Annotated in this window: 212 protein-coding genes, 2 tRNA genes and 3 pseudogenes; 98 read left to right on the forward strand and 119 right to left on the reverse strand. The window is 66.0% G+C overall.

The genetic code is table 11. The features are described from left to right. Positions 1-79: 79 nt before the first annotated feature. Positions 80-672, reverse strand: a pseudogene (locus tag HNS34_RS13620) (IS5 family transposase); the annotation flags it as partial. Positions 673-813: 141 nt separating this feature from the next. Between HNS34_RS13620 and HNS34_RS13625 the strand changes: the two are divergent. Then, positions 814-1,326 (forward strand): hypothetical protein, encoded by a 513-nt coding sequence (locus HNS34_RS13625; RefSeq protein ID WP_172320634.1) that lies wholly within the window; start codon positions 814-816, stop codon positions 1,324-1,326. 79 nt (positions 1,327-1,405) lie between these two features. On the opposite strand, the pseudogene HNS34_RS13630 reads toward HNS34_RS13625, so the two are convergent. Beyond that, positions 1,406-1,876, reverse strand: a pseudogene (locus tag HNS34_RS13630) (site-specific integrase); the annotation flags it as partial. Between the two features lie 116 nt (positions 1,877-1,992). On the opposite strand from HNS34_RS13630, the gene HNS34_RS13635 reads away from it, so the two are divergent. After that, a protein-coding gene (locus HNS34_RS13635) for an IS3 family transposase (RefSeq protein ID WP_235952743.1) occupies positions 1,993-3,503 on the forward strand; the annotation gives its coding sequence in 2 pieces (ribosomal slippage) (positions 1,993-2,419 and positions 2,419-3,503; 1,512 coding nt in all). A gap of 360 nt (positions 3,504-3,863) precedes the next feature. Here HNS34_RS13635 and HNS34_RS13640 read toward each other — a convergent pair. Further along, positions 3,864-3,953 (reverse strand) — tRNA-Ser (locus HNS34_RS13640). Positions 3,954-4,201: 248 nt separating this feature from the next. On the opposite strand from HNS34_RS13640, the gene HNS34_RS13645 reads away from it, so the two are divergent. From HNS34_RS13645 to HNS34_RS20760, 11 genes are all read left to right on the forward strand, one after another. Continuing rightward, positions 4,202-5,047, forward strand: a complete 846-nt coding sequence (locus tag HNS34_RS13645) for an SPOR domain-containing protein (protein WP_172320635.1) — start codon at positions 4,202-4,204, stop codon at positions 5,045-5,047. A gap of 21 nt (positions 5,048-5,068) precedes the next feature. Beyond that, the gene (locus HNS34_RS13650; protein WP_172320636.1) at positions 5,069-6,238 is read left to right on the forward strand and encodes a D-alanyl-D-alanine carboxypeptidase family protein; all 1,170 of its coding nucleotides are present in this window, start codon (positions 5,069-5,071) and stop codon (positions 6,236-6,238) included. Between the two features lie 9 nt (positions 6,239-6,247). Continuing rightward, entirely contained in the window at positions 6,248-6,859 is a 612-nt protein-coding gene (tmk, locus tag HNS34_RS13655) for a dTMP kinase (protein WP_172320637.1), read from the forward strand. Next, a complete protein-coding gene (locus HNS34_RS13660) occupies positions 6,856-7,989 on the forward strand; it encodes a DNA polymerase III subunit delta' (RefSeq protein ID WP_172320638.1) in 1,134 nt (377 codons plus the stop codon). The genes tmk and HNS34_RS13660 overlap by 4 nt, the downstream gene beginning before the upstream one ends. A gap of 31 nt (positions 7,990-8,020) precedes the next feature. Then, a complete protein-coding gene (locus HNS34_RS13665; protein WP_172320639.1) occupies positions 8,021-8,812 on the forward strand; it encodes a TatD family hydrolase in 792 nt (263 codons plus the stop codon). Then, the gene (locus tag HNS34_RS13670; protein WP_172320640.1) at positions 8,812-9,609 is read left to right on the forward strand and encodes an MBL fold metallo-hydrolase; all 798 of its coding nucleotides are present in this window, start codon (positions 8,812-8,814) and stop codon (positions 9,607-9,609) included. Before HNS34_RS13665 ends, HNS34_RS13670 begins: the two co-directional genes overlap by 1 nt. 1 nt (position 9,610) lies before the next feature. Then, positions 9,611-10,543: an AEC family transporter gene (locus HNS34_RS13675; RefSeq protein ID WP_172320641.1), complete on the forward strand. Its 933-nt coding sequence runs from the start codon at positions 9,611-9,613 to the stop codon at positions 10,541-10,543. Positions 10,544-10,594: 51 nt separating this feature from the next. After that, complete coding sequence (locus tag HNS34_RS13680) at positions 10,595-11,329, forward strand: protein tyrosine phosphatase family protein (RefSeq protein WP_172320642.1); 735 nt, start codon at positions 10,595-10,597, stop codon at positions 11,327-11,329. Beyond that, positions 11,322-13,067: an ABC transporter ATP-binding protein gene (locus tag HNS34_RS13685; RefSeq protein ID WP_328700541.1), complete on the forward strand. Its 1,746-nt coding sequence runs from the start codon at positions 11,322-11,324 to the stop codon at positions 13,065-13,067. The genes HNS34_RS13680 and HNS34_RS13685 overlap by 8 nt, the downstream gene beginning before the upstream one ends. 208 nt (positions 13,068-13,275) lie before the next feature. Beyond that, entirely contained in the window at positions 13,276-14,220 is a 945-nt protein-coding gene (locus tag HNS34_RS13690; protein ID WP_172320644.1) for a DUF2927 domain-containing protein, read from the forward strand. A gap of 485 nt (positions 14,221-14,705) precedes the next feature. Next, positions 14,706-17,090 carry a glycosyltransferase family 2 protein gene (locus HNS34_RS20760; RefSeq protein ID WP_235952735.1) on the forward strand — a complete coding sequence of 795 codons (2,385 nt, stop codon included), beginning with the start codon at positions 14,706-14,708 and terminating at the stop codon, positions 17,088-17,090. Positions 17,091-17,095: 5 nt separating this feature from the next. Here HNS34_RS20760 and HNS34_RS13705 read toward each other — a convergent pair whose 3' ends face one another. From HNS34_RS13705 to HNS34_RS13715, 3 genes are read right to left on the reverse strand one after another with little or no spacing between them, the layout of a single operon-like run. Beyond that, on the reverse strand, positions 17,096-17,755 hold the full coding sequence (locus HNS34_RS13705) for an SDR family oxidoreductase (RefSeq protein WP_172320645.1): 660 nt from the start codon (positions 17,753-17,755) through the stop codon (positions 17,096-17,098). A gap of 1 nt (position 17,756) precedes the next feature. Next, on the reverse strand, positions 17,757-18,203 hold the full coding sequence (locus HNS34_RS13710) for a DUF1178 family protein (protein ID WP_172320646.1): 447 nt from the start codon (positions 18,201-18,203) through the stop codon (positions 17,757-17,759). 55 nt (positions 18,204-18,258) lie between these two features. Further along, a complete protein-coding gene (locus HNS34_RS13715; protein ID WP_172320647.1) occupies positions 18,259-18,738 on the reverse strand; it encodes an NUDIX hydrolase in 480 nt (159 codons plus the stop codon). Positions 18,739-18,851: 113 nt separating this feature from the next. Between HNS34_RS13715 and HNS34_RS13720 the strand changes: the two genes are divergently transcribed. Continuing rightward, positions 18,852-19,982: an arginase family protein gene (locus HNS34_RS13720; protein WP_172320648.1), complete on the forward strand. Its 1,131-nt coding sequence runs from the start codon at positions 18,852-18,854 to the stop codon at positions 19,980-19,982. A 31-nt stretch (positions 19,983-20,013) separates the two neighbouring features. Here the strand turns inward: HNS34_RS13720 and HNS34_RS13725 are convergent, their stop codons facing one another. The 4 genes from HNS34_RS13725 to HNS34_RS13740 all read right to left on the reverse strand — a co-directional run bounded on the left by HNS34_RS13725 (position 20,014) and on the right by HNS34_RS13740 (position 23,944). Further along, positions 20,014-20,364 carry an immunoglobulin domain-containing protein gene (locus HNS34_RS13725; RefSeq protein ID WP_172320649.1) on the reverse strand — a complete coding sequence of 117 codons (351 nt, stop codon included), beginning with the start codon at positions 20,362-20,364 and terminating at the stop codon, positions 20,014-20,016. Positions 20,365-20,441: 77 nt separating this feature from the next. Next, on the reverse strand, positions 20,442-20,783 hold the full coding sequence (locus HNS34_RS13730) for a hypothetical protein (RefSeq protein ID WP_172320650.1): 342 nt from the start codon (positions 20,781-20,783) through the stop codon (positions 20,442-20,444). A gap of 124 nt (positions 20,784-20,907) precedes the next feature. Next, entirely contained in the window at positions 20,908-22,353 is a 1,446-nt protein-coding gene (locus tag HNS34_RS13735; RefSeq protein WP_172320651.1) for an NAD(P)(+) transhydrogenase (Re/Si-specific) subunit beta, read from the reverse strand. 16 nt (positions 22,354-22,369) lie between these two features. Further along, positions 22,370-23,944 carry a Re/Si-specific NAD(P)(+) transhydrogenase subunit alpha gene (locus tag HNS34_RS13740; protein ID WP_172320652.1) on the reverse strand — a complete coding sequence of 525 codons (1,575 nt, stop codon included), beginning with the start codon at positions 23,942-23,944 and terminating at the stop codon, positions 22,370-22,372. A gap of 297 nt (positions 23,945-24,241) precedes the next feature. On the opposite strand from HNS34_RS13740, the gene HNS34_RS13745 reads away from it, so the two are divergent. Then, positions 24,242-25,525, forward strand: coding sequence for a DUF3422 family protein (locus HNS34_RS13745; protein ID WP_172320653.1), 1,284 nt, complete (start codon positions 24,242-24,244; stop codon positions 25,523-25,525). A gap of 112 nt (positions 25,526-25,637) precedes the next feature. On the opposite strand, the gene scpA is transcribed toward HNS34_RS13745, so the two are convergent. After that, complete coding sequence (gene scpA / locus HNS34_RS13750) at positions 25,638-27,770, reverse strand: methylmalonyl-CoA mutase (RefSeq protein ID WP_172320654.1); 2,133 nt, start codon at positions 27,768-27,770, stop codon at positions 25,638-25,640. Between the two features lie 134 nt (positions 27,771-27,904). Between scpA and HNS34_RS13755 the strand changes: the two genes are divergently transcribed. After that, positions 27,905-28,420, forward strand: a complete 516-nt coding sequence (locus HNS34_RS13755) for a DUF4174 domain-containing protein (protein ID WP_172320655.1) — start codon at positions 27,905-27,907, stop codon at positions 28,418-28,420. Positions 28,421-28,519: 99 nt separating this feature from the next. Here the strand turns inward: HNS34_RS13755 and HNS34_RS13760 are convergent, their stop codons facing one another. The 7 genes from HNS34_RS13760 to HNS34_RS13790 form a co-directional block, all read right to left on the reverse strand. Beyond that, entirely contained in the window at positions 28,520-30,565 is a 2,046-nt protein-coding gene (locus HNS34_RS13760) for an acetyl-CoA carboxylase biotin carboxylase subunit (RefSeq protein ID WP_172320656.1), read from the reverse strand. Positions 30,566-30,694: 129 nt separating this feature from the next. Beyond that, complete coding sequence (locus HNS34_RS13765) at positions 30,695-30,898, reverse strand: hypothetical protein (RefSeq protein WP_172320657.1); 204 nt, start codon at positions 30,896-30,898, stop codon at positions 30,695-30,697. A gap of 93 nt (positions 30,899-30,991) precedes the next feature. Beyond that, on the reverse strand, positions 30,992-31,198 hold the full coding sequence (locus HNS34_RS13770; protein ID WP_172320658.1) for a hypothetical protein: 207 nt from the start codon (positions 31,196-31,198) through the stop codon (positions 30,992-30,994). 253 nt (positions 31,199-31,451) lie between these two features. Continuing rightward, positions 31,452-31,823 carry a hypothetical protein gene (locus HNS34_RS13775; protein ID WP_172320659.1) on the reverse strand — a complete coding sequence of 124 codons (372 nt, stop codon included), beginning with the start codon at positions 31,821-31,823 and terminating at the stop codon, positions 31,452-31,454. A 72-nt stretch (positions 31,824-31,895) separates the two neighbouring features. Beyond that, entirely contained in the window at positions 31,896-32,039 is a 144-nt protein-coding gene (locus tag HNS34_RS13780) for a hypothetical protein (RefSeq protein ID WP_172320660.1), read from the reverse strand. A 202-nt stretch (positions 32,040-32,241) separates the two neighbouring features. After that, positions 32,242-32,625, reverse strand: a complete 384-nt coding sequence (locus tag HNS34_RS13785; RefSeq protein WP_172320662.1) for a DUF6497 family protein — start codon at positions 32,623-32,625, stop codon at positions 32,242-32,244. 74 nt (positions 32,626-32,699) lie between these two features. Continuing rightward, positions 32,700-34,232 carry an acyl-CoA carboxylase subunit beta gene (locus HNS34_RS13790; RefSeq protein ID WP_172320663.1) on the reverse strand — a complete coding sequence of 511 codons (1,533 nt, stop codon included), beginning with the start codon at positions 34,230-34,232 and terminating at the stop codon, positions 32,700-32,702. A gap of 222 nt (positions 34,233-34,454) precedes the next feature. On the opposite strand from HNS34_RS13790, the gene HNS34_RS13795 reads away from it, so the two are divergent. Both HNS34_RS13795 and HNS34_RS13800 read left to right on the forward strand, forming a co-directional pair. Beyond that, entirely contained in the window at positions 34,455-35,672 is a 1,218-nt protein-coding gene (locus HNS34_RS13795; protein WP_172320664.1) for a multidrug effflux MFS transporter, read from the forward strand. A 58-nt stretch (positions 35,673-35,730) separates the two neighbouring features. After that, positions 35,731-37,128, forward strand: coding sequence for a helix-turn-helix domain-containing protein (locus HNS34_RS13800; RefSeq protein ID WP_172320665.1), 1,398 nt, complete (start codon positions 35,731-35,733; stop codon positions 37,126-37,128). A gap of 42 nt (positions 37,129-37,170) precedes the next feature. Here HNS34_RS13800 and HNS34_RS13805 read toward each other — a convergent pair whose 3' ends face one another. From HNS34_RS13805 to HNS34_RS13815, 3 genes are all read right to left on the reverse strand, one after another. Further along, entirely contained in the window at positions 37,171-37,410 is a 240-nt protein-coding gene (locus tag HNS34_RS13805; RefSeq protein ID WP_172320666.1) for an HP1242/YdcH family protein, read from the reverse strand. Between the two features lie 90 nt (positions 37,411-37,500). Beyond that, on the reverse strand, positions 37,501-38,418 hold the full coding sequence (locus HNS34_RS13810; protein WP_172320668.1) for a DMT family transporter: 918 nt from the start codon (positions 38,416-38,418) through the stop codon (positions 37,501-37,503). 48 nt (positions 38,419-38,466) lie between these two features. After that, positions 38,467-39,069, reverse strand: a complete 603-nt coding sequence (locus HNS34_RS13815; RefSeq protein WP_172320670.1) for a LysE/ArgO family amino acid transporter — start codon at positions 39,067-39,069, stop codon at positions 38,467-38,469. A gap of 88 nt (positions 39,070-39,157) precedes the next feature. Here HNS34_RS13815 and HNS34_RS13820 point away from each other — a divergent pair, with 88 nt between their 5' ends. The 3 genes from HNS34_RS13820 to HNS34_RS13830 all read left to right on the forward strand — a co-directional run bounded on the left by HNS34_RS13820 (position 39,158) and on the right by HNS34_RS13830 (position 42,211). Further along, positions 39,158-40,051, forward strand: a complete 894-nt coding sequence (locus HNS34_RS13820) for a LysR family transcriptional regulator ArgP (protein WP_172320671.1) — start codon at positions 39,158-39,160, stop codon at positions 40,049-40,051. Between the two features lie 94 nt (positions 40,052-40,145). After that, positions 40,146-41,144 carry a sterol desaturase family protein gene (locus HNS34_RS13825; protein WP_172320672.1) on the forward strand — a complete coding sequence of 333 codons (999 nt, stop codon included), beginning with the start codon at positions 40,146-40,148 and terminating at the stop codon, positions 41,142-41,144. Then, positions 41,141-42,211 carry an acyltransferase family protein gene (locus tag HNS34_RS13830; protein WP_172320673.1) on the forward strand — a complete coding sequence of 357 codons (1,071 nt, stop codon included), beginning with the start codon at positions 41,141-41,143 and terminating at the stop codon, positions 42,209-42,211. Before HNS34_RS13825 ends, HNS34_RS13830 begins: the two co-directional genes overlap by 4 nt. A 143-nt stretch (positions 42,212-42,354) precedes the next feature. Here HNS34_RS13830 and HNS34_RS13835 read toward each other — a convergent pair whose 3' ends face one another. Beyond that, positions 42,355-43,104, reverse strand: a complete 750-nt coding sequence (locus tag HNS34_RS13835; protein WP_172320845.1) for a YebC/PmpR family DNA-binding transcriptional regulator — start codon at positions 43,102-43,104, stop codon at positions 42,355-42,357. 177 nt (positions 43,105-43,281) lie between these two features. On the opposite strand from HNS34_RS13835, the gene HNS34_RS13840 reads away from it, so the two are divergent. Next, positions 43,282-44,025, forward strand: a complete 744-nt coding sequence (locus tag HNS34_RS13840; RefSeq protein WP_172320674.1) for a 1-(5-phosphoribosyl)-5-[(5-phosphoribosylamino)methylideneamino] imidazole-4-carboxamide isomerase — start codon at positions 43,282-43,284, stop codon at positions 44,023-44,025. 41 nt (positions 44,026-44,066) lie between these two features. Further along, entirely contained in the window at positions 44,067-45,842 is a 1,776-nt protein-coding gene (locus tag HNS34_RS13845) for an SLC13 family permease (RefSeq protein WP_172320676.1), read from the forward strand. Positions 45,843-45,915: 73 nt separating this feature from the next. On the opposite strand, the gene HNS34_RS13850 is transcribed toward HNS34_RS13845, so the two are convergent. The 4 genes from HNS34_RS13850 to HNS34_RS13865 form a co-directional block, all read right to left on the reverse strand. After that, positions 45,916-46,284 carry a hypothetical protein gene (locus HNS34_RS13850; protein WP_172320677.1) on the reverse strand — a complete coding sequence of 123 codons (369 nt, stop codon included), beginning with the start codon at positions 46,282-46,284 and terminating at the stop codon, positions 45,916-45,918. Between the two features lie 20 nt (positions 46,285-46,304). Beyond that, complete coding sequence (locus tag HNS34_RS13855) at positions 46,305-48,083, reverse strand: SLC13 family permease (RefSeq protein WP_172320678.1); 1,779 nt, start codon at positions 48,081-48,083, stop codon at positions 46,305-46,307. Positions 48,084-48,233: 150 nt separating this feature from the next. Continuing rightward, on the reverse strand, positions 48,234-49,058 hold the full coding sequence (locus tag HNS34_RS13860) for a TIGR00282 family metallophosphoesterase (RefSeq protein WP_172320679.1): 825 nt from the start codon (positions 49,056-49,058) through the stop codon (positions 48,234-48,236). Then, a complete protein-coding gene (locus HNS34_RS13865) occupies positions 49,055-49,642 on the reverse strand; it encodes a 5-formyltetrahydrofolate cyclo-ligase (protein WP_172320680.1) in 588 nt (195 codons plus the stop codon). The genes HNS34_RS13860 and HNS34_RS13865 overlap by 4 nt, the downstream gene beginning before the upstream one ends. An 87-nt stretch (positions 49,643-49,729) precedes the next feature. Here HNS34_RS13865 and HNS34_RS13870 point away from each other — a divergent pair, with 87 nt between their 5' ends. Genes HNS34_RS13870 through HNS34_RS13890 form a run of 5 tightly spaced genes read left to right on the forward strand, consistent with a single transcriptional unit; the run spans position 49,730 to position 52,946 of the window. Further along, positions 49,730-50,347 carry a VOC family protein gene (locus tag HNS34_RS13870; protein WP_172320681.1) on the forward strand — a complete coding sequence of 206 codons (618 nt, stop codon included), beginning with the start codon at positions 49,730-49,732 and terminating at the stop codon, positions 50,345-50,347. Further along, entirely contained in the window at positions 50,341-50,811 is a 471-nt protein-coding gene (locus tag HNS34_RS13875; RefSeq protein ID WP_172320683.1) for a GNAT family N-acetyltransferase, read from the forward strand. The genes HNS34_RS13870 and HNS34_RS13875 overlap by 7 nt, the downstream gene beginning before the upstream one ends. A gap of 32 nt (positions 50,812-50,843) precedes the next feature. After that, positions 50,844-51,527 carry a molecular chaperone DjiA gene (locus tag HNS34_RS13880; protein ID WP_172320684.1) on the forward strand — a complete coding sequence of 228 codons (684 nt, stop codon included), beginning with the start codon at positions 50,844-50,846 and terminating at the stop codon, positions 51,525-51,527. Positions 51,528-51,534: 7 nt separating this feature from the next. Continuing rightward, a complete protein-coding gene (locus HNS34_RS13885; protein ID WP_172320685.1) occupies positions 51,535-52,569 on the forward strand; it encodes an endonuclease/exonuclease/phosphatase family protein in 1,035 nt (344 codons plus the stop codon). A gap of 32 nt (positions 52,570-52,601) precedes the next feature. Continuing rightward, a complete protein-coding gene (locus tag HNS34_RS13890) occupies positions 52,602-52,946 on the forward strand; it encodes an AAA+ family ATPase (RefSeq protein WP_172320686.1) in 345 nt (114 codons plus the stop codon). Between the two features lie 5 nt (positions 52,947-52,951). Here the strand turns inward: HNS34_RS13890 and HNS34_RS13895 are convergent, their stop codons facing one another. Continuing rightward, complete coding sequence (locus HNS34_RS13895; protein ID WP_172320688.1) at positions 52,952-53,320, reverse strand: hypothetical protein; 369 nt, start codon at positions 53,318-53,320, stop codon at positions 52,952-52,954. Positions 53,321-53,372: 52 nt separating this feature from the next. Beyond that, a complete protein-coding gene (locus tag HNS34_RS13900; protein ID WP_172320689.1) occupies positions 53,373-53,687 on the reverse strand; it encodes a hypothetical protein in 315 nt (104 codons plus the stop codon). A 168-nt stretch (positions 53,688-53,855) separates the two neighbouring features. Here HNS34_RS13900 and HNS34_RS13905 point away from each other — a divergent pair, with 168 nt between their 5' ends. The 3 genes from HNS34_RS13905 to HNS34_RS13915 all read left to right on the forward strand — a co-directional run bounded on the left by HNS34_RS13905 (position 53,856) and on the right by HNS34_RS13915 (position 56,475). Beyond that, positions 53,856-55,691 (forward strand): M3 family oligoendopeptidase, encoded by a 1,836-nt coding sequence (locus HNS34_RS13905; protein ID WP_235952736.1) that lies wholly within the window; start codon positions 53,856-53,858, stop codon positions 55,689-55,691. A gap of 99 nt (positions 55,692-55,790) precedes the next feature. Continuing rightward, entirely contained in the window at positions 55,791-56,135 is a 345-nt protein-coding gene (locus HNS34_RS13910) for a hypothetical protein (protein ID WP_172320690.1), read from the forward strand. An 88-nt stretch (positions 56,136-56,223) separates the two neighbouring features. Continuing rightward, the gene (locus HNS34_RS13915) at positions 56,224-56,475 is read left to right on the forward strand and encodes a hypothetical protein (RefSeq protein ID WP_172320692.1); all 252 of its coding nucleotides are present in this window, start codon (positions 56,224-56,226) and stop codon (positions 56,473-56,475) included. A 21-nt stretch (positions 56,476-56,496) separates the two neighbouring features. Here HNS34_RS13915 and bfr read toward each other — a convergent pair whose 3' ends face one another. From bfr to HNS34_RS13930, 3 genes are all read right to left on the reverse strand, one after another. Further along, positions 56,497-56,985 (reverse strand): bacterioferritin, encoded by a 489-nt coding sequence (gene bfr, locus HNS34_RS13920; protein ID WP_172320693.1) that lies wholly within the window; start codon positions 56,983-56,985, stop codon positions 56,497-56,499. Continuing rightward, complete coding sequence (locus HNS34_RS13925; protein ID WP_172320695.1) at positions 56,982-57,227, reverse strand: (2Fe-2S)-binding protein; 246 nt, start codon at positions 57,225-57,227, stop codon at positions 56,982-56,984. The genes bfr and HNS34_RS13925 overlap by 4 nt, the downstream gene beginning before the upstream one ends. A 127-nt stretch (positions 57,228-57,354) precedes the next feature. After that, positions 57,355-57,621 (reverse strand): DksA/TraR family C4-type zinc finger protein, encoded by a 267-nt coding sequence (locus HNS34_RS13930; RefSeq protein ID WP_172320696.1) that lies wholly within the window; start codon positions 57,619-57,621, stop codon positions 57,355-57,357. A gap of 116 nt (positions 57,622-57,737) precedes the next feature. Here HNS34_RS13930 and HNS34_RS13935 point away from each other — a divergent pair, with 116 nt between their 5' ends. Beyond that, positions 57,738-58,913, forward strand: a complete 1,176-nt coding sequence (locus HNS34_RS13935; protein ID WP_172320697.1) for a dipeptidase — start codon at positions 57,738-57,740, stop codon at positions 58,911-58,913. On the opposite strand, the gene HNS34_RS13940 is transcribed toward HNS34_RS13935, so the two are convergent. The 4 genes from HNS34_RS13940 to HNS34_RS13955 form a co-directional block, all read right to left on the reverse strand. Next, complete coding sequence (locus HNS34_RS13940; RefSeq protein ID WP_172320698.1) at positions 58,910-60,580, reverse strand: tryptophan halogenase family protein; 1,671 nt, start codon at positions 60,578-60,580, stop codon at positions 58,910-58,912. The genes HNS34_RS13935 and HNS34_RS13940 overlap by 4 nt on opposite strands. A gap of 97 nt (positions 60,581-60,677) precedes the next feature. Next, positions 60,678-61,646 carry a Gfo/Idh/MocA family protein gene (locus HNS34_RS13945; RefSeq protein WP_172320699.1) on the reverse strand — a complete coding sequence of 323 codons (969 nt, stop codon included), beginning with the start codon at positions 61,644-61,646 and terminating at the stop codon, positions 60,678-60,680. Between the two features lie 95 nt (positions 61,647-61,741). Beyond that, a complete protein-coding gene (rpoH, locus tag HNS34_RS13950; RefSeq protein WP_172320701.1) occupies positions 61,742-62,638 on the reverse strand; it encodes an RNA polymerase sigma factor RpoH in 897 nt (298 codons plus the stop codon). 176 nt (positions 62,639-62,814) lie between these two features. Further along, positions 62,815-63,849 carry an RluA family pseudouridine synthase gene (locus HNS34_RS13955; RefSeq protein WP_172320702.1) on the reverse strand — a complete coding sequence of 345 codons (1,035 nt, stop codon included), beginning with the start codon at positions 63,847-63,849 and terminating at the stop codon, positions 62,815-62,817. Here HNS34_RS13955 and HNS34_RS13960 point away from each other — a divergent pair. Then, a complete protein-coding gene (locus HNS34_RS13960) occupies positions 63,848-64,150 on the forward strand; it encodes a DUF6476 family protein (protein WP_172320704.1) in 303 nt (100 codons plus the stop codon). The genes HNS34_RS13955 and HNS34_RS13960 overlap by 2 nt on opposite strands. Here the strand turns inward: HNS34_RS13960 and HNS34_RS13965 are convergent. Further along, on the reverse strand, positions 64,147-65,151 hold the full coding sequence (locus tag HNS34_RS13965; RefSeq protein WP_172320705.1) for a tetratricopeptide repeat protein: 1,005 nt from the start codon (positions 65,149-65,151) through the stop codon (positions 64,147-64,149). The two genes, HNS34_RS13960 and HNS34_RS13965, sit on opposite strands and share 4 nt — an antisense overlap. 273 nt (positions 65,152-65,424) lie before the next feature. Here HNS34_RS13965 and HNS34_RS13970 point away from each other — a divergent pair, with 273 nt between their 5' ends. The 5 genes from HNS34_RS13970 to HNS34_RS13990 all read left to right on the forward strand — a co-directional run bounded on the left by HNS34_RS13970 (position 65,425) and on the right by HNS34_RS13990 (position 70,931). Further along, on the forward strand, positions 65,425-66,861 hold the full coding sequence (locus HNS34_RS13970) for a UbiA family prenyltransferase (protein WP_214647491.1): 1,437 nt from the start codon (positions 65,425-65,427) through the stop codon (positions 66,859-66,861). Further along, positions 66,858-67,283, forward strand: a complete 426-nt coding sequence (locus HNS34_RS13975; protein ID WP_172320707.1) for a GtrA family protein — start codon at positions 66,858-66,860, stop codon at positions 67,281-67,283. The genes HNS34_RS13970 and HNS34_RS13975 overlap by 4 nt, the downstream gene beginning before the upstream one ends. Continuing rightward, on the forward strand, positions 67,280-68,602 hold the full coding sequence (locus HNS34_RS13980) for an FAD-binding oxidoreductase (protein ID WP_172320708.1): 1,323 nt from the start codon (positions 67,280-67,282) through the stop codon (positions 68,600-68,602). The genes HNS34_RS13975 and HNS34_RS13980 overlap by 4 nt, the downstream gene beginning before the upstream one ends. Beyond that, positions 68,599-69,333 carry an SDR family oxidoreductase gene (locus HNS34_RS13985; RefSeq protein ID WP_172320709.1) on the forward strand — a complete coding sequence of 245 codons (735 nt, stop codon included), beginning with the start codon at positions 68,599-68,601 and terminating at the stop codon, positions 69,331-69,333. Before HNS34_RS13980 ends, HNS34_RS13985 begins: the two co-directional genes overlap by 4 nt. Positions 69,334-69,458: 125 nt before the next feature. Continuing rightward, on the forward strand, positions 69,459-70,931 hold the full coding sequence (locus HNS34_RS13990) for a hypothetical protein (protein ID WP_172320710.1): 1,473 nt from the start codon (positions 69,459-69,461) through the stop codon (positions 70,929-70,931). A 157-nt stretch (positions 70,932-71,088) separates the two neighbouring features. Here the strand turns inward: HNS34_RS13990 and HNS34_RS13995 are convergent, their stop codons facing one another. The 4 genes from HNS34_RS13995 to HNS34_RS14010 form a co-directional block, all read right to left on the reverse strand. After that, positions 71,089-72,081 carry an SUMF1/EgtB/PvdO family nonheme iron enzyme gene (locus HNS34_RS13995; protein WP_172320713.1) on the reverse strand — a complete coding sequence of 331 codons (993 nt, stop codon included), beginning with the start codon at positions 72,079-72,081 and terminating at the stop codon, positions 71,089-71,091. Between the two features lie 23 nt (positions 72,082-72,104). Beyond that, positions 72,105-73,832 (reverse strand): hypothetical protein, encoded by a 1,728-nt coding sequence (locus tag HNS34_RS14000; protein ID WP_235952737.1) that lies wholly within the window; start codon positions 73,830-73,832, stop codon positions 72,105-72,107. 186 nt (positions 73,833-74,018) lie between these two features. Next, a complete protein-coding gene (locus HNS34_RS14005; protein WP_172320715.1) occupies positions 74,019-75,050 on the reverse strand; it encodes an ACP S-malonyltransferase in 1,032 nt (343 codons plus the stop codon). Further along, positions 75,047-77,236, reverse strand: a complete 2,190-nt coding sequence (locus HNS34_RS14010) for a dehydrogenase E1 component subunit alpha/beta (RefSeq protein WP_172320716.1) — start codon at positions 77,234-77,236, stop codon at positions 75,047-75,049. Before HNS34_RS14010 ends, HNS34_RS14005 begins: the two co-directional genes overlap by 4 nt. 143 nt (positions 77,237-77,379) lie before the next feature. Here HNS34_RS14010 and HNS34_RS14015 point away from each other — a divergent pair, with 143 nt between their 5' ends. Beyond that, entirely contained in the window at positions 77,380-77,874 is a 495-nt protein-coding gene (locus HNS34_RS14015) for an Lrp/AsnC family transcriptional regulator (protein ID WP_172320717.1), read from the forward strand. 109 nt (positions 77,875-77,983) lie between these two features. Beyond that, the gene (locus HNS34_RS14020; protein ID WP_172320718.1) at positions 77,984-79,093 is read left to right on the forward strand and encodes a saccharopine dehydrogenase family protein; all 1,110 of its coding nucleotides are present in this window, start codon (positions 77,984-77,986) and stop codon (positions 79,091-79,093) included. A 16-nt stretch (positions 79,094-79,109) separates the two neighbouring features. Here HNS34_RS14020 and HNS34_RS14025 read toward each other — a convergent pair. After that, a tRNA-His gene (locus HNS34_RS14025) sits at positions 79,110-79,186 on the reverse strand. A gap of 149 nt (positions 79,187-79,335) precedes the next feature. Here HNS34_RS14025 and HNS34_RS14030 point away from each other — a divergent pair. Beyond that, positions 79,336-79,524: a DUF6324 family protein gene (locus tag HNS34_RS14030; RefSeq protein WP_172320719.1), complete on the forward strand. Its 189-nt coding sequence runs from the start codon at positions 79,336-79,338 to the stop codon at positions 79,522-79,524. A gap of 80 nt (positions 79,525-79,604) precedes the next feature. Here the strand turns inward: HNS34_RS14030 and HNS34_RS14035 are convergent, their stop codons facing one another. Beyond that, on the reverse strand, positions 79,605-80,066 hold the full coding sequence (locus HNS34_RS14035) for an MmcB family DNA repair protein (protein ID WP_235952738.1): 462 nt from the start codon (positions 80,064-80,066) through the stop codon (positions 79,605-79,607). Between the two features lie 283 nt (positions 80,067-80,349). Further along, positions 80,350-80,652 (reverse strand): hypothetical protein, encoded by a 303-nt coding sequence (locus HNS34_RS14040; RefSeq protein ID WP_172320720.1) that lies wholly within the window; start codon positions 80,650-80,652, stop codon positions 80,350-80,352. Positions 80,653-80,763: 111 nt separating this feature from the next. On the opposite strand from HNS34_RS14040, the gene HNS34_RS14045 reads away from it, so the two are divergent. After that, positions 80,764-82,329 carry a zinc-binding metallopeptidase family protein gene (locus HNS34_RS14045; protein ID WP_172320721.1) on the forward strand — a complete coding sequence of 522 codons (1,566 nt, stop codon included), beginning with the start codon at positions 80,764-80,766 and terminating at the stop codon, positions 82,327-82,329. Between the two features lie 24 nt (positions 82,330-82,353). Here the strand turns inward: HNS34_RS14045 and HNS34_RS14050 are convergent, their stop codons facing one another. The 4 genes from HNS34_RS14050 to ribB form a co-directional block, all read right to left on the reverse strand. After that, positions 82,354-82,608: a DUF6455 family protein gene (locus HNS34_RS14050; RefSeq protein WP_172320722.1), complete on the reverse strand. Its 255-nt coding sequence runs from the start codon at positions 82,606-82,608 to the stop codon at positions 82,354-82,356. A 116-nt stretch (positions 82,609-82,724) separates the two neighbouring features. Further along, positions 82,725-83,210 (reverse strand): transcription antitermination factor NusB, encoded by a 486-nt coding sequence (gene nusB / locus HNS34_RS14055; protein ID WP_172320723.1) that lies wholly within the window; start codon positions 83,208-83,210, stop codon positions 82,725-82,727. Then, positions 83,207-83,749, reverse strand: a complete 543-nt coding sequence (locus HNS34_RS14060) for a 6,7-dimethyl-8-ribityllumazine synthase (protein WP_172320724.1) — start codon at positions 83,747-83,749, stop codon at positions 83,207-83,209. The genes nusB and HNS34_RS14060 overlap by 4 nt, the downstream gene beginning before the upstream one ends. Beyond that, positions 83,749-84,873, reverse strand: a complete 1,125-nt coding sequence (ribB, locus tag HNS34_RS14065) for a 3,4-dihydroxy-2-butanone-4-phosphate synthase (RefSeq protein ID WP_172320725.1) — start codon at positions 84,871-84,873, stop codon at positions 83,749-83,751. Before ribB ends, HNS34_RS14060 begins: the two co-directional genes overlap by 1 nt. 131 nt (positions 84,874-85,004) lie before the next feature. On the opposite strand from ribB, the gene HNS34_RS14070 reads away from it, so the two are divergent. After that, positions 85,005-86,033, forward strand: a complete 1,029-nt coding sequence (locus HNS34_RS14070) for a proline racemase family protein (protein WP_172320726.1) — start codon at positions 85,005-85,007, stop codon at positions 86,031-86,033. A gap of 174 nt (positions 86,034-86,207) precedes the next feature. On the opposite strand, the gene HNS34_RS14075 is transcribed toward HNS34_RS14070, so the two are convergent. Genes HNS34_RS14075 through HNS34_RS14085 form a run of 3 tightly spaced genes read right to left on the reverse strand, consistent with a single transcriptional unit; the run spans position 86,208 to position 87,593 of the window. Further along, positions 86,208-86,777: a hypothetical protein gene (locus tag HNS34_RS14075; RefSeq protein WP_172320727.1), complete on the reverse strand. Its 570-nt coding sequence runs from the start codon at positions 86,775-86,777 to the stop codon at positions 86,208-86,210. After that, a complete protein-coding gene (locus HNS34_RS14080; RefSeq protein ID WP_172320728.1) occupies positions 86,758-87,006 on the reverse strand; it encodes a hypothetical protein in 249 nt (82 codons plus the stop codon). The genes HNS34_RS14075 and HNS34_RS14080 overlap by 20 nt, the downstream gene beginning before the upstream one ends. After that, a complete protein-coding gene (locus HNS34_RS14085; protein WP_172320729.1) occupies positions 87,003-87,593 on the reverse strand; it encodes a riboflavin synthase in 591 nt (196 codons plus the stop codon). Before HNS34_RS14085 ends, HNS34_RS14080 begins: the two co-directional genes overlap by 4 nt. 151 nt (positions 87,594-87,744) lie before the next feature. Here HNS34_RS14085 and HNS34_RS14090 point away from each other — a divergent pair, with 151 nt between their 5' ends. From HNS34_RS14090 to HNS34_RS14100, 3 genes are all read left to right on the forward strand, one after another. Beyond that, positions 87,745-89,028 carry a capsule polysaccharide biogenesis protein gene (locus HNS34_RS14090; protein ID WP_172320730.1) on the forward strand — a complete coding sequence of 428 codons (1,284 nt, stop codon included), beginning with the start codon at positions 87,745-87,747 and terminating at the stop codon, positions 89,026-89,028. A gap of 85 nt (positions 89,029-89,113) precedes the next feature. Further along, positions 89,114-90,247 carry a polysaccharide biosynthesis/export family protein gene (locus HNS34_RS14095; RefSeq protein ID WP_456236977.1) on the forward strand — a complete coding sequence of 378 codons (1,134 nt, stop codon included), beginning with the start codon at positions 89,114-89,116 and terminating at the stop codon, positions 90,245-90,247. Between the two features lie 4 nt (positions 90,248-90,251). Next, a complete protein-coding gene (locus tag HNS34_RS14100) occupies positions 90,252-92,303 on the forward strand; it encodes a capsule polysaccharide biogenesis protein (protein WP_235952739.1) in 2,052 nt (683 codons plus the stop codon). Between the two features lie 126 nt (positions 92,304-92,429). Here the strand turns inward: HNS34_RS14100 and ribD are convergent, their stop codons facing one another. From ribD to HNS34_RS14120, 4 genes are all read right to left on the reverse strand, one after another. Continuing rightward, complete coding sequence (ribD, locus tag HNS34_RS14105; protein WP_172320731.1) at positions 92,430-93,515, reverse strand: bifunctional diaminohydroxyphosphoribosylaminopyrimidine deaminase/5-amino-6-(5-phosphoribosylamino)uracil reductase RibD; 1,086 nt, start codon at positions 93,513-93,515, stop codon at positions 92,430-92,432. A gap of 3 nt (positions 93,516-93,518) precedes the next feature. Beyond that, complete coding sequence (gene nrdR, locus HNS34_RS14110; RefSeq protein ID WP_172320732.1) at positions 93,519-93,986, reverse strand: transcriptional regulator NrdR; 468 nt, start codon at positions 93,984-93,986, stop codon at positions 93,519-93,521. 145 nt (positions 93,987-94,131) lie between these two features. Then, positions 94,132-94,554 (reverse strand): secondary thiamine-phosphate synthase enzyme YjbQ, encoded by a 423-nt coding sequence (locus HNS34_RS14115; protein WP_172320733.1) that lies wholly within the window; start codon positions 94,552-94,554, stop codon positions 94,132-94,134. A gap of 46 nt (positions 94,555-94,600) precedes the next feature. Further along, the gene (locus tag HNS34_RS14120) at positions 94,601-94,789 is read right to left on the reverse strand and encodes a hypothetical protein (RefSeq protein ID WP_172320734.1); all 189 of its coding nucleotides are present in this window, start codon (positions 94,787-94,789) and stop codon (positions 94,601-94,603) included. A gap of 145 nt (positions 94,790-94,934) precedes the next feature. Between HNS34_RS14120 and dnaG the strand changes: the two genes are divergently transcribed. The 4 genes from dnaG to HNS34_RS14140 all read left to right on the forward strand — a co-directional run bounded on the left by dnaG (position 94,935) and on the right by HNS34_RS14140 (position 99,940). Next, the gene (gene dnaG, locus HNS34_RS14125) at positions 94,935-96,857 is read left to right on the forward strand and encodes a DNA primase (RefSeq protein WP_172320735.1); all 1,923 of its coding nucleotides are present in this window, start codon (positions 94,935-94,937) and stop codon (positions 96,855-96,857) included. 84 nt (positions 96,858-96,941) lie between these two features. After that, a complete protein-coding gene (gene rpoD, locus HNS34_RS14130; protein WP_172320736.1) occupies positions 96,942-98,930 on the forward strand; it encodes an RNA polymerase sigma factor RpoD in 1,989 nt (662 codons plus the stop codon). A 41-nt stretch (positions 98,931-98,971) separates the two neighbouring features. Beyond that, on the forward strand, positions 98,972-99,571 hold the full coding sequence (locus tag HNS34_RS14135; RefSeq protein WP_172320737.1) for a hypothetical protein: 600 nt from the start codon (positions 98,972-98,974) through the stop codon (positions 99,569-99,571). 102 nt (positions 99,572-99,673) lie between these two features. Continuing rightward, a complete protein-coding gene (locus HNS34_RS14140; protein WP_172320738.1) occupies positions 99,674-99,940 on the forward strand; it encodes an HlyU family transcriptional regulator in 267 nt (88 codons plus the stop codon). An 84-nt stretch (positions 99,941-100,024) separates the two neighbouring features. On the opposite strand, the gene HNS34_RS14145 is transcribed toward HNS34_RS14140, so the two are convergent. The 7 genes from HNS34_RS14145 to HNS34_RS14175 all read right to left on the reverse strand — a co-directional run bounded on the left by HNS34_RS14145 (position 100,025) and on the right by HNS34_RS14175 (position 107,944). Next, complete coding sequence (locus HNS34_RS14145) at positions 100,025-100,540, reverse strand: sarcosine oxidase subunit gamma (RefSeq protein WP_235952740.1); 516 nt, start codon at positions 100,538-100,540, stop codon at positions 100,025-100,027. A gap of 31 nt (positions 100,541-100,571) precedes the next feature. Continuing rightward, positions 100,572-103,502, reverse strand: a complete 2,931-nt coding sequence (locus tag HNS34_RS14150) for a sarcosine oxidase subunit alpha family protein (RefSeq protein WP_172320740.1) — start codon at positions 103,500-103,502, stop codon at positions 100,572-100,574. Further along, positions 103,502-103,774, reverse strand: coding sequence for a sarcosine oxidase subunit delta (locus tag HNS34_RS14155; RefSeq protein ID WP_172320741.1), 273 nt, complete (start codon positions 103,772-103,774; stop codon positions 103,502-103,504). The genes HNS34_RS14150 and HNS34_RS14155 overlap by 1 nt, the downstream gene beginning before the upstream one ends. 13 nt (positions 103,775-103,787) lie before the next feature. After that, on the reverse strand, positions 103,788-105,038 hold the full coding sequence (locus HNS34_RS14160) for a sarcosine oxidase subunit beta family protein (RefSeq protein WP_172320742.1): 1,251 nt from the start codon (positions 105,036-105,038) through the stop codon (positions 103,788-103,790). Positions 105,039-105,145: 107 nt separating this feature from the next. Further along, a complete protein-coding gene (locus tag HNS34_RS14165; RefSeq protein WP_172320743.1) occupies positions 105,146-105,784 on the reverse strand; it encodes a TadE/TadG family type IV pilus assembly protein in 639 nt (212 codons plus the stop codon). Positions 105,785-105,792: 8 nt separating this feature from the next. Further along, a complete protein-coding gene (locus HNS34_RS14170; protein ID WP_172320744.1) occupies positions 105,793-106,323 on the reverse strand; it encodes a TadE/TadG family type IV pilus assembly protein in 531 nt (176 codons plus the stop codon). Positions 106,324-106,333: 10 nt separating this feature from the next. Further along, positions 106,334-107,944: a TadE/TadG family type IV pilus assembly protein gene (locus HNS34_RS14175; protein ID WP_172320745.1), complete on the reverse strand. Its 1,611-nt coding sequence runs from the start codon at positions 107,942-107,944 to the stop codon at positions 106,334-106,336. Positions 107,945-108,228: 284 nt separating this feature from the next. Between HNS34_RS14175 and HNS34_RS14180 the strand changes: the two genes are divergently transcribed. Then, positions 108,229-109,659 carry a Glu/Leu/Phe/Val family dehydrogenase gene (locus tag HNS34_RS14180; protein ID WP_172320746.1) on the forward strand — a complete coding sequence of 477 codons (1,431 nt, stop codon included), beginning with the start codon at positions 108,229-108,231 and terminating at the stop codon, positions 109,657-109,659. 22 nt (positions 109,660-109,681) lie between these two features. Here the strand turns inward: HNS34_RS14180 and HNS34_RS14185 are convergent, their stop codons facing one another. Both HNS34_RS14185 and HNS34_RS14190 read right to left on the reverse strand, forming a co-directional pair. Continuing rightward, positions 109,682-110,170, reverse strand: a complete 489-nt coding sequence (locus HNS34_RS14185) for a hypothetical protein (RefSeq protein WP_214647493.1) — start codon at positions 110,168-110,170, stop codon at positions 109,682-109,684. A gap of 60 nt (positions 110,171-110,230) precedes the next feature. Next, entirely contained in the window at positions 110,231-111,181 is a 951-nt protein-coding gene (locus HNS34_RS14190) for an NAD(P)-dependent oxidoreductase (protein WP_172320747.1), read from the reverse strand. A 166-nt stretch (positions 111,182-111,347) separates the two neighbouring features. Between HNS34_RS14190 and HNS34_RS14195 the strand changes: the two genes are divergently transcribed. Further along, entirely contained in the window at positions 111,348-112,259 is a 912-nt protein-coding gene (locus tag HNS34_RS14195; protein WP_172320748.1) for a pirin family protein, read from the forward strand. A 72-nt stretch (positions 112,260-112,331) separates the two neighbouring features. Here the strand turns inward: HNS34_RS14195 and HNS34_RS14200 are convergent, their stop codons facing one another. Continuing rightward, positions 112,332-112,709 (reverse strand): hypothetical protein, encoded by a 378-nt coding sequence (locus tag HNS34_RS14200; RefSeq protein WP_172320749.1) that lies wholly within the window; start codon positions 112,707-112,709, stop codon positions 112,332-112,334. A 95-nt stretch (positions 112,710-112,804) separates the two neighbouring features. Between HNS34_RS14200 and HNS34_RS14205 the strand changes: the two genes are divergently transcribed. Next, positions 112,805-113,566, forward strand: a complete 762-nt coding sequence (locus HNS34_RS14205) for an alpha/beta fold hydrolase (RefSeq protein WP_172320750.1) — start codon at positions 112,805-112,807, stop codon at positions 113,564-113,566. 5 nt (positions 113,567-113,571) lie between these two features. Here the strand turns inward: HNS34_RS14205 and HNS34_RS14210 are convergent, their stop codons facing one another. The 4 genes from HNS34_RS14210 to lepA form a co-directional block, all read right to left on the reverse strand. Then, entirely contained in the window at positions 113,572-113,754 is a 183-nt protein-coding gene (locus tag HNS34_RS14210; RefSeq protein WP_172320751.1) for a hypothetical protein, read from the reverse strand. 715 nt (positions 113,755-114,469) lie between these two features. Continuing rightward, entirely contained in the window at positions 114,470-114,709 is a 240-nt protein-coding gene (locus tag HNS34_RS14215; RefSeq protein WP_172320752.1) for a hypothetical protein, read from the reverse strand. A 250-nt stretch (positions 114,710-114,959) separates the two neighbouring features. Beyond that, positions 114,960-115,973, reverse strand: coding sequence for a hypothetical protein (locus tag HNS34_RS14220; protein ID WP_172320753.1), 1,014 nt, complete (start codon positions 115,971-115,973; stop codon positions 114,960-114,962). A 10-nt stretch (positions 115,974-115,983) separates the two neighbouring features. Continuing rightward, a complete protein-coding gene (gene lepA / locus HNS34_RS14225; protein WP_172320754.1) occupies positions 115,984-117,786 on the reverse strand; it encodes a translation elongation factor 4 in 1,803 nt (600 codons plus the stop codon). A gap of 139 nt (positions 117,787-117,925) precedes the next feature. Here lepA and HNS34_RS14230 point away from each other — a divergent pair, with 139 nt between their 5' ends. The 4 genes from HNS34_RS14230 to HNS34_RS14245 all read left to right on the forward strand — a co-directional run bounded on the left by HNS34_RS14230 (position 117,926) and on the right by HNS34_RS14245 (position 119,684). Beyond that, entirely contained in the window at positions 117,926-118,174 is a 249-nt protein-coding gene (locus tag HNS34_RS14230; RefSeq protein ID WP_172320755.1) for a ParB N-terminal domain-containing protein, read from the forward strand. Positions 118,175-118,249: 75 nt separating this feature from the next. After that, on the forward strand, positions 118,250-118,501 hold the full coding sequence (locus HNS34_RS14235; RefSeq protein ID WP_172320756.1) for a hypothetical protein: 252 nt from the start codon (positions 118,250-118,252) through the stop codon (positions 118,499-118,501). Next, positions 118,498-118,878 carry a type II toxin-antitoxin system death-on-curing family toxin gene (locus HNS34_RS14240; protein WP_172320757.1) on the forward strand — a complete coding sequence of 127 codons (381 nt, stop codon included), beginning with the start codon at positions 118,498-118,500 and terminating at the stop codon, positions 118,876-118,878. Before HNS34_RS14235 ends, HNS34_RS14240 begins: the two co-directional genes overlap by 4 nt. A 107-nt stretch (positions 118,879-118,985) precedes the next feature. After that, complete coding sequence (locus HNS34_RS14245; protein WP_172320758.1) at positions 118,986-119,684, forward strand: hypothetical protein; 699 nt, start codon at positions 118,986-118,988, stop codon at positions 119,682-119,684. A 9-nt stretch (positions 119,685-119,693) separates the two neighbouring features. Here the strand turns inward: HNS34_RS14245 and HNS34_RS14250 are convergent, their stop codons facing one another. After that, positions 119,694-120,143, reverse strand: coding sequence for an Lrp/AsnC family transcriptional regulator (locus tag HNS34_RS14250; RefSeq protein ID WP_172320759.1), 450 nt, complete (start codon positions 120,141-120,143; stop codon positions 119,694-119,696). Positions 120,144-120,274: 131 nt separating this feature from the next. On the opposite strand from HNS34_RS14250, the gene HNS34_RS14255 reads away from it, so the two are divergent. Continuing rightward, entirely contained in the window at positions 120,275-121,321 is a 1,047-nt protein-coding gene (locus tag HNS34_RS14255; RefSeq protein WP_172320760.1) for a Glu/Leu/Phe/Val family dehydrogenase, read from the forward strand. 126 nt (positions 121,322-121,447) lie between these two features. Then, on the forward strand, positions 121,448-121,750 hold the full coding sequence (locus tag HNS34_RS14260) for a hypothetical protein (RefSeq protein WP_172320761.1): 303 nt from the start codon (positions 121,448-121,450) through the stop codon (positions 121,748-121,750). On the opposite strand, the gene HNS34_RS14265 is transcribed toward HNS34_RS14260, so the two are convergent. Beyond that, positions 121,708-122,196 (reverse strand): low molecular weight protein-tyrosine-phosphatase, encoded by a 489-nt coding sequence (locus tag HNS34_RS14265; RefSeq protein ID WP_172320762.1) that lies wholly within the window; start codon positions 122,194-122,196, stop codon positions 121,708-121,710. The two genes, HNS34_RS14260 and HNS34_RS14265, sit on opposite strands and share 43 nt — an antisense overlap. Positions 122,197-122,251: 55 nt before the next feature. On the opposite strand from HNS34_RS14265, the gene HNS34_RS14270 reads away from it, so the two are divergent. Then, positions 122,252-122,941 carry an NAD-dependent deacylase gene (locus tag HNS34_RS14270; protein ID WP_172320763.1) on the forward strand — a complete coding sequence of 230 codons (690 nt, stop codon included), beginning with the start codon at positions 122,252-122,254 and terminating at the stop codon, positions 122,939-122,941. Between the two features lie 78 nt (positions 122,942-123,019). Then, a complete protein-coding gene (locus HNS34_RS14275; RefSeq protein ID WP_172320764.1) occupies positions 123,020-123,487 on the forward strand; it encodes an invasion associated locus B family protein in 468 nt (155 codons plus the stop codon). Positions 123,488-123,512: 25 nt separating this feature from the next. Here the strand turns inward: HNS34_RS14275 and HNS34_RS14280 are convergent, their stop codons facing one another. The 3 genes from HNS34_RS14280 to rpmB form a co-directional block, all read right to left on the reverse strand. Next, a complete protein-coding gene (locus tag HNS34_RS14280; RefSeq protein ID WP_172320765.1) occupies positions 123,513-123,971 on the reverse strand; it encodes a copper chaperone PCu(A)C in 459 nt (152 codons plus the stop codon). Between the two features lie 38 nt (positions 123,972-124,009). Further along, positions 124,010-124,357: a hypothetical protein gene (locus tag HNS34_RS14285; RefSeq protein ID WP_172320766.1), complete on the reverse strand. Its 348-nt coding sequence runs from the start codon at positions 124,355-124,357 to the stop codon at positions 124,010-124,012. Positions 124,358-124,465: 108 nt separating this feature from the next. Beyond that, on the reverse strand, positions 124,466-124,753 hold the full coding sequence (rpmB, locus tag HNS34_RS14290) for a 50S ribosomal protein L28 (RefSeq protein ID WP_172320767.1): 288 nt from the start codon (positions 124,751-124,753) through the stop codon (positions 124,466-124,468). 157 nt (positions 124,754-124,910) lie between these two features. On the opposite strand from rpmB, the gene HNS34_RS14295 reads away from it, so the two are divergent. Continuing rightward, positions 124,911-125,603, forward strand: coding sequence for a DUF2161 domain-containing phosphodiesterase (locus HNS34_RS14295; protein WP_172320768.1), 693 nt, complete (start codon positions 124,911-124,913; stop codon positions 125,601-125,603). Here the strand turns inward: HNS34_RS14295 and HNS34_RS14300 are convergent. Next, a pseudogene (locus HNS34_RS14300) lies at positions 125,567-126,766 on the reverse strand (DUF2254 domain-containing protein); the annotation flags it as partial. The gene HNS34_RS14295 and the pseudogene HNS34_RS14300 sit on opposite strands and share 37 nt — an antisense overlap. Before the next feature lie 258 nt (positions 126,767-127,024). Next, positions 127,025-128,395, reverse strand: coding sequence for an aspartate aminotransferase family protein (locus HNS34_RS14305; protein ID WP_172320769.1), 1,371 nt, complete (start codon positions 128,393-128,395; stop codon positions 127,025-127,027). 107 nt (positions 128,396-128,502) lie between these two features. On the opposite strand from HNS34_RS14305, the gene HNS34_RS14310 reads away from it, so the two are divergent. From HNS34_RS14310 to HNS34_RS21030, 3 genes are all read left to right on the forward strand, one after another. Then, entirely contained in the window at positions 128,503-128,970 is a 468-nt protein-coding gene (locus HNS34_RS14310) for an Lrp/AsnC family transcriptional regulator (protein ID WP_172320770.1), read from the forward strand. Positions 128,971-129,046: 76 nt separating this feature from the next. Further along, positions 129,047-129,673 (forward strand): hypothetical protein, encoded by a 627-nt coding sequence (locus HNS34_RS21025; protein WP_328700543.1) that lies wholly within the window; start codon positions 129,047-129,049, stop codon positions 129,671-129,673. Further along, positions 129,658-130,680: a tetratricopeptide repeat protein gene (locus HNS34_RS21030; RefSeq protein WP_328700544.1), complete on the forward strand. Its 1,023-nt coding sequence runs from the start codon at positions 129,658-129,660 to the stop codon at positions 130,678-130,680. The genes HNS34_RS21025 and HNS34_RS21030 overlap by 16 nt, the downstream gene beginning before the upstream one ends. 20 nt (positions 130,681-130,700) lie before the next feature. Here the strand turns inward: HNS34_RS21030 and HNS34_RS14320 are convergent, their stop codons facing one another. The 3 genes from HNS34_RS14320 to meaB all read right to left on the reverse strand — a co-directional run bounded on the left by HNS34_RS14320 (position 130,701) and on the right by meaB (position 133,303). Further along, positions 130,701-131,576 carry a lysophospholipid acyltransferase family protein gene (locus HNS34_RS14320; protein WP_172320771.1) on the reverse strand — a complete coding sequence of 292 codons (876 nt, stop codon included), beginning with the start codon at positions 131,574-131,576 and terminating at the stop codon, positions 130,701-130,703. A 271-nt stretch (positions 131,577-131,847) separates the two neighbouring features. After that, positions 131,848-132,054 (reverse strand): cold-shock protein, encoded by a 207-nt coding sequence (locus HNS34_RS14325; RefSeq protein WP_172320772.1) that lies wholly within the window; start codon positions 132,052-132,054, stop codon positions 131,848-131,850. A 253-nt stretch (positions 132,055-132,307) separates the two neighbouring features. Further along, positions 132,308-133,303 carry a methylmalonyl Co-A mutase-associated GTPase MeaB gene (gene meaB, locus HNS34_RS14330; protein ID WP_172320773.1) on the reverse strand — a complete coding sequence of 332 codons (996 nt, stop codon included), beginning with the start codon at positions 133,301-133,303 and terminating at the stop codon, positions 132,308-132,310. A 157-nt stretch (positions 133,304-133,460) separates the two neighbouring features. Here meaB and HNS34_RS14335 point away from each other — a divergent pair, with 157 nt between their 5' ends. Both HNS34_RS14335 and hrpB read left to right on the forward strand, forming a co-directional pair. Further along, on the forward strand, positions 133,461-134,078 hold the full coding sequence (locus HNS34_RS14335; protein WP_172320774.1) for a hypothetical protein: 618 nt from the start codon (positions 133,461-133,463) through the stop codon (positions 134,076-134,078). Between the two features lie 24 nt (positions 134,079-134,102). Beyond that, entirely contained in the window at positions 134,103-136,556 is a 2,454-nt protein-coding gene (gene hrpB, locus HNS34_RS14340) for an ATP-dependent helicase HrpB (RefSeq protein ID WP_407925866.1), read from the forward strand. A 136-nt stretch (positions 136,557-136,692) separates the two neighbouring features. On the opposite strand, the gene HNS34_RS14345 is transcribed toward hrpB, so the two are convergent. Further along, positions 136,693-137,766, reverse strand: a complete 1,074-nt coding sequence (locus tag HNS34_RS14345; protein ID WP_172320775.1) for a T6SS phospholipase effector Tle1-like catalytic domain-containing protein — start codon at positions 137,764-137,766, stop codon at positions 136,693-136,695. 184 nt (positions 137,767-137,950) lie between these two features. On the opposite strand from HNS34_RS14345, the gene HNS34_RS14350 reads away from it, so the two are divergent. Both HNS34_RS14350 and HNS34_RS14355 read left to right on the forward strand, forming a co-directional pair. After that, positions 137,951-141,073, forward strand: a complete 3,123-nt coding sequence (locus tag HNS34_RS14350) for a valine--tRNA ligase (protein ID WP_172320776.1) — start codon at positions 137,951-137,953, stop codon at positions 141,071-141,073. Continuing rightward, complete coding sequence (locus HNS34_RS14355; protein ID WP_172320777.1) at positions 141,073-141,543, forward strand: macro domain-containing protein; 471 nt, start codon at positions 141,073-141,075, stop codon at positions 141,541-141,543. Before HNS34_RS14350 ends, HNS34_RS14355 begins: the two co-directional genes overlap by 1 nt. A gap of 83 nt (positions 141,544-141,626) precedes the next feature. Here HNS34_RS14355 and HNS34_RS14360 read toward each other — a convergent pair whose 3' ends face one another. Beyond that, positions 141,627-142,448, reverse strand: a complete 822-nt coding sequence (locus HNS34_RS14360; RefSeq protein WP_172320778.1) for a CPBP family intramembrane glutamic endopeptidase — start codon at positions 142,446-142,448, stop codon at positions 141,627-141,629. 204 nt (positions 142,449-142,652) lie between these two features. On the opposite strand from HNS34_RS14360, the gene HNS34_RS14365 reads away from it, so the two are divergent. Continuing rightward, positions 142,653-143,759 (forward strand): pyridoxal phosphate-dependent aminotransferase, encoded by a 1,107-nt coding sequence (locus HNS34_RS14365; protein ID WP_172320779.1) that lies wholly within the window; start codon positions 142,653-142,655, stop codon positions 143,757-143,759. 9 nt (positions 143,760-143,768) lie between these two features. Here HNS34_RS14365 and HNS34_RS14370 read toward each other — a convergent pair whose 3' ends face one another. Continuing rightward, positions 143,769-144,959, reverse strand: a complete 1,191-nt coding sequence (locus HNS34_RS14370; protein ID WP_172320780.1) for a pyridoxal-phosphate-dependent aminotransferase family protein — start codon at positions 144,957-144,959, stop codon at positions 143,769-143,771. A gap of 127 nt (positions 144,960-145,086) precedes the next feature. Between HNS34_RS14370 and ygfZ the strand changes: the two genes are divergently transcribed. Next, positions 145,087-145,845, forward strand: coding sequence for a CAF17-like 4Fe-4S cluster assembly/insertion protein YgfZ (gene ygfZ, locus HNS34_RS14375; protein WP_172320781.1), 759 nt, complete (start codon positions 145,087-145,089; stop codon positions 145,843-145,845). A gap of 45 nt (positions 145,846-145,890) precedes the next feature. Here the strand turns inward: ygfZ and HNS34_RS14380 are convergent, their stop codons facing one another. The 5 genes from HNS34_RS14380 to HNS34_RS14400 all read right to left on the reverse strand — a co-directional run bounded on the left by HNS34_RS14380 (position 145,891) and on the right by HNS34_RS14400 (position 152,173). Next, positions 145,891-146,346, reverse strand: a complete 456-nt coding sequence (locus HNS34_RS14380; RefSeq protein ID WP_172320782.1) for a methylated-DNA--[protein]-cysteine S-methyltransferase — start codon at positions 146,344-146,346, stop codon at positions 145,891-145,893. Continuing rightward, positions 146,343-147,209 carry a glutathione-dependent disulfide-bond oxidoreductase gene (gene yghU / locus HNS34_RS14385; RefSeq protein ID WP_172320783.1) on the reverse strand — a complete coding sequence of 289 codons (867 nt, stop codon included), beginning with the start codon at positions 147,207-147,209 and terminating at the stop codon, positions 146,343-146,345. The genes HNS34_RS14380 and yghU overlap by 4 nt, the downstream gene beginning before the upstream one ends. Before the next feature lie 95 nt (positions 147,210-147,304). Next, the gene (locus tag HNS34_RS14390) at positions 147,305-147,700 is read right to left on the reverse strand and encodes a nuclear transport factor 2 family protein (RefSeq protein WP_172320784.1); all 396 of its coding nucleotides are present in this window, start codon (positions 147,698-147,700) and stop codon (positions 147,305-147,307) included. 512 nt (positions 147,701-148,212) lie between these two features. Next, positions 148,213-151,212 (reverse strand): isoleucine--tRNA ligase, encoded by a 3,000-nt coding sequence (gene ileS, locus HNS34_RS14395; RefSeq protein WP_172320785.1) that lies wholly within the window; start codon positions 151,210-151,212, stop codon positions 148,213-148,215. A gap of 247 nt (positions 151,213-151,459) precedes the next feature. Beyond that, positions 151,460-152,173, reverse strand: a complete 714-nt coding sequence (locus HNS34_RS14400; RefSeq protein WP_172320786.1) for a VIT1/CCC1 transporter family protein — start codon at positions 152,171-152,173, stop codon at positions 151,460-151,462. 197 nt (positions 152,174-152,370) lie between these two features. Here HNS34_RS14400 and HNS34_RS14405 point away from each other — a divergent pair, with 197 nt between their 5' ends. Continuing rightward, positions 152,371-153,573 carry an FAD-dependent oxidoreductase gene (locus HNS34_RS14405; protein ID WP_172320787.1) on the forward strand — a complete coding sequence of 401 codons (1,203 nt, stop codon included), beginning with the start codon at positions 152,371-152,373 and terminating at the stop codon, positions 153,571-153,573. On the opposite strand, the gene HNS34_RS14410 is transcribed toward HNS34_RS14405, so the two are convergent. The 3 genes from HNS34_RS14410 to HNS34_RS14420 are packed head-to-tail and all read right to left on the reverse strand — an operon-like array spanning position 153,533 to position 156,833. After that, on the reverse strand, positions 153,533-154,426 hold the full coding sequence (locus tag HNS34_RS14410; RefSeq protein ID WP_172320788.1) for a DMT family transporter: 894 nt from the start codon (positions 154,424-154,426) through the stop codon (positions 153,533-153,535). The two genes, HNS34_RS14405 and HNS34_RS14410, sit on opposite strands and share 41 nt — an antisense overlap. Further along, complete coding sequence (locus HNS34_RS14415; RefSeq protein WP_172320789.1) at positions 154,423-155,424, reverse strand: YcjF family protein; 1,002 nt, start codon at positions 155,422-155,424, stop codon at positions 154,423-154,425. The genes HNS34_RS14410 and HNS34_RS14415 overlap by 4 nt, the downstream gene beginning before the upstream one ends. Continuing rightward, complete coding sequence (locus HNS34_RS14420) at positions 155,421-156,833, reverse strand: YcjX family GTP-binding protein (protein WP_172320790.1); 1,413 nt, start codon at positions 156,831-156,833, stop codon at positions 155,421-155,423. Before HNS34_RS14420 ends, HNS34_RS14415 begins: the two co-directional genes overlap by 4 nt. Before the next feature lie 102 nt (positions 156,834-156,935). Here HNS34_RS14420 and truA point away from each other — a divergent pair, with 102 nt between their 5' ends. Together truA and selD are read left to right on the forward strand one after the other, a co-directional pair. Next, on the forward strand, positions 156,936-157,712 hold the full coding sequence (gene truA / locus HNS34_RS14425; protein ID WP_172320791.1) for a tRNA pseudouridine(38-40) synthase TruA: 777 nt from the start codon (positions 156,936-156,938) through the stop codon (positions 157,710-157,712). Further along, positions 157,709-159,880 carry a selenide, water dikinase SelD gene (gene selD / locus HNS34_RS14430; RefSeq protein ID WP_172320792.1) on the forward strand — a complete coding sequence of 724 codons (2,172 nt, stop codon included), beginning with the start codon at positions 157,709-157,711 and terminating at the stop codon, positions 159,878-159,880. The genes truA and selD overlap by 4 nt, the downstream gene beginning before the upstream one ends. Here selD and mnmH read toward each other — a convergent pair. The 3 genes from mnmH to putA all read right to left on the reverse strand — a co-directional run bounded on the left by mnmH (position 159,863) and on the right by putA (position 165,443). Continuing rightward, a complete protein-coding gene (gene mnmH, locus HNS34_RS14435; RefSeq protein ID WP_172320793.1) occupies positions 159,863-160,912 on the reverse strand; it encodes a tRNA 2-selenouridine(34) synthase MnmH in 1,050 nt (349 codons plus the stop codon). The two genes, selD and mnmH, sit on opposite strands and share 18 nt — an antisense overlap. Before the next feature lie 105 nt (positions 160,913-161,017). Continuing rightward, positions 161,018-161,902 carry an NAD(P)-dependent oxidoreductase gene (locus tag HNS34_RS14440; protein ID WP_172320794.1) on the reverse strand — a complete coding sequence of 295 codons (885 nt, stop codon included), beginning with the start codon at positions 161,900-161,902 and terminating at the stop codon, positions 161,018-161,020. A gap of 76 nt (positions 161,903-161,978) precedes the next feature. Beyond that, the gene (putA, locus tag HNS34_RS14445; RefSeq protein ID WP_172320795.1) at positions 161,979-165,443 is read right to left on the reverse strand and encodes a bifunctional proline dehydrogenase/L-glutamate gamma-semialdehyde dehydrogenase PutA; all 3,465 of its coding nucleotides are present in this window, start codon (positions 165,441-165,443) and stop codon (positions 161,979-161,981) included. Between the two features lie 145 nt (positions 165,444-165,588). Here putA and HNS34_RS14450 point away from each other — a divergent pair, with 145 nt between their 5' ends. Beyond that, positions 165,589-166,044 (forward strand): Lrp/AsnC family transcriptional regulator, encoded by a 456-nt coding sequence (locus tag HNS34_RS14450; RefSeq protein WP_172320796.1) that lies wholly within the window; start codon positions 165,589-165,591, stop codon positions 166,042-166,044. A gap of 95 nt (positions 166,045-166,139) precedes the next feature. On the opposite strand, the gene HNS34_RS14455 is transcribed toward HNS34_RS14450, so the two are convergent. The 3 genes from HNS34_RS14455 to HNS34_RS14465 form a co-directional block, all read right to left on the reverse strand. Beyond that, complete coding sequence (locus tag HNS34_RS14455) at positions 166,140-167,021, reverse strand: dimethyl sulfoxide reductase anchor subunit family protein (RefSeq protein ID WP_172320797.1); 882 nt, start codon at positions 167,019-167,021, stop codon at positions 166,140-166,142. Next, complete coding sequence (locus HNS34_RS14460) at positions 167,021-167,827, reverse strand: 4Fe-4S dicluster domain-containing protein (RefSeq protein WP_172320798.1); 807 nt, start codon at positions 167,825-167,827, stop codon at positions 167,021-167,023. Before HNS34_RS14460 ends, HNS34_RS14455 begins: the two co-directional genes overlap by 1 nt. Positions 167,828-167,906: 79 nt before the next feature. Further along, entirely contained in the window at positions 167,907-170,732 is a 2,826-nt protein-coding gene (locus HNS34_RS14465) for a molybdopterin oxidoreductase family protein (RefSeq protein ID WP_172320799.1), read from the reverse strand. A 233-nt stretch (positions 170,733-170,965) separates the two neighbouring features. On the opposite strand from HNS34_RS14465, the gene HNS34_RS14470 reads away from it, so the two are divergent. The 8 genes from HNS34_RS14470 to HNS34_RS14505 all read left to right on the forward strand — a co-directional run bounded on the left by HNS34_RS14470 (position 170,966) and on the right by HNS34_RS14505 (position 178,862). After that, positions 170,966-172,108: a CapA family protein gene (locus HNS34_RS14470; protein ID WP_172320800.1), complete on the forward strand. Its 1,143-nt coding sequence runs from the start codon at positions 170,966-170,968 to the stop codon at positions 172,106-172,108. 51 nt (positions 172,109-172,159) lie between these two features. Beyond that, a complete protein-coding gene (locus HNS34_RS14475) occupies positions 172,160-172,495 on the forward strand; it encodes a hypothetical protein (protein WP_172320801.1) in 336 nt (111 codons plus the stop codon). A gap of 106 nt (positions 172,496-172,601) precedes the next feature. Then, the gene (deoC, locus tag HNS34_RS14480; RefSeq protein WP_172320853.1) at positions 172,602-173,579 is read left to right on the forward strand and encodes a deoxyribose-phosphate aldolase; all 978 of its coding nucleotides are present in this window, start codon (positions 172,602-172,604) and stop codon (positions 173,577-173,579) included. 5 nt (positions 173,580-173,584) lie between these two features. Further along, positions 173,585-173,812 (forward strand): hypothetical protein, encoded by a 228-nt coding sequence (locus HNS34_RS14485; protein WP_172320802.1) that lies wholly within the window; start codon positions 173,585-173,587, stop codon positions 173,810-173,812. A gap of 5 nt (positions 173,813-173,817) precedes the next feature. Beyond that, positions 173,818-176,169, forward strand: coding sequence for an aldehyde dehydrogenase family protein (locus HNS34_RS14490; protein ID WP_172320803.1), 2,352 nt, complete (start codon positions 173,818-173,820; stop codon positions 176,167-176,169). 271 nt (positions 176,170-176,440) lie between these two features. Next, positions 176,441-177,370: a bifunctional riboflavin kinase/FAD synthetase gene (locus HNS34_RS14495; RefSeq protein WP_172320804.1), complete on the forward strand. Its 930-nt coding sequence runs from the start codon at positions 176,441-176,443 to the stop codon at positions 177,368-177,370. After that, positions 177,367-177,813, forward strand: coding sequence for a YcgN family cysteine cluster protein (locus HNS34_RS14500; protein ID WP_172320805.1), 447 nt, complete (start codon positions 177,367-177,369; stop codon positions 177,811-177,813). The genes HNS34_RS14495 and HNS34_RS14500 overlap by 4 nt, the downstream gene beginning before the upstream one ends. Next, positions 177,810-178,862: a threonine aldolase family protein gene (locus tag HNS34_RS14505; protein WP_172320806.1), complete on the forward strand. Its 1,053-nt coding sequence runs from the start codon at positions 177,810-177,812 to the stop codon at positions 178,860-178,862. Before HNS34_RS14500 ends, HNS34_RS14505 begins: the two co-directional genes overlap by 4 nt. A gap of 25 nt (positions 178,863-178,887) precedes the next feature. Here HNS34_RS14505 and HNS34_RS14510 read toward each other — a convergent pair whose 3' ends face one another. Continuing rightward, on the reverse strand, positions 178,888-179,661 hold the full coding sequence (locus HNS34_RS14510) for an alpha/beta fold hydrolase (protein WP_172320807.1): 774 nt from the start codon (positions 179,659-179,661) through the stop codon (positions 178,888-178,890). Next, positions 179,658-180,257 (reverse strand): 2-hydroxychromene-2-carboxylate isomerase, encoded by a 600-nt coding sequence (locus HNS34_RS14515; RefSeq protein ID WP_172320808.1) that lies wholly within the window; start codon positions 180,255-180,257, stop codon positions 179,658-179,660. Before HNS34_RS14515 ends, HNS34_RS14510 begins: the two co-directional genes overlap by 4 nt. 89 nt (positions 180,258-180,346) lie before the next feature. Between HNS34_RS14515 and HNS34_RS14520 the strand changes: the two genes are divergently transcribed. Continuing rightward, on the forward strand, positions 180,347-181,360 hold the full coding sequence (locus HNS34_RS14520) for a ribose-phosphate pyrophosphokinase (protein WP_172320809.1): 1,014 nt from the start codon (positions 180,347-180,349) through the stop codon (positions 181,358-181,360). 11 nt (positions 181,361-181,371) lie between these two features. On the opposite strand, the gene HNS34_RS14525 is transcribed toward HNS34_RS14520, so the two are convergent. The 8 genes from HNS34_RS14525 to HNS34_RS14560 all read right to left on the reverse strand — a co-directional run bounded on the left by HNS34_RS14525 (position 181,372) and on the right by HNS34_RS14560 (position 189,099). After that, on the reverse strand, positions 181,372-182,616 hold the full coding sequence (locus HNS34_RS14525; protein WP_172320810.1) for a cation:proton antiporter: 1,245 nt from the start codon (positions 182,614-182,616) through the stop codon (positions 181,372-181,374). Between the two features lie 142 nt (positions 182,617-182,758). Beyond that, entirely contained in the window at positions 182,759-183,109 is a 351-nt protein-coding gene (locus tag HNS34_RS14530; RefSeq protein WP_172320811.1) for an H-type lectin domain-containing protein, read from the reverse strand. 148 nt (positions 183,110-183,257) lie between these two features. Further along, on the reverse strand, positions 183,258-183,653 hold the full coding sequence (locus HNS34_RS14535; RefSeq protein WP_172320812.1) for a F0F1 ATP synthase subunit epsilon: 396 nt from the start codon (positions 183,651-183,653) through the stop codon (positions 183,258-183,260). A 10-nt stretch (positions 183,654-183,663) separates the two neighbouring features. Beyond that, on the reverse strand, positions 183,664-185,088 hold the full coding sequence (gene atpD, locus HNS34_RS14540; RefSeq protein ID WP_172320813.1) for a F0F1 ATP synthase subunit beta: 1,425 nt from the start codon (positions 185,086-185,088) through the stop codon (positions 183,664-183,666). Between the two features lie 19 nt (positions 185,089-185,107). Beyond that, a complete protein-coding gene (locus HNS34_RS14545) occupies positions 185,108-185,980 on the reverse strand; it encodes a F0F1 ATP synthase subunit gamma (protein WP_172320814.1) in 873 nt (290 codons plus the stop codon). 12 nt (positions 185,981-185,992) lie between these two features. Next, entirely contained in the window at positions 185,993-187,531 is a 1,539-nt protein-coding gene (atpA, locus tag HNS34_RS14550; protein WP_172320815.1) for a F0F1 ATP synthase subunit alpha, read from the reverse strand. Further along, positions 187,532-188,098, reverse strand: coding sequence for a F0F1 ATP synthase subunit delta (locus HNS34_RS14555; RefSeq protein ID WP_172320816.1), 567 nt, complete (start codon positions 188,096-188,098; stop codon positions 187,532-187,534). Between the two features lie 251 nt (positions 188,099-188,349). Next, the gene (locus HNS34_RS14560; protein ID WP_172320817.1) at positions 188,350-189,099 is read right to left on the reverse strand and encodes a class I SAM-dependent methyltransferase; all 750 of its coding nucleotides are present in this window, start codon (positions 189,097-189,099) and stop codon (positions 188,350-188,352) included. A 64-nt stretch (positions 189,100-189,163) separates the two neighbouring features. Between HNS34_RS14560 and gloB the strand changes: the two genes are divergently transcribed. The 3 genes from gloB (at position 189,164) to HNS34_RS14575 (ending at position 193,422) form a co-directional block, all read left to right on the forward strand. Continuing rightward, positions 189,164-189,931, forward strand: a complete 768-nt coding sequence (gene gloB / locus HNS34_RS14565) for a hydroxyacylglutathione hydrolase (protein WP_172320818.1) — start codon at positions 189,164-189,166, stop codon at positions 189,929-189,931. 198 nt (positions 189,932-190,129) lie between these two features. After that, complete coding sequence (gene clpA, locus HNS34_RS14570; RefSeq protein ID WP_172320819.1) at positions 190,130-192,460, forward strand: ATP-dependent Clp protease ATP-binding subunit ClpA; 2,331 nt, start codon at positions 190,130-190,132, stop codon at positions 192,458-192,460. Next, the gene (locus HNS34_RS14575; protein WP_172320820.1) at positions 192,457-193,422 is read left to right on the forward strand and encodes a M23 family metallopeptidase; all 966 of its coding nucleotides are present in this window, start codon (positions 192,457-192,459) and stop codon (positions 193,420-193,422) included. The genes clpA and HNS34_RS14575 overlap by 4 nt, the downstream gene beginning before the upstream one ends. Here HNS34_RS14575 and HNS34_RS14580 read toward each other — a convergent pair. The 3 genes from HNS34_RS14580 to HNS34_RS14590 all read right to left on the reverse strand — a co-directional run bounded on the left by HNS34_RS14580 (position 193,419) and on the right by HNS34_RS14590 (position 197,976). Beyond that, on the reverse strand, positions 193,419-196,160 hold the full coding sequence (locus tag HNS34_RS14580) for a peptidoglycan -binding protein (RefSeq protein WP_172320821.1): 2,742 nt from the start codon (positions 196,158-196,160) through the stop codon (positions 193,419-193,421). The two genes, HNS34_RS14575 and HNS34_RS14580, sit on opposite strands and share 4 nt — an antisense overlap. A 3-nt stretch (positions 196,161-196,163) precedes the next feature. After that, the gene (locus tag HNS34_RS14585; protein WP_235952741.1) at positions 196,164-197,312 is read right to left on the reverse strand and encodes a biopolymer transporter ExbB; all 1,149 of its coding nucleotides are present in this window, start codon (positions 197,310-197,312) and stop codon (positions 196,164-196,166) included. 130 nt (positions 197,313-197,442) lie between these two features. Further along, complete coding sequence (locus tag HNS34_RS14590; RefSeq protein ID WP_172320823.1) at positions 197,443-197,976, reverse strand: gamma-glutamylcyclotransferase; 534 nt, start codon at positions 197,974-197,976, stop codon at positions 197,443-197,445. Positions 197,977-198,059: 83 nt separating this feature from the next. Here HNS34_RS14590 and HNS34_RS14595 point away from each other — a divergent pair, with 83 nt between their 5' ends. After that, on the forward strand, positions 198,060-199,055 hold the full coding sequence (locus HNS34_RS14595; RefSeq protein WP_172320824.1) for a DUF2125 domain-containing protein: 996 nt from the start codon (positions 198,060-198,062) through the stop codon (positions 199,053-199,055). Between the two features lie 10 nt (positions 199,056-199,065). On the opposite strand, the gene HNS34_RS14600 is transcribed toward HNS34_RS14595, so the two are convergent. From HNS34_RS14600 to HNS34_RS14615, 4 genes are all read right to left on the reverse strand, one after another. After that, entirely contained in the window at positions 199,066-199,950 is an 885-nt protein-coding gene (locus tag HNS34_RS14600) for an extensin-like domain-containing protein (protein ID WP_172320825.1), read from the reverse strand. Beyond that, entirely contained in the window at positions 199,947-200,882 is a 936-nt protein-coding gene (locus HNS34_RS14605) for a prephenate/arogenate dehydrogenase family protein (RefSeq protein ID WP_172320826.1), read from the reverse strand. The genes HNS34_RS14600 and HNS34_RS14605 overlap by 4 nt, the downstream gene beginning before the upstream one ends. Then, positions 200,879-201,961, reverse strand: coding sequence for a histidinol-phosphate transaminase (gene hisC, locus HNS34_RS14610; protein WP_172320827.1), 1,083 nt, complete (start codon positions 201,959-201,961; stop codon positions 200,879-200,881). Before hisC ends, HNS34_RS14605 begins: the two co-directional genes overlap by 4 nt. A gap of 163 nt (positions 201,962-202,124) precedes the next feature. After that, the gene (locus HNS34_RS14615) at positions 202,125-204,314 is read right to left on the reverse strand and encodes a primosomal protein N' (protein WP_407925868.1); all 2,190 of its coding nucleotides are present in this window, start codon (positions 204,312-204,314) and stop codon (positions 202,125-202,127) included. Positions 204,315-204,412: 98 nt separating this feature from the next. Here HNS34_RS14615 and fsa point away from each other — a divergent pair, with 98 nt between their 5' ends. Genes fsa through HNS34_RS14635 form a run of 4 tightly spaced genes read left to right on the forward strand, consistent with a single transcriptional unit; the run spans position 204,413 to position 207,501 of the window. Further along, entirely contained in the window at positions 204,413-205,066 is a 654-nt protein-coding gene (fsa, locus tag HNS34_RS14620; RefSeq protein ID WP_172320829.1) for a fructose-6-phosphate aldolase, read from the forward strand. A gap of 36 nt (positions 205,067-205,102) precedes the next feature. Next, positions 205,103-205,831 (forward strand): DUF484 family protein, encoded by a 729-nt coding sequence (locus HNS34_RS14625; RefSeq protein WP_235952742.1) that lies wholly within the window; start codon positions 205,103-205,105, stop codon positions 205,829-205,831. Between the two features lie 41 nt (positions 205,832-205,872). Further along, positions 205,873-206,760, forward strand: coding sequence for a tyrosine recombinase XerC (locus HNS34_RS14630; RefSeq protein ID WP_214647498.1), 888 nt, complete (start codon positions 205,873-205,875; stop codon positions 206,758-206,760). A gap of 39 nt (positions 206,761-206,799) precedes the next feature. Then, positions 206,800-207,501 carry a CDP-alcohol phosphatidyltransferase family protein gene (locus tag HNS34_RS14635; RefSeq protein WP_172320831.1) on the forward strand — a complete coding sequence of 234 codons (702 nt, stop codon included), beginning with the start codon at positions 206,800-206,802 and terminating at the stop codon, positions 207,499-207,501. Between the two features lie 423 nt (positions 207,502-207,924). Here HNS34_RS14635 and HNS34_RS14640 read toward each other — a convergent pair whose 3' ends face one another. The 4 genes from HNS34_RS14640 to HNS34_RS14655 all read right to left on the reverse strand — a co-directional run bounded on the left by HNS34_RS14640 (position 207,925) and on the right by HNS34_RS14655 (position 210,266). Further along, entirely contained in the window at positions 207,925-208,149 is a 225-nt protein-coding gene (locus tag HNS34_RS14640; RefSeq protein ID WP_172320832.1) for a Flp family type IVb pilin, read from the reverse strand. Next, a complete protein-coding gene (locus tag HNS34_RS14645) occupies positions 208,146-208,307 on the reverse strand; it encodes a hypothetical protein (protein WP_172320833.1) in 162 nt (53 codons plus the stop codon). The genes HNS34_RS14640 and HNS34_RS14645 overlap by 4 nt, the downstream gene beginning before the upstream one ends. A 137-nt stretch (positions 208,308-208,444) precedes the next feature. After that, positions 208,445-209,245 (reverse strand): inositol monophosphatase family protein, encoded by an 801-nt coding sequence (locus HNS34_RS14650; RefSeq protein WP_172320834.1) that lies wholly within the window; start codon positions 209,243-209,245, stop codon positions 208,445-208,447. Between the two features lie 115 nt (positions 209,246-209,360). Then, on the reverse strand, positions 209,361-210,266 hold the full coding sequence (locus tag HNS34_RS14655; RefSeq protein WP_172320835.1) for a LysR family transcriptional regulator: 906 nt from the start codon (positions 210,264-210,266) through the stop codon (positions 209,361-209,363). A gap of 94 nt (positions 210,267-210,360) precedes the next feature. On the opposite strand from HNS34_RS14655, the gene metF reads away from it, so the two are divergent. From metF to HNS34_RS14680, 5 genes are all read left to right on the forward strand, one after another. Continuing rightward, positions 210,361-211,236, forward strand: a complete 876-nt coding sequence (gene metF, locus HNS34_RS14660) for a methylenetetrahydrofolate reductase [NAD(P)H] (RefSeq protein WP_172320836.1) — start codon at positions 210,361-210,363, stop codon at positions 211,234-211,236. Positions 211,237-211,327: 91 nt separating this feature from the next. Beyond that, positions 211,328-211,816 carry a PaaI family thioesterase gene (locus tag HNS34_RS14665; RefSeq protein WP_172320837.1) on the forward strand — a complete coding sequence of 163 codons (489 nt, stop codon included), beginning with the start codon at positions 211,328-211,330 and terminating at the stop codon, positions 211,814-211,816. 77 nt (positions 211,817-211,893) lie between these two features. Beyond that, positions 211,894-213,087 carry an aspartate aminotransferase family protein gene (locus tag HNS34_RS14670; protein ID WP_172320838.1) on the forward strand — a complete coding sequence of 398 codons (1,194 nt, stop codon included), beginning with the start codon at positions 211,894-211,896 and terminating at the stop codon, positions 213,085-213,087. Positions 213,088-213,183: 96 nt separating this feature from the next. Continuing rightward, positions 213,184-214,089 carry an ornithine carbamoyltransferase gene (gene argF, locus HNS34_RS14675; protein ID WP_172320839.1) on the forward strand — a complete coding sequence of 302 codons (906 nt, stop codon included), beginning with the start codon at positions 213,184-213,186 and terminating at the stop codon, positions 214,087-214,089. Positions 214,090-214,356: 267 nt separating this feature from the next. Beyond that, positions 214,357-214,947: a GcrA family cell cycle regulator gene (locus HNS34_RS14680; RefSeq protein WP_172320840.1), complete on the forward strand. Its 591-nt coding sequence runs from the start codon at positions 214,357-214,359 to the stop codon at positions 214,945-214,947. Between the two features lie 76 nt (positions 214,948-215,023). Here HNS34_RS14680 and HNS34_RS14685 read toward each other — a convergent pair whose 3' ends face one another. Together HNS34_RS14685 and HNS34_RS14690 are read right to left on the reverse strand one after the other, a co-directional pair. Next, positions 215,024-215,509 carry a transglycosylase SLT domain-containing protein gene (locus HNS34_RS14685; RefSeq protein WP_214647496.1) on the reverse strand — a complete coding sequence of 162 codons (486 nt, stop codon included), beginning with the start codon at positions 215,507-215,509 and terminating at the stop codon, positions 215,024-215,026. Beyond that, entirely contained in the window at positions 215,506-217,476 is a 1,971-nt protein-coding gene (locus HNS34_RS14690) for an AsmA family protein (protein WP_172320841.1), read from the reverse strand. Before HNS34_RS14690 ends, HNS34_RS14685 begins: the two co-directional genes overlap by 4 nt. Positions 217,477-217,647: 171 nt before the next feature. Here HNS34_RS14690 and HNS34_RS14695 point away from each other — a divergent pair, with 171 nt between their 5' ends. Then, on the forward strand, positions 217,648-218,433 hold the full coding sequence (locus tag HNS34_RS14695) for an SDR family NAD(P)-dependent oxidoreductase (protein ID WP_172320842.1): 786 nt from the start codon (positions 217,648-217,650) through the stop codon (positions 218,431-218,433). Here the strand turns inward: HNS34_RS14695 and HNS34_RS14700 are convergent. Next, positions 218,333-218,740, reverse strand: a complete 408-nt coding sequence (locus tag HNS34_RS14700) for a transposase (RefSeq protein ID WP_235952749.1) — start codon at positions 218,738-218,740, stop codon at positions 218,333-218,335. The genes HNS34_RS14695 and HNS34_RS14700 overlap by 101 nt on opposite strands. Positions 218,741-218,882: the final 142 nt, after the last annotated feature.

The following is a 218,882-nucleotide window of genomic DNA, read 5'->3' on the forward strand; positions in this document are numbered from 1 at the left end:
GCGACAATCGCCGCCCTGTAACTGCGGCCGAGCCAAGGCCGAAGAGCAAAGTTACACCATTTCCCGGGACACTATCCGTCTTGCGTTTCTTCCGGCCTGGGATACAGGCGCGTATCCCCTTGTCTTGCAACGCTTCTCTGAACCAATCAGCGTCATAGCCACGATCTCCGAGTAGCCATTTGACGTTTGGCAGGCCACTGAGCAGCGCACGTGCGCCGATATAATCGCTGACTTGTCCGGCGGTGACAAACAGGTCGATTGGTCGCCCCTGACTGTCACAGATTGCGTGCAGCTTGGTGTTCATGCCGCCTTTGGTACGACCGATCAGGCGACCACGCCCCCCTTTTTGGCGGCCATGCTGGTCGCCGTTCGGTGGGCCTTCAGGTATGTCGCGTCGATCATAACGGTGGTCTTCTCGCCGTGTTCCGCCGCCAGCCCAGCCATCATCCGCGCGAAAATGCCCTTCTCGCTCCAGCGCTTCCAGCGGCTGTAAAGTGTTTTGTGGGGGCCGTATTCCATAGGTGCGTCGCGCCAACGCAACCCATTGCGATTGATAAATATAATCCCACTCAGAACACGCCGGTCATCGACGCGGGGTTTACCGTGGGACTTTGGGAAGAAGGGTTCAAGACGCGCCATCTGCGCATCGCTCAGCCAGAAAAGATCGCTCATGCCACCGCTCCGTTTTAAGAACCGTGAATCACGCAGCGCAGCGGAAATCAATGCATCCTGACCCTAGTCTATGCGTTCGAAGCGTTAGGCAGTCCTTTGACAAGGGAAGAATTAGAAGACTATTGTCTCGACGAATTGGGTATGAACGCGAATAGCTTCTATGTATATTTGAGCTATTCTCCATTGGTTGTAAAACTAGCAACTGGTGTTTTTTCTCTAGTTGGTCAGGATGTTGATCCCGGCACCATTGAGCAACTCAAGGAAAAAATTCGTGAAAGCAGGTTCGATGCAACTTCTGGTTGGTCAAAGGCTGGAACACTGTGGTGGCATTTTCAGGCAGACCGCCCAACGATCAACGCTGGTTCACATGCAGTCCCTACGTTCGTATTAAATCTGACTTCTGGAGAATGGCGCCTTCAAACTGTCGATGGCTTGCAGTTGGGGGGCGTGAGGATTGATAATGGCTTCGCCTCTGGTTTTGCAAAGGCTTTTTCAGCGCTGGGCGTTACCAACAAAGACTTTCTACAGTTTGATTTCGATATTTCTAAACGACGGGTCTTCATTCGGATTGTTGGTATTGAGCCGGAAGAGTTTTCTTCGTTCGTTGAGAGCGACGAATTTGATGAGGAAGCCACTATGGACGAGGACAACTGATTTTTTTGGCAATTCAATGGCAACAATCGTAGCCTTTTATTGCGAACTTTAAGATTCGGCCAAATTTTCGCGACGACCTCTATTCACGGCCAGCTCCAACCACCCTCAACCGGGGCTTCAACATCTCCCCCACCGCATTTACCCCGGCCCGCAGCGGCGAGTCGATCAGGTGGGCGTAGCGCTGGGTGGTGCCAATTTGGGTGTGGCCGAGCAGCCGCCCGATCATTTCCAGTGAGGCGCCGCCGGATACCAGCAGCGAAGCGAAGGTGTGGCGCAGGTCGTGGATGCGGACATCTGGGATCTCGGCCTGCACCCGCATCCGCTCCCAGAACCGTTTGAGATCAACGACCGGCTGGCCCGGGACATCGCCGGGGAATAGGAACGGGCAGCCCTTCGGCACCGCATCGCCACGCAACCGGATCAACGCGACGGCTTCATGCGAGATCGGCACGCGGTGCTGTTTGAAATAGGCGTCCTGTTTGGTCCAGATCGCCAGATCGAGATTGAATTAGTCGAAGGTGGTGGTGCGGGCCTCGCCGCAACGGGCACCCCCCCTCTGTCAGGGATGTTGTCCGCTGCTCTACTTTTCCTCTATTTCTCAGGTGGGCGGGATAGGACGATGACGTGGGATATTCACCGGAACGAAAGACAGCTGTGCTGAAGCGTATGCTGCCACCGAACAACATGGCCATTCGGCAGCTGTCGCAGGAGGAAGGAATCTCTGAGGCGACGTTGCACAACTGGCGGGCTGAGGCGCGGCGCAAGGGACAGCTTCTGCCCGATGCTGACGCGGGTCCCGAGGGCTGGTCTTCGCGCGACAAGTTCGCGGCGGTGTTGGAAACGGCGGCACTGAACGAAACTGATTTGGCCGAATTCTGCCGCAAGCGCGGACTCTATCCGGCGCAGATCGCGGCGTGGCGATCGGCTTGCGAGCAGGCAAATGACTGGGACCGTGCGAGCACTGCCCGTCTGGGTCAGGCGACCAAGGAAGAAAAAAAGCGGATCAAGGGTCTGGAGCGCGAGCTTGCCCGCAAAGACCGCGCATTGGCCGAAACCGCAGCGCTTCTGGTTCTCAGAAAAAAGGCGTCAGCGATCTGGGGGGACGGAGAGGACGCATGATCAGCACCCCACATCGCCAAACAGCAACGATGCTGATCGAAGATGCCGTTACCGCCGGCGTGCAGCGCGCCAAGGCCTGTGCCGAGCTGGAAATCAGCGATCGCACTCTGCGGCGCTGGACGAAAGACGGCCAGCTTCACGCCGATCAACGGCCCCTCGTGCCGCGCCCGGAACCCGCGAACAAGCTGAGCGCTGCCGAACGTGCGGCGGTGCTGTCGCTATGTAATTCAAAGGAATTTAGCAGTCTGCCCCCAAGCCAGATCGTGCCAAAACTGGCCGATCAGGGGCGGTATCTGGCATCCGAGTCCAGCTTCTACCGCATCCTGCGCGCGGATGGTCAGCAGCATCACCGTGGCCGAGCCAAGCCCCCAGTCCGGCGCAAACCACCCACCAGCTATCTGGCCAGTGCGCCATGTGAGGTCTGGACCTGGGACATCACGTGGATGCCCGGGCCGGTGGCAGGCATGTTCTTCTATCTCTATCTGATCGTGGATATCTTCAGCCGCAAGATCGTCGGCTGGGAAGTTCATGAGCGCGAAAGTGCAGACCTGGCGGCCGTCCTGATCCGGCAGGCAGTGCTGGCCGAGGGATGCTTTATGCAACCGCTCGTTCTGCACGCCGACAATGGTAGCCCCATGAAGGGTGCCACAATGAAAACGACCATGGAGAAACTTGGCATCACCGCGTCGTACAGCCGCCCGCGCGTCAGCAATGATAATCCCTTCTCGGAGGCTCTGTTCCGAACCTGCAAATACCGCCCGGACTGGCCGAGCAAGGGCTTTGCCACAAAAATAGATGCTCAGGCTTGGGTAAAATCCTTCGCCAGTTGGTATAACGGCGAGCATCTGCACAGCGCCATTCGCTTCGTCACCCCGGGCGCACGCCACGCTGGCCATGACCGCGCAACGCTGGCAAACCGCGCCATGCTCTATGCAAATGCGCGTGCGCAAAACCCAGAACGCTGGTCAGGCAAAACCCGCAACTGGCAACCCGCCGGACCCGTCTGGCTGAACCCCGAAAACGAAATCAGCGCCCCCGAAATCAGAGACGCCGCATGAAATCGGCGGACAACACCTTTGACAAACACCGCACCGGTCAGTAAGCGCAGGCGGATGATCCTGGCGGCGCTGGATTCAATGCAGGCACCAAATCGAGAATTCGATCTTTGTTCCCTCCGCAAAGCGAGTAGAATTTCGAAACGGTCAAAATCTCCGTTCGTGATAGTCGTGGTGAAACAATGGCTTAAGGCTGAACACCAAAACTCCGCAGTCATCAGCTTCAGAGAACATTGGCGCGGAGAGAGCCATTTTGAGCCCGACCCCAGTAGGCGCAGTGCACAGCCTGCCGCGCATAACCCTTGAATATAACGGAAATTTTCCGCCCTGCGGCGGGCCGGAGAACAGTTGTGCTTGGGCAAGTGGCGGAGGAGGTGGGATTCGAACCCACGGTACGCTCTCACGCACGCCGGTTTTCAAGACCGGTGCAATCGACCACTCTGCCACTCCTCCGGCCTCTGCCCCTTACCCGCCCCGGTTCGATTCTGAAAGTGGCCCCGTCGCCCGCCCCCGGCCGCCCCTGAAACCGCAGGTTGTTGCCGATCTGCGCATGAGGGGTTTGCAGTGGCGCGCCATAGCACGTATCCTTTCGCGCAAAGGGTCCGGGGGCACGGGCCCTCCAAACGCTATGGCAGGGGCATGGGGCGCGCGGCATCGGGAACAGATGCACGGCCCGTGTCCCGAGCAGGGGAAATCGAGCAATGAACATTCACGCACTCACATGCCGGACGGGCCGCGTTGCCTGTGTCCTGACCCTGGCCCTGACCCTTGCGGCTTGCGAGGGCGGGCTGCAACTGCCCTTCGGCGCGGGCGCGGGCGCGGGCAACTCCGACACGCCGACGCGGGCCAGTTCCACCCGGCTGGTCGAACGCGATGTCGAGGCGCCCGAGGTGTTCCAGGTCACCGATGAGGGGCTCTGGGACGGCCGCCCGTCGCTCGGCGGGGTCTGGGTCGCGAGCCCCGAGGCCAGCGACCCCGAACGCGTCATCATCCGCAACGAGGAAAACGGCCGTTTCGTCATCGGCGCGCTTTTCCGGCGCGAACGGGAGACCCCCGGCCCGACGTTGCAGGTCTCCTCGGATGCCGCTGACGCGCTCAACATGGTGGCGGGTTCGCCGGTCTCGCTCAACGTCACCGCGCTCAGGCGCGAGGAGGTGGCGGAAACGGACCCCGAGGACGCCCCGTCCGAGGACACCGCCGCCACCGGCGAGATCGCCACCACCTCGCTGGACGATCCCATCGCCGCCGCAGCCGCCGCGATCGACGCCGCCGAGGCCGATGCCCCCGCCGGCCCCGCGCCGCAGGCCAGTTCCCTCGACCGTCCCTATATCCAGATCGGCATTTTCAGTGTCGAGGCCAATGCCGACAACACCGCCGACATGATGCGGCAGGCCGGCATGGTGCCCACGGTGCATGAGCAGACCTCTTCGGGCCGGGATTTCTGGCGCGTCGTGGTCGGCCCCGCCGCCACCGCGTCGGAACGCGCGCAACTGCTGGACTCCGTGCGCGGCCTCGGCTTTACAGACGCCTATTTCGTCACCAACTGATCCGCGAAAGACACGCGCCCCATGTTCACACGCCTCAGCCTCGCCCTTACCCTCTTCCTCGGCCTTCTGGCCGCCCCCCTTCATGCCTTCGAGACCCAGGCCAGCGCCGCCTATGTGATCGACCACAATACCGGCCAGGTGCTGCTGGATGTCGATGCCGATGTGCCGCTGCCGCCCGCCTCCATGTCCAAGCTGATGACCATCAACATGGTGTTCGAGGCTCTGGAGGATGGCCGCCTGACGCTGGAAACGATGCTTCCCGTAAGCCAGGAGGCGATGGATTACGGCGGCTCGACCATGTTCCTTACCACCCGCGACCGGGTCAGCGTCGAGGATCTCCTGCGCGGGGTCATCGTGCTTTCGGGCAATGACGCCAGCGCGGTGCTGGCCGAGGCGCTCAGCCCCGATGGCACCGAAGCAGGCTTCGCCGACCTGATGACGCAGCGCGCGCGTCAGTTGGGGATGATGAATTCCACATTCCGCAATTCCAATGGCTGGCCCGAGCTCGGCCATGTCATGTCGGTGCGCGACCTGGGCATCCTGGCCCAACGGCTGATCACCGAGTTCCCGCAATATTACCCCTATTTCGCCGAGACCGAATTTGCCTTTGACGGTCGCGCGCCCGATAACCGCTTCAACCGCAACCCCCTGCTGGCGCTGGGGATCGGGGCCGACGGGCTCAAGACCGGGCATACCGAGGCCGCGGGCTACGGCCTGGTCGGGTCCGCGCAGCAGGGCGACCGCCGGGTGACTTTCGTGATTGCCGGTCTGCCCAGCGCCGAGGCGCGCGCGCGCGAGGCCGAGCGCATCGTCAACTGGTCGTTCCGCCAGTTCGCCGAGCGTGAGGTCGTGGCCCCCGGCACCCTTGTCACCGAGGCGGAAGTGTTCCTGGGCAATGCCGCCACCGTGGGCCTCGAAACCGCCGCGGGTGTAACCATGCTGCTGCCCGCCCTGATCGACGACGGGGTCGAGGCCGAGGCAGTCTTTACCGGCCCGATCCCCGCGCCCATCGCCGAGGGTCAGGAACTGGGCTACCTGGTGATCCGGGTCGAAGGGTTCGAGGATCGCACCGTGCCGCTCCTGGCCGCGGAAAGCGTCGGCATGGCCGGGTTCATGGACCGCCTGCGCACCGCCGCGGACCAGGTCATGCAGATGATCCGCAACGGCACCGACACTCTGGCCGCGGGCTGAGGGCCCCCCATGTTCCTCTCGCTCGAAGGGATCGACGGCTCGGGCAAGAGCACGCAGGCAACGCGGCTGGCGGATACCCTGCGCGCGGCCGGGCATGACGTGGTGCAGACCCGCGAACCGGGTGGCGCGCCGGGGGCCGAGGAAATCCGCCGCCTGCTGGTCGAAGGCGACCCCGAGCGCTGGTCGCCGGAGACGGAAACGCTGCTCTTCAACGCCGCCCGCCGCGACCATCTGGAACGCACGATCCGCCCCGCGCTTGAGGCAGGCAAGATCGTCATCACCGACCGCTTCGCCGATTCCACCCGCGTCTACCAGGGCGCCACACGCGGCGACCTGCGCGGCTTTGCCGATGCCATCCACAAGGCCGCCATCGGGGTGGAGCCCGACCTGACCCTGATCCTCGACATGGACCCTGCGGCCGCCCTGACCCGCGGCCTCGCCCGCAGTTCCGGCGAGGACCGGTTCGAGGAATTCGGCCTGCCCTTCCAGCAAGCCTTGCGCGCGGGCTTCCTCTCCTTGGCCGACGAATTCCCCGCCCGCTGCCACATCATCGACGCGGGCCGGGACGCCGACGCCATCGCCGCCGACATCCGCGCCCTCGTCCTGGACCGCCTGACATGAGCACGCTTGGTGAGATGGAAGCCGTCCCCGAGGCCGACCGCGCCCCCGGTGCCCCGCATCCGCGTGAGACGCAGCGCCTGTTCGGGCAGGAGATTGCCGAAACCACCATCCTCGACGCCTTCAATTCGGGCCGGATGCACCACGCCTGGCTGCTCACGGGCCCCAAGGGCGTCGGCAAGGCCACGCTGGCCTGGCGCATCGCGCGGTTTCTTCTGGCCACCCCCGAGGATCAGGCCGACGCGCTCTTTGCCGCCCCGAAACCGGACACCCTCGACATCCCCGCCAACCACCCCGTCGCGCATCACATCCACGCCATGGCCGAGCCGCGCCTCTTTCTTTTGCGCCGCCCCTGGGACGTGAAGACCGCCAAGCTGAAGACCGTCATCACGGTCGAGGAGGTGCGCAAGCTGCACCCGTTCTTCGGCATGTCCGCCGCTGACGGGGGCCGCCGCGTGGTCATCGTCGATGCCGCCGACGAGATGAACCCGAGTGCGGCCAATGCGCTCTTGAAAATGCTGGAGGAACCGCCCAAGGGCGCCACGCTGCTGCTGGTCTCGCACCAGCCCTCGCGCCTGCTGCCGACGATCCGCTCGCGCTGCCGCACGCTGCCGCTGGCCACGCTCGGGGCCGAGGACATGCGCGCCGCGCTTGGGCAGGCGGGCATCGACGCGCCGGAAAACGCGGGGCTGGCCGAGCTTGCGGGCGGCTCCGTGGGTGAGGCCGTCGCGCTGATCCAGCAAGAGGGGCTGACGCTCTATGCCGAGATCCTGAACCTCGCCGCCACCCTGCCCCGGATGGATCGTGGCCTCGCCGCAAAGCTCAGCCAATCCGCGGGCGCGCGCGGGGCCGATGACCGGTTCACCCTCACCCTCGACCTGATCGACCGCTTCATGGCCCGGCTTGCCCGCACCGGCGCCACCGGATCGCCCCCGCCCGAGATCCTGCCCGATGAAGCGCAACTGCTGACCCGCCTCGCGCCCGACATGGGCGCAGGCCGCGCCTGGGCCGATCTTGCCGCCGATCTGACGGCACGCGCCCGCGCCGGCAAGGCGGTCAATCTTGACCCTGCCGCGCTGATCCTTGATATGTGTCTGAGAATTGGCAGCACCGCCGAGCGTCTGCCCCTCTGACCGGTTCACCCCGCCACGAAGGACAGCCCCGTTGCCCGACCTGCCGCCTATCGTTGACAGCCATTGCCACCTGGATTTCCCCGATTTCGCCGAGGAATTGCCCCAGGTGATCGACCGCGCCGTCGCGGCGGGCGTCACCCGAATGGTCACGATCTGCACCAAGCTGAAGAACGCCGGTTCTGTCCGCGCCATCACCGAGGCACACGATCCCGTCTTCTGGGCCGCAGGCACCCACCCGATGAGTGCGGCCAGCGAGCCGCTGGTCACGGTCGATGACCTCGTAAGCCTTGCCGACCATCCCAAATTCGTCGGCATCGGCGAAACCGGGCTGGACTATCACTACACCGCCGACAGCAAACCCGTGCAGCAGCAAAGCCTGCGCATCCATATCGAGGCCGCGCGCCAGACCGGCCTGCCGCTGATCATCCACGCCCGCGACGCCGATGACGATATGGCCCGCATCCTGACCGAAGAACATGGCGCGGGCGCGTTCTCCTGCGTCATGCACTGCTTTTCCTCCGGTGCGGCGCTCGCCGAAACCGCCCTAGGGCTTGGCTTCTACCTCTCCATGTCCGGCATCACCGCCTTCCCGAAATCGCAGGAGCTGCGCGACATCTTCGCCGCCGCACCGCTCGACCGCATCCTTGTCGAAACCGACGCGCCCTACCTCGCGCCGCCGCCGCGCCGGGGCAAGCGGAACGAGCCCGCCTATACCGCCTTCACCGCCACCCGCGCGGCGGAGACCTTCGGCGTGGACCCGGCAGAATTCTTCGCGCAGACCACCCGCAATTTCGACCGCCTCTTTTCCAAGGCCGCCGCGTAATGCCCCGTCTTCGCTTCACAATCCTCGGCTGCGGCTCATCGGGCGGTGTCCCGCGCATCGGCAACCATTGGGGCGCCTGCGACCCGGCCAACCCCAGGAACACCCGTCGCCGCTGCTCCGTGCTGATCGAACGCATGGGCGAGGATGGCACCACAGCCGTCCTGATCGACACCTCGCCCGACCTGCGCGCGCAGCTCCTGGATGCCGGTATCGGCGCGCTGCATGGCGTCGTCTACACCCATTCCCATGCCGATCACACCCACGGCCTCGACGATTTGCGCATGATCGTGATCAATATGCGAAAGCGCCTGCCCGTCTATGCCGATGGCGCAACGCAGAACGACCTGATCTCGCGTTTCGGCTATGCCTTCGTACAGCCCGAGGGGTCGGATTACCCGCCGATCCTGGACTTGCACGGGATCGGCGGCGACATTGCCATCGACGGCCCCGGCGGCCTCGTTACCTTGACCCCCTTCCGCGTCAAGCATGGCAATATCGACAGCCTCGGCTACCGCATCGGCGATGTCGCCTACCTGCCCGATGTCTCCGACCTCTACCCCGAAAGCCGCGCCGCGTTGCAGGGGCTCGACCTCTGGATCGTCGATGCGCTGCGCCGCGACCCGCACCCGTCGCATTCGCACCTGGCCAACACGCTGACCTGGATCGCGCAGATCGCCCCGGCCCGCGCCGTGCTGACCAACATGCACAATGACCTCGATTACGAGACCGTCGCGGCGGAAACCCCCGCCCACGTGACCCCCGCCTATGACGGGATGCGGATCGAGATCGAGACCTGAGATGCTCGACCTGCTTTTTATCGTGTTGCCGGTCTTCCTTGTCGTCGGGGCGGGATATGTGACCGTCTGGGGCGGCCTTTTCAGCGATGAGGGCACCGACGCGCTGATGGTCTTCACGCAGAAATTCGCCATTCCCAGCCTGCTTTTCCGCGCCATCTCGACGCTGGATCTGCAACAGAATTTCGAATGGGCGCTGCTGCTCTCGTTCTATACCGGCTCGCTGATCAGCTTTACCCTCGGCACGCTCGGCGCGCGGCATGTCTTTGGACGACCCTGGACCGATTCCGTCGCCATCGGCTTTGTCTGCCTCTTCGCCAACTCCGTCCTCCTGGGCCTGCCCGTGATGGAAAGCGCCTTCGGTCCCGGATCGCTTGGACCCAGCTATGCCATCGTCTCGGTCCATGCCGCGTTTTGCTACTTTGTCGGCATCACGGTGATGGAGACCGTCTCGGCCCGCAGTCGCAGCCCCCTGCGCGTGCTGGTCACGGTCGCCAGGGCGATGTTCCGCAACTCGCTGATGATCGGTGTGAGCCTGGGCTTTGTCGTCAACCTGACCGGCCTGCCCATGCCCGAGGTCGCGACCGACGCGATCGACCTCATGGCACGCTCGGCCCTGCCGGTGGCCCTCTTCGGTCTCGGCGGCGTCCTCTTCCGCTATCGCCCCGAGGGCGACGCCAAGGTCATCGCCTTCATCTGCATCCTGTCGCTGATGCTGCACCCCGCCATCGCCTATGGCATGGGCCGCTATGTGATGGAGATCAGCGATGCGCAACTGCGCGGCGCGGTGGTCACGGCGGCCATGGCCCCCGGCGTCAATTCCTACATCTTCGCCAACATGTATGGTGTCGCCCGCCGTGTCGCCGCCTCGGCGGTGCTGATCGGCACCGCGCTGACCGTGCTGACCGCGTCCTTCTGGCTTTACCTGTTGCCCTGAGCGCGCCCTGCCCCTATCTCACCCCCTTCCGCAACGTCTTGCCGGGTTTTCATGATCGACCGTATCCGCACCGCCCTTCGCACCCGCCGCGCCCGCCAGCGCGCCCGGCGGGCCGAGTGGCGGGCGCGCTTCGGCGCCGATCTGGATGCACCCGGCGCCCGCCGCGCCGCGCGCCATGACATGAATTTCTGGGATCACGGCTTTGTCCGGCGGCTGTGGAAGAACCGCAGCGAGGTTGCCCCCGGCATCTGGCGCGGCAATCAGCCGTCGCCCGAGGATGTCGCCGGACTTGCCGGCATGGGCATCCGCACCATCATCAACTTCCGTGGCCGCAATCAATGGGGCAGCTACCTGCTGGAGGAGGAGGCCTGCGCGCAACACGGCATCACGCTGGTCAACGGGCGGCTCTATTCCAGCTCCGCCCCCACGCCCGAGCAGATCCACGCGGCCCTCGACCTGATCGAGGCCGCCGAAAAGCCCGTCTTCATCCATTGCAAATCCGGCGCCGACCGTGCCGGGCTGGCCTCGGTCCTCTACCTGCTGTCGCAAGGCGGCGATCCGGCCCGGGCGGCGCGGCAGTTGCACTGGACCCGCGCGCATCTTTCCATTTCGCGCACCGGCATCCTCGACGCCTTCCTCGCCGCCTATGCCAAGGCGCGGGCCGAGACGGGGATCGATTTCCTCGAATGGGTCGACACGGAGTATGATTTCCGGACAGTTGAGTCAGTTTTTTCTGACAAACGTGTCAAGAATCGCCTGCTGGACTGGATGCTGCGCCGTGAGTGAGCCGTCGAAAAACCTGCTGATCCGCCTCTGGCGCGAACATGTCGTGGGGTTCTGGCGCCTGCTGATCGTGGCCTTCATCCTGATGGTGATCGAAGGCAGCACATTGGGCGCGATCTCCTACCTGATCCAGCCCCTCTTCGACCTTGTTTTCATTGACGGAAACAGCTCTGCCGTCACCTGGGTCGCGCTGGCGATCTCGGGCATCTTCGTCCTGCGCGCGATCTCGGGCTTTGGCCAGCGCGTGTTGATCGTGACCATCGGGTTGCGGGTGACGACGGCCCTGCAAACGAGGCTTCTGGGCCACCTCCTCAGCCTCGATGCGCGGTTCTTCCAGGACAACGCGCCAGGATCTCTTATTGAGCGTGTTCGCGGGGATACCCAAGCATTGCAAGGGGTTGCAAGCGCCACGCTGATGACGATCGGGCGCGACACGATCTCGGTGATCTCGCTTCTGACGGTGATGCTGATCTCGGACTGGACCTGGGCGCTGCTGGCGCTGGCGGGCGTTCCGATCCTGATCCTGCCGCTCTCGCTGCTGCAAAAGCTGATCCGCAAGACCACCCGCGCCGCGCGCGAGGCGGCAGCAAGGCTCTCGACGCAGCTTGACGAGATCTTCCACGGGATTATTTCCATCAAGGTCAACAGGTTGGAAGATCACGAGGCAACCCGCTTCGACCAGGAGGTCGACCGTTTCCTCGACGCCCAGTTGCGTGCCGAGCGCGGCAAGGCGGCCAATCCGGCCGTGATCGACGTCATCGCCGCCATCGGCTTCTTCGCCGTCCTGATCTATGGCGGCCAGCAGATCATCGCGGGCGAAAAGACTGTGGGCGAATTCATGTCCTTCTTCACCGCGCTGGCGCTGGTCTTCGACCCCCTGCGCCGCCTCTCTGCCGTCTCGGGCCATATCCAGGCCGCGCTGGCCTCGCTGGAGCGGCTCTATTCGGTGCTGGAGGCGCGGCCCACGATCCTGCCGCCCGCCTCGCCCAAGCGCCTGAAATCCGGTGATATTCGCTTCGATTCCGTCAGTTTTTCCTATGGCGACACGCCCGTGTTGCGCGGCTTTGACCTGACCGCCGAGGAAGGCAGGACCACCGCGCTTGTCGGCCCCTCGGGCGCGGGCAAAAGCACCGTGTTCTCGCTGCTGACCCGCCTCATCGACCCCGATCTGGGCGAGGTCAGCATCGCGGGCACCGCCATCGACGCCGCCGATCTGGAAGAGCTGCGCAATGCCATCGCGCTGGTCGGCCAGGAAACCGCGCTGTTTGACGAGACCATCGCGCAGAACATCCGCCTTGGCCGCCTCGACGCCACGGATGCGCAGGTACAGGCCGCCGCCGAGGCCGCACATGTCACGGATTTCGCGGACGGTTTGCCGCTTGGCCTGAACACACCCGTGGGCCCGCGCGGCGGATCGCTTTCGGGCGGTCAACGCCAGCGCGTCGCCATCGCCCGCGCCATGTTGCGCGATGCGCCGATCCTGTTGCTGGACGAGCCGACCTCGGCCCTCGACGCGCGCTCCGAGCAACTGGTGAACGAGGCGCTGCGCCGCCTTTCCGCCGGACGCACCACCTTGGTGATCGCGCATCGCCTGTCCACCATCCGCGCCGCCGATCATATCGTGGTCATGGACCAGGGCGCGGTGATCGAGCAAGGCACCCACGAGGCGCTGATGGCGCGCAAGGGCGCCTATGCGCGGCTCAACCAATTGCAGTCCGCGGGCCTCAGCGCACCCCTTTGACGGCCACCTGCGGGGCTTTCCGCCGATATGGGTTTTCCGTTCCGTTTCAGCCCCTTGCAGACCATTATTCTACAACAACTGCCGCCCCTGCCGGCCCCTGATCACGTTTTTTCCCGAATTGTTGACAGAATCCCCTCCGATCCCGATGATCGCGCCCATGTGATCGCACCGCACTCACCTCTGCTGATCACCCCTTGGGAGGGACTGAATGAAGTTGACATGCAACACGCCCTGGAAGGGCGCGCTTGCCCATATCGTCGCCACGCTGACCGCCATCGCGGTGGTCGTTGCGCTGCCTGCAGCCGCACAGACGGTTACCCGTTCCACCACATCCGCCGCCGACCTGGCCGCCACGGCACAAGGCCCCGACCGGTCGCAACTGGGTGTCTATTACCGCCAGCTTGAACAGCGCCTCGTCTCGCAAGGCAACCTGCGCCAGGATCGCAACGCGGGCGCGCTGGATGCGGCGACGCTCGCGCGCAATTTCATGGCCATCGCGATGCGCACCGAATACGGCTCGGGCATGTCCGGCAGCGGTTCCGCTGCCCCCCTGCGCCGCTGGGAACAGCCGATCCGCATCGGCGTGCGCTTTGGCGCCTCCGTCCCCGCCGCGCAGCAACGCAGCGATCAAGCCGCGCTGACCCGCGTGGCGCAGCGCCTGCAACGCGCCAGCGGCCATCCCGTCGGCCTGACCAATGGCGCCGCCAATTTCCATGTCCTGGTGCTCAGCGATGCGGAACGCGCCAATGCCGGTCCGGTCCTGCAACAGATGGTCCCCGGCCTCAGCCGCAACGCCACCCGCGCCGTGACGCGCATGGGGCGCAACACCTTCTGCATGGTCATCGCCATCCCCGCCGCCGACCCGAACCAGGGCATCGCGCGGGCCATCGCCATCGTGCGCGCCGAGCATCCGCCCCTGATGCGTCAATCCTGCATGGAGGAGGAGCTGGCCCAGGGCATGGGGCTGAGCAATGACAGCCCCGCCGCGCGGCCTTCGATCTTCAATGATGACGAGGAGTTCGGCGTGCTGACGCGCCATGACGAATTGCTGCTCAGGATGCTCTACGATGACAGCCTGCGCCCCGGCATGAGCCCGGGCAGCGTCAACCAGCATATCGGCCAACTGGCGCAGGCGGTGCTTGCGCGCGGCTGAAGCGCGGACAAGGAACGATAAAAGACCGGCCCCGACGCGGAAGGCGAACTCAGCCGCGCCGGGACCGGCCTCCACACCACACCCTTGGGGCACCCGACCGGGCAGCAGCCGGGCACGAATGAAGAACGGTTGGTGCGGGCTGGCGCGCGGCGTATCGCGCTGCGCGCCTGTGCTACACACTTCTATTTGGGGCTCTTTTCGTGGTTTGCAAACCGGTCCCGGCGCAGAACCGGTTGCGCGCGCCTGCACACAAATGCCCGTGATCGCAAAGTGATGCGCGCGGGCGGGATTGTGAACCGGCTCACCCGCCGCAAAACACGCGCGATTTTATGCAATCCCCGCCTCACCCCTCGCATTTTAACGCAATCTCGGATTTAATCGGGTCCAAGCAAGACGGACCCGCCGCTAAAAGACGGGCCATCAGATCAGAGCAGCAATCCGGCCCCGGGGCGACCATGGCAAGACACCAATACACGATTCTGTCGATGATGAAGGATGAGGGCCATTCGCTGGTGGAATGGGTCGCCTATCATTCGCTTCTGGGCTTCGACAATATCTGCGTCTACACCAACAATTGCCAGGACGGCACCGACGAGATGCTGATCCGGTTGCAGGAAATGGGCTATGTGCAGCATTTCCGCAATGACGTGCCCAAGGGCAAGAAACCGCAGCCCAACGCGCTGCATCTGGGGATGAAGAACCCGGAAGTGATGGACAGCGACTGGGTGCTGACGATGGACGCGGATGAATTCGTGAACATCAAACTTGGCGACGGCACGGTGCAGGAGCTGGTCGATGCCATGCCCGACGATACCGAAGGGATCATGATCACCTGGCGCTTCTACGGCTCGAACGAGATCCTCGATTGGCGGCCCGGCCTGGTCACCGAAAGCTACACCCGCGGCGCGCCCGACAAGTTTCGCAAGGGATGGGGCGTCAAATCCATGGTGCGGCCCTTCCCGAACATGAAATTCGGCATCCACCGCCCCTCGATCAAGCAGCGCAATTCCAACCCCGAACGGGTGGCGCAGCTTGAGGCGCTGAAATGGGTCAATGGCGGCGGCAAGCCGATGACGTCGAGCTTCAAGACCGGCGGCTGGCGCTCTACGGGTCCGACGCTGAGCTACGAATTCGTCGAGCTCAATCACTATGCCGTGAAAAGCTACGAGGCGTATCTGCTGCGCCGGATGCGGGGCAATGTGAACAACAAGGAGGACAAGTATAACGCCTCCTATTTCTCGATCTTCGACCGCAACGAGGTGGAACATGATGGCGCCGCCCGCCACGCGCCCAAGGTCAAGGCCGAGATGGAGAAGATGCTGGCCGATCCGAAACTGGCCGAATTGCAGGAGGCGGCCCTGGCCTATCACCAGGCCAATGTCGACCGGTTGCGCGCCACCGGCGAGTATGACGAATGGGTCGATAGCCTGCGCGAGGCGGGCAAGAAGCGTATCGACCAGCTGGATGAGGTTTTGTTCACGCAGCACCTGCCGAAAGAGACGCAGGAACTGATCCGCAAGATGCAGGCCGATGGCGTGCCTGACAAGCAGATCGCCAAGATGATCGCCCGCTCCACCGGGATCCGCAATGCCGAGAAGCGGCAGGATGCGACCGATGCCGAGGAGTTGGCCAAGATCACCGGCGTCGCGCTGGAGGGCGGTGAAGCGGCGAAGCCCGAGGAAGAAACACCCGCGCCGGAGGAGGAGGCAAAGGCCCGGACCCCGGCGCTGGAGGATCTGCCCAAGGAGACCCGCAAGAAGCTCGTCACCCTGATCCAGAAGGCCAAGGACACCGGCAAGACGCTGGATGAAAACGGCAATATCGTCTCGACCGAGGATGACGGGCTGCCGATGCGGCCCAAGCTGGCCCCGCCCTTCGCCGGCAATGGCCGCAAGGTCGTGGTCACGACAATGAAGAACGAGGGCCCTTACCTGCTGGAATGGATCGCGCATTACCTGAATATCGGCTTCGACGATTTCGTGATCTTTTCGAATGATTGCACCGATGGCTCCAACCTGGTGCTGAACCGGCTGGATGCGATGGGCGTGATCGAACATTACGACAACCCCATCTCAGGCCGCCAGGACCCGCAGCGCCGCGCCTATAGCCGCGCCAACAAGATGCCCACGGTCCAGGAGGCCAGTTGGGTTCTGATCGCGGATGCCGATGAATTCCTCAACATCCATGCGGGCGATGGCAGCATCGACGCGCTGATCTCGGCCTGCCCGCCCGAGACCGAAGCGATTTCCGTCAACTGGCGTTTCTTCGGCTCGGCCGGGCAGAAACACATGGCGCCCGAACCGGTGACCCGCCGCTTCACCCGCGCCTGCAACGTGGTGGAGCCGGAAAACGGGCTGGTCTGGGGCTTCAAGACCCTCTTCCGCCCCGCCAGTTTCGACTACATGGGCGTGCATCGCCCCAAGTTCGAGAAGAAACGCCCGGTGCTGGACGACCAGGTGCATTGGGTCAATGCCAGCGGCGCGCCGATGGGGCCGAAATACATGCGCACGGGCTGGCGCTCGAACAAGGATATCGTGTCCTACGAGTTCGCGCAGATGAACCATTACGCGATCAAGAGCCGTGAGGAATTCTTGCTGAAAAAGCTGCGCGGCACCGCCAATTCCAAGGACGACAGCCGCATCGACCTGGGCTATTGGGAGAAATTCGACCTCAACGCCGAGGAGGATAATTCGATCCGCTCGGGCGATATCGAGGCGCGGATTGCGCGGCTCTTGGAGGATAGCGACCTGGCCGCGCTGCACCGCGCATCGCTGGATCATGCCCTGCGCACGATCGAGATCCAGATGGAGGATGAAGACCTGCGCGCCTTTGTCGAGGCCGAAAAAGTCGAGGACGTGGCGGCGGAATAGCCGGATCAGTAAGGGATCGCGTGGCCGTCCCAGGTCTCGAAACAGCCGCTGGTCTTGGGCGACAGCACGTCGATGCGCCCGATCAGGCCGGTGGCCGAGGTCTCCGGCGTCAGGTCAGCGGCCTTGCCGCCCATGTCGGTCTGCACCCAACCGGGGTGGTAGATACCGACGGAGATGCCTTCGGACTTCAACTCAGCAGCAAGGTTCCGGCCCAGATTGGTCGCCGCCGCCTTCGACGCGCGGTAGATATAGGAGCCGCCCGGCGCGTTCGTGGTGCTGCCCATCTGGCTGCTGATGATGGCGATCTTTGCCCCGCTCGTGGCGCGCAATTGCGGCAGGAACGCCTGCACGGTCAGAAACACGCCGGTGACGTTGACCGCGAAGCCCTGCGCCCAGAGGTCGGGGGGAAAGCCGGTCTCAAGCTCATGCAGCTTGTCGAGGTAGACGCCTGCATTGCAGACCAGCAGGTCGAGCGGCTCATCATGGCGCGCAGACAGCGCCTTGATCGCGCCGGGATCGGTGACATCGACCTCATCCAAGGCAAGATCGGAGTCGGCCACACCGCCACCGGTGCTGGTCGCCACGACATGAGCGCCGCGCGCGGCCAGCCCTCGGGCCAGTTCCAGGCCGATCCCGCGCGATGCCCCGGTGACCAGCGCCCGCATCTCAGTTCCGCCTCGCCTTGGGCATGACCGGCAGGGGGGCCACCGGCACGCCATCGTCGATCAGGGCCTTGGCCTCCTCGGGCTTGGCCTCGCCATGGATCAGGCGTTCGGGGGCCTCGCCCAGATGGATGCTGCGCGCCTCCTGCGCGAAATTGCTGCCGACATAGGTGGAATGCGCATCCAGATGCTTGCGGAACGCAGCCAGAGCCGCCTCCATCTGCGTGGCGGGACCGGAGAGCGAGACCGGAGCCTCAGCCGGTTCCGCCGTCTCCGCCGCGCCGGATTTCTTCTTGACCTGCGGGGCCATCATGGCCTTCTGCACGTCTTCGCCGCCGCAGACCGTGCAGGACAGCAGGCCGCGCCGCGACAGCGCATCGAACGCGTCGGCAGATTTGAACCAGCTGTCAAAGCTGTGCCCGTCGGAACATTTCAAAGTGTATCGGATCATGGTGGCGGCACATTAGCCCCTGGCGGAAGAGAATCAAGTTTTTCGCGCCGGATTGTCAGCCCGCGCGACCGGGATCGAAGTTTCGCAGGATTTTCTTGAGATCGGGTTCACTTATCCGCGATGCGGCCTTGGCCGGCGTGAACCATTTGCGCCTGCGCTGACCCGCCTCGGGGAAATCGTCGGCGAGGTCTTGCACCTCAAGCGGAAAGATGGCGGCGATGCAGGGGATCGTGCCGCCCTCGGGCAGCGTCTTGGTGTAGGAATAGAACCCCAGGCAGGCTTCGCTGACGACGCCACGAATGCCCGCCTCCTCCCACGCTTCCTGCGCGGCGGTGGCGGCGGGGGTGCAGCCATCCATCGGCCAGCCCTTGGGAAGGATCCAGCGGTCGGTGTCGAGGCTGGTGATCAGCAGCACCTGCAGCTGCCTTTTGCGGCGGCGGTAGGGCAGCGCGGCAAACTGCGTGCGCGGGTCCTGCTTGCGGGCGGCACCCAGGCGCATCGGCGCCTGGTGGGAGGTATCGCTGCTCTTGGTCATGCTCGCCTGTTCGCGCCATTTCACTTCTGCTGCGGTCTAGAATATATGCTTTCCTGCCCGCATTCAAACGCAACACCTTGTGGTTGCATGGGAAACTGGACGACACCGAGGACATGGACCGCACGATGCCCCTGCCCCGCCCGCTTTTCCTGGGGTCCGAGATCTATCGCGGCTCCAGCTACGGGCTGACGCATCCGCTGCGCGTGCCGCGCGTCTCGACCGTGATGGACCTGACCCGTGCCCTTGGCTGGTTGTCGCCCGCGCAATATCGCGCCTCGCCGCGCGCCAAACCCGGCGCGCTGGAGATCTGGCACACGCCCGCGTACCTCGCCGCGCTGCAACAGGCCGAGGCAACGCAAACCGTCACGCCCGAGATACGCGACCGGCACGGGATCGGCACCATGTCGAACCCGATCTACGCGGAGATGTTCCGCCGTCCCGCCACCGCCGCCGGGGCGTCCCTGCTGGCGGGCGAGCTTCTGGCGGCGGGCGGGATCATCCACCATCCCGGCGGCGGCACCCATCACGGGATGCCCGACCGCGCGGGCGGGTTCTGCTACCTCAACGATCCGGTGCTGGCGATGCTGGCCCTGCGCCGGGCGGGCGCGCGGCGCATCGTCTATGTCGATATCGACGCGCATCACATGGACGGAGTCGAGGTGGGGTTCGCGGGCGATCCCGACACAAGGCTGATCTCGGTGCATGAGGAGAAACGCTGGCCCTTCACCGGCGCGCTGACGGATACCGGCGGCGGAAATTGCTTCAACCTGCCGGTGCCGAGGGGGTTCAACGATAGCGAGATGGCGTTGGTGCGCGACGCCCTGATCCTGCCCGCCACCGCCGATTTCGCCCCCGATGCCGTGGTGCTGCAATGCGGGGCCGACGCGGTGCTGGAGGATCCGCTCTCGCGCCTTGCCCTCTCGAACAACGCGCATTGGGCCGTGGTCCGCGCGCTGATGGACCTCGCGCCGCCGCGCCTGCTGGTGCTTGGCGGCGGCGGTTACAACCCGTGGTCGGTCGGGCGGCTCTGGACCGGGGTCTGGGCCACGCTGAACGGGCACGACATCCCCGACCGCCTGCCGCCGGGGGCCGAGGCCGTCTTGCGCGCGTTGGTCTGGGAACGGGCAAGCGCGGGCCGCAACCCGCCCGAACATTGGTTCACAACCCTGCGCGACGCCCCGCGCGACGGCCCGATCCACGAGGCGGTCCGCGACCGGCTGGCGGTGCTCCGCGCCCGTCTATGACGCCATCAGCTGGGGCGCGGGCGTGTTCCCCTCAGACGAAGGTGAACTGGATCAGGAACTGCTGATAGCCCGCGTAATCGGTATGGACATAGACAAAGAGCCGTCCGGATTGCGTGTAGAACTGCACATTGGTGAACTGGCCGCTGGTGTCCGATGTGGTGAGGAAGACCGGCCCTTCGAGGATGCGCACCTGCGCCTCCTGCCCCGGTCGCACATCGAGGTAATAGCAGGTCGACCGCTGCGGATTGGCGTAGCCCTGCACCGAATGTGTATAGGCCCCGTGCGGGAACTGCACCTGTTGGCAATCCTGCTGCGCGGTGGCGGCGGCGGGAAGGATGAAGAGGCTGGCGATGATCAGCGAGGCGATGGCGAAAATGCGCATGGAAAGTCTCCTTTTCAAATGGGGTCAGGCCCCCAGTGTCGCATGGCGGGGGCCTTCGGCAAAGAACCTGGATGATCCTAGCGGATGTCGAATGCGATCCGGTAGGGCACGCCGCCCTCCACGTTGCTTTCACGCATCGTGTAGACGTCGAGGTAATTCGACCCGAGCGAGAAGGTCACATCGCGGTAGCCATCGCCAAGCCCCGGCACGTCGAACACCACGTCATCGCTGTCCATCACCCAGATCCGCGCGGTCTGGCCCGCCTGCACATCCAGCACGAAACAATTGCTGGTCGCGTGCCAGGCGGTGTCGGCGACGGTGGTGGAATAGGCCCCGCTCGGGAACTGGACCTGGGTGCATTCGGCCTGCGCGGCAAGGCCGGAGGCCGCGAAAATGGCGGCGGCGAGAATAAGACGCATGTGGATAAGAACTCCTGATCAAAATCGGACCCCATGGCGACCCTGCCATGAAAGACCCTGTCAGGAAACGAAAAACCCCCGACCGCGATGGGCCGGGGGCGTCTGTTCGGTATATCGTGCGGTTTCAGTCGACCTTGGGCAGAAGCTCGGTCAGGGAGGCCTTGGCATCGCCATAGAACATGCGCGTGTTCTCCTTGTAGAACAGCGGGTTCTCGATCCCGGAATAGCCGGTGCCCTGGCCGCGCTTGGACACGAAGACCTGCTTGGCCTTCCAGCATTCCAGCACCGGCATGCCCGCGATGGGGCTGTTCGGGTCTTCCTGCGCCGCCGGGTTCACGATGTCGTTCGAGCCGATCACGATGACAACGTCCGTATCGGGGAAGTCGTCGTTGATCTCGTCCATCTCCATCACGATGTCATAGGGCACCTTCGCCTCGGCCAGCAGCACGTTCATATGCCCCGGCAGGCGCCCCGCGACGGGGTGGATGGCGAAGCGCACGGTCTTGCCCTGCGCGCGCAGCTTCTTGGTCAGCTCGCTCACCGCCTGCTGCGCCTGCGCCACCGCCATGCCGTAACCGGGGATGATGATGATGCTGTCAGCCTCGTTCAGCGCCGCCGCGACCCCGTCGGAATCGATGGCGACCTGTTCACCCTCGATCTCCTGCGCGGGGCCGGTCGTATTGCCGAAGCCGCCCAGGATCACGGAAACGAAGCTGCGGTTCATCGCCTTGCACATGATATAGGACAGGATCGCCCCCGAGGAGCCGACAAGCGCCCCGGTCACGATAAGCAGGTCATTGCCGAGGCTGAAACCGATCGCCGCCGCCGCCCACCCGGAATAGGAGTTGAGCATCGAGACCACCACCGGCATATCCGCGCCGCCGATCCCCATGATCAGGTGATAGCCGATGAAGAAGGCGAAAAGCGACATGAGGACAAGCGCCCAACCGCCCCCCGTCTGCATGTAGATGATCAGCAGGATGACCGAGATCGCCGCCGCGCCCGCGTTCAGCATGTGACCGCCCGGCAGCTTCTCCGCCTTGGAGCTCACCTTGCCCGCCAGTTTGCCGAAGGCGATGACCGACCCGGTGAAGGTGATGGCACCGATGAAGACGCCCAGGAAGACCTCGACCTTGAGGATCGCCAGCTCCACCGGCGTCTTGTGCGCCACCGTGGCGGCAAAACCGAACAGCGCGTCCAGCCCCTCGGTATCGGCAGCCTCGCGCAGGCGGTTGATCTTGTTCATGATCAGCTCGGCGTTGAAGCCGATGAAGACGGCGGCCAGGCCGACGAAACTGTGCAGCGCCGCGACCAGTTGCGGCATTTCCGTCATTTGCACACGTGCGGCGACATAGTAGCCGATGACCGCGCCCACGACGACGCAGACCAGGATCAGGAACCAGTTGGCGATGCCGGGACCGAAGACCGTGGCCACCACCGCCAGCGCCATACCCGCGATGCCATACCAGACCGCGCGTTTCGCGCTTTCCTGGCCCGAGAGACCGCCAAGCGAGAGGATGAAGAGGATTGCCGCCGAAATATAGGCGGCCGAGACGAGACCGATGCTCATGGGTTCAATCTCCCGTTCAGGATTTCTGGAACATGGCGAGCATCCGCCGTGTCACGAGGAAGCCACCGACAATGTTGATCGTGGCAATGAGGATGGACACGGAGGCCAGGATCACCACCAGCCAATGGCCCGATCCGATCTGCAACAGCGCGCCCAGGATGATGATACCGGAAATCGCGTTGGTCACGGCCATCAGCGGCGTGTGCAGCGAATGCGCCACGCCCCAGATCACCTGGAAGCCCACGAAACAGGCCAGCGCGAAGACGATGAAATGGCTCATGAAGCTTTCGGGCGCGTAGACACCCACCAGCAGCACTGCCAGCGTGCCGCCCGCAAGCAGGCCGATCTGGTTTTTGGTCTGCTTCTGGAACGCGGTCAACTCGGCGGCGCGTTTCTCCTCCGCCGTCAGCTCGCGCTTCTTCTCGGCCTGCGGGCGCGCGGCGATGGCCTGCACCTTGGGCGGCGGCGGCGGGAAGGTGATCTCGCCGCGATGCGTCACGGTCGCCCCCCGGATCACGTCATCCTCCATGTCATGATTGATCTGGCCGTCCTTCTCGGGCGTCAGGTCGGTCATCATGTGGCGGATATTGGTGGCGTAAAGCGTCGAGGCCTGCGCCGCCATCCGGCTGGGGAAGTCGGTGTAGCCGATGATGGTGACGCCGTTGTCGGTGACGATCTTCTCGTCCTTGACGGTCAGCTTGCAGTTGCCGCCCTTCTCGGCGGCGAGGTCGACTATGACGGAACCCGGCTTCATCGCCGCGACCATATCCTCGGTCCAGAGCTCGGGCGCCTCGCGGTTCGGGATCAGCGCCGTGGTGATGACGATATCCATCTCGGGGGCCAATTCGCGGAACTTGGCCAGCTGCGCCTCGCGGAACTCGGGGCTGGACACGCTGGCGTAACCGCCCGTCGCCGCGCCATCTGCCGTCTTTTCCTCGAAATCGAGATAGACGAACTCGGCCCCCATCGATTCGACCTGCTCGGCCACTTCGGGGCGCACGTCGAAGGCATAGGTGATCGCGCCCAGGCTGGTCGAGGTGCCGATCGCGGCAAGCCCCGCCACGCCCGCGCCGACCACCAGAACCTTGGCGGGCGGCACCTTGCCCGCTGCCGTGATCTGACCGGTGAAGAAGCGGCCATAATTGTTGCCCGCCTCGATCACCGCGCGGTAGCCCGCGATATTGGCCATGGACGACAGCGCGTCCATCTTCTGCGCGCGGCTGATGCGGGGCACCATCTCCATCGCGATGACATTGGCGCCCTTGGCCCTGGCGGCCTCCATGCCCTCTTCGTTGCCCGCCGGGTTGAAAAAGGAAATCAACGTCTTGGTGTCATCCAGCCGCTTCAGCTCGGTGGCAGTGGGCTGGCGCACCTTGACGATGATGTCGGCCTCTTTCCACAGGGCCGCCGCGGTCTTGATCACGCTGACGCCCGCCGCCTCGTAATCGGCATCGGCAAAGCCCGCACCCGCCCCCGCGCCGGTCTCGATCAGGCAGTCATAGCCCAGTTTCTGCAACTGCGTGGCGCTCTCGGGGGTCATCGCCACCCGGTTTTCGCCCGCCTCCACTTCCTTCGGTGCACCTATCTTCACGGATAATCCCCTTCCTTGGTCCCGCAACGCGGAGTTGCGCGTTGTCTTACACGGGGTTTTCACCTGTCACAACTGATCCGCGACGGCAGGCAGGCATTTCCGGCGGCACCGCCCGCGTCAATCTGACCCTACGTCACCCGCCACAAGGGGATTTTCCCCGCAGAACCAATCCCCAACCCGTCGCGGCATACCGTGGCACACGGGTAAATCCCTCATTTCATTGCCGTTTTTTCTTGCGCACCGCGGCTGCGCCCCTATGACATGGGGCCAGGACCCCAAGCAGGATCGCGCGCGCCCATGCCACCTATCGAAGATCACCCGCTCCGCTATGAGTTGAGCAACGAGCTGCATGCCCGCCCCTTCCCGACCGTGGGGGCCGAGGCCGAGGCCATCTGGCTGGCCATCAAGCGCCCCAACGACGCCGCCGCCCGCGACCGCGAGGCCGACCGGCAGCACCTGCTGGCGCTGCTGGACCGCCACGGCGCGCAGCATCCGCAGCCCGGCGCCACGCATTATTCCGGCAAGATCGGCCGCCATGACCTGAAATGGGAGAGCCATACCGAGTTCGTGACCTACACGATCCTCAGCGCGGGCCTGGGCGAACGCCCCTTCGATCCCGCCATCTGGGCCGCCCTGCCCGAGGACTGGCTGGCCGCCGCCCCCGGCCAGCGCATCACCTCGGCGCAGGTCCGCATCCTCAGGCGGCCGGGAAACGACGCCACAATCACGCAAGCCTTGCGCGACTGGTTCGAACCCGAGAGCCTCGCCGCCAGCGCCGTTCTCGATGACAGCGCCGTCATCGCCAGCGATTTCCGCATCGACGCAGGCGGCCATATGCGGTTCGCGATCTTCGCGGGCGCAGAGACCGGTCCGGCCCGGATCGGGCGCATCCTGCAACGGCTCTGCGAGGTCGAGACCTACAAGGCCATGGCCATGCTCGGCCTGCCCCGCGCCCGCGACCTGAACGCGGCGATGGCCCGGATCGACGGCGGGCTCTCGGCCCTGCTCGACGAGATGAGCCAGGAGACCGCCGCGCCCGAGGCCGCGCTGGAACAGCTTCTGACGCTCGCCACCGATCTGGAAACCCTGATGTCGCGCGCCGCCTTCCGCTTCGGGGCCACCGGCGCCTATGAGGCCATCGTCAACCAGCGCGTCCAGGTGCTGCGCGAGAACCGGTTCAGCGGACACCAGACCTTCGCCGAATTCATGATGCGACGCTTCGATCCTGCCATGCGCACGGTAAAAAGCACCGAACGGCAGTTGCGCTCGATGACCGACCGGGCGCAGCGCGCCAGCGACCTCCTCCGCACCAAGGTCGAGGTCGGGCGCTCGGCCCAGAACCAGGAGGTTCTGGCCAGCATGGACCGCCGCGCGGCGCTGCAACTGCGCTTGCAGGAAACCGTCGAGGGCCTCTCGGTCGTCGCGATCAGCTATTACGGCGTCAACCTGCTTTCCTACCTGCTGGCCCCGCTGGCCTATCGGGCCGGCATCGAGAAACCCACCCTGACCGCCCTTCTGGTGCTGCCGGTCATCGCCGCCGTCTGGCTGCTGACCCGCCGCATTCGCAAGGCCATGCACTAATGTAACCCTTTCATTTTGCTGAAAATACCTCGGGGTCCGGGGCAGAGCCCCGGAAACGCGGCGGCGGAGCCGCCGCCGCCGGTCGGATTGCCGACAGGCAATTCGAAACCAGTCACCCGCCCCGCGTCGCGCGCACCAGCGCCAGAATATCCTTCGCCGCTTCGGGGATATTGGTCCCCGGCCCGAAGATCGCCTTGACCCCGGCCTGTTTCAGGAAGGCGTAATCCTGCTGCGGGATGACGCCGCCGCAGATCACGATGATTTCCTCGGCCCCTTCCGCCTTCAGCGCCGCGATCAGCTTCGGCGCCAGCGTCTTGTGCCCCGCCGCCTGGCTGGAAATCCCGATGATATGCACGTCATTGTCGATGGCATCCTGCGCCGCCTCCTCGGGCGTCTGGAAGAGCGGCCCGACATCCACGTCAAAGCCTATATCGGCGAAGGCCGTGGCGATCACCTTGGCGCCCCGGTCATGCCCGTCCTGGCCCATCTTGACGACCAGCATGCGCGGGCGGCGGCCTTCCTCCTCGGCAAAGGCTTCCACATCCGCCTGGATCGCGGCAAAACCCGCATCGCCCTCATAGGCCGCGCCATAGACCCCGGCCAATGTCTTCACCTCGGCCCGGTGTCGGCCGAATTCCTTTTCCATCGCCATGCTGATCTCTCCTACCGATGCCCGCGCCCGCGCCGCCTCGACCGCTGCTTCCAACAGATTGCCACCGGCGCGCGCGCGCCGCGTCAGTTCGTCCAGTGCCTGCGAGCAGGCCGCCTCGTCACGCACCTCCCGCATCTTCTCCAGCCGCGCGATCTGGCTTTCGCGGACCTTGACGTTATCCACGTCCAGAATGTCGATCGGGTCTTCCTTCGCCTTGCGATACTTGTTGACGCCGACGATCACCTCCTCGCCCCGGTCGATCATCGCCTGCCGCCGCGCCGCCGATTCCTCGATGCGCAGCTTGGGCATGCCGGAGGCGACGGCCTTGGTCATGCCGCCCATCTCCTCGACCTCCTCCATCAATTCCCAGGCCTTTTCCGCCAGTTCCGCCGTCAGGCTCTCGACGTAGTAGGAGCCCGCCAGCGGATCGACCACATTGGTGATCCCGGTCTCCTCCTGCAAGATCAGCTGCGTGTTGCGCGCGATGCGGGCCGAGAAATCCGTGGGCAGGGCAATCGCCTCGTCCAGCGCGTTGGTGTGCAGCGACTGCGTGCCGCCCAGAACCGCGCTCATCGCCTCGTAGGCGGTGCGGATCACGTTGTTATAGGGGTCCTGCTCCTGCAAGCTGACGCCGCTGGTCTGGCAATGCGTGCGCAGCATCTTGGAGCGGTCGTTCTTCGCCCCGACCTCGGTCATGATCCGGTGCCACAGCAGGCGCGCGGCGCGCAGCTTGGCGGCCTCCATGAAGAAATTCATCCCGATGGCGAAGAAGAAGCTCAACCGCCCGGCGAACTTGTCCACATCCATCCCCGCCGCGATGGCCGCCTTCACGTATTCGCGCCCGTCGGCCAGGGTATAGGCCAGCTCCTGCACCAGGTTCGCGCCGGCCTCCTGCATGTGGTAGCCGGAGATGCTGATCGAGTTGAAGCGCGGCATCTCGGCGCTGGTATATTCGATAATGTCCGAGATGATCCGCATCGACGGTTCCGGCGGGTAGATATAGGTGTTGCGGACCATGAACTCCTTGAGGATGTCGTTCTGGATCGTCCCCGAGAGCTGCGCCTTGTCATGCCCCTGCTCCTCGCCCGCGACGATGAAGCTGGCCAAGATCGGGATCACCGCGCCGTTCATCGTCATGCTGACGCTCACCTGGTCCAGCGGGATGCCGTCAAAGAGGATCTTCATGTCCTCGACGCTGTCAATCGCCACCCCCGCCTTGCCGACATCGCCCTCTACCCGCGGATGGTCGCTGTCATAGCCGCGATGGGTCGCCAGATCGAAGGCGACCGAGACGCCCTGCTGCCCGGCGGCCAGGTTGCGGCGGTAAAAGGCGTTCGATTCCTCCGCCGTCGAAAACCCCGCATATTGCCGGATCGTCCAGGGCCGTCCTGCATACATCGTCGCCTTCGGCCCGCGCGTGAAGGGGGCAAAGCCCGGCAGGCTGCCCATGTGATCCAGCCCGTCCGTGTCCTCCTCGGTATAGAGCGGCTTGACCGCGATACCTTCCAGCGTGTTCCAGGTCAGATCGTCCAGGCTGCGCTTGCGCAGCTCGCTTGCCGCCAGATCGGCCCATTTATCGGTCTTCTCACTCATCTCGCTGTCCTCTCATTCCATTCCCGGCCCGCGCACGCCCAATGTCACGTCTGCGTTGGCAGATCCCGTTAAACCCCGCAAAGCCCTTCGCAATTCCGTTTCGCGCGCCTATATCTGGTGCGACTGGAGACCCTATGCGCCACACCCTTGCCCTGTTCCTCGCCTTCATCCTCACCGGCCCCGCCCCCGCGCAGGAGACCGCCACCGACGGCGATCCCGCGGTCGAGGTCGTGCCGCTCAGCCCCGAGGACAACATGGAGCCTGTCGAGGGCGTCACCCCGCCCTCCCTGCCGCCCTTGCAGGTCTTCGACGCCGCCGACACCACGCTGGAGGAACATCTCTGGGTGTCGCGCCCCATCGTGATCTTCGCCGATACCGACCGCGACCCGCGCTTCAACGAGCAATTGCAACTGCTGCTGGCCCGCCCCGGTCCGCTGATCGAGCGCGACGTGGTCGTGATCCTCGATGCCGACCCGGATGCCCGCAGCGATGCACGGCAAAGACTGCGCCCGCGCGGCTTTTCCATGGTGATCTTGCAACGCGATGGCCGTGTCGCCATCCGCAAGCCGACCCCCTGGGACGTGCGCGCCATCATCCGCATCATCGACAACCTTCCGCTCCGGATCGAGGAAATGCGCAACACCGAATGACGCGCGCCTGCCCGCCGACCCTCCGCGACAAGGCCGGACGCGCGGCCTGCGCAGCGGGTCGGTGGAACCAAACCTGTCGGGGCCGCGCCCTGCATGGGCCTATTCAAACTCCATGATCACGTCATCCACCGCCAGGCTGTCGCCCTCGCCCGCATTGATCCTGGCCACCACACCCTTTCGCTCGGCGCGCAGGATGTTCTCCATCTTCATCGCCTCGATGGTGCACAGCGCCTGCCCCTCCTGCACCTCCTGGCCGGTCTCGACGGCCAGTTTCACCACCAGCCCCGGCATCGGGCAGAGCAGCAGCCTGGAGGTGTCGGGCGGCAGTTTCACCGGCATCATCGCCTGCAACTCGGCCTGCCGGGGCGTGCGCACCGCGACCTTCATATCCGCCCCGCGATAGCGCAGCCGCGCGCCGCCGCGGATGAACTCGGTCTTCACGATCATGCGCTCGCCGCCGACCTGGCCGCGAAACACGCTGTCGCCAAGCCTCCAGTCCGATTTCACCTCGAACTCGGTCCCGTCCAGCAGCCGCACCCGCGTGCCGTCGCCGTCATGCTCGATATGAACCGGGATCGCCTCGCGCCCGATAAAGGCGACCCAGTCGGGCTCCACCCGGCGGCGGTGATTGGCCATCGCGCCCGAGATCTGCGCCGCGCGTTCCTCCTTCAGCATCTTCATATGCGCGGCCACCGCTGCCAGTTTCTGCACCGTGGCCTCATCGGGCGTCACGCCCTCGAACCCGTCGGGGAACTGTTCCTCGATGAAAGCGGTCGTCATTTCGCCCGCGATAAACACCGGATGGTCCATCACGGCGGCGAGGAAGGGCAGGTTATGCCCGATGCCCTCGACCTCGAAGGCGTCCAGCGCATTGCGCATCGCCTCGATGGCCTCGGCGCGCGAGGGCGCCCAGGTGCAGAGCTTGGCGATCATCGGGTCGTAATACATGGAGATCTCGCCGCCCTCGAAGACGCCGGTGTCGTTGCGGATCGCCACGTCGCCCGCAGGCGCGTCGCCCTGCCACTTGCCGGTTTCCTGCAAGGGCCCCGCGGCCTGCTCCATCGGCGGGCGATAGCGCGTGAGCCGCCCGATGGAAGGCAGAAACCCGCGATAGGGGTCTTCCGCGTAGAGCCGGTTCTCGACGGCCCACCCGGTCAGCTTCACATCCTCCTGGGTCAGGCTCAGCTTTTCGCCCGCCGCGACCCGGATCATCTGTTCGACCAGATCGACGCCGGTGATCAGCTCGGTCACGGGATGTTCGACCTGCAACCGGGTGTTCATCTCGAGGAAGTAGAAATTCCTGTCGCCATCGACGATGAATTCCACCGTGCCCGCGCTGGCGTAATCCACCGCCTGCGCCAGCGCCACCGCCTGCTCGCCCATCGCCTTGCGCGTTTCCTCGTCCAGAAACGGCGAGGGCGCCTCCTCCACCACCTTCTGGTTGCGGCGCTGGATCGAGCATTCGCGCTCGCCCAGGTAGATCCCGTTGCCGTGGCTGTCGCACAGAACCTGGATCTCGATATGGCGCGGCTGGGTGACGAATTTCTCGATGAAGATGCGGTCATCGCCAAAGCTGCTGGCCGCCTCGTTCTTCGAACTCTGGAACCCCTCGCGCGCCTCATCGTCGTCCGAGGCGATCCGCATCCCCTTGCCGCCGCCGCCCGCGCTGGCCTTGATCATCACCGGATAGCCGATCTCGCCCGAGATCTTCACCGCCTCGTCGGCATCCGCGATCAGGCCCATGTAACCCGGCACGGTCGAGACATCGGCCTCCTGCGCGATCTTCTTCGAGGTGATCTTGTCCCCCATCGCCTCGATGGCACCCACGGGCGGGCCGATGAAGGCAACGCCCTCGGCCTCCAGCGCCTCGGCAAACTTGGCGTTTTCCGACAGGAAGCCGTAGCCCGGATGCACCGCCTCGGCCCCGGTCGCGCGGATCGCCTCCATCACCTTGTCGATGACGATATAGGACTGGTTCGCGGGCGCGGGGCCAATATGGACCGCCTCATCCGCCATCCTGACATGCAGCGCATGGCGGTCGGCATCGGAATAGATCGCGACTGTCCGGATACCCATTTTCCGGGCGGTCTTGATGACGCGGCAGGCGATCTCGCCCCGATTGGCGATCAGGATCTTCTTGAACATCTTACGTCCCTCTTGACTTGTGCGTTGCGGCAACAAAAAAGACCGCGGGCGCGAATTGCGCCTGCGGTCCTTGCAGTTCGATCATGGTGGCCTGCCGCCCTCAGGGGGCGCGGGGCCGGAAAGGCAGGGTCAGCAGCGGCCCGGGTTGGACTGGCAGTAGGCGGCGTTGCCGACAGCACCGACCGCGGCACCGCCCGCGACATTGCCGCCAGTGACGGCAGCGACACCGCCCCCTGCCAGCGCGCCCCCGGCGAGCTGTTCACCCAAAGTTTCGCCGCAGGCCGCCACGGCCGTGAGGGCGGTTGCGACCAGTATCCATTTCTTCCTAAACATGGCGTCTTACCTTTCCTGTCATTTCCAACTGGAAGGAAAACACGCCAGCGTCGGTCTTGTTCCGCGATCGGCCCGGATTGGTCGGCGTCCCGCCTATCGGCAGAGGCGCGTGACCTCGTCGCAGACCGCGCCCGCCAAGCCGCCGACCACGACGCCCGTGGCAATACTGCCACCCACGGCCGCCGCACCGACACCGCCGACAGCCGCCCCGACCGCGGCGCGGTCCAGATCGTTGCGCAGGCAGCCGGACAGGCCCGCCACGATAAGAACGCCAAGCGCCAATATCTTGAATCTCTGCATGTTTCTCGAACCTCATCGCGGTTGTTATCATGATGACGGGAACCCGACTCGTAAAAAGACGGCCCGCCGTCAATGCCGACGGGCCGTTTTAAAGGGGAAGGGTAACACGTCACATTACCACCGGCCCGAATGAAGCTGGGGACAAGGGCCGGCAGGGGGACGTTGGCACGGGCGACGCGCGGGCAGAAGCCGGATTCGACGCGCCACCGCCCTTGGGCGCAATCCTGCGCAAACGCGCCGGGCATAGGCAGGTTCATGCCGACCCTCCCCAGATGCCCTTGCCGCTGAAAACGTCGGGAAAGGCCGCCCGCGCGCGCGCCACATCCAGTTGCAGCATCGCGTCATAGTCGCAGGGGTCGAACGGGTCATCCAGCGCGATCACCTCGCGCCCCAACAGCCAGCTCAGCCGCCCCGCATCCAGGTTGCCGCGCGCGAAAGGCTCCTCGCCGAAGCACATCCACAGCGCCTCGACAAAGCCCGCGTCGGCGCGCCGGTCGGCGGGGCGCCGGTCGGCATGACGCTCGCGCGGCTTCAGGGGCGTGGCCCCGTCCTTGTTCTCACGTCGGATGGTGAACTGGAAATCGGTGCCGGGCAGGCGCGAGGGGAAACCGCGATGCTTGATCATGCGCCCACCCCCCGGCAGGGATGGCGATGGAAAACCCGGACGGGCGTCAGGGCCCGTCCGGCAAAGGCGTCATCAGGAGTACTTGTTGTACACAGGCTCGGCCACGATGGGCGCGGGCTCAATGATGATGATCTCTTCCGGTTCAGGTGCCGATGCGCAGGCGGACACGCCGACGACAAGCCCCAGAGCCAGAAGGGCTTTGATGCGATATGACATCCTGCTCTCCTGTTTGTTAGGGTCCGGCCAGCCCGAAGGCCGGGCAGGAACCCAGGTTTGGCCAATGCGATCTGGCCAGGGCCGATACTACCCGGAACAGGGGCGGCATTGCAGCGCGATTGTGGCGCGATTGTGTTCTGTGCCTTCGCTGCATCAGAAAGATATCCACAGCAACGTCGTCTCGCAACATGTTGTGCGTGCATCAGAAATCCTCCCAGATGCAGGTGCCGTTTTCAAACCGGTATCCGGCGAAAACCTGGGTCACGCCGGGGGCGGGCTGGCCGCGTTCCACCGGCTCGCTCATGATCTGCACGGTGATCTGATCGGGGGTCGGGTCGGCCTCCAGCGCCGCTGGCACGCCCCATTCGGCACAGAGCGCATCGGTATCCGCCGCCCGCGCCTCGGCGCTGACCTGCTGCGCGGCAAGGTCCGGAGCCAGGACGCGCAGGATCAGCCAGGTCTCGCCCGAGGCGCTCTGCGGCTCGATCACGGTGCCCTGAAGTTCGGCCTCCAGCCCCGAGGGCAGGGTAAGCCCCTCGTCCCGGCACCCGGCAAGCGCAAGGAGACTTGCCAGAACGGCAACCATGGGCCGGGGTTTGACCCCGCCATCCCGACGCGACGCCCGCCGCCCGGCCTTATGCCCCACCGCGCGCCGCATCATCACAGAGGAATATTGTCGTGCTTCTTCCACGGGTTCTGCAGCTTCTTGCCGCGCAGCGAGGCGAAGGCCCGGCAGACCCGCTTGCGCGTCGAATGCGGCATAATCACCTCGTCGATGAAGCCCCTCTCCGCCGCCACGAAGGGGTTGGCGAAGCGATCCTCGTAATCGCGGGTATGGGCGGCCAGCTTCTCGGCATCGCCCGCGTCGGAACGGTGGATGATCTCGGAGGCCCCCTTGGCCCCCATCACCGCGATCTCCGCCGTGGGCCAGGCATAGTTCAGGTCGCCGCGCAGATGCTTGGAGGCCATCACGTCATAGGCCCCGCCATAGGCCTTGCGGGTGATCACCGTGACCTTGGGCACCGTCGCCTCGCCATAGGCAAAAAGCAGTTTCGCGCCGTGCTTGATCACCCCGCCATATTCCTGGGCCGTCCCCGGCAGGAAGCCCGGCACATCAACCAGCGTCAGGATCGGGATCTCGAAGGCATCGCAGAACCGGACAAACCGCGCCGCCTTGCGGCTGCTGTCTATATCCAGGCATCCCGCCAGCACCATGGGCTGGTTCGCCACCACGCCCACGGTGGTGCCTTCCAGCCGGATGAACCCGGTCAAGATGTTCTTGGCGAACTCCTCCTGGATCTCGTAGAAATCGCCCTCGTCGGCGAGCTTCACGATCAATTCCTTCATGTCATAGGGCGCGTTGGCATTGTCGGGGATCAGCGTGTCCAGGCTGTCCTCGATCCGGTCCGGGTCGTCGAAGAAGGGGCGCACCGGCGGTTTCTCGCGGTTGGAGAGCGGCAGGAAATCGACCAGCCGCCGCACCTCCGACATCGCCTCCACGTCATCCTCGAACGCGCCATCGGCGACCGAAGATTTGCGGGTATGGGTGCTGGCCCCGCCCAGTTCCTCCGCCGTGACCTGTTCATTCGTGACGGTCTTCACCACATCCGGGCCGGTCACGAACATGTAGGACGAATCCTTCACCATGAAGATGAAATCGGTCATCGCAGGGCTGTAGACCGCGCCGCCCGCGCATGGCCCCATGATGACGGAGATCTGCGGCACCACGCCCGACGCCATGATGTTGCGCTGGAACACTTCCGCGTACCCGGCCAGCGAGGCCACGCCTTCCTGGATGCGCGCCCCGCCCGAATCGTTGATGCCGATGACGGGTGCGCCGTTCTGCATCGCCATATCCATGACCTTGCAGATCTTCTCGGCATGGGTCTCCGAGAGGGAACCGCCGAAGACGGTGAAATCCTGGGAGAACACGTAGACCATGCGCCCGTTCACGGTGCCCCAGCCCGTCACCACGCCATCGCCGCGCGGCTTCGAGGCCTGCATCCCGAAATCGGTGCAGCGATGCGTCTTGAACATGTCGAACTCTTCGAAACTGCCCTCGTCCAGCAGCAGGTCGATACGTTCGCGCGCGGTCAGCTTACCCTTGGAATGCTGCGCCGCGATGCGCTTTTCGCCGCCGCCTGCGCGGGCCTCCTCGCGGCGGGCCTCCAATTCGTCCAGAATATCCTTCATCACGCTCCCCTTCCCCTGCAACGCATGGCAATTCTGGCCGCAACCTACAGAGGCCGGAGGCGCGTTCCCAGAGGAAAACGGAATATTTGCAAATTGCACCGCTTCGCTGAGTTCGCAATTGCAAATCCGCAAATGATCTGGCTGCAAATGTGGAGGCCGGCCCGCCCCTTTGTGCAAGGGTGCACATGGACATTCCATTGCTTGTCAAATTAAGTAAGCGCCATGTCCTCGCTTCCGCGTGGCCGTTACCTTGACCGGGCCACACCTCCGCATATCTCGACCCTGATCGCGCTGACCGGCATCGGCGCGCTGTCGATGAACGTGTTCCTGCCCTCCCTGCCCGCGATGGCCGAATATTTCAACGCCGATTACGCGCTGATGCAGTTGTCGGTCTCGCTCTACCTGGCGGTGAACGCGGTGTTGCAGCTTTTCATCGGGCCGATCTCGGACCGGTTCGGCCGCCGCCCCGTGCTGCTGATCAGCCTCGCCCTCTTCAGCCTCGCCACGCTTGGCTGCATCCTCGCGCCCACGGCGGTCAGTTTCCTGGTCTTCCGCATGGGCCAGGCGGTGATCGTCTCGGGGCTGGTGCTTGGGCGCGCCGTGGTGCGCGACATGGTTCCGCAGGCCGAGGCCGCCTCGATGATCGGCTATGTCACCATGGGCATGGCCGTCGTGCCGATGATCGGCCCGGCCTTCGGCGGCGTGCTGGACCAGGCTTTCGGCTGGCAGGCGAATTTCATCCTCCTGCTGATGGCGGGTCTTGCGGTTCTGGTGCTGACCTGGGCCGATCTGGGCGAGACCGCGCGCAGCACCACGGCCAGCTTCCGCGACCAGGTCCGCGAATACCCCGAGCTCTTCGCCTCGCGCCGCTTCTGGGGCTACTGCCTGTCGGCCACTTTCGCCTCGGGCGCGTTCTTTGCCTTCATCGGCGGCGCGCCCTTCGTGGGCACCGATGTCTTCGGGCTCAACTCGGTGCAGGTGGGCTTCGCCGTCGGCGCGCCCGCCCTGGGCTATTTCACCGGCAATTTCATCTCGGGCCGCTACTCGGTGCGCAAGGGCGTCAACTGGATGATCACCGTGGGCGCTATGATCTCGACCCTCGGCATGATCATCCCCTTCGTGCTGGCGCTGGCGGGGATCAGCACGGCGCTCAGCTTCTTCGGCTCGGTCACGCTGGTGGGCCTGGGCAACGGGATGCTGATGCCCAACGCCAATGCCGGGATGCTGTCGGTGCGCCCGCACCTGGCGGGCTCGGCCAGCGGCATCGGCGGCGCGATCATGATCTTCGGCGGCGCGTGCCTCTCGGCCTATGCGGGCTGGCTCCTGGGGCCGGGCTCCTCCGCCATGCCGCTGATCGTGATCATGCTGATCTCGTCGGCGCTGGCCCTCGTGGCGATCCTCTACACCATGTATCGCGAACGGCAGGTCGCGCCCGCGTAACCCCTTGCAGCGCCGCTTTGCAAATCCCATGGTGACTTTGCAACGATGAGGCGATGTGATGGCCGTTCAGAAACTCTATGCCGGGGCCAAGCTGCGCGAATTGCGCGGGCGGCTCGGGCTGACGCAAAAGGACTTCGCCGCCAAGCTCGGCGTCTCGCTCCCCTATCTCAACCAGATGGAGAACAACAATCGTCCGGTCTCCTCCGGCGTGATGCTTGGCCTCGTGCAGGAGTTTGGCTTCGACGTGGCCGAGCTTGGCTCGGGCGATACCGAACGGCTGGTCTCGGACATGCGCGAGGCGCTGGCCGATCCGGTCTTCGCCGATGCCACGCCGCCCCTGCCCGACCTGCGGCTGGTCGGCTCCAACGCGCCCGCCTTTGCCCGCGCCTTCCTGGAACTGCACTCGGCCTACCGCCAGACCCATGAGAGGCTGGCCTCGCTCGACGAGGCTCTGGGGCGCGAAGGCGGCCCCGTCGCGGCAAGCCCCTGGGAGGAGGTGCGCGATTTCTTCCACTATTGCGACAATTACATCGACGCGGTCGATCGCGCCGCCGAACGCTTCGCCGCGGCCGCCGATGGCAACCTCGATGCCCATATCCGCCGCACATTGACCGGGCGCGGGCTGACCATCCGCCATGCCGAGGGCGACGGCATCCGCCATTATGACCGCGACCGCAAGGAATTGACGCTCTCGCCCCGCACTGCCCCGGAGACGCAGCGCTTCCAGCTGCTGCATCAACTGGCGCTGCTGGATCAGGATCGCCTGCTTGAGGCGACGCTCGACCTCGCCCGGTTCCAGTCCGGCACCGCCCGCGACATCGCCAAGATCGGCATGGCCAATTATTTCGCGGGCGCGGTACAGATGCCCTATACCCGCTTTGCCGAGGCCGCCGCGCGCAGCCGCCATGACCTCGAACGCCTCGCCATCCTCTTCGGCGCCTCGATCGAGCAGGTCGCCCATCGCCTCTCGACCCTGCAACGCCCCGGCGCCAAGGGTATCCCGTTCTTCTTCGTGCGCGTCGACCAGGCCGGCACGATCACCAAGCGCCATTCCGCGACGCGGCTGCAATTCGCCCGCTTCGGCGGCGCCTGCCCGCTGTGGAACGTGCACCGCGCCTTCGAGACACCGGGCCGCTTCCTGCGCCAGCTTGCCGAAACGCCGGACGGCGTGCGCTACCTGTGCCTCGCGCGTGACGTGTCGAAACCGGGCGGATCGTTCCACGCGCCCATTCGCCGCTACGCCATCGGCCTGGGCTGCGAGGTGCGCCATGCCGAGGCGATGGTCTATGCCGACGGCATGGACCTGGCCAGCGCGGATGCCTATGAGCCCATCGGCATCTCCTGCCGCATCTGCGAGAGGGTGGGCTGCCACCAACGCTCGGTCCCGCCACTGGAGCGGCACCTGCGCGTCGATCACGACCGGCGCGGGACATTGCCCTACGAGGTCGGAGCCTGACGGGAGGCTGCGCTGGGTCGACCCCGCGCATCCCCGCCCGTCTCAGGCTTTCGCCAGCAGGCCCGCGATCTCGTCCTTCAACCGCATCCGCGTCTTGCGCATCTCGACCTCGGCCAGTTCCTCGCAAGGCTCAATGCCGGTCTCGGCGCGATGCACGGCGCGGTTCACCGCGTGATACTCCTCGACCAGCCGGGCGAAATGCGCGTTCTCCTCCTTCAGCGCGTGGATGCGCTCCACGTCATCGGGGAAATCCTCGGCCAGTTCATGGGGGGTGTGCGACATCTGCGACCATCTCCTTGGTTCTGTAGTGTTTCGCTCAGGAAATAGACCCATCCGCCGCCGCCCGCCTTGATCAAGGTCAAACCGCGTGTTTCAAAGCTTGGTCTGCGACACGGCGGGCGTCATCTGGCGGCGGCGCAACAGCGCCTCGCGCATGGTGATATAGCTGATCGCCGCGATGATCAGCCCGCCGCCCAGGATCACGTAAAGATCCGCAGGCTCATCGAACAGGATCGCCCCCACCAGCGTCGCCCAGATCAGTTGCACGAAGGTCACCGGCTGCGTCACCGCAAGGGGCGCGGCGGCAAAGGCCAGCGTCATCGTGTAATGGCCCAGTGTCGCAAAGACCGCGACCAGGAACAGCCAGCCAAGCTGCGCCCATGTCGGCTCGACCCAGACCGCCCAGGCGAAGGGCGCCAGCCCGATGGTGACGGTCAGCGACAGCATCCCCACGACGACCGTGGGCGCGACCTCGTCGGCCATGATCTTGGCAATCAGGTAGCCGCCCGCGAAACTGGCCGCCGTGAACAGCATCGCGATATGGCCGGGGCCGACCTCGCGGAGACCGGGGCGAAGGATGACCAGCGCGCCCGCGAAGGCCACCAGGATCGCCAGGATGCGCCGGATCGCCAGCCTCTCGCCCAACAAGACGGCGGCCAGCAGGGTGACATAGATCGGGTTGAGGAAGTTCATCGCCGTGACCTCGGCGACGGGGATCTGCGTCATCGCGTAGAACCACAAGATCACCCCGAAGGTATGGAACGCGCCGCGCAGGCCGAACAGCGTCAGCGCCCGCCGGCTCAGCCGTGCCTTGAAGACCGGCAGGAACATCGGCAGCACCAGAACCAGACCCATCGCATAGCGCAGGAAGGCCGATTGCGCGGGCGGGATGCCGTCGCCCACCAGTTTGACCAACGCCGTGACCGCCACGAAGGAGGCCCCCGTCACCAGCATCCAGAACACCCCCCATAGGGGGCGCGAAACTCTGGCAGTGGCGGCGATGTCGGACATGGGCGCAAAGAACCGCATTCGCGCGCGGGCCACAAGCCGATATGCCTGTTACCCGGCCAGCAGTTTGGCCGCGATGGCCCACATCACCAGCCCGATCACCACATCCAGCCCCTGCCAGGCGCGGGGCCGCGCGAAGATCGGCGCCAAGGCCCGCGCGCCATAGCCGAGGCTGAAGAAGAAGACGAAACTGGCCATGATCGCGCCCACCCCGAACCAGACCCGGTTTGGCCCGTATTGCGTGGCGATGGTGCCGATCAGGACGACCGTGTCCAGGTAGACATGCGGGTTCGCCCATGTCAGCGCCAGGCAGGTCAGGACCGCCGCGCGCAAGCTGCCGGTGCCGGTCCCGGCAACCGCCAGCGCCTCGCCACCCCGCCAGGCAGACCGGAACGCGCGGGCCCCGTAAAGGATCAGGAAGGCCGCGCCTCCGTAGCGAAGCGCGGGCACGGCCCAGGGCAGAAGCTCGGCGATCACGGCAAAGCTGCTGACGCCCAGCGCGATCAGGATCGCATCCGAAACGGCACAGGTCAGCACCACCGGCAACACGTGCGAACGGCGCAAGCCTTGCCGCAGGACAAAGGCGTTCTGCGCCCCGATGGCCAGGATCAGGCTGAAGCCGAGGTAGAACCCGGCGGATGCGGCGGACAACATGGGGCAACTCCTTCTCGACCGGGCCGGGGGTATCGCGGTTTGACAATAAGATCGACTTAAATCTTGTTTCCTTGCATAAGTGAATCTTATGCAGCTCGATTACGACGCCCTCGCCGCGCTGGCGGCCATCCTCAGGACCGGCTCCTTCGACGGGGCCGCGGCCGAGCTTGGCCTGACCCAACCCGCAATATCCCTGCGCATCAAGACGCTGGAGGACCGCGTCGGCGCCATCCTGATCCGGCGCGGGCGGCCCTGCACCGCCACGCCCACCGGCGCGCGGCTCAACCGCCATGCCGAGGAGGTGGGCCTGCTGGAAAAGACCCTGACCGCCGATCTGGGCGGGTTGCTGCCCGACCGCGACAGGCCGCTGCGCCTTGCCATCAATGCCGACAGCCTTGCGACATGGGTGCTGCCCGCGCTGGCCGAGGTCGAGGGCTTCCGCTACGACATCACCGTCGACGACCAGGACCACAGCGCCGATTGGCTCAGACGCGGCGAGGTCTCGGCGGCCATCACCGCCCATGCCGCGCCCATTCCGGGCTGCGATTGCACTGCGTTGGGCGCGCTCTCCTATGCCGCGACCTGCGCGCCCGGCTTTGCCGCCCGGTGGTTCGCCCAGGGCGTCACGCCCGAGGCCCTGAACCACGCGCCCTGCCTCGCCTTCGACCGCAAGGACCGGTTGCAACATGCCTGGGTCGCCTCGGCGCTCGGTCTCCGCGTCGCCCTGCCGCTGCATTACCTGCCGACCGCGCAAGGATTTGTCGAGGCCGCCATGATGGGTCTTGGATGGGGCATGAACCCGGTCGCGATCGCGGCCCCAATGCTGGCCGATGGCCGGCTTGTCGAACTGATCCCGGACCACCGGATCTCGACGCCGCTCTACTGGCAGGTCTCGCGCCAGACCGCCGCCGCGCTCGACCCGCTGACGAAGGGCTTGCGGCGCGCGGCGCGCAAGATCCTGGAGGAACCGGGCGTGACTTGAGACAAATTGCCGATTTGCCTGCGCATCGAGGCCAAGTTATCGCCACGTTTATCGGTTACGCCCTGTCCAGCCAATAAAAACGGGCAGGACCAGGATGGACAGTTTCAACGCCTTCTTCGCGGCCATGGCGCGCGCGCCTTTCGACCCCCACCTGCGCTTTGCGCTGTTCTACCTGGCCGCGACGATCCTCCTGGCCTATGTCATCTGGCTTGCGCGGGGTCGGCCCAGGACCTTCCTCACCTGGCTGGTGCCGCGCGCGGTCTATACGCATCGCTCGAACCTCGTCGATCTCAAGCTGTTCCTGGCCAATTACGCGCTCGGCACCATCGGGGTCTTCGGCGCGCTGGTCTTCACCCCGCTCATCGCCTACCAGACCCTGACCGCCATCGCGGGCGCGTCCGGCTCTGCGTTCACCCTGCCGCCCGTCACCCCCACCCGCGCGCTGATCACCACGCTGATCGTCGTCACGGTCAACGATTTCTGCAAATACTGGACCCACCGCATCCATCATGAATGGAGCACGCTCTGGCCCTTCCACGCCGTCCACCATTCGGCGGATGTGCTGACGCCGGTAACCGTGGCCCGCGTTCACCCGGTCGAGACCGTGCTGCGCAACATCTTCTCCTCGGTGGTCGTGGGCGTCGCGCAGGGCGCGCTGCTCTATGGCCTGATCGGGCGCATCGACCTTGTCGCCATCGGCGGCGCGAATGTGATCTATGTCCTGTTCAACACCGCAGGCTCGAACCTGCGCCATTCCCATATCTGGCTCAGCTATGGCCGGGTGATCGAGCATATCCTGATTTCGCCCGCGCAGCACCAGATCCACCATTCCGCCGCCGCCAGGCATTTCAACAAGAATTACGGCTCGATCTTCGCCTTCTGGGATTGGGCCTTCGGCACGCTCTACATCCCCGACAGCTACGAGGAACTGACCTTCGGCGTCGCCGACAAGGCGGGGGCCAAGCTGGAGCAGCCGCACCCCAGTTTCACCGCCGCGATAATGGTGCCCTTTGCGCAGTCGTGGCTGGCACTGAAGGCCAAGCTGCCCACCCGCACCCAGCCGCCCGGCACCGACCCCGCGACCGATCCATGAGCCGCGGTTTCTCCCTCTGGCTCGACGCGATCCGGGCGCTGGCGGCCCTGGCCGTCCTTTTCGGCCATCTCGCGCATGTCCGCTTTACCGGTGGCGATTACATCTGGCTGCGCGAGATCAACATCGCCTCGGATGCGGTGGTGGTGTTCTTCGTCATCTCCGGCCTCGTCATCGCCTATGCGGCGGGGCGCGACGGCGACCTGGCGACCTACAGCTTCAACCGCATGACGCGCATATTCTCCGTCATCGTTCCGGCCCTGATCCTGACGTTGGCCTTCGACGCCATCGGCACGCGCGTAGCGATCGAGGCCTACCCGACCGGCTATTACCAGGCCCTGCCCCTGCGTGATTTCCTGATCCGCGGCCTGACCCTCACCCCGCAATGGAGCGGTTTCGGAGACATCCTGCGCCTCGGCACCAACGGCCCGCTCTGGTCGCTGAGCTACGAGGTTGCCTATTACATCCTCTTCGGCGCGGCCCTGTTCCTGCGCGGCGCGCTCAGGGTGGTGATGATCGCCCTGGTGGTGCTGCTGGCGGGGCTGAACATCCTGTTGCTGCTGCCCGCCTGGGCGCTCGGCGTCTGGGTCTGGCGGCAGATCTCGCGCGGCCCCTCCCTGCACCCCGCCCTGGCCTGGGGCCTCGCGCTCGGCACGCCCGCCCTGATCGTGGCGGCGAAAGCCTCCGGACTGGCCGACGCGCTGCCCCGGTTTCCCCAATTCGGCTACTCGGACGAGGTCATCTGGAACACCGCGCTCGCCGGCCTCGTGGCGCTGCACCTCATCGGCGCGGCGGCGCTGCTGTCAGACCTGCGACAGAGCTTCACGGGCCGTCCCGCACGCCTCATCCGCTGGATCGCGGGCGCCAGCTTCTCGCTCTATGTCATGCACTACCCGGTGCTGCATCTTCTGGATGCCACCCTGCCCGAGACCCTGCCTGCCTATAACCTCTGGCTCCTCGGCCTGACCCTGGCCGCCTGTTTCGGTTTCGCCCAGGTCTTCGAACGCCCGCTGAAATTCTATCGCCAGTGGCTGACCCAGGCGGTGGCGCGCCGCGTCGACGCGGCGTAAACCACGCTCCGTCGATGGAGCGTCATCCGCGTTTTCGAAAACGCGGGCCAAGCCGCGTCGACGCGGCTTCCGCCCCGGTCCTGGGGCATCGTGCGTATGTACAGGGGGTGCATCGGGGGGTGTACGGGGGGCACCCCCCCGATTCAGGCGTTTTCCAGCTCCGCCATCACCGCGTCGGAGATCTCGAAATTCGCGGTGACGCGCTGGATGTCGTCATCGTCTTCCAGCACCTCGATCAGCTTCATCAGCTTCTGCGCGCCGTCGAAATCCAGCTCGGTCGTGGTGGTCGGCGCCCAGACCAGCTTGGCGGTCTCCGACTCACCAAGGGTCGCCTCCAGCGCGGTCGAAACCTCGTTCAGATCGGTATCGGCGCAGGTGATGACATGGCCATCTTCGCTCGATTCCACGTTCTCCGCGCCGGCCTCGATCGCGGCCTCCATCACCGCGTCCTCATCGCCCGCATCCGGGCCATAAACGATCTCGCCCTTGCGCTCGAACATGAAGCCGACCGAGCCGGTCTCGCCCAGATTTCCGCCATGTTTTGAAAAGGTTGAGCGCACGGTCGAGGCGGTCCGGTTGCGGTTGTCGGTCATCGCCTCGACGATCACGGCAACGCCGCCGGGGCCGTAGCCCTCATAGCGGATTTCCTCGAAATCCTCACCGCCCGCGGCCTGCGATTTGTCGATCGCGCGCTGGATCACGTCCTTGGGCACGGATTGCGACTTGGCCTCTTTCACGGCCAGGCGCAGGCGCGGGTTCTTGTCGGGGTCCGGGTCGCCCATCTTGGCGGCCACGGTGATCTCCTTGGCCAGCTTTGAAAACAGCTTGGAACGCAGCTTGTCCTGACGTCCCTTGCGATGCTGGATATTCGCCCATTTGGAATGGCCCGCCATGGTGCCTCGTCTCCCGGTCAATCTGGTCGTGGTTTGGTGCTGTCTACTGCATCCCCCACGCGGCGCGCAAGATGGCGCTTGAGACGCCGCACAAAGCCGCATCTGTGCCGTTTTCGGATTACCAGACTGGCCGCGACTCAGGCTAGGCTGGCCGCGAACCCAAGGGAGGGACCGGCCATGATGATCTACCCCACGATCGAGTTGCAGAACGGGCGCTGCGTCAGCCTGCATCGCGGGCGGCTGGAGGAACCTCAGATCTGGCATGTCGATCCGGTCGCCAAGGCCCACAGCTTTGCCGAGGACGGGGCCGAATGGATGCACCTGACCGAGCTTGACTGGGTCGCGGGCGGCATGGGTAGCGACGATCTGGTCAAGACTATCCTGCGCAATTCCGGCATCCCGGTGCAGCTTGGCGGCGGCTTTCGCAGCCTCGATCAGATCGCCAAATGGATCGACCTCGGCGCGGGCCGGATCGTCGTCGGATCCTTCGCGGTGCACAGCCCCGACCTGGTCAAGGCCGCAGCCAAGCGGTTTCCCGACCAGATCGTGCTGACCGTCGATGTGTTCCAGGGCGGGCTGATGAGCGATGGCTGGCGTTCGACCGCCGCGATCCGGCCCGAGGATTTCATCGCCGCCTTCCGCGAGGATCCGCTGGCCGCCGTCATCATCACCGATATCGACGCCGACATCGCCGATAGCGACGGCTCGCTCGGGCTGGTCAGCCACCTGGCCGAAAGCGCGCGCGCGCCGGTCATCGCGCGCGGCCTGTCCTGGAGCCTCGACGACATCGCGCGGCTGAAATACGTGCCGCATATCTCGGGCGCGATCATCGGTCGGGCGCTGTTCGACAAGTCGATCGACCTGTGCGACGCGCTGGCCGTCGCCAATGCCCGCCCCGGCCCGACCGCGCAATTCATCTGACCCCCCGTGACGGCATTGGAATCGCACGCTAAGACTGTGCGATGAGCAATGACCAGATCCTCCTCTTCACGCTTTTCGGGGCCGTCTTCGGACTGCTTCTGTGGGGCCGGTTCCGCTATGACCTGGTGGCGTTCAGCGCGCTGATGGCGGGCGTCGTCCTGGGCGTCGTGCCGGTCGATGACGCGTTTTCGGGCTTCGGCCACCCGGCCACGCTGGTGGTGGCGCTGGTGCTGATCGTGTCGGCGGGGCTGGTGCGCTCGGGCGCGGTGTTCCTGATCACCCGCACGCTGGTCGACAGCACCCGCAGACTCGGCGGCCATATCGCGATCATGGGCAGCGTCGGTGGAATCCTGTCGGCCTTCATGAACAATGTCGCGGCGCTGGCGCTGCTCATGCCCGTCGATATCGCCACCGCGCGCAAGGCGGGGCGGTCACCGGGGCTCAGCCTGATGCCGCTGTCCTTCGCGACCATCCTGGGCGGCATGGCCACGCTGATCGGCACACCCCCCAACATCATCATCGCCTCGTTCCGCAACGACGCCCTGGGCGAGCCGTTCTCGATGTTCGATTTCGCCCCGGTGGGCGGCACGGCGGCCATCGCGGGGCTGGCCTTTGTGGCACTGATCGGCTGGCGCCTGATCCCGAAACGCGATTCCGGCGTCGGGGGCGATCCGCTGAGCGATCTGTCGCCCTATATCTCGGAGCTGACCCTGCCCGAGGAGAACAGCCTTGTCGGCAAGCGGTTGCAGGACATGATGGAGATCGCCGAGAAATCCGATGTCGCCATCATGGGGCTGATCCGCGACGGCAAGCGGCGCTTCGGCACCGGGCGCAACCTGGAGCTGCGCGCGGGCGATGTGCTGGTGATGGAAGCCGCACCCGACGCGCTGGACGAGTTTCGCGCCGCCGCCAAGCTGGATTTCATGCCCGAGGGCCACGCCATCGGCGAGGTGGTCGGCGAAGGCGTGCGCCTGACCGAGGTGCTGATCCCGCCCGACAGCCGCCTGGCGGGACGCAGCGCGCAGGCAATCGGCCTCTCGTGGCGCAAGCGCACCGTCCTGATGGGGATCGCACGGCGCGGCAAACATGTCCGCAAGCGCCTGCGCCAGGCGGTGATCGAACCGGGCGACATCCTGCTTCTGCTGACCCCCACCGATACGACCGAGGACGTGATCGACTGGATCGGCGGGCTGGCCCTGGCCGACCGGGGCCTTGCGGTGACGCAGGACAGCAAGACCTGGCTGGCCATCGGCTTTTTCGGCGCGGCGGTGCTGGCGGCCTCGGTCGGGCTGCTCTACCTGCCGATCGCGCTTGGCCTCGTGGTGATCGGCTATGTGCTGGCCAGAATCCTGCCGCTGACCGAGGTCTACACCCATATCGAATGGCCCGTGGTGGTGTTGCTCGGCTCGATGATCCCGCTTGGCGCGGCGCTGGAGAGCTCGGGCGGGACCGAACTGATCGCGGGTGCCTTGGTGGGGCTGACGCAAGGCTTGCCGGCCTGGGCCGTGTTGACGGTGCTGATGGTGGTGACGATGACGCTGTCGGACGTTCTGAACAACACCGCGACGACGATCGTGGCGGCGCCCGTTGGCATCCAGATGGCAGCCGCGCTGGACAAGAACCCCGACCCGTTCCTGATGGCGGTGGCGGTGGCGGCCTCGGCGGCGTTCCTCACCCCGATCGGGCACAAGAACAACACGCTGGTGCTTGGCCCAGGCGGCTACAGTTTCGGGGATTACTGGCGCATGGGGCTGCCGCTTGAGGTCATCGTGGTCGCCGTCTCGGTCCCCGCGATCCTGGTGTTCTGGCCGCTCTGATCAGCGGTCGGGCGGCGGCCCGTCAACGGGCCGCATCCGCGCTCGGTCGACCGAGCGCAGGCCCGCGCAGCCTTCAGTTGTCGATCCGCTCGGGCGTGACATAGCGCCAGGTACGCCCCGAGCCGTCGCTGATCGTGACATCCGCCGCGGGCACCAGCGCCGATTGCAGGCCAAGCGCGGTCAGCACCTCGCTGAACACCATCCGCACCGGGTTGGTGCCCGGCTGGATCGCAACGTTATAATCATAGCGCGCGCTGCAATCCGTGAACCGGCCGGACCACCCCCCGGCTTCCCCCGCGGGCCGCGGGCCGATGCAGCGCTCTCCGTTCGACATGCGCACCGTCAGGTGGGTCTGGGACAGCGTGACATCCGCCGGGCGGGGTGCGCCGAAACTGGTGCAGGCGCCAAGCGCCAGGGCGGGGATCAGGGCAAAAACGCGCATATCGTGGTCCTTTCAACGGGTCACAACGGCCAGATCAGGGGGATGACGAGGCTCGACACCACCCCCAGGCTCAGATTGAGGGGTATACCGATTTTCATGAAATCCGTGAAGCGGTAACCGCCGGGGCCATAGACCAGCATGTTGGTCTGATAGCCGATGGGTGTCGCGAAACTGGCCGAGGCGGCGATCATCACCGCGATGACCAGCGGGCGGGGGTCGACGCCGATGGCGGTGCCAAGGCCGATGGCCACGGGCGTCACGACCACGGCAACGGCGTTGTTCGAGACCAGTTCCGTCAACACCGAGGTGATCAGGTAGATGGCCCAGATCAGGAAGAACGGGTGCAGCCCGGTGAGACCCGGCGCCAGCGTATCGACGATCAGCGCCACCGCGCCGGTGGCCTCCAGCGCCGCGCCGATGGCAAGCATCGAGAAGATCAGCGCCAGAAGCCGCCCGTCGATGAAGGAGAACGCCTCCTCCGCGTCGATGCAGCGGGTCAGGAGGACGACGGCCACCGCCAGCACGGCGGCCAGGAAGATCGGCGCGATGCCGAGGGCCGCCAGCGCCACGATCCCGGCCATGGCGACGAAGGCGACCGGTGCCCGCCCCCGGCGATAGGCGCGTTCGGTGGGCTGGCTGACATCGACCAGGTTCATTTCGCTGGCGAGGCGGCGGATATCGGCGGGATCGCCCTCGATCAGCAGGGTGTCGCCGACCCGCACGACAAGCTGGTCCAGCTGCCGCCCGATATTCTGGTTCCGGCGATGCACGGCCAGCGGATAGACCCCGTAGCGCCGACGCAGGCGCAACGAGCCGAGCGAGCGGCCCACCATGCGGCATTCCGGCGTGATCAGCACCTCGACGGTGGTGGTCTCGACCGAGGAGAGCTTGTCCACCGTGCGCAGATCCTTGCTGGCCTGAAGGCCGAGCACCTCCGCCATGTCGGTGCGCAAAACGACGCGGTCGCCCGCCTGCAACTCCACCTCGGCCATGTTGCGGCGCAGGGACGCATCGCCGCGCAGCACGTCAATGAGGCGCATCCCGTCGCGGCGAAAGAGGTCCACCTCGTTCACATTCTGGCCGATGAAAGCGCTGTCCTCGGGCACCGCCACCTCGGTAAAGAACTTCATCCGCTTGCGCCCCGACAGCATGTCGGCCATCGAGTCGCGCTCGGGCAGCAGTTTCGGCCCGAGCAGCGCCATGTAGGCCATGCCCCAGATCACCACCACGATGCCCATCGGCGTGACCTCGAAAATCGTGAACGGGGCCAGGCCGTTGGCGCGCGCCACACCATCCACCAGCAGGTTGGTCGAGGTGCCAATGAGGGTCAGCGTGCCGCCCATGATCGCGCCATAGCTGAGCGGGATCAGCAGTTTCGATGCGGGCCGCCCGAGCGAGCGGGCAATCTGCACGAAGACCGGGATCATCACCACGACCACCGGCGTGTTGGAGACGAAGGCCGAGGCGACGACGACAAAGGCCAGAAGCCCCGCCAGCGCCCGCTTGGGCCGGGTCTGCGCCTGCGCCTCGGCATGGTTGGAAAACCACGACAGCGCGCCGGTGCGCACCAGCGCGCCCATCACGATGAACATCGCGGCGATGGTCCAGGGGGCGGGGTTGGACAGCACGGACAGCGCGTCCTGGTAGGGCAAGAGGCCGAGCGCCAGCAGCACGGCGGCACCTGCGATGGCCACGACCTCGGCGGGGTAGGTCTCACGCACGAACATCACGAACATCGCCGCGACGACGCCAAGGGTCAGGATCGACTGCATCGCAGGCGAGAGCATCTCGGCAATCATGACTGTGTTCGGCCCCCTCGGGTTGCGCGCCCCATCATTGGCCGGTCAGTGCCGCCACCGCAAGGCCCTGTTTCGGGGGGCGGATGATCCGGGCGGCGGCCCGTCGCCGGGCCGCTTTTGCGCTCGGTCGACCGAGCGCGGCGCCACGCGTCACGCCACCGGATCGGGGCCGGATTGGCCAAGCCGCCCGCCAACGCGCACCGGGTCGATGCGCAGCGCCTTGCCGGTCCTGTCATCGGTTTCGACATAGACGCCGGACAGTGTCGCGGGGCCCCGCGCGGGCGTAAAGCGGTTCTTCTGCATCCCCGTGATGAAGCGGCGCAGGGGCTCATCCTTCTCCATCCCGATGACAGAATCGTAATCGCCGCACATCCCCGCATCGCTCAGATACGCTGTGCCGCCCGGCAGGATCATCGCATCGGCGGTCGGCACATGGGTATGGGTGCCGACGACCAATGACGCGCGGCCATCGCAGAAATGCCCCACGGCCATTTTCTCGGATGTCGCCTCGCAATGGATGTCGACGATGCTGGCCGCCGCCGATGCGCCGAGCGGATGGGTGCGCAGCACGGTTTCCAGCGCCGAGAACGGATCCGAAAAGGGCCGCTTCATGAACACCTGCCCAAGCGCCTGCGCCACCAGAACCTTGCGCCCGCCTGGGGCCTCAAAAAGGCGCGCGCCGCTGCCCGGCGCCGTCTTGGCATAGTTCAGCGGCCGCAGGATGCGCGGCTCCTTCTCGATAAATTGCAGCATGTCGCGCTGATCGAAGGCATGATCGCCAAGCGTCAGGCAATCGGCCCCGGCCTTCAGCAGCAATTCCGCGTGCGCCGTGGTCAGCCCGTGCCCGGAGGAGGCATTCTCGCCGTTCACCACGACGAAATCCAGCCGCCAGTCCTTGCGCAGCTTCGGCAGTGTCTCACAAACGGCGGTGCGGCCCGCGCGGCCCATCACGTCGCCAAGAAAAAGAAGTCTCATATCCCCGGCTTAGGGGGTCTGGACGGGTCCGGCAAGGGCCGGATCACGCGCGATTCCGTGACCACGCCGTCCAGCAGCTGGTCGGTCTCCTCCACCACCAGCCCGGTCAGCTCCTGCGCGTCATAGGCAAATCCGATCGCCCGCGTCGGGCGCGTCGCCCTCAGCCCCTCCAGCGTGCGGTCATAGAACCCGCCGCCATAGCCGATCCGGTTGCACCCGGAGTCGAAGCCGACCAGAGGCACGATCAGGATATCGGGCTCCAGCCAATCGCCCGTCTCGGGCACCAGCGCGCCGAACGGGCCATCCACCATCGCGCCATCCGGTCGCCATTCGCGGAACCTGAGCGGCAGGGCCCGCCCCGCGATCACCGGCACGCAAATCCGGTTGTGGTCCGCCAGCGCCGCCATCACCGGCAGCGGGTCGATCTCGGTGCGCATCGGCATGTAGCCTGCGATGATCTGGTCCCGGACCGGGCCGATTTCCTCCAGCAGGGCGGCCTGCGCGGGCCCGTCCAGCCCGGTGCCAAAGGCCACTTCGCGGGCAGCGAAGGCGGCCTCGCGCAGGGCGGTTTTCTTCCGGGTCATCTCCATGGCGGCGACCTTCTCCTCTTGCGGCGGGAATGCCAAGGGGGTTTGCTGAACGCGACCTTAGCAACGCCCGGAGCCGCCGCCATGCTGACATTCGACCACCTCGCGATATCCTGCGACCCGCTGAAGTCGGGCGTGGCGCATGTCGAAGAGGCCCTGGGCGTCCGCCTGTCGCCCGAGGGCAAGCACCCCCACATGGGCACGCATAACCGTCTGCTGTCGCTCGGTGGGGGCGAATATCTCGAGGTCATCGCCATCGACCCCGACGCCCCCGGCCCCGATCAGCCGCGCTGGTTCGACCTGGACCGGTTCGAAGGCCCCCCGCGCGTGACCAACTGGATCTGCCGCTGCGACGATTTGCAGGCCGCCATGGCGCTGGCCCCGGACGGCATCGGCAAGGTCTGGGATCTTGAGCGCGCAGAGTTTCGCTGGCGCATGACCATCCCCGAGGATGGGTGTCTGCCCTTCGACGGCTGTTTTCCCGCGCTCATCGAATGGCAGGGCGCGGCGCACCCGGCCAAGCGGCTGCCCGATGCGGGCGTGCGCCTCAAGGAGATGGTCCTCTACCACCCCGAGGCCGACGCGCTGAGGGCCGCGCTTGCCCCGCTGATCAGTGACGACCGGATTGCCGTGCGGCAAGGCGACCAGCCCGAGATACGGGCGCTGTTCTCCACCCGGTCGGACGATGTCGACCTGTGGTAAGCGCCGCCACGCCCGATGACGCCGGGGGCATCGCGGCGCTCTGGAACGTGGTGATCCGGGACACCGCGTCCACCTTCACGACCGTCGAGAAAACCGCGGCGGATGTGGCCGGGGCAATCGCCCGCCAGCCCTTTTTCGTGGCACGATCCGGCGGGCGGGTGACCGGCTTTGCCACCGCGTTCCAGTTTCGGAGCGGGCCGGGTTATGTCCACACGCTGGAACACTCGATCCATGTCGCGGACGACGCGAAGGGGCGCGGGCTTGGCCGGGCGTTGCTGACGCGGCTGGAGGATCACGCCCGCACTGCTGGCACACATTCCCTCATTGCCGCGATCTCCGGCGAAAACGCGGATGGCATCGCCTTTCACGCGACTCTTGGATACACGCGGATTGCCCGCCTGCCCCAGGTCGGCTGGAAATTCGGGCGCTGGCACGATCTTGTGCTGATGCAGAAATTCCTCTGACATTTCCGGTCGCAAGCGTTAGACAGGCCCCCATGTCACTTTGGACCCGGATCACCGAAGCGCTTTCTGCCCTTGCCTCCGGCGAGGGGCTCGGAGCGATGTTCGACAAGCTGCGCAAGCCGCCCGAACTGACCGTGGGGTTCGCCATTGCCGTCATTGCACTCGGGGCCAAGATGGCCAAGGCCGACGGGCGCGTTACCCGCAACGAGGTCACCGCCTTTCGTGAGGTCTTTGCCATCCCGCAGGCCGATGAGAAATCGGCGGCCCGCGTCTTCAACCTGGCGCGCGAGGATGTGGCGGGGTTCGAGGATTACGCGCGCAAGATCGCCGCCATGTTCCACAGCGACAGCGCGGTCCTGTCCGACCTGATGGATGGTCTTTTCCACATCGCCGTGGCCGATGGCACCTATCACCCGAACGAGGATCTGTTCCTGGCCCGCGTGGCCGAGATCTTCGGCATGACCAAGCGCGAGTTCGCCGCCCTGCGCGCGCGCAACGTGCCCGATGCGCGCCCCGATCCCTATACCGTCCTCGGCGTCGACAGCAGCATGTCGCTGGAAGATATCCGCAAGGTCTGGCGCGGCCTCGTGCGGGACACCCATCCCGACCGGATGATGGCACGCGGCGTGCCGGAGGAGGCGATCAAGCTGGCGCAATCCCGCCTCATTGCCATCAACAACGCCTGGGAAGAGATCCAGACACATCACGGGGGGTAGAACCGCGATGCGCATCGCCACCTATAACGTGGAATGGTTCGCCAATCTCTTCGATGATGCGGGCGCGCTTCTGGACGATGGCGGCTGGTCCGGGCGGCAGGATGTCACGCGCGAGGACCAGATCGCGGCGCTGGCCCAGGTCTTCCGCGCCATCGACGCCGACGCGGTGATGGTGATCGAGGCGCCGGACAGTTCGCGCCACCGCGACGGGGCGCTTGCCTTGGCCAATTTCGCGGCGCTGGCGGGTATCCGGGCGCGCGAGGTGCTGATCGGCTATCCAAATGACACGCAGCAGGAGATCATGCTGCTCTACGATCCCGACGTGATGTCGGCGCGCCATGATCCCGTCGGGTTCGAGACCGGCAAGAAGGGCTCACGCAACCCGCCGCGCTTCGACAGCACCTTCCGCATCGACCTGGATATCGACGCGACCGAAGACCTGATCACCTTTTCCAAGCCGCCGCTGGAGGCCGCGATCGAGACCGCGCAGGGCCGTTTCCGCATGATCGGGGCCCATGTGAAATCGAAAGCGCCGCATGGCGCGCGCAACCGCGATGACATGATGCGCCTGGCCATCGCCAACCGGCGCAAGCAACTGGCGCAATGTATCTGGCTGCGGGCCCGCGTGACGCATCACCTTGAGGAAGGCGACCCGCTGATCCTGGCGGGCGACCTGAATGACGGGCCGGGGCTGGATGAATTCGAGGAGCTGTTCGGCCGCTCGGGGGTGGAGGTGATCCTCGGCTCCGACCTGCCCGACGAGATGCAGCTCTACGACCCCCATGCCGCGCGCGCCCTGCAAAGCCGGATCGCCGCCCAACCGGCCACGGCGCGGTTCTACCTGCGCGACGAAAACCGCTACCTCTCGGCGCTGTTGGATTACCTCATGGTCTGCCCGCTCATGCGCCCGCGTGCATCAGACTGGCGCATCTGGCACCCGTTCGACGACCCCGCCTGCTGGCGCGACGATACGCTTTGCAAGGCACTGCTGACCGCATCGGACCATTTCCCGGTCACGGTTCAGCTTGCAGCGCAGGATTGAAACGCGGCCTCTGCCCGCCCATATTCAGAGCCATGAAACAGATCCTGCCCGCCGCCCTTTGCCTGACCCTCGCCCTGCCCGCCACCGCGCAGGAGACGGAGGAGCCGGGTATCCGTGACGGCTTCGGCCTGCTGTCCGAGGGCTCGCGCCTTATCCTTGAGGGTCTGGTGGATGAGATGCGCCCCGTCTTCGAGGAACAGATGCTGCCGCTGTTGCAGGATCTGAGCGGCATGATCGACGATCTTTCGGCCTATCACGCGCCCGAGATGCTGCCCAATGGCGATATCCTGATCCGCCGCCGCACCGACCCCGAGGATGCCCCCGAGGATGCCCCCGAGGCCGGGGAAGAGCCGACGACCGAGCCTGTCGACCTCTGACAGATCTACATCTGGTCGCCGTCATCGACCGGGATACGGCGATCCGATTGCCGGGCGATTTCCTCGCGCACCTGTTGGGCGCAGTCCTGCACCCGGAAACAGTCCACCGGAACCCCGCGCACGTTGATCTCATCGTAATAGATCGTCCGGCGTTGGCCGTAATACTGGCTGTCGCTGTCATCGTCGGTGAAGGTCCGTTCGACCCGCGTCACCAGATAGGTCTGACCATCGACGGTAATGGCCGCGCCCTCGCTGCGCTCCACGACATCGCCCATGGCCTCGTTGAGGAGATTCGTCCGGTTCGTGGCGACGATACCGGAATCGCAGGCGCTCAGGCCCATGGTCACCACCAGGGCGGCAAGGAATTTCTGCACGGGTTTTCCCCCTTCATTCTGCACGAGGGAGGGCCGATCGCCCCGCGCGGCATCAATAATCGTCGTCGCCCTCATTCGTATTGGCAAGGCCGCGTTCCAGGGCATCCTGGCAGCTTTCGCCATCACAGGCGACCCGCCGCATCCCGATGATGACATAGCGCCGGGTCTCGATCCGCCCACCGCTATATTCGAACGTGATGTCCTGCACCTCGTAGGCGCGTCCCTGATACCGGATGATCTCCACCAGGTCGCGGTTCGCCACGGTGCTGTACTGCCTTACCGGAAAGGCGGAATCGCCCGAAAATTCGCATCCCGCCACGCCGCCGACCGCAAGCACGATAGAAACGGCCAATATCGGTCTGTTCATGATCTCTCCCCTTCATTCCATTGCGAAAAATCTGCGCGAAAGGGCCTCATGCACACAGGTTACGGCAGAAATTCCACTATTGCACGAAAAACGGAACCGCCGCCCCCCATTGCCAAAGCCCCTGCCCGCCCGCATATCTCTGCCAAACCCATTCGAAACGAGGTCTTGATGATGTTCACGTTCACCACCCGCCAGCCCGCTCCGCTTTCCGATGCCCATGCCGATACCGGGGGCAAGGACCTGGGCGACCTGCCGGAATGGGACCTGAGCGACCTCTACCCCTCGCCCGACGCGCCCGAGATCGCCCGCGACCGCGACTGGCTGATGACGGAATGCGAAAATTTCGCGACGGATTACGAAGGCAAGCTGGCCGATCTGCGCGCCGATGACATGCTGGCCTGCGTGCAGCGCTACGAGAAGATCGACATGATCGCGGGGCGGCTGATGTCCTTCGCGGGGCTGCGTTATTACCAGCACACCACCGACCCCGCGCGCACCAAGTTCATGTCCGACATGCAGGAGGCGATCACCACTGCCACCACGCCGCTGGTCTTCTTCAGCCTCGAGTTCAACCGCATCGAGGACAAAGCCTACGAGGCGCTCATGGCCGCCAATGCCGACCTCGCCCGCTACCGCCCGGTGCTGGACCGGATGCGCGCGATGAAGCCCTACCAGCTGTCGGATGAGTTGGAGAAGTTCCTGCACGACCAATCCACCGTGGGATCTGCCGCGTGGAACAAGCTGTTCGACGAGACCATCGCGGGGCTGAGTTTCGACGTGGATGGCGAGAAACTGGGCATCGAGGCCACGCTGAACCTGCTGACCGAACAGGACCGCGCCAAGCGCGAGGCTGGTGCCCGCGCGCTGGCCGAGACCTTCCAGGCGCGGGTCAGCCTCTTCGCGCGCGTCCACAACACGATCACCAAGGAAAAGGAGATCGAGGACCGCTGGCGCAAGCTGCCCACCCCGCAAGCAGGCCGCCACCTGGCCAACCACGTGGAGCCCGAGGTCGTCGAGGCCCTGCGCGATGCCGTCGTCGCCGCCTATCCGCGCCTGTCGCACCGCTACTACGCGCTGAAAGCCAAGTGGCTCGGGCTGGAGACGATGCAGGTCTGGGACCGCAACGCCCCGCTGCCGATGGAGGACACCGCGCTGGTCAACTGGAGCCAGGCGCGCAGCACGGTGATGGAGGCCTATTCCGCCTTCGACCCCCGCATGGCCGACCTGGCGGAACCCTTCTTCGACAAGGGCTGGATCGACGCCGCCGTCAAGGAAGGCAAGGCCCCCGGTGCCTTCGCGCACCCCACCGTCGCCGACGCGCATCCCTATGTGATGCTGAACTACCTCGGCAAACCGCGCGACGTGATGACGCTGGCGCATGAGCTTGGCCACGGCGTGCATCAGCGGCTGGCTGCGGGACAGGGCGAGCTTCTCTCCTCCACGCCTCTGACGCTTGCCGAAACCGCTTCTGTCTTCGGCGAGATGCTGACATTCCGCAAGCTGCTGGACGCCGCCGAAACCCCCGAACAGCGCAAGGTGCTGCTGGCGGGCAAGGTCGAGGACATGATCAACACGGTCGTGCGCCAGATCGCGTTCTACGATTTCGAGTGCAAACTGCATGCGGCGCGTGCGACAGGCGAACTGACCCCCGACGACATCAACGCGCTGTGGATGAGCGTGCAGGCCGAAAGCCTCGGGCCCGTCTTCGACTTCATGGACGGGTATGAAACCTTCTGGGCCTATATCCCGCATTTCGTCCATTCCCCCTTCTACGTCTATGCCTACGCTTTCGGCGACGGGCTGGTGAACGCGCTCTATGCCGTCTACGCGGAAGGGGCGGAGGGTTTCGAAGAGAAGTATTTCGAGATGCTGAAAGCCGGCGGGTCCAAGCACCACAAGGAGCTTCTGGCCCCCTTTGGCCTCGATGCCAGCGACCCCGCCTTCTGGGACAAGGGCCTGTCGATGATCGAAAGCCTGATCGACGAGCTTGAGGCGATGGAGTGATCAAGGGAGCGCTGGCGGCGCTGCTGCTGGCACCCCCCGCCGGCGCGCAGTCCCTGACCGGCACCTGGTCCTGTATCGAGGATGAGGGGGCCATCGCGGATGACGATCACCTACGCGGCAGGCGCGCGTTTTCGCGCCGCGTCCGACCTGACCCTCGCCAGCCCGCGCTTTGGCGAGAGCGAGATGCGGGGGCAGGTCTTCGGGCAATACGCCCTTGAGAAAGCCGGCGGAACCGGGCGGATCGTCGAGACGCCGAGTTCGATCCGGCTGGCGCATCTCAACTGGACGGGGATCCTCGCGGACGATCCAGCCCTGATCGGGGAACTGGAGGGCGAGGTCATGAGTTCGCTTTGGGGCAGCAGCCTGGTTGTCTGGATCGACCCGGACACCCATTTCCGGCTGGATCCGCGCCCCATTCGCGGGCAATGCACACGCCTGCGCTGACGAAAGCCGCCTGACACCCACCGGAAACGGAGCCGCATTTGACGCCCCCCGCCTCACTCGACACGCCCGGTTTGACCGGTTGTCCGGCATGACCCGGCCACCGCGCGACTATCTCCGCCTGCAATGGCGCGCCGTCCGGCAGCGCATCCTGCGGGCGCTGGTCTGGGTGCGCCGTCACGTCCCGCCGGGGCTGCGGCTGCTGCTTGGGCTGGTGTTGATGGCGGGTGGCCTGCTGGCCTTCCTGCCGGTGTTCGGCCTCTGGATGTTTCCGCTTGGCGTGGCCGTGGCGGCATTGGACGTCAAGCCGCTCATCCGGTGGTTTCGCGCCCGCCGGGACTGATCGGGCGGGCGCAGGCCGGGGTTATCCCTCGGCGTCACTTGCCGGTTTGGCCTGAAGCAGCCCGTAATTGGCCTCACCCAGGCGGTCATGCAGCTCGATCTGCGTTTCGAGAAAGTCGATGTGACCTTCCTCATCCGCGATCAGGTCCTCGAACAGGTCCTTGGAGACGTAATCCTTGACCGCCTCGCAATGGTCGCGCGCCTCGATATAGAGGCTGCGCGCGTCATGCTCACCGGCGAGGTCCGCCTCCATGGTTTCCTTGAGGGTCTCGCCGATGCGCAGCGCGTCCAGCTTTTGCAGGTTGGGATGCCCGCCCAGGAAGATGATGCGTGTGATCAGCTTGTCGGCATGGTGCATCTCCTCGATGCTTTCGGCGCGGGACTTGTCGGCGATATGGCCGTAGCCCCAATCCTCCTGCAAACGGTAATGCAGCCAATACTGGCTCACCGCGGTCAACTCGCTGCGCAAGGCGGCATTGAGATATTCGATGACTTTCGCGTCGCCCTTCATGCCTGGTTCCTTTCCATGTCTACTCTGCGAAGGCCCCTCAGATTTGCGGGAACCTCCATACCCGGTGCCTCCAGCATGGCCTGCATGAAGAGCGGAAGGCAACCGCCGCAATCGGCCTTTTTGCCGAGCGCGCGATAGACCTTGCCGGGCGTGATGATGGTGGCGGGGTCGGCGGCGCGCATCCAGGAGATGGCGGCGTGAATGTCGCGGTCGCGGATCGAATTGCAGTGGCAGATCATCATGGGCGTAGCGTCCCGGTCAGCGGGCAAAGGAACATCGTTTCGCTGGTGCGCAGCGCTTACCTGATGGATTCTGTCGGCTTTGTCAATCCCGATCACTTCTGTCAGGCAAAACGCCGCAGCCAGCGGCTCACTTCAACTGACTGTCCTTCGATCCGCGCCGGTTGAACCCGGCCTCTCGGTAGCCGCCATCGCGCTCGGAGGCGCAGTCGATGCAGAGCTTGACGCCGGGAATGGCCTTGCGCCGCGCCTCGGGGATCGGCTCCTCGCATTCGGCGCAATGGGTCAGGCTTTCGCCCTGGGGTGTCTTGCGCGCCTTCATCCGCGCCAGTTCATCCTGGATCGAGGCGTCGATCTGTTCGCCAACCGCACCGTCCCTTGCCCATCCTCCGGCCATGATGCCTCTCCCTCTTACGTCGCGTCCCCCTAGAACCTAGGATCGCCACCCCGTCTTGCCAAGGCGGGCCTCCCGCGCCTAGCGTCGGCCCCAATCGCAACGCGGAGGATCGGATCATGCGGCGTTTGGGGAAATGGTTGGGACGGATCATCCTCCTGGTTCTGGTGGCGCTCGGCCTCTTCCTTGTCTTCGGCCCCGGCTATGTCGAAAACAGCCGCAACGCAGTGGCCGAGCATGATCCCTACCCGGTGTCGGAGGAGGCGGCGGCGCTGCATGGCACCCTGACCATCGGCGACTGGCACGCCGACAGCCTCTTGTGGGACCGCGACCTGCTGGAACGCGGCGACCGGGGCCATGTCGACCTGCCGCGCTTGCAGGAGGGCAATGTCGCCATCCAGGTCTTCACCGCCGTCACGAAAAGCCCCGCCGGCCTGAATTACGACGAGAACGAGCGCGACGCGCGCGACAACATCACCCTGCTTGCCATGGGCCAGCTCTGGCCGCCACGCACCTGGGACAGCCTGCTGGAACGCGCGCTCTACCAGGCCGAACGGTTGCAGGGGTTCGAGGACGCGTCAGAGGGTGCGCTGCGCCTCGTGACCACGCGCGGCGGGCTCGACGCCGTTCTGGAGGCGCGCGAGGCGGGCGAGGATGTCACCGCCGCGCTTCTGGGGATCGAGGGCAGCCATGCGCTGGAAGGCGACCTTGCCAATCTCGATGCGTTGGAGGACGCAGGCTACCGCGTCATCGGGCTGCAACATTTCTTCGACAACGCGGCTGGCGGGTCGCTGCACGGCATCGGCAACGGGGGCCTGACCGAGTTCGGCGCCGAACTGGTGGCCGAGGTCGCCGCGCGCGGCATGGTTCTGGACCTCGCCCATTCCAGCACGCAGGTGGCGCGCGACGTGCTGGCAATCGCCGATATGCCGCTCATTGTCAGCCATACCGGCATCCGCTCGGTCTGCGACACCAACCGCAACTTCCCCGATGATCTGATGCGCGAGATCGCCGCTACCGGCGGCGTGATCAGCATCGGCTACTGGGCCGACGTGACCTGCGACGACAGCCCCGATGGCATCGCCGCCACGATCATGGCCGCGATCGGGGTGGTGGGCGAGGATAACGTCTCGCTCGGGTCGGATTTCGACGGCTCGGTGGCCACCGCCTTCGACACCTCGGAACTGGCCGCGCTGACCGATGCGCTGCTCCGCGCCGGTGCCAGCGAGACCCAGATCCGCAAGGTGATGGGCGAAAACATGGTCCGCGTGCTGCGCGACCGGCTTCCTGACTAAAGCAGGCTGGCGCCGTCCTCATCCAGCGCGGGCGGCGTCGGTTTGCGTGTCATCACCGGCGTGCCGGGCATGGCGACCGTCGGCTGCGCGGTCACGAAATTCGGGGCCGGGGCGGGCTTTTGCAACTCGCCACGCAACTCCAGCAGCAGCGTGTGGTGATCCGCCATCCTCTGCACCAGGATTTTCGAGGTCTCGCGCGCTTTGGCGAGGTGGCGCTGCCACAGCTCGGTGCTGAGCGAGAGGGTCTTGGCGAAGGAGGGCGCGGCAAAGCCCGTCTCGTAGACCTTCTTGCCGAGCAGAACCGCCTGATACGTCCCGGCAGAAAACAGCGAGTCGAATTTCAGGTCATAGGGGCCGGGCAGCGCGTAGCGCCAGACCTCCAGGTTTTCGGCCAGGCTGTCCGGCACCTCCAGCCCCTCGCGCGCGTCGATCCAGTACTGGCTGTCGGTGCGATTGCCGAGCGCATAGTGCAGGCAGATGAAATCGCGCACCTCGTCATAGAGGTTGCCAACGAGCTTGTTGTAATGCTTGCGCAGCGGCTCGGCGTAGTCGCTGTCGGGAAAATAGATCGCCAGCCAGCGCACGGCGGTGTCGATCATGTGGATGGCGGTGGATTCCAGCGGCTCGATGAAGCCGCCGGACAGGCCCACGGCAACCACGTTCTTGACCCAGGCATTCTGATTGCGCCCGATCCGCATCGGAATGACGCGCGGTTCGACCCCGTTCCAGGTGTCGCCCAGATGGGCCACGAACTCGTCGCGCGCCTCCTCATCGGTGCGATGCGCCGAGGAATAGACATAGCCGGTGCCGATCCGGTTGAAGAGCGGCACCCGCCAGGACCAGCCCGCGCCAAGCGCATAGGCGCGCGTCATCGAGGGAATCCTGGTCGGGTCGGGATGCGGAATCTGCACCGCCATGGCGCGGTCATTGGCGAGGTATCTTGAGTAGTCGATGAAGGGCTCCTTCATCACCTGGTTGATGATGACGCCCTTGAAGCCGGTGCAGTCGACCACAAGCTCCACCTCGTGCCGCCCGGTCTTGTCCAGTTGCAGCGCCGAGACATAGCCGCGTTCGTCCTGTTCGACATCCAGCACGTCCTCGCGGATATGCTGCACGCCGCGTTCGACGCAGATATCGCGCACCATGTTTGCGAACTTGCCCGCGTCCAGGTGATAGGCATGGCCGATCTTCATCGTATAGGGCTTCTCGCCCAGGGGGCGCGGCCCCTTTCCGGCGCGGGCCAGGTCGGTATGGGGGCAGAAGATTTGCGTGAAATCCTGCCCGCCCGCGCCATGCTGCAGGTAGTAATAGGCATGCTCGATCCCGTCGATCACGCCGGGGCCGGAAAACGGGTTCACGTAATCGACCTGGCGGCCATTCTTGTCCGTATTCCAGTTGGCAAAGAGGACACCGAGCTTGAAGGAGGCGTTGCAGGTCTTGAAGAATTCCTGCTCCGACAGGCCCGCCGTGCGCAGGGTGCGCGGCATTCCGGGCACCGTCGCCTCGCCGACGCCGACGGTGGGGATATTGGGCGACTCGATCAAGGTGATCCTGGCCGCCTTGCCCCCGGTCGCCGCGCGGCTGAGGTAGCTTTGCAGGATCAGCGCGGTCATCCAGCCCGCCGTGCCGCCCCCCACGATGGTGATGGATTTGATCGGTTCGCCCATGCTGTCCCCCCGGCTTCGCCCCGCGAGGGTTGCAACCCTCGCGTGTTATTGACCCAAGGGCACTCTACGCATGGGCATCACACCTGTCCAATCCCGATCATCCGGCATCGGCGGCAAAGACGGCCTCCAGCGCCACTTGCGTCCCCCGCGAGAACTCCAGCGGGACGGGGTAATCCGCGCCCGTGGCCGCCGAGCGCCCGAACGCCTCGACCTGGGTAACATACTGGCGCGCGTGGTGCAGTCGCGTCAGGGTTTCGACCCCGTCCGGCGTGACCACCCGCACGGAAGCCTCGCGATGCGAGACCGGGTTGAAGGGGGCCTGCATCTCGATATAGCCGCCGCTGCCGTGATAGATCGCCATCTGGCGCCGGGTGGTCCTCATGCTCATGTGGCAGGCGCAGGTCACGTCGCCGAAGCTGGCCCAGATCCGGGCCGACACATCGACCCCGCCCTGCCAACCGAGCCGCGCCGCCTCGATCACCGGTTCGCGCCCTGTCGCCAGCCGGGCCGAGCCGAGCGTGTAGACCCCGATATCGCGCGTCACGCCGCCGCCCAGGTCGGGGTCGAGCCGGATGTTTGCGGGATCGTCCAGGCCGAAACTGAAATAGCTCTCGATATGGCGCAGCGTGCCGATGGTCCCGTCCGCCAGCAGCGACTTCACCAAGTGCCATTGCGGGTGATGCGGGATCATGTAGGCCTCGGCGATCATCAGCCCGGTCTCGTCGCGCAGCGCGATCAGGCGGTCGATCTCCTCGACCGTCATGGCGATGGGTTTCTCGCACAAGACGTGCTTGCCTGCCCGCACGACCTTCTCGCACCATTCCACATGCAGCGCATTGGGCAACGGGATATAGACCGCGTCGATCTCCGGATCGGCCAGCAGCGCGTCATAGCTGTCATGCACCCGCAGCCCCGGCGCCAGCGCGGCAAAGGGGGCCGCCTTGGCCGCATCGCGCGTCGCTACCGCCGCCAGCACCGCGTTTTCGGCATTGTGGATGGCCGGGCCCATGGTGGTGCGGGCGAAATCCGCCGCGCCCAGAATGCCCCAACGTGTGATCTCTGTCATCTCTGCCCCCTTTTCCGGTTTCTCTTCCCGGCCACCTAACCGCAAAAAGGACCCGCCGAAAAGGCAGGCCCCTGATTTCCGTCTCGCCGGACCGATCAGGCCGGAACCGTTACACCCTGTTCACGGGCCAGGTCGCGCATCTTCTTTTGCAGCTTCTCGAACGCGCGCACCTCGATCTGGCGGATACGCTCGCGGCTGACATCGTAGACCCCCGAGAGGTCTTCCAACGTCACCGGCTGATCCATGAGGCGGCGCTGCGTGAGGATGTCGCGCTCACGCTCGTTCAGCACCTCCATCGCCTGTTTCATCAGGTCCATGCGGTGATCGAACTCGTCCTTCTCGGCGTAGTCATCGGCGGTGGTGGCGTCTTCGTCTTCCAGCCAGTCCTGCCATTGCGTGGTCGAGCCGTCATCCGAGCCGACCATCGCGTTGAGCGAGGCATCGCCCCCCGACAGGCGCCGGTTCATCGAGATCACCTCATCCTCGGTCACGCCGAGGTCATTGGCGATCTGCGCCACGTTCTCGGGCCTGAGATCACCATCCTCCAGCGCGCCGATGCGGGCCTTGGCCTTGCGCAGGTTGAAGAACAGCTTCTTCTGCGCCGAGGTGGTGCCGAGCTTGACCATCGACCAGGACCGCAGGACGTATTCCTGGATCGACGCGCGGATCCACCACATCGCGTAGGTGGCGAGGCGAAAGCCCTTCTCGGGATCGAATTTCTTGACCGCCTGCATCAGGCCGACATTGGCCTCGGAAATCACCTCGGCCTGCGGCAGACCGTAGCCGCGATAGCCCATGGCGATCTTGGCGGCCAGGCGCAGGTGGCTGGTCACAAGCTGGTGCGCGGCGTCGGTGTCCTCATGGTCCACCCACCGTTTGGCCAGCATGTATTCCTGTTCGGGCTCCAGCATCGGAAATTTGCGGATTTCCTGAAGATACCGGTTGAGGCCCTGTTCCGGCGACGGGGCCGGAAGATTGGCATAGCTGCTCATCGCGTTCATTCCCTGTTTCGGCTGACTCAAATGTAAATCTCTTTAACTTTACACCCGAGATGGGCCGGTGGGGGGCCCATTTCAAGGGGCGGTTATCAGATCAACCCCAAGATAGGCTTAATGTTCCTTGCACGACAATCCACGTTTCAGTGAATTCACGTGCAATTGCGCACATGTTACGAGGCCGCTTCGCGCAGGCGGTGCAAGAGCTGCGCCATATCCTCGGGCAGCGGGGCCGAAAAACTCAGCCGCGCGCCGCTGACGGGGTGAACGAATCCCAGGCTCGCGGCATGCAGCGCCTGGCGGGGGAAGGCGTTGAGGTCGGCGGCCAGCGCCTCGCCCATGCCCTTGGCCGACACCCACCGCCGCCCGCCATAGGTCTGATCACCGATCAGCGCGTGCCCGGCATGGGACAGATGCACCCGGATCTGATGCGTGCGGCCCGTCTCCAGCCAGCAATTGATCAGCGCGACCGCGCCGAACCCCTCCTCGACCCGCGCCCGTGTCACCGCGTGACGCCCGCCGTTGAACAACACCGCCTGCCGCTGCCGGTCGGTCTTGTGGCGGGCCAGTTGCGTCGTGATCTTGAGCACGCCCGCCGCCTCGAAACTGACCCCCGGCAGACCGCGCAGGCGCGGGTCCGAGGCGTCCGGCACCCCGTGGCAGATCGCCAGGTAGTGCCGCGCGACGCTATGCGCCTCGAATTGGGCCGCCAGCCCGTGATGCGCGGTGTCGGATTTCGCCACCACCAGAAGGCCCGAGGTGTCCTTGTCGATCCGATGCACGATACCGGGGCGCTTTTCGCCGCCGATCCCGGACAGGTTGCCGCCGAAATGATGCAAGAGCGCATTGACCAGCGTGCCCGAGGGCGTGCCGGGGGCGGGGTGGACGACCATGCCGACGGGCTTGTTGACGACGATCAGGTCGGCGTCCTCGTGCAGGATCTCCAGCGGGATGTCCTCGGGCCGCGTGTCGACCTCGACCGCTTCCTCGACCGTGATCTCGACCAGATCGCCCTCGGCGGGTTTCGCCCGCGCATCCGTCGCCACCGCGCCGTTCACCCGCACCGCGCCCTCCGCGAACAGGCGCGCAAGGCGCGAGCGGCTCAGGCTCGCCGCCTCTGGCACATCGCGCGCCAGTGCCTTATCAAGCCGCTTGCCCGGCTCCGGGCCGATATGGACCGTGATGATCTTTGGCGAAGGGCCTGACATGGACGATACTCCGGCGACAGAAGACCGCGACCCGCTGAACCTGCGGGTGCTGCGCATCCTTGTGACCGTGCTGACGGTGACGATGATTGTGGGGCTGATAACGGTCGTGGCGGTCTTTGTCACCCGGTTCGAAAGCGGCAGCCCGGTCGCCCTGCCCGATCAGGTCACCCTGCCCGAGGGCGAGAGCGCCCGCGCCGTGACCTTCGGCCCCGATTGGTACGCGGTGGTCACGGCGAACGACCTGATCCTGATCTATGACCGGGCCAGCGGCGACTTGCGCCAGACCGTCACGATTGATTAATCGTCCAGCGCCGCGGCGCCCGCGCGTGACCCCGGCCCGATGATGCCGTCGATGGCCCCGCGATAGAGCCCGCGTTCCTGCAAGATCACCTGGAAGGCGCGCGCGGTGGCGTCGTCCCAGGGCGGCACCCGTCCCCCGACCTCGCCGCGCAGGCCGTCCAGATCGACATCGCCGGTTTCCAGCGCGGCCACGTAAAGCTCCGCCGCGCGCTCCGGGTCAGCCTCGACCCCGCGCCCGCGTTCATAGAGGAAGCCGAGCGCGCCGACCGCCTCGGCCAGCCCCGCATCGGCGGCGGTTTGCGTCCAGCGCAGTTGCAGATCGGGATCGCCGGTGCCGGGGCCATCGGCCTCGGAATAGATCTTGGCCAGTTCCAGCGCCGCCTCAACGCTGCCCTGTTCGGCGGCCATCGAGAAATACCGCGCCGCGCGGTCCCGGTCGGGGATGTTCAGCGTCTCATCCGCGCCGCCCGGAATACCATCGCCGGTCAGGTAGGTCTGGCCCAATCGCAGCTGCGCGAAGTGATAGCCCCCGTCCGCCGCCTGCGTCATCAGCTCCACCATCCGGCCCGCATCGCGCGGCACGCCGCGTCCGATCCGGTAGAGCAGGCCAAGCGTCGCCATCGCCGCAAGGTCGCCGCGTTCGACGCCGCGCCGGTAATGCTCCGCCGCCCGGTCCAGGTCGGTCCGCGCGGGGCCGATCCCGAAGAGGCTATAGTCGCCCAGTTTGGTATCGGCCGCCCCAAGCCCCGCCTCCGACGCCGCCTCGAACTGCGCGATCGCCGCCCTGTGGTCGCCGACCAGTTGCAGCGCGGTGCCGTGGTGGAAAAGCGCCGCCGCATCCGTGGCCCCGGCCTCGACGGCTTCGGCGCAGAAAGGTGCGGCCTCGCGGATGGCCGCGACCTCCTCGGCCTGGACTTCGGGGGTGATGGGCACACCGGCATTGGGCGTGCCCGCAATCTCGAGGCATCGTGCCAGCGCGTCGTCATCCTGCGCATTGGCCATCAGAGGGGCGAGCGCAAGCAGGGCTACGGCAAGAGAGGGGAAATATGACGGCATCGGCTAAGGGTCCGCGAATGATTGAAATGATTGGCAGTCAGCCTAGCCAAAGCCCCCTGACCTGTCGAGCCGCGAGACCCAAGGAACGCCATAGTTTCGGCTGGCTTATGTCACAGCCCTGTGCCAGCTTTCGCAAAGCGTCCGGAAAAAGCGGGAAATCCTCGGGAAAACGGGGTAAGCCCAAGGGCGCGTGGCAGGCAGAAAAGAAGACCGGGCAGAATGATGCGCGATAGCAGCACCACGGACAGGATCCTTGCGGTCGATCTCGACGGCAGCTTGATCCGTGGCGACATGATCTACGAATGCCTCTGGTCGGCCATGGCGCTGGACTGGAAGGCACCGTTCATCGCCGCGCGCAGCCTCAGCCGCGGCATCCCCGCGCTGAAACGCCGCCTCGCAGAGCTTGGCCCCGTCGATGTCACCACCCTGCCCTATGACCCGGAGGTCATCGCCCGGATCGAGGCCTGGCGCGCCGAGGGCGGGCGCACGGCGCTGGTCACGGCCTCGGATCAGATGCTGGCCGATCAGGTCGCGGACCATCTGGGCCTGTTCGACGAGGTCCACGGCACCACCCCCGACCGCAACCTGAAGGGCGAGGCCAAGGCCGCCCTGATGGCCGAGCGCTTCGGCGATCACTTCACCTATATCGGCGACAGCACCGCCGACCTGGCCTGCTGGAAGGTCTCGGGGGCGGCAATCACCGTGGGCGCAACCGCGAAGTTCCGCGCCCAGGTCGATGGCATCAATGCCGATGTCACCCATATCTCGCCGCCCGAAGCCCCCGTCTGGCCGATCCTCAAGGCGATGCGCCCGCATCAATGGCTGAAGAACCTGCTGGTCTTCATGCCGATCATCGCCGATCACTCCTTTTCCGCGCTGACCTTCTTTCAGGGGCTTCTGGCATTCATTGCCTTCGGGTTGGTCGCCTCGGCGGGCTACCTGCTGAACGATCTGCTCGACCTCGGCCCCGACCGTGCCCATGCGCGCAAGCGGTTCCGCCCGCTGGCCTCGGGCCGGTTGCCGGTGCCTCTGGGAACGGCGATGGTGCCCGTTCTGCTTATCGCGGGGCACCTCGTGGCGCTGACGCTCGGATGGGCCTTCGTCGGTGTCATCGCGCTCTATTTCTGTATCACGATGAGCTATTCGCTGTTCCTCAAGCGCAAGCCGATCATCGACATCTGCGTGCTGGCGGGCCTCTACACGATCCGCATCATCGGCGGGGGCGTCGCCACCGGCATCGACCTGTCGATCTGGATCCTGGCCTTTTCCATATTCCTTTTCTTCTCGCTCGCCGCCGTCAAGCGGCTGGCCGAGCTGGTCCATATGCGCGACTCGGGCCGCGTGGCGGCGGCCGGGCGCGGCTATTCGGTCGAGGATCTGCCGCTGACCATGCAGATGGCGACCGCGTCGGGCTTCGTCTCGGTGCTGGTGCTGGCGCTCTACCTCAATGCGCCCGACATCCAGGCGCGATATTCCGCGCCGGTGTTGCTTTGGGGGGTCTGCGCGCTGCTGCTCTACTGGGTCTCGAAGGCGGTGCTGGTCGCCAGCCGGGGCGAGATGCATGACGACCCGCTGGTCTATGCCGTCACCAACCGCACCAGCCTGATCTGTATCCTGATCATGGCGGCACTCGGCGCGGGGGCGATGCTGCTATGAGCCCCGCGACCCTCGCCCTGCGCTATGCCGGTTTCGCCGCCGTCGCCACGATCGCCAACCTGGGGGCGCAGCGCATCGTGCTGGCATGGGGCGACGGCGCGGCCCTCTTCGCGCTGGCTGTTGCCACGGGCACCGGCGTCGGGCTGGTGGTGAAATACATCCTCGACAAGCGCTGGATCTTCTACGACCTCAGCACCGGCGTCCGCGCCCATTCCACCAAGTTCGCGCTCTATACCGCGATGGGGCTGGTGACGACGGCGATCTTCTGGGGCACGGAAACCGCCTTCTGGCTGATCTGGGGCACCGATCTGATGCGCGAGGTCGGCGCGGTCCTGGGGCTTTCCGTCGGCTATGTCACCAAATACCTGCTCGACCGACGCTATGTCTTTGCCGATAGCACCCGGCTGGAGGGCGCGGGATGAAGCTGACGGGATGGGGCAATGTGCCGGTGCTCGACTGCAACGTCAGCGCGCCGCGCAGCGAGGCCGAGCTGAAAGCCGTCATCGCGCGCGGTCACGCCATCGCGCGCGGCAATGGACGCTCCTACGGGGATAGCGCCGCCAGCCGCAGCAACACGATCGACATGCGCAATTTCGACCGGATGATCTCGTTCGACGAGGAGACCGGCGTGCTGGTGGCCGAGGCCGGAGTGCTCCTGGCCGACGTCATCTCCGCCTGCCTGCCGCGCGGCTGGTTCCCGTTGGTCACGCCAGGGACCAAGCTGATCACGCTTGGCGGGGCAATCGCGGCGGATGTGCATGGCAAGAACCACCATATCGACGGGTCTTTCCGCGCCTGCGTGGACTGGATCGACCTGATGGGACCGGGTGGCGAAGTCACGCGTTGTTCCGCCGGTGAAAACCCCGAGCTTTTCGACTGGACCCTTGGCGGCATGGGCCTGACCGGGGTGATCCTGCGCTGTGCCATCCGGCTGCGACGGGTAGAGAGCGGCTGGATCCGGCAGCAGATGATCCCTGCCCGCGACCTGGATGCCGCGATCGAGATCTTCGAGGACAACCTCGGTGCCACCTATTCCGTCGCCTGGATCGACTGCACCGCGACGGGCGACAGGCTTGGCCGCTCGCTGGTCATGGTGGGCGAACATGCGCGCGCAACCGAGGTCGCGCCGCAGCACCGGCACCGCCCCTTGCACGTGCCCGCCCGCCCACGCCGCACCTTTCCGTTTCCCCTGCCCGGTTTCGCGCTGAACCCGCTGACCGTGCGCGCCTTCAATGCGCTCTATTACTGGAACGGCAAGCGCCAGACCGGGATTTCCACCGTCGACTGGGACAGCTATTTCTACCCGCTCGACTCCATCGCCAAATGGAACCGCCTCTACGGGCGGCGCGGGTTCCTGCAATTCCAATGCGTGTTGCCGCTGGAACGCGGCGCGCCGGGGCTGCACGCGCTGATGGAGGCGATTGCGGGCTCGGGCCAGGCTTCGTTCCTGTCGGTGCTCAAGCGGTTCGGTCCACAAGACAGCCCGATCTCCTTCCCGATGGAGGGTTACACGCTGGCGCTGGACTTCCCGAACACGCGCAAGACCCGCGATCTGATGCCCCGGCTGGATGCGATCACTCTGGCCCATGGCGGGCGCTTCTACCTGGCCAAGGACGCAAGGATGCCCGCGCCCACGCTGGCCCGCGCCGACCCCCGCGCCGCCGCGTTCGCCGCGTGGCGGCGCGAGACCGGCCTCGCCCCCGCCTTTTCCTCCTCCCAATCCGAAAGACTGAAATTATGACCGGCCCTGTCCTCATCCTCGGCGCGCGTTCCGACATCGCCCGCGCCATCGCCCGCGCCTTTGCCGCCGAAGGCCACCCGATCCAGCTGGCCGCGCGCCATGCAGAGAACCTCGGGACCGACCGCGACGACCTGCAAACCCGCTACGGCGTCGAGGTCAGCCTGCACGATTTCGACGCGCTGGAGGTGCGGCAGCATGAGGCCTTTGTCGACGGCCTGCCGGTCCTGCCCGAAATCGTGGTCAGCGCGATTGGCGTCCTGGGCGACCAGACCGAGAACGAGGATGACGTGGAGGCCGCGCTTGGCGTGATCCGCGCCAATTTCGAAGGCCCCGCGCTGATCCTGGGCGTGCTGGCCAACCGCTTTGCCACGCGCGGGTCGGGCACCATCGTGGGAATCAGCTCGGTCGCGGGCGATCGCGGGCGGGCGTCGAACTATGTCTACGGCTCCGCCAAGGCCGGGTTTACCGCCTTTCTGTCGGGGTTGCGCAACCGGTTGGCCAGGCAGGGCGTGCATGTCGTCACCGTGCAACCTGGCTTCGTCAATACCGCGATGACGGCGGGAATGGACACGCCCGGAGCGCTGACGGCAGAGCCCTCCGAGGTCGGGGAAGCGATTGTGAACGCGGTCAAAAAGGGGCGCAACGTGATCTATGTGCGGCGCATCTGGTGGCTGGTCATGTCGATCATCTGCGCCATCCCCGAGGCGATCTTCAAGAAGACCAGTATCTGACCCTTTCGCGGATTTTCGCCGCAGCGCAGCAAAAACCGGCGAAAACCCGCCGGAAAACCCGGCTTTCCGGTTACGCGATCTTCGCCTTCTTGTTTCCTTAATTTTGTCAGAGTATTTCAAAATTCATGAGGGACAGATTTATCAACCTGCGCAAGCCGCGGGCCGCAACCAGTCATGCCGATCTAATGGAATCGCCGACGGCCGTCTTGGTCGTGCTGGCGGCCTCCGCGATCGTATGTGCTACAATTCTCATCCTGCTGGTGACCCGCCTCGCCCCGGTGGCGCGGATCGAACCGGTCGAGGACAGGCCAATTGAGATCCGCATCGCGGATATCGGGCTAGGCACCGTGGCGATCCCGCCCGCCGCATCCGGCGCGCCGACCACGGGCTTCGACGCGCCCGCCCGTCTGGAACTGGCCGCGCTGCCGCCGATGGAAGCTGAAAGCGACTATGTCATGCCGGCCCCCAATACCTGGGTCGAACCCGAGCCCACGATCATCTCCGGTCGCCCGCCGGTCGAGGCACAGCCGCGCCCCGATCATATCGAACATCTTGCCGCGTCGATCCGCAACCTGACCAACCCCGCAAACGTGCTGGCCGCGCGTCCGGCGCAGCGCCCGAGCGTGGCAGAGGCACCCGAGGGCGGCATCGTGCTGACCAGCAGCCTGCGCCCGACCCTGCGCCCCGCCAATCTTGAGGTCGCGCCGACCCTGGCCGTGGCCGTGGCCTCCACGCCGGACGTTCCGGTAACACTGGCAACAGCCACGCCCGAGGTCTCGACCGCACCCGCCTTCGACCGAAACGCGAATGCCTGCTCCACCCGCCTGTCGCGCGCCATTCCGCGCCGTCCGGGCAGCGCGTCAGACGGCACCCCCTTCATCCAGACGCTTGCCTCGGCCTCCGGCACGACCCGCGACGCGGCCATCGCCCGCGAAGTCCTGCGCGGCAACGTGCCCGACTTCCTGCGCGACCTGGCCCCGGTCAGCTTTACCGGCGTCCTGCCCAATGGCCGCAGCGCCCAGATCACCATCTGCGTGACGCCCGATTACCTGGCCGTCGGCAGCGACCGCGACTTCGTGCGCGTGCCGCTTGGCCTGTCTGCCGCCGGTCAGATCGCGGAAGCCTTCGACATGATGCTGCCGACCACCCGCATGGTCGACGCGATCTATGCCCAGGCCGATCTGCGCCTGTCGCCCTCGCCGATGGACCCGACCAGCCAGATGGCCTCGACCAACTATTTCCTGCGCCACAACGCCACCGTGGAAGCCCAGCGCGCCAATGCCGGCGGCCGCCTCGGGATGCTGGTTTCGGGCCAGAAGAAGGATCTGGTCTTGACCAACCGCCTGGCCCGCGCCCCCGGCCGCGTCGCGATCTATGGCTGGCACCGCCCCGGCGGCAACCCGATCCAGCCGCTTTCGACGGTGCACGGGGCCGCCTATGCCGATTACAGCCATGGCATCCGCCTGGTCAGCCGCACCGCCTTCGTCAACGGCCAAGCGGTCGATCTTGAGGATCTGCTGATGGACGGCACCTATGCCGGGCTCTTGAACACCGACGGCCCGATCGGTCGCCCCGCGATCCAGTTGGCCTCGCGCTGACACCGACCTGAGCGCTGACACCGACCTGAGCGCTGACACCGACCTGACCGGAACAAGAGAACGCCCCCGACCTTACTCAGGCGGGGGCGTTTTTTTGTCGGGGCCGGGCGATTTCCAAATCGCTCGGGAGGGTTTTCAAAAACCCTCCCCCCCCGCCTCAGTTCACATCGCGGAAACAGCGAAAGCCCAGGTGATAGTTGCGATGGCTCGCCGGCGACATAACCCGGCTGCCATGCCAGAACGGCGCCCGCCAGCGCGCCCAATGCTCATGCGCACGCACCGTGTCCCAGATGAACCAGCTGCCCTTCATCTCGGTCACGCCAAGCGTGGTCGAGCCCCGGCTGGCCATCTGGCTTTCATTGAGCGGCAGGTTCATATGCTCGGCCACGTTGCCGTCGATGTCATAGACGCCAAGCGGGCTTTGGCATTGCGGGAACGAGCCCGCAGGATAGGTGTTCGACCCGCAGCCGGTGAAGCTGCCGCCATTGCAGCCTGGCGTTTTTCGGCTGCCCGTCGCGCAGACGCCGGCGCGCCACTGGCCGATGGAATACTGGTTGCGGGTATTGGCCCATTGCTGGTTGTGCCAGGCGCGCATTCCCTGCGGGTTGCCGATGTCGAACCGGTAATCGGGCTCCAACAACGCCCCCGCCGCCGCGCCTTCCCATTCATGCGCGTCCCCCATGCGTCCGCCCTCGGCGGCGCAGAGCTGATGCGCCTCGTTGGCGCGCACCCAGACCACGGGGTAGACCATCGGGATATTGGGATATTCGAACATGTCCACGCAGGTGGTGGCATCCTCGGGGCTCTCGGTTGCCGGATCATAGAGCGGCACCATGTAAGGACCGCCGCAGATCCGCTCGAACCGTGCGTTGCGGTAGCTGGCCTGCACCTGAGCCACGGACCCGCCAAGCCGCGCCGCCGCCTCCTCGGGTGTCATCGGATGGCGTGTCACCGCCGGATTGCCCTGCCCGATATAGGAGGAGCCCTCGAAGATGCGGCGGATGCGCTGGATCTCGGCATTCGAGACGCCGCGCACATCACGCATCTGCTGGAACATCTCCTCGTTCAACTCGGCGAGCGATTGCGCCCCCGCCCCGGCGCCCATGACGCCGCTCAGGATGGTCACGAACACTAGGGTGAGATATCGCATGGGGACAGTCCTTTATCTGATGGTTACTCGCGGCGCAGAAGGTAGAAGAAGTCGCGATTGTCGGCGAAGCCCACGAAACGCGGAATCGCGCCGCGGCGGGAGTTCTGATCGACATTGGCCATGCCCGAGACCAGGTGTTCGGCCTCGATCCAGTCATCGTCGTCGATCTGGGGGTAGAGCGCCATATAGGTGTGCTCCTGGCTGTTCATGTCCATCAGCATGGCGTAGTCGCAGCCATAGGCCTGGAAGGTCCGCGCCATGCCCGAGGGCGTCGCGGTCGAGAAATAGGCGTAGAGCAGGAATTGCCGCCCATCGACCTCGCGCAGGCACGATCCGGCGCGTAGGGTGCGTAGCTGCGCATCGGCAGACCCCGACCAGTTGCCGCCACCCCAGGAGGTGACCAGATCGCCCGGCACACCCTCGCCCGTTTCGGGATCGGGATTGATCAGCGCCACGCCATTCTGGCGGGCAAAGCGAAGCCGCGGCAGCAGTTCGTTCATCTCCTCGGTCCAGGTGGTCATGCCAAAGGTGCCGTCATCCAGCACGTAGATCGTCGCCAGTCCCGGCCAGAGACGGCTGAGCAGCGTACCATTGACCAGGAACCCGTAATGGTGGCCGTTATTGTAGGTTGCCATCGGACCAAAGCGCCAGGCCCCGTGATCGCGCTTGTAGCCACCGGTGAAGGTTGCGGCGACCCGGTCCAGAAGGGCGGGGCTGAGCATCCCGTTCATCACAAGGGGCGCGGGGCTGTTGAACCCGTCGGGCCCCGGGATGGACCAGTCGCGCCCGGCCCCCGAAGGCCGCGAGGACCAGCCGAAGGAGGGGTGATCGGTGCCAAGCTCATATCCCAGTTCAAACTGCGACATGTCGAAGGCCACGAGGTAGACATTGGCGTTGCGCTCGACCCCGTCCAGCCAGTTGGTCTCGCCCGAGCGGTTCAGGATCTCGTCGCTGATCATTCCCGGCTGCATGACGCTGGAATAGATCCCCGGCGCATCCTCGACCGCGTACCAGCTGCCCGCCTCCATGCCGCCCTCGGCACCGACCAGGTCGAAACCTGGGCTGGCATTCATCACCGGGAACCGCGACAGGTCGGCCTGGCCAAGCGCCTCGACCACGGCACCGGCATCGGCCTCCTCGATCTCGTCGCTATCTTCGAGGAAGGCATCCTCGTAGAAGGTGCCCTTGATCAGGTTGACAATGGAATCGCCGAAAATGACGTTGTCGCGCAGGAATTCCGCAATCGCCTCGCGGTTGGTGCGCGACCCCGACACGCGATTGCGAAGGTAGAGCCGCCCGTCGCAGAGCGGCGCATAAGGCAGGCCGGTATCGCCCGCCTCCTCCAACTCGGGGCTGCGGCCCGCCCATGGCGCGCATTCCTCGGCGTCGTCATCGCCCTCGATCAGGATGAAGGGATCGTCGCCATCCCCGCCAAGCGAGATATGCCAGACCTCCGGATCGGTGTTCTCAAGGTGATAAAAGGACGGACGTCGGGCGTCCGCCTCCTCGACCCGCAGCACGAACCAGGTGTTGATGACCGGGTTGGTCGAGATAAGCTGCACCTGCAATCCATCCTCGCCGGTCACCGTCTGTTCGGCCCGGAACGGGTTCATCGCGAAGATCGAGCCGGGAGCATCGGTCAGGAACTCGGCCATCTGTTCGGCCAGAACTTCTTCACTCGGTGGCTCGATCCCGGTGGCAAGGGCCGGGGCGGCCAAGGTCAGGGCAAGGGTGCAGGTCAGTCCGGTCAATCGGGCGGGCAATGGCGATTTGGGCAAATCCAACTCCAGAAAATATCGTCATGGGGGCGCGGGAGCCCTGAAAATCGGCTCCGCGCCAGGGGCGTCACGAAATTATGCTGCAACAAATCGGGCATTCGCGCAATGCTGGGAACACCCACCCCTGTGGCGAAACGATCACAATTCACCGGGTCCGCGTCAGGTGACGTGCCCGCGCTGATCGGATCGGCCCATCGAGGCCAGCAGGCCCTCCGCCTCCTGCACCTGCGTGAAATCGGCCTTGCTGCCCATACCGCGCCAGCCGCAGGCCACCAGCGATTGCGCCACCGCGCCGCCAAGCGTGTCGCCCGGCCCGGTGACAATGAAGAGGTCGGGGGCAAATTCCCGCGCCGCCATGCGGATCGCGGCGGTGAAATCGTAGGCTTCCGTCACCTGGTGGCCAAAAGTGTAGTCATGCAGCCGCGCAGGGTCGCTTGCACCGGGCCACCAGATATGGCCGCGCCCGTCGATCAGGGGCTTTGCGGGCTGGTGGAAGATGGACCGCGCCAGCGTGTCACGGCCAAGGGCGGCGACAGGCGCCTGAAGCCGCGTGTGAAACGCCGCGTGATTGGGCAGGCGCATCGGAAAGCGGTCATTCACGCGCGGCACGGCCGCCTCGAAGGCCGCCAGCCCCGCCTCATCGCCCGCCAGAACCAGCATTCCGCCCAGGTCGATCGACAGCGCCAGCGCCTGCCCCTCCCGCGCACCGATCTCTTCCACCTGCGCCAGAAGATCAGCCTTGCGCGCCGCCTCCGGCACCCAGTCCACGCCCATCCAGGGATAGACCAGTTGCCCGCCGATCAGCTGCGCCTGCATCAACCCGCCCATGGTGTTGACGATGCGAAACCCGTCCTCGGGCGTGACCGCGCCGCCTGCGGCCAGGGCCAGATACCAGCCCATGGAATTGCCGGTGACGGCGACAATCTCGATGTCATCGGCCAGCGCCGTGGCATCGGCCAGCGCGCAGGCGGCAATGAGGGGCGAGGCAACGTCGCCGCGTGAATACCTGGACAGGCTGAATTTCTCCGCCCCGTCGAGGGTCGAGACCGGCACTTCGCCCGCCGCTTCGCGGATGGCATCGAAGCGCGCGATCAGGTCGACGCGATCCGCATGGTGGCGTTTCAGATAGCCAAGCTCGCCTGCATTATAGGTGCCGCGACCGGGCAGGATGAGAACCGCGCGCCTTGTCATGACCTGCCCTCCACCAGGGCCTTCGCCGCCGCGATGATCCCCTCCTTCGACGGCAGGGTCGCGCCATAGGCCGGGCCGGTGGCGATGAAGCTGTCCTCGGCGGTGACACGCGCGAAACTGGGCACTCCCGCCTCGTGGAAATGCCCCATCAGCGCCTCGGCCTGCCCGCCGGTAAAGCGGCATTCATCGACGATGAGGACATGCGCGCAGTCGCGGACCGCCTGCAAGATCGCCTCAACCGGCAGCGGGGCCAGCCAGCGGATGTCGATGATCCGTGTGCGCGTTCCGGCCTGCGCCAGCGCCGTTTCGGCCTGCCGGGACAGGTAATGCCCGTTGCCATAGGTGACGATGGCCAGGTCTTCCCCGTCGCCATGCTGGCCGATCTCGCCCATCGCGATCCGCTCATCCGGCGCGGGATAGGGCGTCATCCAGCCGCCATCGCCCGCCTCATCCAAATCGCGCATCGGGTAGAGCGCGATGGGTTCGACACACACCACCACGCGGTTTTCCTCGCGCGCCAGACGCACGCATTCGCGCAGCATCCTTGCCCCATCCGCCCCGGTCGAGGGGCAGGCGATCACGAGCCCCGGAATGTCGCGCAGCACGGCGAGGCTGTTGTCATTGTGGAAATGCCCGCCGAACCCCTTCTGATAGCCGAGCCCCGCAATGCGCAGCACCATCGGGTTGGTGAACTGGCCACGGCTGAAGAAGGGCAGCGTGGCCGCCTCGCCACGCAACTGATCCTCGGCATTGTGCAGATAGGCCAGGAACTGGATCTCGGGGATAGGGACGAAGCCGTTGCCGGCAAGACCGATGGCGAGGCCCAGGATGCTCTGTTCGTCCAGCAGCGTGTCGATCACCCGGTCGCGGCCAAAGCGCGATTGCAGCTTTTGCGTGACGCCATAGACGCCGCCCTTCAGCCCGACATCCTCCCCCATGAGAATGATCTCGCCATTCTCCAGCATCAGGTCGGTCAGCGCCATGTTGAGGCATTTCGACAGGGTTTGCGGGGCGTCCATCGCCTTCATGTCGCTGCCGAACCGCGCCGCGCGGGCCTCGGGTGAGGGGCCATTCGTGGGCGCGCAACTCCGTTTCGGGGGGAGGATCGTGGCCATCACGTCGGCGGCGGTCTTCAGGCGCGGGCGCTGGATGACCTCGGCGGCGACTTGTGTGACGCGGGCGCAGGTCTCCTGGTAGATCGCCAGCGCGTCCTCGGGGGCCAGCGCCCCCTCCTCCGCCAGCAATCGCGCGGAGTGCAACAGCGGGTCGTTGGCCTCGTCCCGTTCCACCTCCTCGCGCGGCAGGTAGGAGGTCGCCACATCCGCCCCGGCATGGCCGTAGAGCCGCACGGTGCGCAGATGCAGGAAGGCGGGCTTGCGGTGGCGGCGGGTGTACTCGGCGGCCTCGCGCGCGGCGCGGAATGTGTCGAACATGTCCAGCCCGTCGGCCTTGAAATAGCGGATACCGGGGCGGTGGCGCATTGAGTTCTCGATCCAGCCCTTGGGCGTCCTGGTCGAGATGCCGATGCCATTGTCCTCGCAAATGAACATGAGCGGCAGGGGCGTGCCTTGAACGGCGGTCCAGCCCGCCGCGTTGATCGCGCCTTGCGCGGTCGAATGGTTAGCCGAGGCGTCGCCGAAGGAACAGACCGCGATGGCGTCCTTTTCATACAACCTATGCTCCGGCCTATGCCGCCGCGCCAGCCCGATGGCATAGGCCGCTCCCACGGCCTTGGGCAGGTGGCTGGCGATGGTCGAGGTCTGCGGCGGGATCATCAGGGCGCGGCTGCCAAGCACCTTGTGCCGCCCGCCCGAAATGGGATCCTCCGCCGAACAGGCGAAGCTCAGCAACATGTCCCAGGTGATGTTGACCCCCGGCACCTGCCCCGCCCGCGCGATCTGGAACGCCGCATCGCGGTAATGCAGGAAGGCCGGATCGGTCGGGCGCAGGGCAGCGGCGACGGCGGCCATGCCTTCATGCCCCGACGAGCCGATTGTATAGAAGCCCTGCCCCGCCTTCTGCATCGCGCGGCTTTCCCGGTCCAGCGCGCGGCTGAGGCATTGCGCGCGGAAAAGCGCCACGCCCTCGATCCCCGTGAGCGGCGGAACCGGCGCGCGGCCCGATGGAAAATCCCCGGCGGGCAGGCGCGTCGTCAGGTTTTCATGAACAATCTCGACCCGGTCCATCGGAGGCCCCCGTTTGATCCGGGCCACATCTTGCGGTTTGACCGTGGATTGTCCAGTGCCGCCACGGCACAGCCATCGCCCCTTGACAGAATGGCAGAAAACCCGCGAAATCCGGCGAACTTCCGAAAAAGGCAGCAAATTGCATGCGCGACACGTTGGACAGACGCATCATCCGGGAATTGCAGCGCAACGCGCGGGCCTCGACCTCGACCATCGCGGCGCGGCTGGAGGTGGCGCGCTCGACCGTGCATGAACGCATCGCGCGGATGGAGAAGGACGGCACGATCTCGGGCTACTCGGTCATCCTCAGCCGCACACCGGGCGAGGAAACCGTGCAAATCCTGATGTTCCTGGAAATCCGGCAGCAAGACACGCGCAAGATCCTGCAACGCCTTTCCGGCTATCCCGAGATCCAGGCCTGCTATTCGATCAATGGCGAATACGACCTGTTCCTGTCGGCCGAGGCCCCCCGGATCGAGGATCTCGACATTCTGGTCGATGAGATCGGCGAAATACCGGGGGTGACGCGGACCAACACCTCGGTCGTCTTCGGGCGCAAGTTCGACCGCAGGCAAGAGGATACGGCGGAGCGGATCGAACGCCAGATTCGCAACCTGGCGGACGCAAATACCCCCTGATCCGGCAAAATGCCTGAAATCGCGCGGGTTCCGGCCCATTGGCAGGCGACAGACCGGCCCAACCTTCGGCACTCTTCCAGGCAAAACCGCCATTGAGGAGTAGCGCGCAATGACCACCTGGAATGTCTGTATCGTCGGCGCGGGCAAGATCGGCCACATGATCGCCGAGTTTCTGCACCGCTCGCCCAATTACACTGTCACCCTGGCCGATGCTGACCTGGGCAACCTGACGCGCGCGCAGAAGATGGGCTTCAATGTGATACAGGCGGATGCCGGCGACGCCGAGGCGCTGGCCGACAGCCTGCAAGGCTTCGACGCCGTGGTCAGTGCGGCACCGTTCTTCCTGACGCCGACAATCGCCGCCGCCGCGAAACAGGCCGGGGCGCATTACTTCGACCTGACCGAGGATGTCGCGGCGACGGATGCCGTGCGCAAGCTGGCCCAGGGGGCCACGACCGGTTTCATGCCGCAATGCGGGCTGGCGCCGGGCTTCGTCGGCATCGCGGGCGCGTCGCTGGCCGCCGAGTTCGACACGCTGGACACGCTGTCGCTGCGGGTGGGCGCGCTGCCGCTCTACCCGACCAACGCGTTGAAATACAACCTGACCTGGTCCACGGACGGGCTGATCAACGAATATTGCAACCCCTGCGACGTGATCGAGGATGGCAAGGTGATCAAGGCCGCGCCCCTGGAGGATCTGGACCTGATCAGCGTCGATGGCACCGATTACGAGTGCTTCAACACCTCGGGCGGCCTCGGCACCCTGACCGAGACGCTGGCGGGCCGCGCGCGCCGCGTCTCCTATCGCACGATCCGCTATCCCGGCCATTGCGAGATCATCAAGATGCTGCTGCACGACCTGCGGCTGGAAAGCCGCCGTGACCTGTTGCGCGACGTGTTCGAGACCGCCTTGCCGCGCACCGATCAGGATGTGGTTCTGATCTTCTGCACCGCCACCGGCTGGATCGGGGGCGAATATCGCGAAAAGAGCTTCATCAACAAATCCATGGCGCAGGAAAGCGGCGGACGGATCTGGGGCGCGATCCAGATCACCACGGCCTCGGGCGTCTGCGGCGTGATGGACCTGATGCGTATGGGCAAACTGCCAAGCGCGGGGTTCGTGCGCCAGGAACAGGTTGCCCTCTCCGACTTCATGGCAACCGAGTTCGGCAGCAATTACGGCAGGGGCGCGGTGACCGGGATGGTCGCGGCGGCCTGAACGGGGTCGGGAAGGATGGTACCGCCTTCCCGGCTTGAACGGGAGACCTCCGGATCCACAATCCGGCGCTCTAACCAACTGAGCTAAGGCGGCACTGGCGCGGGGGATACAAAACGGGCGCGGGGATTGCAAGCCTTCTGATCGGTCGCGTGGCCCCTTTCATGCCGGTTCGGATTGACGCTTGCAGCGGCAGGGGGCAGCCTCTACCTGCCTGAGAACCCCATGCGAGCCGGAGAAGACAGATGAGCATCAACAGCGAAAGCGACGTGACCGCGAATATCCAGATCGGACCGACCAACCTGGGCATGGTACGAATCTATATCGAGGCGGATGGCATCGACCTGCCGATGGATTTCGAACCCGAGGAAGCGCTGGAGATCGCCGAGGAACTGCGCGCGGCGGCGGAGGCGGCGGCATCGTCCAAGGGCTGAGACCGAACGAGAGGGTGGATTGAGGGGCCAGCCCCTCAAACTCCCCGGGATATTTTTGGAACAAAGAAGGCAAACTTTAGTCAAATTGTTCCGGGTTTGGGATCGCGGAAGAGGTGCAGGCGCTGCGCGGCGGTGCGGGCAAATTTGCGGGTCAGCACCTTGCGGCGGGCGGCCGGCAGTTTGGTTTCCGGCCCCATCCGCAGGATCTCGGCGTCATAGGCATCGGCGATGATCAGGCCGGTGCCCTCGGGCAGCAGATCGGTCGGGAAATCCTCGTCCACGGCCCAAAAATAACGGTCGGACCAGTCCAGGTAGCCCTGCCATTTCGCGTCCGAGGTGAAATCGGCCCGGCTGCTCTTGCATTCGATGATCCAGACCTCGCCCCTGGGACCGAGCGCCATCACGTCGACGCGCAGGCCCCGGTCGGGCACGAACTCCTCCAATGTCGCGAAATCGTGCTGGCGCAAGTGCCGACAGACGCCGCACGCCAGAAGCTGGCCGGGCATCAGGGCGGGGGGATCGAACGGGGCCGGGTCGGTCATCGGGAAAGCATGAACAATTCGTGAACATATGGCAAGGGGCAGGGCACGCGCCGAAACCCCCTTGTTCCGGAGAGGCCGCAGCCCTATGTCTGGCCTAGGCGGGGTCTGCCTTTCCTGTGAAGGGGCAATATTCCAGTGGCCTTAAGCAATTCCAAGGGAGCTGGCTCTGTGCGGACCCTGGTCCGTTTACCTGGCGCCCACCTGTTCATACAGGTCCCCGGGAATTCGACACCCCCACGTTCATGGTGGTCCCCCGCCGATATTCTCCCTCTTCCGGCACCGCTCAGCGGTCGCTTTGCACCGGCACCGGAACGGCGTCGAGAACCGGCAGGGCGTCGCGCTTGCCGCTATCGTCGTCATCCTCCTCCTCGCCCATCGTCATGATCTTGAACCCGACCTGGGCCGAGCCGAAGGTGATGCCGCCGAAGATCACCAGCATGATCACGGCGATGGGGCCTTCCGACGTGTGCGTGACCAGGTGCCAGAGATTGCCGATATTGAGCCACAGCAGCAGCGCCGCGAACCCGGCGGAGATGCCGAAGCCGATGGCGGCATGTTTGAGGATGAAGCGGATATGATCGGGCATGGGATGAACCTCCTGTCAATCAAGGTAATGTGCCGGTCGCGCATGACAAGCCGCCCGGTTGCCGCAGCCTGTTCGCCTGGCTAGCCTTGGCGCAGCATGGGGGAGGACGGCATGAAGCAGGCGAAAGCAACGGCGCGCGAGACGGTCAGGGGCCGGATGGGCGAGATCTCGGGCTGGACGCGGACGATCTGGGACCATGGCGAAACCGCCTGGCGGGAATACCGCTCCGCCGCCTTCTATGTCGACCTGCTGCGCCGCGAGGGTTTCGAGGTCGAGGAAGGCAGCGGGGGCATGCCCACGGCCTTCTGCGCCACCTGGGGCAATGGCGACGGGCCGGTGATCGGCGGCTATGCCGAATATGACGGCATTCCGGGCAATTGCCAGGCGGCGGAGCCCCGGCAGGCCCCGCGCGACGGGCTCGGCCCCCATGCCGGCGGCCACACCGACCCGCATTCGGCGCTCGGCATGGGGGCGCTTGGCGGGTTTCTGGCGGCCAAGGCGGCGATGGAGGCGCACGGGATAAAGGGCCGCCTCAAGTTCTTTGGCGAACCGGCGGAAAAGGTGCGCGGGTCGAAACCGATCCACGCGGCGGCGGGTTATTACGACGATCTCGATGCCGCGATCAGCTTTCACCCCTTCTACATGGCCCCCTATTGCAACACCGTTCGATGGGACACGCATTGCGGCGTGGGCTATGGCGTCATCTACGAGTTCACCTGCGACACGCCCGAGACCTGGATGGCGGGCGGCGGTGCCTCGCCCATCCCGGCCAGCCATGCCAGCCCGCGCGCCCCCGGCGCGACGGATGCGATGGTGCAGATGTATCAAACGGCCAAGGCGCTGCGCGAGCATGTCATGGCCCCCGGCCAAAGCTGGTCGATGAACGAGACCATCCTTGCGCACGGGCAGGCCACCGCCGACAACATCCCGGCGCAGATGGCGCAGATCATGTATTTCATCCGCATTTCCGAGGTGGAAGAGGCCGAGCATATCATCCGCGGCCTCGATCATTTCGCCGAGGCCGCCGCGAGCCTCTGCCATTGCACCTGGCGCAGGCATTGGGTCGCCAAATCCCGCCCCGGCCTGCCCAACCACGCGCTGGCCCGTGCGACCTACACCAATCTGGAGGAGGTCGGCGCGCCGCAATGGGGTGCGGAGGCCGCCGATTTCGCCCGTGCAATCCAGTCCGAACTGGGGCTGGAGCCGATGGAGACCCCCTTCCTGCCGATGATCTCTGAGTTGATCGACCCCGAGGAGGCCGAGCGACAGCTGCGTGCCACCCTGCCCCCCTCGCAACGCCATTTCACCTCGGACGACTACACCGAATATTGCTGGCACGCGCCGACCGTGCGGCTCTACCTGGGCCGCCCTGCCCTTCAGGCCCCGCCGGGCTATGCCTATCCGGCATGGGCGATGAACGCGCTCGGCGGGCATCCCCCTTGCATCGACCCGATGACGCAGGTGGCGGCAGAAGTGGTGGCGATGACGGCGCTGGATTGCCTGGGGGATACCGGGGTTCTGGAGGCGGCACAGGCGGAATTCCGGGACCGCACGGGGGGCGGGATCGGCGGCGGGACATGGCTTGCCCCGCTTTGCGACTACGCCCCGCCGCTGAATTTCCGCTGGCCGGAATACGTCACCACGGCACGCGGGACGGATTGGGTCATACCCAGCTGATCCGCCGACGAGCGGCGCAGACCCTCAGCCCCTCAGGGCGTCCAGCCGGGTCTTGTTTCGGCAAAACGCCGGGGCGGCTTCGGCAGCGCCGCTGTTATCCGCCAGCCAGGCATCGCAGGCCGGCCTGTCCGTGCAGGTGCTGCACCGATACGCCATATCGTGCCGCTCGAAGGGGCGCAGCCTGCCATCGGCGGCGGCCCTGACGAGGTCCACACCAAGGGCGCGGGCCATCTTCGGCATCTGTTCCGGGTGGCGCAGCGCATTCGAGATTACGGCCATGCTGTCTCCTTTCTCCGGTTTCGGGGTCTCGGAACGCGTGCGTCGCGTTACATCCGCCCTGTCAGAAAAAGCAGGTGTTCGCCTTGATATATGTCAAGTCCGTGGTGCTGGACGGCTCAGAATGCCTCGGGCCTGGCTTCCCGCGCCATGTGGTCCAGCACGGCGTTGACGAATTTCGGCTCGCGCCCTTCCGGGAAGAAGGCCCGCGCGACATCGACATATTCGTTGATCACCACCTTGGGCGGCGTGTCGGATTGCGTCAGTTCCGCCCCCGCGACGCGGAAGAGCGCCCGGATGGTCGGGTCGATGCGCGCGATCGGCCATTTCGCCACCAGCGCCCGGTCGGTCATCTGGTCGATCTTCGCCTGCCAGTTCACCGTGTCGTCAATGAGCTTGCGGAAGAGATCCACATCGCCCTCGACCAGTTCCTCGCCCGCGACCTCCTCGCCGAAGCGGTAGGTCTCGAACTCGACCCGCACCTTGTCGGCACTCTGCCCGGACGCTTCCATCTGAAACAGCGCCTGCACGGCATAAAGGCGCGCCGCCGATTTCATCTGGCGTTTTTCCTCGCGACTCGGTGCTGAGGGTCGGGGGTCGGTCATGCGGTGTCCTTGTTCTCCGCGATCAGCATCTCTTCACCGCGCGGCTTGAATCCGATGCCGCCTTTAGGCCGCCCGAGCTTCCGCGTCAACGCGATGAGGTGCAGCGCTGCCGCGGCAGCCCCGCCGCCCTTGTTCTGACCCTTCGGATCGGCCCGCACCTCGGCCTGCGCGCGGGTTTCCACGGTCAGGATGCCATTGCCGATGCAGGCCCCGTCCAGCCCCATCAACTGCAACGCGCGCGAGCTGTCGTTGCACACCGTCTCGTAATGCGTGGTCTCGCCCCGGATCACGCAGCCAAGCGCCACGAAGCCGTCGAAATTGCTCTGCTTGTAGGCGATGGCGATGGCGGTCGGCACCTCCAGCGCGCCGGGCACCTCGATGATCTCATGGGCCGCGCCGACCGCCTCCGCTGTTGCGATGGCGCCCGCGACCAGGTCATCGGCGATGTCCTTGTAATAGGGGGCGACCACGATCAGCAGCTTCACCGGCGTGTCGAACTCGGGCAGTGGCAGGCTGTAATGTGTCTCCGATCCGGCCATTATCCGATCTCCGAGATTTTGCGGGTGCCGACAATCTCCAGCCCGTAGGCATCCAGCCCCACCACCTTGGGCGTCGGCGAGTTGGTCAGCAGGACCAGTTTCGACAGCCCGAGCGAGGACAGGATCTGCGCCCCCAGCCCGTATTGGCGCAAGGTCTGGGGGGAGGCCTCATGCTCCGGGGTCAGCTTCATGTGCAGGTCGCGCAGAAGGACCAACGCGCCGCGCCCTTCCTCGGCGATAAGCTCCATCGCGTCGCCAAACTCGCGGCTACGCCCCGCGCCGCCGGTGCCGACCACATCAAGCAGCGGGTCCAGCGCGTGCATCCGCACCAGAACGGGCTCGTCGCCCGAGATGTCGCCCTTGACCAGCGCGATATGCTCTGCCCCTTGCGTCTCGTCGGTGTAGATCCGCATCTGCCATTCGCCGCCGAACTCGGAGGTAATGGTTTCCTCGACGCGCACCCGGACCAGGTTGTCGTGACGGCGGCGATAGGCGATCAGGTCGCTGATCGTGCCGATCTTGAGGTTATGCCGCTGCGCGAAGGCAACGAGGTCGGGCAGCCGCGCCATGGAGCCGTCCTCGTTCATGATCTCGCAGATCACGCCAGAGGGGTTGAGCCCCGCCAACCGGCTGATATCCACCGCCGCCTCGGTATGACCGGCGCGCACCAGTACGCCGCCCTCGCGCGCGCGCAGGGGAAAGACATGGCCCGGCGTGGCAATATCGGCGGCGCCCTTGGTGGCGTCGATGGCCACGGAGACGGTGCGCGCCCGGTCGGCGGCGGAAATGCCGGTGGTCACCCCCTCGCGCGCCTCGATGGAAATGGTGAAGGCGGTCTCGTGGCGCGAGGAATTATAGGTCGACATCAGTTGCAGCCCGAGCGCGTCGATCCGGCTGCCCGGCAGCGACAGGCAGATCAGACCGCGCCCGTGCATGGCCATGAAATTGATCGCCTCGGGCGTCGCCATCTGCGCCGGGATCACCAGGTCGCCCTCATTCTCGCGATCCTCGTGATCGACCAGGATGAACATGCGGCCATTGCGGGCGTCGTCGATGATCTCCTCGATCGAGGAGACGGCATCGGAATAATCGGTCTCGACCGGGCCGGGGGTCTCGTAGCTCATGGGTGCGGGCCTCCTCGCGTTTCGGGTCCGGGCATAGCGCAGGCGCGGGTCCAGCGCCAGTGTGCATGCGGGCCACTGGACATGACGTCACGCCGGGGCGTAGCCTTTCCGCCCAGGGGGGAGGGACGGTCATGCGCGCATCACGGTTGATCACCAGCGTGGAGGTCCATGCCGAGGGCGAACCGGGGCGCGTCATCACCGGCGGGCTGCCGCCCATCCCCGGCAATTCGGTCTTCGAGAAGATGCAATGGATGGCGGCCGAGGGCGACCATATCCGCAAGCTCATGCTGCGTGAGCCGCGCGGGCACCCGGCGCTGTGCTGCAACGCGCTGGTGGAGCCGTGCGACCCGCGCGCCGATGCCGGTTTCATCATCATGGAGCAGACGGAATACCCGCCGATGTCGGGTTCCAACACGATCTGCGTCGTCACCGCCCTGCTGGAGACCGGCATCCTGCCCATGATCGAGCCCGTGACCGAGCTTGTGCTGGAGGCCCCCGCGGGGCTGATCGAGGTGCGGGCGGATTGTACGGGCGGCAAGGTCACGCGCGTCGGGTTCCGCAACGTGCCGGCCTTCGCGGTGCATCTCGATGCGTGGATCGAGGTGCCGGGGTTGGGGGCCGCGCGGGTCGATATCGCCTGGGGCGGCATGTTCTTCGTCATCGCCGAGGCGGCGCAGTTCGGCGTCGAGCTGAGCGCCGGGAACGCGGGTGAGATCATGCGCATCTCGGAGGCGCTGCGGCGGGCGGCGCGCGAGCAGCTGCAGGTGACCCATCCCGAGAACGCCGCGATCACCGGCCCCACGATCTCGCAACTTACCGGTCCGGCACAGGGCGCGGGCGCATCGGGCCGCAGCGTGGTGACCCTGGCCACCGGCGGCGCGGGGGCGCTGGACCGGTCGCCCTGCGGCACCGGAACCTGTGCCAGAATGGCCTGCCTGCACGCGCGCGGGTTGCTGGAGGTGGGCCAGGACTACGTGAACGAAGGCCCGCTCGGGACGCGCTTCACGGGCCGAATCGAGGACGTGACGCAGGTGGGGGGCTTCGATGCCATCGTGCCGAGCCTGTCAGGTCAGGGCTGGATATACGGGCTGTCGCAGCACCTTCTGGATCCGGACGATCCGTTTCCGGAAGGGTTTGCCATCGGGGATTTCGGAGGGTGAGCCAGCTACCTGGAAACGCTCCAGTGGAGCGTTTCGCTGGCGAACGGGCGGAGCCCCAAACAGGCGGCGCGTCGAGGGCAGCAAGGCGTGAGGATTGCAGCCCTTGTCTCGAATTGCTGCGCAATCCGACCGGGGCGGGGCCTCACGGCCCCGCGGCCTCCGGCGGAAGTATTTTCACAAAGAAGATGAGAAGAAGCGCTCTGCGTCGATCACGCCCGCCAGTTTTCCAGCCGCGCACCAGTCGCGTTCGACGGCGGTGGCGGGGATCAGGACGGTGCCATCCGCAGGCAGGCCGTGGCGGCGCAGGGTGGCGCGCAACCGGTCGCGTGTGGCCGACCAGCTTTCGGTGAAGCCGGGCGCGCGGGTGGTGGCGTCGAGCAGCGGGGCGTTTTCCGCAAGCACCGCGTCCGGATCGGCGGGGGCGTAAATCGCCCCGATGCGGCCTGCGGCGTCCTTGAGACCGATCAGCCGCGCCTGCCGGTCCGGCGCGACCGCGCGCCCCCGACGCATCTCCAGCGCGTTGCCGGAGAAGATGAACGCCACCACGTCATGGCCGGATGCCGCACGGATCGAGGCATAGCTGCGGTAGTCGATCCCGAGCCGTTCGGCGCGCGCGACGCGGACACGCAGGATCTCCAGCGGCAGGGTCTTCATCAGCGCCTTGCGCGCCCTGCCCCAGGCGTGCTTGCGAAAGCCGAAACCCGGCTCCAGCGCGGGGCCGTTATTATGTCCGATCTGGGTCATCCATCCCCTCCTCCGCCAGCCACGCGATCGCATCCTGCGCCGCGCGCGCCGCCTCTTCAAGACTGCCGTAGGAGGCGTCCGGCACACGGGTCACGATGCGCCAGCCATGCGCATCCTCGGGGTCACGGCGGCATTCCTGCCAATGCCAGGCCGCGTCGCCGCTCTGCACCAGATCGACACAGCGCTGCCCGCTCTCGTCATTGATCGACCGGCGCACGACCGGTTTCACGCGCCGTAATCCCGCAACCGCGCCACGTAACGGGCCAGCGTGTCGATCTCCAGGTTGATCCGGTCGCCTTGCTTCACCAGCCCCCAGGTCGTCACCTCCTGCGTATGCGGGATCAGGTTGACACCGAAATCGCGGCCCGCGACCTCGTTCACCGTGAGCGAGGTGCCATTGAGGGCCACGGACCCTTTGGGCGCGATGAAGCGGGCCAGATCCTCGGGCGCGCGGAACGTCACGCGGGTGCTGTCGCCCTCGTCGCGCATCGCCACCACCTCGGCCACGCCATCGACATGGCCCGAGACGATATGGCCGCCCAACTCATCCCCCACCTTGAGGGCGCGTTCCAGGTTGATTCGCCCGCCTTCGGCCCAATCCCCGATATTGGTCTTCGAGACGGTCTCGGCCGAGATATCGACGTCGAACCAATCGCCCCCGAGCGCCACCGCCGTAAGACAAACCCCGTCACAGGCGATGGAGGCCCCGATCTCGATACCCGCGGTGTCATAGCCGGTCTCGATGCGGGCGCGCAGATCGCCGCGGTTTTCCAGCGTGCGGATACGGCCGATATCGGTGATGATGCCTGTGAACATGGGGGGTACTCCAGGTTGCTGCCCTCACCTATCGCCAAGGCCCGCGCCACAATCAAGGCATAAACCGGCCCTCAAGGTGCCATTGCCCCGTGCAAGAGAGATCACGACACGCTACCACTCTCTCATGATCACGAGGCCGGACGTGCCTGTAATGGCCGCAGAAAACCGATCCTTCCTGTTCCTCCAGGGACCGCACGGGCCGTTCTTTCATCGGCTCGGCCAGATGCTGCGCGCGGCAGGCGCCGATGTCTGGCGGGTCGGCTTCAACCAGGGCGACAGCGCCTTCTGGCACCACCGGCCAAGCTACATTCCCTATCGCGGCACGGTCGAGGACTGGCCCGCACGGTTCACCGAATTGCTGGAGCGCCACCATACCACCGATATCGTGCTTTACGGCGATACGCGCCCCATCCACGCAAGCGCGGTCGAGATCGCCAGGGCGCGGGGCCTGCGGGTGCATGTGTTCGAGGAGGGCTACCTGCGGCCCTATTGGGTCACCTATGAACGCGGCGGGTCGAACGGGCATTCGCGGCTGATGGAGACCACCGTGCCTCAGATGCGCCGCGCGCTGAAGGGGCTGGACCTGGACCTGCCGGACACGCCCGCGAAATGGGGCGACATGCGGCAGCACATCTTCTACGGCGCGCTCTACCACTGGTTCGTGATGTTCCTGAACTTCCGCTACCGGAACTTCCGACCGCACCGCAATATCACCGTGGCGCGCGAGTTGCGCCTCTACCTGCGCCGGATCGCCTTCATGCCCGCCATCTCGCTGTCGCGCAAGATCGCCACCTGGCGCATCAAGACCGGCGGCTTTCCCTATCACCTGGCGCTGTTGCAACTGGAACATGATTCCAGCTTCCAGCAGCATGGCCCCTTCGACACCCAGACCGACTTCCTGCAAATGCTGATCGAGGGCTTTGCCGCGGGCGCGCCGCAGCATCACCACCTGGTCATCAAATCGCACCCGCTGGAGGATGGCCGCGTGCCCCTGCCCCGCGTCATCGCCCGGATCGCGCGGGATGAGGGGGTCGCTGCCCGCGTCCATTACGTGCGCGGCGGCAAGCTCGCGCGCCTGCTGGACGATGCGCGCAGCGCCGTCACCGTGAATTCCACCGCCGCGCAACAGGCGCTCTGGCGCGGGCTGCCGCTCAAGGCGTTCGGCACGGCGGTCTACCTCAAGCCGGAATTCGTCTCGACCCAGAGCCTCGACGAGTTCTTCCAGACGCCGACCCGCCCTGACAGCCGCGCCTATCGCGATTATCGCCATTACCTGCTGGAGACCTCGCAGATCACCGGCAGCTTCTATTCCGCGCGCGGGCGGCGGCAACTCCTGCGCCAGGTGGTCGACATGATGCTGTCGCCGGACGACCCCTACGAGGCGCTGGATGCGGGCCGGCCTGCACCACGGCAACACCTGCGGCTGGTGAAATAACAAAAACTGGTCAGGCGAAAAACTTTTCGCTAGAGTGACAAAAAAATAAACCGAGGCAGTACAGGCAAATAAGGAGCCGAAATCCGTGACATCACTGGCTTCCCGAGGGGCGCGGTTCGTCGCCCTCTTGGTGGTTGTATCGCTGGTGGCCCAATGTGGGCTGCTGCCGCGATCCGGCCCCAACCGCAGCGAGCTCTTCGCAGGATCCGTGCAACGTCAGGGCGATGCCTTTGTCGTCACCGTCAATGACCGCGTACTGCGCGCCACATCGGTGGTCGAGGCGCTCGGCTTCTCGCAGGAATTCATCAACGCCGGCCAGCTTGGCTCGGACGAGATCCGGCCCGGCGACACGCTGTCGCTGTCGATCTGGGAAAACGTGACCGATCCGCTGCTCGGGGCCACCGGCGCGCCAAGCACGGTGCTGGACGAGGTGCAGGTCGATGGTGCCGGTTTCATCTTCATCCCCTATGCGGGCCGGGTCCGCGCCGCGGGCAACACGCCCGAGGGCCTGCGCCAGATCCTGACCCGCAACCTGGATGAACAGACCCCCGATCCGCAGATCATCGTGCGCCGCGTGGCGGGCGACGGGGCGACCGTGACCGTGGCAGGCGCCGTGGGGGCGCAAGGCGTCTTCGCCATCGAACGGCCCACCCGGACGCTGTCGGCCATGCTGGCGCGGGCGGGCGGCGTCGCCATCGAGCCCGAGATCGCACAGATCACCGTGGTGCGCGGCGGCCATACCGGCACGATCTGGTTCGAGGATCTCTACTCCAACCCGGAACTGGACATCGCGCTGCGCGCGGGCGACCGCATCCTGGTCGAGGAAGACCGCCGCACCTTCACCGCGCTCGGGGCCACCAACGCGCAGACACGGGTGCCCTTCGAAAGCCAGACGATCTCGGCCATCGAGGCGATTGCCACCGTCGGCGGCCTGAACCCGAGCCTCGCCGATCCCACCGGCGTCTTCATCCTGCGCAACGAGCCCGAGGCGATTGCGCGCGCGGTCCTTGGCCGCAACGACATCGTCGGCACGCAGCGCTTCATCTACGTGCTGGATCTGACCGCGCCCACGGGCATGTTCGAGGCCCGCGATTTCGTGATCCGGGACGAGGATACGCTCTATGTCACGCTGGCCCCGTTTGCCCAGTGGAACCAGGTGATCAGCGCGCTGACCGGCACGCTTGGCACCGCGGGCTCGATCAGCAGCCTGGCCGAGTAGCGCCTTGGCGCAAGGCGACGGAACAGACACGCCCGCCGGGGGGACATCTCGGCGGGCGTTCTATTTCAACGGCGGCTTCCTGACCAATGCCCGCGTGCGGCGCATCCTGACGCTGGCGGGTCACGATCTGCGCCTTGGCAAGCCGGGGCCGGAGGATGACGTGCTGGTCTGGGGCCGCAGCCCCTATGCGAACCGCGGCGAGGCGGCGGCGGCGGCCACGGGCGCGCATCTGGTGCGGGTCGAGGATGCCTTCCTGCGCTCGCTGCATCCGGGCCGCGAGGGCGAACCGCCGCTCGGCCTGACCATCGACCGGCGCGGCGTCTATTTCGACAGTTCCGCGCCCAGTGATCTTGAGCACATGCTGGCCACCCATCCGCTGGACGATACCGCGCTGCTGGACCGCGCCCGCGAGGGGATGGCGCGGATGGTCGAGGGGCACCTGACCAAGTACAGCGCCGTCGACCCCAAGGTCGCGCCCCCCGCCCCCGGCTACGTGCTGGTCATAGACCAGACCGAGGGCGATGCCTCGATCCGCCATGGCGGGGCCGATGCCGCCACGTTCCGCGAGATGCTGGTGCAGGCACGGCTGGAGCATCCGGCTGCGCGAATCGTGATCAAGACCCACCCCGAAACCCGCGCGGGCCATCGACCGGGGCATTTCGGCGCGGCGGATTGCGACGAGCGCACCGATCTGATCACCGATCCGATTTCCCCCTGGCGGCTGATGGAGGGGGCCGTCGCAGTCTATGCCGTGACCTCGCAGCTTGGCTACGAGGCCATTTTCGCGGGCCACAAGCCGCAGATTTTCGGCCAGCCCTTCTATGCCGGATGGGGCCTGACCGAGGATCGCAACCCGGTCGCGCGACGCGCGCGGCGCCTGACCCGCGCACAGCTATTCGCGGTGACGATGCTGGAATTTCCGACCTGGTATGACCCCTATCGCGACCGGCTCTGCGCCTTCGAGGATGTGCTGGCGACATTGGAGGCCCGCGCGCGGGCCTGGCGCGAGGATCGCTTTGGCTATGCAGCACTCGGCATGCGGGCCTGGAAACGCGCGCCCTTGCAAAAGGTCTTCGGCGGCGCGGGGCAGGCGTTGCGCTTTGCCAAGTCACCGGCAGCGGCGGTGGCGATGAACCGCCCCGTGATGGTCTGGGCCGGACAGGAAACGGAGGAGGTCCGCGCGGCCTGTGCGGGGCGGCCCCTGGTTCGGGTCGAGGACGGGTTCCTGCGCTCGCGCGGGCTCGGCGCGGACCTGGTGCCGCCGCTCAGCCTGGTGCTGGACGATCTCGGCATCTACTACGACCCGACGCGGGCCAGCCGCCTGGAGGCGCTGATCACCCGGGCCGCCGCCCTGCCCCAGCCCCGCCTGCGCCGCGCAGAGGCGCTGGTCGAGGCGCTGATCCGTGCGGGCCTCAGCAAGTACAATGTCGGTGGAGTGCCCGCGCTGGACCTGCCCGAGGGCCGCGAGGCGGTGCTGGTGCCGGGACAGGTCGAGGATGACGCCTCGATCCGGCTTGGCGCGGGCGAGATCCGGACCAACCTGGAACTTCTGCGCAAGACGCGCGCGCTGCACCCCGAGGCCTGCCTGATCTACAAGCCGCACCCGGATGTGGAGGCGGGGTTGCGCGAAGGCAAGATCGCACGCGACGCGCTGGACGGGCTGGCCGATATCGTGGCCGACCATGCCGACCCCGTGGCGCTGATCGCCCGCGCGGACCGGGTGGTAACCATGACCTCGCTCCTCGGCTTCGAAGCGCTGATCCGGGGCGTTCCCGTCACCTGCCTCGGCGCGCCATTCTATGCCGGGTGGGGGCTGACGAATGACCTCGGCCCCGTCCCTGCGCGCCGGGCGGCCCGCCCTTCGCCGACGGCTCTCGCCCATGCCGTCCTCATCACCTATCCGCGCTATTTCGATCCCGTCACCGGCACGGCCTGCCCGCCGGAAGTGGCGTTGGAGCGGCTGGCCAGCGACACCATCCCCCGCCCCGCCATCCGCCTGCGCGCGCTGGCGAAACTGCAGGGTTGGTTCGCGGGGCATGCGCATCTGTGGCGGTGAGGGCGCCCTCGGCGGCCCCCGTACCGGGGACCTTCTCGGCTTGAACTGGTCTTCAATGGCGAATGACGGGCCCGGCGGTGAGAGACGGAGTCAGGTATTTTTGGCAAAATGAAAGAGAAAGTCGCGTCAGGCGCGGGACCAATGGGTCAGGATATCGGTGCCGATCTGACGGGTCTCGCGCAGGGCATAGCGCGGAGCCTGATCGAGCGCGGCAAGCGCCAGGGGGCCAATCGCGGGCAGCCCCTCGGCCCCGAGCGCCATGCCGGCGGTGAAGCTGATCAGGTCGTCGACCAGATCGGCCTGCAGCAGAGAGGCCGCGAGCGCGCCGCCGCCCTCGCAGAAAACGCGGGTGAGGCCGCGCTGGCCCATCGCGGCAAGAGCCTGGCCCAGGTCGATCGGCGCGGGCAAGGCGATGATCTCGGCCCCGAGATCGCGCCAGTCGGCCTGCCGCTCTTCCGGCGCATCCTCGGCACAGATCAGCCACAGCGGAATATCCCGCGCGCTGCGGGCAAGCTGGCTGTCCGTGGGCAGGTCCAACCGGCGGCTGATCACGACACGCACCGGCTGATGCGCCATGCCGAGGCCGCGCACGGTCAGCGATGGGTCATCGGCCCGCGCAGTCCCCGCCCCCACCAGCACCGCGTCATGGCGCGCGCGCATGGCGTGGACCGCGCGGCGCGCCTCGGGGCCGGTGATCCACTGGCTTTCACCTGACGCCGTGGCGATGCGACCGTCGAGGGAACTGGCCAGTTTCAGGGTCAGCGCGGGGCGGCCCTTGGTCACGCGGCTTACAAAGCCCTGATGGGCACGGGCGGCGGCCCTTTCCTCGACACCCGATGTCACCGCGATCCCCGCCGCGCGCAGCCGTTTGACCCCGGCCCCGTCAGTGCGCGGATCGGGGTCGCCCATGGCGATGACGACCCGCGCCAGGGCGGCGCGGATCAGCGCCTCGACACAGGGCGGCGTGCGTCCGAAATGGGCGCATGGCTCCAGCGTGACATAGGCCGTGGCCCCGCGCGCGGCCTTCCCGGCCTGGCGCAGCGCCTCCGTCTCGGCATGGGGGCGACCGCCGGGCCCGGTCCAGCCGCGCCCGACGACCCGGCCGTCGCGCACGATCACGCAGCCCACGGCGGGGTTGGGCCAGACACGGCCCTGCCCCCGCGCACCTAACCCAAGGGCCGTGCGCATCCAACGGGCGTCATCGCCGCTCATGGCTCAGCTTTCGGGCAGGACGGGCGGGCGCAGTTCGGCGACGAATTCCTCGAAATCATCGGCTTCCTGGAAGTTCTTGTAGACCGAGGCGAAGCGGACATAGGCTACCGTATCAATCCGGGCCAGGCTCTCCATCACGATCTCGCCGATCTTGTTCGAGGGGATGTCGGTCTCGCCCATGCTTTCCAGCCGCCGCACGATGCCCGAGATCATCTGGTCGATGCGCTCGGGCTCGACGGGGCGTTTCTGCATCGAGATGCGGATCGAGCGTTCCAGCTTGTCGCGGTCGAAATCCTCGCGCTTGCCATTGGTCTTGATCACCACGAGGTCGCGCAGCTGCACGCGCTCATAGGTGGTGAAGCGCCCCCCGCAGGCCGGGCAGAACCGCCGCCGCCGGATGGCCACGTGATCCTCCGCCGGGCGCGAATCCTTCACCTGGGTATCTACATTTCCGCAAAACGGGCAGCGCATGGGCCGATCCCCCCTCGTCTTTGACTGCTCAAGCCTCTGGGGTCTGATGCCCCGCTTATCCACAGGCACTATAGGCCCGACGCGAGGGCTTGGGTAGTGGGGAATTGCAGCCCCTAGATCATGGGGGGTATCTGTTGCCACAGGGTCAATCGGCCCGGAAATGCAGCGCGACATGGCGCTGATGCGGGCGGGTGCGGTGTTCGACCACGTAGATGCCTTGCCAGGTGCCAAGCGCCATCCGGCCCTCCGCCACCGGGATCTGCAGGCTGACCGGCAGCAGCGCCGCCTTGATATGGCCGGGCATGTCGTCTGGGCCTTCGTAAGTGTGGGTCAGGTAGGCCATCGCGGGATCGTCCGAGGGCGGCACGAGGCGGTGGAAGAAGGAGGTCAGGTCGGCCTGCACCTCGGGGTCGGCGTTTTCCTGGATCAGCAGCGAGGCCGAGCTGTGCCGGATGAACAGCGTCACCAGGCCGTCGCGCGCGCCGATCCGGGCCAGCCAATCGGCGACCTCCCGCGTGATCTCGGTCAGGCCGGGGCCGTGCGTGGAAATGGTGAGTTGCGTCTGCATCGCCCCGATACTGCACCGGACGGGCGGCAGGGTCGAGGCGTGGGCCTCAATCGAAACTGTCGTGATCGCCGACAACATCGGTCGACAGAGTCGAGTTGAGCGCATTCGTGGGCGTCCGCGCGCCGGCGCTAATCAGCGCTGTCACCGCAATCGCAAGACCGCAGAGCGCCGCCGTCAGCACCACCCAATCGACGGTGATCGCGCCGCTGTCGTCCGTCAGAAAACTCTTCAACATCTCGCGCTCCCGTGAAGATCGCCCCCAATGCCCCTTCCTGCGCTGCAATTACGGTCCCGACCCGACGCAATCGTGACATTTTAGTGAAACTCCAACCTGTCGCATCCGCTGGACTCTGCCCCGCGTGGCGCAGATACTGCGCGACATGAGTCTGCCCCCCGGTTTTCTGGATGAACTTCGCAGCCGCACCTCGCTTGCGCAGGTCGTGGGCCGCAAGGTCATGTGGGACAATCGCAAGTCGAACCAGGCCAAGGGCGACATGTGGGCGCCTTGCCCGTTCCACCAGGAAAAATCGCCCTCGTTCCACGTCGATGACCGCAAGGGGTTCTATTACTGCTTCGGCTGCCACGAGAAGGGCGATGCGCTCAGCTTCGTGCAGGCCACCGAGAATGTCGGCTTCATGGAAGCGGTCGAGATCCTCGCGCGCGAGGCCGGGATGACCATGCCCTCCCGTGATCCGCAGGCGCAGCAAAAGGCCGACCGGCGCGGCCTGATCGCCGAGGTGACCGAGGCCGCCGTCGCCTGGTACCGGATGCAGCTGCGCGCGGGCAGCGGTGGCGCGGCGCGCGACTATCTGGACGGGCGCGGGTTGGACGAGGCCGCCCAAGAACGGTTCGAGATCGGCTATGCCCCCAATGCAAGGCAGGGCGCGTTCCAGGCATTGAAGGACAAGGGCCATGCGCCCGAACTGATCGTCGCCGCCGGGATCGCCAGCCAGCCCGACGATGGCGGAAATCCTTATGACGCCTTCCGCGACCGCATCATGTTCCCGATCCGCGACCCGCGCGGGCGCTGCATCGGGTTCGGCGGGCGCGCGATGGACCCGAACGCGCGGGCGAAATACCTCAACTCCCGCGAGACCGAGCTGTTCGACAAGGGCCGCGCGCTCTACAATCACGGGCCTGCGCGCGAGGCGGCGGGCAAGGGCAAGCCGCTCATTGTGGCCGAGGGCTACATGGACGTGATCGCGCTGGACCGCGCCGGGTTCACGGCGTCCGTCGCGCCGCTTGGCACCGCGATCACCGAAAGCCAGTTGCAACTGCTGTGGCGCATCTCGGATGAGCCCGTCGTGGCGCTGGATGGCGACCGGGCGGGGCTTCAGGCCGCGTTGCGCCTCATCGACCTGGCGCTGCCTCTCTTGGAGGCCGGCAAATCGCTGCGCTTCTGCCTGATGCCCGAGGGGCAGGATCCCGACGACCTGATCAAGGCCAGGGGCGCGCGCGCCATGCAAGACCTGCTGGACAGCGCGCAGCCGATGGTCAACCTGCTCTGGCAGCGCGAGACCGAGGGGCGCAGCTTCGACAGCCCCGAACGCCGCGCCACGCTGGACAAATCGCTGCGCAGCGCGGTCGCCCGGATCAAGGATCCGTCGCTGAAACGGCATTACGGCCAGGCGCTGAACGACCTGCGGTTCCAGCTTTTCCGCGCCCCGCGCAAGGGCGGCACCTGGACGCCGTCGAAGGGGCGAAATGCTCCCGCCGCCCCCATGGCCCAGACCCGCGCCTCGGTTCTGGCCGCGGGCGCAATGTCTGACGCCGATATGCGCCACGCGCTGATCCTGGCCACGCTCTGCCTGACGCCCGCCCTGATCGACCGGTTCGAGCGCCAGATCGAACAGATGGCGCCCGCCAACCCCGATCACGCCCGGCTGGCGGGGATCCTCATGGCGACGCCGCATCGGGACCGCGACGCGCTTGCCGAGGCGCTGGACCGGGCTAATTTGACCCCTGCCCTTGAAACGCTGCTCAACCTTGGCCATGTCCGGATCGCACCCTGGATCCGCACCCCCGGCGACACCGAGAAGGCGGCGCGCTGCCTGGCCGAGGAGTTTGCCAAGCTGGCCGCCCGGCGCGGCATCCAGAACGAGATGACCGAGGCTTTGGAAGATCTGGACCATACCGACGAGGCGCGGCTGAACTGGCGGCTGAACCACGCGCTGCACGCCCGCCAGCAGGCCGATGCGCCGAAAACCAGCGACGGGGCGGCACCGGGCGAGGACGAGGGCGCGCTGTCGCGTCATCTCCGCGACTTGATAGACGGCAAGGCATGGGTCAAGAAAACCCGCTGATCCGGGTGTGCGAATCAGTGATTCGCAATTAGACATGTATCTTACGCGGGGACCGAATCACCTCGCCCGTGAAGGGGAAACCGAATGGCCAAAGACAACGACGATCGCAAACCCGACGGGGAAGAGGCAGATACCGGTCTCGACATGAGCCAGACCGCCGTCAAGAAGATGATCGCCGACGCAAGGGTCAAGGGCTACATCACCTACGATCAGCTGAACGCGGTCCTGCCGCCGGAACAGGTCAGTTCCGAGCAGATCGAGGACGTGATGTCGATGCTCTCCGAGATGGGCATCAACATCATCGAGGATGAAGAGGCCGAGGAGGAGGATAAGGGCTCGACCGAGATCGTCGAGACCTCGAAATCCCGCGAAGTGGCCGTCTCCGCCACCGCGACCGAAAAACTCGACCGCACCGACGACCCCGTGCGCATGTATCTGCGCGAGATGGGCAGCGTCGAACTGCTGTCCCGCGAGGGCGAGATCGCCATCGCCAAGCGCATCGAGGCCGGCCGCAACACGATGATCGCGGGGCTCTGCGAAAGCCCGCTGACCTTCCAGGCCATCACCATCTGGCGCGACGAATTGCTGGAAGAGGAAATCCTGCTGCGCGACGTGATCGACCTGGATGCCACCTTCGGCAGCACGCTGGAGGAGGACGGCGAGGTTGCCGCCCCCGTGGTCCCCGGCGCCGCCGCCCCCACGGCCAGTGACGAGACCGCGAAATCCGAAAAGACCCAGGAACTGGACGCTGACGGCAACCCCATCGCCACCGACGATGACGAGGATGAGGACGAGCAGGCCAATATGAGCCTCGCCGCGATGGAGGCCGCGCTGAAGCCGCGTGTGCTGGAAACGCTGGACCTGATCGCGCGCGACTATGCCAAGCTCAGCGAAATGCAGGATCTGCGCATCTCGGCCACGCTGAACGAGGATTCGAGCTTCTCCAAGTCCGAGGAGACGACCTATCAGAAACTGCGCGCCGAGATCGTGCTGCTGGTCAACGAGCTGCACCTGCATAACAACCGGATCGAAGCGTTGATCGACCAGCTTTACGGCATCAACCGCCGCGTCATGTCGATCGACAGCGGCATGGTCAAGCTCGCCGACCAGGCCCGCATCAACCGCCGCGAGTTCATCGAGGCCTATCGCGGCCATGAGCTGGACCCCTCCTGGGTCGAGCGGATGCAGGAGAAATCCGGCCGCGGGTGGGAGGCGCTCTTCGATCGTTCCATGGACCAGGTCGAAACCCTGCGGGGCGACATGGCGCAGGTGGGCCAGTATGTCGGGCTGGACATCTCCGAATTCCGCCGCATCGTGCAGCAGGTCCAGAAGGGCGAGAAGGAAGCCCGCCAGGCCAAGAAGGAGATGGTCGAAGCCAACCTGCGCCTGGTGATCTCCATCGCCAAGAAATACACCAACCGGGGCCTGCAATTCCTTGACCTGATCCAGGAAGGCAATATCGGCTTGATGAAGGCGGTCGACAAGTTCGAATACCGCCGGGGCTATAAATTCAGCACCTACGCGACCTGGTGGATCCGGCAGGCGATCACCCGCTCCATCGCGGATCAGGCCCGCACCATCCGCATCCCCGTGCACATGATCGAGACGATCAACAAGCTGGTGCGCACCGGTCGCCAGATGCTGCACGAGATCGGCCGCGAGCCGACGCCCGAGGAACTGGCCGAAAAGCTGCAGATGCCGCTGGAGAAGGTCCGCAAGGTGATGAAGATCGCCAAGGAACCGATTTCGCTGGAGACCCCCATCGGCGACGAGGAGGATTCGCAGCTCGGCGATTTCATCGAGGACAAGAACGCCGTCCTGCCCTTGGACAGCGCCATTCAGGACAACCTGAAAGAAACCACGACACGGGTGCTGGCCAGCCTCACCCCGCGCGAGGAACGGGTGCTGCGGATGCGCTTCGGAATCGGCATGAACACCGACCACACGCTTGAGGAAGTGGGCCAGCAGTTTTCGGTGACACGCGAGCGCATCCGCCAGATCGAGGCGAAGGCGCTCAGGAAGCTGAAACACCCGAGCCGGTCGCGGAAATTGCGGAGTTTCCTGGATCAGTGAGGGTTATCCAGCCGAAAGGCCACAAGGGATCGTTGAAATGGATGCAGCGGGCTGTCGAAAACCGGCCCGATCTGCTTCAACCCGCTGCCCTCGGGCCGATCGACTGGTTATCACCGCGCGCCGAGGATGAACATGCCGAATACCGCGACGCGGCGTTTCTAAGCCTGCTCGGGCTGGACCACTTGGCAGAGCCGCTTAGTCGCTTCTGGCCGAAACGTGGGCCCCAATGGGATGCCTTGGGTCGAGCGGGAGACAGCGTCGTTCTGGTCGAGGCCAAGGCCCATATCCCCGAATTCTTTAGCAGCCCGACGCAAAGCTCAGGCCGATCCCGAACACTTATCGAAAGTAGCCTCAACCAATGCAAGCAGCGCTTGGGTGTGGCAGAGGACCGCAATTGGATGCTGCATTTCTATCAATATGCCAATCGTCTGGCCCATCTGATCTGGCTGCGCGATCAAGGCGTTGACGCCCATCTGATGCTGGTCGGGTTTCTTGGCGATGTCGATTGCTCCGGCCCGACCTCACCCGAGGCCTGGCACGCCATGTATCAGACCGCTGAGCATGTCATGGGCATCCCGCAGCGCCACGCCTATCGGCGCTACATCCATCACCTGACCCCGGATGTCGCCAACCTCGCCTGAACCGTAGGGCAGGCACCCGCCCGGCTCCGCGCCCCCACTCCCCCCGTGCATCCTCATCCAACCTGTGCCACCATGCCGCCGACCTTGCCAAGGAGCGCGCCCATGTCCCTACTCTCCAAACTCTTCGGTTCCTCCAGCCCGAAAGAAGCCGAGGCTGAGACCTATCAGGGCTTCCGCATCACGCCCGAGCCGGTCAAGGAAGGCACTCAGTTCCGCCTCGGCGCGAAGATCGAGAAGGAGGTGGATGGCGAGTTGAAAACCCACAGCCTGATCCGCGCCGACACGTTCGGCTCCGAGGATCAGGCCGTCGAGATGGCCGTGGTCAAATCCAAGCAGCTGATCGACCAGATGGGTGACAAGCTGTTCTGATCCGTGCGGAGGGGAGACCCCCGCCTCCCGCGACCATCAAAACCGGACAAACCTGTCAGGAATTCCTGACAAACCTGTCAGAAATCACCGCAACGCGGCCCGCGCGGCGACGGATTTCATCGCCTCTTCCAACTCATGCACCGCCGTTCCGGCCATCGACCGGAACACCATGATCTCGAACGCCTCCGCCCCCACGCGCGCGATGACCGCATTCATGTGGCCAAGCAGGCTGCGCGCGACATGACCGCGTTTGAAGACACCGGGATTGAGGTCAATCGGCGTCAGCCGCGCCAGCACATCCTCGCCCCCCGCCCCCTCCAGCCGCATCAGCGCCCAGGCATCGGATTGATCGCTCAATGCCGCATGGGGTGCGAGCCCCGCATCAAGGCGGGCCCCGAGCACCATCGCCTGCCCCGCCCCGGTCCAGATCGCGCGGATGTCGCCCTTTCCCGTGCTGCGACCGGGGCCGGGCAAGGTGATCCCATGCGCCGATTTCAGCGCCTCCGACGCGACCTCCCATTTCCCCTCATAAGGCATGATCGAGGTGATCGCCTCGGGCGTGACCTCGGACAGGGTCACCGCCTCGACCTTGATCGGCAACAAGTCCGCGCAGGGTGTTTTCGCAATCAGATCAACCACGTAGCTTCTCCCCCTCCGGGTCATGGAAGACCGGGTCGCAGATCTCCACCAACGTCTCGACCCCGCGCAGGTGGTCGACCATCTTCATCCGATCCCCGATGCGCGACGGGCCATCGGACAGAAACCCGAGCCCGATGAAATGCCCCATCGTGGGCGAAAACCCGACCGAGGTGACATACCCCAGATCGTTGGCGGCGACCGGCGCGGCCCCCTCCTCGAACAGATGCGCGCCCGCCGTCAGCTGCTTGACCGCGCCGACGGGCTTCAGGCCGATAAGCCGCTCGCGCATCGGGTCTTGCAACCCCGCGCGGCTTGCCGCCGGTTTGCCGATGCACATCTTCCTGGCCGAAATCATCCGGTCCATCCCGATATCGAACGCGGTGATGCGGCCGTGAATTTCCGAATGAGTGATGAAGCCCTTTTCGATGCGCAGCACATTCAGCGCTTCCATCCCGTAAGCCCCGCCGCCAAGCGCCTCGGCCTGCGCCACCAGCAGGCGGTAGAGCGCATCGCCATAGCGCGCGGGCACCGCGATCTCATAGGCCTGTTCGCCGGAGAACGAGATCCGGAAGAGACGCGCCGCGACACCGGCCACGCCGACCTCGCCGCAGGCCATGAAGGGGAAGCTGTCATTGTCGATGGGGCTATCTAGCAGCGTGTTCAGAAGCTCCCGCGAACGCGGTCCGACGACGCCGAATTGCGCCCATTGCTCGGTGACGGAAATGGTGCGCAGGTTCAGGTCGGGGCGCAGACATTGCTGAACGAAATCAAGGTGTTTCATGACCTCGCCCGCCGCAGCGGTGGTGGTGGTCATGACGTAATGGGTCTCTCCGAGCCGCGCCGTGGTGCCGTCATCCATGACATGCCCATCCTCGCGCAGCATGAGGCCATAGCGCACGCGCCCCACCTTGAGCGTCGAGAACATGTTGGCATAGACAAAGTCCAGAAACGCCGCCGCATCCGGGCCCTGAATGTCGATCTTGCCGAGGGTCGAGACATCGCAGACCCCGACATGTGTCCGCACCATCGTCACCTCGCGGTCGCAGGCCTCGCGCCAGGTGGCCTCGCCCGGACGCGGGACATAGGAGGGGCGATACCACAGCCCCGCCTCGATCATCGGCGCGCCCCGCGCAACGCTGGCCTCGTGCGATGTGGTGAAGCGTTGCGGCGCGAACGCCTTACCCTGTCCGCCCGCGCCGATGGCCGCCAGGCTGACCGGCGCGAAGGGCGGGCGATAGGTGGTGGTGCCGGTTTCGGGAATGGCGCGGCCCGTGGCATCGGCCAGCAGCGCCAGCGCGCCGATATTGGAGTTCTTGCCCTGATCGGGCGCCATCCCTTGCGTCGTGTAGCGTTTCATATGCTCGACGGAACGGAAATTTTCCTGCGCCGCCAGCTTGATATCCTTGGAGGTCACGTCATTGGCGAAGTCCAGCCAGGCGCGACCCTTGCCCTCGACAAGCCACAGCGCGCGGGCCTTGCCGGGGCTGTCGCTGGCCTCGGGGATCTCCATCTCGGGCGCCTTGGCCCCCATCGCCTGCAACGCAGCCCCCGCCGCCGCGACCCCGGCGGAGAGGCACCGGGAGGTCGAATAGACCCCGTTGCAGGCCCCGGCGGGCGTCAGACCGGGCACCGCGCCCTCGGTGGGGACGAACGCGGCGATATCCTCGTTCCAGACCGGGCGGCCATTCATGTGACAGGTCAGGTGCAGGGTCGGGTTCCAGCCGCCCGAGACGCCGAGGCAATCGGTCTCGATCCTCTGCTCGGAGCCGCCCTGCCGGATGGTGATTTCGCGCAGCGCCTGACGGCCACGGGTCGAGATCACCTGCGCCCCGGCAAAGAGCGGATAGTCCCCCTGCGCCTGCGCGTCCGTGCGGCTATCCATGACCCCCGCCACCTCGACGCCAGCCGCCATCAGATCCAAGGCGGTGCGATGTGCGTCGTCATTTGTGGCAAAGAGCGTCACCTTGCGCCCCGCCGCCACGCCGTGGTGGTGCAGGTAGCTGCGGATCGCGCTGGCCATCATGATGCCGGGGCGGTCATTCATCGGGAAGGCAATGGGCCGCTCCAAAGCGCCCGCCGCCAGCACCGCCTGCCGCGCATGGATGCGCCAGAAACATTCCTGCGGCAGGTCGGGCGTCATGGGCAGGTGCAGGCCGACGCGTTCCAGCGCGCCATAGGTGCCGCCGTCATAGGCCCCGGTCACGGTGGTGCGGTTCATCAGGCGCACGCGGCCCGTCTCGTGCAGCGCCTCCAGCATCTCGGCGACCCAGTCGGGGCCGGGCTGGCCGTCCAGTTCCTCGGCCTCGGAGATAAGCCGCCCGCCGAAATGCGCGCTTTCCTCGGCCAGGATCACATCGGCCCCGCCCTCAGCCGCCGTCAGCGCCGCCATCAACCCGGTGGGGCCGGAACCGATCACCAGGATGTCGCAATGGGCAAAACCGGTCTCATACCGGTCCGGGTTGGCCTGACCGGAGAGCGACCCGAGACCCGCGGCACGGCGGATCACGGGTTCATAGATCTGTTCCCAGAAGGCGCGCGGCCACATGAAGGTCTTGTAGTAGAACCCCGCGCTGAGGAAATTCGGCAGCAGGTCATTGACCGACAGAAGGTCATGGCGCAGCGGTCCCATCCGGTTCTGGCTGTGTGCCTCAAGCCCTGCGAACACCTCCTGCATCGTGGCGCGCACATTGGGGGTTCTTGCCGCGCCTTGCCCGATCTCCATCAGCGCATTGGGCTCCTCGGAGCCCGCCGTCAGCACCCCGCGCGGGCGGTGGTACTTGAAGGACCGGCCCATGAGACGGACGCCGTTTGCCAGCAGCGCCGAGGCCAGCGTGTCGCCCTTGAAGCCCTGGAAGTTGCGCGCGTCGAAGGAGAAGTTCAGCGGCGTATCCCGGTCGATCCGGCCATATCCCTCGATCCGCATCAGCCGCGCCCCCGCTTGGCGTCGCGGGCAAGCTCCACCCGCAAGATGTCATGGGTGACGGTGTCGCGCTCGACCAGCAGCCAGGACGTGCAGCCGGCCCCGTGATACCACAGGTCGCGCGTCACGCCCGCCGGATTGTCACGCAGGTGCAGGTAGTCGTCCCAATCCGCGCTCCAGCCCTCGTCCCCGGGCCGGTCCAGATAGGTTTCATGCCCCATATAGGTGTATTCGCGGCTGTCGCGGTCCCCGCAGAGGGGGCATTTGATGCGCATCGTGTCTCTCCCCTCAATGCAGGTTGTGCTGGCTGCCCTTGGCCTCTTCATCCATGACGAGGCCGGTGTTGAACCGGTCCAGCCGGAACCGCGCGGCGGGCGCGTGATGGCGGTCGGTGGCAATCAGGTGGGCATAGGAAAAGCCCGATCCCGGCACCGCCTTGAAGCCGCCATAACACCAGCCCGCGTTGACATAGAGCCCCTCGACCGGGGCCTTGTCGATAATCGGCGAGCCGTCCGAGGACATGTCCATGATCCCGCCCCACGAGCGCAAGAGGCGCGCCTTGCCGATCATCGGCATCAGGGTCATGCCCGCCTCGATCACATGCTCTGCCGTGGGCAGGTTGCCGCGCGCGGCATAGGAGGCGTAGAAATCCAGGTCGCCGCCGAAGACCAGCCCGCCCTTGTCGGATTGGCTGATGTAGAAATGGCCCATGCCATAGGTCACGACATGGTCGATGCAAGGCTTCAGCCCCTCGGTGACGAAGGCTTGCAGGATATGGCTTTCAACGGGCAGGCGCAGCCCCGCCATGGCCGCAACCTGGCCAGAGCGTCCGGCAGCGGCCATCGCGACCTTTTTCGCCCGGATCGGCCCGCGCGAGGTCTGCACGCCTGTCACCCGCCCGTTCTCGATGTCGATCCCCGTGACCTCACATTGTTGTATAAGATCGACGCCGCGCATATCCGCCCCGCGCGCATAGCCCCAGGCCACCGCGTCATGGCGCGCGGTGCCGCCGCGTTTATGGTAGAGCCCGCCATAGATCGGGAACCGGGTCTGGTCATAGTCGAGATAGGGCAACAGCCGCCGACAGCCCGCATTGTCCAGCAGGATCGCGTCGTCGCCCTGGTTGATCATGGTGTTGCCGCGCCGCGCATAGGCATCGCGCTGGCCGTCTGAGTGAAACAGGTTGATGATGCCGCGCTGGCTGTGCATCACGTTGTAATTGAGCTCCTGCTCCATCCCCTCCCAGAGTTTCAGGGAATGGGAATAGAACTCGGAATTGCCGGGAAGCCCGTAATTGGCGCGCACGATGGTGGTGTTGCGGCCCACATTGCCGCCGCCGAGATAGCCGCGCTCCAGCACCGCGACATTGGTTATCCCGTGCTCCTTGGCGAGGTAGAAGGCGGTGGCCAGGCCATGCCCGCCGCCGCCGATGATCAGCACGTCATATTGCGGTTTCGGATCGGGGTCGCGCCAGGCGGGCTGCCAGCCCTTGTTGCCTGTCAGCCCCTGTTTCAGCACCTGCCAGCCGGAATATCGCATCGCCCCGCCCTTCCTGATCGCCTCAGGTTAAAGCACAGGGCCGGGCGGGGTTAAATGGCGGATGGCGACATCGGGGTGTCGGTTCTCGACGCGGGGTTCCGCCAGCGTCAGGTTCCGCCGCCCTCGACCCCGTCATCGCTGCCCGAGCCGTCATAGTAGAAGCCGTCGGTGCCCGTGGGCGACCCGTCGTTCTCATAGACGTAGGAGTTCCCGAGATTGGCGTTGAAATCCACCTGACCGGCAAATCGGGGGCGGGTCACGGTGAAGTTGACAAACTCCTGATCGGAGAGACCGACGTTGAAGGCCGGTCGGTGCGGCAGGAAGGTTTCGACCAGCAGCATCCGGTCGCCAAAGGCCATGATCGGGATCTGATCGACGATCGCGGGGAAATCCGAGGCGCGCAGATAGGTCAGCCCGTCGGTGCCATGGCTCCAGTCGATGCGGTAGCCACCCGTTTGCCGGGTGATCTGGGTGATCCGCAGCGAGGAGCCGGAGGTATTGCGGGTCAGGAACTGGAACACCTCGGCGAGCCCCTCGATATCGGTCGAGGAGATTGTGTTGGTCCGGCGCGACATCACGTCGGCCACGGAATAGGTCGCCTTGATCGAGGTGTTGTAGACGCGGAACGCATCGAAGAAGACGAAGCTGGCGATGAAGATCCAGGTCAGGATCGGCATCACGATCACCGCTTCCAGGGCGACGCTGGCATCGTCCCGGCGCCAGAAATTCCGGATCATCGCACGCATGTCATACCTCAATCGGGTTCGTTGACGAAGATGGTCGCCGCCATCAGGTGGACCGCGCCGGTATCGTCGCGGGTCAGTTCCAGACCTAGGCCCGAAATGGGCAGGATGCGGTCGACGGCGGCGCAGGCGCGCACCAGCATCAACTGGTTCTCGGCACCGGGGTTGAAGGTGTTGGCCGGTGTCACCGTACCGCTGCGGTCGATGCAGAGCGTCTGGTAATCGGGCAGCGCATAGGTGGTCTGATCAATCACCCGGAGGTCCAGCAGCAGCGCGTTGCCGCAATCGGGGATCAGCGGCGTGTTATCGCAGATATTGGTGCGGATCGCGTCATGGCTGACGCTGAGGCCCGAGGTCAGGCGCATGTAGCGCACGGCCCCGTCCAGCGCCTTTTCCAGCATCACCTGGCGCGTCAGCAGCATGGCCGTCTCGAAGGCCGCGATAAAGACGATCAGGATGATCGGGAAGACGATGACGAACTCGACCGTTGCGTTCGCGTCCTCGCGCTTCCAGAACCTCGACAGGTGTGACAAGCCCCTCATTTCCATCCCCTTACTGGATCAGCCGCAGCTGGTTGATGGATTGCGCGATGGAGGCGAAGGCTTCGCTGATCTCGATCCCGTTGGCGTCGTAGTAATGCGAGGGCGTGGTGGCGCAGTACTGCATCACGTCCTGTCCGCCCGGAGGCGCCTCGAAGGCGATGGTGAAGACGATCACGCCCTGCGCATTGGCCGCGTCGCAGATCGCGCGCAGGTTGGCATCGGCCTCGGACCGTCCGGCATAAAGCTCGATCGAGTCGTAGCGGATATCCTGGTAGAGGCCCCAGTCATTGCCGTAATACCAGTACTCGCCGGCCAGCATCCGGGCCGAGTAGTTGGCCCAGAGATCGACCCACTGAAGCTCGACCGCGTTGTCGTTCGAACCGTCATCGGGGTAGCTTCTGACCGCGCCGTTACGCTGCCAGTAATAGGTGTCTGAATCCGGGTCGTAGTTGGAGATATTGCCGTTGTCGGGATCGACGAAGACATTGGTGCCACCGCGCTTGCGCGTCTGGATCACGTCATACTGGTTGGTGTTTTCGCCATCCGTCATCAAGATGATGACCTTGAGGACTTCGGGTTCGTCATAGTCATAGGGGCGGCCGACGAAGTCGGGGTGAACCTCGCCATCGTCGATCAGTTCCTCCAGCGCGGGCCGCGCGGCGGGGTCGATCAGCCCGACGGCCCACCGCATCCCCAGGTCGATCGCCGTCCAGCCATTCGCGTTCAGGCTGTTGATACGGTCGTGCAGCTCATCCGCATCTTCGGACCAGGGCAGGATCGCGCCATAATCGGTCGTGGTGCAGTAGGGCGAACGGAAGGTGCGATAGCGGCCACGGTTGTTATAGTCGAAATGCGCGATGCGTTCGATGGCGACATCGGGGTCGATCGCGGTGCTGAAGTAATCGGCCTGGTCGAAGCGGGTACAGTTCGACTCGGTATGTTCATTCGACAGGGTGAAGACGCTGGCAATGGTGGAGCCCGCATTAACCATACCGTTATACGGGATGAGCGAGATCGACACATTCTGGTCCTCGCCATCGTCGGTGCCGTCCTCGGCATCGTTGATGGCCAGCATCGTGTCGACAAACTCGTTCGCCGCGTCGCGCATGTTGGCGATCTTGTTGTTCCATCCCATCGAGCCCGAGATATCCAGGACCATGGAAATCTCGATATCCATGATGCGTTCCTCGGCGGCGCCGCGTGCGGGCGATGTCAGGGCGCGCACGCCGAACATGTTCATGAAGTAGGACTGCATGTCCATTTCCGCCGAGGCCGAGACGCGGCGGTAGTTAAGCCCCTCCTCCACGTCCACATCGAGGCGGTAGTTTTCCAGCCCCGAGGTGGCGAAGTAATCGATCACGACCTCTTCGGGGTCTTCCATCTGGTTCAGGGCGGCGGCGGCCAGCACGGCGCGGTCAAGCGTGTATTGCAACTGCGTGCGCTGCGTCTCGTAGCGCATGACGTCGATGGCGATGCCGCCGGCGGCCAGCATCAGCACGAAGATCATCAGTGCGAAAATGGTGATGGTGCCGTCTTCTTCACGCGCGAAGCGCGCCAGCCAGCGACGCGAACGGCCCTTGGACGAGCAGCCCTTGGGCATGGAAAATTCCGATCTTTTCATCATCTTCAGCGCCTCGCGCAAGAACAGGTATAACGACCGATAGCGGTTCGGCCCAAAGCATGGATCGTTTAGAACCACGGCAGAATTTGGGCAGAATCGGGCTGGAAACACGGTGTTTTGGGATCGCGGACAATCGGCGGAGGCCGGATTTCCGCGCGGTTTCCCGGTTTCTTTCCCCGAATTGAAGGGTTTGCTTGATCGCTTGGCCAAGCTGTGGTCGGCTGCCCGGCAGGGGCCGCGATCCCGATTTCGGCCCCCAGGAACGCGACACAGGAGGAATTGCGATGTCCACCCAGGGAGAGCCGAGTTTCCGTCAGTCAGTTGACCTCATGTTCAACCGCGCCGCCGCGCTGATGGATCTGCCGCCCGGGCTGGAGGAGAAAATCCGCGTCTGCAACGCCACCTACACGGTGCGCTTCGGTGTCCGCCTGCGCGGCGAGATCCGCACCTTCACCGGCTACCGATCGGTCCATTCGGAGCATTTCGAGCCGGCCAAGGGCGGCATCCGCTACGCCCCCAACGTGCATCAGGACGAGGTCGAGGCGCTGGCCGCGCTGATGACCTACAAATGCGCCCTGGTCGAGGCGCCCTTCGGCGGCTCGAAGGGGGGGCTTTGCATCGACCCGCGCGAATACGAGGATTTCGAGCTGGAACAGATCACGCGCCGCTTTGCCTATGAGCTGATCAAGCGCGACATGATCAACCCGGCGCAGAACGTCCCCGCCCCCGACATGGGCACCGGCGAGCGCGAGATGGCGATCATCGCCGACCAGTTCGCGCGCATGAACACCACCGACATCAACGCCAAGGCCTGCGTCACCGGCAAACCGCCCCATGCGGGTGGCATCCAGGGTAGGGTCGAGGCAACCGGGCGCGGCGTCGAATATGCCTTGCAGGAATTCTTCCGCCACCCCGAGGACGTGGCCAAGGCGGGGCTCTCCGGCAAGCTGGACGGCAAGCGGATCATCGTCCAGGGCCTTGGCAATGTGGGCTATCACGCGGCGCAGTTCCTCTCGACCGAGGACGGGTCGATCATCACCCATATCATCGAACGCGACGGCGCGCTGGAGAACCCCAAGGGCCTCAATGTCAACGCGGTACGCGACTGGATCGCGGAGCATGGCGGCGTCAAGGACTGCCCGGAAGGCACCTACCACGCCGACGGGCTGCGCATGCTGGAGGCGGAATGCGACATCCTCATCCCCGCCGCCATCGAGGGCGTGATCAACATGCACAACGCCACGCGCATCAAGGCCCCGCTGATCATCGAGGCTGCGAACGGCCCGATCACGGCGGGCGCGGACGAGATCCTGCGCAAGCACGGCTGCGTCATCATCCCCGACCTCTACGCCAATGCCGGCGGCGTGACGGTGTCCTATTTCGAATGGGTCAAGAACCTCAGCCATATCCGCTTTGGTCGGATGCAGCGCCGCCAGGAGGAAGCGCGCCACCAGTTGATCGTTGACGAGCTGGAGCGCCTGGACCAGCACCTGGGCGGGGCCTGGTCGATGACGCCCGATTTCAAGGAAAGATACCTGCGCGGCGCGGGTGAGCTTGAGCTGGTGCGCTCGGGGCTGGATGACACGATGCGCACGGCCTACCAGTCGATGCGCGAGGTCTGGCACAGCCATAACGAGGTCAGCGACCTGCGCACGGCGGGCTTCATGGTCGCCATCGGGCGGGTGGCCTCCAGCTACCGGGCCAAGGGCCTCTGAACACGCCCGCGCGGGGGCGCGGTCACATGTCCCCGCGCCGCTCGGCCAGCATGACCGAGATCAGGTCGGCCACCGATTTGGTCTGCGACCCTGACGTCACGCCGCCCACCATCACCATTCGCCCCCTTCGCCACCACAGGCCCGGCGCGGTGGCGCGCGGGCGCCTTTCATGCAGGCTGATGCGGAACCCGGCGGCGGGTTTGAAGGCGAAAAAGCCGCGATCCACAGATCTGATATTGTCGATCCGCGCCAGCACGCGGCCATTTTCCTCGCGCAATTCCTCACGCGTCAGTTCCAGCACCACGGCGGAGGCGGACCAGATCATCCAGGACAGCCACAGCGCCCCCGCGCCGATGGCCACGAGGAACAGCAGCCAGGCGGTCGAGACCGGCGGCGTCGTCACCGCGATCAGCAGCAGAAGCGAGCCGAGCAGGCCCAACATCCCCGTCGCCACGACCCGGCGCGGGCCGTTGGGGGTGATGCGTTCGATAACCTCATCGGGGTCTGACATGGACGGGCGCTCCCTCTTGGCTGCCCCCCTCTACCCCGGTTTCGCGGGCTTGGCGAGGGATCACGCCCGGCGCACCTCGTGGCCCGGTTCCTCCGGTTCATCATCAACCATTTCCGCCGGAAACCCCTCGGCGAGGATGCTGAGGCCCGTCGCATCCTCCAGCCGCCGGATGATGTTGGGCGACAGCTCCCGCGCGCCGTAGCGGGCGATGCCATCCGCGAAAATCTTCATCATCAGCGGGTTCATCTCCAACGGGATACCGGCCCGATCCGCGACCTCCTGAAAGAGGCCGATATCCTTGGCGACAAGGTCCATGGTAAAGCTGATGTCGCGGCTGCCATTCAGGATCACCTGGCTTTCGGTCTCATGCACAAAGCTGGTGCCCGAGGAAATCCGGATCGCCTCATAGGCGGTGCCAAGATCCATCCCCGCCCCCTTGGCCACGGTCAGCGCCTCGGCGCAGGTGATCAGGTTGGCCGTCGCCAGGTAATTGGTGATCACCTTGAGGATCGAGGCCGAGCCGATCTCGCCGGTATGCAGCACCCGGCGGCCAAGCGTGGTCAGGACCGGCAGGATGATTTCGAACGTCGCCCGGTCACAACCCGCGAAGATCGAGATATTGCCGGTATCGGCCCGGTGACAGCCGCCCGAAACCGGGCAATCGACCGCCCTGCCGCCCGACGCGATCACCTTGGCCCCGAGCCGCTTGACCTCGGCCTCGTCGGTCGTGCTCATTTCCATCCAGATCTTGCCCGGGCGCATCCCTTCCAGCAGACCCTCCGGCCCCTCGACCACCGCCGCCGAGATGTCGGGGCGCGGCAGACAGGTGATGACGGCATCGCAGGCGCGCATCATTTGTGCCGGACTGTCGCCTGCCGTCGCCCCGCGCGCCACGAATTCCCCGACCAGCACCGGGTCCAGATCGCGCACCGTCACGTCCCATCCATTGCGAATGAGCGACCCCGCCAGTTTGCCGCCCACATTGCCAAGCCCGATAAACCCGATCTTCATGTCCTGCCCCCTTCTGGTTTCGGTCAGACTTGCCGCGCCACGGACCGCTGTCTGGCCTGAAACCGACCCTTGCAGAGACGCACAGGCCCCGTTTGCGGCTGTGCGATTGTGTGAGGGCGGGCGCGCCCCTACCTTTCCTGACAAGACAGGACAAGGAGACGCCCCCATGTCGATCCGACCCATTCTTGAAACCCGCCCGGCGCAACCGACGATGGAAGGCGCGGGCGTCAAGCTGCACCGCGCCTTCGGGTTCCAGGATCCCAGCGAGCTGGACCCGTTCCTCCTCTTCGACGATTTTCGTGGCGAGCGACCGTCTGACTATCAGGCGGGCTTTCCCTGGCACCCGCATCGCGGGATCGAGACGATCACCTATGTGCTGGCCGGATCGGTGGAGCATGGCGACAGCTTGGGCAATTCGGGCACGCTGGACGCAGGATCGGTGCAATGGATGACGGCGGGATCCGGCATCTTGCACCAGGAAATGCCCTCGGGCAACGCGGCGGGGCAGATGCACGGGTTCCAGCTTTGGGGCAACCTGCCCTCGTCGCTGAAGATGACCGCGCCGCGCTACCAGGACATTCGCGGCACCGATATCCCCGAGGTGGTAGATGATGACGGCACCCGCGTGAAGGTCATCACCGGCGCGTTCTGGGGCAAGCGCGGGCCCGTCGACGGCATCGCCGCCGATCCCCAATACCTGGATGTCACCGTGCCCGCGGGCGTCAAAAAGACATTCCGCATCGACACTTACCGCCGCGCCTTCGCCTATGTGTTCGAAGGCGCGGGGGCCTTTGCCGACGCCTCTTCGCCCACCGGGGTGCGGCTGGAAAAGGAGGTGATGGGCCTGGAGGTCAACATGCGTGACCTGTCCGGCAACCGGACCCTCATCCGGTTTGGCACCGGCGACGAGGTCACGGTGCAGGCGGGCGAGGAGGGCGTGCGGTTCCTGCTGATATCAGGCGCCCCGATCGAGGAGCCCGTGGCCTGGCATGGGCCCATCGTGATGAACACGCAGGAGGAATTGCGCACCGCGATGCGCGACCTCAGGAACGGGACTTTCCTTAGGCCACAGCATTGAGGGGGGATGCGCTCGGTCGACCGAGCGCATCTGCGGCCCGTCGACGGGCCGCCCACCCTCGCCTCTTACGGATCAGACCAGCCCGCGCCAGCGCAGCACGACAATGACCAGCGCGATGATCACGACCAGCTGAAACGCCACGCCTGCGGCGAAATTGGCCCGCGCGCGCGCGCGCCTCGCCTGCGGGTTCAGCCGCGTGAGATGGCGTTCAACGAGGGCCGCATCCTCGGCCAAGCCCGTGTGATCCGTGACCCGCGCCAGCTTGGGGTTCCCGATCTGCGCGCCGGTCTCGATGATGCGCTGCGCCGCCTGCCGGGGTTTGCGCGGCAGCAGGCGTCCGGAATGGCGGAACGTGGCGGGGAAGTCCTCGCCCTTCGCGCCCAGTTGTCGGATCATCAGATCGTGCAACCGCGCGCTGGTTTCCGCGTAGTCCTCCTGCTCGACCGCCATCGCCTGTCCCCTTTCTGGCGCAGGAGCCTAGCGCGCAGGTCTGGCCCCGACAACCGCTCTGGCACCGCCGCGCGCGATGGGGTAGCGATGGGATCATGCTCAACACCACCCTCACCGGATCCGCCACCGACGCCCCCCCGCTTCTGATCGCCCACGGGCTGTTCGGATCGGCGCGCAACTGGAACGTCATCGCCAAGCGGTTGTCGGATCGCGGCCAGGTGATCTCGGTCGACATGCGCAACCACGGCGAAAGCCCGCGTGAGCCGGTGCAGGATTATGCAGGCATGGCCGAGGACTTGGCGGAAGTCATTGACTCCCATGGCGGAAAGGCGGATGTCCTGGGCCATTCCATGGGCGGCAAGGCGGCGATGATGCTGGCCCTGACGCGGCAGGGGCTGATCCGCAAACTGGTCGTCGCCGATATCGCGCCGGTCGCCTATGGCCATAGCCAGAGCCATCTGATCGAGGCGATGCGGAATGTCGATCTGGACAAGGTCGAGACCCGCCGCGATGCCGATGAGGCGATGCAAGGCGCGGTGCCAGAGGCCGGTGTGCGCGCGTTTCTTCTGCAATCTCTGGACGTTAAGGGCCAGGCATGGCGGTTGAACCTCGATGTTCTGGAGGCCGATATGGACAAGATCACCGGCTGGCCCGAGGGGATCGCGGGCCAGTTTGACGGTCCGGTGCTGATGCTGTCCGGGGCCGAGTCGGACTATGTCCTGACCGACCATCGCGACCGCATCCGGGCGCATTTCCCCGCCGCGCGCTTCGCCAAGATCCCCGGCGCGGGCCATTGGCTGCATGCCGACAAGCCCCGCGAGTTCGAGGCTGCGGTCCGGATTTTCCTCGACGCGTGAAGGGGTTACTGCAGGTGCCGGATTTTCTGCGCGACGACCCAAGCCGCCGGAAGCCCAAGCAACGCGCCCAGGACGGCCCCTGCCACGATGGGTTGCGAGCCGGCCAGTCCCATAGACAGCACCGCGATGACGCCGGCGCCCGCCAGCGAGGTGCCGATGATGGTGAACATGAGGAAAAACAGTCTCATACAGGCAATCTCCCGAATATGGCGCGCTTTCACGAACCGGGATAGCGGCGCGGCCCGGCGCGCGCCTTGATCTGGGACAGATTGGGGGACGAAAAATGCGGAAGACGCCGGGGGATCGGGCAGAGCCCAATCACATGTCTTGCGACACATCCCGACGCCTTCCAATGAACCTTTATCCCCCCAAAGGGCATCCGGCCCAGTTTGCATTGGGACTCGCATCCCGCCGCTGTCACGGTCTTGACCCGAGGGCCGTTTCCATGACGCGCCATCTGCCTTGGGCCCATGACCCGGTCCGCTAAAGATCTGAAAGAACTCAGCTTTCCTTCTGTCACACTCCCTGCGATCTTGCAGTCCGACCCGGTACCGAAGCCCGGTCACGGCCTTGCGCGATCCCATTCAGGTGTCTTGCGCCCCGCTGTCGGAGCGTGAGCCCCTTGGCGGTAAGATGAGGATGTCCCGGGACACCGATTCGGCCAAGAAAATAGCAGTGCAGCATGATTTTTTTCTGGGGATTGCGTGGGGGTAAGCCTGTGGAAATCCGGGGGATACGGGGCGGAAACCTGAACGGTTTCGCGGGGTTATGGCGACCGTTTCGGGCGGGTGTCGGCGGCGCCGGAATGCTGCGGGTGCGAAGGGGTTTTCGGGGCGAAATCCGGTGTACACCCCCTGTACACCCCCCGATGCGCCCCCCGTACAGACGCGGGCGGCGGGCAGGTCACCCCAACCGCTCGGGCGGCCAGGCCGAATCCGCCCGCTTGATCGCATTGGTCACCCAGATGCCGAGCGGCACGCCCAATACGACCCCGACGACCCCGGAAATCGCGAAGGCCCACCAAGTGTAGAACCCGAGGGCCAGGGCGACGATCACGACTGTGCCCGCGATACTGGCGACGAAAAGGGGAATGTTGAACCACCGCAACCCTGGGTGGCGGCGCAATGAGCGATGCGTAGCCATGATGGCACCTCCGTTCTTTACCTGTTATTAACGCCGGGATCGGGAGTGCGGTTCCATGCGGGTCGGTGGTGGGGAGCATCGGTGGTGAGATGGGTCGGGTGTAGCGCTTGATACAAGACGCAAAGGACGGTTCGAGGCATAGGGCAGTATCTTGTCCGACGTTCCGTGGGCGGGTCGCAGTTGCGGTGGGAGTGAACTCCCACCGCACCTATGCTTGCTTGGACGCAACACAATTGAGTATAGCCCAAAGTCAGTCTCCAGTATTAATATCCATGGCCTCTATCGAATCGATAGACGAAACTGGCAGAAACGTTACAGTTTCAATGGTGTAACTTCGAACCGGGCGCAGTAGCCTTCGATTCTCACAACCACCATTTGTCTCAATAACAAACGCTCCTTGTGCCGTTGGCAGAAACAACGCAGCGTCACTTTCCAGAAATGTAGATGTCACCGAAGGTGGTCGACAGATCGCCTGTGCCGACACAAAGAAACCAAGGACAATGCCAGCCACCGACAATTGCAACGCAATCATTGACAAGAAATAGGATATTGCTCTCTCCGGCGACACTCCTTTTGGCACTTTTCCAAGAAAGAATGTGCTTGACCAATCGGTGCCTTTTGATATCCGAAAGAAATATCCAAAAATCTGAAACCCAATAGGAATCGAGATCAACAGGTAGATAGTAATAAATTTCCAAAAAGACGCCCCAAGCACACTTAGTGAAACAAATCCAATAGATACAAGTACTTGCACTGGAAACTGGTACTTCCTGAGTTTCTTAACAACTATGATGGAATAATACACAGTTAACTTCGGTAAAAGCACTCGGATCAACCCATTGCTGTACATCGACTTGAAGAGGATGTTTACGTAGATAACACTAAGCCTTGCGAATACCAACCCGACCCCGATGGGCAAAAACAGGGAGAACATTAAGTTTGTGACGCTATAGAAATCAACAAATGAGCGGATACTTCGCGGTATAACTGACAAATAGGTGAATGAGTAGATCGAGGAAAGTCCGACAAAAGCTCCTAGAACGCCTAAAATGCTTTTAATAAGGCCGTGCTTTTCGACAAAAAGTTGAGCAAACTTTATCATAAACTCCTCTGGCAACTCGGCCAATCGAACACAGCGGTTCCAGCTAGGCAGGTATATGTTCGAACGCCAACGAGATTTCTGCCATCCAACTATCTTCAACGCCGAAATGACACGCCGCCAAACATCTGTGTGGGCAAGCCAAACGCTGCCGCCCACCGTCACTCAAAATGGACTAGCTGTCCATTTTGAGTGCTGAAATAAACGCCGACTGCGGGATCTCCACCTTCCCGAACTGGCGCATCTTCTTCTTGCCCGCCTTCTGCTTGTCGAGCAGCTTCCGCTTCCGCGAGGCATCACCGCCGTAGCATTTCGCGGTCACGTCCTTGCGCATCGCCGACAGGGTCTCGCGCGCGATCACCCGCCCGCCAATCGCCGCCTGGATCGGGATCTTGAACATGTGGCGGGGGATCAGCTCCTTCAGCTTCTCCACCATGGCGCGGCCCCGCATCTCGGCGCGGTCGCGGTGGACCATCATCGAGAGGGCATCGACCGGCTCATCGTTGACCAGCACCTGCATCTTGACGAGATAATCCTCGCGGTAGCCGATCATCTGATAATCGAAGCTGGCGTAACCTTTTGTTACCGATTTCAGGCGATCGTAGAAATCGAACACAACTTCATTCAGGGGGAGGTCGTAGACCACCATGGCGCGGGTGCCGGCATAGGTCAGGTCCTCCTGGATGCCGCGGCGGTCCTGGCAGAGCTTCAGCACGTCGCCAAGATATTCGTCGGGGACCAGGATGGTGGCCTTGATGCGCGGCTCCTCGACATGATCGACAATGGCCATGTCGGGCATGTCGGCGGGGTTGTGAAGCTCGGTCATCGTGCCGTCGCGCATGTAGATGTGGTAGATCACGGAGGGTGCCGTCGTGATCAGCTCGATATCGTATTCGCGCTCGATCCGGTCGCGGATGACCTCGAGATGCAAGAGCCCGAGGAAGCCGCAGCGGAAGCCGAAGCCGAGCGCCGCCGAGGTCTCCATCTCGTAGGAGAAGCTGGCATCGTTGAGCGCCAGTTTCTCGATGGCGTCGCGCAGGTCTTCAAACTCGGCTGAATCGACCGGGAAGAGGCCGCAGAACACCACCGGCTGCGAGGGTTTGAAGCCCGGCAGCGCCTGGGTGCATTGGCGTTTCTCATGCGTGATCGTGTCGCCGACGCGGGTGTCGCGGACCTGCTTGATCGAGGCGTTGAGGAAGCCGATCTCGCCGGGGCCGAGCGCCGCCACCGTGGTCATCGCGGGGCGGTAGACGCCGACATCGTCGACATCATAGGTGCCGCCCGTCTTCATCATGCGGATGCGGTCGCCCTTTTTCAGGGTGCCGTCGATGATGCGCACGATACAGATGACGCCGAGATACTGGTCGTATTTGCTGTCGACCAGCATCGCCTTGAGGGGGGCGTCGCGGTCGCCGGTCTTTGGCGCGGGCAGGCGCTGCACGATGGCCTCGAGCACATCCGCGATGCCGAGGCCGGTCTTGGCCGAGATCATCACGGCGTCGGAGGCGTCGATGCCGATCACATCCTCGATCTGTTCGCAGACGCGCTCAGGCTCTGCCGCGGGCAGGTCGATTTTGTTGAGCACCGGCACGATCTCGTGATCCGCGTCGATGGCCTGGTAGACATTGGCCAGCGTCTGTGCCTCGACGCCCTGGGAGGCATCGACGACCAGCAGAGAGCCCTCCACCGCCTGCATCGAGCGGCTGACCTCATAGGCGAAATCGACATGGCCGGGGGTGTCGATGAGGTTGAGCACGTAAGCCTCGCCGTTCTGCGCCGTGTAGTCGATGCGCACGGTGTTGGCCTTGATGGTGATGCCGCGTTCACGCTCGATATCCATGCTGTCGAGCAGCTGCTCCTTCATGTCGCGTTCCGCCACCGTGTTGGTGGACTGGATCAGCCGGTCGGCCAGCGTGGATTTACCGTGGTCGATATGGGCCACGATGGAGAAATTGCGGATGTGATCAAGCTCGGTCATGGGGCGCAGGATATGGTGCCGGGACGCTGCGCCGTCAAGCTGAATAGACGGGCCGAGGCGCGGGGGATGCGAAACCGTGACACGGGTGGCGCGCGCCCGTGCTAGGATGATCGGACGACCCCCAGACAGGACGAGTGAAATGCTGAAAATCGAGGCCTTCCCCATCGCCGAGATCTACGTGCCCGCCAAGCACGCCAAGACGCTGGACCCGGCGCGGGTGCAGGCGCTGGCCGAGGATATCCTGGAGAACGGCCAGAAGGTGCCGATCCGGGTCCGCGCGGGCAAGGGGCGCTACGTGCTGCTGGAGGGGCTGCACCGGCTGGAGGCGTTGCGGGCCCTGGGGGAGGTGACGGTGGACGGGTTCCTGACCCGGGCGCGATTGCATTGAGGGGAGAGCCCCGACCCCACGCTTGAAAATGTGCGGTGAAATGTGTAATCTGCTGCATATCTGAAAGAACATGCCATGACACGCCTGCTGACCACCGAGATCGCCACGATGACCGAGATGCGCGAGCCGCAGAAGGTATTGGACCGCGCCAAGGGGCGGCCTGTGGCGGTGATGAAGAACTCGCGCCTGGTGGGGTATTTCGTGCCTGCCGAGGCCGTGGCCGAGCCGGGCGCGCACCGGGTGGCGACGGTTGAGGAGGGGATGGCGAGCCTCGCGCGCCGTCGCAAGGTCAACCAGCCGGTTCTCGACTATCTGCGTGACAAATGAGCCTTGTGCTGCTGCCGCCCGATCTGGTCGAGGCCATTCACGATTCCGTCCTGAACCAAGGCGAATTGCAGGGCCGGGCTCGGGACAAGTCGCTGGAAGGCACGCTTGCGCCGATCGATCATCGCCTCGCCTATGGCATGATCGAGGATGCCTTCGACCTGGCCGCGGCTTACGCCGTCGCCATTGCCACCGGGCATTGCTTCAATGACGGCAACAAGCGCACGGCGCATCAATGTATGGATGTCTGCCTGGATATGAACGGCATCGAGATCGCGTGGGACACGGTTGCCGTGGGCGACACCATCATCGCCGCCGCGCAGGGGCAGATCGACGCGCAGGATCTCGCCGATTGGCTGCGGGTTCGGGCCGGGGACTGAACCCGGCGCATCGGCCAGGGGACGGACCCCCGCGCGGGTGGATATGCGGAACGGCCGATCCGTGCTATTCTGGCCTTTTCTCGACCCCGTATTTGATGAGGTATTCCATGCGCGTTCTCTGTCTTCTCGCCACCTTGGCCACCTTGCTGGCCGCCCCCGCATTTGCCAATGCCGACCGGTTGCTGATCTGCGAGGATCGCGACAATGATGGCCGGTTCGGCCTGGTCGAATTGACGCTGGCGCCCGCCGCCCGTGACGCCGAGGTGATGCAGCCCAATCTGGGCACCTACCAGACCTGCACCGCCGCCATCGCGCAGCAAGGTGCCTGCAACGGGTCGACGCTCTGCGCTTGCGAGGATCGCGACCGGGACGGGCGTTTCGGGATCGTGCGCCACCCCTACCCGACGACCGGGCCCACCGTGCTGGAGGCCAATACCGGCAATTACTTTACCTGCCGGGACCGACTGGCGGCCTACCCGGCCCGCAACGACCGCTACCTGACCTGCGAGGATTACGACAATGACGGGCGGTTCGGCGTCGTCAGTCACGCTCTGGTGGTCCAGACCCCGACCGCCAGCGTCATCCAGCCCAATATCGGCAACTACTATGCCTGCACCCAGCAGGCCGCTTCGACCGCGCAGTGCCAGGGCAACGCCTATTGCGGCTGTGTCGATGCCGATGGCGATGGCCGTTTCGGGATTGTGCGGGTTCCAAGCCAATTGGTTTCCAGCCGTGTCACGCAGCCGAATATCGGCGCTTACGGCGCCTGTTTCAGCAACATGAACTGGCCCGACTGGGTAAACTGAAACCGACCCTCAGGGCGCAACCTCGCGGTTGACCATGCTGCGCAGTGAGAAACTGGTGCGGGTGGAGCGGATGCCCTCGACCCGCAGCAGGCTGTTTTCCAGGAACTCGTCGAAGGCGGTGAGGTCTGAGGTGGCAATCTTGAGCAGGATGTCCCGGCTGCCGGTCATCAGGTGGCATTCCATCACTTCCGGGAAGCGCTTGATGGCGCGCTCGAACTCCTGCAGCGTCTTTTGCGACTGGCGCTCCAGCTCGACGAAGACGAAAACCGTGATGCCGTAGCCCAGTTTCGCGGCATCGACGCGGGCCGCGTAGCCGGTGATGATGCCATCCGCCTCCATCCGGGCCATGCGGCGGGCGCAGGGCGTGGGCGAGAGGCCGACACGCTCCGCCAGGTCGGTGACGGAAAGGCGCCCATCGGCTTGCAGCGCCGAGAGAATCTTGCGGTCCATTGCGTCCATCTGGCGAAAACCTCCAAGTGATGCGCGACGCATGGAGAATATCACCAATCCCACCCCGCCCCAAGCCCGTCTTTGGCGTCTTTCGCCCAGGCAGATCTGATACGATTCCCGCAAGATCGGGAGGAATATTCATGCAGATCACCAGACTTTCCAGCGACAGCCACGAAGATGTCATCCGCGTCCGGAACGACGCGACCGGGCTGACCGGGTTCATCGCCATCCATTCGACGCAGCTTGGCCCCGCGGCGGGCGGGCTTCGGATGCGCGCCTATGACAGCGAGGAGAGTGCGATCAACGATGTGCTGCGCCTCAGCCATGGCATGACCTTCAAGAACGCGGCGGCGGGCCTGCCGCTTGGCGGCGGCAAGGCGGTAATCATGGGTGATCCCGCCACCAAGACGCCCGAGATGCTGCGGGCCTTCGCCCGCGCCATTGACGGGCTTCAGGGCCGCTACTGGACCGCCGAGGATATGGGCATGTCGCCCGAGGATATGGCCGTGCTGGCCGGGGTGACGCCTTACGTGGCGGGCCTGGCCGATGGCGAGTTTGCCAGCGGCGACCCCTCGCCCGTCACCGCGCGCGGCATCTTCAACGCGATCCGCTGCACCGCGAAGCATCGCTTCGGCAGTGCCGATCTGACCGGGCGCAGGGTGGCGGTTCAGGGGCTTGGGCATGTCGGCTGGTACCTGGCCGAGATGCTGCACGCCGCCGGCGCGCGCCTGATCGTGGCCGATATGGAGGCGGGCCGTTGCACGCGCGCGGCAGACGTCTTCGGGGCGGAGGTCGTGCCGGTCGACCGCATCCTCGAGATGGAGGCCGACATCCTGGCGCCCTGCGCCATCGGCGGCATCCTGAACAAGGCCAGCATCGCGGGCCTCAAGGTCGGCGCCGTCGCGGGCGGGGCCAACAACCAGCTTGCAACGCCTGCCGATGGCGACCGGCTGCACGCGCGCGGCATCCTCTACGCGCCCGATTACGTCGCCAATGCCGGGGGCATCGTGAATGTCGCGACAGAGATCCTGCGCATCAAGGACCGCCCCGCCTTTGTCGCCGACAAGCTGGCCGAGGCCGAGGCGACGCTGGACGCGATCCTGTCAGGCGCGGTGGCGCGCGGTGTCTCGCCGCACCGCCTGGCCGATGAGGTCGTGCTGTCGCGGATGCAGGGCAAGGCCGCCTGACACGCGCCGATCCGCCAATTGCCGCCCTGCGCAAAACGAACCGTTGCGCGGGGCGTCCCTCTTGTGCATCTTATCGCCTCAAGACGGGGAAAACCCCGCAAGGACAGGCAAGAAAGGGACAGGTTCATGACCAAGAAATTTCCGTTTTTGGTGGCGGTCTTCATGATGGTGGGCGCGCCGGTTGACGCCAACCCGGTGGAGCGCGCGTGCAATCGCTCGGACCGCACGGAGGCGTCGCCGCAACTATGTGCGTGCATTGGCAGCGTGGCGCGGGTGACGTTGACCCGCCGCGAGATGCGCCAGGCGGCGCGGTTCTTCCGCGACCCCGATGAGGCACAGGAGGTTCGGGCCTCGAACCGGCCGAATGATGATGCCTTCTGGGACCGCTACGAAGCGTTCGGGGAAGCCGCGGAGTTGCAATGCAGTTGACCTGAATCGCCCTGGAGGCGGCTGGCCCAGGCCCGCGCGCCGCGGTCGATCAAGGCCATCACCCCGTTGAAATCACGGGTGTAATAGGGGTCGCGCACATCGCGCGGCCCTTTTTCCATGGCATCGAGATAGAGCGCCAACCGGGCGGGTGAGCCTTTGGGCTGGATGGCGCGCAGATCGGCGAGGTTCTGCGCATCCATGGCAAGGATCAGGTCGAAGCGGGTGAAATCCTGCGGCTGCACGCGGCGCGAGACCTGCGCGCTGAGGTCGAGGCCGAGGGCGCGGGCGGCCTCCTGCATGGCTGCGTAGGGCGCATCGCCGTCATGCCAGCCGGAGGTTCCGGCGCTGTCGATGCGCACCCCCGGAAGCGCGCGCTGCAACGCGCCCTGTCCCGCGGGCGAGCGGCAGATATTGCCGAGACAGACGCTGAGGATAGAGTGGGTCATTCGGGGGGCGCTCCTATACCGGGTCGGGCCCTTGATGCCATGAGGAGGGCGAGAGATGAAGCGGATCGTGATCCTGACCGGGGCGGGTATCTCGGCGGAAAGCGGGCTTGGCACCTTCCGCGACGTGGGCGGGCTGTGGTCGCAATATGACCTGGAGGAGGTCGCGACACCGCAAGGCTTTGCCCGCAACCCCGCGCTGGTGCATGATTTCTACAATGCCCGCCGCGCCAACATGCTGGACGCTGCCCCGAACGCCGCACACGCAGCGCTGGCACGGCTGGAGGCGGAGTATCCGGGCGAGGTGCTGCTGGTGACGCAGAATGTCGATGACCTGCATGAACGCGCGGGCAGCAAGAACGTGCTGCATATGCACGGGGCGTTGTCGGGCGCGGTCTGTGCGGCCTGCGATCACCGCTGGCCCGCGCCGAGGGCAATGGACCCGGCGGCCCCCTGCCCCGCCTGCACCGCGCCCAGGGCCCGACCCGATATCGTCTGGTTCGGCGAGATGCCGTTTCACATGGACGAGATCGGGCATGCGCTGGCGCGGGCCGACCTGTTCGTTTCCATCGGCACCTCGGGCGAGGTCTACCCGGCAGCGGGCTTCGTCGATGAGGCGCGCGCCTGCGGGGTCGAGACGCTCGAGATCAACCTGGAGCCGTCGCTTGTGCCGGGGCTGTTCGACCGGGTGATCGCGGGGCCAGCAACGCAGGCGGTACCGGACTGGGTGGCCGAGGTGCTGGCCTGAACGCAGGCTTCAGGAAGGGGCTGTATCATCCACTAAATGTGTGATATACACTATAGTTCCCATTTCAGGAGTCCTTTCATGAAGTCGCTTTTGCAATCGGCCTTCCCTGCCTTGATCCTGGGGATGTTCATGGCCCCTGCCCACGCTCAGGTCGGCGCGGGGAATTACGACCTGTCCGACTACACGCTCGAGTCCACCCACGGCATTTGGCAGGTTCTCTGCACCGCGCCCGGCAGCGGCAGCCGCCACAACGATCTGCGCGACTGCGCGGTCGAGGATGACCAGGGCTTTGTCATGTTCGTCTACCCGTCAGGCTATTACGCGCTGACCTTCCGTGACCCGGTGGATGGCGACAGGCTCTTCGGGCAGGACATGACCGAGGGCGGCAACGAGGCGGTCCTGACCTACTATTCCCCCGCCTTCACCGCCGAGATGATCGGCGACCTGGGGGTGGATCAGGGCGGAGAGGTCCGGATGCTGAACCCCGAGGGCTTTGCCGAGGCCGAGGCCCGCGCGCTGGCGCTGATGCGCAACGCGACCCCGTGAACGGCCCCGCGTTGCGCTGGCCCTGTCAGTGCGACACGCCGCGATCCATCCGGTCCAGATCGACGGGGATGGTCAGCTCGACCGGGTCGGCATGCTCGAAGATGAGCGTGACGGTGATCGTGTCTGCGTGGTGCCAGGGCTGGCTCAGCCCCATGAACATGATGTGGTCGCCGCCGCGCGCGAGGGTATGGCTTTCGCCCGCCGCGATGGGAAATCCGTCCACAACGTGACGCATCCGCATGACCCCGTTTTCATCCTCGATATGGGTGTGCAGCTCGACCCGCGCGGCGGCGTCGGAGGTGACGCCGGTCACCCGGTCATCCGTATCCGACTGGTTGAGGATGACCATGAACGCCGCGCCCGATTGCGCGGAGGGGCCGGAGGCGCGGGCATAGGCGTCTTCGATGATCATCTGCGCCGAGGCGATGCCCGGCAGGCTCAGTGCGGCAAGCCCCGCGATGAGGAGGGTGGGTTTGAACGACATCCGTCGTCTCCTTCTGTCTGAAAACTCGTGTGGCGGGTTCAGGCGGAAGGAGGCGGGCCACGGGCCTGCGGGGCGCGGGCGGGGACCGTGTCGGGGATGGCGGAGACCGGGGCGGCCTGCGCGAGGCGCGCGCGCCGAACCGGCGCCACGAGCGGGGCCGCAACGCTCGGCGCCAGCGCGCCCATCGTGCAATCAAGACAGGCGGGCGGCGATTCCCGCGGCCGACCGTCGGGGCCGAGCGGCACGATCACCTGGGTGGCGTCCACGCAGAGAATCATCACGCCCGAGAGGCTCATGCCGCCGCGCGCCACGGCCATGCTGACGGAGGTCAGGGCCAGCGTCAGCGCCAGGAAAAGCGCGGTCAGGATGGGCAAGGGCCGGGTCATGGGGCCCGTTCTAGGGGATGAGCCCGACCAGGGGAAAGCGGCAAAATGACAAGCGGCCCGCGCGGATCGCTCCGGCGGGCCGTTTCGGGTCGGGTCGGGATCGGAAGATCAGGCCTCGGCCTGGGCCTTCACGATTTCCTTCTTGATTTTCAGCGCCTTGTCCGACAGCTCCTCGTCCTTGGCGCGGGCCATGAACGCGTCCAGGCCACCGCGATGGTCGACGGTGCGCAGGGCGGCGTTGGAGATGCGCAGCTTGAAGCGCCGATCCAGGATGTCGGAGCCGAGCGTGACCTCGTTCAGGTTCGGCAGGAAACGACGCTTGGTCTTGTTGTTGGCATGGCTGACATTGTTGCCGACCATCGGGCCTTTTCCGGTCAATTCGCAGACGCGCGACATGGGGCTTACCTCGGGTTCTTTGAAACGGATAAGGGCGCTGAGGCTGGTCAGCGCCCTCGGAATTCTGGCCGGTGGATAAGCGCCGGGGGGGCCGGTGTCAAGCCGGAACGCCGCTTGGCGGGTGACAATCCCTGCGCCCGCTTCTAGCGTGACGGTCATGGTGAAGGAAACCGATTTATACCCCCCCATCCGCGCCTTTCTGCAAGGCCAGGGCTACGAGGTGAAATCCGAGGTCGGCGCGGCCGATGTGGTGGCCCTGCGCGGCGCGGAGGAGCCGGTGATCGTCGAGATGAAGACCCGCTTCGCGCTGGCTTTGTTCCACCAGGGCGTGGCGCGGCTGGCGCTGGCCGATCTGGTCTACCTGGCGGTGCCCAGGGGCAAGGGGCGGGGCTTTGCGAAGGCGCTGAAGGAGAACACGGCGCTGGCGCGGCGCCTGGGGCTCGGGCTGATCACGGTGCGGCTGCGCGACGGGCTGGTCGAGGTGCATTGCGATCCGGGGCCGTACGCGCCGCGCATCTCCAAGCCGAAACGTCAGCGGCTGCTGCGCGAGTTCGCCCGCCGGGTGGGCGATCCCAACACGGGCGGCGCGACGCGGGTGGGGCTGGTCACCGCCTACCGGCAGGACGCGCTGCGCTGTGCGGCGCATCTGGCCGCGCATGGCCCTTGCAAGGGGGCGGCGGTGAAGGCGGAAACCGGGGTGGAACATGCCACGCGGCTGATGCGCGACGATCATTACGGCTGGTTCGAGCGGGTGGAAAAGGGCGTCTATGCGCTGACGCCCAAGGGGGTGGAGGGGTTGGCGGGTTATGATCCTCAGATGGTCCTGGCCACCGCCTCCAGCCGGGCGTAATCCTCCTCCAGCGGCAGGGCCTGGCGGGCGCGTTTCAGGGCCAGGCCGGAATGACGCAGCGCCTGGTCCCGCATCCCCGGATAGCTGATCCGCGCCAGGCTGCGGAACGCCTTTTGCAGGCGGATGCCGACCTCGACCGTGCCCGCCCCGTCGCGGGCGATGGCGGTGAAAGCGTCGTCGAACATCTCGTCCAGGGCGATTTCGGGCACGATCAGGCGGTCATATTTGATCTGCGGCGGGCTGTCGGGATCCTCGGGCCGGGTCCAGAGCGCCAGGAGCTTGACGAAGCGCCCGATGGTGACAATGGCGGTGCCGGGGTCGTTGACACCGGGCGACAAGGCGCGGGCCGAGATCTCGGACAGCACGATAAAGCCGAAGCGGGGGTCTTCCTCGAAGCTACGATTGTTTCCAATGACGAAACAATCCTCGATCTCGGCGCGCAGGTCGTCGTCGATCATGCCGCCATGGTTCAGCACCACCAGCGCCCGGTCATGGGTGACAAAGGTGCCGGGAAGCGCGGCCAGCATGATGTGCAGCCCATGCGCCTCGGCGATCTGTTGCAGGGCCTGGACATCGACATATTGCACATAGCCGATCTGCGAGGCGTGGACGGCATAGCCCTTGAGCGCCGTCTTCTCGGTCTGCCGCACGCCGCCCAGATAGGGCTGCGACAGCCGGTCCCTGATCGAAGCCTCCGCGGCGTCCTCGGCCTTGTCGATGGTGCTGCCGAGGCGTCCCAGGCGGGCGATATTGTCGACCCACCGCACGAAGGTGAGGATCACCCAGGCGAAGATCGAGATTGTCAGAAGAAACATCGCAAAGATGCCGGCGGGGCCGTAGAACTCGGTCTTCAGCGCGATGAGGCCGACGATGGAGAAGATGAAGGCGCCGATGAAGCTGGACAGCGCGGTCTGCGACACGTCATCGTCGAGCACCAGGAAGAAGGCGCGCGGGGTGGCGGCCTGCCCCGCCGAGGCATAGGCCGAGACCATCGAGCCGACGGCGAAGGTCGCCACCGCCAGCATCGACGAGGAGATGATGGTCAGCAGGCTGTCGACCGTGTCACGGCTGATCTGAGGCGGCAGGTCGTCGGGGACCACGAAATCGGTCAGATGCGCCAATGCGGCGGCAAGGACGGCCATGATGCAGAAGAGCAATGGCCGCGCCCAGAGGCGTTAGCGCAATTGCAGGATCTTGAAGAGAATCCGGTTGTTCATGGGCGGGCTGCTGTCCCTCTGGCCTTGTGTGATTTCGCCATCATGAGAGGATCGCGCGCGAAGGGCCACCGGGAATTTGCCGGTCCGGGACGGAACGCGCCCGCAACGAGGGAACCTTGCGGGCGCGTGTCTGGGGTGTTCATGCCGTCTGAAGCATGGGGATATTCTGGCATCGGCGGGGTTAAGAAACCGTTACCATGCGGCTCAGGAGAGGACGCTCTCCACCGCGCGTTTCGTCACCTCGACGACGCGGTCGACCTCGGCTTCCGTGATGCAGAGCGGCGGCGCGAAGCCGATGATGTCGCCCTGCGGCATGGCCCGCGCGATCACGTCCTGCGAGGCCATCGCGGCAGAGACCGCCGCGCCGATCTTGCGCGCGAGATCGAAGGCCCCGAACGGCTCTTTCGTCTCGGCCAGTTCGACGGCGGCCATCAGCCCCTCGCCGCGCACCTCGGCCACATGAGGATGACCCGCCAGCGCGTCCTTCAATGCGCCATTCAGGTAGGCGCCGGTCTTGTCGGCGTTTTCCACCAGCCCCAGTTCGTCGATCAGCTTCAGGTTCGCCACGCCTGCCGCCGCGCCGATGGGATGGGCGGAATAGGTCCAGCCATGGCCGATGGGGCCGTATTCGTCGGTGCCGTCCTCCAGCACCTTCCAGACCTTGTCCGACACGATGGAGCCCGAGAGCGGCGCATAGGCCGATGTCAGGCCCTTGGCGATGGTGATGATATCGGGCGTGATGCCGTAATGGTCGCTGCCGAACATGGTGCCGAGACGGCCGAAGCCGGTGACGACTTCATCGGCAATGAGCAAGATGTCGTGTTTCTTGAGCACCTTCTGGATCGCATCCCAATAGCCAGCGGGCGGCGGCACGATGCCCCCGGTGCCCAGGATCGGCTCGCCGATGAAGGCGGCGATTGTGTCGGGGCCCTCGGCCTGGATCAGCGCCTCCAGCTTGTCGGCGCAGTCCTGGGCGAATTGCGCCTCGCTCATCGACGCATCGGCGCGGCGCAGGTAGTAGGGCGCTTCGGTGTGGATCACCTGGGAAAGCGGCAGGTCGAATTTCTTGTGGAACAGGTCCAGCCCCGTCAGAGAGCCGGTCATCAGCCCCGAGCCGTGATAGCCGCGCCAGCGCGAGATGATCTTTTTCTTCTGCGGCAGGCCACGGATGTTGTTGTAATACCAGACCAGCTTGATGTTGGTCTCGTTCGCGTCCGAGCCGCTCTGCCCGAAATAGACCTTGGACATGTTCGCGGGCGCGCGGTCGAGGATCATCTTGGCGAGTGTAATGGACGCCTCGGTGCCGTGGCCGACATAGGAATGATAATAGGCCAGCTCATGCGCCTGTTTGGCGATGGCCTCCGCAATCTCGGTGCGGCCATAGCCCACGTTCACGCAATAGAGCCCGGCAAAGGCATCCAGCATCCGCCGCCCGTCGCGGTCGGTGATATGCACGCCGTCGCCACCGGCGATCACGCGGCTTGGCGTTTCGCCGCGCGCGTGTTGCGCGAGGTGCGTGGAAGGGTGAAAGAAATTCTCACGGTCCCAGAGGGCCAGTTGATCATTGGTCAGCATCGGTCTTGTCTTTCTGTCAGGATTGCGCGCAGCATAGCGGCGAAATGGGGGGATTTGCGGCGAATTGGTGCGATATGTGCAGTCTTGCGGCGCAAGAGGGGATCGGAATGGCGAAAATCGACGACCTGGATCGCAAGATCCTGCATGAGGTGCAACTGGACAATCAACTGACCTCGGCGCAACTGGGCCACCGGGTCGGGCTGTCGCCCACATCCGTGCAACGGCGGCTGGCGCGGCTGAGGCGCGACAAGGTGATCACCGGCGATATATCGGTCATTTCGGGTGAGGATGTGGGCCGCACCCTGACCATGATCGTGACCGTTCAGCTGGAGCGCGAACGCTCCGACATCATCGACCATTTCAAGCGCGCGGTGCGGCGCGAACCGGTGGTGATGAGCGCCTATTACGTCACCGGAGACAGCGATTTCGTGCTGGTGATCAGCGCCCGCGACATCAAGGAATACGAGGAATTCACCCGCAACTTCCTCTATGACAATCCCGACATCAAGGGCTTCAAGACCACGGTGGTGATGGACCGGATCAAGGCCGGGTTCTACGTGCCGCCCTGGGGGTAGGCGCATCCCGGCCCGCCGAATCGCAAAAAGATGCTACCCCTGTGGCGGAACAAAAACCGAAACGGGGGACGGGGTGATGGGGTATTTCGATCTGGGGGCCTATTCGCGGCCCGTGAGCACGGGCTCGGACGCGGCGCAGGAATGGGTCGACCGGGGCCTGAACTGGACCTACGGCTTCAACCATGAAGAGGCGATCACCTGTTTCGAAGCGGCGCTGGAGGCCGACCCCGGTTGCGTCATGGCGCTCTGGGGGATCGCCTATGCGATCGGGCCGAATTACAACAAGCCGTGGGAGGATTTCGAACCCGGCGAAGCGCCCGACGCACTGGCCACCGCACGCGGTGCGTTGAAGAGGGCGCAGGAAAGCGGCGCGGCCATCACGGCGGTGGAACGTGATTTGATCGCGGCGCTTTTCAGTCGCTACCCCGACAGCGCGGACGATGCGGCGCTGACGGAGGCCACCGATGCCTATGCCGATGCGATGCGCGCCGTGCATCAGGCGCATCCGGGCGATCTGGATGTATCCGCACTCTTTGCCGAGGCGCTGATGAACCGGACACCGTGGGAGCTGTGGGATCTGGTCTCGGGCCAACCCGCGCGCGGGCCGATACGGCAGAGGCGCGCAAGGTCCTGGAAACCGCCTTCGACTCGTTGGCGGGCGCCTGGGATCATCCCGGCCTTCTGCACATGTATATCCACCTGATGGAGATGTCGCCCTACCCCGAAAAGGCGCTGCGCCATGGCGACCGGCTGAGCACACTGATGCCCGATGCGGGGCATCTGCTGCACATGTCCACCCATATCGACGTGCTCTGCGGCGATTACATGAACGTGGTCTTGCGCAACCAGACCGCGATCGAGGCCGACCGGCGCTACCTTGCCCATGCGGGGGCCGAGAATTTCTATTCGGTCTATCGCTGCCACAATTACCATTTCAAGATCTATGGCGCGATGTTCCTGGGCCAGCCCGGACCGGCGCTGGAGGCGGCGCAGGAGCTGATCGAGACCCTGCCCGCCGACCTCCTGCGCCCTTTGGCGGATTGGTTCGAGGGCTTCATCCCGATGAAGCAGCATGTGCTGATCCGGTTCGGGCGCTGGCAGGAGATCCTGGACCAGCCGCTGCCCGAGGATGCCGGGCTCTACTGCGTGACCACGGCGATGATGCACTATGCGCGCGCGGTGGCACTGGCCAATCTGGGCGACATTCCTGCCGCCGAGGCCGAGCGCGACGCCTTTGTCGCGGCCCGCGACCGCGTGCCGGACACAAGGATGCTGTTCAACAACACCTGCCGCGACATCCTGACGGTAGCCGAGCAGATGCTTTTGGGCGAGTTGGCCTATAAATCGGGCCGCCATGAGGCGGCGTTCGACCACCTGCGCCGCTCCATCGAGTTGGACGACACCCTGCCCTATGACGAGCCCTGGGGCTGGATGCAGCCGACGCGCCATGCGCTTGGCGCGCTGCTCCTGGACCAGGGGCGTTACGAGGAGGCCGAGGCCGTCTACCGCGCCGATCTGGGGCTGGACGACACCCTGTCGCGGGCCTGCCAGCATCCCAACAATGTCTGGAGCCTGCACGGTCTGCATGAATGCCTGACCCGGCGCGGCGAGACCGTCGAGGCGGCGCATGTCGAACGCCAGTTGGATCGGGCCGTCGCGCGGGCGGATGTGCCGGTGAAGGCGTCTTGCTACTGCCGTCAGGTGGCCTGAACGGAAAGACGGGCGCGCCGTCACGCGCCCTGCCAGCGGCGCAACATCCAGTACCATTGATCCGGCCTCTGCAAGATGCGGGCCGACAGGCTGTCATTGAAGGCCCGCGTCATCGTGGTGGGGTCGCTATGGGCGATGGGGCCTTCGAATTCGACCGTGAAGCTGCTGCCATCGGCGCTGCGGGTGCCATAGGCGGGCACCATCGGCAGGTCGTATTTCAGCGCCAGCTGCGCCGCCGAGACCGATGTCAACGCATCCAGGCCCAGAAACGGCAGCCGCTGGCCATCGGCGTATTTCTCATCCAATAGGATCGCGATGACGCCGCCGACGCGCAGATGGGCGACCATTTCCTTGGTGCCGCCAAAACCGGTGGCGACGATTGGCCTGCCGCCGGCCTCGATTCCGGCCAACAGGCGGCGCTGGTAATGGCGGTTGGTTTGAGGACGGTAGACCGCGCCGGTCTCCATCCCCCGCGCCCGCAGGACGGCACGCACCGCCTCCCATTGGCCGAAATGGCCGGACACGATGATCGCGCCCTTGCCGGCGGCCCGCGCGGCATCGAGCGCGTCCAGACCGGGACCGGAGACGGAGAACCGGCTCAGGCGGGTGGCAAATTCGGCCCCGTGATAGATCTCGAACAGGGTCTGGCCCATGTTGCGGCCCATGTCGCGGCAGAGCGTCATCCGCGCGTCGCGCGCCATATCGGGAAAGATCCGCAGCAGTTCACGGTCGAATCTGCGGCGCGCAGGGGGAAACCACCGCATCGTCCAGCCGACCACCTTGCCGAGCGCACGCGAGCGTCGCTCAAAGGCACGCCCCCGCGAATAGACGAGCGCCGACCACAGCGGGAGATACCTGACATGTTGCCAGGCTGATTTGACCGGACGTGTGAGCATGGTGTGTCTATGGACGCACTGCCACGAAGAACCAAGCATTAACGTCGCGAACCGCAAGAATGGCCGCGGACCGGATCGGACGTAACATGCGTCTTCGGCAACAAGAAACGGGCGAACCGATGCGGCACGCCCGTTTCTTCACCCGTGGTCTGCCCAAAGGGGCGAAGCCTTGGTCGTTGTCAGGCTACCAATCGCATCGGATTTCTCCGCCTCTCGCACGCTGCGGACGAACGCGAAAACCGACACAGACACTGGTGAAACCCGAAACGACCTACGCCAGCGCGATGTTGGTCGCGCTTTCGCGGCCGTCGCGGCCGGGCTCGATATCGAAGGTCACTTTCTGGTTGTCGGCCAGACCGGTGAGGCCCGCGCGCTCAACCGCGGAGATGTGCACGAACACATCCTTGGACCCGCCATCGGGTGCGATGAAGCCGTAGCCTTTGGTGGTGTTGAACCATTTGACGGTGCCAGTTGCCATCGTCGTCTTCTCCTAGGTAGTGCTGCCCGCAGTATGCGGCAGGTCGGCTCTGTCAGTGCAAGATCGAGGGACTGAGCCGAAAGGAGCAGTATGGTCGATAGTGGTAACGTCGCAGGCAAAAATATGTGAGGGAATCAGTTGAAATGCAAGGGATTTGAGATTTTCGGAAGCGGCATCGGCAGATTTCGGCATGCCTGACTGCCCTTACGTCACCCTGCCCTTTGAGGGTGCCTAAAAAACGGCCTGACGGTGATCAATCGGGCGGCATCAAACCGGCCAGAACCTCCGCCGCCGCCGCATCGGGCGAGGTGGTCCCGGCGGCGACCTCTGCCCCCAGATCGCGGATCCGCGCGCGCGTGTCGGGGTCTGAGGTGAGCCGCGCCAGGAGGCCGCTCTGCACCTCCTCCTCGAACCAGTGGCGGGCCTGCTCGGCGCGGCGCTTGTCCCAATGGCCATTTGCCTTGCGCCAGTCGGCCAGCGCCCGCATCTCGTCCCAGGCCCGCGCCAGCCCGTCGCCCTCGACCGCCGAGACCGCCAGAGCCTTGGGAAAGCCCTCGGGGTCATTGGCGCGTTTGCGCATCAGGCGCAGCGCGCCCGCGTAATCGGCGCAGGTGCGGGTGGCGGTGGATTTCAGGTCGCCATCGGCCTTGTTGACCAGGATCAGGTCGGCGATCTCCATGATACCGCGCTTGACGCCCTGCAACTCATCCCCGCCCGCGGGCGCCAGCAGCAGCACGAAGATGTCGCACATCTCGGCGACCATGGTTTCCGACTGGCCCACGCCCACGGTCTCGATCAGGATGACGTCGAAATCGGCGGCCTCACACAGCGCGACCGCCTCGCGCGTGCGCCGGGACACGCCGCCCAAATGGCTGAGCGAGGGCGAGGGCCGGATAAAGGCGTTCTTCTCGCGGGACAGGCTCTCCATCCGGGTCTTGTCGCCCAGGATAGAGCCGCCCGACCGGGTCGAGGACGGATCGACGGCCAGGACGGCGACCCGCAGGCCGGCCTCGATCAGCATCATCCCGAACGCCTCGATGAAGGTGGATTTGCCCACCCCCGGCGTTCCGGAAAGGCCAAGGCGCAGCGCCTGCCGCCCATGGCCCGCCAGCGCCTCCAGGAGCTTTGTCGCCTGCGCCCGGTGATCGGCGCGGGTGCTTTCGACCAGCGTGACGGCGCGGGCCAGCGCACGGCGTTCGCCCTTCAGGATACGCTCGGGCAGATCGGCGGGCAGGCGCGGGTCCGGCATGGCGCGGCGGTCCTTTCGTCTTGGCGCGGTGTCTGGCCGCAACCTTGTCGTCTTGGGCGGAATTGTCCAGAGCGGCGGCCGCGCCCATGATTGCGGGAACCTTGGCCCGATTCCGGTGTTATGCCTGCAACCGTTTCCGAAGAGTCATGTTTCCCCCGTGCGTTCCGAGACCCGAGTTGAGACCCGCGACACCCCGTTCCTGATCGTCTTCGCGATGATCGCCGGTTCCCTTCTATGGCAGGGTCGTGATTTGCCGCTGGCCGCCGAGAACGGCCCCCTCGAAAACCTCCAGATCGCGGTGCTGCTGTTGGCGGCAGGGGTCTTCCTCGACCGGATCGCCCGGCTTGCCGCCCGGATCGAGACCCCACGGGCCGCCGCCGCGCTGGCCTATAGCCTGGTGCTGATCTGCGTGCCGCTGATCGGGGCCGCGCGCGAGACCACCTTTGGCCGCAACCTCGGCCTGCCGCCGCAGGGCGTGACCGGGGTCGAGGTCGCGCTGTCGGTGCTGACGCTGGCATTGCTCGGGGCGGCGCTGACGATCTGGGTGCGCAAGGTGCCCGACCGGCTTGCCGCTTTTCTACGCCTGCTGCGCTCGCCGAGCAGCCTGCGGATCGGCGCGGCGGTCGCGGTCTTCGCGCTGTCGATGGCGTTCGAGAAGGGCGGGCTTGGCCTGCCGCGCAGCGAGGTCTGGGAGGAGATCGTCGAACTGGTCGCCTTCGGGCTGATCCTGCGCGCCGCGATGCTGGCGGGTGAGGGGCCTGCGCGGGCCGCTTGACCTTGGCCGGATGAGCCCCTCCTTATGGGCGTGACCCCCGCCGAGCCGAATGAGACCGCCCTGCCCCCTGTCCTGCCCATAGATGCCGTCCTGCCCGACCTGATGGCTGTGCTGTCCCGCGCGGGGCGGGCCGTGTTGCAGGCCCCGCCGGGGGCGGGCAAGACCACGCGGGTGCCGCTGGCGATGCTGGACCTGGTCGAGGGACGTATCCTGATGCTGGAGCCGCGACGGCTGGCCACCCGCGCCGCCGCCGAACGCATGGCGCAAACGCTTGGCGAAGCGGTCGGGCAGACCGTGGGTTACCGCGTGCGGGGCGACAGCAAGGTTGGACCGGAGACGAGGATCGAGGTGGTGACCGAGGGCATCCTGACCCGGATGCTGCAAGGCGACCCCGAGTTACCGGGCATCGGCGCGGTGATCTTCGACGAATTTCACGAACGGTCCTTGAACGCCGATCTGGGGCTGGCCCTGACCTGGGAAGTGCGCGGCGCCCTGCGCGAGGATCTGGTGCTGCTGGTGATGTCGGCAACACTGGATGCGGGGCCGGTCGCGGCGCTGTTGGACGACGCGCCGGTGATCACCTCGCACGGGCAGAGCTTTCCGGTCGAGACCCGTTGGCGCGACCGGCCTGCGCCCGCGCGCGAGAGACTTGAGGTGAGTGTGGCGGAACTGATCCGTACGGCGCTGGCCGAGGCCGAGGGCGGTATCCTCGCCTTCCTGCCCGGCGAGGGCGAGATCCGGCGGGTGGCGGGGCTGCTTGGCGACCTGCCCGACAGCATCGCCCTGCATCAGCTCTTCGGCGCGATGCCATTGGCGGCACAGCGCGCGGCGCTCAGGCCCGACCCCGCGAAACGCAAGCTGGTGCTGGCAACGGCGATTGCCGAAACCTCGCTGACCATCCCCGATATCCGCGTCGTGGTCGATGGCGGGCGGGCGCGCCGGGCGCGGTTCGATCCCTCCTCGGGCATGGCGCGGCTGGTGACAGAAGCTGTCTCGCGCGCCGAGGCCGACCAGCGCCGGGGCCGCGCCGGTCGCGTGGCGCCGGGGGTCTGCTATCGCAACTGGACCAGGGGGGCCGAGGGCGCCCTGCCCGCCTTCCCGCCCGCCGAGATCGAGGCGACGGACCTGGCGGGGCTGGCGCTGGACCTGGCCGAATGGGGCGCGGGCGACGGCGCGGGGCTGGCCTTCCTCACGCCGCCGCCCGAAGGCGCATTGGCCGAGGCGCAGGCGCTGTTGCGCGGGTTGGAGGCGCTGGACGGTGAGGGCCGGATTACCTCGCATGGGGGCCAACTGGCGCGCATCCCGCTGCATCCGCGCCTCGCGCATATGCTGGCGCTTGGCGGCAAGGGGGCGGAACGGCTGGCCGCGATCCTGGCCGAGCGTGATCCCCTGCGCGGACAGGGCACCGATCTGGGGCTGCGGCTGCGGGCATTGGATGACCCGAAGGCACTGAACGCCGATTCGGGCGCGGTCGCCTGGATCAGGGCCGAGGCGAAACGGCTGGCGCGGTTTGCCAAGGGCCCCGCGCGCAGCCTGGGGGAACAGGCCGCACTTGCCTATCCCGACCGGATCGGGCTGCGCCGCAAGGGGAGCGCGTCGCGCTACGTCCTCTCCGGCGGCAAGGGCGCGGTGATGCCCGATGGCGACGCGCTGGCCGGGCAACGTCTGATCGTGGCGACCGATCTGGACGGCGACCCGCGCGAGGCGCGTATCCGGCAGGCGGTGGCGTTGAACGAGGCGGAATTGCGCGGGCTCCATGGCGGCCAGATCGCGGCGCGCCGGGTTTGCCACTGGTCACGGCGCGAAGGCCGGGTGATGGCGCGCGAGCAAGAGGTGTTCGGCGCGCTGGTCTTGCAGGACAAGGCGTGGAATGACCCGCCAGAAGAGGCCGTGACCGGCGCGCTGCTGGAAGGGCTGCGCGCGCTCGGGCTGGAGGCGCTGAACTGGACGAAAGCGGCGCGCCTGTTGCGGGCGCGCATTGCCTATTCCGGCGTTGCGGACATGTCGGAGGCGGGCCTGCTGGCGCGCGCGGAGGACTGGCTTGCGCCCTACCTGACGGGCTGCACCAGCGCCGCCGACCTGCGCCGCTTCGACCCCGCGGACGCGCTTCGTGCCAGCCTGACCTGGGACCAGATGCAGGACGTCGACCGGCTGGCCCCCGCCCACTGGACCACCCCGATGGGCCGCCGGGTGCCGGTCGATTACAGCGGCGACCAACCGGAGATTTCGTGCCGCGTGCAGGAGGTCTTCGGCACCACCGAACACCCGGTGATCGGGCCCGAGCGCCTGCCCATTCGCATGGTGCTGCTGTCCCCCGCCAGCCGTCCCGTCCAGGTGACACTGGACCTGCCGGGCTTCTGGGCGGGCTCCTACGCCGACATGCGCAAGGACATGCGCGCGCAATATCCCAAGCATCCCTGGCCGGAAGACCCGGCAAGCGCCGATCCGACACTGAGAGCCAAGCCGCGCAAGGGATAACCGGCTCAAGTCTGTCTGCATCTCCTTTCATTTTGCCAGAAAAACCTCGGGGTCGTCATTGTTGCGCCATTGGGCCGAGCGACAATGACGACGGCAGAGCCCCGGCGGATCGACGCGCGCCAGCGCGGCGACACCCCTATTGCGGCCCGATCCGCCCTTCTGCATCGACCGCATAGCCCCAGCCGCGCAGCAGGGCAGCGGCGGTGGGATGCACCCTCTCGGAGGGATCGCGGCCCGGTTTGCGGCGGTGGCGCAGCGGAAAGAGCAAGCCCCACCCGCGCAGATTGCCCGCCGAGGGCACGCCCGGATCGGTCAGATAGCGGCCGCGCCAATGCGGCGGCAGCACCAGCCCCGCCGCCTCGGCGCGTTCCAGCATCCAGACCAGCGGGATGTTCGACAGCGGCCGCGCCGCGTGCCAGTCGCCCAGGTTGCCGCCGACATCGCCATGCGTGCCGCGAAACCACATCTGCACGATATCGCCCTCGCGCTCGGGTGGGACATCCCACAAAAGCGGCGCGTAAGCATCTCGCGTCTCCTCCAGTGCCAGCGCGTGACTGCCCTTTAGTGTAGCGGGCCCGAGCCTGTGGTTGTGGAACTCATGCGCCTGCGGCGCGAGCCGCCACAGCACCGGCCAGCGCACGCCAAGCGCCCGCACGCAATCATAGACGCCCACCATGGTGATCTCGACGCGCGGATGGCAACGCGTCTCGCGGAAGGCACGGGCCGAGGCGCCGTCGGGCTCGCGCTCATAGAGGTCATAGAGCCGCGCCATGGTTTCTTCGGTGATCTGCGCGGGCCGCATCAGGCCGAGCTTGTCAATGAGCCCCGCCAGGCTGCGCACCGCAAACGCCCCGCGCGAATAGCCCATCAGGAAGATCCTGTCGCCGGGGCGGTAATTGCGCGCCAGGAACAGGTAGCTGCGCTTGATCTGGCGGTTGATGCCGATGCCCGCGATGACCTCGACAGATCGTTTGAGCCCGCGCCACTGGATGCCGGGCTCGTAATAGACCATCAGGTTGGCGGCGGGGCCGACCTCGGACAGCAGGCGGTAGGTCAGGCCGATATTGGTCTCGTAACCGCGCTTGAGGCTCGACATGGTGCCGTCGAGCAGCACGACATGGGTGCGGGCTGCGCGGGTGTCGGCAAGCCGCGGCTCAGGCCGGCTGCGAAAGCCGCGCAACCGGGTCAGGAACCCGCCCCTAGCGGCCATGACGCTGCCTATCGTGTTCAACCGCGTGCATTTATCCGCTGCCCCCACCTTGACCCTATTGGTAGCAACCGCGCCGCCGCTGTCCAGAGGGCGCAAATCGCCGCAACCGGGGCGCGCGCAGTCTTGGCCTTTGGCCGCGAAGCCGTTAAGTCACGTCCGACAGTGGAAACAGGATATGCGGGCGATGGAAAAGAGCTTTGACGCGGCCGAGGCCGAAGCGCGGATCACGGCGAAATGGGACGAGGCAGGGGCCTTCGCGGCGGGGGCGAATGCCTCGCGGCCCGAGACCTTCACCATCATGATCCCGCCGCCCAACGTGACCGGCGCGCTGCATGTCGGCCACGCCTTCAACAACACGTTGCAGGATATCCTCGTGCGCTGGCACCGGATGCGCGGCTTCGACACGCTGTGGCAGCCGGGGCAGGACCATGCGGGTATCGCCACGCAATTGCAGGTCGAGAAGATGCTGGCGGCGGAAGGCAATGAAAGCCGCCGCGAGATGGGGCGCGAGAGGTTCCTGGAGAAGGTCTGGGAATGGAAGGGCAAATATGGCGGCACCATCGTCGAGCAGTTGAAGCGCCTGGGATGCTCCTGCGACTGGGACCGCAACGCCTTCACCATGGCGGGCGCGCAGGGCGACCCGCGCACGGGCCATGAGAACAGCCCCGATTTCCATGATGCCGTGATCAAGGTCTTCGTCGATATGTACGAAAAGGGCCTGATCTATCGCGGCAAACGCCTCGTGAACTGGGATCCGCATTTCGAGACCGCGATTTCCGACTTGGAGGTCGAAAACACCGAGGTCGACGGCCATATGTGGCACTTCAAATACCCGCTCGCGGGCGGAGCCACCTATGAATATGTCGAGACCGACGAGGATGGCGTTGAGACCCTGCGCGAGACGCGGGACTACATCTCCATCGCCACGACCCGGCCCGAGACCATGTTGGGCGACGGCGCGGTCGCGGTGCATCCCTCGGACGCGCGCTATGCCCCAATCGTGGGCCAGCTTTGCGAGATCCCCGTCGGCCCGAAGGAACATCGCCGCCTGATCCCGATCATCACCGATGAGTATCCGGACCCCGATTTCGGCTCGGGCGCGGTGAAGATCACCGGCGCGCATGATTTCAACGATTATGAAGTGGCCAAGCGCGGCGGCATCCCGATGTATCGCCTGATGGATACGAAGGGCGCGATGCGGGCCGATGGCGCGCCTTATGCCGAGGCGGCGGAGCGCGCGCAGGAGATCGCGAACGGGGCCGACTTCACCGGCACCGAGGTCGATACGCTGAACCTGGTGCCCGATGACTTGCGCGGGCTGGACCGGTTCGAGGCGCGCAAGCTGGTGGTCGCGCAGATCACCGGCGAGGGGCTGGCGGTCACGCATCAGGTGACGCGCACGGACAAGGAAACCGGCGAGGAGATCACCGAAACCCTCCCTTACGTCGAATCGAAGAAGATCATGCAGCCCTTCGGCGACCGGTCCAAGGTTGTGATCGAGCCGATGCTGACCGACCAGTGGTTCGTCGACACCGCCAAGATCGTCGGCCCGGCGCTGGACGCCGTCCGCAAGGGCGACGTCACCATCATGCCCGAGAGCGGCGAGAAGGTGTTCTTCCACTGGCTGGAAAACATCGAGCCGTGGTGTATTTCCCGGCAGCTTTGGTGGGGGCATCAGGTGCCGGTCTGGTACGGTCTCGACCTGTCCGCGCCGGATTTCACCGATGACGAGGGCGACGGCACGCTGGACCATGTCGAGCTTGGCCGCCTCTTGGTGACCGAACATATGGTCCATGCCGGCGAAGCCGCAGAGTGTGGCGCTGCGCTGCAAGACATCACCCCGCGCTTCAAGGATCGCATCGCATCGCTGCCCACGCCGCTCAACCACGCCCGTATCACGGAAGTGGCCGACCGGGGCGCCGCCGAGGAGATGCTGGCGCATAGCTATGCGCGCTATGAGGTGACGGAAGACCCGACAGAACTGCTTTATCCCGTCTGGCGTGATCCCGACGTGCTGGACACCTGGTTTTCCTCCGGGCTCTGGCCCTTCGGCACGCTTGGCTGGCCCAATTGGGACGAGAGCACGAAGAAATACTTCCCCACCGATGTGCTGATCACCGGGCAGGATATCCTCTTTTTCTGGGTCGCCCGGATGATGATGATGTCCCAGGCCGTGACGCAGCAGAACCCGTTCCATACCGTCTACCTGCATCAGCTTGTCCGCGACGAGAAGGGCAAGAAGATGTCGAAGACCACAGGCAACGTGATCGACCCGCTGGAGATTGTGGACGAATTCGGCGCCGATGCCTTGCGCTTTACCAATGCGTCCATGGCGGCGCTTGGCGGCGTGCTGAAACTGAGCGTCGACAAGATCAAGGGTTATCGCAATTTCGGCACCAAGCTCTGGAATGCCGCGCGCTTTGCCGAGATGAACGACTGCAAGCCGGTGGACGGGTTCGACCCCGCCAGCGTGACCCAGACCGTCAACCGCTGGATCGTGGGTGAAATCGCACGCGGGCGCATCGCCCATGACGAGGCGCTGGCCGCCTACCGCTTCAACGATGCGGCAAACGGGCTCTATGCGCTGGTCTGGGGCAAGGTCTGCGACTGGTATCTGGAATTTGCCAAGCCGCTTTACGCAAGCGGTGACGAAGCGGTGATTGCCGAGACCCGCGCCACCATGGCCTGGGTGATCGACCAGTGCTTGATCCTGCTGCACCCCGTCATGCCCTTCATCACCGAGGAACTGTGGGGCGAGATCGCCGCGCGCGACACCCTGCTGGTGCATCAGGACTGGCCGGAATACGGCGCGGAGCTGATCAACGCCGAAGCCGATGCCGAGATGAACTGGGTGATTTCGCTGATTGACGAAATCCGCTCGGTCCGCGCGCAGATGCACGTGCCCGCCGGTCTGAAGGTGCCGCTGTTGCAGGCGGAACTGGACGCGAAGGGCCAGGCCGCCTGGGACCGCAACGAAGCGATGATCCTGCGGATTGCCCGCGTAGAAGGTGTCAGCCGCGTCGATGCCCTGCCCAAGGGGGCCGTCACCATCGCGGTCGCGGGCGGGGTCTTCGGATTGCCGATCGCCGACCTCATCGACGTGGCCGAGGAAAAGGCGCGGCTTGAGAAGGTGTTGGGCAAGCTGGCGAAGGAGTTGGGGGGCCTGCGCGGGCGGCTGAACAACCCGAAATTCGCCGAAAGCGCCCCGCCGGAAGTGGTCGAGGAAACCCAAGCCAACCTCGACGCGCGCGAAGAGGAAGAGGCCAAGATCAGGGCCGCATTGGCACGGCTGGAAGAGGTCGCCTGATGGCGGGCTCGCTGACCTATACCAAAGGCGATGCCACCGCGCCGGAGCCCCGCCCCGCCATCATCGCGCATGTCTGCAACGATGAGGGCGCCTGGGGGAAGGGCTTTGTCATGGCGCTCTCGGAAAAATGGTCTGCGCCCGAGCAGGCCTATCGCGACTGGTACGCCAGCGGCGAGGAGTTCGCGCTTGGCGCGGTGCAGGTGGTCGAGGTGGAGGACGGCCTCTGCGTCGCCAACATCATCGGCCAGCACGGCATCCGTCCCCAGGGACCGGTGCCGCCGATCCGCTACGAGGCCATCGAGGCGGGCCTCTGCGAGGTGGCGAAGCGCGCCGCCGATCAAGGCGCCAGCGTTCACATGCCGCGCATCGGGGCAGGGCTGGCAGGCGGGTCATGGGAGAAGATCGAGCCGCTGATCGAAGAGTGCCTGGTCGAGGCGGGCGTGGACGTGACGGTTTACGATCTGCCGTGACGGTGGGAAGGTACGCAGAAGCGCACTCTACGGCCCAAAAACGATGTCGCACCATCTGTTCGTTGCAGCTCCGTCCGTCCTCGTCAGGGGATGAGCCGTGTCACGGCCCCCGCGCGCTTGAACATGGTGTCCCGGTTCCACCATACGACGCAGCCCGCAACAGCCACCAATATCAACGTGTCATAAGGTTGCGCGTCCGGCCAGAACGGGTTGATCAACTGCCAATGGAACAGCATTGGCCATAGCAGGCTGCCCTTGGCGCGGTTGAAAATCTGCGTCACCAAAATCGCCAATGTGATGTTGCCGACGAGGAACGGCAGGAAATTCCAGTCGCCGAAGACCGTCCCCGACAGGAAGAACGCCGGGATGTGCCAGATGCCCCAGACCGTGCCGATGAGCACCCCTGCCCAGACCGGGGCCATGTAACGTTGGAGAATGGGTTGCGCGACGCCACGCCAGCCGAACTCCTCGATCGGGCCAAGAAAGAGCATCATGAAGAGCAGCGCAACCATGGGGCCAATGCCCTCGGGTGGCATTGGTGCCAGAACCGGCCCGCCCTTCAGGATCGAGCCTGCCATGTAGACCAGCGGGATGCCGACGGCGACAAATGCTACCCATCCGGGTGCGCAGCGCCATATGAGAAGTCGTGAGAGGAAAGCCCTCAGCCCGCGCATGCCTGCGAAATAGAGGATCAGCACAAAGGCCGAAATCGCCGGTGCCCAAGTGGCCAGAAAGAAAAACGGGTGAGTGCCGCTGATCTGGCCGAACGTGGTTGCGGCCCAATCAGGTCGGAGCACATAAACCCCGATCAATCCCCAGGTGATGGTGAAGGTCAGACCGACAAAGGCCATTATGGCGGAAGACGGGATCGCATGATGCGAGCGGGGCTCTGTGGGCTCTCTCATTGGACCTAGCCTTGTATCCAAGCTGATGGCCGACAATAGACTCGTCGCGTTCACCGAGACATGATGTCGATCAAATCCCCCGATTTGCGCAGTAGGAAGTGGAGACCGCAAAGGTGAGTGACCTCGCACGATGCGTGCCCGTCCCAACCAACCACCCACCCTCCCCCTTGCGAAATCCGCCCCGACCGCGCATTCATCGCCCCCATGACCGATCCGAACTACACCCCGCTTGTCGCCCGCCTGCCCGCCTCGGTCCCCTTTGTCGGCCCGGAAACGCAGGAACGGGAGCGAGGCAGGCCGTTTGCCGCCCGGCTCGGCGCGAATGAAAGCGTCTTCGGCCCCTCGCCCCGCGCCATCGCTGCCATGGCCGAGGCAGCGCGTGAGGCATGGAAATACGGCGATTCCGCCTCGCATGAATTGCGCCACGCGCTGGCCACCCATCACGGCATCGCGATGGAGCATATCCTTGTTGGCGAGGGCATTGACGGGCTGCTTGGCAACCTCGTGCGCCTGCTGGTGGCCGAGGGCGACGCGGTGGTGACCTCGCAAGGGGCCTATCCGACCTTCAACTACCATGTCGCGGGCTTTGGCGGCGTTCTGCACAAGGTGCCGTTCAAGGGCGACCATGAAGACCCCGAGGCGCTGATCGCCAGGGCGCGGGAGACCGGGGCGAAGCTGGTCTATATCTCGAACCCCGACAACCCGATGGGAAGCTGGCACGGGGCCGACGTGATCGAGCGCATGATCGCCGCGGTGCCCGAGGGCTGCCTGCTGGTGCTGGACGAGGCTTATTCAGACACCGCACCCGAGGGCGTGATCCCGCCGCTCGCGCCGGACACCCCGCGCGTGATCCGGATGCGGACCTTCTCCAAGGCCTACGGGCTGGCGGGGATGCGGGTGGGCTATGCGATTGGCTCCAGCGCGCTGATCGCCGGGTTCGACCGGATCCGCAACCATTTCGGCGTCGGGCGCCTGGGGCAGGCCGCAGCCCTCGCCGCCGTTCAGGATCAGGAGCACCTGCGCGACACGGTCGCCCGGATCGGCGCGGCGCGCGAAACCATCGCCCGGATCGCCCGCGACAACGGGCTGACACCCCTGCCCTCGGCCACGAATTTCGTCACCATCGACTGCGGCCATGACGGCGATTTCGCGCGCAAGGTGGTGGCGGGTCTTGGGGCGCGCGACATTTTCGTGCGGATGCCCTTCACAGCCCCGCAGGACCGCTGCATCCGGGTTTCCTGCGGGACCGAGGCCGACCTGGCCGCCTTTGCCGGGGCGCTGCCCGGCGCGCTTGCGGACGCGCGCGGCTGATCCCGCTGGTCACCCCGCCGCCACCACAGCCGCCGCCGCGTCCAGACCCCCTGCCCCGTGCGGAATATCCAGCGCGATCATCCCGGCCTGCATCGCGCCAAGCACGCCCATCACCATATGCGCGTTCACATGGCCCATGTGGCCGATGCGGAAAATACCGCTCGCCTCGGGCATTTCCGCACCGAGCGGCTTGCCGAGCGTCACGCCGGTTTCCGCCTCCAGCCAGGCGCGCAACCGGTCGCCCTGCCCCTCGCCCATGCGGATCGTGGTCACGGAATGCGACCGCGCCGCCCGGTCGGTCATGTTGAGCGCCACGTCACTGCCCTGCCCCCAGGCCTCGACCGCGGCCCAGATGGTGCGCGCCAGCGCGGCGTGGCGCGTCCAGGCGGCCTCCAGCCCCTCCTCGTCGAGGATCATGTCAAGCGCTTCCCGAAGCCCGTAGAGGTGATGCGTCGGCGCGGTGCCGCCGAAATGCTGGTAGAACATCTCGGGCCGGGCACGCAGGCGCCAATCCCAATAGGGCGTGGCCAGGTCGGCGGTCTCGCGCGCGCGGGCCGCGCGGGGCGAGAAGAAGACGAAGCCCATGCCCGGCGGCACCATCAGCCCCTTCTGGCTGGCCGAGACCATCACATCGACGCCCCAATCATCCATGTGGAATTCGTCCACCGCCAGGCTGGCGATATTGTCCGAGAACAGCAGCGCCGGATGGCCCGCGTCGTCCAGCGCGCGGCGCACTCCGGCAATGTCGCAGCGCCCGGAGGAGGAGGTCTCGACATGCACCGCCAGCACGCCCTTGATCCGGTGGTCCCCGTCGGCGCGCAGCGCCTCGGTCAGTCGAGCCAGGTCGACGGGCTTGCGGCTGTCACCGGGCAGCATCTCGACCTCGATCCCCAGACCCTGCGCCGTCGCGCCCCAGCCCCGGCCGAACTGCCCGGTATCCAGGACCAGGACCTTGTCGCCGCGTGACATGGTGTTGCTGAGGGAAGCCTCCCAGGTGCCGTGGCCATTGCAGATATACATCGCCACGTCATGGCTTGTCCGGGCGACACGGCGCAGGTCGCGGACGATGCCATGCGTCATCTCGACCAGCTCACCGATATAGATGTTCGGCGCGGCCCGGTGCATCGCGCGCAGCACCCGGTCTGGCACCACCGAGGGGCCGGGGATGGCAAGATATTCGCGGCCATTGGCGAGGCTCATGGCGGGTCCTTTCTGACGGGTTGTGAAATCGGTATCGTGGCGGTCGGGGATGGTCAATCGGGGACCCTCTGGCCGTTGGGGAGAGACACGCATATATGGGGCAGGAGACCGAAGGAGGACGCCCGCCATGACCGCCGAAACCGCAGCCGACCGGACCGTATTGCGCCTGACGGGATCAGAGCGCGGCGATTTCCTGCAAGGGCTGGTGACGAATGACGCGAGGCCCGGCGCGCTGGTCTATTCCGCGCTGCTGTCGCCGCAGGGCAAGTACCTGGCCGATTTCTTCCTGCTGGACCGGGGCGAGGATATCCTGATCGACGTGAAGGACGATCTGGCCCCCGCGCTGGCACAGCGGCTGGCAATGTACCGCCTGCGCGCCGATGTGCAGATCGAGGAGACGGTCCTGGAGGTCACGCGCGGGCGCGGTGACGGACCGGAGGGCAGCCACCCGGATCCGCGCGATGCGGGGCTTGGCTGGCGCGCCTACGGGATCGCGGGCGAGCGTCAGGTGACGGATTGGGACGCGCTGCGCGTGACGCATGTCATCCCCGAGGCGGGTGTCGAGCTGATCCCCGATGACAGCTATATCCTGGAAATGGGGTTCGACCGGCTGAACGGCGTCGATCATCGCAAGGGCTGCTATGTGGGCCAGGAAGTGACCGCGCGGATGAAGCACAAGACGGAATTGCGCAAGGGGCTGGCGCAGGTCGAGATCGAGGGCACGGCGCCGGTCGGAACCGAGATTCTCGCGGGTGAGAAACCGGCGGGCAGACTGTTCACGCAATCGGGGGGCAAGGCGCTGGCCTATCTGCGCTTCGACCGCGCGAAAGGGGCGTTGACGGCGGGTGAGGCTGCGATCCGCTGGCCGGAGGGGGCGAAATCCTGAAACAGGATTTCACGAGTTCTTTTGAAAGAACTCGGTCCGCGCGGGTCAGATCAGAAGCGATGCCGCCCCTTCCAGCCTGAGCAGCGCCACCTTTGTCTCGATCCCGCCCGCGCCGGAATAGCCGCCAAGGCCGTTTGCCGCCAACACCCGGTGACAGGGGATGAAGACCGGGATCGGATTGGCCCCGCACGCCTGCCCGATCGCCTGCGCGGAGACGCCAAGCCGCTGCGCCAGATCGCCATAGCTGCGGGTCTCGCCATGGGGGATTTCCGTGAGGGCTGCGTAGAATTCCTGCTGAAACCGGCTGCCACCGGGGGCCAGCGGAACGGAGAAACGCCGCCGCGCGCCCGCGAAATACTCCGTCAACTCGGCCCGCGCCTGATCGAAAATCGGCGCGGGATCGTCGCGCAACGGATGGCGCCACTCAACCGCCGTGATCGCCCCATCCCGTGCCGACAGGGTCAGGGTCCCGACCGGAGTCGAGACCCCGCCCCGCATCATGCGTCGGGGCCGATCTTGTCCTGCGTCTGAGTCTCGAAATCGGACGCATCATGGCGTTCGTGCAGCTGCGTCGCCGGATCGCCCGAGGTCTTGTTGACCATCCGCCCGCGTTTCACGGCAGGCCGCGCGTCGATCCTCTCGGCCCATTTCACGACGTTCCTGTAGCTGGCGACATCGAGGAACTCGGCGGCGTCATAGGCCCGGCCCAGGGCGAGGTTTCCATACCAGGCCCAGATCGCCATATCGGCAATCGTGTAGCTGTCGCCGGCCATCCACTCCCGCTCCGCAAGGTGACGGTCCAGCACGTCAAGCTGGCGCTTGGCCTCCATCGCGAAGCGGTTGATCGGGTATTCCATCGGCTCGGGCGCATAGGCGTAGAAATGGCCGAAACCGCCGCCCAGGTAAGGCGCGCTGCCCATCTGCCAAAAGAGCCAGGACAGCATCTCGGGCCGATCCTCGGGCGCGCCCAGGAAGGCGTCGAATTTCTCGGCCAGGTGCAGCAGGATCGCGCCGGATTCGAAGATACGCACCGGGGTCGGCCCGGAACGGTCCATCAGCGCCGGGATCTTGGAATTGGGGTTCACCTCGGTAAAGCCCGAGCCGAACTGATCGCCATCGCCGATGCGAATGAGCCAGGCGTCGTATTCCGCCCCCTTGTGGCCCGCGGCCAGCAATTCCTCGAACAGGACATTGACCTTGACGCCATTTGGCGTGGCCAGCGAGTAGAGCTGGAACGGATGCTTGCCGACCGGCAGCGCCTTTTCATGGGTCGGCCCGGCGATGGGCCGGTTGGTCGAGGCGAAGGCCCCGCCGTTTTCCTTGTCCCAGGTCCAGACCCTGGGGGGCGTGTAGCTATCGGTCATAGGGTGCTTCCTGTTGGAGTGCAGTCATTCACCCAAAGATATACGGACTCAGTCCGGCGCCAAGGGCACAATCGCCCCTGCAAATGCGCACAAGGTCACGCAGCTGACGCCTGGCGCGCATAATCGTCGGCATCGAACCATCCGCGCGAGGCCGCAACCTTGAGGTCCTCGCCGATCTCCCATTCTTCCCATCCGCGCACATTCAGGGGCCGCCCGCTGGATGCGTCATGGCCCGTAAAGCTCCAGACAAAAATCGCATGGGTGCCCGAAACCCTGAGATCGTCGCAGGTCAGGCTCAGGTCGGGGACATCGGCAAAGAAGCCTGCCGCCATGTCGCGCACCCTGTCGCGCCCCGACCAGGGGTCGCCGCGATTGATAACGATCTCACCATCGGGCGCGTAGAAGGACGCGACGGCATCGGCAGAGCCGGAATTCCAGGCGGCGGTGTAATCCTTCGCCATGCGTGCGACGGCGTCGGGTGTGACTGGCATGGATGTTCCTTTCGGGCAGAGACTGACACCGTGCCCGCGATCTTGGCGCGTGTCGAGTCCCGGCGCGGTGCCTTAGTCGAGGCGCTGCACCAGGTCACGCAGGTCATCGGCATGCGCGTACAAGGGGTTCTCGAACTCGTAGCCCATTGCCTCATAGGCCCCATCGAGACCGAGCGCGGCCCCCTCCAGCGCGGTAATCGCGGCCTCCAGCGCGGCGCGCAGCTTTGCGGCTTCGCGACGCGGACGAATGTGGCGGCGTCCCGCCAGGCCGGGTCGAGCGGCCCGATCCGGGGCGGGTAGCTGATGACGGGCGAACGCTTGTCGAGGCGGAGAGACAGATCGGCGGGCATGGCGGGGATCCTTTCGTGACCAATGGCAGGCAATCCGGAAAGCGAATTGATGCCCGTGGGTCGGCGACAGAACCGTCAGCGTTCAAAAAACTGAAAAGACCCGCGCCGGGAATGTGATCCGGCGCGGGTCTTGTCAGACTGTCTTGTCAGCGGCTTTCGACGTCAGCCAAGCGCCGCGTCGCAGCGCCCGCAGACGCCGGGGTGATCGTGGCGTCCCACATCGGGCAGGATCTTCCAGCAGCGCTGGCATTTCTCGCCCTCCGCCCTCTCGAAGACAACGCCGACGCCCTCCACTTCGGGCAGGCGGAACGCCTCACCGGGCAGGGGATCGCCGGTCAGCGTCACGCCCGAGGTGATGGCGATATCGGCGAAGTTCACCGTTTTCAGCGCCGCCAGCACCTCCGCATCGCGCACATGCACCGTGGGCGCGGCCTCCAGCGAGGCCCCGATCACCTTGTCGCGGCGCTGCACCTCCAGGGCCGCCGTCACCACGCGGCGGGCGCGGCGCACACGCGCCCATTTCGCAGCCAGCCCCTCGTCGCGCCAATCGGCAGGCGTGACGGGGAAATCGACCAGGTGGACCGAGCTGTCATCGCCGGGGAAACGCTCCAGCCAGACCTCCTCCATGGTAAAGACCAGCACCGGCGCCAGCCAAGTCGTCAGCCGGTGGAAGATCAGGTCCAGCACGGCGCGCGCGGCGCGGCGGCGGTCGGTGTCGCCGTCGCAATAGAGCGCGTCCTTGCGGATGTCGAAATAGAAGGCGGAAAGATCGCCGGTGGCGAAGGCGAAAACCGCCTGGAACACGCCCTGGAAGTCGAACCGGCGATAGCCGTCCTGCACCACGTGATCCAGTTCCGCCAGCCGGTGCAGCACCCACCGCTCCAGTTCCGGCATATCCGCGGGCTCGACCCGGTCGGCCTCGCTGAAATCGGCGAGGCTGCCCAACATGAACCGCATCGTGTTGCGCAACCGGCGATAGCTGTCGGCGGTGCCTTTCAGGATCTCCGGCCCGATACGCTGATCGTTGGTGTAATCGGCCTGCGCCACCCAGAGCCGCAGGATGTCGGCCCCGTATTGCTGCACCACCTTCTCGGGCACGATGGTATTGCCGAGCGATTTGGACATCTTCATGCCCTTCTCGTCCAGCGTGAACCCGTGCGTGACCACGTTGCGGTAAGGCGCGCGGCCCATCGTTCCGCAGGCTTGCAAGAGCGAGGAATGGAACCAGCCGCGATGCTGGTCGGTGCCTTCCATGTAGACATCGGCGATACCGTCCTCGGTGCCGTCCTCGCGGTCGCGCAGCACGAAGGCATGTGTGGAGCCTGAATCGAACCACACATCGAGGATGTCGAAGACCTGATCGTAATCCTCAGGATCGACGATGCCCGAGAGGAACCGGTCCTTGGCCCCGTCCTGATACCAGCAATCCGCCCCCTCTTCCTCGAAGGCCCGCACGATGCGCGCATTCACCTCGGCGTCCCGCAGCAAGAATATTTCATCCGTCGGCAGCGCGCCTTTCCGTGTGAAGCAGGTCAGCGGCACGCCCCAGGCGCGTTGGCGGCTGAGCACCCAGTCGGGGCGCTGCTCGATCATCGAATAGAGACGGTTGCGCCCCGTCTGCGGCGTCCATTTCACGAGCTTGTCGATGGAGGTCAGCGCGCGTTCGCGGATCGTCAGCCCGTGATCGTCCTGACCGTCGCCGACGGGCTTGTCCACGGCGGCGAACCATTGGGCGGTGTTGCGGTAGATCACGGGGGCCTTGGAGCGCCACGAGTGCGGATAGCTGTGCTTGATCTTGCCGCGCGCCAGCAGGCCGCCGACAGCGGCGAGCTTGTCGATCACGGCGGTGTTGGCGTCGCCCTCTCCGCCCTTGCGGTTGAGGATATAGGTGCCGCCGAAGAAGGGCAGATCGGCGCGGAAGCCGCCATCGTCCATCACGTTATAGGTGATCACCTGGGGCAGCATGCCCAAACCGCGATAGAGCTCATATTCCTCCATGCCGTGGCTCGGGGCGCAATGCACGAAGCCGGTGCCTTCCTCATCGGTCACGAAATCGGCGGCGCGGAAATCGCGGGGCTGATCCCATTCACCGTTCGCCCCCTCGGTCCCGGCAAGCGGGTGATGCAGCGTCATGCCGGACAACTGCGCGGATGTCACGTTGCGCAGGCGGCGGTATTGGCCGGGCTCCAGCCGCGCCTTGGCCATCACATCCGCCGCCAGCTTGTCGGCCAGGATGAAGCGGTCGCCCTTGGCGGCCCAACATTCCTCGGGCGCGTCGGTGACCTCGTAGAGCCCGTAATCGAAGCTGTCGCCGAAGACGACGGCCTTGTTGGAGGGGACCGTCCAGGGTGTCGTCGTCCAGATCACCACATAGGCGCCCTTGAAATCGCGCGCGGCGTCGGCCTTGGCTTGCGTCACCGCCTCGCGGGCATCGTCGGTTTCTTCCTCATCGGACAGGACCAGGTCGGGCATGTGGAAATCGGTGACCTTGAACTTGACCCAGATGGTGAAGCTTTCCTTGTCGTGATATTCCACCTCGGCCTCGGCCAGGGCGGTTTTCTCGACCGGCGACCACATCACCGGCTTGGAGCCCTGGTAAAGCGTACCGTTCATCAGGAATTTCTGGAACTCCTCGGCGATCACCGCCTCGGCGTGATAGGCCATGGTCAGGTAGGGATCGTCCCAGTTGCCGGTGATGCCGAGGCGCTTGAACTCGTCGCGCTGGATATCGACCCAGCCTTCGGCGAACTTGCGGCATTCCTGGCGGAAATCGACGATATCCACCTCGTCCTTGTTGCGGCCCTTCTTGCGGTATTGCTCCTCGATCTTCCATTCGATCGGAAGCCCGTGGCAGTCCCACCCCGGCACATAGCGCGCGTCATGGCCCATCATCTGATGGGAGCGCACGATCATGTCCTTGATGGTCTTGTTCAGCGCGTGGCCGATATGCAGGTGGCCGTTGGCGTAGGGCGGCCCGTCATGCAGCGTGAAGGGGGTGCGGCCTTCCTTGGCGCGCAGGCGGCCATAGATGTCCATCTTGTCCCACCGGGCCAGCCAGTCGGGTTCGCGCTTGGGCAGGCCCGCGCGCATCGGGAAATCGGTTTTCGGAAGGTTCAGCGTGGATTTGTAGTCGAGCGACGGCTCGGGCGTGTCGGCGCACATGGGATGCGTCCTTCGTGCTTTGCGGATATTCGGGGTTTATCAGGGGCGGTGCGATGGCTCAAACACCTGTGTCCCGGCGGCCCTGGTGTCAGAGCGCCGGGCAAGTAATTCGAAGGATGATGCGCAAAGTGGCATAAGTCATGGGGGCGGTTATAGGGGCCTCTCGGCATGGGGTAAAGACGCCGATTGGACCGTTTCAGGGGCCATTCGACCTCAGTCTACGTCAGCCTCGCAGCGGGATTGTCGGTCAGACGTTGAACAAGGTGCCGACAAAATACGCGATCGCTGCGGCCGTCCCGCCAATAGCCAGCGTCTCGCCCCCCGAGCGCCACCAGGGCGACAGCGACCAGACGCTCTTGGCTGCACCGATGGAGAAAAAGACCGCCCCCGTCAGGATGATCGAGAGGCGGAACGCCTCGGCCATGCCGAACAGGAAAGGCAGCAGCGGGATCAGCCCGGCCAGCAGGAACGCAACGAAGGTCGCCAAGGCGGCACGCATCGGGTGCGGATCGACGGGGGGACGACCGTATTCATCGACCAGCATCATCTGGATCGCGGACGCCCGGCTGGCCGCGACCTGATCAGTTGCGGCCTCCAATACGTCGCCCGACAGCCCTTTCAGTCGCAAGATCTCGCGCAACTCGCGGCGCTCGCCGGTCGGTTCCTCGTCGATATGGCGACCCTCGATGAGCTTCAGGCGCTGCATGTCATCAAGCTCGGCCTTGGTGCCCGAATAATTGGCCGCTGCCATCGAAAACCCGTCGGCCAACACATTAGCGACGCCAAGCGCGATGATGATGCCGGGGGCAAGGCCCGCCCCCGCGACACCGGCGACGATGGCAAAGGTTGTTACCGCACCGTCAATAGCGCCATAGACCGTGTCGCGCAGGTAGCCGCGCCCGCCGCCGGTTCTTATCCGCGCCTCAACCTCGACCTGCGTGTGTCCGTGTTCCAGTGTCATCGTCTTTGTGCAGTTTTGTTTCGATCAGATAGGAGTCTGTCAAACGGCCCGCGCAGCAACAATGCGATGGATCAATAAGGCTCCGCCTCGGAACCTGTCGCGCCTGGCCCACATGGCGGGGGGCGTAAGGGACCGGAAGAGTGTCCGGCGTGCGTTTTCCGATACCCGGCGGCGCAGTCCTGCACTAACCTGCGGAAATGACATTGCAAATCGGCATAGCCGGGGCCGGGATCGGGGGCCTGTCAGCGGCGGCGCTTCTGGCCGCGGACGGGCATCGCGTGACCCTCTTCGATCAGTTCGCACGGCCCGCGCCCGTGGGCTCTGGTCTGGTCGTGCAACCCGTCGGCATGGCGGTGCTGGACGCGATGGGGGCCGGGCGGATGACCCGCGATCTCGGCCAGCGCCTTGACCGGATGGCGGGGGACGAGGCCACATCCGGCCGCCGCGTCCTCGACGTGCGCTATGGCCGAACCCCGGAGCGCCAGGGCCTTGGCATCCACCGCGCGGCCCTTTTTCATGCGATCCACCGCGCCGCGATCCGGGCGGGGGTGGAGATCACGCCCGAACACCGCGCCACCGGGCGCGACGGGCGATACCTGCATTTCGGGGCCCGGCGCGAGGGACCGTTCGACCTCATTGTCGATGCCTGCGGGGCGGGCTCGCCGCTATCGCCTCTGACGGCCCGCGCCCTGCCCTACGGTGCGGTCTGGGCCACCGTGCCCTGGCCCGAGGACAGCCGCCTGCCCAAGGATCATCTCAGCCAGCGCTACCGCCGCGCCGACCGGATGTTGGGCGTGCTGCCGGTGGGGTCGATGCCCTCGAACCCCGGCCAGCCGCTGGCCGCGATCTTCTATTCCCTGCCGGTGGCGCATCATCCCGTCTGGCTGGATCAGGATTTCGAGGACTGGCGCAGGGCGGCAACGGACCTCTGGCCCGCGTTCGGCCCTTACCTGGGCTGGATCGAGGATCACGCCGCCTTCACCTTCGCCAGCTACAGCCACGGCACCCTAAGCCGTCCCTGGGACAGCGGCATCGCCCATATCGGGGACGCGGCGCATCGGGCCAGTCCGCAACTGGGGCAAGGGGCGAACATGGCGCTGCTGGATGCGCGCGCGCTGCAACTGGCGCTCAGGCAGGCGCGGGGGGACGAGGCGCTGCGCCTCTATGCGGGCGCGCGGCGTTGGCATGTGCGGGCCTATCAGACGATGTCGGCCGCCTTCACCCCGCAATACCAGTCCGACAGCCGCGTGTTGCCGGTGCTGCGCGACCGGGTCCTGGCCCCGATGGCGGGCATGTGGCCGATCACGCGGGTTCTGACACGGCTGGTCTGCGGCGACCTTGTGCCGCCGATGCCCGCGCTTACACCGCGACGCGGGAAAGCCTGCGTTCGCGCAAGATGATGTAGAGCCCCGCCGCCACCGTCAGCGTGATGCCAATCGCCGCCAGCCCGTCCGGCAGGTCGCGGAAGATCAGCCAGCCGATCAGCGTGGCCATGGGAATCTCGAGATACTGCATCGGCGCGACCGTGGCCGAGGGGGCAAAGCGCAGGCTCCAGGTCATCAGCAGATGCGCCAGCGTGCCGAGAACCCCGATGGCCAGCAGCAGCGCCGCCTCGGCCCCCGAGGGCCAGACCAGGCTGAGCGGCGTGTAATCACCGGGGACAGCCAGGAACAGCAGCAGGAGCGGCGTCGCCACCAGCCCGCTGACCGCCTGCAACGCGATCGGGTCGACCTCTTTCGCCACCTGCCGCGTGACCAGCATGAACAGCGCGAAGACCACCGCCACGGTCAACGGCAAGAGCGCGGGCCAGCCCACCTCGGCGAAACTGGGCTGGATCACCAGAAGCGTGCCGATGAAGCCCACGATACAGGCCTGGAACCGGCGCGCGCCGACCTCCTCGCCCAAGACGAAATGGCCCAGAAGCAGCATGATGAAGGGCATCACGAAGGCAATCGCGATGGCATCGGCCAGTTCGAGGAACCTGAGCGAGGTGAACATCGCCCCGATCCCGATGATGTGCAGCACGGTGCGCACCAGGGTCAGCCGCAGCACGCGGGGGCTCATCCGCATCGGCGTGCGCATCACGGCGGCATAGGGCAGCAGGATCAGCCCTTGAATGGCAAAGCGCACCAGCAACAGTTGCAGCAGCGGGATGGTGCCGGCGAGCAGCTTGGCGATGGAATCGCCCAGGGGCGCCAGCACGCAGAACCCCAGCATCAGCACGATACCCAGAACCGGGCGGTCGCCCTTCATGTTCCCGATCCAAAGAGGCCGCTGAGCGCGCGCCGCCCGATCCGGGTGACCGAAGGCCGGGTGCCGCGATGGAAGGGCAGCGGGCGGCAGACCTCCATCGCGGCGACGCCGACACGGGCGGTCAGCGCGCCGTTCACCACGCCCTCGCCAAACCGGCGCGAGACCTTGGACAGCAGCGAGCCCCCGGCGATGGAGCCAATGAGGTCATCGCCCACGGCCACCGCGCCGGTCGCCACCAGATGGGTCAGCACCGCGCGCGTCAGCCGCCAGGCCCCGAGCGTCCCGGCCCGCCCACCGTATATTTCCGCGATGCGGCGGATCATGCGCAGGTTCGCGGTCAGCGCGGTGAACACATCGGCCAGCGCGATGGGGACCAGCGCGGTGACCATGGCGACCTGCCGCGCGGCGGCTTCGACCTGCGCCTGTGCTGCGGCATCGAGTGGGGCCAGCATCTGGGTTTCAGCCAGATGCAGGAGCCCGTCGGCATCGAACACATCGCCCTTGCGGCTCTCGAACGCCTCGCGCCCGAGGCGCAGCTCGGGCCGGTTCGCATAGAGCGCGCGCAGGTCGTCCGTCACCCCGCGCGCCGCCGCCAGATCACCCGCCGCGAGCGCATGTTCGGAGCGCTGTCGCAGATCGTCGAGCTTGCCGAGCCGGAAGAAGGACGCGGCCTCGCGCAGCGCGATAATGAGGAGGGCCAGCAGGACAAGCCCGATCAGGACCGTGGCGATCCAGCCAAGCACTGGGTTCGCGGCCAGCAATCCGGTGACGAAATTCCACGCCGCCAGCGAGACCACGAATGTCACCAGCGCCAACAGCGCGCCCCAGAAAAGCCGCCCGATCCGCGAACCGCGCCGCGTGGCCAGCGCCGCCATGGTCTGCATCGCCTGCCCCGAGGGCGCGGGCATATCCATGTCCGGCACGGGCGGCGCGGTGTCGGGGGTGGCGCCTGGCGTGTCGTCCAGTTCGATCAGCACGGGGCCCTTGCGGTCAGTCATCGCAATTTATCCCCCAACAGAAACTCGGCAGCGCGATCCAGCCTTATATGCGGCGGGCCTTCGCCGCGTTTCAGCGACAGGCGGGCGGGCGCGAAGCGCATCACGCGGTAATCCTCGTCCAGCCATTTCGCCTCACCGGCACGGGCGGGCGACAGAAGGTGATTGGGGTCCTCGGGCAAGGTGCCGGGGTGAAACGCGGCCTCTTTGCCGGTCTCCAGCAGCCGCCCGCGCACGAGGTCCAGACCGCGCCCGCCATGCTCGCGCGTCTCCTCGACCGTGGCGCGCAAGGCGGCGATGGCCATGGCCTCGGTCGTGGCTCCCGCGTAATCGGCGCGGTCGCGGGCGTCGCGCAACAGCGCCTCCATGATCGCGGTCAGGCGCGGGTGCTGCGTGTGGTGCAGGTGGTCGGCCTTGGTCGCGGCGAAGAGGATCTTCTCGACCCGCCGTCCCATCAGCGCGGTCAGGAACGAGTTGCGGCCAGGCCGGAACGCCTTGAGGATCTCGACCATCGCGCCGCGCAGATCCTCGACCGCGCGGGGGCCCGAATGGATCGCGCCAAGCGCGTCGACCAGCACCACCTGACGGTCGATCCGGGCAAAGTGATCGCGGAAGAAGGGTTTGACCACCTGCGCCTTGTAGGCCTCGAACCGGCGCGCCATTTCCCGGCGCAGGCTGCCGCGCCGGGCGTCACCCTGCGGCAGGGGCACGAAGGTCAGGACGGGGCTGCCCTCCAGCTCTCCCGGCAACAGGAACCGGCCCGGCGTGCAATCGGAATAGCCCGCCTCGCGCGCGTCGCGAAGATAGGCCGAAAATCGTGCGGCGAGGGCCTGCGCCTGCGGTTCCTCCAGCGGCGCGGCCCCGTCGACATCGCGAACCGCGGCGATGAACGCCTCGCCTTCCCGCCGCGCTTCGGCCCGCGCGAGGCTGGTCGCACTCCATTCCTCGTAGCTCTGGCCCATCAGCGGCAGATCCAGCAGCCATTCGCCGGGGTAATCCACGATATCGAGATGCACGGTGCGCAGGCCGGACAGACCCGAGAGCAGGCCAGACGGGCGCACCCGCATCGACAGCCGCAGCTCCGACACGGTGCGCGTGCTTTCGGGCCAATGCGGATCGCGGCCCGTCAGCGCGGCCAGGTGGTTCTCATAATCGAACCGGGCGACGGTATCGTCGGGCTGCGGTTGCAGGAAGACCGACTGGATGCGCCCCGAACTGGCGGCCTGCAACGCGGGCATCCGGCCCCGGTCCAGCAGGTTTGCCACCAGCGAGGTGATGAACACGGTCTTGCCGGCACGGCTGAGGCCGGTGACGCCAAGCCGGATCACCGGCTCGAAGAATGTCTCCGACACCGAGGAGGTCACGCTCTCCACGCCACGGCCAATCCTGTCGGAGATCGCCCCAATCACCACGCCACACGTCCTTTTCCATCCGTTCCGGTCGAGAATAGGCTTTCGGACGGGCAGTTTACAGGCCCGATTGCGCGCAAGGGTCAATTGGGGTAGCGCAACAGCATGCCCCGCTATGCCCTGAAAATCGAATATGACGGCGCGCCCTTTGCCGGGTGGCAGCGCCAGTCTGACCAGCCCTCGGTGCAGGGCGCGGTCGAGGCCGCACTGGCGCGGCTGGAAGCGGGCGTGCCGGGGATTGCGGCGGCGGGCCGGACCGATGCCGGGGTACATGCGCTTGGCCAGGTGGCGCATTGCGACATGGCCCGCGATTGGGAGCCCTTTCGCCTGTCCGAGGCGTTGAATTATCACCTGAAACCGCAGCCCGTGGCCGTCGTCGCCTGCGCGCGGGTCAAGGATGACTGGCACGCGCGGTTCTCGGCGGTCGAGCGGCAATACATCTTCCGCCTCATCGCGCGCCGCGCGCCGCTGACCCATGAGGCCGGGTTCGCGTGGCAGGTGAAACAGCCGCTGGACGTGGCGGCGATGCGCGAAGGCGCCGCGCATCTGATCGGGCGGCATGATTTCACCACGTTCCGCGCCACCCATTGCCAGGCCGCAAGCCCGGTCAAGACGCTGGATGCAATCACCATCCGCGAAATCGCCCGCGCCGAGGGCCAAGAACTGGCGATCTTCCTGCGGGCGCGGTCATTTCTGCATAACCAGGTCCGCTCCATCGTCGGCACGCTGGAACATGTCGGGTCCGGATCATGGCAACCGGAGGACGTGAAGACCGCGCTTGAGGCGCGCGACCGCGCGGCCTGCGGCACGGTCTGCCCGCCGCACGGGCTCTACCTGTCCGACGTGATCTACCCCGACCCGGTCTTCCGGCCCGCGCCATGACCCCCGCCCTTCCCGCGACCCGCGATATCGTGCTGATCGGCGGCGGGCATACCCATGCGCTGGTGTTGAAATCCTGGGGCATGAAGCCCCTGCCCGGCGCGCGACTGACGCTGATCAACCCCGGCCCCACCGCGCCCTATTCAGGCATGTTGCCCGGCCATATCGCGGGGCATTACACGCGGAAAGCCTTGGATATCGACCTCGTCCAACTGGCGCGCTTCGCGGGCGCGCGGATCGTGCTGGACGCGGCTATGTCGCTGGACCCGGTGGCGCGCATCGTGACGCTGAAGGGGGGACGGCGGATCGCCTATGACATCGCCTCGCTCGATATCGGCATCCATGGCGAGATGGCAGAGATCAAGGGGTTCTCCGCGCACGCCGTCGCCGCCAAGCCGCTGGACCGCTTTGCCGATACATGGGCGCGTTTCGTGGCCGGGAACGGCGGCCCGGTGGCGGTGATCGGTGGCGGTGTGGCGGGGGCGGAGCTGGCCATGGCAGCCGCGCATCGGCTGCGGCAGGCGACCGGCGACGCGCAGGTCACGCTGCTCGATCAGGGCCGCCTCCTGGATGCCTTGCCTGAACGCGCGCGGAAAAGTTTGACGGCTGAACTATCCCGGCAGGGCATCACCTGCCACGAGGGGGCCGAGGTCGCCCGAATCACCGGCACGGGCGTGGAACTGGCCGACGGCACCGCCATTCCGGCCCGCTTCACCCTCGGCGCAGGCGGCCCGCGCCCCTATCGCTGGCTGTCGGAAACCGGCCTGGAGACCGAGGCCGGATACCTCGCCGTTTCGCCCACGCTTCAAACCAGCGACCCTAGCGTCTTCGCGGCAGGCGATTGCGCGCATCTGGGATTCGCGCCGCGCCCCAAGGCAGGCGTCTTCGCCGTGCGCGCCGCCCCGATCCTGACCCATAACCTGCGCGCGATGGCGATGGGGCGCGCGGACGGGATGCACCGTTTCAAACCGCAGCGCGACTATCTCAAGCTGATCTCGCTTGGGTCCAGACGGGCCTTGGCCGAAAAGGCGGGGTTTTCCCTGAAGGGGCCGCTCCTGTGGCGCTGGAAGTACCGTATCGACCAGAAATTCATGGACAAATTCAGGGGGTTGGAGCCGATGCGCCCGCCCGCTCCACCACGGACCACTGCCGCAGGAGTCACCGAAGCGCTCGGCGACAAACCTCTTTGCGGCGGCTGCGGGGCCAAGCTCGGATCGGGCAGCCTGACGGCCGCGCTCTCCACCCTCCCCTCTCCGGCGCGCGCCGATATCCTGTCGCGCCCCGGCGACGATGCCGCGATCCTGACCCATGGCGGGGACCGTCAGATCCTGACCACCGACCACCTGCGTGCTTTCACGGATGATCCCGCCCTAATGGCCCGGATCGCCGCGATCCATGCGCTTGGCGATTGTTGGGCCATGGGGGCCGCGCCGCAAAGCGCGCTGGCAACCGTAATCCTGCCGCGCGCCGTGCCGGACCTGCAATCGCGCTGGCTCAGTGAGATCATGAGTGAGGCCAGCGCCGTCTTCGCCGCCGAGGGCGCGGCGATTGTCGGCGGTCACAGCAGCCAGGGCGACGAGATGACGCTTGGCTTCACGGTGACAGGGCTGACGCAGCGCGACCCCATCACGCTGGCCGGGGCGAAACCGGGCGACGTGCTGATCCTGACCAAAGCCATCGGCACCGGAGTGATCCTTGCGGGTGAGATGCAGATTGCCGCGCCCGGTAAGGTCGTCGCGGAGGCGTGGCGCAGCATGTGCCTCTCTTCCGGTCCCGCCGCCCGCACCCTCGGCGAGGTCGCCCACGCCATGACCGATGTGACCGGCTTCGGCCTTGCGGGCCACCTGATGAATATCTGCGCGGCGTCCGGGGTCGCGGCACGTCTCGACCTCGATGCAATTCCCCTCCTGCCCGGCGCGATGGACCTTGGCGAGAAGGGCATCGCCTCGACCCTCAAGCCGCAAAATGAGGCGGCACTTGCGGGTCGGATCGGCCCGAGCGATCACCCCGCCCTGCCGCTTCTCTTCGATCCGCAAACCGCCGGAGGGCTGCTGGCCGCCGTTCCAGCCGACACGGTGGATGCGACGATCACCGCGCTTGCCCGAACGGAGACGCCCGGCACCGTCATCGGTCAGATCACCGAAGGCGCGCCCTCACTCGACCTGAGCTAGTGCCGCCATCACCCGATCCGCCAACCCCGGCAGATCGCCCGCGTCGAGCCGCTCGGCGCGCACCGTTGCGGCAGGTGCGCCCGCATCGCGCGCCCTTGCATAGGCCGGATCGTAGTGATGCTGCATCAGGCTCGCGGCCAGCGCCTCCCACTCTCCCGCCCGCGCCTGTGCCTGCCAGGTCTCGACCAGCGCCCCGCCGCGCAGCGGGCGCAACCCTTCCAGCAGGTCCACAAGCCCCCCGCGCGATGTCTGCAGGTCCGAATAGGCCACCCGCAGGAACCGCGCGCGCGCCTCAAGCGGAGCCTCGATCACGACACGCGGCGCGCCCGACATCGCGCGCCACAGCGCAGGCGGCAGGCGCAACGATCCGATGCGGCTCGATTCCGCCTCCACCACCACGGGCTGGGTCGGATCGAGCCCGCGAAACGCGCTCATCAACGCGCTTTCAAACCCCTTCTGCGCTGGCTGATCCTCGGCCACCGCCCCTAGGATCGAGCCGCGATGCCGCGCCAGATTTTCCAGATCCACGACCTGCGCGCCGCGCGCGACCAGAAGCGGCAGCAGCGCCGTCTTCGCGGTCCCGGTATTGCCATCCAGCCGGATCAGGCGGAACGGCAGATCCCTGTCATAAAGCGCCGCCACGACAGCCCGCCGGTAGCTGCGATAGCCCCCCTCCAGCACCTCCACCCGCCAGCCGATCTGACGCAGGATCGTCGCGAAGGAGCCCGAGCGCTGACCGCCGCGCCAGCAATAGACCAATGGCTGCCACCCGCCGTCATGGCCCATCAGATGCGCCTCGATATGGGCCGCCGCATTGCGCGCCACCAGCGCCGCCCCGATCTTGCGCGCGGCAAAGGGGCTCTCCTGCGCATAGATCGTGCCGACCCGCGCCCGTTCGGCATCGGACAGCACCGGCATCGAAACCGCACCGGGCAGATGATCCTCGGCAAATTCGGCAGGCGCGCGCACGTCGATCACATGATCGAACTGCGCCCACTCTGCCCGCCAGATTTCGCCAAGCTCGAAACCCAAAGCCCCGCCTTCTCTTTCATTTTGCTCAAAATACCTCCGCCGGAGGCCGCGGGACCGTGAGGTCCCGCCCCCGGTCGGATTGCCGACAGGCAATTCGAGGCAAGGTTACACGCCCTGCCCTGACAGTTTGCGGAACCGCTGGATCAGGCTCGACGTGTCCCACCGTCCGCCGCCCATGCCCTGCACATCGCCGTAAAACTGATCGACAAGCGCCGTGACCGGCAGGCTGACGCCCATTTCCTGCGCCTGTTCCAGCGCGATCCCCAGATCCTTGCGCATCCAGTCGACGGCAAATCCGTGGTCGAACTTGTTGTCCACAACGGTCCCGGCCCGGTTGGCCAGTTGCCATGATCCGCCCGCGCCCTGGCTCACCAGCCCCGCGACTTTCTTTGCGTCCAGACCCGCCTCCATGGCGAAGAACAACGCCTCGGACATGCCCTGGACCAGGCCCGCGATGCAGATCTGATTGACCATCTTGGTCAGTTGCCCCGCGCCGACGGGGCCGAAATGCTCCACCGCCTTGGCGTAGGCATCCATCACCTTGCGCGCGGCGCTGAAATGCGCCTCCTCGCCGCCGCACATGATGGCAAGCTGGCCGTTCTCGGCCCCCGCCTGCCCGCCCGAGACCGGTGCATCGACCCAGCCGAAACCCTGGCTCGCGCCCTCCTCGGCCATTTCGCGGCTAACGATGGCCGAAACCGAGGTGTGATCGACGAAGATCGCGCCATCCGCCATCCCGGCAAAGGCGCCGTCCTCGCCCAGGACCACCGAGCGCAGATCGTCATCATTGCCGACGCAGGCCATGATGAATTCCGCGCCGTCTGCCGCCTCGCGCGGGGTCGGCGCGTGATGGCCGCCATGCTCTGCCGCCCATTTCTCGGCCTTCGCCCCGGTTCGGTTGTAGACCGTGACCTGATGGCCCGCCTTTTGCAGGTGACCCGCCATGGGGTAGCCCATGACGCCCAGTCCCAGAAATGCGAGTTTCGCCATATCATCTTCTCCCCGTCTGACCTCAGCCCCTTCATTGCGCGGATCGGGCGCGGGGGGCAAGGGCCGGGCGGAGAAATCAGCTTGCCGCGGCCAGAAGCGAGGCGTTGCCGCCTGCCGCCGTAGTGTCGATGCAGACGTGACGCTCCAACCGGCAGAAGCCCGAGAGGTCGGCCTGCCCCGCCAGCGGAATGAGCGCCCCGTCACGGGCCGCCAGCGCCTGACGGATGGCGCGCGCCTGGTTCTCGGGCCCATCGAAGGCCACGACCGCGACCCCTTCCAGATCGCGCAGGGCGTCCGGCGACAGCGTGCCGTCGATCTCGGCCCCCGGAGCCACCGCCACCGCCTTGCAGCCCGACCATTCGGCGATGCGCACCTGATCGGCGGCGGCATCCGCGCTTGGGCCGAGGCACAGCACCGTGCCGCGCGCATGGGTCGAGAGGCGGTTCGATTCCCCCGTCGGTCCCGGCAGCGTCATGACCTTGCGCCGCGCCAGCGTGTCGGTCTCGGCCCGCGTCAGCGCCGCCTGCACGGCCTTCACATCGACCGCGCCGCCCTCTTTCATCGGTTCCACATCATGCTCGACCGCGCGGAAGCGCGGCACGTAGTTCGGCCCGCCCGCCTTGGGGCCGGTGCCCGACAGCCCCTCGCCACCAAAGGGCTGGCTGCCGACGATGGCGCCGATCTGGTTGCGGTTGATATAGATATTGCCGACTTTCAGCGCGTCCGAGACATGCTGAACCCGGTCGTCGATGCGGCTGTGCAGCCCGAAGGTCAAGCCATAGCCGCGCGCGTTCACCGCCGCCAGCACGTCATCGACCTGATGCGCCTTGAAGGTGGCCAGGTGCAGGACCGGGCCGAAGACCTCGCGTTCCAGGTCGGCGATACCCGTCACCTTGATCAGCGCGGGTGCCAGGAAGGCCCCGTCTTTCGGGGCCGGAATTTCGTGCAGCAACCGCCCGTCCTTGCGCGCCGCCGCTACATAGTCCGCGATCTCGTCGCGCGCCGCCTCGGAGATGATCGGCCCGATATCATGTGCCGTATCCCACGGGTCATCGAGTTTCAGCTCATCCATCGCGCCTTTCAGCATCTTGAGGAAGCCTTGCGCGATATCCTCCTGCACATAGAGACAGCGCAGCGCCGAGCATCTTTGCCCCGCCGACTGGAAGCTCGATGCGATCACGTCGCGCACCGCCTGTTCGGGCAAGGCGGTGCTGTCCACGATCATCGCGTTCAGGCCGCCGGTTTCGGCAATCAGTGGCGCGCGCGGGTCCAGCCCGTCCGCCATCGTCCGGTTGATGCGCTGCGCGGTGGCGGTGGAGCCGGTGAAACAGACGCCCGAGACGCGGCTGTCGCCGGTCAGCACCGGGCCAAGCGCGCTGCCCTTGCCGGGCAGAAGCTGCAACACCTCGCGCGGCACACCGGCCTCATGCAGGAGCCGCACCGCCACGCAGGCGACAAGGCTGCTGTTTTCCGCCGGTTTCGCCAGCACGCCATTGCCCGCCGCCAGCGCGGCGGTGATCTGGCCCGAAAAGATCGCCAACGGGAAGTTCCAGGGAGAGATGCAGGTGAAGATCCCGCGCGGGGCATCGGCATTGGCCTGGCCCGCGTAGTAGCGGATGAAATCGACCGCCTCGCGCAATTCGGCGATGCAGTCGGGCAGCGCCTTGCCGGCCTCGCGCGTGAGGACCGCGAAGAACTCGCCGAAGTTCTCCTCGTAGAGGTCGGCGGCGCGCAAGAGCACCTCGGCGCGGGTTTCGGGCGCCGCATCCCAAATGCGCGCGGCGGCAAGCGCGGCTTCCACATCTTCGGCACTCGCGTCGGTCAACTGGCCGACACGCTCATCGGGACGGGCCGGGTTCATCACGTCATGCGGGGGCTCGCCCGCGACGTCTCCGGCGATCATCGGCCCGCCTTGCCATTCGTGGTCCGCAAAGGGCGCGCGGGCGGTCTCGATCTCCGCCAGGTCATCGCGGGAATGCAGGTCGAACCCGCGTGAATTGCGACGTCCGGGGAAGATATTGGCGGGGTCGGACACGCCCGGCGCGGGTGTCCTGATGGCCTCGGCATAAGCCGCGAACGGATCTTCGGCGACCACCTCGGCGGGCACATCCTCATCCACGATCTGGTTGACGAAACTGCTGTTGGCGCCGTTTTCCAGCAGCCGCCGCACCAGATAGGCCAGCAGATCGCGATGCGCACCGACAGGCGCGTAGATACGGCAGCGGGTGCCGTGGCGCTGGTGCAGGATGTCGTGCAGCGCCTCGCCCATGCCGTGCAGGCGCTGGAACTCAAACGCGTCCTTGTCCCCGGCCATTTCCAGGATCGCGGCGGTGGAATGGGCGTTATGGGTGGCGAATTGCGCATAGATGCGGGTCGAATAGCCAAGCAGCTTGGCGGCGCAGCACATATAGGCCACGTCGGTCGCGGGTTTGCGGGTGTAGACCGGGAAACCCTCCAGCCCCTCGACCTGCGCGCGCTTGATCTCGGTGTCCCAATAGGCCCCCTTGACGAGGCGCACCATCAGCTTGCGGTCAAGCTCCTCGGCCAGCGCGTTCAGCCAGTCGATGACATGCGGCGCGCGTTTGCCGTAGGCCTGCACCACGACGCCGAACCCGTCCCATCCGGCAAGGCTGTCATCGCGCAGCACCGCCTCGATGATGTCGAGCGAGAGATCCAGCCGATCGGCCTCCTCGGCGTCGATATTGAGGCCCATCCCGGCGGCTTTCGCATCGCGCGCCAGTTCCAGCACGCGCGGCACAAGCTCCTCCATGATGCGGGCGGATTTGGTCTCCTCGTAGCGCGGATGCAGGGCCGAGAGCTTGATCGAGATGCCGGGATTATTGCGGATATCGCCCGAGCGGCATTCGCCCGCCAGCTTGGCGATGGCGTCCTTGTAGGCGGCCATGAAACCGGCGGCGTCATGCGCCGTCATCGCCGCCTCGCCCAGCATGTCATAGCTGTAGGTGAAGCCCTGCCGCACCTTGGTCTGGCCGCGCTTGACCGCATCGCGGATGGTTTCGCCCAGGACGAATTGCTGCCCCATCTCGCGCATGGCCCGCCCCACGGCGACGCGGATCACCGGCTCGCCCAGGCGTTTCACCGCGCCGCGCAGGGTGGCGCTGATGCCGGGCTCTTTGTCTTCACGCAGAACCTTGCCGGTCAGCATCAGCGCCCAGGTCGAGGCGTTGACCAGGCTGGAGGCCGACTTGCCCAGGTGGCTGCCCCATTCCGACGGCGCGATCTTGTCCTCGATCAGCGCATCCACCGTGTCGGCATCAGGCACGCGCAAGAGCGCCTCGGCCAGGCACATCAGCGCCACGCCCTCCTCGGTCGAGAGGCCGTATTCGGCGAGGAACACCTCCATCAGGCCGGGCTTGGCATCGTTGCGGATGGCATGGACCAGCCGGGCGGCATTGGCGCTGATCGCGGCGCGGGTCTCGGTGTCGGGCGCATGCGCATCGGTGAGGGTTTCGATCAGCCGCGCCTCGTCGGCAGTATGGGCGGCGCGGATCTGCTGGCGGAGTTGGTCGAGCGTGGACATGGGCGGGCAAACCTCGGGGCGGAATTGCGGGTGATGGCGCAAGATAGCATCGTGCAATCGGGCAGGTTGCCTTTGGTTCGCCCGTTGACAGGCAATCTGCCCTAAGATTTGGTATGGTTCGATCCTGATGGACGGAGTTTTACCGATGGACAGCCAACTCGACGCCTATGACCGCAAGATCGTCGATCTGCTGCTGGCCGATGGCCGCCTGCCCGTGACCGAGATCGCGGCGCGAATCGGCTTGTCGAAGACGCCGACGCAGACCCGGCTGGCGCGGCTGCGCGAGGCGGGCGTCATCCGCGGCTTCCGTGCCGTGGTGGACCCCGCGAAACTGGGCCGCGATCACGTCGCCTTTGTCGAGGTCAAGCTGACCGACACGACCGAGGCCGCGCTGCGCCGGTTCAACGCGGCGGTGATGGCTGTGCCCGAGATCGAGCAATGCCACATGATCGCGGGGGCGTTCGACTATCTTCTGAAGGTGCGCACGCGGGATATGCGGGACTATCGGCGGGTCTTGGGCGAGGTGGTCTCGGGCCTGCCCCATGTCGGGCAGAGCAGTACGCATGTGTCGATGGAGGCGGTGAAGGATCGGGCGTTCTGAGACGTGGTGTCGAATTGCCTTCGGCAATCCGACCCGCGGGGGGCTGTCTGCCCCCCGCACCCCCCGAGGATATTTTCGGAACAAAGAAGGCGGGATCAGGCGGCGCGTTTGCCGTAATAGAGGCCCACGACATGCTCGGCCTGCGCGAAGAACAGCCAACGCGCGGCGAGGATGCCGATGATATGGGAGGGCACGGCGATGAGGCTCGGCCAAACCCCGGGTATGGGCAGGAGCAGCAGCACGCCCGGAATGCCGTAGCCCAAGGCAAGCGCGATCAGGCGGAGCTTGGCGGCATGGCCGCGGCCGACCGTGTAGACCATTTCCTTGAGCAGGTAGTTGCTGCCGGTATGGGGCGGCTCGAAGGCGGTGACGCGGCCGCGATTGCCGAGCCCCGTGGCACTGGCCAGCGTCGTGCCGGAACGGGCAAGGGCCCGGTCGCCGACCTGCCAATGCGCGACCTGGAGGGCGGCGGCGAGGACAATCAGGAGACCGGCGAGGCTGGTATGGCCCATCAGCGCCGCGCCACCGCCGAACGACAGCGTGATCAGGTGCAGGGGCGTCAGCCAGGTGTTCCAGCGCGGCACGGTCTTGAGCTGCGCGTAGATCATCGAGGTGCAATAGACCGCGAAAACGCTCAGGCCCGCGCCGAGCCAGCCGATGGGGGCCAGGATCGCCCCGAAGAACACGGCGGCGAAGGCGTGGATGCCCATGACCGCAAGGGCCGCGACCGACACCCAGGCCTCGCGGCTGAGCCAGCTTGTGCGCCATTGGGTAAAGGCCTTGAGCGCGCGCTGCGGATTGCCGAGGTGGAAGGCCGAGGCCATCAGGCCGCCGACGGCCATGGCATAGGCCGCGAGGTAGAAAAAGAAGGCTGTCCAACCGGTTACGGGCGGCAGGCCGAGGCCCAGGAAGACCAGCATTCCGAAGCCGAGGCCGGAGAAGACGGTGAAGATGATGACGGAGGGGGCCGGGTGCATCAGAGTTTCCCGCTTTTCTGCCGCGCATCGGGATCCGGGAACCGGGGTCCGCTTCCCGGGATGTGCTCCAGCGCCTTGTCGAGCCAGCCGAGGAAGCCCGAGGGGGTATCGGCGACGGGCTCAAGGTAGGGGGCGAGGATGTCGAACTCCTGCGCCTCGTCCTGTTTCGGGCGGGGGGGGAGGTATTTGTTGACAGGTTTGGTGCCCTGTTCGGGCATCAGGTCCATGCCACCGCGCTCGGCCACGAGGCGGCTCACGTCGCTCTCGGGGTCGCCCAGATCGCCGAAATGACGGGCCTTGGCGGGGCAGGTCCGCACGCAGGCGGGCACCCGGTCTTCCTCGGGTAAGTTGTTGTTATATATACGATCTACGCACAAGGTGCATTTCTTCATCACGCCTTCCAGCGCGTCCATTTCGCGTGCGCCATAGGGGCAGGCCCAGGCGCAGAGGCCGCAGCCGATGCAGTCGCTCTCATTGACCAGCACGATGCCGTCCTCGACGCGCTTGTAACTGGCCCCGGTGGGGCAGACGGTGACGCAGGGCGCATCCTCGCAATGCAGGCAGGATTTGGGGAAATGGACCAGCTGCGCGGGGGCATTTTCCTGTGTGATTTCATAGGAATGGATGCGGTTGAGGAAGGTGCCGGAGGGGTCGGCGCCATAGGCATCCGTATCCGACAGCGGCGCGCCGTAATTCTCGGTGTTCCAGCCCTTGCAGGAGATCACGCAGGCGTGGCAGCCGACGCAGGTATCGAGGTCGATGACGAGGCCGAGTTTCTTCTCGGTGGATGTGGGCAACTGGGTCATTTTACCTGTGCACCCCCTGTACACCCCCCGATGTGCCCCCCGTACAGACGCGGGCGCGGCTGGCTGATCGAAATCTTCCTCATTTTCCCACCTTCCAGGCCAGATCCTTCGGCCCCTTGCCCACCGGCGATGTGATCGGCGGATAGGCCGGTTGGGCCTCGGCGGGCGCCGGCACCTTCTCGATCTTCACGCGCAGGTCGAACCAGGCGGCCTGCCCCGTCACCGGGTCGGAATTGGCATAGCGCAGCCCGTCGCCGCGCGGCGGCAGAAGCTCGTGGATGATGTGGTTGAGCAGGAACCCCCTGGTGGCCTCGGGCGCGTCTTCGTCCAGCGCCCAGGCGCCCTTGCGCTTGCCGATGGCGTTCCAGGTCCAGACGGTGTTCGCGTTCAGCGCGGCCATGTGCATGACGGGCACCGTGATCTCGCCATGCACCGAGGTCACGCGGACCCAGTCGCCATCGGACAGGCGATGTTCCTCGAAAAGACCTGTCGGCACATAGAGCGGATTGCGCCCGTGGATCTGGCGCAGCCAGGCGTTCTGCGTGCCCCAGGAATGATACATCGCCATCGGGCGCTGCGTCAGCGCGTGGATCGGGTATTCGACCGGGTCGGCATGGCCATCCTCCAGCGGCGGATACCAGATCGGCAGCGGGTCCATGGTGCGCTTGATGCGACCGCGCAGATGTTCGGGCGGCTGGCGGTCGCCGTGGCCCTCGGCGGCAAGCTGGAAGCGGCGCAGCGGCTCCACGTAGAGGTTGAAGAGATAGGGCTGCGGCGCGTCAAAGAGGCCCATGCCCACGGCCCAGTCCTGGTAGGCGGTATTCCACGGCTTGTAGAACTGCGCCTCCTCGGGGATGTGACTGACGAAGAAGCCGCCATTCTCGATGTAGCGGTCGAGCTGGTCGAGGTTGACCTCACCCCGGCCCGTCTTGTCGCCCTCTGGCCCCCGGAACCCCGCCAGCGGGCCGATGCCTGGGCGGCGTTCGTGGTTGGTGATGTAATCGGCGTAATCGGCCCATTTCTGGCTGCCGTCTTCGTTGATGAAATTGGGCAGGCCCAGCCGCGCGCCAAGCTCACACAGCGCCGATTGAAAGCCGCGCACGTCGCGGTCGGGCTCCACCACCGGCCAGCGGATCGCATCCGCCGCCGCGTCGGCCTCGCAGATCGGGCGGTCGAGCAGGCTGATGCAATCGTGACGTTCCAGGTAGGTCGTGTCGGGCAGGATCAGGTCGGCATAGGCCACCATCTCGGAGCTATAGGCGTCGGAGTAGATGATATGCGGGATGACGTAGTCGCCGCTGTCGTCCCTGTCGGTCAGCATCTGCATCACGCCGCCGGTATTCATCGACGAATTCCACGCCATGTTGGCCATGTACATGAACAGCGTGTCGATCTTGTAGGGATCGCCCGCATGGGCGTTCGAGATCACCATGTGCATCAACCCATGCGCCGACATCGGGTTTTCCCAGGTGAAAGCCTTGTCGATGCGGGCGGGGCTGCCATCGGGTTTCAGGGCCAGATCGTCGGGGCCGTGGACAAAGCCCAGATGCGGGCCGTTGAGGGCCTGGCCGGGATTGGTGCCGACATGGGGTTTCGGATGCGCCTCGGGCGGTTTCGGATAGGGCGGCTTGAAACGGAAGCCGCCGGGCACCTCGACCGTGCCGAGGATGATCTGGAGGACATGCAGGGCGCGGGCCGTCTGGAAGCCGTTGGAATGGGCCGAGATGCCGCGCATGGCGTGGAAGCTGACCGGGCGGCCCACCATGGTCTTGTGGGTCTCGCCGCGGAAATCGGTCCAGGGCCGGTCGATCTCGAACGCCTCGTCAAAGGCGGCGCGGGCGAGCTCCGCCGCGATATGGCGGATGCGTTTGGCCGAGATACCGACACGGTCCGCCACCTGCTCGGGCGCGTAATCGTCGCTGAGGTAACGCTCGACCATGTGATGGAATACAGGGCGATGGCTGATGCCCGCCTTGCGGTAGCTGCCCGCGAGGTCGGGTTTGACGCCTTTCCGGTCATAGGGCGTGCGCTTGCCGGTGGCGCGGTCCAGCACCAGCATCTTGCCGTCCTGATCGCGCATCAGCAGGCCGTAGTCCGGCGACTTCGGATCGCCATTGACCAGCACCGGCGCATTGGTGAAGCGGGCGAGGTAATCGAGGTCGATGCGCCCCGCCTTCATCAGGCAATGAATGAGCGACAGGATGAAGAGGCCGTCGGTGCCCGGCGTGATCCCCACCCATTCATCGGCGATGGCGTTATAGCCCGAGCGCACCGGGTTGACCCCGATGATCTTGGCGCCCCGCTCCTTGAGCTTTGCCAGCCCCAGCTTGATCGGGTTGCTGTCGTGATCCTCCGCGACGCCAAAGAGCATGAAGAGCTTCGAGCGCTCCCAATCGGGCTGGCCGAACTCCCAGAAGGCGCCGCCCATGGTGTAGATGCCGGCAGCGGCCATGTTGACGGAACAGAACCCGCCATGCGCGGCGTAGTTCGGCGTGCCGAAGCCCTGCGCCCAGAAGGAGGTGAAGCTTTGCGATTGGTCGCGCCCGGTGAAGAAGGCGAGTTTCTCCGGCGCGGTTTCGCGGATCGGCTTGAGCCAGCCGACGGCGATCTCCATCGCCTCGTCCCAGGAGATCTCCTCGAACTCACCCGATCCGCGCGGGCCGGTGCGCTTCAGGGGTGCGCGCAGGCGCGAGGGCGCGTTGTGCTGCATGATCCCTGCCGAGCCCTTGGCGCAGAGCACGCCCTTGTTGACCGGGTGGTCGCGGTTGCCTTCGATATAGGCCACCTTTCCGCCCTTCATATGCACGTTGATGCCGCAGCGGCAGGCGCACATGTAGCAGGTCGTCTTGCGCACCTCGTCCGAGACCCTGGGCGAGAGGTCGACCGAAGGTTGCGTTGGGGGCATGGATGGCTCCTGCTCGGGGGATGCGGTTGCGCGGATCGTGGCAAAGGTTGCAAGCCCGTCTCCGAAAAGCAAGCACACTCACCCTGCAAATTTGCACAATCAGGTATCATCGCTTGACCGGGGCGGCTAAGGCCAGTTTCCTGCAAGGGATGAGACCAGAGGAAGGCCCCGCCCATGCGCCCTGCCCGTTTAGAGTGTGGCTGAGTGCCGCTTGCCTGGCGCTCGCGGGTTGCGTGCCGGTATCGGAGGCGACGGAGCCGCGGGGCTGTATCGGGGCCGATGGCACGGCGTCGGCCAGCCGGGCCGTGTTCCAGCCCGGCGCGGTCACGGTCGCCGCCGTGGGCGATGTGCTGATGCATGTGCTGCTGCAACAGGACGCGCGCGAACAGCCGCGCGGCTATGCGGCGCAATTCGCCCATGTCGCGCCTTATCTGCGGCTGGCCGATATCGCGGTGGCAAACCTGGAAGGCCCTGCCGCGCGCAATGTCGGCCCCGGCGGGCGGGCGACCAGCGATCCCGGCATGATCTTCGACGGGACCGTCTATTCCGGCTATCCCGCCTTCAACTATCACCCCTCGCTGATCCCGGCGCTCAGCGGCGCGGGGTTCGACCTGCTGCAAACCGCCAACAACCACGCGATGGATCGCGGGCCGCTTGGGGTGGATCGCACGCTTGAGGCCATCGCCGCCGCCGGTCTGCCCGCGACAGGCACCCGACCCCGGAGCGACCCGGACGGGCCCTGGCATGGCGTGGTCTCGGCGGGTGGCCACCGGATCGCTTTCCTGGCCTGTTCCTTCTCGGCCAACGGCATGGCCGATCCGAACCGCCAGCTGTTGCGCTGCTATCGCGACGAGGCGTCCGTGCTGGCGCAGATCCGCGCGCTTGGCGCCGATCCCGCGATCTCCGCCGTGATCTTCCTGCCGCATTGGGGCGCGGAATATGTCGAGACGCCCGATGCCAACCAGCGCCGTCTTGGCCGCGCCGCGCTGGAGGCCGGGGCCGCCGCCGTGATCGGCACGCACCCCCATGTGCTGCAACCGATTGAACCCTACCGGACCTCGGACGGGCGCGACGGGTTCATCGCCTATTCGCTCGGCAATTTCATCTCGTCGCAATGGCGGCTGGATCAACGCTCCTCGGCGATCCTGTTCTTCGACCTCGTGCCGGGGGCCGGGGGGATGCAGGCGCGCCCGCCCGCGTGGCTGCCCACCCGCGTGACGCGCTATACGTCGGGCGTCGTGGTGCAACCGGCCGAACAGGCGGTGGACGGGCAGGAAAGCACCGCCCATGTCGCCCGCGTCCTGGGCCGCGAGGGGATGCTGAGCCTTGCCGATATCGCGCGGTTGCAGGGCCGCGCGATTTGCACCTCGCCCTGACCTTCATGCTATGGTGGGGTCAGGCGTATGTCAGGTGAAGGGAGTCGCATCATGAAACCCGTCGTTCTTCTGGTCGGCAAATTGCGCAACGTGATCGGGGATGTTCCGAAACACATGGAGGATTTGCCCGTCCGCTGGCTGGGGGCGCATGACCATGCCGAGGTGATGCGCCAGTTGGAGGGGGAACCCGCCATCGCCTGCGTCATCATCGGCGGCAGCCTGGAAGACAGCGTGCGCGGCGACCTGGTGGGCCTGATCGCCAGTCAGCGGCCCGACCTGTGCATCTTCGTCAAGGATCGCGCCTCGGGGCCTGACGCGATGGTGGAGTTTGTGCGCCGCGTCGTGGAAATGCACCTGATCGAGAGCTCTTGGCCGCCCGAGACCTGACGCGAGGGGTGGCCTTGCGCCGGGGTCCTCCCCATGTCAGGCTGATCCACCTCACCAACAGGCCCGGACCACCATGACCAGACCCCCGCTCACATCCGATCGCGCCATGACCGCCCGCGCGGATTTCGCGCCGCTGATCACGGACGCCCGCAACCCCGGCACCGCGCTGGACCTCGATTGGGTCGCCTCGGTGCAGGCCAATACCTCGGCCATCGAACGCCGTGCCGCGACCCTGCCGGGACGGCGCAGCGTGAAGAAGGACTACCAGGCCGCATGGCTGGCGCGCGCGATTTCCTGCATCGACCTGACCACTCTGGCGGGCGATGACACGCCCGGACGGGTGCGGCGGCTTTGTGCGAAAGCGCGCCAACCCGCGCGGGCCGAGATTCTGGACGCCATCGGCCTGCCCGACCTGACCGTCGGCGCGGTCTGCGTCTATCACGACATGATCGCGCCTGCCGTCGAGGCGCTGGAGGGCTCGGGCATTCCCGTCGCCGCCGTCTCCACCGGGTTTCCGGCGGGCCTGTCGCCCTTCCACCTGCGGGTGCGCGAGATCGAGGAGAGCGTCAAGGCGGGTGCCGCCGAGATCGACATCGTGATTTCGCGCCGCCACGTGCTTACGGGCGATTGGCAGGCGCTCTATGACGAGATGAAGACCTTCCGCGCGGCCTGCGGCGAGGCGCACGTCAAGGCGATCCTGGCGACGGGCGAGCTTGGCACGCTGCGCAATGTCGCACGCGCCAGCCTCGTCTGCATGATGGCCGGGGCCGATTTCATCAAGACCTCGACCGGCAAGGAAAGCGTCAACGCCACCCTGCCCGTCAGCCTCGTGATGATCCGCGCCATCCGCGCCTACGAGGCCGCGACGGGGTTCCGGGTGGGCTACAAGCCCGCGGGCGGCATCTCCAAGGCCAAGGATGCGGTGACATATCTGGCGCTGATGAAGGAGGAGTTGGGCGATCCGTGGCTTCGGCCCGACCTTTTCCGCTTCGGCGCGTCCTCGCTGCTTGGCGATATCGAGCGGCAATTGGAACACCACCTGACCGGGAGTTACTCGGCGGGTTGGCGGCATGCGATGGGGTGAGTGAGATGATCACTTCGATTGCCCATCGCCTGATTGAGAACAATCCCAAGAAGGCAGCACGCTTACAGCGCGCGGGCGTATTTTATGATGAGATACGAGAAATGTGTGCGCTGGTAAGAAAGTCACACCGGGATGCAAATCCACAGATCACTGACGATGACATAAATGGGCTCCGGATGCTGGACGAGATGATCCAAGATGATGTCGTCGCACTCTTGAGTGACGGAGACTGAAACAGATGACCATCCCCGAGATTTTCGAGACCATGGACTACGGCCCCGCCCCCGAGAGCGACGCCGAGGCCCGCGCGTGGATCGCCAGGCATGAAGGCCGCTTCGGTCCCTTCATCGGCGGCAGCTTCGCCAAGCCGGGCGAGACATTCGCCACCCGGAACCCCGCCACGGGCGAGACGCTGGCGCAGGTCACGCAAGGCACCACCGAGGATGTGGATGCTGCCGTGAAAGCCGCCCGCAAGGCCTTCCCCGCCTGGTCCAAGCTGAGCGGCCACCAGCGCGCCCGCCATCTCTATGCGCTGGCACGGCTGTTGCAGAAGCATTCGCGCCTTTTCGCCGTGCTGGAGAGCATGGATAACGGCAAGCCGATCCGCGAGAGCCGGGATATCGACGTGCCCCTGGCGCAGCGGCATTTCTACTATCACGCCGGTCTGGCGCAGTTGCGCGATGCCGAGGTGCCCGACCACTCCCCGCATGGTGTCTGCGGCCAGATCGTGCCGTGGAATTTCCCTCTGCTGATGCTGTCCTGGAAGATCGCGCCGGCGCTGGCGGCGGGCAATACCGTGGTTCTGAAGCCCGCCGAATACACCTCGCTCACCGCGCTTCTCTTCGCCGATATCTGCGTCGAGGCGGGGCTGCCCAAGGGCGTCGTCAATATCGTCACCGGCGACGGGGCGACGGGGGCGGCGCTGGTCGATCACCCGGATGTCAACAAGATCGCCTTCACAGGCTCCACCGATGTGGGGCGCAAGCTGCGCGAGGCGACGGCGGGGACCGGCAAGGCGCTGACCTTGGAGCTTGGCGGCAAGTCGCCCTATATCGTGTTCGATGACGCCGATATCGACAGCGCGATCGAGGGGCTGGTCGATGCGATCTGGTTCAACCAGGGTCAGGTCTGCTGCGCGGGCTCGCGCCTTCTTGTGCAGGAGGGGATCGCCGAGGATTTCCACACGCGGCTCAAGGCCCGGATGGCGAAACTGCGCGCGGGCGATCCGCTGGACAAGAGCATCGACATCGGGGCCATTGTCGATCCGGTGCAACTGGACCGGATCAAGGCGCTGGTCGGCGGCAATGAGGACGGTGAGACCCATCACGCCCCCATCGACCTGCCCGCCAAGGGCTGTTTCTACCCGCCGACGTTGATCACAGGACTTTCCTCAGCCTCGCACCTGATGCAGGAGGAGATCTTCGGACCTGTCCTCGTCTCCACCACCTTCCGCACGCCGGGCGAGGCGGTCGAGATCGCCAACAACACGCGCTACGGCCTGGCCGCGACGCTCTGGACCGAGAATGTGAACCTGGCACTGGACGTGGCGCCCAAGCTGGTCTCGGGCGTGGTCTGGGTCAATGCGACCAACCTTTTCGACGCGGCGGCGGGCTTTGGCGGCGTGCGCGAAAGCGGGTTCGGGCGCGAAGGCGGATGGGAGGGGCTGGCGGCCTATCTCAAGCCCGATATCGCGACGAAAGCGGTGAAACCGGCCAAGCCCGCCGATCCCGCGCAAGAGGAATTTACCGGCATCGACCGCACCGCCAAGATGTATATCGGTGGCAGCCAAGCCCGGCCAGACAGCGGCTATTCGCGGCCCGTGACCTCGCCCAAGGGCAAGATCCTCGGCCATGTCGGCCTTGCCAACCGCAAGGATCTGCGCAACGCGGTCGAGGCCGCGAACAAGGCCGCCGGCTGGGGCAGGACCACCGGGCATCTGCGCGCGCAGATCCTCTATTACATGGCCGAGAACCTGTCGGCCCGCGGGGGTGAGTTTGCCTCCCGGATCAGCGATCTGACGGGAGCCACGGCCAAGACGGCGGCGGGCGAGGTCGAGATGAGCCTCGACCGTCTCTTCACCTATGCCGCCTGGGCCGACAAGTTCGACGGGGCCGCCAAGACGGTGCCCATTCGCGGCGTGGCGCTGGCGATGAACGAACCGGTCGGCACCATCGGCGTCTTCTGCCCGGATGAGGCGCCGCTGCTTGGCCCCATATCCCTCATGGCGCCTGCCGTGGCGATGGGCAACCGGGCGATCCTTGTGGCCAGTGAAAGCGCGCCGCTGGCCCTGACCGACCTCTACCAGGTGCTGGACACCTCGGACCTGCCCGGCGGAGTCGTCAACATCCTGACCGGACAGCATGGCGAGTTGGCCACGCAGATGGCCGGTCACATGGATATCGACGCGGTCTGGAGCTTTTCCGCCGCCGACATTTCCAGGACCATCGAGAAGGCGGCTGCGGGCAACCTCAAGCGGACCTGGGTCAATCACGGGCGCAACCCCGACTGGACCACTCCGGCGGGCGAGGGCAAACGCTTCCTTCAGGCCGCGACCGAGGTCAAGACGATCTGGGTGCCCTACGGCGAATAACGGGCATCGCGCGGCTGGAGAGTCGCGCGATCGGCCCGCCCCTGCCCCCGCGACGGGTCAGCCATGTCGATCCAGTCCTGCGGGGTCGCAGCGACCGTCCGAATCAAATGTGCGGGCCGTCCGTGGTGGGGCGGGGCGCGTGGCTCGGGGCGATGCCAGGCCAGCCGGTGTTCAATCACCCCCGCTGCCGGAGCGCAACCAGACTGCTATTTTCAGCAACATGATGAGGCGTTGGTTGCCCTCGATCCGGCACCCCGCTAATCCGGGGCGCATGAGAATCCTGCGCGATTACCAATATGCCTTGCCCGAAGATCGCGGCGCCGCGGTTGCCATCGGCAATTTCGACGGCGTGCACCTGGGCCATCAGCATGTGATCGACCAGGCGCGCCACCGGGACATGCCGCTTGGCCTGCTGACCTTCGAGCCGCATCCACGCCAGTTCTTCGCGCCAGACAGCCCACCCTTCCGGCTGATGAATGCCGAGGCGCGGGCGAACCGGTTGCAGAAACTGGGCGTCGATATCCTTTATGAGCTGCCCTTCAACGCGGCGCTGGCCGGGCTGAGTGCGGAGGCGTTCGCGCGCGAGGTTCTGGCCGAGGGGCTTGGCGTGATGCGGGTCATCGTCGGGGCCGATTTCTGTTTCGGCAAGGGCCGGGCCGGCACTGTCGGGATGCTGAGCGCGTTCGGGCAGGAAATGGGGTTCGACGTCGTTGTCGTGCCGATCAAGCATGGCGACCTCGGCGCGATTTCCTCGACCAATATCCGGCTCGCACTGAGCGAGGGGCGGCCGCGCGACGCGGCCTCGATGCTTGGCCACTGGCACCGTATCGAGGGACCGGTGGTCCATGGCGAGAAGCGCGGGCGCACCCTGGGCTACCCGACCGCCAATATGGGCCTTGAGGGGCTGCACCTGCCGAAACTGGGCGTCTATGCCGTCATCGTCGATGTCCGCGACGGGGCGCATCCCGGCACCTATCATGGCGTTGCCAGCCTCGGCGTGCGGCCCATGTTCGGGGGCGAGGTGCCGAACCTTGAAACCTTCCTCTTCGATTTCTCGGGCGATCTTTACGGATGCGACCTGTCGGTGGCGCTGATCGACTACCTGAGACCGGAGATGAAATTCGATGGGCTCGACGCGCTGATCACGCAGATGGATGCCGATAGCGACACGGCCCGCGCGATCCTGAAGGCGCTGCCATGAGGCGCGAGTTCTGGCGTCACGTTCCGATGGCGAAGATGACGGAAGAGGAGTGGGAGGCGCTCTGCGATGGCTGCGGCAAGTGCTGCCTCAACAAGCTGGAGGACGAGGACAGCCGGGAGGTCGCCCTGACCTGCGTCGCCTGCCGCCTGCTGGACGATAGCACCGCGCGCTGCGGCCAATACGAGATCCGCAAGACGCTGGTGCCCGATTGCATCCAGCTGACCCCCTCGACAATGGGCGACGTGGCCTATTTCATGCCGGAAACCTGCGCCTACCGGCTGCTGCATGAGGACAAGCCCCTGCCCCGCTGGCATCCGCTGATCACGGGCGATCCGGAAAGCGTGCATCGCGCCGGGGTCTCGGTCAGGGGGCGCACGGTGCCCGAGTTCGAGGTGCCGGAGGAAGACTGGGAAGACTACATTATCGAGGAGCCGGGAACATGATGTTTGCATCCGACAATATGGGGCCCGCCGCGCCCGAGATCATCGACGCGATCGCGCGCGCCAATGAGGGCCACCACATGCCCTATGGCAATGACCCGGTCACGCCAGAGGTTGTGGCGGCCGTCCGGGCCCTCTTCGAGGCGCCCGAGGCGGCGGTGCATCTGGTCGCGACCGGCACGGCGGCCAATGCGCTGGCGCTGGCGACGCTGGCCAATCCCTGGGACGGCATTTTCATGCACCGCGTCGCCCATGCCGAGGAGGATGAGTGCGGCGCGCCCGAGTTCTATACCGGCGGCGCCAAGATGGTGCTGGTGGACGGCGAGAAGGGCAAGATGACGCCGGAGGGTCTGAAGGCGGCCATTGCCAGAACCGGCGACAAGGGCGTGCATGGCGTGCAACGCGGGCCGGTCACGATCACCAATATCACCGAAGTCGGCTCGCTCTACACGCTGGACGAGATCCGCGCGTTGACGGATGTGGCGAAATCCTACGGGCTGAAGACGCATCTCGACGGCGCGCGCATGGCCAATGCCTGCGCGGCACTCGGCTGCACCCCGGCGGAAATGACGTGGAAGGCGGGCATCGACGCGGTCAGCTTCGGCGGCACCAAGAACGGCTGCCTGGGGGTTGAAGCGGTGATCTTCTTCGATCCCGCACAGGCCCGGGAGACGGAACTGCGGCGCAAGCGGGGCGGGCATCTCTTCTCCAAGCACCGGTTCCTGTCGGCGCAGATGCGGGCCTATGTAAAGGACGGGTTGTGGCTGCGGCTGGCGGAACAGGCGAATGCGCGCTGCGCGGAGTTGGCCGAGGGCATCACCGCCCTGCCCGGCGCGCAGATCGAGGCGGAGCCGCAGGGCAACATGATCTTCGCGCATCTCCCGCGCAGGGCGCATAAACGGGCGATGGAGGCCGGGGCGAAATACTATCTCTTTCCATTCGATGTCTCGCTGGACGGGCCCGAGGATGAGCTGATCCGCTGCCGGTTCGTCTGCGACTGGTCCTGCACGCCGCAATCGGTTCAGGATCTGTTGGGGCATTTCCGCGGGTGAAGCGGCTGGCGGGATGAACCCCGCCCTACGACGATTGCAGATGGGCCGCGATGGCGGCGGCGACCGGTTCGGGATGGGTGATCGGGGCCATGTGACCGGCACCCGGAATGCCGCTGCGGGTCGTATCGGGGATGGCGACCTGCATCCGGTCGAGGATATCGGTGATGACGGGCTGGCAGTTTTCGCCCGAGACCAGCAACGTCGGGGCGGTCACTTGCCCCAATCGCGGAACCAGCCCGGCGCTGTCCCCGAACAGCGCGGGTCTCGACGCGGCGATCAGGTCAATCCGGTCAACCATGTAAGCGCGCTGCGCGTCCGGCTGGTCATCAAAATCACCGCCGGTGCCCCATAGGTCCAGGAAGCCGCGCGTGGCGGCGGCGTTGTTGTCCTGCGCCACGGCCTCTTCGAGCGCCAGTTGTATGGCCAGTTGCGTCTCGAAACTCGGGGCTCCCCTGGCGGCGGCAAAAAGCACCGGCTCGATCAGGGTCAGGCTGCGGACGCGATCCGGCATTTCGATGGCCAGCCGCAGCGCCAGGGTCGCGCCGAAACTGTGGCCGATGGCGTCGAACCCACCCGCGGGCAGATGCGGCAGGACGGCGCCGAAGCACTGATCATGCAGGTCGCGCGAAGGGTCGTGGTCGGGGCCGTCGCCATGGCCGACGATATCGGGCGCGGTCAGGTGCAAGCCCCCCGGCAGACGCGCCGCCACGCCCTTCCACGCGGAGCCCTGCGCCAGCGAGCAATGCAGCATCAACACCTCGCGCGGGCCGTCTCCCCAGTGCCGGACGCCGTCGCTCACAGCTTGCCGGACAGGTGCAGGTCGAGATCGTCCAGCCGGTCCTGGCCCCAGAAACGCTCGGAGCCATCGACGATGTAGAAGGGCACACCGAAGACGCCGGCGCTGACAGCGTCTTCAAGGTTGCGGGCGTATTCCTCGGCGGCGCTGAGCATGCCCTTGTCTGCCAGATCGGGATCGAAGCCGTTTGCCTCCAGCGCGGCGCGGATCACCCTGGCCTCGGCGATGTCCCTTTCCTCGGCCCAGACCGCGCGGCCAAGGGCTGCGACCAGCCCCGCAAGATCGCCTCCGCCCGCCTTCTGCGCCGAGATCAGCGCATAGCAGGCCGGGGCCGGGTTGGTCGGCCAGAACATCGGTTTCTCGTTCAGCGGCAGCCCCGTCCTGGCCGATTGGCGGCGCAGTTCCTGCAAGCGGTAGGCCTGGCGCGACGGGTGGCGATCCTTGGGGGGCGTGCCGCCGGTGCGCGAAAACAGCCCCATCACATCGAGCGGCTTGTAGGTGATCTGCGCGCCATGCGTCTCCGCGATTTCCGCGGCACGGGTGCCGGCGAGGTAGGAATAGGGCGAGAGCGGGCTGAGATAGATGTCGATATGGGCCAATTTGACCTCCCGTTTGGACTTTCCCGGACCGTAGCCGGATGCTATCGGGTGTCAACGTTTCACCCCGCTGCCACGAGGGACCGCGCCCCATGCCCGCCACCGACCCCAAGCTTATCTCCGGCAATGCCAACCGCCCGCTGGCCGAGGCCATTGCCCGCCGCATGACGCTGCACCGGGGCATGTCCGTGGGGCTGGTCGACGCGCGGGTCGAGCGCTTCAACGATCAGGAAGTCTTCGTCGAGGTGTTCGAAAACGTGCGCGGCGAGGATATGTTCATCATCCAGAGCACCTCGAACCCCGCCAATGACAACCTGATGGAACTGCTGATCATGGCCGATGCGCTGCGCCGGTCCTCGGCCGCGCGCATCACCGCCGTGATCCCCTATTTCGGCTATGCGCGGCAGGACCGCCGCACCAAGGCGCGCACGCCGATCTCGGCCAAGCTGGTCTCGAACATGATCGTGCGCGCGGGCATCGAACGGGTGCTGACGCTGGACCTGCACGCGACCCAGATCCAGGGCTTTTTCGACATTCCGGTCGACAACCTCTATGCCTCGCCGGTTTTCGCGCTGGACATCCTGCACCATTTCCACGGCCAGATGGACGAGATCATGGTGATCTCGCCCGATGTCGGCGGCGTCGCGCGCGCGCGCGAATTGGCCAAGCGGATCAATGCACCGCTTTCCATCGTGGACAAGCGCCGCGAGAAGGCGGGCGAAGTGGCCGAGATGACCGTGATCGGCGATGTGAAGGGCAAGAAATGTATCATCGTCGATGACATCTGCGACACTGCCGGCACGCTGTGCAAGGCCGCCGAGGTGCTGATGGAACAGGGTGCCGCCGAGGTTCACGCCTATATCACCCACGGCGTCCTTTCCGGCCCCGCGCAGAAACGGATCACGGAATCGGTCATGAAATCGCTCGTGATCACCGATTCGATCGAGGCCACGGCGGCCACCCGCGCCACGCCCAATATCCGCATCGTGCCGACCGCGCCGATGTTCGCGCAGGCGATCCTGAACACCTGGAACGGCACCTCGGTGTCGTCGCTCTTCCAGGACGAGACCCTGGCCCCGATCTACGAGGGCATGTATTCGCGCTGAAGGCGCCTGCGCTACTCCTCGCGGATCCGGTCCATCGCCCATCCGACGGAGAACCCGTGCAGGATGGTGGACAGCAGGATCACCAGCCCGACCAGCGACCAGAGTTGCGCCTCGTTCACGAATTCCAGGTGGCTGGCCGCGTAGCAGAGGTAGTAGATCGAGCCGATCCCGCGCACGCCGTAGATCGACACGACGGCCCGGCTGCTTGTATCCAGCGGCGTGCCGATCAGCGAGACCCACCCGGCCAGCGGTCGGATCACCACCAGAAACAGCAGCGTCAACCCGACATGCGCCCAGGTCAGATCGGCGAAGAGCATCGGCAGCACGGTGCCAAGCCCGACAAGCAGGATCGCGGTCAGCGCGTGTTCGATGGACTCGGAGAAATCGTGCAGCCGGCGGTGATACTCGTGGCCCTCTTCGACCCGGCGCAGGGTCAGCCCCATCACGGCGACCGCGATGAAGCCGTAGCCTTCGACCAGTTCGGTCGAGCCGTAGCACAGCAGAACGCCCGCCAGGGCAATAACGCCGGTGCCGGTTTCGGCCAGGATAAAGCGCCGGGGCACGTGGAACAGGACCAGGGCAAGCCCCCTTGCCCCGACCCACCCCATCGCCGCGCCAACCACGATCCGGTAGAGCACATCGCGCAGCAGCCAGTCCACCGCCCATGCCGACGGGTTCAGCCCCTCGGCGGCGACGATGAGGCCGAGATAGACGAAGGGAAAGGCCAGCCCGTCATTCAGGGCCGCCTCTGTCGTCAGGGTGAATCGGACCGGATGTTCCTCGCCCTCCTGCGGCGGGCCAACCTGCACATCGGCGGCCAGCACCGGATCGGTGGGGGCCAGCACCGCGCCGAGCAGGATGGCGCCCCCCACGGTCAGCCCCTCCAACCCGATCCCCAGCAGCATCACCGACAGGATCGTGAGCGGCATCGCCACCCCCAACATGCGCGCCGTCGGCCCCCATTTTGCCAGCGGCCTGAGGCTGTCCAGCCGCATCCCCGCGCCGAACAGCGCCATGATCACCGCCAATTCGCTGACCAGTTCCCAAATCAGCGGGGACTCGCGCGGATCGGGTGGCAGCGGCATCCCCGGCACCAGCATCGCCGCGCCCGCCCCGAAGAGGATCATCAGGGGGGCCGAGGCCGGTTCGCGGTCGGATACCATCCGTGGCAGCCAGCGCGCCAGGATCACCACGATGCCGATGACCGCCAGCGCGACGTGATAGGGGTTGAGACCGAAGAACGGGTCGTCATGCATGGGCGAATGTCACCTTGATTGCGGCGCGAATGAACGCCCTAGCTTATGGGTGAACGTCCCGATGCGCCTATAGGGTCCATTGCGCCTTGTCCGAATTACTCAGGCGGCAGCGCGGAATGGGAGTGGCTGGACATACCCCGCCTCAATAAAGATCCCAGTCATCCTCGTGCAGCAATTCGCCAATCGCCATCCAGTCGGCGCGGACGCGGGCTATCTTGCTGTCTTCCCAGGTGCGGAACACAAGCTCGAACCCGTCGCGGCGCACGTTTTGCGCGCGCAGGTCCACCCGGTGATTGGTGCTGATATCCATGTCCCACATCGAGAGCGAGACATGCACCATGGGCGGCGCGCGATACTTGTCGGAAAACCGCACCGGATGCCACGCCTCGCGCGGGCCGGTGCCGGTCCACATGTCGCCGCCGGTGTCAAAATCCTCGAACATCACTTCGCTGCCCTGCGCGATGCCGATCAGGTTGTTTCTCAGACGTTTCATTCACACTTCGCTTCTGCTCGGCCCGTAACCTGTCAAAGGAATGCGGCGGCAATAGGGAAAGTTCCCGCCACGGACCAGACAGAAAAACGCCCCGCCGGGCAAGCCAGCGGGGCGTCTTGGGGGTTTGGGCAGGACCGGCAAGCCGGGCTTACTCCATGTCTTCCATAAGCTGGACCAGGTCGGCGACGAATTTCTCCGCTCCGTCCTTGTGCTCGGCCTCGGCCTTGCTGGCGGCCTCTCGCGCCTCCTCCAGAACCGGGGTCAGGTCGTCCTTGGTCACTTCATCGCCCGCATGGGCGCGCTCGGCGATGACCGAGACGCTGTCCTCGGTGATCTCGACGAAACCGGCGGTGACGACATAGCTCTTGTCGCCGCCCGAGGCCTGGACCCGGACGATGCCGGGGCGCAGGGTCGAGATGACGGGGCTGTGGCCCGGCATCGCGGTCATGTCGCCATCGGTGCCCGGAAGCTGCACGGCACTGGCCTCAAACGAGGCCAGGCGGCGTTCCGGGGACACGAGGTCGAACTGGATGGTATCGGCCATCGGATACTCCTTAGGCGGCTTCTGCGGCCAGGCGCTCGGCTTTCGCGATCACTTCGTCGATGCCGCCGACCATGTAGAAGGCCGCTTCGGGGAAGTGGTCATACTCGCCGGCAACCACGGCCTTGAACGAGGCAATGGTTTCCTCCAGCGGCACCTGCACGCCGTCCGACCCGGTAAAGACCTTGGCGACGTCGAAGGGCTGGCTCAGGAAGCGTTCGATCTTGCGGGCACGCGACACGGCCAGCTTGTCGTCTTCGCTGAGCTCGTCCATGCCCAGAATGGCGATGATGTCCTGCAAGCTCTTGTAGCGCTGAAGCACCTGCTGCACATCGGTCGCGACCTTGTAATGCTCCTCGCCGATGATCAGCGGATCGAGCAGGCGCGAGGTCGAGCCGAGCGGGTCCACCGCCGGGTAGATGCCCTTTTCCGAGATCGCACGATCCAGAACGGTCGTGGCGTCGAGGTGGGCGAAGGACGTGGCCGGGGCCGGGTCGGTGAGGTCGTCCGCAGGCACGTAGACGGCCTGCACCGACGTGATCGAGCCCGAGCGGGTCGAGGAGATGCGTTCCTGCATCGCGCCCATGTCGGTGGCCAGCGTCGGCTGGTAGCCCACGGCGGAGGGGATACGGCCCAGAAGCGCCGACACCTCGGACCCGGCCTGGGTGAAGCGGAAGATGTTATCGACGAAGAACAGCACGTCCGAGCCGGTATCGTCGCGGAACTGCTCGGCCAGGGTCAGGCCGGACAGGGCCACGCGCATACGCGCCCCCGGCGGCTCGTTCATCTGGCCGTAGACCAGCGCGATCTTGGATTCGGAGAGGTTGTCGGGAACGATCACGCCGGATTCGATCATCTCGTGATAGAGGTCGTTGCCCTCACGGGTCCGTTCCCCCACACCGGCGAACACGGACACGCCCGAGTGCACCTTGGCGATGTTGTTGATCAATTCCATGATCAGAACCGTCTTGCCAACGCCGGCACCGCCGAAGAGGCCGATCTTGCCGCCCTTGGTGTAGGGGGCCAGCAGGTCGATGACCTTGATGCCGGTGGTCAGGATCTCGGTCTCGGTCGACTGTTCCTCGAAGGAGGGCGCATCGCCGTGGATCGGGCGGCTCTCGGTGGCATCGACCGGGCCCTTTTCGTCGACCGGCGCGCCGACGACGTTGAGGATGCGGCCAAGCGTTGCGTTGCCGACGGGCACCGAAATGGGCGCGTCCTGGTCGATGACCTCCGCGCCGCGCACCAGACCTTCGGTCGAGTCCATCGCGATGGTGCGCACGGTGTTCTCGCCCAGATGCTGCGCGACCTCAAGGACCAGGTCTTTGCCGTCATTCTGGGTGATCAGGGCGTTCAGGATCTCCGGCAGGTGATCCTCGAAATGCACGTCAACGACGGCGCCGATGACCTGCGTGATTTTGCCGACTGCGTTTGCCATGTCGTTTCGTCTCCGGTTCTTAGAGCGCTTCAGCGCCCGAGATAATTTCGATCAGCTCGTTGGTGATGACGGCCTGACGGGTGCGGTTGAACTGGATCGTCAGATCCTCGATCATCTCGCCCGCGTTGCGCGTGGCATTGTCCATCGCCGACATCCGCGCGCCCTGTTCGGACGCGCCGTTTTCCAGAAGCGCCGCGAAGATCTGGGTGGCCACACCGCGCGGCAGCAGGTCTTCCAGGATCGCCTCTTCCGAGGGTTCGTAATCGTAAAGCGTGCTGGTCCCGTCGGCATCATCCTCGAACACGGCGGGGATGATCTGCGTCGCGGTCGGGATCTGCGTGATCACGGATTCGAACCGGTTGAAGAAGATCGTGGCAACGTCGAATTCCCCGGCATCGAAACGCTTGAGGATATCGCCCGCGATCTCGGCGGCATTGGCATAGCCGATGCGCTTGACCTCGGACAGGTCGACATGGGCCACCATCAGGTCGCCATAGTCGCGGCGCAGCTGTTCGCGCCCCTTCTTGCCCACGGTCAGCAGTTTCACGGTCTTGCCCGCGCCCTGCAATTCCGCGATCTGGCCCCGCACCTTGCGCACGATGGTCGAGTTGAAACCGCCGCAGAGGCCGCGTTCCGAGGTCATCACCACCAGAAGGTGCGTGTCCTCGGCCCCCGTCCCCGTCAGCAGGCGCGGCGCGGAATCCGAGCCGCCGACCGACGCGGCAAGCCCGCCCATGACGGCCAGCATCCGTTCGGCATAGGGACGGCTGGCCTCAGCCGCTTCCTGCGCCCGGCGCAGTTTCGCGGCAGCGACCATTTGCATCGCCTTGGTGATCTTGCGGGTCGATTTGACCGACGAGATCCTGTTTTTCAGATCCTTGAGGTTTGGCATTGCCTGGCCCCCTTATGCGAAGTCAGAGGCGTATTCGTCGAGCGCGGCCTTGATCTTGTCCTCAAGCTCACCTTTGACCTTGCGGTCATTGTTGGTGATGTCGTCCAGCAGGTCCTGGTGCTTGCCGCGCAGATGCGACAGCAGCCCGGCCTCGAAGCGGCCCACCTCCTTGACGTCGACCTTGTCGAGATAGCCGTTGGTACCCGCGAAGATGACGCAGACGATCTCGGCGTTGTTGAGCGGCGAGTATTGCGGCTGCTTCATCAGCTCGGTCAGACGCGCACCGCGCGACAGCAGGCGCTGCGTTGCGGCGTCGAGGTCCGAGCCGAACTGCGCGAAGGCCGCCATTTCACGATACTGGGCAAGGCTCAGCTTGACCGGACCGGCGACCGAGGACATCGCCTTGGTCTGCGCCGAGGAGCCGACGCGCGAGACCGACAGACCGGTGTTCACGGCGGGGCGGATGCCCTGGAAGAACAGGTCGGTTTCCAGGAAGATCTGGCCGTCGGTGATCGAGATCACGTTGGTCGGGATAAAGGCCGACACGTCGCCGCCCTGGGTTTCGATGATCGGCAGCGCGGTCAGCGACCCGGCACCATGATCCTCGTTCAGCTTGGCCGAGCGTTCCAGCAGGCGCGAGTGCAGGTAGAACACGTCGCCCGGATAGGCTTCGCGGCCCGGCGGACGGCGCAGCAGCAGCGACATCTGGCGATAGGACACGGCCTGTTTCGAAAGGTCATCGTAGATGATCAGCGCGTGGCGGCCATTGTCGCGGAAGAACTCGGCCATCGAGGTTGCCGCATAAGGCGCCAGGAACTGCATCGGCGCGGGGTCGGATGCGGTGGCGGCCACGACGATGGAATATTCCATCGCGCCGCTTTCCTCCAGCTTCTTGACCAGCTGCGCCACGGTCGAGCGCTTCTGCCCGATGGCGACATAGACGCAGTAGAGCTTCTTGCTCTCGTCGTCGCCCGCGGCTTCGTTATAGCTTTTCTGGTTCAGGATCGTGTCCAGCGCCACGGCGGTCTTGCCGGTCTGGCGGTCGCCAATGATCAACTCGCGCTGGCCACGGCCGATCGGGATCATCGCGTCGATGGCCTTGAGGCCGGTCGCCATCGGCTCATGCACCGATTTACGCGGGATGATGCCGGGGGCCTTCACGTCTGCGACGCGGGTTTCCGAGGCGTTGATCGGACCCTTGCCGTCGATCGGGTTGCCGAGGCCGTCCACGACCCGGCCCAGAAGCTCGTCGCCCGCCGGCACCGACACGATGGAGTTGGTGCGCTTGACGGTGTCGCCTTCCTTGATGTCCCGGTCCGAGCCGAAGATCACGACACCAACGTTGTCGCTTTCCAGGTTCAGGGCCATGCCCATGATGCCGCCCGGAAACTCGACCATCTCGCCGGCCTGGCAGTTGTCGAGGCCATAGACGCGGGCAATACCGTCGCCAACGCTCAGCACTCGGCCAACTTCTGCAACTTCCGCGTCCTGACCGAAGCTTTTGATCTGCTCTTTCAGGATCGCAGAGATCTCGGCTGCTTGGATACTCATTTATCCGACCTCTTTCATGGTGTTCTGGAGAGAGTTGAGCTTGGAGCGGATCGAGGTGTCGATCATCTTCGAGCCCACTTTGACAACAAGACCGCCGATGATCGCCTCATCCACGGTCGCATTCAGTTTCACGTCCTTGCCAATCGCGGAGGCCAGCGACTTCGTCAGCTTCTCGGATTGGGTCTTGGTCAATGCCTTGGCCGAGACCACGTCGGCGACAACCTCGCCCTTGTGATCGGCAATCAGGCCGCGCAGCGTACGGGCCAGCGCGGGCACCACGAAGAGGCGGCGCTTGGAGGCCATCAGTTTCAGCGTGTTGGCCAGGATGTCGCCCAGGCCCATCGCCTTGGCGACGGCACCGATACCGGCCTGCATCTGGTCGCGGCTGTAGATCGGGGAATTCAGCAGGTCGCGCAGGTCGCCGCTCTCGGCCATCGCGGCCTCCAGCGTGTCCAGGTCGCCTTCCAGCGCGGGCAGGGCGTTTTCCTCCTGCGCAAGTTCAAACACGGCGGTGGCATAGCGCTTGGCAATGCCGGAGGAGATCGAAGCTGGTTCGGACACGTCCACCCTTCCGTTCTAGTGGCCGGGATCACGTCCATGACATGCCCGGCGGTTCGTTGGATCAGAGCGGAACTGTCCCCCCGCCCATGGAAATCGCGCAGGATGTAGCAGAGGTGCCTTGGACCTGCAACATAAAGGGGCATCCGGATGGTCGCGCGTTTCCGCCCTGTTTTTATAGGGATCGGGGCGCGTGCGCCAGAGTGCGACCGTTTGAAGCTTGCGCGAGACCGCCGATTTCCTGTGGATAACTGCCCGAGTCACCGGCTGTCGCGGCGGGCGGGCTGCGGCGCCCCGTCGAGGATGCGCAGGGGCCTTCGCACCCGTTCGGCCAGTCCGGGGCGGGTCGGCGCATAGCTGCGCTTGCTCGCCTCCAGCATGATCACACCGCCCGCCGTGCTGTCCGACATCTTGCGGCCCATGCGTTCGATCATCTCGGCGCTGCGCAGCCAGAACCGGCCTTCGCGGGGCGGCGCGAAGAGGGCCGCGCGGTTGCGCTGCGGCTCGAACCCATGGCTGCGCAGCTGCGCTTCCAGCTGGCCCAGGGAATAGGGCCGCCCGAAGCCGAAGGGCGTCGCGTCGCGCCGCGCCCAGAGCCCGCTGCGGTTGGGCACGATGAAGAGCGCGCGACCACCCGGCGCAAGCACCCGGTAGCATTCCTCCAGCACCGCGTCGGGATGCTGCGAGGTCTCCAGCCCGTGCAGGCAGATGAGCTTGTCCGCCATGCCCGCAGGCAGGGGCCACTTGGTTTCGCGGCACAGGACCGAGACATTGTCGCCCCCCGGCGGCCAGGGCATCACGCCTTGCGCCCCCGGCATCAGCGCCAGGACCCGCGCCGCATTGTCCAAGTAGGGCCGCATCAGCGGCGCAGCAAAACCGAAGCCCACCACCGCCTCGCCCCGCGCGTCGGGCCAGAACGAGACCACCTGATCGCGCACCGATTTCTGCGCGGCACGGCCAAGCCGGGTCCGGTAATAGAACTGGCGCAGGTCCAGAACGTCGAGATGCATTGCAACCCTTCCAGCTTTGGGCGACCCTTTGCACCCAAGCTAAGCACAGCCGGAGGATTAATCCATGCCCCTTGAGATCGTGACCGTGCCCTGCCTGTCGGACAATTACGCCTACCTGGCCCATGACCCTGACACCGGTGCCACCGCCGTTGTCGATGTGCCCGAGGCAGGCCCGATCAGGGCGGAGCTGGACCGGCGCGGCTGGCAGCTTACCGACATCCTGATCACGCATCACCACTGGGACCATGTCGATGGCGTGGCCGAGCTGGGGCAGGCAACGGGGGCCGCGACCTGGGGCAATGCGGCGGATGCCGGGCGTCTGCCGCCCCTCACCCATGCGGTCGAGCCCGGCGGCGAAGTCACGATCGGGTCCGAGACCGGCGAAGTGCTGGATGTCCCGGGCCACACGATCGGCCATGTCGCGTTTCATTTCCCCGCCTCCAGGGCCGTCTTCACCGCCGACAGCCTGATGGCGCTTGGCTGCGGGCGGCTCTTTGAGGGGACGCCGAAGCAGATGTACAAGAGCCTTGGCCACCTTGCCGCCCTGCCCCCGGAAACACAGGTCTATTCCGGCCATGAATACACCGCCGCCAACGCGAAATTCGCGCTGACTATTGAACCGGAGAACGGGGCGCTTATCTCTCGTTACGAAGCAATTGCTGCCGCGCGCGAGGCGGGGCAGCCCACCGTTCCCTCCAGCCTGCGCGACGAACTGGACACCAATCCGTTCCTGCGCAGCCACGTTTCCGAGATCAAGTCGCGGCTCGGGATGCAGGCCGCTTCTGAACCCGAGGTTTTTGCCGAAATTAGGGCGCGGAAAGACAATTTCTGACGCCGTTGCCGCAAAACCTCGCACCTGCTGCAAATTTCCTTCACCCTGGAAGGCATGACGCGGCGATAATGAAGAATTGATAAGAAATGGCTTGAACTGCGGCGAAGAAAACCGAACCTTAACAGTATCAGGCCACAGTCGGACCGGGCCCCGAGCGCCCCTCTCAGCCGATCCGGCTCAATGAAAGGAGCACTGGCAGTGCCGTCGTTTTCGAACACTCTTGAGCAAGCCATCCACGCGGCCCTGGCCCAGGCCAACGCGCGCCGCCATGAATTGGCCACCCTGGAACACCTCCTGCTTGCTTTGCTTGAGGAACCCGACGCCCTGAAGGTCATCCAGGCCTGCGGCGTCGATGTGGAGCTTTTGCGCACCACGCTTGTGACCTTCATCGACGACGACCTGTCGACGCTGGAAACCGATATCGAAGGCTCCGAGGCGGTGCCGACCGCCGCCTTCCAGCGCGTGATCCAGCGCGCCGCGATCCATGTGCAAAGCTCGGGCCGGACCGAGGTGACGGGCGCCAACGTGCTGGTCGCGATCTTCGCCGAACGCGAATCCAACGCGGCCTTCTTCCTGCAGGAACAGGACATGACCCGCTATGACGCGGTGAATTTCATCGCCCATGGCGTCGCCAAGGATCCCAGTTTCGGGGAATCCCGGCCCGTGACCGGCGCGCCCGAGATGGACGATGACGCGGTGCGCGGGGAAGCCACGCCCGAGGCCGAGGCCAAGGAAAGCGCGCTGGGAAAATACTGCGTCGATCTGAACACCAAGGCGATGAAGGGCGATGTCGATCCGCTGATCGGGCGTCACCATGAGGTTGAGCGCTGCATCCAGGTGCTCTGCCGCCGCCGAAAGAACAACCCGCTTCTGGTGGGCGACCCCGGTGTCGGCAAGACCGCCATCGCCGAAGGGCTCGCCAAGAAGATCGTCGAGGGCCAGACGCCCGAGGTTCTGCGAGGGGCGACCATCTTCTCGCTCGACATGGGCGCGCTTCTGGCCGGCACCCGCTATCGCGGCGATTTCGAGGAACGGCTCAAGGCCGTGGTCAGTGAGCTTGAGGATCACCCCGACGCGGTCCTCTTCATCGACGAGATTCACACCGTGATCGGCGCGGGCGCGACCTCCGGCGGCGCGATGGATGCCTCCAACCTGCTGAAACCCGCGCTGCAGGGCGGCAAGCTGCGCTGCATGGGCTCGACCACCTACAAGGAATTCCGCCAGCATTTCGAGAAGGACCGCGCGCTTTCCCGTCGGTTCCAGAAGATCGACGTGAACGAGCCGACGGTCGATGACAGCGTCAAGATCCTCAAGGGCCTCAAGCCCTATTTCGAGGAGCATCACGACGTCAAATACACCGCCGACGCGATCAAGTCGGCGGTGGAACTCAGCGCGCGCTACATCAACGACCGCAAGCTGCCCGACAAGGCCATCGACGTGATCGACGAGGCCGGGGCCGCACAGCACCTGGTTGCCGAAAGCAAGCGCCGCAAGACCATCGGCACCAAGGAGATCGAGGCCGTCGTCGCCAAGATCGCCCGCATCCCGCCGAAAAACGTCTCCAAGGACGATGCGGTTGTGCTGAAAGACCTGGAAGTCTCGCTGAAACGCGTTGTCTTCGGGCAGGACAAGGCCATCACGGCGCTCTCCAGCGCGATCAAGCTGGCCCGCGCGGGCCTGCGCGAACCGGAAAAGCCGATCGGCAACTACCTCTTCGCCGGTCCCACCGGTGTCGGCAAGACCGAGGTCGCCAAGCAGTTGGCAGATACGCTCGGCGTGGAACTCCTGCGTTTCGACATGTCGGAATACATGGAGAAACACGCGGTCTCGCGCCTGATTGGCGCGCCGCCGGGCTATGTCGGCTTCGACCAGGGCGGGCAGTTGACCGATGGCGTCGACCAGCATCCGCATTGCGTGCTGCTGCTGGACGAGATCGAGAAGGCGCATCCGGACGTGTTCAACATCCTGCTTCAGGTGATGGATCACGGCACGCTGACCGACCATAACGGACGCTCGGTCGATTTCCGCAACGTGGTCTTGATCATGACCTCGAACGCGGGTGCCACCGAACTGGCGAAATCGGCTGTCGGCTTTGGCCGCGACCGCCGCGAGGGCGAGGATACCGCCGCCATCGAACGCACCTTCACGCCCGAGTTCCGCAACCGTCTGGACGCGGTGATCTCCTTCGGCGCGCTGCCGAAAGAGGTGATCTTGCAGGTGGTCGAGAAATTCGTGCTGCAGCTTGAGGCGCAGTTGATGGATCGCAACGTCACCATCGAACTGACCAAGCCCGCCGCCGAATGGCTGGCCGAGAAGGGCTATGACGACAAGATGGGCGCCCGCCCGCTTGGCCGCGTCATCCAGGAGCATATCAAGAAGCCGCTGGCCGAGGAGCTTCTGTTCGGCAAGCTCGCCAAGGGCGGCAATGTCCAGGTCGGCATCAAGGATGGCGAGATCGACCTGCGGATCGAGGAACCGGGCGCGCGCCGCCTGTCCTCCAAGAAGCCGCCGCTTCTGACGGCGGAATGATCCGGCAGATCGCGATATGGGCGGCCCTTTCGGGGGCCGCCTTTTTCATGACGCCCGCACGGGCCGACGCACCGTCCCTGCGCTTTCCCCTTGATTGCGACCTGGGCGAAGACTGCTTCATCCAGCAATACATGGACCGTGATCCGGGGCCGGGGGCGCGGGATCATACCTGCGGACCGCTCAGCTATGACGGCCATACCGGCACCGATATCCGCGTGATGGACCTCTCCGACCTCGCCCGCGATATTCCGGTCTTCGCCGCCGCGCCGGGCATCGTCATCGGCCTGCGCAACAGCACCGCCGATGACGGGCGCGACGGGATGGTGGCGGGGCAGGAATGCGGCAATGGTGTGCTGCTCGATCATGGGCAGGGCTGGCAGACGCAATATTGCCACATGCGGCGCGGCTCGGTCAGCGTCACCGAGGGGCAGCGCGTGACCGAGGGTGCGCCACTCGGGCTGATGGGCTATTCCGGCAATACCGAGTTTCCGCATCTGCATATATCCGTGCGCCGGGATGGGGAGCATGTCGATCCGTTCTCCGTCGACGGCAGCTGCAGCGCGGCGGGCGAGAGCCTTTGGCAGGCGCCCCTGCCCTATCAGCCCGGCGGGTTTCTGACAGCCGGGTTCGCCACCGACATCCCCGCATTCGACAGCATCCGCGCGGGCACGGCGGGGCTGGATCGGATCGCCCCCGACGCCCCCGCCCTCGTCATCTGGGCCTATCTTTTCGGCGCGCGCGCGGGCGATGAGCTGCGGCTGCTGATCCGGCTGCCGGATGGTGACACCCTGCATGACGTGACCGTGCTCCTCGAGCGGACCCAGGCGCAGCTCTTCCGCGCCACCGGCCTGCGCGCGCGGGGCGACGCCTGGACCGAAGGCGGCTATTCGGGCGAAGTCAGGCTGATCCGCGACGGCACCGAGATCGACCGCATCACCGCCGAGACCCGGATCGCGCGTTAGCGTTCAGTGAGCTTCAGCTCGATGCGCCGGTTCTGCGCCCGCGCCTCATCCGTGTCGGCGGGGTTGATCGGACGGTATTCGCCGAACCCCGTCGCGGCCAGGCGGTGCGGCTCAATGCCCAGATCCTCGATCATGAACAGCACGACCGACAGGGCGCGCGCCTGGCTCAATTCCCAGTTATTGGCATATTCTGCGCCGGGGCGGATCTGCACATCGTCGGTATGGCCATCGACCCGGATGATCCAGTCAATCGTGTCGGGGATTTCATCGGCCACATCCAGCAGAAGATCCGCGACATTGGCGATCTGGCTCCGGCCTTCGGCGGCAAGCTCGGCCGAGCCGGACTCGAACAGAACCTCGGAGGAGAAGACGAACCGGTCGCCCTCGATCCGCACCCCCTCGCGCCCCTCCAGCAATTCGCGCAAACGCCCGAAGAACTCGGACCGGTAGCGCTCCAGCTCCTGCGCCTCAGCGGCCAGTCGGTCGGCCTCGGCCTGGGTCAGCGCCGCCGCTTCGGCTTCGGCCACCGCGCGGGCCGAGGCTTCGGCGGCAAGTTGCGCCAGCGCCGCGTTCAGATCGGCGCCCAGGTTCTCCACCTGGACCGCCGCCGCCGCGTCGCGTTCCCGCGCGTCATCCAGCAGCGCCTGCAATTGCCCCAGCTGGGTGCGCAGGGCTGCGACCTGCTCATTCAGCGCCGCGATCTGGCGCTGACTTTCCGCCGAGGCCGCCTCGGCATTGGCTTCCAGTTCCAGGTTGGCCTGCGCCAGAAGCGCCGCGCGCTGTTCCGCCTCGCTCAATGCCGTGACCTCGGCCTCGGCCAGCATCTGGGCGGTCAGCGCGGCGGCCAGTTGCGCCTCGAGGTCCGACAGGGCTGCCGCGGCCTGTGCGCTGGACGCATCCCGTGCCTCCTGCGAGGCCGCCAGTTGCCGCTCCAGCTCGCCGATCCGCGCCGCGGCCTCGGCTTGCGAGCGGTCGAGGTCCAGCAGCGCCCGCGCCAGTTCCGCTTCGAGATTGCTGAGCGATGTCCGGCTTGCGGCGAGGCCCTCCAGCGCTGCACTGGCCTGCGCCTGCGCCGTTCCAAGCTGCTCCTGAAGGTCCGAGACCAGCGCGTCGTCCCGCGTCGCGGCAGCAAGCGCTGCGGCAAGCTCCGCCTCCAGCGCGCTCAGCGCCGTTTCGCGGGCCGCGAGTTCTTCGGCATTGGCGGCGGCATCGGCCTCGGCGTCCGCAAGTCTGGTCTCCAACTCCGCGATGCGCGTCCGGCTGGTCGCCGATTGCGTGGCCAGTTGCGCCAGCGCCAGCGCAAGCTCCTCCTCCAGCACGGAGAGATCCCCGGCCCGTTCCGCCGCCTCCGACGACGCGGTTTCCAAGGCGGCCTGCGTTTCGGACAGGGCTTCGGCATCGCGGGCGCGGGCGGCGAGGGCCCGGGCCAGTTGTTCCTCCAGGTCCGACAGGTCGCCTTCCCGCTCGGCGACCTCGTCGGTCGCGGTCTCAAGCGCGGCTTGGGTTTCCGCCAGCGTGCGGTCGGCACGGGCGCGCGCGGCAAGCGCCAGCGCAAGCTCCGCCTCCAGCGCCGAGATGTCACCGGCCTGAGCCGTGGCCACCTCGGTCGCGGTCTCAAGCGCCTCTTGCGTTTCGGCCAGCGCCTCGGCGTCGCGGGCGCGGGCGGCCAGCGCCAGGGCAAGCTGCGCCTCCAGGTCCGAAACCCGTGCCGCGGCGCCAGCTTCCAGGTCCGCGATGGCCTGATCGCGGGCGGCGGTGGCGGCGACGGCGGCGGCCAGCCGCGCGGCCAGGTTCTCGCGCGCCTGATCGGCGGCGGCCAGCAGGGTCAATGTCTCCTCGGCCTCGCGGCGGCGCTCCTCCAGCGCCAGCGACATTGCGGTCAGTTCCGCGTCGGCATCCTCCAGCCGGGCGCGCAGGGCCTCGGCGGCGGCGGCCTCGACCAGGCGGGCGGTTTCCTCCTCGGTCAGTTGTGCCTCGGTGTCGTTGAGGCGTGCCCGCAGCGCCGCGGCGGCGGCGGCTTCGGCCAGGCGCGCGGTCTCCTCGGCGTCAAGGTCGCTTTCCAGCGCCGTGACCTGTGCCTCCAGATCGGCGGTGGTCCCGCGCTCATCCTCCAGCATCGCCAGGGTCTCGGCCAGCGTCGCGGCCTCGCTTTCGGCCTCGGTTTGCAGATCGGCGATCAGCGCCTCCAGTGCCTCGCGTTCGGCAGCCGCGCGCCGCGCCGCCTCCGCCGCCTCGTCGATCTCGGCGCGCGCCGCAGCGAGAGCGAGATCCAGCGCCTCGGCCTGGCTGATGCGCTCCTCGATCTCGGCGCGGGCGGCGTCGCGATCCTCGGTCAACTCCGTGTTCTGGGCCAGGAGCGTGGCGACCTGCGCCTCGAAATCGGCGATGCGGGCGGTCTGCGCCTGCGCCTGCGCCGTCAGGTTGGCAATCAGCAAGGATTGCGCGGCGATCTCCTCCTCTGCCGCTGTCAGGTTGGCCCCGAGGGTCGCGGCGCGGCGTTCCAGCTGCGAATTGCGCACCTGCTCCAGCCCCAATGCCTGCGACAGCGCGTTCAGCCGCGCATTCAGCGCATTCAGTTCGGTGTCCTGGTCGTTGATCGTCTCGGACAGGACGAATTGCACCACCATGAAGATGGTCAGCACGAAGATCATCACCATCAGCATGGCGGTGATGGCATCGACGAAACCGGGCCAGATCGAGCCTGCGAAGCGATTGCCTGCGCGGCGGTGAAAGGCCATGGCTCAGCCCTCGCCTTCGCCCGGTTCAACACGCGGGCGTCGCGGACGGCGTTGCCCCGAGGCGGAGCGGTTGAGGTCGCGCAGCGCCTCGGTCAGCGCCCCGATATCGTCGCGCAGCGCGCCCACCTCTTCGGTGCGCGAGGCCCCGATTTCCTCGAAGATCTTCAACAGTTGCACGTCGATGGAGCGCAGCCGCATCCGGCTTTCAGCGTCGATCCCGGCCTCGCCGCTGGTGGCCTGAAGCACCTCGGCCAGCCGCTCCTGCGACGCGGCCATGCGTTCGGTCGCCGCCACCTGTCCGGGGCCGAGCCGCTCGGCCAGGTCATGCAGCACCACGGTGATGTCATTCATCCGCTGTTCGGTTTCGGCATGGCGCGTTTCGGATCGGGCAAAGAGGCTCTGCAACGTGTCGATCTGGTCGACCATGTGATCCAGCACGGTGGAAATCGCGCCCCGATCCACGCCGCCGCCATCGCCCTCGCCGCTGGAAAAGCTGACCCGCGTGATGGTGGACAGCCACTCCTCCATCTCGCGGTAAAATCGGTTCTGCCCGTGGCCCGCGAAGAGCTCCAACAGGCCCACGACCAGCGATCCGGCGAGGCCAAGCAGCGACGAGGCGAAGGCCGTGCCCATGCCGCCAAGCTGTTCCTCCAGCCCGCCCATGAGGCGCCCGAACACCTCCATCCCGCTTTCCTCCGCCGAGGGTTGCAGGGACCGGATGGTCTCCACCACCGCCGGAACGGTGATGGCCAGCCCGTAGAACGTGCCCAGAAGGCCGAGGAAAATCAGCAGGTTGGTGATATAGCGCGTGATGTCGCGGCTTTCCTCCATCCGCGCGCCGACGGAATCGAGGATCGAACGCGACGAGGCCGAGGTCAGTTGCAGCCTTGTGCCGCGCGCGCGCAAGATGCCTTCCAGCGGGGCCAGAAGGCGCGGCGGGCGGTCCTGGTGCTCGGTGCTGCCCGAGGCGATTTCCTCGATCCACGAGATCGAGGAAAAGAGCTGCGCCACCTGCCAGTAGCAGGCCAGGACGCCGACCAGGAACACCACCGCGATGGTGCCGTTGAGAAACGTATTGGCCAGGAAGACGGGCGCGACCGAGGGGAAGACGAAGAAGGTGCCAAGCCCGACCAGCCCGCAGATCATCAGCATGATGACAATCTGGCGGATCGGTTGCGTGAATCTTGGCGCGTCTGGTCTGCTCGTCACCGGGGGTTCTGCCCAAATCGGTTGTTTCGTGCCACCCTACAGGGGTTGGTCGGCTCTGCCAACTGCAATGGAATCAGGCCGGTTTCAACCCACGAACCCGTGACACCAGCCAATCCAGATCGGCATCGGCCAGGTCAAGCTCGGCCAGATGGCTGGCGGTATTGTAGAGGTATTCGTCATTCGGACCGCGCCCGCCGGTGGCCCGCGCGATGATCTGCGCCTGATCCTCCAGCGCCATGCCGGCAACATATTGCACATGCGCGCGGTCGATCACGTAGGTGACCGCCATGGCCTGCGCCCCGTCGCGGAAGAGGATCGGCAATTCGCGCTCCAGATAGGCCGAGGAGATCAGCTCGCGGTCGCGCAGATAGGCGATGGTGGCGTCGCGCCGCGCGGCGGCCACGCGGAACGCCACGCCGTCGCAATGTTCGCCCGGCGCCTCATCCAGCGCCAGCACAAGGCCCGGCGCCTCCTCGGTGCCACGGTGATGGATGGACGACATGCAGAACGAGCGGTGCCAGCCGGGCAGCCGCGCGATGCGGCGCTCCTCGACCTCGAAGCCGGGGTTCCAGATCAACGAGCCATAGCCGAACACCCACAGATCCATACACACAGCCTTCCTCTGGTTTCCTGTCGCAGCCCCCCGTATATGCACGTCACGCGCGGCGGATGAAACAGGGGAATCGCGGCATGAAACTGGTTGCCTGGATCGTCGGTCTGGCTGCGCTTTTGTGGTCCGGGGTCTGGCTTGCGGGCGCGATCACGACCGAGCGCCTGTCGCGCGGCTGGTTCGAGCAGCGGCAGGAGGCCGGATGGGTCGCGATGCAGGACGAGATCGAGACCACCGGCTTTCCGCTTGCGTTCGAAACCGCCTTTCGTGGCGTCAACCTCGCCGATCCCTTCACCGAATGGGCCTGGCAGGCCGAGGAGTTCCACCTGGTCCAGCCGGCCTGGCAGCCGCAATCCCTGCGCGCGATCTGGCCCCGGACGCAGGTGCTGGCCACGCCCCTCGAACAGCTCACCATCACCTCGGATCGGATGGAGGCGTTGCTGCATGTCCGCCCGACCGCCGATTTCGCGCTGGTCCAGGCCGAGGCCGATCTTGCCGCGCTCAGCATCGACAGCGACCTGGGCTGGACCAGCGCCGTCGACAGCGCCCGTTTCGAGATGCGCGACGCGGGCGAGGCGCGCTATGACATCCAGTTCGACGCCACCGGCGTTTCCCCGGCAGGCGGCGTGTTGCGCCGTTTGGATCCGCGCGGCCAGCTGCCCGAGGTCATAGAGCGGGTCCATGCGTCCGGCGAAGTCGGTTTCGACCGCCCGTGGGACATCACCGCGCTGGAGGTTTCGCGGCCGCAATTCACCCGCATCGACCTGGAGGAGCTGCGCGCGGATTGGGGCGCTCTGTCGCTGCGCATGTCCGGCACGCTGGAGATCGACGGGGCGGGCGTGCCCACCGGCGATGTCGCGGTCAGGGCCGAAAACTGGCGGCAGATCATCGCGCTTGGCGTCAATGCGGGGCTGGTGCCGCCCGCAATGCAGGGCACGCTGGAAACCGGCCTTTCGGTCATCGCCAACCTGTCGGGCCGCGCGCAGGATATCGACGTGACGCTCAGATTTGCGGATGGGCGGGCCTATCTGGGGCCGATCCCGCTTGGCCCGTCGCCGTATTTCTACCTTTATTGACGGCAGGCGGTTAGCGGCAATAGGCCCCGTTGCGATAGGACGCCACATCAAGGTGGAAATGGTCCTGATGGTAGCGGTCGGCATTGGGCCCCAGAACCGTGCCGAAGGGCCCGCAGGCCGCGCGGTGCAGGTTGCGCAGGATGCGCCCCTCGGCCCCGCTGCCCCAATCCGACAGCACGGTGAGTTCGCTGCCATCGGCCAGACCGATACCGGCAATGTCGATGGCGCTGCCGGTGGCATGTTCCGACAGCCGCGCGCCGGGGACGTTGTTGCGGGTGCGGCACGAATAGGAGGCGATGACACGCAGCGACGCAACACCCCCGCCGCGCCGCCCGACCTCGGGCACCACCGCGCCCGCAAGCCAGTCCTGCAATGCCAGCGCCGCGTCGCAACTCAGTGTCGGGCGCTGCGACAGGGCGATTCCGTTGATGGCGCTGATGCGCACCGGCTCGTCGATGCCGCATCCGTTCAGGCGGCCGGGTATGCGCTCCAGCCGTTCGCCCTCGATGCCGCGCACACCGCAGAGACGGCCATTGCGCGTGTCGGGATCCTCGCGCCGGTTATTGCCCCGCAGGAACGCCAGCAGCCCGCCGCCGCCCCGGCCATTGCCCTGCTCCTGCGCCGGTTCGGCGGGTGCGGATGGCACAGCCGCCCCGGCCGAGGCCGCCGGTGCCGCGGCCACGCGCGTTGCGGGGCGTTGAAGGGGCCGCAGCGACTGGCCCGGTGCGAATTCACTGGCCAGCACGATCCGCACCTCGGGCGCGGGCAAGGCAGGCGCCGCAACCACCGCCTCCGCCCCCGGACGCGGCAGGGGACGCAGCGATTGGCCCGGTGCCTCGGCCAGAACCGGCAGGGCCAGCCCGGCCAACAGCATTGTCAATCCCGCCCGTTTCATTCCGCCGCTTCCCCCTTGCGCCGCGCCCCGCGCCCGAAATCGGGGGCGTCCGTGTCCTGCCCCGCCTCGATGATGCCGCGCCGGATCGCGCGGGTGCGGGTGAAATAGTCGAAAAGGTGATCGCCATCGCCCTGCCGGATCGCGCGCTGCAGGGCGAAAAGCTCCTCGGTGAAGCGGCCCAGGATCTCCAGGGTCGCCTCCTTGTTCGACAGGAACACGTCGCGCCACATGGTCGGGTCGCTGGCGGCGATCCGGGTGAAATCGCGGAAACCGGCGGCGGAATACCTGATCACCTCGCTATCGGTCACGCGGCGCAGATCGTCGGCCACGCCCACCATCGTATAGGCGATGAGATGCGGCGCGTGGCTGGTCACGGCCAGCACCAGATCATGGTGATCGGCGTCCATCTCCTCGACCAATGCGCCGAACGCTTCCCAAAGCGCGCGCAGCTTCAGGGTGGCCTCCTTGTCGGTCCCCTCGGGCGGGGTCAGGATCAGGTAACGGTTCTCGAACAGTTCCGCGAAGCCCGATCGCGGCCCGGAATGCTCGGTGCCGGCCAGCGGGTGGCCCGGAACAAAGGCGACATGATCCGGCAGGAGCGGCCCGACCGTGGCGATCACGTCCTTCTTGACGGATCCCACATCCGTTACCGTCGCGCCCCTTGCCAGATGCGGCGCGATCTGTGCCGTCACAGCCCCCATCGCGCCCACCGGCACGCAGAGCACGACGAGATCGGCCCCCTCCACCGCCTCCGCCGCCGTCTCCACGATCCGGTCGCACAACCCGATTTCCTGCGCGATCGTTCGCGTCTCGGCCGAGCGCGCGGTCCCCACGATCTCACCGGCCAGCCCGCCCCGCCGCATCGCCAGCGCCATCGAGCCCGCAATCAGCCCAAGCCCGATCAGCGCCACCCGCTCATAGATCACCGTCATGTCGCCTCTCCGAACCGGGCCATGACCTCCAGCAGCCGGGTCACATCCTCTTCCCGACCCACCGTAATCCGAATGGCCCCCGGCAGGCCATAGGCCGCGACCAGCCGCACGATGATGCCATGCGCCTTCAGATGCGCATCCGCCGCCGCCGCGCGTTCGGCGCTGCCCACATGGACGGTGATGAAATTGGCGTGACTCGGGTCCGAGGGGTATCCCATCGCCGTCAGCCCCTCGGCCAGCCGCGCCCGCTGCACCCGGTTCACCTCGCGGCACATCTGCATATAGGCGGGATCACGCATCGCCGCCTCGGCCCCCGCCAGCGCCAGCGTCGACAGGTTGAACGGCCCCCGCACCCGGTTCAGCACGTCGATCACCGCGCGCGGGCCATAGCCCCACCCGACGCGAAGGCCCCCAAGCCCGTAGATCTTGGAGAATGTCCGCGTCATCACAACGTTTTCGCGCGCCTCGACCAGGCCCGCGCCGCCATCGTCGCCCTCGACATAGTCGATATAGGCCGCGTCGATCACCAGCAGGCAATTTGCGGGCAACCCCTCGGCCAGCCGCGCCATCTCCTGCGCGCCGATCATCGTGCCGGTCGGGTTGCCGGGATTGGTCACGAAGACCAGCCGCGTGCGGCCCGTCACGCCCGCCAGGATCGCATCGACATCGACCACGCGGGCCTTTTCCTTGACCACGACCGGCGTGGCCCCCGCCGCCAAAGCCGAGATGCGATACATCAGGAACCCATGCTCGGTATGGAGCACCTCATCCCCCGGTCCGGCATAGGCCTGGCAGAGAAAGGTGATCACCTCGTCGCTGCCGACGCCGCAGATGATCCGCTCGGCCTGCAACCCCAAGCCCTCGGCAATCGCCTGCCGCAGCCCCCCGTGATCCGTCGCCGGATAAAGATGCATCCGCGCCGCTTCCGCCGCGACCGCCTCGACGGCGCGCGGGCTCGGACCGAAGGGGTTCTCGTTGGAACTGAGCTTGAGCACATCGGACCGGCCCGCGATCTTCGACGCGCCGCCCTGGTAGAGCGCAATCTCCATGATACCGGGCTGCGGGGTTATGACTGTCATCGGGGCGGACCTTCTCTCGCTTCGCAGGCCTTCTAGCCGCAGCCGCGGGCCTTGAAAACCACCCCCGGCCCGCAGGCCCCCTTTCATTTTGCCGAAAATACCTCGGGGGGCTTGGGGGGCTGGCCCCCCAATCGGTCGACGCGCGCAAGCGCGGCGAAATCGCTCAATAGAAACTCTGCGGGTCGATATCGACCGACAGGCGCAGGGCACCCGGCAGTTTCAGCCCCCCGACCCAGTCCCGCAACGCGCCCTGGATCGGCGCGCCGCGCGGGGCCTTGACCAGAAGGCGCACCCGGTGCCGCCCCCGGATGCGCGCTATCGGCGCGGGCGCTGGCCCGTAGACCGTGCCGCCGATGGCCGTGATCGGCGCGTCGCTGCGGGCCAGGTGATTGGCCAGGTCAAAGGCCTGGGCTGCATCGGGCGAGGACACCACGATCCCTGCCAGGCGGCCAAAGGGCGGCATCCCCGTCGCGCGCCTCTCATCGGCCTCGGCGCGCCAGAACCCCTCCTCGTCGCCCGAGAGGATGGCGCGGATCACCGGATGCTCGGGCTGGAAGCTCTGCAACAGCGCCACCCCCGGCACCTCGGCCCGGCCCGCGCGCCCCGCGACCTGGCGCATCAGTTGAAACGTGCGTTCCGCCGCGCGCAGGTCCGAGCCTTGCAGCCCCAGATCGGCGTCGATCACGCCAACCAGCGTCAGGCGCGGGAAGTTATGCCCCTTGGCGACCAGCTGCGTGCCGATGATGATATCCGTCTCCCCCTCGGCGATCTCGGCGATCCGGGCCTTGAGCGCGCGCGCCGAGCCGAAGAGGTCCGAGGACAGCACCGCCATGCGCGCCTCGGGAAAGAGCGCCTCGACCTCTTCGGCCAGCCGCTCCACGCCGGGGCCGACGGCGGCCATCTTGCCCGCGACCCCGCAGGACGGGCAGGCCTCGGGCATCGGCTTGGTCTCGCCGCATTGGTGGCACATCAGCCGCTTCTGGAACCGGTGTTCCACCATGCGCGCGTCGCAGTGATCGCAGCCGACCTGTTCGCCGCAGGCCCGGCACAGCGTCACCGGCGCATATCCGCGACGGTTGAGGAACAACAGCGACTGCTCGCCCCGCGCCAGCCGCGCCCGCACGGCGGCTTGCAACGTGGGCGAGACCCACCGGTTGCCCGGCAGATCCTCGGCCCGCATGTCGATTGCGCGCATCTCGGGCATGACCGCCGCGCCGAAGCGGTCGGCCAGGTCGACGCGGGCATATTTGCCCGACTCCGCGTTCCACCAGCTTTCGAGCGACGGCGTGGCCGAGGCCAGCACCACCTGCGCATCGTTGAGCGAGGCCCGAAGCACGGCCATGTCCCGCGCCGAATAAAGCGCGCCATCCTCCTGCTTGTAGCTGGTGTCATGTTCCTCATCGACCACGATCAGCCCGAGGTCGCGGAACGGCAGGTAGAGCGCCGAGCGCGCGCCCACGACCAACTCCGCCGCCCCCTGCCCCACCATGCGCCAGCAGCGGCGGCGTTCGGTCATGGTCACACCGGAATGCCATTCGGCGGGCTCCGCCCCGAAGCGCGCCTTGACGCGGGTCAGGAATTCGCTCGTCAGGGCGATCTCGGGCAGCAGCACCAGCGCCTGCCGCCCCTGTCGCAGACATTCCGCGACCGCCTCCAGGTAGACTTCCGTCTTGCCCGACCCGGTGACGCCCTTCAGCAGCGTGGTGCCATAAGTGCCGTCCCCGATCCCCGCCACCAGGGGCGCCACCGCCGCCGCCTGGCTTTCCGTCAGCGGCTTGCCGGGCCGGTCGAGGTCAAGCGGCAGATAGGGCGCATCCCGCGGCGTATCCACTTCCTCGACCGCGCCCTGCGCCACCAGCCCCTTGATGACCGAGGCGGATGTGCCCGCCATCTCGGCCAGTTCCTTCTGCGTGAAGGCCAGGCCGCCATATTCCTCCAGCACCGCCAGCACGCGGGTGCGGGCGTCGGTCATCCGGTCGGGCGCCTCCATCCCCAGACGGTAGAGCTTTTTCATAGAGGGCGGATCGGCCAGCCCCGGCGCGCGGGTGGCCAGCCGCAGCATGGCGCTCATCGGCGTCAGCGTGTAGGCCCCGGCGCGGGTCAGGAACGCACGCATCTCGGCGCGCATCGGGGCCACGTCCAGCACCTTGGCGACCTGCCGCACCTTCGCCGGATCCCAATCGCCGCGCCCCGGCCCCCAGATGATGCCGATCACCTTGCGCGGGCCGAGGGGCACCACCACGAAGGCGCCCATCCAGCAGCCGCCCTCGGGCGCCTTGTAATCCAGCACCCGATCCAGCGGCTCGGCCGTCAGCACGCCAACCAGCGTGCCTTCTTCGAAGTAGTCGGGCATTGTCATGTTAGCGCAAACACAATCAGGGTTCCCGCCACCCTATTCCTGCGCTATGACATGCGCAAACCGCTTCACTGATCCCAAGGGGGGAATGCGACATGAAATTCTTCGTAGATACCGCAGATGTCGATGCAATCGCCGAGCTCAATGACCTTGGAATGGTCGATGGCGTCACCACCAACCCGTCGCTGATCCTGAAATCGGACCGCGACATTGTCGAGGTCACCAAGGAGATCTGCGACATGGTCGATGGCCCGGTTTCCGCCGAGGTCGTCGCGCTGGAGGCCGACGCGATGCTGACCGAGGGCCGCAAGCTGGCCGAGATCGCCGACAATATCTGCATCAAGCTGCCCCTGACGCTGGACGGGCTCAAGGCCTGCAAGATCCTGACCGGCGAGGGCTACAAGACCAATGTGACGCTGTGTTTCTCGGCCAACCAGGCGCTTCTGGCGGCCAAGGCGGGGGCCACCTATATCTCGCCCTTCATCGGGCGGCTCGACGATCTCAATGTCGATGGCATGGACCTGATCGCGGAGATCCGCCAGATCTATGACAATTACGGGTTCGAGACGCAGATCCTCGCCGCCTCGATCCGCTCGGCCAACCACATGAAAGAGGCCGCGCTGATCGGCGCCGATGTCGCCACCGCGCCGCCGGGTGTGATCAAGGCGATGGCCAATCACGTGCTGACCGACAAGGGGCTGGACGCCTTTTTGAAGGATTGGGAAAAAACAGGGCAGAAAATCGTCTGAGCATGGTATAGGCTCTGCCCAAAGCAAAAGACGAGCATGAGGGCAGAGGATATGGGCGAGAGGGCAGAGCCGTTGCAGGACTGGCGTGAGCGGGTCTTGAGCGACCCGGATCTGATTTTGGACGACCGCGACGTGATGCGCGCGCTGATCACCGCGAATGACCGCCAGATGGGCGGCAATATCGTGGATATGCGCGGCATCGCCATGGAACGGCTGGAAAACCGGCTGGACCGGCTGGAGGACACGCACCGCTCCGTGATCGCGGCGGCCTATGAGAACCTCGCCGGCACCAACCAGGTGCACCGCGCCATCCTGAAACTGCTGGAACAGCGCGATTTCGAGGCGTTCCTCAAGGTTCTGGGCACGGATGTCGCCGCCATCCTGCGCGTCGACCGTATTCGGCTGGTGCTGGAAAGCGCCGAGGCCAGTGCCGATGCCGCCCCCAAGGTGCAGAAGCTGGAGGATGTGCTGACCGTGGTCAGCCCCGGTTTCGTCGATCACTACCTGACCGGCGGGCGCAACATCCCCGACCGCGCCGTCACCCTGCGCCAGGTCGGCGACGGGTCCGACCGCATCTATGGCGAGGCCGCCGACTGGATCGCCTCCGAGGCGCTGCTCAAGCTCGACCTGGGCCAGGGTCGTCTGCCCGCGCTGCTTGTCATCGGGTCCGAGGATCCGCACCAGTTCCGGCCCTCGCAGGGCACCGATCTGCTCAGCTTCTTCACCGGCGTGTTCGAGCGGTCCATGAAGCGGTTCCTGGGCTAGGGCCAGTGAGCCTCACGATCAGCCCCGCCGCCCGAGACCTCATGGCCGCCTGGCTGGCCGATGTGGGCGCGTTGCGCGGCGGGTCCGAGGCCACCGTGACGGCCTATGCGCGCGACGCGACCGGGTTCCTGGCCTTCCAGACCGGGCACCATGGCGACAGCATGGGCCTCTCGCCGCTGAAGACGCTCGGCCCCCGTGACATGCGCGCCTGGATGGCGTTTGAACGCGGGCGCGGCGTGTCGGCAAGATCACTCGCGCGGCAGCTCTCCTCGGTCAAATCCCTCTACCGCTGGTGGGCCGAACGCGACGGCTTCGACGCCACCGCGATCCTCTCCACCCGGTCGCCCAAGTTCCAGCGCAAGCTGCCCCGCCCCCTGTCGGTTCCGGCGGCGCGCGAGCTGCTGGAAACGGTCGAGGCGCAGGACAGCCGCGACTGGGTCTCGGCGCGCGACGTGGCCGTCGTGACCCTGCTCTATGGCTGCGGTATGCGCATCTCCGAGGCGCTTGGCCTGAGTGCCGCGATCCTGCCGCTCACCGACACGCTGCGCATTCGCGGCAAGGGCGGCAAGGAGCGGGAGGTGCCGGTGCTGCCGATGGCGCGCGCCGCCGTCGCCCGCTACGCCAGCCTCTGCCCGCATGACCTGGCCCCCGGCACGGCGCTCTTCCGCGGTGTCCGGGGCGGCCCCCTCAACCAGCGCCTGATCGCCCGCGTGGTCGAGGCCGCGCGGATGCAGCTTGGCCTGCCCGCCACGGCCACGCCGCACGCGATGCGGCACAGTTTCGCCACCCATCTGCTGGATGCGGGCGGCGATCTACGCGCGATCCAGGAGCTTTTGGGCCACGCCTCGCTTTCGACCACCCAGGCCTATACCGGCGTCGATACCGCGCGCCTTATGGAGGTCTATGCCAATGCCCATCCCAAGGCCTGACGGGTTGCGGAAACCGGCACGATCCGGCATGTGACGCGGATGGATATTCGACTGAAAGCCCTATCCGTCCACCTCTTCACCGCCACCGGCGCGGTGTTTGCCATGCTCGCCATGCTGGCCGCGGTCGAGGAGAAATGGCCGCTGATGTTCGGCTGGCTGGTGGTGGCCTTCATCGTCGACGGCATCGACGGGCCGCTGGCGCGCAGATACGACGTCAAGACCAACGCGCCCGAGTTCGACGGCACGTTGATGGACCTGATCATCGACTATCTCACCTATGTCTTCATCCCGGCCTATGCGTTGTTCAAGTCCGACCTGCTTCCGGGCTGGACGGGGTGGCTGGCGATCATCGTCATCACCTTCGCCAGCGTGGTCTATTTTGCCGACACGCGGATGAAGACCAAGGACAACTCCTTCTCCGGCTTTCCGGGATGCTGGAACATGGCGGTGCTGGTCCTCTTCGCGATCAGCCCGAATTTCTACGTCATCCTGGCGCTGGTGATCCTGTTCTCGGTGGGGATGTTCCTGCCGTTCAAGTTCATCCATCCGGTGCGCACCGAACGCTGGCGCGCGTTGTCGCTGCCTGTCGCCATTGCCTGGACGGGATTCGCGGGATGGGCCGCGCTGGTGGAGTTCCACCCGCAATCCTGGGCGCTCTGGGGGCTGATCGTGACCTCCATCTACTTGGCATTCGCCGGTATCGTGCAGCAGATCATCCCCGCAAGTAACGGAAACAGTTAGGAAAATACACGTAGGTGTATTTTTTATGCAAAAAGACTTGTCTCCGCGCGCTAACGGTGTATATTTAACACCAACAGAACAGTTCATGACCTCCCTGCCCCCCACGACCCCGACGACCCCTGCCTCTCTCTCCCCTCCCTGACCTTGCCCTGCCGGCCCTCCCTCCGGCAGGGTTTTTTCTTGCCTGCACACTGGTTGCGCCGGACAGAAAACACCGCCTTTCCCGATTTTTTCGTGTTTTTCCTACACCAGCCCCTTGCGCCCCGATTTCATAAGTGTATAAATAACACCATAAGATGACGAAGACACGAGAGACCAAAGCGACATTTGAATTTTTTGATGACGAAAACCTTTATCGGCGGATGGAAGTGTCGGACCCGTGAGACCGGCAGGACCATCCGCCATTAAGGTTTTTCCGGCGTCTCAGTCCTCGGCCTGCGCCTCGCGAAACGCGTCCCATTCCTCGAAACTTGTCCTGATCTCGATCCCCGACAGGTTCGAGCGGATATCCCCCGCCAGCCCCTCAACGCCGTCGCGGACCTGCGCCATCACCGCCAGGCCCAAGCCGACCGTGGCCGCCGTCAGCACCACCCAATCGACGGTGACCGCGCCGCGTTCATCGGCCAGAAACGCGCGATGCCGGTTCATTCCACGCAGGCCGCATCCGTGGCGGCGCAATCCGGCAGGTGCTGCGGTTCGCGGTCCAGCATCAAGATGACGGCAATGATCGCCACCCCGGCCCCGGTGATGCCGATGGTCAGCGCGACCCAATCCCGGGAGACCGCCTTGCGGACCCCGACGGCCATTGCCCTTGCTTTGCCTCTTGGCATGGTCTGTCCCCTGCCCTCGGCCCCCAACGGACAGAGCTACCGGGCCAACCGGGCCGATTTTAGGAAAACCTGGGGAAAACCGTGCCGAAACGGAGGCGATTGCGTGGCCCCGGTCAGGCCGTCTCGCGGCTGCGGATCAGCTTGGCGAAAGGATCGAAGATCGCCTCGGCCCCGGCAACGATATGACCGTCCTCCAGCAACGACTGCCCCTCGCGGATCGGCTGCACCAGCGCCCCCGCTTCGCGCGCGATGACGACACCGGCGGCGATGTCCCAAGGCTGAAGCCCGCGTTCCCAATAGCCGTCATAGCGCCCCGCCGCGACATAAGCCAGGTCCAGCGACGCCGCCCCCCACCGCCGCACACCGGCACATTCCGGCATCAATCGCGCCAGATCCTGCAAGCAGGCGGGCAGATACCGGCCACCCGCGAAGGGCACGCCGGTGGCGAAGACGCTTTCGATCATCTTGCTCCGGCCCGACACGCGCAACCGCTGCGAATCGTTCAGCCAGGCGCCCGACCCCTTCTCGGCATAGAACATCTCGTCCTTGGCGGCGTCGAAGACCACGCCCGCGACGACCTCGCCCTTGTGCTCCAGCGCCACCGAAACGGCCCAATGCGGCATCCCGTGCAGGAAATTCGTGGTGCCGTCCAGCGGATCGACGATCCAGCGCCGCGTCGGGTCGGTGCCCGCCACTTCGGCGCTTTCCTCGGCCAGCCAGCCGTAATTGGGCCGCGCGCCCATTAGCTCCTCGCGCAGGATCGCCTCGGCGGCCATGTCGGCCTTGGACACGAAATCGCCCGGCCCCTTCGAGGAAACCTGGAGGTTCTCCACCTCGCGGAAATCCTTGACCAGGCTTCGGCCCGCCTTGCGCGCGGCCTTGATCATGATGTTGAGGTTTGCGCTGCCCTGCATGGTCGTCCCCTATTCGGTCAAGCCCGTGCGTATAGACCCCGCGCCGGGGACTGCCAAGGGCCTGAACGGGGGTTTTTTCAGGCTCACATCAGTGAGGGGTGCGGGCGTCCTGCCCTCAGGCGCGTTGCAGCTTGACCGGCTCGCTGCGCGCCAGCCGCAGGACATGGGCCATGAAGGGCTTGGTGGTGTCATCGCTCCGCGTGGCCCCGAACAGCCGCCGGGTCAGGCCGGTTTCGGTCAGGGGCCGGGTGATGAAACTGGCATTGCTGCGCGTCTCGCGCACGACCCAGTCGGGCAGCACCGCCACCCCGCGATTGGAGGCGACAAGCAGCAAGATCACGGCGGAAAGCTCCACCTGCCGCACGGCGCGCGGCTCCACCCCGGCGGGGTGCAGAAGTTGGCTGAACACGTCCAGGCGGCCCCGCTCCACCGGGTAGGTGATCAGCATCTCATCGGCGAAATCCTGCGCCTTGACGTAAGGTTTGGCCGCCAGCGGATGCTCGGCGGCAGCCACGAAAACCGGCTCGTAATCAAAAAGCGGCGTGAAATCGACGCCCGGCAGAGGCTCGGGGTCCGACGAGATCACCAGGTCCACCTCCTCGCGCATCAGCGCGGGCAGCGCCTCGAATTGCAGGCCGGGGCGAATATCGACATCGACATCGGGCCAGGCCACACGGAATTTCTCCAGCACCGGCAGCAGCCAGTCGAAACAGGCATGGCATTCGATGGCGATATGCAGCCGCCCCGATTTGCCCGAACGCAGCGCGCGAAACTCCTCCTCCATCGCAGCCAGTTGCGGCAGCACCTGATCGGCCAGCCGCAGCAGGCGCATGCCCGCGCTTGACAGCTTCATCGGCTTCGACCGCCGCACGAACAGCTCCATCCCCGCCTGTTCCTCCAAGCCCTTGATCTGGTGGGACAGCGCGCTTTGCGTGATGTGCAGCCGCTCGGCGGCGCGGGCCAGCCCGCCCTCCTGGTGGATGGCCTTGATGGTGCGCAGGTGGCGGAACTCGATATGCATTAGCCGGGCTCATATAGATGATGAGAGTTATGAATTTGCTTCACGCGCACCTCTATGGGACATCTTGGGCAACTGATCAAGGATGCCCCTCGCCATGACCCTGCCTCACCCGCCCCGCGTTTCCTTCGAGTTCTTCCCGCCGCAATCGCTGGAGGCCTCGTTCCGCCTGTGGGACACGCTCAACACGCTGGCCCCGCTCGGCCCCGAGTTCGTCTCGGTCACCTATGGCGCGGGCGGCACCACGCGCGACCTGACGCATGACGCGGTCAAGACGATCCACGGCCATACCGGCGTGCCGGTGGCCGCGCACCTGACCTGCGTCGATGCCTCGCGCGCCGAGACGCTGGAGATCGCCGACAGCTACGCCGCCGCCGGTGTCACGCAGATCGTCGCCCTGCGCGGCGACCCGCCCAAGGGCGCTGCGGGCTTCGCGGCGCATCCCGACGGCTTCGCCTCCTCGGTGGACCTGGTGGCGGCGCTGGCCGAAACCGGACAATTCGACATCCGCGTCGGCGCCTATCCCGACCCGCACCCCGAGGCCGCCGACATGGCCGCCTGTGTCGATTTCCTCAAGGCCAAGATCGACGCCGGTGCAACCTCCGCCATCACGCAATTCTTCTTCGAGGCCGAAACCTTCTTCCGCTTCCGCGATGCCTGTGCGGCTGCGGGCGTCACCGCCCCGATCATCCCCGGTATCCTGCCGATCACCAACTGGACCAAGGTGCGCCGCTTCGCCACGACCTGCGGTGCGCATATCCCCGACTGGCTGGAGGACGCCTTCAGCGTCGCGATCCGCGACGGGCGCGAGGAATTGCTCTCGACCGCGCTCTGCACCGAGCTGTGTTCGGACCTGATCGAGGGCGGCGTCGCGGACCTGCATTTCTACACCCTCAACAGCCCCGACCTGACCCGGACGATCTGCGCCGCCCTCGGCGTGACGCCGCAGGTGGCGCTGTCGCAGGTCGCCTGAAGGGACGTTGCGTCACGACAGGCGCACGGGCTTGCGCCGGACCGGGGCGGGCGGCACCCTGCCCGCGACGTCACCGACGAAAGACCGCCCCATGACAGCCCCCTATTTCGCCGCCAACCCTGCCGAGTTGCCCGACCGCGAGGCCCTGACGTCCATGTCGGGCCTCGCCTTCATGCGGGGCATCCTCGACGGCACCGTCCCCGGCCCGCCGATTGCCCAAACGCTGAACTACCGGCTGGACAGCGTCGCGGACGGGCGCGTGACCTTTCGCGGCAGCCCGCTTTTCGACCATTGCAACCCGATGGGCACGGTGCATGGCGGCTGGTATGGCACGCTGCTGGACAGCTGCATGGCCTGCGCGGTGATGACCAAGGTGCCGCGGGGCTCGGTCTACACGACGCTGGAATACAAGGTGAATATCATCCGGCCCATTCCCCTGGGGCTGGAGATCCTGGCGGAAGGCATCGCCAGCCATGCGGGCCGCTCCACCGGGGTGGCCGAGGGCACGATCCGGGGGGTGGAGGATGGCAAGCTCTACGCTACCGGCTCCACCACCTGCATCATCATGAAGATGACCTGAGCGCCCCACCGATTTCATTGACTTCAACCTTCCGTTGGGGCAAGCGGGACGCTTCAATCCCTCCATGGAGACACACCATGATCACGCCGGTCCTGCCAAGCTATTCCCGCGCCCCCCTGTCCTTCGTCAAAGGCGAAGGCGCATGGATGGTCGAGGCCGATGGCCGACGTTTCCTGGATTTCGGGGCGGGCATCGCGGTGACGGCGCTTGGCCATGCCCATCCCGCCCTGGTCAAGGCGCTGACCGATCAGGCGGGCGCGCTCTGGCATACCTCGAACCTCTATAACGTCCCGCAACAGCAGGCGCTGGCCGAACGCCTGGTCGAGCACACCTTCGCCGACACCGTCTTCATGTGCAATTCCGGCACCGAGGCGGGCGAGCTTGCCGTCAAGATGGCGCGCAAATACTGGTATGAGAAGGGCCAGCCAGAACGCAACGTGATCGTGACCTTCGAGGGCGCGTTCCATGGCCGGTCCCTGGGCATGATCTCGGCGGCGGGCGGAGAGAAGCTGACCAAGGGCTTCGGCCCCCTCCTGCCCGGTTTCCGCCACCTGCCCTTCGGCGATATCGACGCGCTGGAGGAGGCGGCGAAAACCGCCGACCTGGCCGCGATCATGGTCGAGCCGGTGCAGGGCGAAGGCGGCATCCGCCCGCTCTCCGACAGCGCCCTCAAGCGGATGCGCGAGATCTGCGACGAGACCGGCGCGCTGCTCATTTTTGACGAGATCCAGTGCGGCATGGGCCGGACCGGCAAGCTCTTCGCGCATGAATGGGCGGGCATCTCGCCGGATATCATGATGGTCGCCAAGGGCATCGGCGGCGGCTTCCCGCTCGGCGCGCTGCTGGCGACGGAAGAGGCCGCGCTCGGCATGACGCCCGGCACGCATGGTTCCACCTATGGCGGCAACCCGCTTGGCTGTGCCGTGGGCTGTGCCGTCGTCGACGAGGTCACCCGTGACGGCTTCCTCGACGATGTGAACCGCCGCGCCGGGCTGCTGCGCCAGAAGCTGGAAGGGCTGGTCGCCGGCCATCCCGACATCTTCACCGGCATTCGCGGCCAGGGCTTCATGTTGGGCCTGATCTGCAAGGCACCCAATCTCGACGTGGTCAAGGCAGGATACGATGCCGAGATCCTGACCGTTCCAGGCGGCGACAACGTGGTGCGGCTCTTGCCCTCGCTCACGATCACCGAGGAGGAGATCGCGGAAGGCATCGACCGCCTCGACCGCGCCGCCACCGCATTGGAACGTACCCTGCAAGGGGCAGACTGACCTCCTCCTTCTTTGTTCCCTAAATATCCTCGGGGGGAGCGCGAGGGGGGCAGACAGCCCCTCTCGCTCCCGCCACCAGCCAAGGGCCCCGGACGCATGACGCATTTCCTCGACATCCACCAGACCTCACCCGCTGACCTGCGCCAGATGCTGGACGAGGCCGCCCGGATGAAGACCGCGCGCAAGGGGCTGCCCAAGGGCACGCCGGATGCGGAACAGCCGCTGGCGGGCCACATGGTCGCGCTGATCTTCGAGAAACCCTCGACCCGCACCCGCGTCAGTTTCGATGTCGGTGTACGCCAGATGGGCGGGCAGACCATGGTGCTGTCGGGGGCCGACATGCAGCTTGGCCATGGCGAGACCATCGCCGACACCGCCCGCGTGATGTCGCGCTATGTCGACCTGATCATGATCCGCACCTTCGAGGAACAGACGCTGCTGGAAATGGCCGAACATGCCAGCGTCCCGGTGATCAACGGGCTGACCAACCGCACGCATCCCTGCCAGATCATGGCCGACATCCTCACCTTCGAGGAACATCGCGGCCCCATCAAGGGCAAGAAGGTGGTCTGGTCGGGCGATGGCAACAACGTCTTCGCCAGCTTCGCCCATGCCGCCCGGCAGTTCGAGTTCGACCTGGTCTTCACCGGCCCCGAGACGCTGGACCCCGAACCGGGCCTGCGCGCGGGCATCACCATCGAGCGCAACCCGCAAAAGGCCGTGGAAGGCGCGGATCTGGTCGTCACCGATACCTGGGTCTCCATGCACGACCCGCAATCGGCCCGCGAACGCCGCCACAACCAACTGCGCGGCTACCAGGTGAACGAGGCGCTGATGAGCCGCGCCAAACCCGACGCGCTCTTCATGCACTGCCTGCCCGCGCATCGCGACGACGAGGCGACCAGCGCCGTCATGGACGGGCCGCATTCGGTGATCTTCGACGAGGCGGAAAACCGGCTCCATGCGCAGAAGGCCGTGATGCGGTGGTGCCTGGGGGTCTGAGGCGGCTTCGGTGCTTGCGCACCGACCCGGCGTCGCGCGGCGTCAGGCCCCCTTGCGGGAGCCCTCCTTCGCGCGAGGGGCGCATCGGATATAGGGCTGCGATTGGGTTCGGCGGTTGGAATCAGGTATTTTTGGCAAAATGAAAGAGCGGGCGGGGCACTCCTGGCACGGGGATTGGTGCAAACCCCGCCCTTGCCCCTTTCCATCCCCCGCCCGGACCCATATAACCAGAGGCTGCATTTGGGCTAAGGATCAGGAGGGACTGTCATGTCCTGGACCGACGAGCGGGTAGAGCTTCTGAAGAAGATGTGGGGCGAGGGGCAATCGGCCTCGCAGATCGCCAAGGAACTGGGCGGCGTGACCCGCAACGCGGTGATCGGCAAGGTCCATCGCCTCGGCCTGTCGAACCGCACCACGGGTGCGACCGCGAAACCGACCGGTCCCGCGGCGGCGGCCCCGGCGGCAAAGGAAGCGCCCGCCAAGCCCGCGCCCAAGCCCGAGCCCAAGACCGAACCGGCCCGCGCCGCGGAACCGGCGGCCGAACCTGCCGCCAAGCCAAGCAATGTCACGCCGCTGCGCAAGCCCATCGTGCCCGCGGGCCAGCCGCTGCCGCCGCAGCCCTCGGCCAACGAGATCAGCCCCGAGGCCCTGGCCAAGGTCAACGAGATCGAGAAACACGCCAAGCGCCTCAGCCTGATGGACCTGACCGAGCGGGTCTGCAAATGGCCCATCGGCGACCCCGCGACGGATGATTTCTATTTCTGCGGCCTGCCGGTGCAGCAGGGCAAACCCTATTGCGAGGCGCATGTCGGGGTGGCCTTCCAACCGATGAGCAGCCGCCGCGACCGGCGCCGCTGACCCCGGACACCAACCGGCGCGCGCGGGCCCGAGAGCCTTCCAAGGCTCTCGCGAGACCTTTCCAAAGGTCTCGCCCCTACCCCCGGCAATTGCGCGCGATTTCCCGGTCGTTCAGCCCGGTTTCCACCAGCATGCAGCGGTCGCGCGCCTCGTAGTAATAGCCGCGCGCATACCAGCCGATGGCCTCGGCCTCGTCGCCATCCGACAAAAGCCACGCGCCGCGCAGGTAGCGCACGGCGTAGCGCAGGTTGGTATCGGCATCGAGCAGCTCGGAGGCGGGCCCGCGATGGCCCATGGTGCGCGCCGTCTGCGGCAGGATCTGCATCAGCCCGTAATACGGCCCCGCCCGCGCATCGACCCGGTAATCGCTCTCGCGGTCGATGGAGCGGTGGATCAACGAGGCGGGCACATCATAGACATCGGCATAATAGTTGATCAGGCGGCGCAGTTCCGGCGTCTCGTTGGGGTAGAGCGGCGGCTCTCCCCGCGCGACCGCGTCCCGGCCCGAGCCCCCGCACCCGGCCAGCACCAGCAAGGCCGCGACTGTCACGATACGGATCAATTCCCGCTCCCCCCGCCGAACAGCCGCAGAAGCTGGGTCTCCGCCTCTTCGCGCAGCCGGTCCTCCAGCGCGTCCTCAAGATCCTCGACCGTCTCCACATCGGTGCCGAGCGCCTCGGACGCCGCCTCCTGCAAGGCACCTGTGGCCTGCTCCTCCAGCGCGTCGATCTGTTCTTGCAACTCCGCCTCGGCCAGCGCCTCAAGGTCGATGCTGAAACTCGGGTCGCTCCAGGCACCCGAGATGCGCAGCGGCACGCGGATACCGCTGGCCTCGCCCGCCAGCACCTCCGGAATGATCGTGTAATCCAAAACCCGCGCCCCGAACCCCACCGTGCCCGAGCCCGAGACCCGGCCAACCGCCGATTCCATCGCGAAATCCTCGTTGCTCAACACGCCATCCGCGACCGTGAAACTGGCTGCAAGGCTGTCATAGACGGTGCGCGATCCCTCGCCCTGGTAGGAGGTATCGAGGTTGCGGATCATGCCCCAGATATCGAGCCCCAGGATCGCGCCCTGCCCGAGATCGAGACTGCCCGACCCCGAGACCGAATTCATCAGCGCCTGCATGCTGTTGCCGACCAGCAGCAGGTCGATCGTGCCGCTGCCGGTGCCTTCCAGCCGCTCATAGCCCGCAAACTGCGTCAGCAGCGGGGCCAGTTGCACATCGCTCAGCCGCAGGTCGCTGCGCATCGACAGCCCGCCGCGCCCGTTGAGGATGAATTGCCCGCCGATGGTCCCGCCATACCCCGCGACCTCGCGCAATTCCGTCACCAGGCGGCCCGCCTGCAGCGTTGCGCGTATATCGACCGCGTCCAGCGTGGCCATGCCAAGGTCCAGCCCGGCCAGCACCAGCGCCACATCGGCATCCGCCCCGAACAGCCCGCTGACGTCGATCGGGTCGCGAGACCAGCCGGTCGCCCCGGCGCCGCCCTCGGCCTCCGCGCCGCCCTCGGAAAGTCCGGTGAGGTCCAGCGCGCCGCCTTGCAGCCGCGCCCGGATCATCGGGCGATCATCGCCGGGCAGGATATCGACATCGCCGGTCAGCCGGTTGTCATCCAGCACGATGCTCGCCTCGCGCAGATGGGTCGAGCCCTCGGAGGCCAGCGTCACCGCCGCGTTCATCGCGATCCGGTCGCGGCCAAGCCCGCGCGGCAATTCCAGCGCCGGCTGGCCCGCCAGCGCCATCACCGGATCAAGATCGGTCGCATCCAGCGCGATGGTGCCCTCGACGCCCAAGGGCACCAGCCCGACCCGGCCATCGAACCCGGCCTCGCCGCCCGTCCAGCGCGCGGTCAGCACGACGGGGCGAAGATCGCCCTCCAGAAGCGGCCCGACCCCGTCGATCACGCCATCTATATTGATCGCGGCGCCGTTCATCACCGCGCCGCCCTCCAGCGTCGCCCGCCCCTCAGCCGAGGGCAGGGTCAGCACCATATCGACATCGCTGATGCGCAATTCCGTTTCCGCCACGCTGTCGCGGTAGAACAGCGCGCCATTGGTGATCTCGGCGATATCGAGGCTGAAATTCTCCAGCCCGCTGCCGCCGCTGCCGCCATCGCCGTTCACGGCCTCCACCTCCTCGGCGCCCGAGAAATCCCAGCTGACCGCGCCGTCTTCCCCGCGCACCAGCACGATCTGCGCATCGACCAGTTCAAAGCGCTGCACCTGCACGCGCCCGCCCCAAAGCGCGCTGGCCCCGATGCCGACATGCATCACCTCGGCCTGCAACAGCGGCCCGTCCTCGACCCAGGCGGGGTTGCCGATCACCACACCCTCGGCGCGCACGCCCAGTGTCGGCCAGATCGACGGGCGCACATCGCCCGAGATGGTCATGCTCCGGCCCGTGGCGCGCTCGAACTGGTCGCCCGCCAGCGCCGCGATCCGCTCTGCCGGGATCACGAACAGCGCCGCGATGGCCAGCACCGCCACCAGCACCAGGGCCCCGACTATCCGAAATATCCAGCGCATTGCCCGCCTCCCGACTGCTGCCTGACGCCAATCCTAGCCCGAAAGCGCCTCGGGGAAACAGCCCTGAAAACGCGGGCACTTGCGGGCGGGCGGGCTTTCGCCCCCGCGCGCATTGACAGATGCCCCGCAAGCCCGCACTGCTGCAGGGCAGCCCGAACGACAGGAGCCCCCATGCCCGATACCGCCCTCATCACCGGTGCCTCCTCCGGCATCGGCCGCGAATTTGCCCGCCTTCATGCCGCGCGCGGCGGCGACGTGATCATCACCGCCCGGCGCGAGGCCGAATTGCAGGCCCTGAAGGAAGAGATCGAGGCCGCGCACGGCGTCACCGTCCACATCATCGCGCTGGACCTCGGCGCCGAGGGCGGGGCCAATGCGCTCTGGGATCGTGTCACGGAGTTGGGCATCCCGGTCGACATCCTGATCAACAATGCGGGCTTCGGCGGCCAGGGCGCATTCATCGAGCGCGATCTGGCCCAGGATCTCGCCATGATCGACCTCAACGTGAAGGCGCTGGTGACCCTCACCCACCACGCCATGCGCGCCATGGCGGATCGGGGGCGGGGCAAGATCCTCCAAGTCAGCTCCACCGCCGCCTATATCCCCGGCCCCCTGCAAGCCACCTATTATGCCACCAAGGCCTTCGTCAGCAGCTTTTCCATGGCGCTGGATCAGGAGATGCGGGCGAAGGGCGTCACCTGCACCGCGCTGGAGCCCGGCTATGTCCAGACCGGTTTCGCCGATGCCGCCGATCTGGAAGGCACCGATTTGGTCGGCGCGGGCGAGAAGGGCGCGCAGCCCGCGGATGTGGCCCGGATCGGCTATGAGGCGATGCTGGCGGGCAAGCTGCGCGTCATCAATGACCCGATGCTGCGCCTGCAACTGCGCTGGCTGATCCCCTTCGCGCCGCATCGGATGGTGCTGAAGATGATCGAGAAGATGCAGACCAAGCGGTAGAGTATCCGTCTTGATCGAGCGGTTTTTTGGGCCCATCCCGATCTTTTCTGATGAGAGTGTTGGCAAGTTCCAGCAGCTTTCGCATGAGGGCCGTGAGAGCGACTCTTGGCGGTTTTCCTGCTTGTGTCATGCTTTGGTATTTCTGCCGCAAATCCGGGTTGTATCGGGCGGCGACGAGGGCGGCCATGTAGAGCGCATCGCGCAGGAACTTTCGGGCACCCTGTATGAAGGCCTTGCCGCACCACTGGCCGGATTGTCGGGCCATGGGGGCGGGGCCGACAAGGCTGGCGGTCTGTTTGCGGGTCATGGCGCCGATCTCGGGGCATTCAACCAGGATCGTGACGGCGCTGACCTGCCCCAGCCCGGGTTTTTGGATAGTGTCCCGGGAAATGGTGTAACTTTGCTCTTCGGCCTTGGCTCGGCCGCAGTTACAGGGCGGCGATTGTCGC

Origin of the sequence: Alterinioella nitratireducens (assembly GCF_013155465.1) — a bacterium.
Classification (GTDB): domain Bacteria; phylum Pseudomonadota; class Alphaproteobacteria; order Rhodobacterales; family Rhodobacteraceae; genus Alterinioella; species Alterinioella nitratireducens.

Coding starts and splice junctions, on each gene's coding strand:
- HNS34_RS14015 (WP_172320717.1), top strand. CDS start 77,380: ATGCGCGACACGTTGGACAGACGCATCATCCGGGAATTGCAGCGCAAC.
- HNS34_RS13975 (WP_172320707.1), top strand. CDS start 66,858: ATGAGCCCCGCGACCCTCGCCCTGCGCTATGCCGGTTTCGCCGCCGTC.
- HNS34_RS14235 (WP_172320756.1), top strand. CDS start 118,250: ATGACACGCCTGCTGACCACCGAGATCGCCACGATGACCGAGATGCGC.
- HNS34_RS14275 (WP_172320764.1), top strand. CDS start 123,020: ATGAAGTCGCTTTTGCAATCGGCCTTCCCTGCCTTGATCCTGGGGATG.
- HNS34_RS13725 (WP_172320649.1), bottom strand. CDS start 20,364: ATGCGCATTTTCGCCATCGCCTCGCTGATCATCGCCAGCCTCTTCATC.
- HNS34_RS14605 (WP_172320826.1), bottom strand. CDS start 200,882: ATGACGGTGATCTATGAGCGGGTGGCGCTGATCGGGCTTGGGCTGATT.
- HNS34_RS14295 (WP_172320768.1), top strand. CDS start 124,911: ATGGTGAAGGAAACCGATTTATACCCCCCCATCCGCGCCTTTCTGCAA.
- HNS34_RS13935 (WP_172320697.1), top strand. CDS start 57,738: ATGCGGCGTTTGGGGAAATGGTTGGGACGGATCATCCTCCTGGTTCTG.
- HNS34_RS14370 (WP_172320780.1), bottom strand. CDS start 144,959: ATGAGCCTCGCCAATGGCCGCGAATATCTTGCCATCCCCGGCCCCTCG.
- HNS34_RS14365 (WP_172320779.1), top strand. CDS start 142,653: ATGACCGATCCGAACTACACCCCGCTTGTCGCCCGCCTGCCCGCCTCG.
- HNS34_RS13670 (WP_172320640.1), top strand. CDS start 8,812: ATGCCCCGTCTTCGCTTCACAATCCTCGGCTGCGGCTCATCGGGCGGT.
- nusB (WP_172320723.1), bottom strand. CDS start 83,210: ATGACCGACCCCCGACCCTCAGCACCGAGTCGCGAGGAAAAACGCCAG.
- hrpB (WP_407925866.1), top strand. CDS start 134,103: ATGGGCGTGACCCCCGCCGAGCCGAATGAGACCGCCCTGCCCCCTGTC.
- HNS34_RS14310 (WP_172320770.1), top strand. CDS start 128,503: ATGGCGAAAATCGACGACCTGGATCGCAAGATCCTGCATGAGGTGCAA.
- HNS34_RS14045 (WP_172320721.1), top strand. CDS start 80,764: ATGAAGCAGGCGAAAGCAACGGCGCGCGAGACGGTCAGGGGCCGGATG.
- HNS34_RS14460 (WP_172320798.1), bottom strand. CDS start 167,827: ATGACCCAGTTGCCCACATCCACCGAGAAGAAACTCGGCCTCGTCATC.
- HNS34_RS14165 (WP_172320743.1), bottom strand. CDS start 105,784: ATGCGTGCGATGATCCGGAATTTCTGGCGCCGGGACGATGCCAGCGTC.
- HNS34_RS14070 (WP_172320726.1), top strand. CDS start 85,005: ATGCGCGCATCACGGTTGATCACCAGCGTGGAGGTCCATGCCGAGGGC.
- HNS34_RS14060 (WP_172320724.1), bottom strand. CDS start 83,749: ATGGCCGGATCGGAGACACATTACAGCCTGCCACTGCCCGAGTTCGAC.
- HNS34_RS13795 (WP_172320664.1), top strand. CDS start 34,455: ATGTCCTCGCTTCCGCGTGGCCGTTACCTTGACCGGGCCACACCTCCG.
- HNS34_RS14245 (WP_172320758.1), top strand. CDS start 118,986: ATGCGCGTTCTCTGTCTTCTCGCCACCTTGGCCACCTTGCTGGCCGCC.
- HNS34_RS13860 (WP_172320679.1), bottom strand. CDS start 49,058: ATGAGACTTCTTTTTCTTGGCGACGTGATGGGCCGCGCGGGCCGCACC.
- HNS34_RS13900 (WP_172320689.1), bottom strand. CDS start 53,687: ATGAACAGACCGATATTGGCCGTTTCTATCGTGCTTGCGGTCGGCGGC.
- HNS34_RS13710 (WP_172320646.1), bottom strand. CDS start 18,203: ATGATCCGATACACTTTGAAATGTTCCGACGGGCACAGCTTTGACAGC.
- HNS34_RS14700 (WP_235952749.1), bottom strand. CDS start 218,740: ATGACCCGCAAACAGACCGCCAGCCTTGTCGGCCCCGCCCCCATGGCC.
- HNS34_RS14450 (WP_172320796.1), top strand. CDS start 165,589: ATGGACAGCCAACTCGACGCCTATGACCGCAAGATCGTCGATCTGCTG.
- HNS34_RS14345 (WP_172320775.1), bottom strand. CDS start 137,766: ATGGCCGCTAGGGGCGGGTTCCTGACCCGGTTGCGCGGCTTTCGCAGC.
- HNS34_RS13815 (WP_172320670.1), bottom strand. CDS start 39,069: ATGTTGTCCGCCGCATCCGCCGGGTTCTACCTCGGCTTCAGCCTGATC.
- metF (WP_172320836.1), top strand. CDS start 210,361: ATGACCCTGCCTCACCCGCCCCGCGTTTCCTTCGAGTTCTTCCCGCCG.
- HNS34_RS14150 (WP_172320740.1), bottom strand. CDS start 103,502: ATGCGGATCGAGGGATATGGCCGGATCGACCGGGATACGCCGCTGAAC.
- rpmB (WP_172320767.1), bottom strand. CDS start 124,753: ATGTCGCGCGTCTGCGAATTGACCGGAAAAGGCCCGATGGTCGGCAAC.
- putA (WP_172320795.1), bottom strand. CDS start 165,443: ATGTCCACGCTCGACCAACTCCGCCAGCAGATCCGCGCCGCCCATACT.
- HNS34_RS14655 (WP_172320835.1), bottom strand. CDS start 210,266: ATGCATATCGAGTTCCGCCACCTGCGCACCATCAAGGCCATCCACCAG.
- HNS34_RS14285 (WP_172320766.1), bottom strand. CDS start 124,357: ATGACCCGGCCCTTGCCCATCCTGACCGCGCTTTTCCTGGCGCTGACG.
- HNS34_RS14035 (WP_235952738.1), bottom strand. CDS start 80,066: ATGACCGACCCGGCCCCGTTCGATCCCCCCGCCCTGATGCCCGGCCAG.
- HNS34_RS14170 (WP_172320744.1), bottom strand. CDS start 106,323: ATGAGGGGCTTGTCACACCTGTCGAGGTTCTGGAAGCGCGAGGACGCG.
- HNS34_RS13880 (WP_172320684.1), top strand. CDS start 50,844: ATGTCACTTTGGACCCGGATCACCGAAGCGCTTTCTGCCCTTGCCTCC.
- atpD (WP_172320813.1), bottom strand. CDS start 185,088: ATGGCAAACGCAGTCGGCAAAATCACGCAGGTCATCGGCGCCGTCGTT.
- HNS34_RS13945 (WP_172320699.1), bottom strand. CDS start 61,646: ATGACAGAGATCACACGTTGGGGCATTCTGGGCGCGGCGGATTTCGCC.
- HNS34_RS14085 (WP_172320729.1), bottom strand. CDS start 87,593: ATGTTCACAGGCATCATCACCGATATCGGCCGTATCCGCACGCTGGAA.
- HNS34_RS14670 (WP_172320838.1), top strand. CDS start 211,894: ATGATCACGCCGGTCCTGCCAAGCTATTCCCGCGCCCCCCTGTCCTTC.
- HNS34_RS14665 (WP_172320837.1), top strand. CDS start 211,328: ATGACAGCCCCCTATTTCGCCGCCAACCCTGCCGAGTTGCCCGACCGC.
- lepA (WP_172320754.1), bottom strand. CDS start 117,786: ATGACCGAGCTTGATCACATCCGCAATTTCTCCATCGTGGCCCATATC.
- HNS34_RS14175 (WP_172320745.1), bottom strand. CDS start 107,944: ATGAAAAGATCGGAATTTTCCATGCCCAAGGGCTGCTCGTCCAAGGGC.
- HNS34_RS13715 (WP_172320647.1), bottom strand. CDS start 18,738: ATGACCAAGAGCAGCGATACCTCCCACCAGGCGCCGATGCGCCTGGGT.
- HNS34_RS13995 (WP_172320713.1), bottom strand. CDS start 72,081: ATGCGATATCTCACCCTAGTGTTCGTGACCATCCTGAGCGGCGTCATG.
- HNS34_RS14135 (WP_172320737.1), top strand. CDS start 98,972: ATGCAGCGGGCTGTCGAAAACCGGCCCGATCTGCTTCAACCCGCTGCC.
- HNS34_RS14040 (WP_172320720.1), bottom strand. CDS start 80,652: ATGCCCGATCATATCCGCTTCATCCTCAAACATGCCGCCATCGGCTTC.
- HNS34_RS13940 (WP_172320698.1), bottom strand. CDS start 60,580: ATGGGCGAACCGATCAAATCCATCACCATCGTGGGGGGCGGCACGGCG.
- HNS34_RS13855 (WP_172320678.1), bottom strand. CDS start 48,083: ATGATTGCCGAGATGCTCTCGCCTGCGATGCAGTCGATCCTGACCCTT.
- argF (WP_172320839.1), top strand. CDS start 213,184: ATGACGCATTTCCTCGACATCCACCAGACCTCACCCGCTGACCTGCGC.
- HNS34_RS14180 (WP_172320746.1), top strand. CDS start 108,229: ATGTCCACCCAGGGAGAGCCGAGTTTCCGTCAGTCAGTTGACCTCATG.
- HNS34_RS13990 (WP_172320710.1), top strand. CDS start 69,459: ATGAGGGACAGATTTATCAACCTGCGCAAGCCGCGGGCCGCAACCAGT.
- HNS34_RS14205 (WP_172320750.1), top strand. CDS start 112,805: ATGCTCAACACCACCCTCACCGGATCCGCCACCGACGCCCCCCCGCTT.
- HNS34_RS13755 (WP_172320655.1), top strand. CDS start 27,905: ATGCGCCACACCCTTGCCCTGTTCCTCGCCTTCATCCTCACCGGCCCC.
- HNS34_RS14265 (WP_172320762.1), bottom strand. CDS start 122,196: ATGACCCACTCTATCCTCAGCGTCTGTCTCGGCAATATCTGCCGCTCG.
- HNS34_RS14545 (WP_172320814.1), bottom strand. CDS start 185,980: ATGCCAAACCTCAAGGATCTGAAAAACAGGATCTCGTCGGTCAAATCG.
- HNS34_RS13915 (WP_172320692.1), top strand. CDS start 56,224: ATGACCCGGCCACCGCGCGACTATCTCCGCCTGCAATGGCGCGCCGTC.
- HNS34_RS13955 (WP_172320702.1), bottom strand. CDS start 63,849: ATGTCAGGCCCTTCGCCAAAGATCATCACGGTCCATATCGGCCCGGAG.
- ileS (WP_172320785.1), bottom strand. CDS start 151,212: ATGTGCGCCGACACGCCCGAGCCGTCGCTCGACTACAAATCCACGCTG.
- HNS34_RS13985 (WP_172320709.1), top strand. CDS start 68,599: ATGACCGGCCCTGTCCTCATCCTCGGCGCGCGTTCCGACATCGCCCGC.
- rpoD (WP_172320736.1), top strand. CDS start 96,942: ATGGCCAAAGACAACGACGATCGCAAACCCGACGGGGAAGAGGCAGAT.
- HNS34_RS14280 (WP_172320765.1), bottom strand. CDS start 123,971: ATGTCGTTCAAACCCACCCTCCTCATCGCGGGGCTTGCCGCACTGAGC.
- HNS34_RS14580 (WP_172320821.1), bottom strand. CDS start 196,160: ATGGCCTTTCACCGCCGCGCAGGCAATCGCTTCGCAGGCTCGATCTGG.
- HNS34_RS14380 (WP_172320782.1), bottom strand. CDS start 146,346: ATGATGCGGGGCGGGGTCTCGACTCCGGTCGGGACCCTGACCCTGTCG.
- HNS34_RS14505 (WP_172320806.1), top strand. CDS start 177,810: ATGATGTTTGCATCCGACAATATGGGGCCCGCCGCGCCCGAGATCATC.
- HNS34_RS13675 (WP_172320641.1), top strand. CDS start 9,611: ATGCTCGACCTGCTTTTTATCGTGTTGCCGGTCTTCCTTGTCGTCGGG.
- HNS34_RS13980 (WP_172320708.1), top strand. CDS start 67,280: ATGAAGCTGACGGGATGGGGCAATGTGCCGGTGCTCGACTGCAACGTC.
- HNS34_RS14495 (WP_172320804.1), top strand. CDS start 176,441: ATGAGAATCCTGCGCGATTACCAATATGCCTTGCCCGAAGATCGCGGC.
- HNS34_RS14120 (WP_172320734.1), bottom strand. CDS start 94,789: ATGTTGAAGAGTTTTCTGACGGACGACAGCGGCGCGATCACCGTCGAT.
- HNS34_RS14320 (WP_172320771.1), bottom strand. CDS start 131,576: ATGCTCACACGTCCGGTCAAATCAGCCTGGCAACATGTCAGGTATCTC.
- HNS34_RS13720 (WP_172320648.1), top strand. CDS start 18,852: ATGGACCGCACGATGCCCCTGCCCCGCCCGCTTTTCCTGGGGTCCGAG.
- tmk (WP_172320637.1), top strand. CDS start 6,248: ATGTTCCTCTCGCTCGAAGGGATCGACGGCTCGGGCAAGAGCACGCAG.
- HNS34_RS13835 (WP_172320845.1), bottom strand. CDS start 43,104: ATGGCGGGCCATTCCAAATGGGCGAATATCCAGCATCGCAAGGGACGT.
- HNS34_RS13660 (WP_172320638.1), top strand. CDS start 6,856: ATGAGCACGCTTGGTGAGATGGAAGCCGTCCCCGAGGCCGACCGCGCC.
- HNS34_RS14230 (WP_172320755.1), top strand. CDS start 117,926: ATGCTGAAAATCGAGGCCTTCCCCATCGCCGAGATCTACGTGCCCGCC.
- HNS34_RS13820 (WP_172320671.1), top strand. CDS start 39,158: ATGCAGCTCGATTACGACGCCCTCGCCGCGCTGGCGGCCATCCTCAGG.
- HNS34_RS13960 (WP_172320704.1), top strand. CDS start 63,848: ATGGACGATACTCCGGCGACAGAAGACCGCGACCCGCTGAACCTGCGG.
- HNS34_RS14190 (WP_172320747.1), bottom strand. CDS start 111,181: ATGAAGATCGGGTTTATCGGGCTTGGCAATGTGGGCGGCAAACTGGCG.
- selD (WP_172320792.1), top strand. CDS start 157,709: ATGACCCCCGCCCTTCCCGCGACCCGCGATATCGTGCTGATCGGCGGC.
- ribD (WP_172320731.1), bottom strand. CDS start 93,515: ATGAGCGGCGATGACGCCCGTTGGATGCGCACGGCCCTTGGGTTAGGT.
- HNS34_RS21030 (WP_328700544.1), top strand. CDS start 129,658: ATGTATATCCACCTGATGGAGATGTCGCCCTACCCCGAAAAGGCGCTG.
- HNS34_RS14415 (WP_172320789.1), bottom strand. CDS start 155,424: ATGACTGACCGCAAGGGCCCCGTGCTGATCGAACTGGACGACACGCCA.
- HNS34_RS14270 (WP_172320763.1), top strand. CDS start 122,252: ATGAAGCGGATCGTGATCCTGACCGGGGCGGGTATCTCGGCGGAAAGC.
- HNS34_RS13865 (WP_172320680.1), bottom strand. CDS start 49,642: ATGACCCGGAAGAAAACCGCCCTGCGCGAGGCCGCCTTCGCTGCCCGC.
- HNS34_RS14600 (WP_172320825.1), bottom strand. CDS start 199,950: ATGAAACGGGCGGGATTGACAATGCTGTTGGCCGGGCTGGCCCTGCCG.
- HNS34_RS14455 (WP_172320797.1), bottom strand. CDS start 167,021: ATGCACCCGGCCCCCTCCGTCATCATCTTCACCGTCTTCTCCGGCCTC.
- HNS34_RS14350 (WP_172320776.1), top strand. CDS start 137,951: ATGGAAAAGAGCTTTGACGCGGCCGAGGCCGAAGCGCGGATCACGGCG.
- HNS34_RS13775 (WP_172320659.1), bottom strand. CDS start 31,823: ATGATCAAGCATCGCGGTTTCCCCTCGCGCCTGCCCGGCACCGATTTC.
- HNS34_RS14360 (WP_172320778.1), bottom strand. CDS start 142,448: ATGAGAGAGCCCACAGAGCCCCGCTCGCATCATGCGATCCCGTCTTCC.
- HNS34_RS13930 (WP_172320696.1), bottom strand. CDS start 57,621: ATGGCCGGAGGATGGGCAAGGGACGGTGCGGTTGGCGAACAGATCGAC.
- HNS34_RS14650 (WP_172320834.1), bottom strand. CDS start 209,245: ATGCAGGGCAGCGCAAACCTCAACATCATGATCAAGGCCGCGCGCAAG.
- HNS34_RS13845 (WP_172320676.1), top strand. CDS start 44,067: ATGAGCAATGACCAGATCCTCCTCTTCACGCTTTTCGGGGCCGTCTTC.
- HNS34_RS21025 (WP_328700543.1), top strand. CDS start 129,047: ATGGGGTATTTCGATCTGGGGGCCTATTCGCGGCCCGTGAGCACGGGC.
- HNS34_RS14215 (WP_172320752.1), bottom strand. CDS start 114,709: ATGGCTACGCATCGCTCATTGCGCCGCCACCCAGGGTTGCGGTGGTTC.
- HNS34_RS13830 (WP_172320673.1), top strand. CDS start 41,141: ATGAGCCGCGGTTTCTCCCTCTGGCTCGACGCGATCCGGGCGCTGGCG.
- HNS34_RS13765 (WP_172320657.1), bottom strand. CDS start 30,898: ATGTTTAGGAAGAAATGGATACTGGTCGCAACCGCCCTCACGGCCGTG.
- HNS34_RS14255 (WP_172320760.1), top strand. CDS start 120,275: ATGCAGATCACCAGACTTTCCAGCGACAGCCACGAAGATGTCATCCGC.
- HNS34_RS20760 (WP_235952735.1), top strand. CDS start 14,706: ATGATGAAGGATGAGGGCCATTCGCTGGTGGAATGGGTCGCCTATCAT.
- HNS34_RS14390 (WP_172320784.1), bottom strand. CDS start 147,700: ATGCCAGTCACACCCGACGCCGTCGCACGCATGGCGAAGGATTACACC.
- HNS34_RS14075 (WP_172320727.1), bottom strand. CDS start 86,777: ATGACCCAGATCGGACATAATAACGGCCCCGCGCTGGAGCCGGGTTTC.
- HNS34_RS14575 (WP_172320820.1), top strand. CDS start 192,457: ATGATCCGGCAGATCGCGATATGGGCGGCCCTTTCGGGGGCCGCCTTT.
- HNS34_RS13890 (WP_172320686.1), top strand. CDS start 52,602: ATGAAACAGATCCTGCCCGCCGCCCTTTGCCTGACCCTCGCCCTGCCC.
- HNS34_RS13905 (WP_235952736.1), top strand. CDS start 53,856: ATGATGTTCACGTTCACCACCCGCCAGCCCGCTCCGCTTTCCGATGCC.
- HNS34_RS14010 (WP_172320716.1), bottom strand. CDS start 77,236: ATGGACCGGGTCGAGATTGTTCATGAAAACCTGACGACGCGCCTGCCC.
- HNS34_RS13810 (WP_172320668.1), bottom strand. CDS start 38,418: ATGTCCGACATCGCCGCCACTGCCAGAGTTTCGCGCCCCCTATGGGGG.
- HNS34_RS13965 (WP_172320705.1), bottom strand. CDS start 65,151: ATGGCCAATGCGCAGGATGACGACGCGCTGGCACGATGCCTCGAGATT.
- HNS34_RS14520 (WP_172320809.1), top strand. CDS start 180,347: ATGCCCGCCACCGACCCCAAGCTTATCTCCGGCAATGCCAACCGCCCG.
- HNS34_RS14530 (WP_172320811.1), bottom strand. CDS start 183,109: ATGAAACGTCTGAGAAACAACCTGATCGGCATCGCGCAGGGCAGCGAA.
- hisC (WP_172320827.1), bottom strand. CDS start 201,961: ATGACAGTCATAACCCCGCAGCCCGGTATCATGGAGATTGCGCTCTAC.
- HNS34_RS14405 (WP_172320787.1), top strand. CDS start 152,371: ATGACATTGCAAATCGGCATAGCCGGGGCCGGGATCGGGGGCCTGTCA.
- HNS34_RS14200 (WP_172320749.1), bottom strand. CDS start 112,709: ATGGCGGTCGAGCAGGAGGACTACGCGGAAACCAGCGCGCGGTTGCAC.
- HNS34_RS14525 (WP_172320810.1), bottom strand. CDS start 182,616: ATGCATGACGACCCGTTCTTCGGTCTCAACCCCTATCACGTCGCGCTG.
- ygfZ (WP_172320781.1), top strand. CDS start 145,087: ATGACCGCCGAAACCGCAGCCGACCGGACCGTATTGCGCCTGACGGGA.
- HNS34_RS14645 (WP_172320833.1), bottom strand. CDS start 208,307: ATGGCCGTCGGGGTCCGCAAGGCGGTCTCCCGGGATTGGGTCGCGCTG.
- HNS34_RS13805 (WP_172320666.1), bottom strand. CDS start 37,410: ATGTCGCACACCCCCCATGAACTGGCCGAGGATTTCCCCGATGACGTG.
- ribB (WP_172320725.1), bottom strand. CDS start 84,873: ATGAGCTACGAGACCCCCGGCCCGGTCGAGACCGATTATTCCGATGCC.
- HNS34_RS13970 (WP_214647491.1), top strand. CDS start 65,425: ATGATGCGCGATAGCAGCACCACGGACAGGATCCTTGCGGTCGATCTC.
- HNS34_RS14475 (WP_172320801.1), top strand. CDS start 172,160: ATGAAACCCGTCGTTCTTCTGGTCGGCAAATTGCGCAACGTGATCGGG.
- rpoH (WP_172320701.1), bottom strand. CDS start 62,638: ATGAGCAGCTATGCCAATCTTCCGGCCCCGTCGCCGGAACAGGGCCTC.
- HNS34_RS14635 (WP_172320831.1), top strand. CDS start 206,800: ATGGATATTCGACTGAAAGCCCTATCCGTCCACCTCTTCACCGCCACC.
- HNS34_RS14490 (WP_172320803.1), top strand. CDS start 173,818: ATGACCATCCCCGAGATTTTCGAGACCATGGACTACGGCCCCGCCCCC.
- HNS34_RS14260 (WP_172320761.1), top strand. CDS start 121,448: ATGACCAAGAAATTTCCGTTTTTGGTGGCGGTCTTCATGATGGTGGGC.
- HNS34_RS14625 (WP_235952742.1), top strand. CDS start 205,103: ATGAGGGCAGAGGATATGGGCGAGAGGGCAGAGCCGTTGCAGGACTGG.
- HNS34_RS13785 (WP_172320662.1), bottom strand. CDS start 32,625: ATGGTTGCCGTTCTGGCAAGTCTCCTTGCGCTTGCCGGGTGCCGGGAC.
- HNS34_RS13690 (WP_172320644.1), top strand. CDS start 13,276: ATGAAGTTGACATGCAACACGCCCTGGAAGGGCGCGCTTGCCCATATC.
- HNS34_RS13790 (WP_172320663.1), bottom strand. CDS start 34,232: ATGAAGGATATTCTGGACGAATTGGAGGCCCGCCGCGAGGAGGCCCGC.
- HNS34_RS14005 (WP_172320715.1), bottom strand. CDS start 75,050: ATGACAAGGCGCGCGGTTCTCATCCTGCCCGGTCGCGGCACCTATAAT.
- HNS34_RS14595 (WP_172320824.1), top strand. CDS start 198,060: ATGAAACTGGTTGCCTGGATCGTCGGTCTGGCTGCGCTTTTGTGGTCC.
- HNS34_RS14115 (WP_172320733.1), bottom strand. CDS start 94,554: ATGCAGACGCAACTCACCATTTCCACGCACGGCCCCGGCCTGACCGAG.
- HNS34_RS13925 (WP_172320695.1), bottom strand. CDS start 57,227: ATGATGATCTGCCACTGCAATTCGATCCGCGACCGCGACATTCACGCC.
- HNS34_RS13735 (WP_172320651.1), bottom strand. CDS start 22,353: ATGAGCATCGGTCTCGTCTCGGCCGCCTATATTTCGGCGGCAATCCTC.
- HNS34_RS14090 (WP_172320730.1), top strand. CDS start 87,745: ATGGCCGCAGAAAACCGATCCTTCCTGTTCCTCCAGGGACCGCACGGG.
- dnaG (WP_172320735.1), top strand. CDS start 94,935: ATGAGTCTGCCCCCCGGTTTTCTGGATGAACTTCGCAGCCGCACCTCG.
- HNS34_RS13885 (WP_172320685.1), top strand. CDS start 51,535: ATGCGCATCGCCACCTATAACGTGGAATGGTTCGCCAATCTCTTCGAT.
- HNS34_RS13730 (WP_172320650.1), bottom strand. CDS start 20,783: ATGCGTCTTATTCTCGCCGCCGCCATTTTCGCGGCCTCCGGCCTTGCC.
- HNS34_RS13850 (WP_172320677.1), bottom strand. CDS start 46,284: ATGCGCGTTTTTGCCCTGATCCCCGCCCTGGCGCTTGGCGCCTGCACC.
- HNS34_RS14325 (WP_172320772.1), bottom strand. CDS start 132,054: ATGGCAACTGGCACCGTCAAATGGTTCAACACCACCAAAGGCTACGGC.
- HNS34_RS14585 (WP_235952741.1), bottom strand. CDS start 197,312: ATGCTGATGATCTGCGGGCTGGTCGGGCTTGGCACCTTCTTCGTCTTC.
- HNS34_RS14250 (WP_172320759.1), bottom strand. CDS start 120,143: ATGGACGCAATGGACCGCAAGATTCTCTCGGCGCTGCAAGCCGATGGG.
- HNS34_RS14020 (WP_172320718.1), top strand. CDS start 77,984: ATGACCACCTGGAATGTCTGTATCGTCGGCGCGGGCAAGATCGGCCAC.
- HNS34_RS14560 (WP_172320817.1), bottom strand. CDS start 189,099: ATGCATCTCGACGTTCTGGACCTGCGCCAGTTCTATTACCGGACCCGG.
- HNS34_RS13650 (WP_172320636.1), top strand. CDS start 5,069: ATGTTCACACGCCTCAGCCTCGCCCTTACCCTCTTCCTCGGCCTTCTG.
- HNS34_RS13825 (WP_172320672.1), top strand. CDS start 40,146: ATGGACAGTTTCAACGCCTTCTTCGCGGCCATGGCGCGCGCGCCTTTC.
- HNS34_RS14535 (WP_172320812.1), bottom strand. CDS start 183,653: ATGGCCGATACCATCCAGTTCGACCTCGTGTCCCCGGAACGCCGCCTG.
- deoC (WP_172320853.1), top strand. CDS start 172,602: ATGACCGCCCGCGCGGATTTCGCGCCGCTGATCACGGACGCCCGCAAC.
- HNS34_RS14410 (WP_172320788.1), bottom strand. CDS start 154,426: ATGAAGGGCGACCGCCCGGTTCTGGGTATCGTGCTGATGCTGGGGTTC.
- HNS34_RS14615 (WP_407925868.1), bottom strand. CDS start 204,314: ATGCCCGACTACTTCGAAGAAGGCACGCTGGTTGGCGTGCTGACGGCC.
- meaB (WP_172320773.1), bottom strand. CDS start 133,303: ATGCCGGACCCGCGCCTGCCCGCCGATCTGCCCGAGCGTATCCTGAAG.
- HNS34_RS14640 (WP_172320832.1), bottom strand. CDS start 208,149: ATGAACCGGCATCGCGCGTTTCTGGCCGATGAACGCGGCGCGGTCACC.
- HNS34_RS14160 (WP_172320742.1), bottom strand. CDS start 105,038: ATGCGATATTCCGGCTGGCAGGTGCTGAAACAGGGGCTGACAGGCAAC.
- gloB (WP_172320818.1), top strand. CDS start 189,164: ATGCCCCTTGAGATCGTGACCGTGCCCTGCCTGTCGGACAATTACGCC.
- HNS34_RS14695 (WP_172320842.1), top strand. CDS start 217,648: ATGCCCGATACCGCCCTCATCACCGGTGCCTCCTCCGGCATCGGCCGC.
- HNS34_RS14050 (WP_172320722.1), bottom strand. CDS start 82,608: ATGGCCGTAATCTCGAATGCGCTGCGCCACCCGGAACAGATGCCGAAG.
- HNS34_RS14355 (WP_172320777.1), top strand. CDS start 141,073: ATGGCGGGCTCGCTGACCTATACCAAAGGCGATGCCACCGCGCCGGAG.
- HNS34_RS14690 (WP_172320841.1), bottom strand. CDS start 217,476: ATGCGCTGGATATTTCGGATAGTCGGGGCCCTGGTGCTGGTGGCGGTG.
- HNS34_RS14500 (WP_172320805.1), top strand. CDS start 177,367: ATGAGGCGCGAGTTCTGGCGTCACGTTCCGATGGCGAAGATGACGGAA.
- HNS34_RS14030 (WP_172320719.1), top strand. CDS start 79,336: ATGAGCATCAACAGCGAAAGCGACGTGACCGCGAATATCCAGATCGGA.
- HNS34_RS13645 (WP_172320635.1), top strand. CDS start 4,202: ATGAACATTCACGCACTCACATGCCGGACGGGCCGCGTTGCCTGTGTC.
- HNS34_RS13680 (WP_172320642.1), top strand. CDS start 10,595: ATGATCGACCGTATCCGCACCGCCCTTCGCACCCGCCGCGCCCGCCAG.
- HNS34_RS14465 (WP_172320799.1), bottom strand. CDS start 170,732: ATGCCCCCAACGCAACCTTCGGTCGACCTCTCGCCCAGGGTCTCGGAC.
- HNS34_RS14240 (WP_172320757.1), top strand. CDS start 118,498: ATGAGCCTTGTGCTGCTGCCGCCCGATCTGGTCGAGGCCATTCACGAT.
- HNS34_RS13705 (WP_172320645.1), bottom strand. CDS start 17,755: ATGCGGGCGCTGGTCACCGGGGCATCGCGCGGGATCGGCCTGGAACTG.
- HNS34_RS14210 (WP_172320751.1), bottom strand. CDS start 113,754: ATGAGACTGTTTTTCCTCATGTTCACCATCATCGGCACCTCGCTGGCG.
- HNS34_RS14485 (WP_172320802.1), top strand. CDS start 173,585: ATGATCACTTCGATTGCCCATCGCCTGATTGAGAACAATCCCAAGAAG.
- bfr (WP_172320693.1), bottom strand. CDS start 56,985: ATGAAGGGCGACGCGAAAGTCATCGAATATCTCAATGCCGCCTTGCGC.
- HNS34_RS14185 (WP_214647493.1), bottom strand. CDS start 110,170: ATGTCAGACCCCGATGAGGTTATCGAACGCATCACCCCCAACGGCCCG.
- HNS34_RS14680 (WP_172320840.1), top strand. CDS start 214,357: ATGTCCTGGACCGACGAGCGGGTAGAGCTTCTGAAGAAGATGTGGGGC.
- HNS34_RS14630 (WP_214647498.1), top strand. CDS start 205,873: ATGGCCGCCTGGCTGGCCGATGTGGGCGCGTTGCGCGGCGGGTCCGAG.
- yghU (WP_172320783.1), bottom strand. CDS start 147,209: ATGACCGATAGCTACACGCCCCCCAGGGTCTGGACCTGGGACAAGGAA.
- HNS34_RS14400 (WP_172320786.1), bottom strand. CDS start 152,173: ATGACACTGGAACACGGACACACGCAGGTCGAGGTTGAGGCGCGGATA.
- HNS34_RS13780 (WP_172320660.1), bottom strand. CDS start 32,039: ATGTCATATCGCATCAAAGCCCTTCTGGCTCTGGGGCTTGTCGTCGGC.
- HNS34_RS14440 (WP_172320794.1), bottom strand. CDS start 161,902: ATGGCGAAACTCGCATTTCTGGGACTGGGCGTCATGGGCTACCCCATG.
- fsa (WP_172320829.1), top strand. CDS start 204,413: ATGAAATTCTTCGTAGATACCGCAGATGTCGATGCAATCGCCGAGCTC.
- HNS34_RS13760 (WP_172320656.1), bottom strand. CDS start 30,565: ATGTTCAAGAAGATCCTGATCGCCAATCGGGGCGAGATCGCCTGCCGC.
- nrdR (WP_172320732.1), bottom strand. CDS start 93,986: ATGCGCTGCCCGTTTTGCGGAAATGTAGATACCCAGGTGAAGGATTCG.
- truA (WP_172320791.1), top strand. CDS start 156,936: ATGCCCCGCTATGCCCTGAAAATCGAATATGACGGCGCGCCCTTTGCC.
- HNS34_RS13745 (WP_172320653.1), top strand. CDS start 24,242: ATGCCACCTATCGAAGATCACCCGCTCCGCTATGAGTTGAGCAACGAG.
- scpA (WP_172320654.1), bottom strand. CDS start 27,770: ATGAGTGAGAAGACCGATAAATGGGCCGATCTGGCGGCAAGCGAGCTG.
- HNS34_RS14155 (WP_172320741.1), bottom strand. CDS start 103,774: ATGCGCATCAAATGCCCCCTCTGCGGGGACCGCGACAGCCGCGAATAC.
- HNS34_RS13910 (WP_172320690.1), top strand. CDS start 55,791: ATGACGATCACCTACGCGGCAGGCGCGCGTTTTCGCGCCGCGTCCGAC.
- HNS34_RS14590 (WP_172320823.1), bottom strand. CDS start 197,976: ATGGATCTGTGGGTGTTCGGCTATGGCTCGTTGATCTGGAACCCCGGC.
- HNS34_RS13800 (WP_172320665.1), top strand. CDS start 35,731: ATGGCCGTTCAGAAACTCTATGCCGGGGCCAAGCTGCGCGAATTGCGC.
- HNS34_RS13770 (WP_172320658.1), bottom strand. CDS start 31,198: ATGCAGAGATTCAAGATATTGGCGCTTGGCGTTCTTATCGTGGCGGGC.
- HNS34_RS13870 (WP_172320681.1), top strand. CDS start 49,730: ATGCTGACATTCGACCACCTCGCGATATCCTGCGACCCGCTGAAGTCG.
- HNS34_RS13840 (WP_172320674.1), top strand. CDS start 43,282: ATGATGATCTACCCCACGATCGAGTTGCAGAACGGGCGCTGCGTCAGC.
- HNS34_RS13625 (WP_172320634.1), top strand. CDS start 814: ATGAACGCGAATAGCTTCTATGTATATTTGAGCTATTCTCCATTGGTT.
- HNS34_RS14305 (WP_172320769.1), bottom strand. CDS start 128,395: ATGCTGACCAATGATCAACTGGCCCTCTGGGACCGTGAGAATTTCTTT.
- HNS34_RS14140 (WP_172320738.1), top strand. CDS start 99,674: ATGTCCCTACTCTCCAAACTCTTCGGTTCCTCCAGCCCGAAAGAAGCC.
- HNS34_RS14195 (WP_172320748.1), top strand. CDS start 111,348: ATGTCGATCCGACCCATTCTTGAAACCCGCCCGGCGCAACCGACGATG.
- atpA (WP_172320815.1), bottom strand. CDS start 187,531: ATGAGTATCCAAGCAGCCGAGATCTCTGCGATCCTGAAAGAGCAGATC.